Consider the following 225,994-nt stretch of genomic DNA (forward strand, 5'->3'; position numbering starts at 1 on the left):
CTGAGCCATCGTCTGGCCGGTGCATGCCGGGACTGCGCCAGAATGTGGCGTTCGTCCGAGATGCAAGTCGGCACCGCGTATCTGAACAGGCCGCCCGGGCGCAATGGGAACGGGGGCAACACAATGATTGAGAAGGAAAGGATCACCATGACCACAGTTCGATGGAAGACGCTGCAGTCCTGCACACTGGCAGGCGTTCTGGCGCTGGCTGCTGGCAGCGCCTCAATGCTGGTGCCGGTGAGTGCCGCTCATGCGCAAAGCGGTGCCGTGGTGCGGGGTCTGCCGGACTTCACCGACCTGGTCGAGCAGGTAGGGCCTTCCGTGGTCAACATCCGCACGTTGGAGAAGGCGTCGGCCAACTCTGCCGAGGCGCTGGGCATGGATGAGGACATGCTCGAGTTCTTCCGCCGCTTCGGCCTGCCCGTGCCCAATGTGCCGCGCCAACGCCCCCAGCCGCGTTCACAGCCTGACGAGGAACAGCCGCGTGGCGTGGGGTCGGGCTTCATCCTGACGGCGGACGGCTTTGTGATGACCAATGCCCATGTGGTCGAAGGTGCTGACGAGGTCATCGTCACGCTGACCGACAAGCGTGAGTTCAAGGCCAAGATCGTGGGCAGCGACAAGCGCACCGACGTGGCCGTGGTCAAGATCGATGCCACCGGACTGCCCGCCGTGAAGATCGGCGACGTGAACCGTCTCAAGGTCGGTGAGTGGGTGATGGCCATCGGATCGCCCTTCGGCCTCGACAACTCGGTCACCGCAGGCATCGTCAGCGCCAAGCAGCGCGACACGGGAGACTATCTGCCCTTCATCCAGACCGATGTGGCCATCAATCCCGGCAACTCGGGCGGCCCGTTGCTGAACATGCGCGGCGAGGTCGTGGGCATCAACAGCCAGATCTATTCGCGTTCCGGCGGTTTCATGGGGATCAGCTTCGCGATTCCGATCGACGAGGCCGTGCGCGTCAGCGACCAGCTGCGCGCCACCGGCAAGGTCACGCGAGGGCGCATCGGCGTGCAAATCGGGCAGGTCACCAAGGACATTGCCGAATCCATCGGCCTGGGCAAGGCTCAGGGTGCGCTGGTCTCTGCCGTGGAACCCGATTCCCCAGCCGCCAAGGCCGGCGTCGAGGCGGGTGACGTGATCATCAAGTTCGATGGGAAGGCCATTGAGAAGGTCGCCGACCTGCCGCGTCTGGTGGGCAATACCAAGCCCGGAACGCGCAGCACCATCACGGTATTCCGCCGCGGAGCCGCCAAGGATCTGACCATGGTGATCGCCGAAGTCGAGCCCGATGGCGCTCCCCAGGCAAAGGCTGCAGGCAAGGGCAGCACCCTGGTCTCCCAGTCGCTGGGCCTGACGCTGGCCGAACTCACGGATGCCCAGAAAAGGGAATTGGGCATCAAGGGCGGTGTCCGCGTGACGGCCGCTGTCGAGGCAGCAGCACGCGCAGGCCTGCGCGAAGGTGATGTGATCCTGCAACTGGCCAATGTCGAGATCACGGGGCTCAAGAGCTTCGAGGCCACGCTGGCCAAGGTGGACAAGAGCAAGCCGGTGAACCTTCTGGTGCGCCGCGGCGAATGGGCTCAGTACGTGCTTATCCGTCCTGCCCGCTGAGGGGCTGGGGCAGGCCGGTTTTTCGGGGTCCTGGGGAATACCCTCGGAATCCGGACCAAGGCCTGCCCATGCCCCTTGGGGCATTGGGTAAAATGCCCCACCAAAGCGTGACGGCTCAAGGCGTCAGAAACCTGTTTTCAAAGAGGATTGTTGCGGTGCAAAAGCACCGCACTATCCGGTGATCGACGGGCTAGAAATGGCTTGTTGGGTCTGTTGATAAACTGTTGATAAATAATTGTGACAGATCAAGCCCGGAGCTTTGCAGGCCTTGTCAGGGCTTGGTTTCCAGCCCTTTTTGCCTACAATAAAGTCCCAACTATCGCAGTTGCCAGAGATTGTTGGTTCGGGGCGCGTCGTTCATGGACGCGCCCTTTTTTCTTGCGCGCCGACCCTGTCGTTTTCCACTTTCACTAGCAGTCCTTCTCGTTGATGAACCACATCAGAAATTTTTCCATCATTGCGCACATCGACCATGGCAAGTCGACGCTGGCCGACCGCCTGATCCAGCGTTGCGGAGGCCTGGCTGACCGTGACATGGAAGCCCAGGTGCTGGACTCGATGGATATCGAGAAAGAGCGCGGCATCACCATCAAGGCGCAGACGGCTGCCCTGCAGTACAAGGCCAAGGATGGTCAGGTCTACAACCTCAACCTCATCGACACGCCCGGCCACGTGGACTTCTCGTACGAAGTCTCGCGTTCCCTGTCGGCCTGCGAGGGAGCGCTGCTGGTGGTGGACGCCTCTCAGGGCGTAGAGGCACAGACCGTGGCCAACTGCTATACCGCGCTGGATCTCGGCGTGGAAGTGACGGCCGTTCTCAACAAGATGGATCTGCCGCAGGCTGACCCCGACAACGCCAAGGCAGAGATCGAGGACGTCATCGGCATCGATGCCAGCGATGCCATTCCCTGCTCGGCCAAGACCGGCATGGGCATCGACGAGATCCTGGAGGCCGTGGTTGCCAAGGTGCCGCCGCCCAAGGGCAATCCCAATGGCCAACTGCGCGCCATGATCATCGACAGCTGGTTCGACACTTACGTGGGCGTCGTGATGCTGGTGCGCGTGGTCGATGGTGAACTCAAGCGTGGCGAGCGCTTCAAGATGATGGCTTCGGGCGCTGCCTACGAAGCCAACAACCTGGGCGTGTTCACTCCGGCCGACGTGCCGCGCGACGCGCTGCGCGCCGGCGAGGTGGGTTACATCATCGCCGGCATCAAGGAACTCAAGGCAGCCAAGGTGGGCGACACCATCACGCTGGAAAAGAAGCTTCCCAACAATCTGGGCCCTGCCACCGAGGCCCTGCCCGGCTTCAAGGAAATCAAGCCCCAGGTGTTCGCGGGTCTGTACCCCACCGAAGCCAGCGAATATGACCAGCTGCGCGATGCGCTGGAAAAGCTGCAGCTCAACGATTCGTCCCTGCAGTTCGAGCCTGAAGTCTCTCAGGCGCTGGGCTTCGGCTTTCGCTGCGGCTTCCTGGGCCTGCTGCACATGGAAATCGTGCAGGAGCGCCTGGAGCGCGAATTCGACCAGGACCTGATCACCACCGCGCCCAGCGTGGTCTACGAAGTGGTCAAGGGCGATGGCGAGGTCATCCAGGTCGAGAACCCGTCCAAGATGCCCGATGCCGGCCGTATCGAGGAGGTGCGCGAGCCCATCGTGACCGTGCACCTGTACATGCCGCAGGACTATGTGGGTCCGGTGATGACGCTGGCCAACCAGAAGCGTGGCGTGCAGATCAACATGCAGTACCACGGTCGCCAGGTGATGCTGACCTATGAGATGCCGCTGGGCGAGATCGTGCTGGACTTCTTCGACAAGCTCAAGTCGGTCTCGCGCGGCTATGCCTCCATGGACTACGAGTTCAAGGAGTACCGCGCCTCCGACGTGGTCAAGGTGGACATCCTGCTCAACGGCGAGAAGGTCGATGCGCTGTCCATCATCGTGCACCGCTCCCAGGCCACGTACCGCGGCCGGGCCGTGGTGGCGAAGATGCGCGAGATCATCAGCCGCCAGATGTTCGACGTGGCCATCCAGGCCGCCATCGGGGCCAACATCATTGCTCGGGAAACCGTCAAGGCCATGCGCAAGAACGTGCTGGCCAAGTGCTATGGCGGCGACATCACCCGCAAGCGCAAGCTGCTGGAGAAGCAAAAGGCCGGCAAGAAGCGCATGAAGCAGATCGGTTCGGTGGAAGTGCCTCAGGAGGCCTTCCTGGCCATCTTGCAAGTGGAGGATTGATGCAAGCCATGCAATGGATTACGGCCGTCGTGCTGGCGGCTTTCGTGGGCTATATCGGCGCCTGGTACACGGGCTTCATCGAGGGCAACTTCGCGTTGCTGCTGTTCCTGGCCACCGTGGTCACTGGCCTGTACTGGGTGGCCGAACGGCTGTATTTCCTGCCCCGCCGCCGCCGCGCCGCCGTGGCCATCGAGGAGGCTGCCGTGGCGCGCCGCGCAGAACTCGACCGCATGGGCATCGCCAAGACCGACATCGAGGTGTCGGAAGAGGCCAAGGGCCGCATCCTCATGCAGCCCTGGTGGCTGGACTGGACCGCGGGCCTGTTCCCCGTGATCGCCATCGTCTTTGTCCTGCGCTCGTTCCTGTTCGAGCCGTTCAAGATTCCCTCGGGCTCCATGATCCCCACGCTGCTCGTGGGCGACCTGATCCTGGTGAACAAGTTCACCTACGGCGTGCGCCTGCCGGTGATCAACACCAAGATTACCCAGGGCCAGCCGCTGCAGCGCGGCGATGTGGTGGTGTTCCGCTATCCTCCGCAACCCAGCCTGGACTACATCAAGCGCGTGGTGGGCCTGCCGGGTGACGAGATCTCCTATCTGAACAAGCGGCTGACGGTCAATGGCAAGGAAGTCCCGGTCAGCGAACTGCCGGACTTCTTCGACAAGGACGCGATGCGCTACTTCAAGCAGTACGAGGAGTCGCTGGGCGACAAGCCGCACCGCATGATCGTGAACCAGGACGTGCCCGCATTCATCCAGGGTGCCAGCGGCTTCGAGTTCCGCGAGAACTGCCGCTACAGCGTCGAAGGCATCACCTGCAAGGTGCCCGAGGGCCAGTACTTCATGATGGGAGACAACCGCGACAATTCGCTGGATTCCCGATACTGGGGCTTTGTGCCCGACAAGAACATCGTTGGCCGGGCCTTCTTCGTCTGGATGAACTTCGGGGATTTCAAGCGCATCGGCGGCTTCCATTGATCACATGCATGCCTGAGGGCCAGATGCCCCCAGGCATGCGCGAGGGATTCACATCGGAGGAGGAAAAAGCATGTTGACATCGAACAACCGGCGTTCGCGCCAGCGCGGTCTGTCCTTTCTGGGACTGGTGTTTGTGATTGCCCTGGGCGTGGGTGTGGTGGCCGTGGGCGCACAATCAGTGCCGGTCTTCCTGGAGTACCAGGCCATCGTCAAGGCCGCCAACAAGGCGGCCCGCGAAGGCAATTCCGTGGCCGAGGTCAAGGCCAGCTTCGAGCGTTCCGCCGCCATTGATGACTTCACATCCGTGAAGGGCGCAGACCTCGAGGTGACCAAAATCAATGACCGTGTGGTGGTGGGGTTCGAATATTCGCGCGAGATCCATCTCGTGGGCCCCGCCTACCTGACTTACCGTTTTAAGAAGCAGACCCAATAGGTGCCTCCCTTACTGAATGCGCTGCAGCTGAGGCTGCAGCATCAATTTGCCGAGCCTGCATTGCTGCAGCGTGCCGTCACGCACCGCAGCTTCTCGGCAGACAACAACGAGCGCCTGGAATTCCTCGGTGACTCGGTGCTGAATCTTGCCATTTCCAGCCTGCTCTACCAGCGGCTCAGTTCCATGCCCGAGGGCGATCTGTCCCGCGTGCGCGCCAACCTGGTCAAGGAAGGCACGCTGCACCAGATCGCGCTGAGGCTGCAGTTGCCCGATCTGCTGCGCCTGGGCGAAGGCGAATCCAAGTCGGGCGGCAAGCAACGCCCCTCCATCCTGGCCGATGCGGTCGAGGCCCTGATCGGCGCAGTGTATCTGGACGCCGGCTACGCTGCGGGCGAGAAGGTGGTACACCATCTCTTCGAGGGCGTGGACATCAACCCCCACATGCGCGCAGCCGAAAAGGATGCGAAGACGGCCCTGCAGGAATGGCTGCAGGGGCGGCGCATGAAGCTGCCGCAGTACGAAGTGGTTGCCACCACGGGCGCCGCCCATCGCCAGACCTTCGAGGTGGCCTGCGCGATTGCCGAGTTGCAACTGCAGGCCCGGGGAACGGGTGCCTCGCGCAGGGCCGCCGAGCAGACGGCTGCCACAGCCATGCTGGAACTATTGAAAGCAAGACACGCATGAACCAAGACAAACCCCCGGCGCCGGCACAGACCGCCGCCGAACTCGACGCCCTGCTGGCTGCGGCCAAGCCCGGCGCTGGCGCAGCTCGCACGGCATCCGCTGCTGATGACACCCCGACACCCGAGGTGCCGACCGGCCCGCAGCGCTGCGGCCTGATCGCCATCGTCGGCAAGCCCAATGTGGGCAAGTCCACGCTGATGAATGCGCTGGTGGGCCAGAAGATCAGCATCACCTCGCGCAAGGCGCAGACCACGCGCCACCGCATCACGGGCATTCGCACGCGCGCCGCGACGCAGTTCATCTTTGTCGATACGCCGGGTTTCCAGACCAAGCACAGCACGGCACTGAACAAGTCGCTCAACAAGACCGTGATGGGCGCCATCGGCGACGTGGACCTGATCCTGTTCGTCGTGGAAGCCGGCCAGTTCACGCTGGCCGATGCCAAGGTGCTGTCGCTGTTCAAGCCTGGCATCCCCACGCTGCTGATTGCCAACAAGCTGGACACCGTGGGCCGCCGTGCCGAGATCGCCCCCTGGCTCAAGGGCATGCAGGAGCGCCATCCGTTCGCCGAGTTCGTGCCCATGTCGGCCAAGAACAAGGGAGACATCGAGCGCCTGTTCGGCATCTGCGAGAAGTACCTGCCCGAGCAGGACTGGATGTACGCCGCCGACGAGCTGACCGACCGCAGCGAGAAGTTCCTCGCCTCGGAGACCGTGCGCGAGAAGCTGTTCCGATTCACGGGCGACGAGCTGCCCTACACCTCCACGGTGGTCATCGACAAGTTCGAGGAAGAGGCCAGCAAGCAGCACAAGCGTTTCATCCGCGTGGCGGCCACCATCGTGGTCGAGCGCGACGGCCACAAGGCCATGATCATCGGAGAGAAGGGCGAGCGCCTCAAGCGCATCAGCACCGAGGCGCGCCAGGAGCTGGAAAAGCTCATGGATGCCAAGGTCTTCCTCGAAGTCTGGGTCAAGGTCCGCTCCGGCTGGGCCGACGACGAAGCCCGCGTGCGTTCGTTCGGCTACGAGTGAGCACCCTTACCGCAAGGCCCTGCGTCCATGGCTAGCGCAAAGCGTGTCTCGGACGAGCCGGCCTTCGTCCTGCACAGCTACGACTGGAGCGAGTCCAGCTTGATCCTTGAGGTCTTCACGCGTCACCGGGGCCGCGTGGCGCTGGCGGCCAAGGGCGTCAAGCGGCCGACCTCGAACTTTCGCCCCGTGCTGCTGCCGCTGCAGCCGCTGAGCCTGAGCTACAGCCTGGGCGGCGAGGGCAATGGCGAGATCCATACCCTCAAGGGCGCAGAGTGGGTGGGCGGGCATGTCATGCCCCAGGGTGACGCCCTGCTGTCGGGCCTGTACCTCAACGAGCTGCTGATGCGCCTGCTGGCGCGCGACGATCCCTACGCGGCGCTGTTCGACATCTATGCCGGCGTGGTGCGCGTGCTGGCAGGCCAGCATGGCGATGCCATCGAGCCCGTGCTGCGCACCTTCGAGCTGCTGCTGCTGCGCGAACTGGGCCATCTGCCTGCCTTGAATGAGGAAAGCGCCACGCTGGCGCCGCTGGCCGAGGGGCGTCGCTATGCGCTGGTGGCCGAAGGCGGCCTGCGCCCGGCGCTGCAGGGCGAGCGCGCCGTGCTTGGCGCTGCGCAATGGCAGGCCATTGAGAGCGCGCTGCAGGCACGGCAGGCCTTCAACGCCACACTGCATGTGGTGGCCCAGCCCGAGGCGGCGCTGGCCCTCAAGCCCCAACTGAGGGCCTTGCTGCAATACCATTGCGGCAGTCCCATGCTGCGCACCCGCCAGCTGATGATGGATCTGCAATCGCTATGAATCTTTCCCACGCTTCGCAGCGCACGGCGCTGTCGGTCAATGTCAACAAGGTTGCGCTGCTGCGCAACACGCGCCATCTGGGCATTCCCAGCGTGACGCGCGCCGCGCGCATCTGCCTGGAGGCCGGTGCCCAGGGCATCACCATCCATCCGCGTCCCGACCAGCGCCATATCCGCAGCGAAGATGTCTATGAACTGCATGCGCTGATGAAGCATTGGCCGCAGGCGGAGTTCAACATCGAGGGCAACCCGACGCAGAACCTGATGGACTTCATCCGGGCCACGCGCCCGCACCAGGCCACCTTCGTGCCCGACAGCGAGGACCAGTTCACCAGCGACCATGGCTGGAACTTCCCGCAGGACGCCGAGCGCCTGAAGCCGCTGATCGCCGAATGCCGCCAACTCGGCGTGCGCGTCAGCCTGTTCATGGACCCGGTTCCCGCACAGATGGCCGCTGCGCGCGCCGCGGGCGCCGACCGGGTCGAGCTGTACACCGAGCCCTATGCGGCCGCCTGGGGCACGGCAGACCAGGAAGTTCAACTGCAGGCCTACGCGGCGGCGGCCCAGGCTGCGCTGGACGCCGGGCTGGGCATCAATGCCGGCCATGACCTCAGCCGCGACAACCTGGCCGCCTTCGTGGCGCGCGTGCCGGGCCTGCTCGAAGTCTCCATCGGCCATGCACTGATCGCCGACGCGCTGGAGCTGGGCTACGCCCAAACCGTGCGCGCCTACCAGCAGTGCATAGACCAGGGCATGGCGGCGCGCGCCTGAAGCTTTCGCGGAGCGAATCCATGATCTACGGCATCGGTACCGACATCTGCGACGTGCGCCGCATCCGCGCCAGCCTGGAGCGCCATGGCGACCGTTTCGCCGAGAAGGTGCTGGCCGAAGGCGAACTGTCCACCTGGCGAGCCCGCCGCGCGCGCTGGCCCGAGCGCGGCATCCGCTTCGTCGCCACGCGCTTTTCCGCCAAGGAGGCCTTTTCCAAGGCCATAGGCATGGGCATGGTCATGCCCATGACCTGGCGCAGCTGCGAGGTCGTCAAGCTGCCCAGTGGCCAGCCAGCCATCGTGCTGCACGGCGCGCTCAAGGAATGGTTCGAGGCACGGAACCTGCAGGTGCACCTGTCCGTGACCGACGAGAGCGACTACGCGGCCAGCTTCTGCGTGGTCGAGCGCCGCGCCTGACACCCGGCCGGCGCAGCGCTGGCTTTTTTGACTCCACAGGATTCATAGCATGACCGAGCACGCACCCCTGATCATCGACATCGCCGGCAAGGCGCTCACCGACGCGGACCGCCGGCGTCTTGCGCATCCGCTGGTCGGCGGCATCATCCTCTTCGCCCGCAACTGGGAAAGCCGCGAGCAACTGGTGCAGCTGTGCGCCGATATCAAGGGCGTCAAAGCCGACCTGCTGATCTGCGTGGACCACGAGGGCGGGCGCGTGCAGCGTTTTCGTGCCGACGGATTCACGCATCTGCCGCCCATGCGCGCCTTCGGCCAGATGTGGATGGACGACGGCAAGGGCAGCAAGCAGCGCGAAGGCAGTGGCGCCCTGGCCGCCATGAACGCCGCCACGGCGGCCGGCTACGTGCTGGGCACCGAGCTGCGTGCCTGCGGCGTGGATTTCAGCTTCACCCCGGTGCTGGACCTTGACTACGGTGCCAGCAGCGTCATCGGCGACCGCAGCTTCCACCGCGACCCGCGCGTGGTGGCGGCGCTGGCCCGCAGCCTCATGCACGGCCTGCTGCAGGCCGGCATGGGCAACTGCGGCAAACACTTTCCCGGCCACGGCTTCGTCAAGGCCGACTCGCATGTGGACATTCCGGTCGATGGCCGCAGCCTCACCGCCATCCTGGGCGAGGACGCCGCGCCCTATCCCTGGCTGTCCAGCGTGCTCACGGCCGTGATGCCGGCCCATGTGATCTACCCCAAGGTCGACAGGCGCCCGGCCGGTTTTTCCGCCAAGTGGCTCAAGGACATCCTGCGCAGCCGCCTGCGCTACGACGGCGCCATCTTCAGCGATGACCTGAGCATGGAGGGCGCGCGCCGCATCGACGGGCAACTCATCGGCTACACCGACGCAGCCCTGGCCGCGCTGGAGGCCGGCTGCGACATGGTGCTGCTGTGCAACCAGAGCCTGGGCCTGGGCGAGCATGTGGACGAGCTGCTGGCCGGCATGGAGGCCGCGCAGCGCAGTGGCCGCTGGCAGCCCGATGCCGACAGCGAATCGCGCCGCCTGGCCCTGCTGCCGGAGACCGTGCCCCAGCCCTGGGACGACCTCATGCGCCAGCCGGCCTACCTCCAGGCGCTGGACCTGCTGCCTTGATGGATTGACGAGCGCAGCGGCTGGCCGGCTGAGGCCTGGCGGGCTTTGCAAAGGCTGTGCGGGCCATGGAGGACGCGCACGCCAAGTGTTTTCACAGGAGAGTTTTCCCATGCGCGTTGGCGTGCTGACCGGAGGTGGCGACTGCCCCGGCCTGAATGCGGTGATCCGTGCGGTCACCAAGTCCCTGATCAACCACGGCCAGTGCGAGGTGCTGGGCATTGCCGACGGCTTCGAGGGCCTGATGCTCGACCCGCCCGGCGTCAAGCCCCTGGGCTGGGACGAGGTCTCGGGCATCCTGCATGTGGGCGGCACCATCCTGGGCACCAGCAACAGCGCCAATCCCCTGCGCGATGAGGCCACGCTGGAGCATGTGGGTCGCAACGTCCGGGCGCTGGGACTGGACGTGGTGGTGGCCATCGGCGGCGACGGCACCATGAGCCTGGCGCATGGCCTGGCCGAACAGGTGGGCCTGACCTGCGTGGGCGTGCCCAAGACCATCGACAACGACATTGCCAACTGCGAGCGCAGCTTTGGTTTCGACACCGCCGTGGCCACGGCCACCGAGGCGCTGCGCCGCATCGAGAGCACAGCCAACAGCCACCACCGCGTGATGATCGTCGAGACCATGGGGCGCCATGCCGGATGGCTGGCGCTGGAGGCCGGCATTGCCGGTGCGGCCGACGTCATCCTGCTGCCCGAGATCGACTACGACCTGCAGGCCATCGTGGATTTCTGCCGCATGCGCGAGCAGCGCCAGCGCTACACCATCATCTGCATCGGCGAGGGCGCCAAGGAAAGCGGTGCCAGCCTCACGGTGCGTGAGCGCATAGAGCAAAGCCCGGACCCCGTACGCCTGGGCGGCGTCGGCCATGTGCTGCGCGAGCGCCTGCAGCCCCATCTCAGGAGCGAGGTGCGCACCACGGTGCTGGGCCATGTGCAACGCGGGGGCGACCCCACTCCCTTTGACCGCGTGCTGGCCACGCAGTACGGCCACCATGCGGCGCAGCTGGTGCTGTCCGGCGGCTTTGGGCGCATGGTCACGCTGCAGGGCGGGCAGATCGGCAGCGTGGAAATCTCACGCGTGGCCAACACCCAGCGCACCGTGCCGCTGGACCACGGCCTGCTCACCATGGCGCGCGACATAGGCATTTGCCTGGGCGAGCCCCGCAAGCCTGCTGCGTCGCCGGCCGCCGCTGGCCGCCACTGAGCCCGCCATGCGGCAACAGGGGCGCATCACCGGCTGGAAGGACGAGCAGGGCTTCGGCTTCATCGAGCCCGATGGCGGCGGGGCGCCGGTCTTTGTCCACATCAAGTCCTTCACCGATCGCCGCCGCAGGCCCGAGGGCGGCGAGCGCGTCAGCTACGTACCCGGCCGCAACGCCCAAGGGAAATGGCGCGCCCAGGATGTCGCCTTCATTGGCGAGTCCAGTAGCGGCCATCCGCAGCCTGCGCGGCGACGCCGTGCCGGCATGTCCTCGCGGCCTCAGTCAACTGTGCGAGGCCAGGTGGCAGTGGGGCTGGCCGCTGCCTTCTTCTGCGTGCTGATGGCCGTTGCCTGGATTGGCCGCATGCCCTGGGCACTGGTCGGCCTGTATGCGGCGGCAAGCTTCGTGACCTTCATGGTCTACGGATTCGACAAGTCCGCCGCCGTGCACGACCGCTGGCGTACCAGCGAAGGCCGCCTGCACCTGCTGGCGCTGCTGGGCGGCTGGCCTGGCGCGCTGCTCGCGCAAGGGCTGCTGCGGCACAAGTCCAGCAAGGCCTCGTTCCAGTTGGTATTCTGGATCACCGTGGGGATCAACTGCGGCCTGCTGGCCTGGCTGCTGTCACCGGCGGGTGCGCCGTTGCGGGCTCTGGCACCCGGCATCTTCTGAAGACCCAAGGAGCAGGCGATGACCCAGGCTGGACCAGGGGCCGAAATGCCCAGCGCAAACGATGCATCGCTGCAGACCTGGCAGGCATCTTGGCAGCATGCCTGGTCCGCACTGGGCGCCAGCGCGCCGCAGCCTGTGCTGGCCGAGCTGCTGCAAAGCTACAGCGAGCCCCAGCGCCACTACCACACGCTGCAGCACCTGGGGGAGGCCCTGGGCCTGCTGCAGCCGGCGCTGGGCCTGGCCGAGCGTCCCGGCGAGGTGGCGCTGGCGCTGTGGTTCCATGATGCCGTCTACGAAACCCAGGCCAAGGACAACGAGGCGCGCAGCGCCGACTGGGCCGTGGCCGTGGTGCGCGGGCAGGGCCTGCCGGCGGAGGTGGCCGGGCGCGTGCACGGCCTGATCATGGCGACCTGCCACGCTGCACAGCCGTCCGGGATCGACGCCCAACTGCTGGTGGATGCCGACCTGGGCATTCTCGCGGCCGACCCCCTGCGGTTTGCCGAATACGAGTTGCAGGTGCGGGCCGAGTACGAATGGGTGCCCTTGCCGCTGTACCGCGCCAGGCGCCGCGAGGTGCTGCAGGGCTTCATGCAGCGCGAGGCCATCTACTGCACCGACTGGTTCCGGCAACGGCTGGAGGCGCGGGCGCGGTGCAACCTCGCGCAGGCGCTGGGTTTGTAGGCGGCGCCTGCGTCGGCGTCCTATGATCGGGGGCTGCTGCGGGCCGTGCAGGCCTGCCTCCCTCTCTTTCTTATCTTGCCCAGGCTCTGCCTGGCTCACCGGACGCGCAGATGACCACCCTTGGAACCCCTTACTCCCCCCATGCCACCAAAGTCATGCTGCTGGGCAGCGGCGAACTCGGCAAGGAAGTGCTGATCGCGCTGCAGCGCCTGGGCGTGGAAACCATTGCCGTGGACCGTTACGAGAACGCGCCCGGTCAGCAGGTGGCCCACCACGCACGCACCATCACCATGAGCGATCCGGCCCAGCTCAAGGCCTTGATCGAGGCCGAGAAACCCGGCCTGGTCGTGCCCGAGATCGAGGCCATTGCCACGCCCATGCTCGAAGAGCTGGAAGCGGCAGGCGTGGTCACCGTGATCCCCACGGCCCGCGCCGCGCGCCTGACCATGGACCGCGAAGGCATTCGCCGCCTGGCCGCCGAGACGCTGGGCCTGGCCACCAGCCCTTACCGCTTCTGTGATTCGCAGCAGGAACTGCAGGCTGCCATCGACGGCACGGATGGCCAGCCCGCCATCGGCTTTCCCTGCGTGGTCAAGCCCGTGATGAGCAGCTCGGGCAAGGGCCAGAGCAAGCTGGACGGCCCGGACGACGTGGCCAAGGCCTGGGACTACGCCATGGCCGGCGGCCGCGTGAGCCATGGCCGTGTGATCGTCGAAGGCTTCATCGACTTCGACTACGAAATCACCCAGCTCACGGTGCGCGCCAAGGGTGCGGACGGCCAGGTGCAGACGCATTTCTGCGATCCCATCGGCCACATCCAGCAGTCCGGCGACTATGTGGAAAGCTGGCAGCCCCATCCCATGCACCCGGCGGCGCTGCAGAAGTCGCGCGACATCGCCAAGGCGGTGACCGACGACCTGGGCGGCCTGGGCCTGTTTGGCGTGGAGCTGTTCGTCAAGGGCGAGCAGGTCTGGTTCAGCGAAGTCTCGCCACGCCCGCACGACACGGGGCTGGTCACGCTGGCCACGCAGTGGCAAAGCGAGTTCGAGCTGCATGCGCGCGCCATTCTGGGCCTGCCCGTGGATGCCTCGCTGCGCAATCCCGGCGCCAGCGCCGTGATCTATGGCGGGCAGGATGCCGAAGGCCTGGTGTTCGACGGCGTGGACGAGGCCCTGGCCGTGCCGGGCACGGACCTGCGCCTGTTCGGCAAGCCAGAGAGCTTCGTCAAGCGCCGCATGGGCGTGGCCCTGGCGCGCGCCCAGGATGTGGAGCAGGCGCGCACCAACGCCAAGCTGGCCGCCAGCAAGGTCCGGCCGCGCAAGCCCTGAGGCGCTGCCCAATGACAAAGCCGCCGTCCCTTTGCCGGGCGGCGGCTTTTTTCATGGGGTGCTGGCCTTAGTTGGTCGTGTGCATGGGAGGCTGCGAGGGCTGGGCATCATGCGGCGTGGTCAGCCGGATGGCGCGCTCCTCCTCGCCATGGCTGGCATGCTCGCCATCCGCGCCCAGGCCCCCCTTCCAGCGCCGGACCACGCGCTGGAAGATCAGCGAGTTGGGGATCTGCAGCAGATTGGGCGAGCCATCGGGCGCATGGGCATCTTGCAAGGTGGTGTAGAGCATGTTGATGTCGATCACGCGGCCCTTGGCACCGGGCTTTTCGGCCGTGTCCAGCACCTCGATGTAGTCGCCCAGGCGAAAGGGCCCGACGATGACGATGAGCAGGGCGCAGAACAGGTTGGACAGCACGCTCCAGGCCGCAAAGAAGGCCACGGCGCCCACGGTGGCAAAGCCGGTGAAGGCCGTCCACAGCACGGTGGCCGAGACGCCCAGGCGCTCCAGTACCAGCGGCACGGTGGCGGCAATCAGAATCCAGCGGAACACGCCGCGCAGCGGCACCAGCAGCTCCGGCGGCAGGCCGTAGTGCCTGCCCGCGCGTGCGATCAGCCGGCGAACCAGGCGATTGAGCAGCCAGGCCGCACCGATGATCAGCAGGATCTGGGCGCCGGGGATGATGAACTCCAGCCAATCCTGCATCCAGGCGGGCAGGTGCGCTTGAAAACGACGCATAACTTCAAACATTCAGGAAACAGCAATCCGCATTCAGGACCCGGATGCGCGGCTTGCGCGCGCCCGGCATTGAGCTGCGATCGTAAGCGCAGGCGCAAGGCCCGGCAGTCAGGTGCGGCGCTGCTCCACCGTGTCCATCTGCATCTCGAAGCTGAAGAAGCGGTCGCGCCCCTGCGCCTTGGCCGCGTACAGGGCCTGGTCGGCGCGCATGAGCATGGCTTCGGCGCTGGTGTATTCGTCGGGGACGCAGGTGGTGATGCCGCCCGACAGCGTGAGGCCCGATTCATGGGGTGAGTCGGGGTGGCGTATGCGCAGCACGCGCAGCATCTGGCCCACGGCACGCGCGAACGTCATGGCCCCCGAGCGTGGCGTGCGCGGCAGGATGAGCGCGAATTCCTCGCCGCCATAGCGCGCCGCCACGTCACGCGGGCGCACGCAGACCTCGCGCAGCAGGCGTCCTATCTGTTTCAGGCATTCATCGCCATGCACATGGCCATAGGTGTCGTTGTAGCGCTTGAAATGGTCCAGGTCGCAGAGCATCAGCGTCAGCGGCTGGCCCTCGCGGCGGGCCGAGGCGATCTCGGCATGCAGGATGCGGTCGAAGCCTCGGCGGTTGACCAGGCCCGTGAGCTGGTCGAGCTCGACCATTTCGTTGAGCTTCTGGTTGGCCTCATGCAGCTCGGCCGACAGCGATACCAGGCGCCGGCGCATGTCCAGCAGGCGGCGCATGGCGCGCAGCTTGGCCACGAGCACGATGGGCTTGACGGGCTTGACCAGGTAGTCGTCGCCTCCGGCCTCGATGCCGCGCCACACGTCCAGGTCATTGTCCAGTCCGGACAGGAAGATGACGGGCGTCCACTCGCCGGGCTCGGCCTCGCGCAGCTGGCGGGCCACCCAGTAGCCGTCCTCGCCCGGCAGACGGATGTCGAGCAGCACGAGGTCGGGGCGCTGCTCGCGGAACAGTGCCAGGGCGCTGGGGCCATCGGCAGCCTCCAGCACGCGGGTCACGCCCGCATGCAGCAGCTCGCTGACCAGACTGGTGCGTACCGAGGCCTGGTCTTCCACGACCAGCACGCAAAACGGCGATGCCTCGTCCGTCGGCTTGGCGAAGCGCGCTCCGGTGGGCTCGATGGCGGGAGAGTCGGTGCTGTCGGTGGGCGAAGGTGGTGGGGCAGCGGGCATGGCCTTCAGGGTTGTGAGACCAGAAATGGGTCAGGGGGCTGCGCAGTACGCGGCATGGGGGTGGCGCCAGTGTAAGTCGGTCGTTGTATTCGTGTGCGATTGTGGATGCCCGGCTTTCTTCAGGCCAGGGGCAGGTCCGTGCGGGCCCGGCTGGCTTCGTCGTGCCATTGCACGAAGGCGTCGGCGGCCGCACACAGGCGTGGGTTGCCCAGTTGCTGCAGCAGCCTGCAAGCTGCAAAGCCCTGGGCTTTTTCGTCATAGGCAAGCGCCCACTGGCGGCGCTCTTGCCGCGTCTGCTCGGGCTGGGGCCAGCGGCGCAGCGAGGTGGACAGTCCGGTCAGGCCCATGCGCCAGGGCTTGCCCGATACGCGGGCGCGAAAGCACTGCTGGCGCTCGCACAGCAGGGCATAGAGCGGGTCCACCTGCAAGGCGTCGAACAGCTGCGCGACGGCAGGGTCGTCGGGTGCGAAATCGGTATGCGTGACGATGACACGCAGGCCCTTGGGCGTTTCATAGACGCGCAGCCCCCAGTCGGCATGGCTTTGGTGGAAGGCCTGTACGCGCTCCATGGCGCGTGCGGACGGCGAGTCCGTGGCCGCGCGCCGGCGCGCCTGCCGCGCCTCACACCAGCGCTGCACGCGCCGCATGGCCAGGAACAGCAGCAGCACGACCAGCGCCGTGGCCACCATCCTCGAATTGTTCTTGTGCGGTGCCAGCCGGGCCAGCCAGGTGGCGGCCGAAGCCAGCAAAAGCAGGGTCACGACGGGAAAGCGCACAGCGCTGGGCGGCTCGGGCAGGTCGATATCGGCGATGGCCACGCGCTCGGTGTTCAGGCAGTGGGCGCCGTAGCTGTTGCGTGTCATTACCGTGCCGTCGCGGCGCTGCAGGACTTCTTCGCGTATGGGGGTGGTGAAGCCGTCGAGCGCGTACTCGTTCTTCCATTCCATGCGCGGCTCGCCCGGGGGCAGCGCCGCATTGCGGGCGTCTTGCAGGGCCTTGGCGGCACGCTCCTGGGCGTGGGCCTGGGCAGCCTCCTGGCTGGTGTCGGACCATCCCCAGCGCTGGACGGTGATGCCGTGGGTGGGGCGGCTTTCATGCCGCAGGCGCGCCTGCGCCCAGTAGGTGGGGATGTGCATGGCGAGCCAGTATAGGGAAAAGCCGCCTGGCTCCCAAGGGAACGCAGGCGGCTTCAGTTGGCCATGCGCGCAGGCGCTGGATACCGGGGGTTACTGTTCGCGGCGCAGGGCGGGGAACAGGATCACGTCGCGGATGCTGGCGCTGTCGGTCAGCAGCATCATCAGGCGGTCGATGCCGATGCCGCAGCCGCCCGTGGGGGGCATGCCGTACTCGAGGGCACGCACGAAGTCGTGGTCGAAGTACATGGCTTCGTCGTCGCCGCCGTCCTTGGCCTGGACCTGGGCGTTGAAGCGCGCGGCCTGGTCCTCGGCGTCGTTGAGTTCGGAGAAGCCGTTGCCGAATTCACGGCCCGTGATGTACAGCTCGAAGCGCTCGGTGACTTCGGGGCGCTCGTCATTGGCGCGTGCCAGCGGCGAGATCTCGGTGGGGTGCTCCATGATGAAGGTGGGCTGCCAGAGCTTTTCCTCGACCACTTCCTCGAAGTACAGCACCTGCAGGCTGGCCAGGGTACGGGTGGACAGGCGGTCCTTTTCTTCCGTCATGCCCAGCTTGCGCAGGGCATTGGTCAGCCATTCGCGGTCGGCCACCTTGTCACCGGCTTCGGTGAACTTGACGATGGCCTCGGGAATGGTCAGGCGCTGGAAGGGCTGGGACAGGTCCACGGGCTTGCCGCCGTAGGTCAGCTGCAGCGTGCCCACGGCCTTTTGCGCGGCGTCGCGCACCAGGGCCTCGGTGTAGTCCATCAGGTCGCGGTAGTTCCAGTAGGCCGCGTAGAACTCCATCATGGTGAACTCGGGGTTGTGGCGCACCGAGATGCCTTCGTTGCGGAAGTTGCGGTTGATTTCGAACACGCGCTCGAAGCCGCCGACCACCAGGCGCTTGAGGTACAGCTCGGGCGCGATGCGCAGGTACATCTCCTGGTCCAGCGCGTTGTGGTGGGTGACGAAGGGCTTGGCGTTGGCGCCGCCGGGAATGGGATGCAGCATGGGCGTCTCCACTTCCAGGAAGCCATGCTCCACCATGAATTCGCGGATGCCCGAGACGGCCTTGCTGCGCGCGATGAAGCGGCGGCGGGCCTGCTCGTCCATCATCAGGTCCACGTAGCGCTGGCGCACCTTCTGCTCCAGATCGGCCATGCCGTGGAACTTGTCGGGCATGGGGCGCAGGCTCTTGGTGAGCAGGCGCAGCGTCTGCACCTTGACCGACAGCTCGCCGGTCTTGGTCTTCATCAGCGTGCCTTCGGCGCCCAGGATGTCGCCCAGGTCCCAGCGCTTGAAGGCCGCATAGACCTCCTCGCCCACGGTGTCGCGCGTGATGTACAGCTGGATGCGGCCGTGCGTGGGGCCCAGCGATCCGTCCTGGATGGTGGCGAAGCTGGCCTTGCCCATGACGCGCTTGAGCATCATGCGGCCGCCCAGGCTGACCTGCACGGATTCGGCGTCGAGCTGCTCGGCGCTCTTGTCGGCATGGGCCTGCTGCAGGGCCTCGGCGCGGTCGGCCGGCTTGAAGTCGTTGGGGAAGGCCACGCCGCCCTGTTCACGCACCTGTTCGCGCAGGGCCTTGAGTTTTTCGCGGCGCTCGGCGATGAGTTGGTTTTCGTCCTGGGGAGCGGTCTGGTCCGCTGCAGATGGTGTGTTGTGTTCGGTCATGACAATGAGCGCCAGCGCAAAACGCCGAGGGGCCGGAAAAAAGCCGGAGGGGAAATCGGGGAAAGCCGAAAAAAAGCCAGGCGGGAAGGGCTGGAAAATGCAGCGGCAGCAGCAAATGCCACCGGCAGGCCCCGCAGCTGGCGGGCTGAATCCGCGATTTTAAGTTTTTTGCCGCGCTTTCGGTGCGTGGTGCCGTCAATGTGCCGGACCTTGCTGCGGTATGACGCCGCAGGACCGCCAATTCGTCAGTGCGCGGCGGGCGGGGAGCCGGGCGCCGTCCCCTGTGAATTGCCTATGCCGCTGCGTTCCAGCACATCCGCCACCAGCTCCAGCCGCACCAGCGGGCTGTCCAAGGCCATCAGTTGCTGCTTGATGGACACGGGCAGGGGCAGCAGCTCGGTCCAGCGGTTGGCCACCCAGCCGCAGTCGCCCATCTGTTCGGCGCTGGGCAGCCGGGCATGGTCGGCGTCGGTGGATCGTGCGTGCAGCTGCATCAGCACCTGGGCCAGGGCCTGGGCCGTGGCGAGCAGGTGATCGGGGACGGGGACGGCGGCGTCGGCAGGCAGCATCTGCACATCGGCCACCCACAGGCCGTGGGGCAGCTGCCGGTGATCCTGCATGCGAAAGCGCTGCGTGCCCTCGCACTGCAGGTGCAGCAGGCCGGGCTGGGGCTGCTGCAGCTGGACGATGCGTGCCAGCGTGCCCACGGCATGCAGCTGCTCGGCGGCCGCACCGGCCTTGCGCACTTCGCTGCCGGCCTGCAATGCCACCACGCCGAAGGGGGCTCCCGTGCGCTCGCACTTGCGGATCATGTCGAGGTAGCGGACCTCGAAGACGCGAAGGCTCAGCAGGCCTTGGGGAAAAAGGACGCTGCCCAGGGGGAAAAGCGGCAGGGAGTGCAGTGCGGTATGGGCGGTCATGTGATGGGCGGGATGCGGCAGCTATCATCCCATGCTGTGCCAAGGCCGGCTGGCCGTGGTCCGATCTTCCTCTCGCAGTCCTACAACGCCATGCTTTTTCAGATCGTTTCCTTTTTGCTCGACGTGGTCGTTGGCCTGCTGACCGGCGTCTGCCTGTTGCGCATGTACATGCAGGCCCAGCGCATTCCCTTCGGCAACCCGGTCGGCCAGCTGGTGTTTGCGCTGTCCGACTGGATCGTGATGCCGCTGCGCCGCATCATCAAGCCGGCCGGGCGCTGGGACATGTCCAGCCTGATCGCGGCCTTCCTGCTGCAGATGCTGCAGTTCGTGCTGCTGTGGCTGCTGATGGGCGGGCAGTCCAATGTGGTCGCCCTGCCGTGGCTGGCCCTGTGCGGCCTGGCGCGCGTGGCGCTGTCGGGCATGGTGGGCGTGCTGCTGATCTATGTCATCTTGTCGTGGGTGCAGCCGCAGTCGCCGATGTACGGCGTGCTGCAGCGCCTGTCCGAGCCCATGCTGCGGCCCATTCGCCGCATCGTGCCCCTGATCGGCGGTATCGATCTGTCGGCACTGGTGGCTCTGGTGCTGCTGCAGATCGCGCTGATGGTGTTGGGCTATATCCAGGGCTCGGGCCTGATGCTGCTGGCCTGATTTCCCCAGTTTCCCGGACGTGAAAAAGCCGCCGCAGGCACCCACCTGCGGCGGCTTTTTTGTGTCTGCGCGAGGCTTTACTGAACAGCGTCGGCCGGCAGGCGCTGCAGCATGGCAAGCGATGCTGCGATGCGGTCGCGCAGCTCGCGGCGGTCCACGATCATGTCCACGGCGCCCTTGTCCTGCAGGAACTCGGCGCGCTGGAAGCCTTCGGGCAGCTTCACGCGCACCGTGGTTTCGATCACGCGCGGACCGGCGAAGCCGACCAGGGTCTTGGGCTCGGCAATGACGATGTCTCCCACGAAGGCGAAGCTGGCGGAGACGCCGCCGAAGGTGGGATCGGTCAGCACCGAGACGTAGGGCAGGCCCTTCTTGGCCAGGCGTGTGAGCGCGGCATTGGCCTTGGCCATCTGCATCAGGCTCAGCAGGCCTTCCTGCATGCGCGCGCCGCCGGTGGCGGTGAAGCAGATGAAGGGGACCTTCTGCTCGATGGCGGTCTCGACGCCACGCACGAAGCGCTCGCCGACCACGGAGCCCATGGAGCCGCCCATGAATTCGAACTCGAAGCAGGCTGCGACCACGTTGACGCTCTTGATGGCGCCGCCCATGACGACCAGGGCATCGGTCTCGCCGGTGTTCTCCAGCGCTTCCTTGAGGCGCTCGGGGTACTTGCGGCTGTCCTTGAACTTCAGGGCGTCGACAGGAATGACTTCCTGGCCGATCTCATAGCGGCCTTCGGCATCCAGGAAATGGTTCAGGCGGGCGCGCGCGCCGATGCGGTGATGGTGGCTGCAGCTGGGGCAGACGTTCTGGTTTTTCTCCAGATCGGCCTTGTAGAGCACGGTCTCGCAGCTCGGGCACTTGATCCACAGACCTTCGGGGATCTGCTGGAGGCGATCCGTAGGGTTGGTTTGCTGGATTTTGGCAGGCAGGAGTTTTTCAAGCCAGGACATGGTGTTTCCTTTTCAGGCGCAGGGCATGCGGCAGCGGGCCGCATGCAAGGGCTGCATTATGCGACCTACGCGTCGAGTGCCTTGCGCACGCCGCGCAGGAAGTCGATGGTCAGGGGGACGATCTTTTCGTGGGGCTGGCCGTCCAGCATCTCGATGATGCGGCTACCGATCACCACCGCATCGGCCACGCGGCCGATGGCCTGTGCCGTGGCCGCGTCGCGGATGCCGAAGCCCACGCCCACGGGAATGCTCACGTGCTCGCGGATGCGCGGCAGCATGGCTTCCACGGCTGCCGTGTCGAGCGCGCCCGAGCCGGTCACGCCCTTGAGCGAGACGTAGTAGACATAGCCGCTGGCCACGCGCGCCACCTGCTGCATGCGCTCGGTGGTGGACGTGGGTGCCAGCAGGAAGATGAGGTCCATGTCGCGCGCACGCAGTTGCGCGGCGAATGCCTCGCACTCCTCGGGCGGGTAGTCCACGATGAGCAGGCCGTCGACGCCGGCTTCGGCCGCATCGTCCACGAAGCGGTCCTTGCCGTGGATCTGGTCGTAGCGCTCCACCGGGTTGGCATAGCCCATCAGCACCACGGGCGTGGTCTGGTTTTTCTGACGGAACTCGCGCACATAGGCCAGCACCTGCACCAGGCCCACGCCGTTGGCGATGGCACGGTCGCCAGCCTTCTGGATGGTGGGGCCGTCGGCCATGGGGTCGGAGAAGGGCACGCCCAGCTCGATCACATCGGCGCCAGCCTCCACCATGCCGTGCATCAGCGACGGCGTGATGGCCGCGAACGGGAAGCCCGCGGTGATGTAGGGGATCAGGGCCTTGCGGCCATCTTCCTGGAGTTTGGTGAAAGTCGTGGTGATGCGGCTCATTGAGCTGCTCCTCCCTTGACCGTGAGCCCGCGCATGGAGGGACGGTCGTAATAGTCGGCGCCCGAGAGATCGGCCACGGTGCCGATGTCCTTGTCGCCGCGACCAGACAGGTTCACGAGGATGGACTGGTCGGCGCGCATGGTCTTGGCCAGTTGCATGGCATAGGCCACGGCATGGCTGGACTCCAGGGCGGGAATGATGCCTTCGGTGCGGCACAGGTAGTGGAAGGCGTCCAAGGCCTCCTGGTCCGTGATGCCCACGTATTGGGCGCGGCCCAGTTCCTGCAGCCAGGCGTGCTCGGGGCCGACGCCGGGATAGTCAAGGCCGGCGCTGATGCTGTGCGTCTCGGTGATCTGGCCGTTCTCGTCCTGCAGGATGAAGGTGCGGTTGCCGTGCAGCACGCCGCTGCTGCCGCGCTGCAGCGAGGCCGAGTGCTTGCCGCTGTCCAGGCCCTCGCCCGCAGCCTCGACGCCGATCAGGCGCGTGTTCTCGAACGGGATATAGGGGTGGAAGATGCCCATGGCATTGCTGCCGCCGCCCACGCAGGCGACCACGGCGTCGGGCTGGCGGTCGGCGCCCAGGAACTCGGGCATCTGCGTGAGGCATTCCTCGCCGATGACCTTCTGGAAGTCGCGCACCATCGCGGGATAGGGGTGGGGTCCGGCCACGGTGCCGATGATGTAGAAGGTGTTGTCCACGTTGGCCACCCAGTCGCGCATGGCCTCGTTGAGCGCATCCTTGAGCGTGCGGCTGCCCGATTCCACCGGCACCACGGTGGCGCCCAGCAGGCGCATGCGGTAGACGTTGGGGCTTTGGCGCTTCACGTCCTCGGAGCCCATGTAGACGATGCACTCGAGGCCGTAGCGCGCGCAGATGGTGGCCGTGGCCACGCCGTGCTGGCCGGCGCCCGTCTCGGCAATGATGCGGGGCTTGCCCATGCGCCGGGCGAGCATGGCCTGGCCGATCACGTTGTTGATCTTGTGCGCGCCCGTGTGGTTGAGGTCTTCGCGCTTGAGGTAGATCTGCGCGCCGCCCATCTCGCGCGACATGCGTGCCGCGTGGTAGACGGGCGAAGGGCGGCCGACGAAATGGGCCAGCTCGGACTGGAATTCGGCAACGAATTCCGGGTCGTTCTGGTACTTGGCGTAGGCGTCGCGCAGCTCGGTCAGAGCGTGTGTCAGGGTTTCGCTGGCAAAGCTGCCGCCGAAGCGGCCAAAGTGGCCAGATGCGTCAGGGTACTGGTATTCGAACATGGCTTGTCTGCAAAAGTTGGTCATCGGCCGCGCGCACGGCGGCGATGAATCGGTGTATCTTGCCGGCGTCCTTGATGCCCCTGAGGGGCTTGCCGTCGGGACCATCGGCCTCGACGCCGGAACTGACATCAACGGCCAGCGAGAGTCCTCGCGGGCGCACTTGCAAGATGCCATCGGTCACGTTTGCAGGCGTGAGTCCACCAGACAAAACGAGGTGAGAGGCGACGTTTGGTGGAAGGAGTGACCAATTGAATGCTTTTCCGCCACCACCATAGCCGTCGACATGGGCGTCGAGCAGTATGGCCTGGGCTTTCGAGTAACGCTGGGCATATTCTACGAGGTCGAAGCGCGCGGCATCGGGACCAAGGGGAATGCGCGCGGCGCGCAGGAAGGCGCGGGTGCCGCCCGATGTGGCGGCAAGGCAGTCCTCGGGCGACTCGTCGCCGTGGAACTGCACGCAGGCGCCCGGGATGGCGGCGCAGGCGGCCATCACGTTGGCGGCGCTTTCATTGACGAACAGCAGCACCGGTGTCACGAAGGGCGGCAGGCGCCGCGCCAGCTCGGCGGCACGCTGCACCGTCACGGCGCGCGGGCTGGGGGCGTAGAGGACAAAGCCCACGGCGTCGGCGCCGGCGGCCACGGCTGCGTCCACATCCTGTTCGCGGGTGAGTCCGCAGATCTTGATTCGGGTGCGCTGCATGGGGGCTGAAGAATGGGGGAAGGCCTGCTCGTTCACGGGAGCCAATCATAGGCCGGGCTGCGCGAAGGAAGGCCCCATGAAGGATCGTATACGGGACCCAGAAAGTACAGGCCGTCCGGCGAGAAGGTGGGCGCGGCGGCATCGCGGGAGCGCGCCTCCAGCACCTGTTGCATCCACTGCGGCGCGTGTGTGCCCTGGCCTACGGCGAGCAGGCAGCCCATGATGTTGCGCACCATGTGGTGGAGGAAGGCGCTGCCCTCGAACTCGAATCGCCAGTAGCAGCATTCCATGGCTGCATCCCCGGGACGCATGGAGCTGGCCGCGGCCATCTGGGCGCCGTCGCCTGCCATGCGGCGGGTGATGGACAGGCGGTGCAGTGTCTTGACGGGGGATTTGGCCTGGCAACCCGATGCGCGGAAAGAGCTGAAATCGTGCTCTCCCAGCAGGTGCTGGGCGGCGGCCTGCATGGCGTCACCGTTGAGTGCATGGAACACCCAGCCCACACGCCCGGCCTCCACGCTGGGCCGCACGGGCGACTGCAGCAGCACATAGGCATAGCGCCTGGCTGTGGCGCAGGCCCGTGAATGGAAGGAGTCGGGCACGGGCTGGGCCCATTGCACGGCGATGTCCGGCGGCAGGAAGGTGTTGGTGCCACGGACCCAGGAGAACGGGGCCCTGTCCAGCGGCGTGTCGAAGTGGACGACCTGCATGAGGCCGTGCACTCCGGCATCGGTGCGGCCCGCACAGAGGGTGTGGACCTCCTGAGCGGCAAAGCGGCCCAGGGCCGCTTCGAGATGGTCTTGAATGGTGTTGCCAGACAGCTGGCTTTGCCAGCCGCTGTAGCGCTGGCCGTTGTAGGCGACGCCGAGGGCTACGCGCATGGCGAGGCCTCCGGCATGGGTTGGGTGTGCATCAAGTTGTCAGTTTTCCATGGCGGCATGTACCACCGTGTCACGCGAAACCGGCACGCGGCGCCTGGGCAGGCGCCGTCGGGCTTCAGTCTATCTCGGCAAGGAGGCGCTGGGCTTTGGCCTTGAGATCGCCGTGGGCCTCGGAGATCACTTCCTCGATGAGTGTACGGGCTCCGTCGCTGTCGCCGATGGCATTGAATTCCTGGGCCAGGGCGAGCTTGGTGGCCAGCGGGTCTTCGGGCGCCGAAGGCGGCGTTGCGGCCGTGGGGGCGTCATTGCCCAGGTCCAGGGACAGGCTGCCCAGGTCGAATTCCAGCGATTCGGCCGGTTCCGGCTTGGCCTTGGCCGCCGTTTCCAGCACGCCGCCGGAATGCGCTGCTGCCGGCGCTTGGGCTGGCGCCTCGGTGCCCAGGTCTTCCAGGTTGAACTCCATGGCGTCCAGCGACAGCAAATCGGTACTGGCGTGGCTGTCGTCCGTGGTGGAACCGGTCAGGGGCGAGGGTTCGGTGGCCGGGAAGCTGTCCGTGACCTGCCGTGTGACGGGCATGTCCAGCGGCAGCATCTCGGTCGGCTGCATGTCGCTCATGGCGCTGCTGTGGTTCAGGGCATCCGTCAGCGAGGCATGGGCCGTGGGCTGGAAGCCGGGCATGTCCAGCGATGCAGCAGGCGGCTCCACGCGGGGATCCATGCGAGGCGCCTCGCTTGCTGCGGGCTGCATGGGCTCCAGTGGTGCGCGCAGCGTGGGCTCCAGCGCAGCGAAGTCCTGTTCGCTGGGCATGGGGGCCGGTGCGGGCAGCGGGCTGGCGTGCTGCGCGGGCAGGCTGGCGTCGGCCAGGCCGCCGGGCAGGTCCATGTTGAGGTCCATGTCCAGGTCCATGGGCAGGGTGGCAGGGCCTTCGCGGTGCGCCTCCATGTCCAGGGGGCGGCTGGCCAGCGAGGCGGCCGCCAGTCCGGCAGCTGCCGCTGCGGCGCCGCCGGCAACGGCGGCAGCAGACAGGGGCGCGGCGCCGGCAGGCTGGTAGAGGGCGTTTTCCGGGTCCAGGATGCGGCCCTGGTCGGCCAGGCGCTGCCAGTCCACGCCCTTGCCCTGGGTCAGGCCGTGCAGGGTCTGCGCGACGGCCTCGAAGGCCTTGCGGTCATGGCGCTTGGCGTAGATGTCGGCCAGCTTCTGGTGCAGTGCGGTGCGGCTGGGATCGGTGCGCAGGGCTTCCTTGAGGATTTCCTCTGCCTGCAGGTCGCGGCCATAGGCCAGGTAGACGTCGGCCTCGGCCACGGGGTCCACATCGCCGGCATCGAGCTGACTGGGCGAGTAGTGCATGGAGGTGCCCGACAGCTGGCTCGATGTGCCGGTATCCACGCGTTGGCCGCCACTGGCTCCAAAGAAGGAATCGGCCGCGAGCTGGCTGTCGCCAAAGGCGCTTTCGCTGGAGGCTGCGGCAGCGCGGCGGCGCTGCATGACGCGGTAGCCGCCATAGCCCAGCAGCAGGGCCAGCAAGGCGGCGCCGGCCAGCGGGATGGTGGGATCTTCCATCAGCGTATCGATGAAGCTGGGCTCGGCGACCGGTGCGACGGGGGCGGGTGCCGGCTTGGGCTTCGGCGGCTCGGCAGGAGCGGGCGTGGCGGGTACGGCTTCTGCCGCGGGCGCTGCCGGGCCGGCAGCATTGGCTGCGGCGTCTGGAGCAGCGGTGGCGGCAGCGGCCGCAGCGGCTGCGTCGGCAGTCGCCGCCGGGGCCGGGGGCGTTGTCTGGGGCGCTGCAGCTTCAGGCGCTGCAGGCACGGTCGGCGCGCCCGGCACAGCCACGCCGTTTGCCGTGCCGCTGGCTGCCGAGGCAGGTGCTGCAGCAGCACCTTCGGCGGGCTTGGCGGCGGCGGCGATCTGGCTCAGCTCGGACATGTTGCGCTGCAGTTCGGCCGTGCGCGATGCCTGGTCGTCGGACTGCTTTTGCTTGGCCAGGCGCTCGTCTGCCTCCACGCCCTTGACAGCACCTTTGGACAGGGTGAGCTTGTCGGGTGCGGCGGTGGAGGGCTTGCGGTCTTCTACCTGGGCCTGGACGCTGCCCGATGCTTCACGATTGGCCGATGCCACGGGCGCGGCCGGTGCGGCGCTGGCCAGCTGGCGGCGGAACTGGTTGAAATCCCGGGACTGGGCTGCAACGATCTGGCGCGCCTCGCGCGGCGAGGTGGCCTGTGCCGTGGCCTCGTCAGGCACGGTGAGCACGGCGCCGGAGCGCATGCGGTTCACATTGCCGTTGATGAAGGCCTTGGGATTGGAGCGCAGCATGGCCACCAGCATCTGGTCCAGCGAAACGCCTGCGGGCAGGTGGGCGGCGGCAATGCGGCCAGCCGTGTCTCCGGTCTTGATGCGGACCTCGGATGCTTCGGACGGCGCCGGCGCTGCAGCAGCGCGCTCGCGGGCTGATGCGGTGCTCCGGCGCGGGGCTGCTGGAGCAGGGGCTGGACGGCTTTCCTCGGTGTTGCCTGCGGCAGCTGGCGAGGGGGCCGGCGCGGCGCGGCGCGGTGCGGCGCCCGGTTCGGGGGCGGAGGCCTGGGCCGCAGCCGTCACGGCAGGCGGCAGCTTTTGCAGGGTGGGCGGATCCAGCAGCAGGGTGTAGTTGCGCTGCAGGTTGCCCGAGGCCCAGCTGGCGTCGATCACCAGATCGACAAAGGGCTCGTTGACGGGCTGGGTGCTTGTGAGTCGCAGCACGGCCGATCCGTCCGCGCGACGCTGCACGCTGACGCGCACCTGGCTGGCCGTGGCGTTGTACTCCATGCCCTGGGTGCGGAAGACGCCGGGAGAGGCCACGCCCACGCGCAGGCCTTCGGCTTCAGCCGCCGTGATCTGGGGGATTTCGACTTCGGCACGCAGGGGCTCGCCCAGGGCCGATTGCACGTTCACCCGGCCCAGAGCCAGTGCCCAGGCCTCGGAGGCGGGCAGTGCGACCGAGACGACGGCCGCAGCGGCCAGCACAGAGAGTTTCCAACGATGCATAAAGCGTCAAACCTGTGTGGATGCAATTGGGCGGGCACTATTGTTATTGTGAGGATGCCCGCGTTTGCACATGTAATTGAAATTTACCCGGGGATAGATGGCACGCCATATACCAAGGTGCTTGGGTCGCATTGTCGGCCACGCTATAGGATCGCAAGCGTCTGGTTGCCGGTGAACGCTGCCAGTTGTTGTCGAACGGCAACGAGAAGAAACACAATGTATCTTCGGTGATTGTAGGCAACCGCCTACAGTCAGGGGACAAGAGACTTGGGCATTGTGCCCAATCGCACAGGGTTTAAAGCCGAAAAAAGCGCCATGTCCCGGGCCAGGACATGGCGCTTTTTGTGTTGGCTCAAGCCGGCGGTGCTCAGGCGGCCAGCAGGATGCGCAGCATGCGGCGCAGCGGCTCGGCGGCGCCCCACAGCAGTTGGTCGCCGATCACGAAGGCCGACAGGTATTCGGGGCCCATGTTCAGCTTGCGCACGCGGCCCACGCCGACTTCCAGGCCGCCGGTGATGGCGGCAGGGGTCAGTTCCTTGACGGTGATGGCGCGGTCGTTGGGAACCCACTTCACCCAGGGATTGCCGGACTTGATGATGGCTTCCAGCTCCTGCAGGGGCAGGTCCTTCTTGAGCTTGAGGGTCAGCGCCAGGCTGTGGCAGCGCATGGCGCCGATGCGCACGCACAGGCCGTCGACGGGAATGGTCTGCTCCGTGCCCAGGATCTTGTTGACCTCGGCCTGGCCCTTCCACTCTTCCTTGGACTGGCCGTTGTCCAGCTGTGCGTCGATCCAGGGGATCAGGCCGCCAGCCAGAGGCGCGCCGAAGAATTCGGTGGGCACATCGGTGCGGATGGTCTGAGCCACCTTGCGGTCGATATCCAGGATGGCGGAGGCGGGCGTGGCCAGCTCGTCGGCCACGGCCGCATGCACCACGCCCATGCCCTTGAGCAGTTCGCGCATGTGGTTGGCGCCGCCACCGGAGGCTGCCTGGTAGGTCATGGAGCTGACCCATTCCACGAGACCGGCCTTGAACAGGCCGCCCAGCCCCATCAGCAGGATGGAGTTGGTGCAGTTGCCGCCAATCCAGTTCTTGCCGCCCGCGGCGAGCTTGGACTGGATCAGGCCTTCATTGACGGGGTCGAGCACGATGACGGCATCGCCTTCCATGCGCAGCGACGATGCGGCATCGATCCAGTGGCCGTTCCAGCCCGAGGCGCGCAGCTGGGGGAAGACTTCCTTGGTGTAGTCACCGCCCTGGCAGGTGATGATGATGTCGCACTTGGACAGCTCGGCAATGTCGTTGGCATTGCGCAGCTCGGTGTGGGTCTTCGCCATGGCCGGGGCCTTGCCGCCGGCGTTGGAGGTGGAGAAGAAAACGGGCTCGATCAGGTCGAAATCGCCCTCTGCCTGCATGCGGTCCATCAGCACGGAGCCGACCATGCCGCGCCAGCCCACCAGGCCTACCAATTGCTTGCTCATTTTTGAAACGCCCTTTCAGTGTGAAAACAGTGCTGGATCAAGACTGTTGTCGCCCGGCTCGTCTGGGCCAGGTGAGGGCGCACGACGAACCGGGCTGGGTCAGCCTTTGATTGTCGTAATGGTTGTGGATGTGATTGCGCGCACGGCCACACCAGCCTGGGCGGCGGGTGCAATGTTCAGCAGGAGGAACGGGCGGGCGGCAAACATAAGAGCAGTCATTCTAGCGAATACGCCAGGAAAGAGAATGTCTGTTTGATGAATATCTTCGTCGAAATGGCGAAAAGCAGACGTCTGTTTTGACGCTTTGCCTGGTTTCGGGAAATCCTGGCCAGGCAGGGCAGCCGCAAGCCCGGAGGCTCGCGGCTGTCGTGGACGTCAGGCCAGCGCGGCCACCACGGCATCGCCCATCTCGCGGGTGGAGACCTTGGTCGTGCCTTCGCTGTGGATGTCGGCCGTGCGCAGGCCCTGGGCCAGGACCTTTTGCACGGCGGCTTCGATACGCTGTGCAGCAGCCTCCTGGTTCAGTGAGAAGCGCAGCATCATCGCAGCCGACAGGATGGTGGCCAGCGGATTGGCAATGCCCTTGCCCGCAATGTCGGGGGCCGAGCCATGGCTGGGCTCGTACAGACCCTGGCCCTTGGCGTTGAGCGAGGCGGAGGGCAGCATGCCGATGGAGCCGGTGAGCATGGAGGCTTCATCGGACAGGATGTCGCCAAACATGTTGCCCGTGACCACCACGTCGAAGCGCTTGGGTTCCTTGACCAGCTGCATGGCGGCGTTGTCCACGTACATGTGGTCCAGTTGCACGTCGGGGTACTGCTGGCCTACCTCGGTGACCACGTCCTTCCAGAACTGGAAGGTTTCCAGCACGTTGGCCTTGTCCACGCTGGTCACGCGCTTGCTGCGCTTTTGCGCGGCCTGGAAGGCCACGTGGGCGATGCGCTCGATCTCGGGCTTGGAGTAGCGCATGGTGTCGAAGGCTTCCTCGGCACCGGGGAAGTGGCCGTCGGTGGCCACGCGGCGGCCGCGCGGCTGGCCGAAGTAGATGTCGCCGGTCAGCTCGCGGATGATGAGGATGTCCAGGCCTGCGACCAGTTCGGGCTTGAGGCTGGAGGCATGGGTCAGCTCCGCATAGCAGATGGCCGGGCGGAAGTTGGCAAACAGGCCCATGTGCTTGCGCAGGCCCAGGATGGCCTGCTCGGGGCGCAGCGGGCGGTCCAGCGTGTCGTACTTCCAGTCGCCCACGGCGCCGAACAGCACGGCGTCGGACTCCATGGCCAGCTTCAGCGTGGATTCGGGCAACGGGTGGCCGGCAGCTTCGTAGGCAGCGCCGCCCACGGGGGCCGTCTGCATGTCGAAGTCCAGGCCCAGGGCGCCCAGCACCTTCACGGCTTCGGCAACGATTTCGGGGCCGATGCCATCACCGGGCAAGACTGCGATTTTCATGGTGTTCCTTTTGAGAGACTGTTCGGATGGTGGAAGGCCGCCGGCGGCTGGTTCAGCAACGCCTGCGGCCCATTGATGCGCGCAAGTGGAGATCGATCAGCGCTGCACCAGCGTGTGGGCCAGCCAGGGCTTGGTGGCCAGGCGCTCGGCCTCGTAGGCGCGGATCTTGTCGGCATGGCGCAGGGTCAGGCCGATGTCGTCAAAACCGTTGAGCAGGCAGTACTTGCGGAAGGCAATGACGTCGAAGGGGATTTCCTCGCCCTGCGGGCGCACGATCACCTGGCGGTCCAGGTCGATGGTCAGCTCGTAGCCGGGGAAGGCCGCGATCTCGTTGAACAGCATGTCGATCGTGGCTTCGGGCAGCACGATGGGCAGCAGGCCGTTCTTGAAGCAGTTGTTGAAGAAGATGTCGGCGAAGCTGGGTGCCAGGATGGCGCGAAAGCCGTACTGGTCCAGGGCCCAGGGCGCGTGCTCGCGGCTGGAGCCGCAGCCGAAGTTCTTGCGTGCGACCAGGATGGAGGCGCCCGCATAGCGCGGCTGATTGAGCACGAAGTCGGGGTTGGGCTTGCGCGAGGCCGGGTCCTGGCCGGGTTCGCCATGGTCCAGGTAGCGCCATTCGTCGAACAGGTTCACGCCGAAGCCGGTCTTCTTGATCGACTTGAGGAACTGCTTGGGAATGATGGCGTCGGTGTCGACGTTCTCGCGGTCCATGGGGGCGACAAGGCCCTTGTGCACGGTGAATTGTTGCATGGCAGTATCGAATTCAGGGTTCAGCGGGCGGCGCGTTCGATGGCGCTGCCCGCGCTTTGCACGTCCTGGCCAATGCCCTTGACGGTATTGCAGGCGGCCAGGGTGAAGGCCAGGCCGATCAGGAGGATCGAGAAGGAAGGCTTCATGGTGTGCTGGCGGGGCAGTTGCGGGTTCAGGAGAATCTGCGGATGTCCACGAAGTGGCCGTGGATGGCCGCGGCAGCGGCCATGGCGGGGCTCACCAGGTGGGTGCGTCCGCCCGCGCCCTGGCGGCCTTCGAAGTTGCGGTTGCTGGTGGAGGCGCAGCGCTCGCCGGGCTCCAGGCGGTCGGCGTTCATGGCCAGGCACATGGAGCAGCCGGGTTCGCGCCATTCAAAGCCTGCCGCCTTGAAGATCTGGTCCAGGCCTTCGCGCTCGGCCTGCTCCTTGACCAGGCCCGATCCGGGCACCACCATGGCCAGCTTGATGTTGCGTGCCACCTTCTGGCCCAGCTTCTTGACCACGGCGGCGGCTTCGCGCATGTCTTCGATGCGGCTGTTGGTGCACGAGCCGATGAAGACCTTGTCCACGAAGATGTCGTCGATGGCCTTGCCGGGTTCCAGCGCCATGTAGGTCAGCGCGCGCTCGATGGCGCCGCGCTTGCTGGCATCCTTTTCCTTGTCGGGATCGGGCACGCGGGCATCCACGCCCAGCACCATTTCGGGCGAGGTGCCCCAGGTGACCTGCGGCACGATGTCGCTGGCCTGCAGCTCGACCACGCGGTCGAACTTTGCGTCGGGGTCCGAGTGCAGCGTCTTCCAGTAGGCGACGGCGGCGTCCCATTCGGCGCCGGTGGGGGCCAGCGGGCGGCCCTTGACGTACTGGATGGTCTTATCGTCCACGGCCACCAGGCCGGCGCGCGCGCCGCCTTCGATGGCCATGTTGCAGACCGTCATGCGGCCTTCCATGCTCAGGTCGCGGATGGCCTCGCCTGCGAACTCGATGGTGTAGCCCGTGCCGCCGGCCGTGCCGATCTTGCCGATGATGGCCAGCACGATGTCCTTGGCCGTGATGCCGGGGGCCGCCTTGCCGCTGACGTTGATCAGCATGTTCTTGGCCTTCTTGGCCAGCAGGGTCTGGGTGGCCATCACGTGCTCGACCTCGGAGGTGCCGATGCCGTGGGCCAGTGCGCCGAAGGCGCCATGCGTGGACGTGTGGCTGTCGCCGCAGACCACGGTCATGCCGGGCAGGGTGGCGCCTTGCTCGGGACCCATGACGTGGACGATGCCCTGGCCCTTGTCCATGAAGGGAAAGAAGGCCGCAGAGCCGAACTCGCCGATGTTGGTGTTCAGCGTGGTGATCTGTTCCTTGCTGATGGGATCGGCAATGCCGTCATAGCCGCGCTCCCAGCCGTCGGTGGGTGTGTTGTGGTCGGCCGTGGCCACCACGGAGCTGATGCGCCACAGCTTGCGGCCGGCCATGCGCAGGCCTTCGAAGGCCTGGGGGCTGGTGACTTCGTGCACCAGGTGGCGGTCGATGTAGAGGACGGCGGTGCCGTCATCCTCGGTGTGGATGACATGCTCGTCGAAGATCTTGTCGTAGAGGGTGCGTCCCATGGCGTTCTCGAATGGTTGGTGTCGTGGGGAAATTCTTGGATGTGCATCCGGGGGCCAAGGGGCCTTCAGGATGCGCTGGCCGGCGGGCTCAGGTGCTCGACCAGCAGGCGGGCCGTAACGGGTAGCGCGTCGAAGTCGCGCGCCACGATGCTCAGCTCGCGCCGTGCCCAGTCGTCGCTGAGCTCCAGGGCGCGCAGATGGCCCACGCCGTGCATGAGCTCGAAGGCGCGGTCGGGGATCAGTCCCACGCCCAGGCCGTTGTCGATCATGCGGCACATGGCATCCAGGCTGGTGACCTGGATGCGCTGGTGCAGCGCATGCCCGGCCTGGGCCGCAGCCGCACGCATGGCCAGGCTGATGGAGGAGCCGGCCTGCAGGCTGACGATGTCCCATTCGAGCACATCGGCAAAGGCCACGCTGTCGCTGTGCGCCAGCGCGTGCTGCTCGGGCACCACGACGACCAGCCGGTCCTCGCGGTAGGGGCGGTGCTGCAGCGCGGGAGTGGCCTGGCCATTGCCCAGCGGCATGTATGCCATGGAGCAGATGCCGATGTCGGCCGTGCCTTCCTGCACCGCCGCCAGCACGGCGGGGCTGAGCTGCTCCTGCAGGTCGATCTTGACCTGGCCATGCTTGCGCGCGAAGACGCCCAGGTCTTCCGGCAGGAACTGCACGATGGCCGACATATTGGCGTGGATGCGTACATGGCCGCGCACGCCATCGGCGTACTCGGACAGCTCGCCCTGCATGCGCTCCAGGCCATACAGCACGTTGCGCGCGTGGTGCAGCAGGCTTTCGCCGGCAGGAGTGAGTGTCACGCCACGGCTGTGGCGATACAGCAGGGCCGTGTCCACGGTGGCCTCGAGGTCGGACAGGCGCTTGCTCACCGCCGAAGCGGCGATGAACTCGCGCTCTGCCGCTCGTCCGATGCTGCCAAGTTCGCAGACAGCCACGAACAGCTGCAAGGAGGTAAGGTCTATGCGCCGTGCAAAACTGCGCTCTGAATTCTTCATGTGGTGGGGTTCAGGCTTCTCATTAGGAGAAGTTGAATGGATTTTCTCGCACAAGTCATCGATCTGTCATCTTCAAGCGCGATGTCTTTGGTGATGTCGTGCGATTTCATGGAGATGGGGGTCATGCCTCATGGCGATGGCTGCGGGCAACCATGCCCGCCGGAACGCCGGTTGCATACTGAAAGAATTTGTCAATCTTTGCGCCAGTCGCCTGCATGGATTGCTGCAAAAATAAGAGCATATGAACGATCGATACCCGACGGGCCTGCGAGCCCTGCCTGCAGGCCTGTCATTGCTGCTGGCCGCAGCCCTGTCCTGCATGGCCGTCCCGGCGTCTGCCAAGCCGCAGCCACCGGCGAAGAACACGGCCAAGAGCGGCGCGAAGGCTCCGGCCAAGCCTGCGGCCAAGGCAGCTGCGAGGCCGACAGGCAAGACCGCCGTCAGATCCAAGGGCAAGCCGGCACCTGCCACCACCCGCAGCGCACCTGCCAAGGCGGCCGCCGCTGCCGCAGCGGGGGCTGCAGCTGCAGCCGCAGGTGGCGGCGCGTCCAAGGGTGAGTCCGGCCTGAGCGCTGCCGAGCTTGCAGCGCTGCAGCAGCATGCCGAGCAGGGCGAGGCCAGCGCCCAGTACGCGCTGGGCTCGCTGTACAAGCGCGGCCAGGGCGTTGCCCTGGATGCGGAGACTGCCGCCCGGTGGTATGAGAAATCGGCCCAGCAAGGCTATGCGCCGGCTCAGTCCGACCTGGGTTTGATGTACGCCAATGGCCGTGGCGTGGTGCGCGACGATGCGCAGGCCGTGCAGTGGTATCGCAAGGCGGCCGAGCAGGGTGACGCCGTGGCACAGAACAACCTGGGCCTGATGCTTGCCGAAGGGCGCGGAGCCGCCAAGGATCCCGTCCAGGCCGTGCAATGGTTCCAGCGCTCGGCCGAACAGGGGGAGGCGGCCGGCCAGTACAGCCTGGGCGTGATGTATGCCACGGGCCGGGGCGTGGCCGAGGATGTGGCGCAGGCGCTGCGCTGGTTCGTGGCGGCGGCAGGCCAGGGCCATGTCGATGCGCAATTCAACGCCGGCATGCTCTATGCCGAGGGTGGCGTGGTCGATCGCGACATGGCGCAGGCCGCACACTGGCTGGAGAAGGCGGCCGAGCAGGGCAGTGCCGCAGCCCAGTCCAACCTGGGCGTTCTGTATGCCAATGGCCAGGGCGTGCCTGCCAGCGACAAGCAGGCCGCGCGCTGGCTGGAGCGTGCCGCCCAGCAGGGCGACGCGCTGGCGCAGTCCAATCTGGCCAGCCTCTATTCCTCGGGCAAGGGCGTGGAGCGCAGCCCGTCGCAGGCCTATTTCTGGATGCTGCTGGCAGCGGGCAAGGACAGCTCTCTGGCGGCCAAGCGCGACAGCATGGCCCAGCCGCTGAGCGCGGCAGAGCGCGCACGTGCGGAGCGGCAGGCGGCGGCCTGGAAGGCCAAACCCGCTCCCTGAGCCCTGTTGAGGATGCACCAATGAAAAACGCCTCGGAAGAGGCGTTTTTGTTGGGGGCTCAGTGCTGCATCAACTGAAGAAGCTCTTGAGCCTGTCGGTCCAGCTCTCGCCGCTGGGCGAATGCTTGGCGCCGCCCTTCTTGAGCGATTCCTCCAGCTCGCGCAGCAGCTTGCGCTGGTACTCGGTCAGCTTGACGGGCGTCTCGACCACGATGTGGCAGTACAGGTCACCGGGGTAGCTGGAGCGCACGCCCTTGATGCCCTTGCCGCGCAGGCGGAACTGCTTGCCGGCCTGGGTGCCTTCGGGGATGTCGATGGCCGCCTTGCCCGAGAGGGTGGGTACCTCGATCTCGCCACCCAGCGCCGCCGTGATGAAGCTCACGGGCACGTTGCAGTGCAGATCGTCGCCATCGCGCTCGAAGATGTCGTGGTCCTTGATGCGGATCTCGATGTAGAGATCGCCTGCAGGCCCGCCATTGGTGCCGGGTTCGCCATTGCCCGAGGAGCGGATGCGCATGCCGTCGTCGATGCCTGCGGGAATCTTCACTTCCAGCGTCTTCTGGCGCTTGACCTTGCCCTGGCCGCCGCAACTGGTGCAGGGTTCGGGAATGATCTTGCCGGTGCCTCGACAGTGCGGGCAGGTCTGCTGCACGCTGAAGAAGCCCTGGCGCATCTGCACGCTGCCCATGCCGTTGCAGGTGGTGCAGGTCTTGGCGCTGGTGCCGGGCTTGGCGCCGCTGCCGTGGCAGGTGTCGCAGCTGTCCCAGCTGGGGATGCGTATCTGCGCATCCTTGCCGTGGGCAGCCTCTTCCAGCGTGATCTCCATGGCATAGCTGAGGTCGTTGCCACGGTAGACCTGGCGGCCGCCACCTGCGCCGCCGCGCCGCCCGCCCTGGTTGAACATGTCGCCGAAGATGTCGCCAAAGGCCTCGGCAAAGCCGCCAAAGCCTTCTGCGCCGCCGCCCATGCCGCGGTTGGGGTCCACGCCTGCGTGGCCGTACTGATCGTAGGCCGCGCGTTTGTTGCTGTCGGAGAGCATCTCGTAGGCCTCCTTGGCCTCCTTGAATTTCTCTTCCGCCTCGCGTGCGGCATCCCCCTGGTTGCGGTCAGGGTGGTACTTCATCGCCAGCTTGCGATAAGCCTTCTTGATGTCGTCGTCCGAGGCGTTCTTGGCAACGCCGAGGACCTCGTAAAAATCGCGTTTGGACATGGTGTTTGCTAGCCAGTCAGTGAGAACAGGAACGCCGCGTCAGCCCCTTGGCAGGGCCGAGCGCGGCGGCAAGCGGTCGTCAAGGGACCACGCGCTGGGTTCAGTCCTTCTTGACTTCCTTGACTTCGGCGTCGACGACGTTGTCGTCAGCGGCTGCAGCACCGGCCGAGGCGCCTGCAGCACCGGCGGCTGCTGCGGCGGCGGCTGCCTCGGGGGCGCCCGCTGCCTGTGCATCGGCGTACATCTTCTCGCCGAGCTTCTGGCTGACCGTCATCAGCGCCGTGGTCTTGGCGTCGATGGCGTCCTTGTCCTCGCCCTTGAGCGCTTCTTCCAGGTCCTTGACGGCGCTCTCGATGGCGGTCTTCTCGCCAGCGTCGAGCTTGTCGCCATGCTCGCCCAGGCTCTTCTTGACGCTGTGCACGGCAGCTTCGCCCTGGTTGCGGGCCTGGACCAGTTCCAGCTTCTTCTTGTCGTCGGCGGCGTTCAGCTCGGCGTCCTTGACCATCTTCTGGATCTCTTCCTCGGACAGGCCGGAGTTCGCCTTGATGGTGATCTTGTTTTCCTTGCCCGATGCCTTGTCCTTGGCGGACACGTTCAGGATGCCGTTGGCGTCGATGTCAAAGGCCACTTCGATCTGGGGCACGCCACGCGCGGCCGGCGGGATGCCTTCGAGGTTGAACTCGCCCAGCATCTTGTTGCCCGAAGCCATTTCGCGCTCGCCCTGGAACACCTTGATCGTCACGGCAGGCTGGTTGTCGTCGGCCGTCGAGAAGGTCTGTGCGAACTTCGTCGGGATGGTGGTGTTCTTGGTGATCATCTTGGTCATCACGCCACCCAGCGTCTCGATGCCCAGCGACAGCGGTGTCACGTCCAGCAGCAGCACGTCCTTGCGGTCACCCGACAGAACCTGGCCCTGCACGGCGGCGCCCACGGCCACGGCTTCGTCGGGGTTCACGTCCTTGCGGGGATCCTTGCCGAAGAATTCCTTGACCTTTTCCTGCACCTTGGGCATGCGGGTCATGCCGCCGACCAGGATGACGTCATCGATGTCGGACACGGACACGCCTGCGTCCTTGATGGCCGTGCGGCAGGGCGCAATGGTGCGCTCGATCAGGTCCTCGACCAGGCTTTCCAGCTTGGCGCGGGTCAGCTTGATGTTCAGGTGCTTGGGACCCGAGGCATCGGCCGTGATGTAGGGCAGGTTGATGTCAGTCTGGGCCGAGTTCGACAGCTCGATCTTGGCCTTCTCGGCGGCTTCCTTCAGGCGCTGCAGGGCCAGCACGTCCTTGGACAGATCGACGCCCTGTTCCTTCTTGAACTCGGTGATGATGTAGTCGATGATGCGCTGGTCGAAGTCTTCGCCGCCCAGGAAGGTGTCGCCGTTGGTCGACAGCACTTCGAACTGCTTTTCGCCGTCCACATCGGCGATTTCGATGATGGACACGTCAAAGGTGCCGCCGCCCAGGTCATACACGGCGATCTTGCGGTCGCCCTTGTCGGTCTTGTCCAGGCCGAAGGCCAGGGCCGCCGCCGTGGGTTCGTTGATGATGCGCTTGACTTCCAGGCCGGCGATGCGGCCGGCGTCCTTGGTGGCCTGGCGCTGGGCGTCGTTGAAGTAAGCGGGCACGGTGATCACGGCCTCGGTCACGGGCTCGCCCAGGTAGTCCTCGGCGGTCTTCTTCATCTTGCGCAGCACTTCGGCGGAAATCTGCGGCGGGGCCAGCTTCTGGCCGCGCACTTCCACCCAGGCGTCGCCGTTGTCGGCGCGCGAGATGGTGTAGGGCATCAGGTCGATGTCCTTTTGCACTTCCTTCTCGTCGAACTTGCGGCCGATCAGGCGCTTGGCGGCATAGATGGTGTTGCGGGGGTTGGTGACCGCCTGGCGCTTGGCCGAGGCGCCGACGAGGATCTCGCCGTCTTCCTGGTACGCAATGATCGACGGCGTGGTGCGCGCACCTTCGCTGTTCTCGATCACGCGCGTGGTGTTGCCGTCCATGATGGCCACGCAGCTATTGGTGGTGCCCAGGTCAATACCGATGATTTTTCCCATTTTGAGTTCTCTCCGCGTTCTGTGAAATGTTTGAATGACTGCTAACTTGTGGCCGGCTCGCGCAGCTTCAAGGGGCTTGTCCCCTTTTTTGTCAGTGCTGCCGTGAGTGCCCGCTTACTGGGGCTGGGCCACGGTCACGAGGGCCGGGCGCAGGATGCGGTCGGCGATCAGGTAGCCCTTTTGCAGCACCGACACCACGGTGTTGGCTTCCTGCTGTGCAGGCACCATGCTGATCGCCTGGTGCAGGTTGGGGTCAAATTTCTCGCCGGCAGCCGGATTGATGGTCACGACCTTGTTGCGCTCAAGGGCCGAGGTCAGCTGGCGCAGCGTGGCGTCGGCGCCTTCGCGCAGCTGTTCCGGCGTGGCCTGTTGAATGGCCAGGGCGGCATCCAGGCTGTCGCAGACAGGCAGAAGGCTTTCGGCAAAGCTCTCGATGCCGAATTTGCGCGCCTTGGAGACTTCGTCTTCCGCACGGCGGCGCACATTCTCGGCCTCGGCCTTGGCGCGCAGGAACTGGTCTGCCAGCTCGGCGCTCTTGGCCTTGAGTTCGGCCAGCTCGGCCTGCAGGCGCTGCAGCTCGTCGGCTGCATTGGCCGCCATGGCGGCTTCGATTTCTTCCGGGGCTGCGTCTTGCAAGGGGTTGGAGTTTTGTTCAGACATGGATAGAGACTTCAGCTACAAAACAAAGCGGTCGCCAGACTGGAGGCCAGGCGATTGCACGATCTTGAATCGAGATGCGAGCGGATCGGTGTATTTTCAAGGGCTTTGTGCATGTGCATCCGCGCGGCAGAGGTACACGGTGAGGGCAAAAGCCGGGCGACGGGGCAAAAGCCCCACACAGATCCGGGGTCTCGGGCAGTGCGAAGTGTACAGATGGAAGAGGGCTGCGCTAGAATCCAATGCTTTGCCTTGCCGCACCGCTACAAGACGCAGTGGGCGGCGTTTTCCCAAAAGGAGTCGATATGCGTCATTACGAAATCGTTTTGTTGATCCACCCGGATCAGAGCGAGCAGGTTCCCGCCATGCTGGAACGCTACAAGGGCATGATCACCGCTGGCGGTGGCAAGGTCCATCGCGAAGAAGACTGGGGCCGTCGCCAACTGGCTTACATGATCAACAAGCTCGCCAAGGCCCACTACCTGTGCCTGAACATCGAAGCCGACCAGGCTGTGATGGCTGAGCTGGAGCATGCCTTCAAGTTCAACGATGCCGTGCTGCGTCACCTGACGGTTCAGAAGAAGAAGGCCGATACGGCTCCTTCCTCGATGATGAAGACCGTCGAGCGTGAAGAGGCCCGCAAGGCCAGCCAGACCGAACAGGCCTGAGCCCAGCCCTGTCAGAACCTGAAGGAGTGGAGAACCACGTTGTACTGACGGCCGCCATCGCAGAGCTTCAAGCACTGCGCTACACGCCGGCAGGGCTGCCAGCCCTTGAACTGCGACTCGAGCATGCGTCGCGGCAGAAAGAGGCGGGAAGCGAGCGCAGCGTGACGGCATCTGTCAAGGCGGTGGCCTTTGGCGCGCTGGCTGAAAAGCTGGCCCGCCAGGCGCTCGGCAGCCAGTGGAAGTTCCAAGGCTTCCTGGCAACGCCCCGCAACGGCAAATTGCTGGTTCTTCACATCCAGGACATTCAACAAAACTAATTTTCAAGAGGTCCAGAAATGGCCACGTTCAAGAAATTCAACAAGGACAAGCGCCCCAAGCGCAACACGCAGTCGCTGCTGTTCAAGCGCAAGCGCTTCTGCCGCTTCACCGTCGCCGGCGTCGAAGAAATCGACTACAAGGATGTGGACACCCTGCGTGACTTCATCGGTGAAAACGGCAAGATCGTCCCCGCTCGCCTGACCGGCACGCGCGCCATCTACCAGCGTCAGTTGAACACTGCCATCAAGCGCGCCCGCTTCCTGGCTCTGGTTCCTTACTCTGACCAGCACAAGATCTAAGGAATACAACCCATGCAAGTCATTCTGCTCGACAAGGTTGTGAACCTCGGTGGCCTCGGCGATATCGTCAAGGTCAAGGACGGCTACGCCCGCAACTTCCTGATCCCCACGGGCGCTGCCCGTCGCGCCACGGCTTCCGCCAAGGCCGAGTTCGAAGCCAAGCGCGCCGAACTGGAAAAGCAAGCGGCTGAAAAGCTGGCTGCTGCCCAGCAACTGGGCGAAAAGCTCAACGGCGTGAACGTCAAGCTGACCCAGAAGGCTGGCGTTGACGGCCGCCTGTTCGGTTCGGTGACCAATGCCGACATCGCCGAAGAACTGACCAAGGCCGGTTTCGCCGTTGCCAAGTCGCAAGTTCGCCTGGTCAACGGTCCCATCAAGACCGTGGGCGACGCCACCGTGGTCGTGGCACTGCACACCGACGTCAGCGTCGAAGTGTCGGTGTCGGTCTACGGCGACCACTCCTGATCCGGGGCTTGTCCCGTATCACCAAAAAGCCGCCTTCGGGCGGCTTTTTGCTTTGCCGCGCCCGGGTGATGACGCCGGGTGGCGCGGCCTTTTGCCAGCCGCTACGATGGCGGGCTCATCTCCAGGAATTCCATGTCGTCCGTAATGCCCCCGCTCGATCTCGATGATGCGTTCGCACCGCTGCTGCCCGCTGGCGACCAGCAGGTCGCGCAGTTGCGCGTGCCGCCGCATTCGATGGAGTCCGAGTCCAGCGTGCTGGGTGGCCTGCTTCTGGACAACAGTGCCTGGGACCGCGTGGGCGATCTGCTGGTGGATGGTGATTTCTACCGCCATGAGCACAAGCTGATTTACGAGGCCATCGGCAAGCTGATCAATGCCAGCAAGCCGGCCGACGTGATCACGGTGTACGAGCATTTGCAGGGCATGGGCAAGGCCGAGGAAATTGGCGGCCTGCTGTACCTGAACCAGCTGGCGCAGTACGTGCCCAGTGCCACCAACATCCGGCGCTACGCGGAGATCGTGCGCGAGCGCTCCATCCTGCGCAAGCTGGTGACGGCCAGTGATGACATCGCCACCAATGCCTTCAATCCGCAGGGCAAGACGGTGGACCGCATCCTTGACGAGGCCGAGCAGAAGATCCTGGCCATCGGCGAGGAGGGGGCGCGCAACAAGCAGGGCTTCCAGTCGCTCGACACGCTGGTGGTGGACCTGCTGGACCGTGTCCAGGAGATGGCCGACAACCCCATGGACGTGACCGGCGTGCCCACGGGCTTCGTCGATCTGGACCGCATGACCAGTGGCCTGCAGGCTGGCGACTTGGTGGTGCTGGCCGCACGCCCCTCGATGGGCAAGACCTCGTTTGCGGTGAATATCGCCGAGCACGTGGCGCTCAACGAAGGCCTGCCGGTCGCCATTTTCTCCATGGAAATGGGCGCAGCCCAGCTGGCGGTGCGTATCGTCGGCTCCATCGGCCGCGTCAACCAGGGCAATCTGCGCACGGGCAAGCTCAACGATGACGAGTGGCCGCGCCTGACGGAGGCCATCGAGCGGCTGCGCACGGTGTCCCTGCACATCGACGAGACGCCCGGCCTGTCGCCTACGGAGCTGCGCGCCAATGCGCGGCGCCTGGCGCGTACCTGCGGCAAGCTGGGCCTGATCGTGGTCGACTATCTGCAGCTGATGAGCGGCTCGGGTTCGGCCGCCAGTTCCGACAACCGTGCGACCGAGCTGGGCGAGATTTCGCGGGGCTTGAAGATGCTGGCCAAGGAGTTGCAGTGCCCGGTGATTGCCCTGTCCCAGCTCAACCGTTCGGTGGAGCAGCGCACCGACAAGCGCCCCATGATGTCCGACCTGCGCGAATCGGGCGCCATCGAGCAGGATGCCGACATCATCATGTTCATCTACCGCGATGACTACTACAACAAGGACAGCAAGGAGCCCAACATCGCCGAAGTCATCATCGGCAAGCAGCGTAACGGCCCGACCGGCACGGTCAAGCTGTTCTTCCAGAAAAACCAGACGCGCTTCGAGAACCTGGCCGTGGGCTACGGTGGTGGCGACGAGTACTGATTGCAGCGCTTGGCTTTCAGGCTTTCCATGAAAAACGGCCCCGAGGGGCCGTTTGGTTTTTTGCAGTGGGCGGTCTATGTACGCCAGGCATGGATCAGCAGACCTGCCACGCAGGCGCCGAGGATGGCGCAGGCCCAGGCCAGTCGCTGGGCGCCCGTGCGCAGCGCACCCACGGTGGCCACGATCTGGGCATTCTGCTCGGCCAGCTTCTCGATCAGTTCCAGCGACTGGCGCTGTGACTGCTCCAGCTGCGTGATGCGGGCTTCCTGGGCCTGGATCAGCAGCAGAGCCTGTTCGCCAGCCGAGCGCGGGGCTGCCAGCGGCTCGCCGGCCGCAGCCGGCTGCGCGCCGACCGCCTGCTCCGCATCCTTTTTGCGCAGCAGGCTCTTGGCTGCCTTGACGACCTGGGGGGTGGCCTCGATGACATCGCCCCAGGGCACCAGCTTCAGCGCCGTGATCCAGCTGATCGCCATGGCTTACAGCACCTCGCTGGCGAAGTCGGCCAGGCGCGAGCGTTCGCCGCGCGCCAGCGTGATGTGGCCGCTGTGGGGCCAGCCCTTGAAGCGGTCCACGGCGTAGGTCAGTCCCGACGATCCCTCGGTCAGGTAGGGCGTGTCGATCTGCGCCAGATTGCCCATGCAGATGATCTTGGTGCCGGGGCCGGCGCGCGTGATCAGGGTCTTCATCTGCTTGGGCGTCAGGTTCTGGGCCTCGTCGATGATGACGTACTTGTTCAGGAAGGTGCGGCCGCGCATGAAGTTCATGCTCTTGATCTTGATGCGGCTGCGGATCAGCTCGTTGGTGGCGGCGCGGCCCCATTCGCCGGCATTGCCGCCATCGCCCTTGGCCAGGAATTCGAGGTTGTCGTCGAGGGCGCCCATCCAGGGGCCCATCTTCTCTTCCTCGGTGCCGGGCAGGAAGCCTATGTCCTCACCCACGCTGACCGTGGCGCGCGTCATGATGATCTCGGTGTAGCGGCGGTCGTCCAGCACCTGGGATAGGCCGGCGGCCAGGGCCAGCAGGGTCTTGCCCGTGCCGGCCGTGCCGGTCAGCGTGACCAGGTCGATGTCCGGGTTCATCAGCAGATTCATCGCGAAGTTCTGTTCGCGGTTGCGCGCCGTGACGCCCCAGACGGCGTACTTGGGATTGCCGAAGTCCTTGAGCGTCTTGAGCACGGCCGTCTTGTCGCGGATCTCGGTCACGCGCATGAACAGGCTGGGCTCGCCCGGTGCCTCGTGGTAGACGAACTGGTTGATCATCAGCTGGTCGACGATGGCGCCGCTGATGCGGTAGTAGGTGATGGCGCCTTCCTGCCAGCTTTCGACGTTCTTGCCGGCCTTGGCCCAGAAGTCCTGGGGCAGGGCCAGGGCGCCTGCGTACAGCAGGTCGCCGTCGTCCAGTACCTTGTCGTTCTGGTAGTCCTCGGCCGCAAGGCCCAGGGCGCGTGCCTTGACGCGCATGTTGATGTCCTTGGACACCAGCACGACTTCACGCTCGCTGAACTTCTTGCGCAGCGCGGCGACAACACCCAGGATCTGGTTGTCCGCCTTGCCCTGGGGCAGGCTGTCGGGCAACGAGGTCTCCAGCGGTTCCGTCTGGAAATACAGCATGCCGGTGGCGCTGCGCTGGCCCGTGGCATTCAGCGGCAGGCCCTTGTCCAGCGTCTCGGAGGGCTGGGAGGCGACCAGTGAATCCAGCGTGCGGCTGACCTGGCGGCCGTTGCGCGCCACTTCGGTCATGCCCTTCTTGTGGCCGTCGAGCTCTTCCAGCACCACCATGGGCAGGAAGATGTCGTGCTCCTCGAAGCGGAACAGGCTGGTCGGGTCGTGCAGCAGCACGTTGGTGTCGAGCACGAACAGCGTCTTCGGGCCTGTGCGCGTGCGGCGTGGGCGAACCGGCGCTGCCAGCAGTGCTGCCGGCTTGGCTTCCGTGGCCGACCTGTTGGCCGACCGGGTGCTGGACGGCGCTGCCGTTGCGTTGGAATTGTCGGTTGCACGGCGCTGCCGATGGGCCGGGGCTGCAGTCGCGGCCGCAGGAGCCGGTGCCGGTGATGCGGGCTTGGCGTTGCGGCCGCGTGCCGGTGCGGGCTTTGCGGCTGTGACGGTGGTGTTGGAGGCGGAGGCCGGGGCCGGCTTGCGCTTGCGTGGCGCGGCGGCAGCTACGGCCTCGACTGCATCGGGAAGATCGTCAGCGGGCAGGGGGTCTGCGTGCTGGGCACCGCGCACGGGAAGAAAGGCTTCGGGGGAGAGCTTGGCGGCACGGCGGCCGGGTGCGGGGGGCAGGGGCATGGTGGACGAACCGTTCCTCAACAAGGATCAAAAAGCACAAAGCCGCCTGGAAACCGAGGCGGCTTTGGAGGGGTGACAGGGAAAAGCGTCTTTGCTAAGAGGCATTGCCCCATTATGCATAGGCGGACGGCCTGAATATGTCGGCCGGCACTCTGTCACCTGTCGGATTGTTGCTATCAGGCAGCCTGCTTCAATGCCTTCAGGGTCTTGACAGCCTTGAGCACCTCGTCAACGTGGCCGGGAACCTTCAGGCCGCGCCATTCCTGCACCAGCAGGCCATCGGCTCCGACCAGGAAGGTGGAGCGCTCGATGCCCTTCACCTTCTTGCCGTACATGATCTTGTTCTTGACCACGCCGAACATGTGGCACATCTTCTCTTCCGTATCGGCGATCAGCTCGAACGGCAGTTCCAGCTTTTCCTTGAAGTCGTCGTGCGACTTCATGTTGTCGCGCGAGACGCCAAACACGGTGGCGCCAGCTTTCACGAAGTCCTTGTACTTGTCGCGGAACTGCATGGCTTCGGTGGTGCAGCCAGGCGTATTGTCCTTGGGGTAGAAATACAGGATCAGAATCTGGCCCGTGTGGGAGGTGTTGGTCACCTTGATCCCGCCGGTAGCGTTGGCTTCAAATTCGGGAAGGGGTTTGTTGACAACGATCGCCATGCGCTTATATCTCTCGGGTGTAGTCGTTGAAATGCCGAGGGCCGTGTTTGTGTTTTTGCTTTTATCGGAAATGCCCCCAACCGCAACCTGCAATTTTACCCTGAAAACGGAATTTCTCCCAATCAGGGGGGCAGGAGTCTACTCCAAGAGTAGGGCCGCGACGACGTTACGGCCTTCGCTGGCAAGGATGTTGTAGGTGCGACACGCGGCCTGCGTATCCATGCTTTCCAGGCCGATGCGTCGGGCCATGAGCGGGCGCAGCCAGGCCGCTGGCGGGAAGCGGTTGCGCTGGCCGCTGCCCAGGATGATGACCTCTGCATCCAGCTGGGACAGGGCCTCGAAATGCTCAGGCGTCAGGTCTTCGAAGCGGGCGCAGTCCCAGGCCTGGCGCAGGCCTTTGGCGCCGACAAGCAGGCTGTGTTCGAACTTTTCCCGGTCCACAGCGACCCAGCCGGGGCCATAGCCCGTGATGCTCTGTGCTTCGGATTTGTCGGCGTGGAATTTCATGGATGAGGGTGGCGCGGTCTGCGCGATGGGGGTGGCCGCCACATGGGTCGGGGCCAGGGCGATGCTGCATTGCGGAACTGTGGTCAAATTATAGGTTTCACCAGGGTGCATGGGGCACTTTGGCGTGCATGAAGGCCGCAAGCCCGCGCCGGCCACTTTCATATTCTCAGCATGAAAACCGTTCTCAAATCCGCAAAACTAGCCAACGTCTGTTATGACATCCGCGGGCCCATCATGGACGCGGCCAAGAAGATGGAAGAGGACGGCCAGAAGATCATCAAGCTCAATATCGGCAATCTGGCCGTGTTCGGCTTCGACGCTCCTGAGGAAGTGCAGCAGGACATGATCCGCAACCTGCCCAATTCGGCAGGCTATTCGGACAGCAAGGGCATCTTCGCGGCGCGCAAGGCCGTGATGCATGAGACCCAGCGCCAGGGCATCCTGGGCGTGACGCTGGACGATATCTACCTGGGCAATGGCGCATCCGAGCTGATCAGCCTGGCCACGAACGCGCTGCTGGACGACGGCGACGAGATGCTGCTGCCGGCGCCCGACTATCCGCTGTGGACCGCCGTGACCAGCCTGTCCGGCGGCACGCCCGTGCACTATATGTGCGACGAGTCCAACGGCTGGATGCCCGACCTGGACGACATCCGCGCCAAGATCACGCCGCGCACCAAGGGCATCGTCGTCATCAACCCCAACAATCCGACAGGTGCCCTGTACAGCAAGCAGCTGCTGCAAAGCATCGTGGCGCTGGCCCGCGAGCATGGCCTGGTGATCTTCGCTGACGAGGTCTATGACAAGGTGCTCTACGACGACGTCGTGCATACGCCGCTGGCCAGCCTGTCCACCGATGTGCTGACGCTGACCTTCAACTCGCTGTCCAAGGCCTATCGCAGCTGCGGCTACCGCGCCGGCTGGATGGTGGTCTCGGGCGACAAGAAGGCGGCCAAGGACTATATCGAGGGCCTGAACATGCTCTCCAACATGCGCCTGTGCGCCAATGTGCCTGGCCAATGGGCCGTGCAGACGGCGCTGGGCGGGCATCAGAGCATCGACGAGCTGGTGCAGGAAGGCGGCCGGCTGCGCGTGCAGCGCGACCTGGCCTACCAACTGATCACCGAAATCCCCGGCGTGAGCTGCGTCAAGCCGCAGGCCGCGCTGTACATGTTCCCGCGCCTGGACCCCGAGATCTACCCGATCAAGGATGACCAGGCGTTCTTCCTGGAAGTGCTGCAGGAGACCAAGGTCATGCTGGTGCAGGGAACAGGCTTCAACTGGCCGCACCCCGACCATTTCCGCATCGTCTTCCTGCCGCACGACACCGACCTGCGCGAGGCCATCCGCCGCCTGGCCGTGTTCCTCGAGAAATACCGCAAGCGCCACGGCACGGACCGCGGCTGAGCTGTGCGGGGGCCGGCGGGGGAGAGGGCCTTGCGCCGACCATCGCTTTTTACCGGCTGCCGGCGCGCACCCTCTGGGCGCCGCAGCATTTTTTGACTGGCAAGTAGTTTATGAAACCGATCCAAGTAGGCCTTCTGGGCATTGGCACCGTGGGCAGCGGCACCTTCAACGTGCTGCAGCGCAACCAGGAAGAGATCCGCCGCCGCGCGGGCCGCGGTATTGAGATTGCCATGGTGGCCGACCTGGATACGGAACGCGCACGCTCCGTCGTGGGCGACACGGCCAAGGTGGTCGGCGATGCGCGCGAGATCATCGCCAACCCCGAGATCGACGTGGTGATCGAGCTGATCGGCGGCTACGGCATTGCCAAGGCCCTGGTGCTGGAGGCCATTGCCGCTGGCAAGCATGTGGTCACGGCCAACAAGGCCCTGCTGGCCGTGCATGGCAGCGAAATCTTCAAGGCCGCCGCCGAGAAGGGCGTGATGGTGGCCTACGAAGCGGCGGTGGCCGGTGGCATCCCCATCATCAAGGCGCTGCGCGAAGGCCTGACGGCCAACCAGATCCAGTGGGTGGCCGGCATCATCAACGGCACGACCAACTTCATCCTGTCCGAGATGCGCGACAAGGGCCTGGACTTCGACGTGGTGCTCAAGGAGGCCCAGCGCCTGGGCTATGCCGAAGCCGATCCGACCTTCGACATCGAAGGCGTGGACGCCGCCCACAAGGTCACGCTGATGAGCGCCATCGCCTTCGGCATTCCCGTGCAGTTCGACAAGGCGCATGTGGAAGGCATCACCAAGCTGTCTGCGGCCGACATCAAGTACGCCGAGCAACTGGGCTACCGCATCAAGCTGCTGGGCATCACCAAGCGCACGGACAAGGGCATCGAGCTGCGCGTGCACCCCAGCCTGGTGCCGACCAAGCGCCTGATCGCCAACGTGGAAGGCGCGATGAACGCCGTCGTCGTCCATGGCGACGCCGTGGGCACGACGCTGTACTACGGCAAGGGCGCGGGCTCCGAGCCCACGGCCAGCGCCGTGATTGCCGACCTGGTGGACATTGCCCGCCTGCACACGGCCGACCCCGAGCACCGCGTGCCCCCGCTGGCCTTCCAGTCGAACACGCTGGTCGCCGCAGGTGGCGAGCTGCCCGTGCTGCCCATGAGCGAGGTGGTCACCAGCTACTACCTGCGCATCCGCGTGGCCGACGAAGCCGGCGTGCTGGCCAAGATCACCAGCATCCTCGCCGGTGCCGGCATCAGCATCGATGCCCTGCTGCAGCGCGAGGCTGGCGAGGTGAGCGGCGACAGCGAAGGCAGCCAGGGCGTGCCGCAGACCGACCTGATCATCCTGACCCACGCCACGCGCGAAGGCGACATGGATGCTGCCCTGGCGCAGATCCAGCAGTTGCCCACGGTGCTGGCCCCTATCAACCGCATCCGCAAGGAAGAGTTGAACTAAGACACCCCCTGAGCGGCTGCGCCGCTTCCCCCTCTCTCGCACGCGGGAGGGGGACGACGCCCTCGCTGCGGGGCGGCCCTTGCTCGGCATCCCTGGCATCGGCCGCGCCCCGTCTCACAGAATACTGACGAGGAAGCGACATGCTTTATCTTTCCACGCGCGGCCACGCGGACCGCAAGCGCTTTTGCGACATCCTGCTCGAGGGCCTGGCGCCCGATGGCGGGCTGTACCTGCCCGAGCGCTATCCGCAGATCGATGCCGCCCGCCTGGGCGAGCTGCGCAGCATCTACAAGGAGCAGGGCTACGCGGCCCTGGCCTTCGAGATCCTGAGCCTGTACATCGACGACATCCCGGCCGAGGATCTGCGCGCCCTGTGCGCCAAGACCTATACGCAGCAGGTGTTCGGCACGGCCGAGATCACGCCGCTGCGCCCGCTGGAAGACGGCCTGTGGCTCGAAGCCCTGTCCAACGGCCCCACGCTGGCCTTCAAGGACATGGCCATGCAGCTGCTGGGCAACCTGTTCGAGTACGAACTGGGCCGCCGTGGCGAGGAGCTGAACATCCTGGGCGCCACCAGCGGCGACACCGGCAGCGCCGCCGAGTACGCCATGCGCGGCAAAAAGGGCGTGCGCGTGTTCATGACCAGCCCGCGCGGCCGCATGAGCCCCTTCCAGCAGGCCCAGATGTTCAGCCTGCAGGATGCCAACATCCACAACATCGCCATCGAAGGCGTGTTCGACGACTGCCAGGACATCGTCAAGGCCGTCTCCAACGACCACGCCTTCAAGGCGAAGTACAAGATCGGCACGGTCAACTCGATCAACTGGGCCCGCCTGCTGGCCCAGGTCGTCTACTACTTCGCCGGCTACCTGCAGGCCACGCAGAGCAATGACCAGAAGGTCAGCTTCACGGTGCCCAGCGGCAACTTCGGCAACATCTGCGCCGGCCATGTGGCGCGCCAGATGGGCCTGCCGATCGAACGCCTGGTGGTGGCGACCAACGAGAACGACGTGCTCGACGAGTTCTTCCGCACGGGCGCCTACGTGGTGCGCGGCAGCGAGCACACCTACGAGACATCGAGCCCCTCGATGGACATCTCCAAGGCCAGCAACTTCGAGCGCTTCGTGTTCGACCTGCTGGGTCGCGATGGACAGGCCACGCGCGAATTGTTCGCCGAGGGCGTGGCACGCCAGGGCCGCTTCGACCTGGGCGGCAACCCGCTGTTCCAGGAAGCTGCTGCCCGCTACGGCTTCGTCAGCGGCAAGAGCACGCATGCCGACCGCCTGGACACCATCCGCGATACCTTCGAGCGCTTCGGCACCATGATCGACACGCACACGGCCGACGGCGTCAAGGTGGCGCGCGAGCAGCTGCAGGCCGGCGTGCCCATGATCGTGCTGGAGACGGCACTGCCCATCAAGTTCGCCGCCACCATCGAGGAGGCCCTGGGCCGCCTGCCCGATCGCCCGGCCAAGTTCGAAGGCATCGAGGACCTGCCCAAGCGCGTGACCGACTTGCCGGCCGACGCCGAGCAGGTCAAGGCCTACATCGCCCGGCATTGCGACTGATGCCACGGCCGGGCTGTCCGCAGGTCCGCAGCTGGAGTGCATGGCGATGAAGGTCATCGGCTTCGCCGGCTACTCCGGCTCGGGCAAGACCAGCCTGGTGGAGCCCCTGATCACGCTGATGCGTGCGCAGGGGCTCAGCGTTTCGGTGGTCAAGCATGCCCACCACCATTTCGATGTCGATCACGAGGGCAAGGACAGCTGGCGCCACCGCAAGGCGGGTGCCTATGAGGTGGTGCTGGCTTCCGATCGCCGTCTGGCGCTGATGCGCGAATTCCCCCGTCCCACGGAGCTGTCGGTGCACGACATGCTGGCCGAGCTGGACCCCCTCGTGGACTGGGTGCTGGTAGAGGGTTTCAAGCACGCCGACCTGCCCAAGATAGAAATCTGGCGCGAGCAGCCCGAGCGCACCAGCGCCGGCAAGACCCAGGCGCCTTTGTTCCCGCACGATCCCCATGTGCTGGCCGTGGCAACCGATGCGCCGGCCCGCCTGCCCGAGCCGCCGCGCCAGCCCGTGCTGGACCTCAATGCGCCAGCGCAGATACTGCAATGGCTGCTGGATCAGGGGGAGCGCCTGCGCTACCGTGCACCTGACAGCGGCCAAGACTAGGAGAAAAACCATGCGAGCCCCGCTCAAGCCCCTCGATGAAGCGCTGGCCGAACTGCTGGCCCAGGCACTGCCGCTGGCTGGCGATGACACCGTGGACTGCTTTGACGCCGATGGCCGCGTGCTGCGGGCCGACGCCGTCTCGCCGCTGCAGGTGCCGCCCCAGGACAACAGCGCCATGGACGGCTACGCCGTGCGCAGCGCCGAATGCACGCAGGGCAATGCCGAGCTGCCCGTCTCGCAGCGCATCCCCGCAGGCGCCGTGGGCCAGCCGCTGGCCGTGGGCACGGTGGCGCGCATCTTCACGGGGGCTCCGGTGCCCGAAGGTGCCGATGCCATCGTCATGCAGGAAGACTGCGAAGTCCTGGAAGACGGTCGCGTGCGCATCAAGGCGCGGCCCGAGGCCGGGCAATGGATACGCCGCTCGGGCGAAGACATCCGGCGCGGCGCCACCGTCATCGCGGCCGGTACGCGCCTGTCGCCGGCCGAGCTGGGCCTGGCCGCCAGCATCGGCCTGGCCTCTTTGCGCGTGGCACGCAAGCCGCGCGTGGCCCTGTTCTCCACAGGTGACGAACTGGTCATGCCGGGCACCGTGGCGCCCGAGCAGATGCCGCCCGGCAGCATCTACAACAGCAACCGATTCTTCCTTCGCGCCCTGCTGCAGCGCATGGGCTGCGAGGTCACCGACTTCGGCATCGTCCCCGACCGGCGCGAGGCCACTGTGGATGCTTTGCGCGAGGCGGCCCGCGCGCATGACCTGATCCTGACCAGCGGCGGGGTGTCTGTCGGCGAAGAGGACCATGTCAAGCCCGCCGTGCAGGCGCTGGGCCAGCTCGACCTCTGGCAGATCGCCGTCAAGCCCGGCAAGCCCTTCGCCTATGGCCGCGTGAACTGCGAGGGCGAAGGCTTTGCCCACTTCATCGGCCTGCCCGGCAACCCGGTCTCCAGCTTCGTTACCTTTCTCCTGCTGGTGCGCCCCTTCGTGCTGCGCCTGCAGGGCGTGCAGCAGGCGCTGCCACGCTCGGTCGAGGTGCGCGCCGACTTCCATTGGCCGCGCGGGGACAAGCGCCGCGAATTCCTGCGCGTGCGCTACAACGACAGCGGCGGGCTGGAGCTGTTCCGCAACCAGAGTTCGGGCGTGCTGACCTCGGCGGCCTGGGGCGATGGCGTGGTGGACAACCCGCCGGGCCAGGCCATTGCGCCGGGCGACCGGGTGCGCTTCATCGCCTTTTCGGAGCTGCTGTCATGAGCCAGGCCGTCCCCATCGCCATCACCATCACCGTGCGCTATTTCGCCTCCATCCGCGAAGCCCTGGGCACGGGCAGCGAAACCCTGTCCACCGAGGCCGCCACCGTGGGCGCGCTGCGTGAGGAACTGATTGCGCGTGGCGGTGCAGCCGCCGAAGCGCTGGCCCCTGGCAAGGCCGTGCGCATGGCGCTGAACCAGGTCCTGTGCGATGCCGGTGCCGCCATTCGCCAGGGGGACGAGGTGGCTTTCTTCCCTCCCGTGACCGGAGGTTGACCCAAATGACCACCGACAAGCCCGTGGACCAGGCCATCAGCGCACGCACGCGCAAGGCCTTGTCCGAAGCCAAGGCGCGCGGCGTGCAACTGGGCCGCGCAGGCGCAGACAACCTGCGCGCCACCGTGGAAAAGCGCAAATCCACGGCCGATGCCTTTGCCCAGCAGCATGAGGCGCTGTTCGCCGAACTGCAGGCGCGCGGCCTGACGCACCGCGCCATGGCCGCCGAACTCAATGCGCGCGGCATTGCCGCGGCCCGGGGCGGCGAGTGGACGCACGGTCAGGTGCAGCGCATCCTGAACCGCTACGCCGACCTGCGTTCGGCAACACTGTCTGCGGACGGCAGCAGCGGCAGCTGAATCCCGGCCAGCCGCTGCGCCAGCGCGGCCGATGCCGGCTGCATGGGCGCCCGCAGCGTTGCCCGCATTCGGCCCTGCTGCGCCAGCAAGGCCTTGATGGGGGCGGGGTTGGGCTCGGCAAAGCAGGCGGCGATGTGCGGCTGCAGCGGCTGCCACAGCGCACGGGCAGCGGGCAGGTCGCCGCGCTCCAGGCATTGCATCAGCTCGACGAAGTGCCCTGTATGCGCGTGCGCGCTGGCAGCAATCGCTCCCGCGCCGCCCAGGGCCAGCGTGGAAAAGATCTGCGCGTCTTCGCCGGCCAGCACCTGCAGTTGCCCATCGGCGATCAGTGCCTGGGTCTTGGCGGCATCGCCCCCGCAATCCTTGATGGCCACGATGCGCTCATGTGCGGCCAGCGCACGCAGCGTGGCCAGCTCCAGCACCACGCCGGTGCGGTAGGGAATGTCGTAGACGATGACCGGATGGGCGCTGCGCTCGGCAATCGCCGTGAACCACTGCAGCAGGCCTGCCTGCGACGGGCGTATGTAATGCGGCGCGGGCACCAGAATGCCTGCCAGCGGCAGGGCGTTCAGTGCCTGAACGCGGGCCAGCGCATGCCCCAGGTGGCAGTCCGAAACGCCCATGACCACGGGCATGCCCTGGGCCGCTGAGAGGATGGTGGACAGGGCGGCATCGTGCTCCGCTTCGCTCAGCGCGGCGGCCTCGGCGGTCGAGCCGCAGGCCACGTAGCCGGCGATGCCGCTGGCGTTGTAGTGCTGCACCAGGGCGCGCAGCGCCCCGTGGTCCACCGCCGCCTCATCTCCAGGAAGAAAGGGCGTGACCAGCGGAAGCCACAGCCCCTGGAATCGGGCTTGCGGCGAGGTGGTGGAAGGCAAAGACATGGAAGATCCCTTCGGGTGATTCAAACAATGAACGACCGGACGCAGCCACCGGCCAGACCGAGGGCGGAAAGGCAGGCGCCTGAAGGGATGCGGGAAGGGGAGATGGAGGCTGCCGGGCCGGTTCCGTCGCTCATCTGGACGGAACCTCAGCTCCGGTCAGACGAGCTGGGGTTTGCAGGCTTTGCCCAGGCACAGGCACACGGCATCGCCGTGGCATGTGGGGAAGGCAAAGATTGCAGGCATGGCGCGCAGTGTAGCGCGCCTGAGCGCCTCGGTGGTGACCTTCAGGCTGCGCCTTCGGCGCCGGGAGGGGTTGATGCATCGGGCAGCAGCGGTGCCTGCCACTCCAGCAGCTCGGCCAGGCGCTGCACGATCCAGCGCGCCTCACCAGGGCTGACGATGGAGCCATCGGCCGCAAGGCCCGCGTGCATGCCCAGCAGCACGCCTTGCTCCGAGGAGTTGCCGGAGTGGTAAAGCGTCTGCGCCTGCTCGACCAGGTGGCTGGCCAGGTCCTCGCACAGTTCATAGCGCCCGACCACGTCTGCAATCGATGCCTTGAGCCGGCCGTGCCGGTCGGCATACAGGGCGGCAAAGCTCGGCGGCGGCTGTATCTGGCTGGTCTCGTCCATGGCGCGCCTCAATCGGGTTCGAACAGGCGTTCGAAGCGTGCGATGTCTTCGGCCAGCTCGCAGCTCACCAGCTGGCCCATCTTGCCGTCGCCCAGCCGGTGGGCTGCAAACAGCGTGGCCTTGCCGCGAAAGCCGTAGTCGGGCAGGTGGATGATGGTGTAGGGATGGGGCACGAACAGCTGGTGCTCGTAGACCACGCGCTGCTCGTTGCGCGGCGAGGGGTAGAGCGTGTATTCGGGGGTGGTGATCGTGAGTGTGGCCATGCGTGGCCCGCCGCAGCAAAAAAGCGCTGGGGGCGGGGGAGGGCAATGCTACCGCGTTCATCGCCTTCTGGCGCGCCGCCGCCCTGCGACAATGCGGGCATGCAAGCAGCCCGTGTATCCATCCAGACCGAGGATTTCGACGTATCGGCCGAACTCGCCGCCCTGCGCTCCGGCGACGCCCGCGTGGGGGCGGTCTGCAGCTTCATAGGCACCGTGCGCGACCGCAACGAGGGCGCCACCGTGGCCAGCATGGAGCTGGAGCACTATCCGGGCATGACCGAGAAATCCATCGAGGCCATCATCGACGAGGCCGTGCAGCGCTTCGGCATCCATGGCGCGCGCGTCATCCACCGCATCGGCCCGCTGCAGCCCATGGACCAGATCGTGCTCGTGGCCGTCACCGCATCGCACCGGGGCATGGCTTTCCAGGCCTGCGAATACATCATGGACTACCTCAAGTCGCTGGCGCCTTTCTGGAAAAAGGAACAGACGCCCGAGGGCGCGCGCTGGGTGGATGCGCGCGTCAGCGACGAAGAGGCGCTGGCGCGCTGGCGCCAGTGAGCTGACGCTTCAGGCCCTGCGCAGTGCGGCACCCCGCAACCATTGCGGCGGCCGGAACACCAGCAGGTTGCCGAACATCACCAGCAGCAGGCCACCCACGGCCAGCGGCGTCCACACATAGCCTTCGAAAAGGGCCGAGATACTGAGCGCAACGATGGGGAACAGCACCGTCGCATACGCCGCCTTCTCGGGGCCCAGGCGTCCGACCAGGGTCAGGTAGGCCGTGAACGCGATCACCGAGCCCGGAATGGCCAGGTACAGCCAGGAGCCCACATAGGTCCAGCTGGCATCGAAGCGCCAGGGCAGGCCTGCCACCAGCGCATAGCCGGTCAGCAGCAGCGTGCCGGCCAGCATGCCCCAGGCATTGGTCTGTGCGGGCCGCCAGCCCATGGACTGCAGCGAGGCCGACAGCATGTTCCCGCAGGAAAAGCACAGCGTGCCCAGCACCGCCCAGGCCAGGCCGGGCAGGCTGGCATGCCGGCCTGCGCGCAGCTCGGGCCAGAACAGCGCCACCAGGCCTGCAAGGCCGAAGAGGCTGCCGGCCAGCACATGGGGCGCCAGCCTGCGGCCGTGGATGATGCGCGCCAGCAGCGCGTTCCAGAGATTGGCGCTGGAGAACACCACGGCGGCCAGGCCGCTGGCCAGCGTCTCGCTGGCATGCATGAAGCACACGAAGTTGAAGCTGAACAGGCACAGGCCCTGGGCCAGCACGCGCGGCAGCGCCGGGCCGCGGGGCACGCGCAGCTGGCGCGACCAGGCCAGCCAGGCGAACATCAGCACGGCGGCCAGCGCAAAGCGGTAGGCAATGGACAGCTCCACGGGCACGGTGCCCAGCTGCAGCTTCAGGGCGATCCAGGTCGAACCCCAGATCAGCACGACCAGGGCATAGAGGGTGGCAGTCATGGCCGGTGATGATGGCGCCGCAGGCTGGGCGGGCATGGCAGATTCCTGCGGTTTGATGGCCTGGCGCCATGCGTCGGTATGGCTGCGGGACCACAATCGCTGCCATGACGCCCACGCCGCTGCCCGAGCTGCCCTCCAGCCACCTGTGCCAGGTGCTGTCACGCTCCAAGGCCCGGCTGCAGCGGCGCGTGCGCCTGAGCGAGGGGGTGGAGCTGGCCGTCTGGGCCAATGTGGACGACGAGGTGCGCTACTGCCAGCCCGGTCACCACACGCTGTCGGTCTACTTGGCCGGCGGCGAGGGCTCGCAGCTCAAGGCGCGGCCCGAGGCCATGGGGGCGCCGGGGCGCATCTGCATCTTCACGCCAGAGGACGAATCGCACTGGCTGGTGCGATCGCCCGTGCAGTTCCTGCACCTGTATGTGTCCGACCTGGCCTGGGCGGGGCGCGTGGTCCGCATGCTGGATGCCGAGCCCCGCTCGCGCACCTTGCGTGCGCAGATCTACGGGGACGATCAGGCCTTCCACGCCGGTGCCCGTGCGCTGATGCAGCTGGACTGGCAGGACCCGCAGCAGCAACTGGCGGCCGATGCCATTGGCCAGCAGCTGGTGGACCGGCTGGTGCTGCAGTCCGCCACGCCGCGCCAGGTGCAGGCGCTGCAGCGGCCGCTGGGCGGGCTCTCTGCGGCCGTGCGGCGCAGGGTGCTTGCCCATATCGAGGCGCATCTGCATGACTCCAAGGCCGTGTCGCTGCCGGCACTGGCGAGACAGGCCTGCCTTTCGGAATTCCATTTCGCACGCATGTTCCGCCAGAGCATGGGCTGCACGGTGCACGAATGGGTGCTGCAGCAGCGCCTGGCCCGGGCACGGCGCGCCCTGTCTGCGCGCAACGTGCCGCCGCTGGCCGAGCTGGCGCTGGATTGCGGCTTTTCCAGCGCCAGCCACCTGGTGCGCAGCTTCCGGGCGCATTTGGGCGTTACGCCTACGCAGTTCTCGATCTTTCAGCGCAATGCTTGAGAAGGATGGCCGGCCTCGCCGGCCTTGATCTGGCGCAAGCGTCTGTCCTTGCGGGCCGGGCATGGCTTGAAATTTGCCCTGCCGGTATCAGATAAATCGCAATGACCCTGTTTCAGGAGCGAAAAGAAACACCATGCGAATCGACAAACTGACAACCAAGTTCCAGGAAGCCCTGGCCGACGCGCAAACGCTGGCCCTGGGCGGTGACCAATCCAACATCGAACCCCTGCACCTGCTCGTGGCACTGCTGCGCCAGGACGACGGTCCGCGCTCGCTCTTGCAGCGTGCCGGCGCCAACGTGGGGCAGCTGCAGGCCGCGGCCGAGAAGGCCCTGGCCGATCTGCCGCGCGTGCAGCATCAGGACCAGGTGCAGGTCGGCTCCGAGCTGGGCCGCCTGCTGCAGGTGACCGAGAAGGAAGCCCTCAAGCGGGGCGACCAGTTCATTGCCAGCGAGCTGTTCCTGCTGGCGCTGACCGATAGCAGCGGCGCCTCCACGCGTGCGGGCCAATTGCTCAAGGAAAGCGGCGTGACGCGCTCCACGCTGGAGTCCGCTATCAACGCCGTGCGCGGCGGCCAGACCATGGACAGCGCCGAAGGCGAAGGCCAGCGCGAGGCCCTCAAGAAATACACCCTGGACCTGACCGAGCGCGCGCGCATCGGCAAGCTGGATCCGGTGATCGGCCGCGACGACGAAATCCGCCGCTCCATCCAGGTGCTGCAGCGCCGCAGCAAGAACAACCCCGTGCTCATCGGCGAGCCCGGCGTGGGCAAGACCGCCATTGTCGAGGGCCTGGCCCAGCGCATCGTGGCCGGCGAGGTGCCCGAAAGCCTCAAGAACAAGCGCGTGCTGTCGCTGGACATGGCGGGCCTGCTGGCCGGCGCCAAGTACCGCGGCGACTTCGAGGAACGCCTGAAGTCCGTGCTCAAGGAAGTGGCCCAGGAAGAGGGGCGCATCATCCTCTTCATCGACGAGATCCACACCATGGTCGGTGCCGGCAAGGCCGACGGCGCCATGGACGCGGGCAACATGCTCAAGCCGGCCCTGGCGCGCGGCGAGCTGCACTGCATCGGCGCGACCACGCTCGATGAATACCGCAAGTACATCGAAAAGGATGCGGCGCTGGAGCGGCGCTTCCAGAAGGTGCTGGTCGAGGAGCCCTCGGTCGAGGACACCATCGCCATCCTGCGCGGCCTGCAGGTGCGCTACGAGGCCCACCACGGCGTGGACATCACCGACCCGGCCATTGTGGCCGCGGCCGAGCTGAGCCACCGCTACATCACCGACCGCTTCCTGCCCGACAAGGCCATCGACCTGATCGACGAGGCTGCGGCCAAGATCAAGATCGAGATCGACTCCAAGCCCGAGGTCATGGACAAGCTCGAGCGCCGCATGATCCAGCTCAAGATCGAGCGCGAGGCCATGAAGAAGGAAAAGGACGAGGCCTCGCAAAAGCGCCTGCAACTGATCGAGGAAGAACTCGGCAGCTTGGAGCGCGAGTACGCCGACCTCGAAGACGTCTGGAAGAGCGAAAAGGCCAGCGCCCAGGGCTCCGAGCAGATCCGCAAGGAGATCGACCAGATCCGCATCCAGATCGACGAGCTCAAGCGCAAGGGCGACTTCAACAAGGTGGCCGAGCTGCAGTACGGCAAGCTGCCCTCGCTGGAAAAGCAGCTCAACGAAGCCCAGGCCAGCGAGCAGGGGCAGGGCGGTGCGCCCGCCCACAGATTGCTGCGCACCCATGTGGGCGCCGAGGAGATTGCCGAGGTGGTCAGCCGTGCCACGGGCATTCCCGTGGCCAAGATGATGCAGGGCGAGAAGGACAAGCTGCTGCGCATGGAAGACCGACTGCATGACCGCGTCGTCGGCCAGGACGAGGCCATCTCGGCCGTGGCCAACGCCATACGCCGTTCGCGCTCGGGCCTGTCCGATCCCAACCGGCCCACCGGTTCCTTCCTGTTCCTGGGCCCCACGGGCGTGGGCAAGACGGAACTGTGCAAGGCGCTGGCCGGCTTCCTGTTCGACAGCGAAGACCATCTGGTGCGCATCGACATGAGCGAGTTCATGGAAAAGCATTCCGTGGCCCGCCTGATCGGCGCGCCGCCCGGCTACGTGGGCTACGAGGAAGGCGGCTACCTGACCGAGGCCGTTCGCCGCAAGCCCTACAGCGTGCTGCTGCTCGACGAGGTGGAGAAGGCCCATCCCGACGTCTTCAACGTGCTGCTGCAGGTACTGGACGACGGCCGGCTGACCGACGGCCAGGGCCGCACCGTGGACTTCAAGAATACGGTCATCGTGATGACGAGCAACATAGGCTCTTTGCTGATCCAGGCCATGGTCGGCGAGGATTACGATGATGTGAAAGACGCGGTCTGGGGGGAACTCAAGAACCATTTCCGACCCGAATTCCTCAACCGCATCGACGAGACCGTGGTGTTCCACGCGCTCGACGCGAAGAATATCGAGTCGATCGCAAGGATTCAGCTCAAGCTGCTGGAGCGGCGTTTGGAGAAAATGGACCTTGCGCTGCAGGTGTCCGACCAGGCACTGGCCGAACTGGCCAAGGTGGGCTTCGATCCCGTTTTCGGGGCCCGGCCGCTCAAGCGCGCGATACAGCAGCGGATCGAGAATCCGTTGTCGAAACTGCTGCTCGAAGGGCGCTTCCCGCCCAAGAGCACGATTGCGGTGCATGTGGACCCGGTACAGGAACCGGGCGTATTCCGGTTCGATGCGGCAGACTCCGCCTGACGCACCGGGCCAGCCAAGAAAGGCTTTGCTTTGAACGATTTCGTCGCCACCCTGACCCGCTGGGCCGTTCGCATCCTGCTGATGCTTGTGGGCCTGGTCTTCTTTGTCAGCCTGCTCACCGCAGCGGCGCTGCTGGCCCTGGTCTGGGCCGTGCGGGCGCTGTGGGCCAGGCTCACCGGCCAGCCGGTCATGCCCTGGGCCATGCGCATGAGCCCGCGGGCTGGCTGGCAGACCGTCTACCGCTCCGGCTCCGAGTGGATGGCCCAGCGCCCGCAGCGCGCCTACGGCGCGGCTGAAGGCGGTGGCCGTCGCGCAGGTGCAGGCGCAGGCGTGCTGCCGGGAGCGGGCGAGGTGACCGATGTTCAGCCCCGTGAAGTGCGCGAGCCCTGAAGCGTCTTGCTGCAGCCTTTACGCGGCCTGCGCATCTTCGCGCCCAGGCCGCACATATCGGCCCGTATAGTCTGTAACCCTCGGGAGCCCGTGCAAGGCTCCCTTTTTTTTCTCCGAGCCGTTCTGGCTGCTTGCCGTCGTATCCAGCCAACCCGCAGGCGGCCTGTGCAGCACGAGAGCGTCTGCCGCGTCTTCTTACCATTGAGCCCTATGACCCAGATGGATCTTCATCGCGTCTTCGAACTTCAGTACCAGGCCAGCCGGGCGCAGGTGGACGTGCCGCTGCTGGTGCGCCGCGAGAGGCTGCTGCGCATGCAAAAGCTGCTGGACGAGCACGGCCCCGTGCTGGCTGCCGCAGTGCAGGCCGACTTCGGCATGCGCTCGCCACGGTTGACCGAGATGGTGGAGCTGTTCGTGCTGCGGAACCTGCTCAAGCACACGCTGCGCCATCTGGCGCGCTGGTCGGGGCGCCAGCGGGTGCGCACGCCGCTGATGCTCATGCCGGGCCGTGGGTGGATAGAGCGCCAGCCGCTGGGCGTGGTGGGGGTGATCTCTCCGTGGAACTATCCGGTGCAGCTGGCGCTGGGGCCTGCCATCACGGCCCTGGCCGCGGGCAACCGCGTCATGCTCAAGCCCAGCGAACTCACGCCGCACACGTCGGCGCAACTGGCCGCGCTGGTGGGGCAGTTCTTTGCGCCCGAGGAGTTCGCCGTGATCGAAGGCGATGTGAGCGTGGCCACGCAGTTTTCGGGCCTGCACTTCGACCATTTGCTGTTCACCGGATCGACGGCCGTGGGCCGGCGCGTGGCCCAGGCGGCCGCAGCGCACCTGACGCCGACCACGCTGGAGCTGGGCGGCAAGTCGCCCTGCATCGTCTCCACCGACTGCGACCTGAAGGAGGCGGCGCTCAAGATCGCACATGGCAAGCTCGTCAACGCAGGCCAGACCTGCATTGCCCCCGACTACGTGCTGCTGCCGCGTGGACAGGAGGCCGAATTCGCCGAGGCCTTTCGCGCCGCCGCGCAGCGGCTGTTCCCGCGCTTTGCCGGCAACCCGGACTATGCCGCCATCCTCACCAAGCGCCACCTGGCCCGCCTGCGGCAGATGCTGCGCCAGGCCCAGGGCATGGGCGCCCATGTCGAATGGATGGAGGACGGCGGCGCCAGCCAGGAGGGGGCGGACATGGCCTGGGGTGATGCCGTGGAGCGCCAGATGGCACCGGCCCTGGTCTTCAATGCCACCAGCCAGATGCAGCTCATGCAGGAGGAGATCTTCGGCCCCATCCTGCCCGTGATCAGCTACGACAGGCTGGACGACGTGGTCTCGGCCATCAATGCCGGGCCCAGGCCGCTGGCGCTGTACTGGTTCGGCCGCGACGAGAAGGTGCGTGATGCGGTGCTGTCACGCACCATCAGCGGCGGGGTGACGGTCAATGACACCCTGCTGCACTTCGCGCACGAGAACCTGCCCTTCGGTGGCGTGGGCGACAGCGGTTGGGGTGCCTATCATTCGGAGCAGGGCTTTGCGCGGCTGAGCCATCAGAAGGCGGTGTTCGTGCAGTCGCGCTGGTCAGGGGCCGCCATGCTGTATCCGCCCTATGGTGCGAAGTTCGATCGCATCATGGAACTGATGCGCCGCTGGCTGTGAGCAAGGGCTCGATCGGGCGTGCTGCCGGGCATGCCTGCATCGTGAGGAATTGTCAACTGATTCCTTGGCGAGCCTTGTGTTGCATGCACTAGCTGCTCTTTTTTGAAGAGCACATAGCACATCCGATAGCCGAGGGCAAGAAAACGAGCACAGCCGTACTTGCGTGCATGGCTAAGGGGCTCGATGCACGCAAAAAGCGCGATTCCGGTGAAAATCACGCCCTTCTATTTTCACCTGTTTTCGTTTCGGTTTTTCCATGTCTAGTATCCAGGTTCGTCCAGCCACTCTCCGCGATGCAAAAGCGATTGCCCAGATCCATACTGCTTCCGCCATGGAGGCTTACCGAGGTCTGGTTCCCGATGACCAGCTCAAGAGCATGTCGTCGGTAGAAAAACGCCAGGCCTATTGGCGCGAAGCCATTGAATTTTGCGAGCCCCAGGTTCAGGTCGCCATCGATGGCGACAAGATCGTCGGCTTCGTCGGCTTCGACCGCTCGCGCGATGAGAAGTCGCGCCAGACCACCGGTGAAATCTGGGCCATCTATGCTGCACCTACCCACTGGAATCAGGGTGTGGGCGTGGCCCTGTGGGACGCCGCACGCGACGGCCTGCTTGAAGAAGGCTGCACCAATGTCACGTCGTGGGTGCCGCTGCGCAATGAACGCGCGCTGCGCTTTCACGAGCTCGCCGGCTTCAAGCGCGAAATGTCCACCGCGAAGACGGCCCAGGTGGGTGGTCTCAAGATCGAGGAAGTGCGGCTCAAGCGCGCACTGAACTGATCGGGTCTCCGACCCGCTTTCCCCCTAAATCACTCACGGAGCAGCAGGCCTTGTCCTCTTCCCAGAACTGGTCCCTGCTGCAATGGCAGGAGAACGAGGCCACGCAGGCAGCGCTGTGGCGCGCGGACAGCACCATGACCGCACCGCGCCGCATCGTCATCGCCGACGACAGCCTGTCTGCCGACAGCGCCTACCGCCTGGCCTGCGAAGGCCAGGCGATGCTGTGGCGCGGCGATTTCCAGAATGCCAGGCAATTGCTGTCGGCGCTGGGCCGCCGCCTGGACAAGCCTGCACGTGAGACGTCCGCCAAGGCTCGCCATCGGCGGGCCGGCAAGCAAGACGCCAAGCCTGTCTTTCCCCATGCCTTCCACCTGCACCGCCAGGCGCTGGCGCAGCGGGCACGCATTCTGTCCAGCGTGATGATCGAGCTCGATGCCAGCTGGCATTGCGCCCTGCGCCGCGCACCGGACTGGAGCGAGGCCTGCCGCGAGGCCTGGGGCGACATTCCCGCCGATCAGGGTGCGCGCAGCGTCATCGTTCCCTTGCGTGAACTGCTGGGCGCGCTGGGCGCGCATGAGTGGCGCAAGAAGGGCGTGGCCCTGGCTGTGCCGGGCATGCCGGAGTTCAGCATTCATCCGCACTACGGCGTGTTCTCCCCGGTGCGCGGCGAGTACCTGGATCTGGTGGCGCAGGCGCCCCTGCCGGCCGCAGCCCAGCAGGCCGATGCCGCAGTCTGGGATATCGGCACGGGCACGGGTGTGCTTTCCGCTCTCTTGCTGCACCGTGGCGTGCGGCAGGTGGTGGCCACCGACCTGAGCGACCGGGCCCTGGCCTGTGCGCAGGACAACCTGCAGCGACTGGGATTGGCGCAGCGCGTGAGCCTGCGCAAGGCAGACCTGTTCCCCGAAGGCCGGGCCGCCCTGGTGGTCTGCAATCCACCGTGGTTGCCGGGCAAGGCCAGCTCCCTGCTGGAGCAGGCCGTCTACGACGAAGGCAGCCGCATGCTGCGCGGCTTTGTGCAAGGCCTTGCAGCGCATCTGCTGCCGGGCGGCGAAGGCTGGCTGATCCTGTCGGATCTGGCCGAGCATCTGCAACTGCGCTCGCGCGAGCAATTGCTGGAGTGGATCGAGGCCGCTGGCCTGCAGGTCCTGGGCCGAGAGGACATCCGTCCACGCCATGGGAAGGCTGCGGACGCTGCCGATCCGCTGCACGCCGCACGCGCTGCCGAAGTCACCTCGCTGTGGCGCCTGGCGCCTCGCTGATCGCCGGCACCCACGCTTTCATCCCGGTCAGGCGCCTTGCGCTGCCATTGACTCGTTTGCCTCTTGGGGCAGCAGATGCTGCAGCCGCTCGCGCAGCGCATCCGCGCGCTCGTTGCCGGCATGCTCCTGCACGGTCTGCAGCAGCTGCAAGGCGGCGGCCTGCAGAGCCGCCAGGTCGCGCGCTTCGCGCAGCAGATGGCGCAGCACCTGGGCCTTGTCCTCATGGCGGTTGGCGAACATGCGCTCGCACAGGTCGAACAGATACATGCGTGTGCCGGCCAGATTCAGCGTGGCGGCAGGGCCTGGTGAAGCGGGTTGCCTGGCAGCGGCAGGCGCCATCGCGGGGGGCTGCGGCTGGGGCGATGTTTCGATGGCATTGCCGGCCAGGCGCTGCAGATGGCCGCTGTCTATTAGCTGCTGTACCAGCTCCCTGGCCTGGGCACCCAGCACCTGCTGCAGCTGCTCCTCGGTGCGGCCATCGGCCATCAGCAGCACCGAGCGCTCGCGCAGCGGCAGGCTGCGCCGGCCTGGCTGCAGCTCTTCAAGGGCCTTGGCGGTTTTTTGCAGCAGCATGGTTGGGGCGGGGGAGTCGACAAGCCCCGATTGCACGTTACATGAATGACCGTGGCGTGAAAAAGCCATGACAACTGGTCCGGTGCAACTTGCTGCGGCAAGGGCACAATCGCCTGCCGCCGCCTTGATGAGGGGCGATTCGAAGGGGCAGGCGGCCAGTACGGGCCGCAGGAATATTGTTTGATCTGTAACAGGAAGACGGGGCTGCAGGCCCCGGAACACAGCTGATGAGACTGTTGCTGGCGCCCATGGAGGGCTTGCTTGATTTCGTGCTGCGCGATGTGCTCACGCGCGTGGGCGGTGCGGACCGCTGCGTCTCTGAGTTCATCCGCGTCACGGGGACGCTGCTGCCCGACAAGGTATTCCTGCGCACCATGCCGGAATTGAACAATGGCAGCCGGACGCTGGCGGGGGTGCCCGTGCGGGCCCAGTTGCTGGGATCGGACCCGGACAGCATGGCGGCCAACGCGGCCAATCTGGCGCGCCTGGGGCCGGAGGGCATCGACCTGAACTTCGGCTGCCCGGCCAAGGTGGTCAACCGCCACGGCGGCGGCGCTGCGCTGCTGCAGGACCCGGAACAAATTGCGCGCGTGGTGGGCGCCGTGCGTGCCGCCGTGCCAGCGGCCATGCCCGTGTCGGCCAAGATGCGGCTGGGTTTCAATGACACCGCCCTGATGACCGAATGCGCCCAGGCCATGCAGGCCGGCGGTGCCTGCGAAATCGTCGTTCATGCCCGCACCAAGCTCGATGGCTACCGCCCGCCCGCCTACTGGGAGATGATCCCGCGCATCCGCGAATCCGTGACCGTGCCCGTGGTGGCCAACGGCGAGATATGGACGGTGCAGGAGGCGCTGCGCTGCCGTGAGCAATCGGGTTGCAGCGACCTGATGCTGGGGCGGGGAATCGTTGCCGACCCGGGCCTGGCGCTGGCCATTCGCGCCGCCGTTGAAGGTGAGCAGACCCCGGCCGCCGAGGTGTACTGGAGCGACCTCGTGCCCCAGGTTCAGCGCTTCTGGGACATGGTCTGCGAGGACCTGGAGCCGCGCCAGCGCGCAGGCCGTCTCAAGCAATGGCTGAACCTGCTGCGCCGCCGCTTTCCCGAGGCCGAGCAGGCCTATCAGGAGGTGCGCACCCAGACCGATCAGCGCGAGATCACCCTCTGGGTCCAGGCGCTGGCTCGGCGCCAGGAGTGGGCGGGGTTGTAGCGCTGTCGCCCGCCTACAGCAGGTGGTCCGGCGCCAGCGGGCCCAGGAGCTTGAGCATCAGGCGCAGGCCCCAGCTGGCATCGGGCTCGCTGTGCTCGTCGGCGCGGTCGCTGTCTTCCGAGGCCCGCCAGACCAGTCCTCCATCCTTGTCGATCTCCACGCGCCAGCTGCCGTCCTGCAGGCCCTCGTCAATACTTTGCGTGGCCAGCCTGCCGAACTCGCGGCTGGCGATGAGCAGGGCGATCTCGGTGTTCTGCAGTTGCGAGCGCAGGTCCAGATTCATCGAGCCGACTGCCACCAGGTGACCATCCACCACCAGCAGCTTGGAATGCAGCATGGCGCGCGAGGCACCCGTGGCGCCTGAAGGACCGCCACCGCCACTGCTGCCCGAGCCAAACGCAGAGCGGACACTGGCCGCCGTGCTGCGCATCTCATAGAGTTCAACGCCCATCTCCAGCAGCGCCTTGCGGTGGCGTGCATAGCCGGCATGGGCCAGGGGCGCGTCATTGGAGGCCAGTGAATTGGTCAGGATGCGCACGCGCACCCCGCGTTGCCGCGCGCCGCGAAACGCCTCCATCATGTCCGGACCGGGCACGAAATAGGGCGAGACCACCAGCAGATCGCGCCGCGTCTTGCGGACCAGGGCCAGCAGGCCGTCCACTACCGAATCGGCCTCCAGCACTGGGCGCGCCGCCTGGCGCAAGGCCGGAGTTGGCTGGCCCATGGGCAGCGTGCCAGCAGGCTTGGCCTGCGGGCTGTTCGGGGCGGGTGTGGCTGGCGCAGACGCGTCCGCACTGGTGCTCGGGCTGTCATCCCTGTCCAGCGGGATCTTGGCCGGCTGGTCCACCAGCACGGCGGCCGAGGCCCAGGTCCATGGCGCCTTGCGCAAATCCATGGGCTGCTGGTCCCAGATGATGCGGCTGTGTTCGGCGGCCTGCTCAGCCGTCTTTGCCTCTTTGGCGGCAACGGCAGGCGTAGGGTCCTCGTCCTGCGCCTGATCGCCATCATCGGCAAAGCGCTCGCGCAGCTGCTTGAGCGCCTTGAGACTGATGAGCGACTGAACCGGATAGGCGCGCGGGTTGTTCCAATAGCTGTCGAAGCTGCGTGACAGATCGCCGACCACCGGCCCCGCAGCCAGCACGTCGAGGTCCACGAAATTGCTGGCGCTGTCCGCGTCGAAATACGCATCGCCCAGATTGCGCCCCCCGATCACGCCCATGGCGTTGTCGGCAATGAAGAGCTTGTTGTGCATGCGCTGCTGCGCCCGCTGGAAATCCGTCAACAGCGTATAGGCCCGCCCCAGCACGGAACTGCGTGCGCCCGCCAGCGGGTTGAACATGCGCATCTCTATGCCCGGCACAAAGGCCAGCCGCATGACCTGCGCATTCGCACCCGTGCTGTGGAAGTCGTCCAGCAACACCCGCACCCGCACGCCACGCCGCGCCGCCTCCACCACGCCGCGCAGCAGGCGCTGCGTGCTCTCGTCGGCATGGATGGCGTAGTACTGCAGGTCCAGCGTCTGCTGCGCTCCCTCGACCAGGGCCAGCCGTGCGCCGTAGGCGGCCTGGGCGCCGGACAGGAGGGTGAAGGCGGAGGTTTGAGGCCTGACGCTGGCTGGCCGCAATTGCTGCACCAAAGAGCCCAATGGCGTGCTTTGCGGGGCTTCCAAGGCGGCAGTGACGGGGCGATCGACCTGAGAGGGCAAGCTGCTGGCGCAGCCGCAGACCACGGCGGACACCAGCAGGACAAGCGTGGTCCGCAGGCCTCGGAAGAGGCTGACGGATGGAAGAGGCTGTAGGTTGCGAGCGCCGGACATGATTCGAAGATTTGGCCCAAGGATCGGTCAATCGGGTGTCGGACGGCTGCGCCAGCCGCTGGTCCAGGAAGCTGCTGTCCGCGTCAGAAGCTGGCGCGCCCTTCAACACGAGCGACAACGCGCAGATCCGGCCCTATACGCTGCACATCGTGCAACTCCAGCGCAAGGGCCTCGGACAGCGCGTCCAGCGGCCCGAAACTGGCAATGCCCATGCCACCCGTGCCCAGCAGCTTGGGGGCCAGGTACAGCAGCAGTTCATCGACCAGCCCTTCGCGTATCAGCGAGCCATTGAGCTTGAAGCCTGCTTCCACATGCAGCTCGTTCGTACCGCGCGCGGCCAGGTCACGCAGCATGGCGGCCAAGTCCACCTTGCCGTGCGCGTTGGGCATGTGGATGATCGTCGCGCCAGCCGCCTGCAAATCTTCGGACCGCAAAGTATCCTGACTGCTGGTGTAGATAAGGCAGCCGCCGGGCGTTTTCAGCACCTGGGCGGTGAGCGGCGTGTCCAGCCGGCTATCCACCACCGCGATGCGCGGTTGGCGCTGGGTAGGCACTTCACGCACGTTCAGACGCGGATCGTCTTCCAGCACCGTGCCTATGCCCGTCAGCAGGGTGCAGGCCCTCGCGCGCCAGGCATGGCCGTCGGCACGTGCCTCGGGCGAGGTGATCCATTGGCTGACACCGTTGTGCAATGCGGTTGCGCCGTCAAGGGAACTGGCGGCCTTCATGCGCACCCACGGTATGCCGCGCAGCATGCGGCTGAAGAAGCCGATGTTCAGTTCGCGCGATTCGGCTGCACCTGGTCCCACCTCCACCTGTACACCTGCAGCACGCAGCCGCGCAAAACCTTGGCCAGCTACCTGGGGATTGGGATCGGTGAGTGCGCCTACCACCTTGGCAACGCCTGCAGCGATCAGGGCATCGCAGCAGGGACCTGTACGGCCCTGGTGCGAGCAAGGCTCCAGCGTCACATAGGCGGTGGCTCCGCGCACATCCCCGCCCTGTGCTGCGGCATCGCGCAGCGCCATCACTTCGGCATGTGGGCCACCAGCCTGCTGGGTGAACCCCTGGCCAACGACCCGGCCATCGGGTGCCACCAGTACGCAGCCCACGCGCGGATTGGGGGAGGAAAGAAAAAGCGCCTGGGCGGCGAGCCCAAGCGCTTGGTGCATGTGTCGAGGGGAATCTGCCATGGCCAGCATGGTAAGGCAGCTTGGCTGTGTGTCTTACTTGCCCCAGCAATCGGCGTTGAATGCCGAGTCCGACGAGACCTTTCCATCGGCGCCGCGCAGCCCGGTGTTGCTCAGCGTATAGGTTCCGCATTTGTCGCCTGTCTGCGGGCCACGGGGCACTGCCGTCAAGGTGTAGCTTGCGTTGCTATTGTTTGCTGCGAATCCGATGGTGTAGCGCTTGCTGTTGTCGCCTGCCCAGGTGAGGGCGGCCGGCAGTGCAGTGGGATAGACGCCCGTGGCGGTAGAAGCCCTTTCCAGCCACTGCTGGGCCTGCAGCAGCCCCGCACGGGCATCGGCCCTGTGTCCGCGGCGTATGTACTCGGAGTAGCTTGGTATGGCAATGGCCGTGAGGATGCCGACGACCGCCACCACGATCATCATCTCGATTAAGGTGAAGCCTTGGTTCTTGCGTTTCATATATGGCTGCTCAACTGGGATGAAAGATAACATCCGCAAGCCTACTTGATGTGGCGCCAACTGGGGCGCAGGGATTCTTCAGGCATGGGTGCGAGCTTCTCCTTCTCGTTTTTCGAATCAATATCGATATTTATCTTGCTGCTGGAGAGCACGGTATGCGATCCCTTGCTGACCTGTGCGCGCGAGACACCGCCATCATTGACATTGAAGAAGCCATCCTTGTTCTTGTCCACGATCTGCACGGTCGGCCGCTTGCCGTCCATGATGTTGATCAGCGTGCGGTACTGGCGCTCCTCATCCACGGAAGTGGACTCGCAGCTTTCTACGCTGAGATCCACGTTCGAACCTTTGGCCGGCACCTGCGAGTACACCGTCAGGATGTTGCTTCCGTCATAGAACTCCATTGGCTTGAGCAGGCGTTCCCCAATGGCGGGCATGTCCATGAACCAGCCGTTGTAGTTGGCCCAGGTTTCCTTCTTAAGTTCGTTTTCCGCATTCCTTGCATCCACCGTGCCGTATTCGCCGTTGCCGAGTTCGCTGATTTTCTGTTCGGCCAGCTTGGCATTGGCTACGCCTTCGCCCAAGGCCAACGGTGAAGGCACGCAGGTGGTTGCTGATGGCGCGCAGACCCCGTCGCCAGGGTGCACCTCCAGGCGCTTGCCTTTGGCGGTGTCGATGATGCGGTAGCGTGTGTTGTCAAGAACTGAGTAAAGGCTTTGCACCTGTACGCTGTTGGGATCGTCCTGGGTGACGTTGCGGCCCGTGCCGAACGCGATCATCATGCCGGTCACGGGGACCGTCTTGGCATTTGTTCCCGTGCCTATCGTCATGGTGCGGTCATTGGTGCGCACCGTAGGTGCGACCGTGATGGGCTGTACATTGGTGCGTGCGGACGAGTTCAGTGCGGTCGGCCCCTTTGCCGTGAATAAGGGCTGACCTCTGAAGGCCACGTTCCAGTTGGAATCGTTGATGCTGGTTACATCGAACTTCCAGAGATTGCCCAGGTTGTCTCCGGCATAGATGACGTCGGGTCGGCCATCGCCGTCGATGTCCACCAGGCGCGGGGCCGACAGGCCGTTGTCTGCCGCCTTGCCTGTGCCAGCCGTTTCCGTGGTGACGGGGATACGCACCAATTCCTGTGCGCCATCCAGATACTGGACCAGCAGCACGGGGCGTTGATTGGCACTGTTGTAGCCATTGCCCATCACCACTGCCCAGCGGTTGTTGTTCATGCGTGTGATCTGCGTGGTGCGCATGGGGTCGTTTTCGTCGAGTACGGGGCGGGCGGTGATATGGCCGATATCCCTGTCCTCTTCCACGGCTTTCAGGCATGCGGCCTTCTCGGACACGCCTATACCCGTTCTTGCGCAGTCAAGCACCGTCTCCCCAGCGCCGCGGGTACGGTCGAGTCTCACCAGTTGCGAGGCATTGGCTTCGGTGAAGCCCAGAGCGCCATCCGTGGTGGTGGCTGAGTTTGGATTGGTGACATCCAGCACGAAGTAGCCCTTGCCTCCGGCGCCAAGGGCTCCTACCAGCAGCGTACGCCATTTGGCCGCGTAGTTGATCGCATAGTTAGGATCGTCGGTCGCCTGGATGCCAGTGCCCAGGTCCACATCGCCAGTCATTGGCGAGCCATCCACGAAGTATTTGTGCGTGCTGTTGTAATCGGGAGATGTCAGCAGCTTGAGGTTGGGAATCACGCCGCGGGGGACATAGGCAATTTTCTCGCTGCCGTCGGCGGCCGAAAAACCGTGCAGCATGCCATCGTTGCCGCCCACATAGATCATGGGGGGGCGATCGGCATTGTTGCGTGTGAATTCGGCATAGCCGGTCAGGGCATAGCTGCTCGAAGGTTTGCCGAGATACCACACCACGGAATTGATAATATCGCCCTGGCGGCTCTTGCGTTCGCGGAATGGTTGGGATGTGGTGTAGCCATTGTTGTCGGAGCCTTCCAGGCTGCGGTCACCCCGGATGAAGTTGAGCCGGTTCTGTCCGTTCGTTGCCACGGTGACACTGGTGTCGCTGGGGTTGAGCCCCAGCATTGCCTTTTGCGCCGTGCTCAGATTGGCCTCATCGTTGGCCCATTTGAAGGACGTGCCTCCTTTGTATTTGGTGGTGTCCCATTTGTCGCTCCAGCTCAGGATCAGACGGCTGGCCACGCTGGTCAGCGCATCGAGCTTGTCTGCCGTATTTTTTCCGCCCCATCCGGGGGCGGAAATCGTCGTGCCATCCTTTTGCACGGTCTCTGCCGTCACGAAGCCCTTCCAGGCGTTCTGCGGCTCATAGGCACCGGTGAATTTGCCGACATCGTTGCGTGAGGCGTTGGAGCCACTGGTGGCAGTGGATGTCAGGTCGGGTTCGGTCTGCGTGTTGATCTGACCAAAGATCTCACGGAAGGCCTTTTCCAGATCCTCGCCTTTTTCCACGGCATAAAAGCGTCCGCGACCATTGAGTGCCGCATGCCACAGATCCAGGGCATTGCGCGACTCCGTGTTGGCGGTCAGGTCAGGCCAGCCGATGGTGCCGTTGGCCAAGCCTGGGAAACTTCCGTCGTAGCCAAACGGTACCATTTGTGTCGGACGCGTGATGGATGAATAGCTCCATTCGAACGCCATCTTGCTGAAGCCGATGGTGTAGGTCACCATGTGGGGCCAGGTGGCCGGGTTGTAGCGTGGATTCCAATAGCGATCCAGCGTGGCAGAGGTGCCGCTGGCATTGGTGAAGGTTTCGGTGGAGGAGGCCTTGCGGTAGTCGGCGGTAGGCTGCATGGTCCCTGTCAACCCCGAAGTCTGCAGCGGATTGGCCCAGCTGTAGAACGCCCAGTCGGCCAAGGTCGTACCTTTGGATTCGTCACGGTAGAGGGCGGATTTCTTTTGGTCCGCCGTGCTGCCGCCGTACACCATGTTGTCGCTGAACTTCAGGTTGGTCGCATTGTCTCTCCAATTCGTATTGGGGACATTGGTAGCTGTGCCATTCCAGCGGCCATCGGTCATCATGATGTGGTAATTGCGTCGGCAGGCAAGGTAAGGCGCGCCGGTATTGCCTGGATCGCTGGCCCACGGTCCGTCCTTGCTGACTGCGCGGCGCATGTAACTGTCCGCCTGACTGAACATCAGGTGCGACGGTGTGCCGTTGCTGGGGCTCAGGTTGTTGATGAAGGAGATGAAGTTCGTGCGATGCGAACCTTGCAGCGGGCGCATGGAGTTCGTATTCATCTGGACGGCGCTTCTGCCACTGCCGCTGTCCACATTGCCGGCATCGGAAGAGCGACCGTTGTTCCACATGGCCTGCCAGGCCAGCCGGATTTTCTTGTCGGGCAGCAGCGTGGTGTCTCGGAAGATACCGCCGGATCCATTGTTTCCGATGAGTGCGTACTTGAGTACGTTGACACGGCGGCTGCTCATGGGCCAAGTACCATCCGAGTTGGGTGTGGTCTGGTTGCTCGCGCCGCTGGTGCTTTCGCTGTCGAGCCGGAAATTCATACTTCCCGAATCGTCAATGGAGATGATGACGTTGGGTGAAACGTAAGGTTCCTTAGTGCCGGGCGGCGACTGCGAAAGATCCAGCGCCATGGCGCCTTGCGGCAGCAGCGCGGCTGCCGCGGCCAGCGAAAGCAAGGTCCGGCGGAAGGTGTGCAGCGAAACGGGGGGCTTGCATTTCATGGCGCTTGCTCCTCTTAGTGTCAATATGGTGAATGTGGAAGGGTTTGCATGCCTTGGCGGATGGCAAGGCGTGTTGGCCTAGTTTTTGCGTTTTTGCTGTGCGTAGGTCTGCTGCAGGACCACCATGGTGTTCGGCTTGCGCCCATAGGCCAGCGCCGTGACGCGATACACCACGAAGGGCTTGAGGTTCAGCGGCAGCAGGTTGTGCGGGCCGCCCATGATGAGGCTGGAATTCTTGTTGTCCTGGTAGGGAAGAACCTCCATCCAGTACCAGCCTCCCCGATTGGCGCTGCCTGTGTCCGTCAGGATGGGGTTGGCGGGCTGGGAACTGGAGCCTTTCGCTGCGCCCGTGTACTGGCCATAGCGCGCACCAACCGTACTGGCCGTCATCTGTGCCAACGTGGGCCCCTGAGATTCGTCCGAGTTGTTCCAGAAATCCTGCTTGCCCGTGCGCTTGGCGCAAAGGCCATTGCGGCATCGGGTGGGCTGTGCTTCCAGTTGGCCCAGCAAAGGAGTGACGTCCTGTGCCTCCAGAGGGATCTTGTCTGCGGTCGTCTTGCGGCAGACATCGCCGCTGCCACTGCATTCCGCGCCGTTGGACTGTTCGCCGCGTATATCCAACTCGGCATCCTGCAGCAGTGCCTGGGCGGCCTCATAGGCGCGCTGGTAATCGGCATCGTTGCCGACCACCATCTCATTGAACAGCGAGGTGCGGGTGGCCCACAATGCCAGGAGCATAGAGAGCATGACGAACACGAGGACGACGAACAGCGCCACGCCACGCTGCCGGCGGTCCTTTGAATAGAGTTGCATGCGCAGGTGCATGGAGGAGTTGGCAAAAAGGGTCACAGCACGGTCCCCACCAGCCCTTGGCTGCGGAGCTGGTAGACACTGCGGAACGTCAGGTGCATGCGTCGGGTCCGAGGGGCGGCCAGCGTCGTCATGTCGACGGCCGCACCGTTGCAGTTCACATAGGTGCTTCCGGCGGGCATGTCCACGGGCTCGTTGCCATAGATCTCCAGGCATACCTCTACCGCTTGCACCTTGCCCCAGTTGTCCACGTTCGTGGCAGTCACATACTGGATCTTGGGTTTGCCCAAGGTCGTGTTGTCCTGCAACGAGTAGCGAACCTGGAAGCTGGCGACGTTCTGCGCCAGGGTCTGAGGGGTTGACCCATTACCCTGACATTGGAGTTGGCTGCCACTGAGCTGGAACACACTTTCCACGCGCTGATCGGTGCTGGCATTGGCAGGGCCTCCCAGGCAATTGCGCGCCAGCGATTGCTCGTCGGCACTGCTGTAGACAGGCTCCTTGTAGCGGCGATAGCCCACCGCGAGTGTGGTCGGGCTGGCTGTGCCCAGAATGGCATTGGTGACCGGATCGAAGGTATTTCCCTTGTTCACTGACTCCGCCTTGGTCTCGAATGCCACCGGAGCGGCGGAACTGTTGGCCGCGATCGCGCTGGTCGGGTTGAGGTTGAGATACAGAGAGCCGGACTGGCGCAGCTGTAGGCCGATGACGCGTAAGGCGTAGGCGGCCTGCTGCTGCAGGCCGCTGGCATCGCTCACTGTGCCGGAGACACCGCGCGACACCATCAGTGCCGCCATGGACACAGCCACGACCAGCAGGCCTATAGCAATGCCCACCATCAATTCAATCAGGGTGACGCCGCGTTGCGCCATGGCGCGCCGAGGGCTTGCAAGCGCGGGCTTAGCACTTAGTGCGCCGGGCCGCGGGGTTTTAAAGAATTGGATTCGTGTGGCCATGGTTAGGCTCCCGGGCAGTAGAACTGGACTGGATTGCCTAGAGGTTGGTAAGGCGCGCAGCGGGCTGCGATGGGGATGTATTGCAGATGGCAGGTGAATCCATCCGGGCAGGTGGCAGCTGTGCCTGCCCCGGAACTGAGGGTGCCGTCGGCTGCCCGCACCTGGGTGGCGTCTATGTTGTCCTTGTAGGTTTTCTTGTCGGCTGCGTTGGCAATGTCCCGCTCGTTTTCACGCCAGCCGACCATAACGCCCAGTTGCCGACGATTCGTGGCGGAAGTATCTGCTGGTGCAATGAACACATTGGCCCGGCCCAGCGGAAGTGTGTCTCTGACGGACTGCTTCCATGAGCCTATGTCGTAGGTGGACAGCAGATCCTGAGTACACGCAGTGTTGCTGCAGTCACCGGGCGAAGGGCTGCTGGAGAAGTCGGAAACGTAGGCGTCAAGACTGGCCAATGCGTTGGGGTTGACCCTCATCCGCTCGCTCAGGTCTTCTATCAGACGAATGGCCTGCGCGCGGCGTAGGGTGGTTTGCGTATCAGTCAGCGTACGCATCTGTGTGCCTAGAATGCCAAGAATGCCCAGGGCAGCCACCACGATGGCCACCAGGGACTCGACCAAAGTGATGCCACTCTGTCGGCGGTGCGGGGTTGGCCGGGTGTGTTTCGGCTGGTGCATGGGATGGTCTCGGGTTGAATTCAGGGACATGCTTCGCTGCCCTTTGCCTGAACGATTCGTCCGCCCATGCCTGCACACAGGCGGATCGCGCTGTTGTCGCTGACATCTTTGCCTTTGGGGACGATGACGAACTCCATGGCCATGGCCGTGGCGTCTGCGCCACCGCTAGTCAGCATGCCCCAGCGGTCCACGGCAATGCTGCCCGTGAGGTTGGTCAGATTGACTTCTACGCGGTTGGGCGCAGAGCTTTGCTGTACCACGGTGCCGCCGCTGGTTACTACGCGCCAGCCGCAGTCCCAGGAGGTGTTGCCGACGGTGCTGGTGCAACCATTGCCGCTGGCTAGTTTGTCGATGAGGACGTTGCCGCCGCGCTTGATGGCCTCAGAACGCGCAAGGTAGATCGTTGCTTGCAGGTCCTCAACCACTCCGCGCGCGCGCCAGCGTTCAATGATCAAGGTGAAGCTGGGCACAGCAAGCGCTGTGAGTATGGCCAGGATGGCTACCACCACCATCAGTTCCAGGGTGGTGAACCCTCTGGAGCCCTGTTTGGGAGACCTGGTTCGTGGTGGCCGTCGTGGAGACAATGCATGCATACCCGGATGCTAGGCATTGTGTCCAGAGGCAGGCGAAGGAGCCGGATGAATGGATGCAACCTCGGGATGAGTGGCTGGCGGAACTGCGGGTAGTTCCCGCATCACGAGGGTGCATGGGGCCCGTTGATCGCAATGGACCCTGGGTGATTGCCTGGGAAACAGGGCTGGTATGCGCAGGGTTATCTGCCCCAGCATTCAGCGGCTGTGGTGCTGGAGGCCACATTCGCACCACTGCGCTCTCCGGTATGGGTCAGCGTGAAATCGCCACATCGGTCACCGAACTGGGAGCCGCGGCGTGTGGCGATCAGGGTGTAGGTGTCGTCGTCGTGGCCGCTGGTTGACAGGAAGTCGATGGTGTAGCGCTTGCTGGAGTCGTGGGCCCAGGTCAGGTCTGCAGGCAGCTCGGTGGGGTAGGTGCCGTTGGCGGTGGCGGCGCGCTCCAGCCATTGCTGGGCCTGGAGCAGGCCGGCGCGGGCGTCGGCGCGGTGGACTGCGCGGATGTACTCGTTGTAGCTGGGGACGGCGACCGTGCCGAGGATGACGATGACGGCCACGACGATCATGAGTTCGATGAGCGTGAATCCTGGGGATCGAGGGCGGCGCATGTGGTGCCTCATTTCATTTGGCGCCAGCTGGGGCGCAGGGATTGCTCCGGCATGCGGGCGAGTACATTGCGGCGGCCTTCGGCGTCGTAGCCGATGGCGTGATGGCCCTTGTGGAGCAGGGCCTGGGATCCCCTGGCGACGCTTGCGCGCGAGACCTCCTCATCTGCCGTGCCGTAGACCCCATCGCCGTTGCTGTCCATCAACGGAACGCCGGGTCGCTTGCCATCCATGATGTTCATGAATGTCAGGAATTGGCGCTCCTCGCTCGCATTGCAGGCGTCGGGCGGGCTTGCGCTTTCGCCGGGGCGCCTGGGGGATCCGGCAGGTATCTGGCTGTAGATCGCGAGGATGTTGCTGCCGTCGTAGAAGCCCATTGGCTTGAGCAGGCGCTCGCCCGGCAGGGGCAGGTCCATGTACCAGCCTTTGTGCCGCGTCCAGTCGAGGTCGGTCGTGGAGTCAACGCGCCAGAAGCCTTGGCCGGCCGCCGCTGCCGGCTGATGGTTCACCGAGCGCCTGGCCAGTTCTCCGATGCCTGAAACGGGTGCCGCTCGCTGTCCGTCAGGCTGCCTGCAGTCCGAATCCTTGCCATCGAGGCAAGCTTGCACTCTGCCGTCCGCGAGCAGCCTGTAGCGGGTGCTGTCGAGGATGGAATAGATGCTCTGGACCGCTGTGTTGCCAGAATCCTGCCGCGTGATGTGGCGTCCGGTACCGAATGCCACCAGCATGCCGCCTGCCGTCAAGCGCTCGCGCCCTTCTTTGGCATTTTTGCTGGCCCTGCGCCGGTCATTGGCGCGTACGGAAGGAGGGGCGGTGATGGCTTGACGCAGGTTGCGAGTGGCCGATGGAGAACTGCCACCCCAGGCTGTGTACAGCGGCCGGCCGTCGAAGGCCACGCCCCAGCGGGAGGAGGCACCGCTGGCGATGAGAAATTTCCACAGATTGCCCTGGATGTCACCTGCGTAGACCACATCGGGCCGGCCGTCTCCATTGATGTCCACAAGGCGCGGGGCGGAGAGTCCGTTGTGGGTGGTCTCGGGGGTGGTGCCGGTTGGGGTATTGCCCGTGGCAACGAGGCGCAACAGCTCCTGGTTGCCATCGAGATACTGGATCAGCAACACGGGCCGCTGGTTGGTGCTGTGGTAGCCGTTGCCCGTCACCAGTGCCCAGCGGTTGTTGTTCAACTGCGTGATCTGAGTGCTGCGTTGCGGGTTGGCATCGTCCAGCACGGGCGCCGCCAAAATATGGCCCAGGTCCTTGTTTTCCTGGCAAGTGGCGCGCTGGCGCATGTCATCCAGGCTGGTGCAGTCGCCGGGATCGCTGTTGCGTGTCTGGGTTCGGTCAAGCAGGACCAGCGAGCTGGCACCGGACTCGCTGAAAGCCTCCGGATGGGTGATGTCCAGCACGAAGTAGCCCTTGGCTCCGGCGCCCGCCATGCCAGCCAGCACAGTGCGCCACTGCGAGGACGCAACGCTGCCCGAGGGGATGTCGCCGCTCATGGCGGAGCCGTCCACAAAGTAGCGATGCCGGGCGTCGTAGTCGGGGTCGGAAAGTCTTGCCAGTCCGGAGATCACGCCTCGTGGGATGTAGGCGATCTTTTCCCTGCCGTCGGTGGCCGAAAAGCCATGCAGCATGCCGTCATTGCCGCCTGCATAGATCATGGGCTGGCGGTTCTGCTGGGCGAGGGTATAGGCGGCATAGCCCGGCAGGGGCCAGTTGTCCACGGGATGGCCGGTATGCCAGATCTGGGAGTTGACGATGTCGCCCTGGCGCGAGCTGCGCTGGCGAAAAGGACGGGTGGGGCCAACGCGCGGCGGTTGTCCCGGCGCTTCCATGCGGCGGTCGCCGCGTATGAAGTTGAGCCTGTGCTTGCCCAGGTTGTCTGCTCTTCCTTCGGCATCGATGCCCAGGGAGGCTTTCTGCAGGTGGTCGAGTTCATTCCACTTGAAGGACACGCCTCTTTGCAGTCTGTCGCTCCAGGTCAGGATCAGACGGTCATTGATTGCCTGTTCGTCGCTGAGTGCATCCAGGTGGCCGGCCGTGGTTTTGCCTTGCCAGCCGGCTGTTGCGGAGAGGCTGCCATCGGCCTGGACGGTTTCTGCGCTGATCCAGCCGCTCCAGGCCGCTTTTGCGCTGTAACGGGCGCTGAATATGTCCACGCCGGCCCGCGTAATCACGCTGCCGCTGGAGGCCATGGAGCTGCTGCGGCCCTTGGCATCTGCCTGTTGTCCGGCCGGGCAGTCTTCAATGGGCACGGCGAATTCGGTGCCATCTGCCTGAACCCTGGCAACTGGAGTGTCTGCCTCCGAGACCTGCTGGACCTGGATGGGCGCCGGCAGGCCAGGCTTTATCGTGACCTTGACTCGGGGCCCAAGCGACGACTGGGTCATATCCATTGCCTGGCTGTTTTGCGCGGCCATGACTGCAGCGACCATGGCTGCGGCTGTCGGCGCTGGCAGCAGGATGCGCCGGAGCCAGGGTTGGCAGAGGTGGGGCATGTCAGGTGTCCTGAGTCAGTCGCGGCGTTTCTGCCGGGCGTAGGTCTGCTGCATCACCACCTGGGTGTTGCTCTTGCGGCCATGGGCAATGGCCGTGATGCGATAGATCACCTGGGGCTGCATGTAAAGGGCCAGTCGGGGTGAGCCGTTGGCGATGACGCCCGAGTTCCCTGCGTTGACGTCATAGGGCAGGATCTCTATCCAGTACCAGCCTCCCTTTCCTGCCTCACGATTTGCCAGGATGGAGTCGCTCTTTTCGCCAGCGATGGCGCCCGTGAACTGGCCGTAGCGTGCGCTGACGTCAGCGGCCGTCATCTGGCCCAGCGTGATCCCTTGGCCTTCGTCCGCGTTGTTCCAGAAGTCCTGAGGTCCCGTGCGCTTGGTGCACAGGCCATCGCGGCATCCAGTGGGTGTGGCCTCAGCGAGGCTGGCCAGCAGCAGGCCGACTTCCCCGGTTTCCCGGGGGAACTGTGCGATGCCTGCACCGCTGCGGCAGACGGATGGCTGGCTGCTGCTGGCGGCGCAGGCGGCGCCGCTGGCCTGTTCGCCCCGAATATCCAGTTCGGCATCCTGCAGCAAGGCCTGTGCAGCCTCCAGGGCACGCTGGTAGTCGGCATCGTTGCCCACGAACATTTCGTTGAACAGTGCGCTGCGCGACGCCCACAGGGCGAGCAGCATGGACAGCATGACCAGGACCACCACGATGAACAGGGCGATGCCTTTTTGGCGCTGCGCTGCGCAGGTGTGGGCATGTCGCATGCCTGCAGCCTTGTGCGTCATCCGGCCAACCCCTGGCTGCGCAACTGGTACACGCTGCGAAAGACCATGTGCAGGCGCCGCGTCCTGGGCGCAGGCAGCGTGGCCATGTGGATGGATTCGGCCGTACCGTCGCTGTCGGCGCAGTCGGTATAGCTGCTGTTGGCGGGCATGTCGATGGCCTCGTTGCCGAAGAGCACCAGGCAGACCTCGGCGCCGACGACGCGAGGCCAGTCCTGGCCTACGGCGGCTGCGTTGACATACTGGATGCGGGCGGCGCCCCCCGGCGCCTGGATCAGGTAGCGCACCTGGAAGTTGGCGACGTTCCTGGCAAGGGGCTGGGCACCCGCGGAGGGCGCTCCGGCGCAGCGCAGGGTGTTTTTACTGGCGTCCAGGACAAAGCGGCTCAGGATGAGGCTGTCGCTGTTGGTCTGCCCCAGGCAATTGCGCTGCAGTGAGGTCTCGATGGCCGATGTGTACAGCGGCTGCGTGTAGTTGCTGTAGCCCACGGCGAGCTTGTATTGGGAGCGCCCGGGTGCATCAAGGCCCTGGATGGTGTCGTGCACGGGGTTGAAGTCCAGTGCGCCCGCCTCGAATGCAACGGGGTCTGCCACGTCAATGGCTTCTGTTGCCCTCTTGTGTGATGCAAGAAGCAGCCGCAGGGACCCCGCCTGCCGGATCTGCCGGCCCATGACACGGAAGAGATGGGAAGCCTGCTGTTGCAACTGACTGGCATCGCTGACGGTGGCGGACACGGCGCGTGACGCCATGAGTGCGCCCATGGCCACGCCGATGATCAGCAGTCCCAGGAAAAGTCCGACCAGCAGTTCGACGAGGCTCAGGCCGCGTTGGCGCGGTCTGGCCGCAATGGCGGTGGCGATGCGATGGGGATTCATGGGCCTGCGCAGAAGAGCTGGACTGCGTTGTTTGCAAGGTAGGGAGCGCAGCGAGCGCTGAGTGCGATGTATTGCAGGTGGCAGGTTCTGCCTGCAGGACAGGCCATGGCCTGATCGCCGTGCATGCGATCGCCATCGCCATCAAGCCCGATGGGGTCCTTGTAGTCGGCCTTGCCGGACTTTTCGTTCTCGCGCCAACTGATCATGATCCCCAGCTGGCGCCCATTGCCGGCGCTGGCGGCTGCCTCGTCTCCTGCGAGGAAGACCTTGGCGGCCCCGCCTGGCAGCAGTTGGCGAACGGATGCCTTCCATCGTGCGAGGTGGTAGCTGGCCATTGCGTCCGGGCCGCATGCGGCGGCACTGCAGTCGGCGACGGATTCGGGGGCGTGATTCCAGTCGGAAACGTAGCGGCCGATCTGTCCGAGGGAGTTGGGGTTGGCGTGCGTGCGCTCGCTGAGGTCCTCGATCAGCCGGATGGCCTGGGCGCGGCGCACGCCGCTTTGGTTGTCGGCCAGGGTGCGCATCTGCAGTCCCAGGATTCCCAGAACACCCAGGGCCGTGATGACGGTGGCGACCAGGGTTTCGATCAGGGTAAAGCCATTGGGATGCCGATTGCGGGTACGTGTCAGGCGCATGGAATACCCTCCTGGCCGACCACCCGGATGCGTCCGCCGGACGAGACGCAAATGCCTTGGGTTGCGGCGGAAGTGATTCCGGCCGGAGATGGCGCAATGGCGAAGCCCATGGCGGTGAGTCCGCCCAACTGACCCCAGCGGTCCACACTGATGATGGAGGCAGACCGGGAGCGGGTGACGAGGGTGCGGGCGGGCGTGTCGAAGCGCTGCAGCTCCTCCTTGGGATCCCAGTGCCTGTTGCCATTGCGGTCGACGAACACCACCCAGCCGCAGCCCCAGTCGGCGTGCTGCGCCGCCAGGGTGCAGCCCTTGGTGCCTTGGGGCAGTTTCTGGATGAAAACGCCGCCACCGCGCCGCACGGCTTCGGAGCGCGCGTACTGCAGCGTCGATTGCAGGGCCTCGACGGTCTGGCGAACACGCCAGCGCTCGATGATGAGGTTGAAGCTGGGAGCTGCCAGCGTGGTGAGCACGGCGAGGATGGCGATGACCACCATCAACTCGATGGCAGTGAAGCCTTCGGCGCCCGGGCGAGCCTGAGGCCTGGTCGATGACATGTCTTGAATCCCTCCCCGTCGATTGGCTTGCGCAACGCTGGTTGTTGCTGCTTGTTTCGTGCGCCGCTCAATCTATTGGGGTTGTTCGTGCATGTCTTTCAGACCAATCTGTTTCTTTGGTCAAAAAATAGGAGTTGTGCCGTGAATTGGGCTGAATTCAGGCGTGCAGAGGTGCGAAAAAATCCAATGATGGCAAGGCTTTGCCGGATTTTTGGGTATTCGAGGCCGGCCTAGGACTGTTTCTGGGAGCGTGTCAGCGCTGGCGCCTGCCCGGCGGCTGCCCGGTGTATCCGGCGCATGCTCCGGCGTTGTGCCTGCCCTGGCATTCGCGGTAAAGCCGCTTGTCGCGTTGCTCGGGCGACTCGTCTGAGCTGCTGCGCTGCGCCGGCACCCGGACCCGCTGCCCGCCCTTTTTGCGCTTGGAGCCTTGCGCAGCCGATGCGTCGGCGCGATGGGACGCAGCCTGGGCAGGCAGGGCCAGGCCCAGGGCCGCGACCAGGCAGAGCAGGGCGCATTGCCGCAGCTGCGCTTGTCGGGTCGATGGAATGAATGAAAAACGCACTGCCATGGCGTGGCCCTCCCTTGGTGTATGGAATGCCTGCGCACCACATATTCGTGCTTCGTGACGGCATGCCTTTGGCGCGGGCTTTGCGGGATTCTGGGCGGCCAGCAGGCCGAAGTGGCAAAGGGCGCAAATCAGGTGTGGATGCCGGTCCGGGCGTGCTTGTTATAATCCCAGGGTTTTGCATGGTGCAAGACGCACGTCGGGGCCTTTCCAGTCCCGGCGCAAGTAACCAAGGCTGCCTCCTTGCTTTTGTCTTTGAGGCGCCAATTTCCAAGGAAAAAAAATGATCGCATCTTCCGTGAAGGCTGAAGTCGTCAAGTCCAACGCACGCTCTGCCAACGACACTGGTAGCCCAGAAGTGCAAGTGGCCCTGCTGACCGCACGCATCAACGAGCTGACCCCTCACTTCAAGCAACACGCCAAGGACCACCACGGTCGTCGCGGCCTGCTGCGCATGGTGAGCCGCCGTCGCAAGCTGCTGGACTACCTCAAGTCCAAGGACGCTGATCGCTACACCGCACTGATCGCCAAGCTGGGCCTGCGCAAGTAAGCACGGTGGGAGATCGAAACGCCTGAGTTAGCCTGTCTAGCTCAGGCGTTTTTTACTTCGGAGAAAGCAAGACAGAGCGAAGCTGTGTCATTCCATTGCTGCGGATTTGATAGCAAGAAATCCAGCAATGGAATGGCATCGTGTTCTGAATTGCTCTCCATCATGGCCGGATGAGTGCATCTGGCCAACATTCCCTAGGAGCAACAATGTCCATCTTCAACAAAGTCACCAAGACCTTCCAGTGGGGCCAGCACACGGTCACCATGGAAACCGGCGAGATCGCCCGCCAGGCTTCCGGCGCCGTGCTGGTCAACATCGATGACACCGTGGTGCTGGCCACCGTGGTGGCGTCCAAGCAGGCCAAGTCCGGCCAGGACTTCTTCCCGCTGACCGTCGATTACATCGAGAAGACCTACGCCGCAGGCAAGATCCCCGGCAGCTTCTTCAAGCGCGAAGCCAAGCCCAGCGAACTCGAAACCCTGACCAGCCGCCTGATCGACCGTCCGATCCGCCCGCTGTTCCCCGAAGGCTTCTACAACGACGTGCATGTGGTCATCCACACCGTGTCGCTGAACCCCGAAGTCGATGCCGACATCGCCGCCCTGATCGCCACGTCGGCCGCCCTGTCCGTGTCGGGCATTCCGTTCAACGGGCCCATCGGTGCAGCCCGCGTGGGCTACATCAATGGCGAGTACGTGCTCAACCCCGGCCAGACCCAGCGCAAGGATTCGCAGATGGATCTGGTCGTGGCCGGTACTGAAGCTGCCGTGCTGATGGTGGAGTCCGAGGCGCAGCAACTGCCTGAAGACGTGATGCTGGGCGCCGTGGTCTTCGGCCACGAGCAAGGTCGCATCGCCATTGACGCCATCCATGAACTGGTGCGCGAAGCCGGCAAGCCCGTCTGGGACTGGGTCGCTCCCGCCAAGGATGAAGAGCTGATCGCCAAGGTGGCCGCACTGGGTGACGAAGCCCTGCGCGCGGCCTACCAGATCCGCAACAAGCAAAGCCGCACGCAGGCCTGCCGCGAAGCCTACGCCGCCGTGAAGGCCGGCCTGACGGCCCAGGGCGTGGAGTTCGACGGCGTCAAGGTCGAAGGCATGCTGTTCGACATCGAGGCACGCATCGTTCGCAGCCAGATCCTGGCCGGCGAGCCGCGCATCGACGGCCGCGACACGCGCACCGTGCGTCCCATCGAAATCCGCAACTCCGTGCTGCCCCGCACGCACGGCTCGGCCCTGTTCACGCGCGGCGAGACGCAGGCCCTGGTCGTGTCCACGCTGGGCACCGAGCGCGATGCACAACGCATCGACGCGCTGGCTGGCGAGTTCGAGGACCGCTTCCTGTTCCACTACAACATGCCTCCCTTTGCCACCGGCGAAGTGGGCCGCATGGGCTCGACCAAGCGCCGCGAAATCGGCCACGGCCGTCTGGCCAAGCGCGCCCTGGCGGCCTGCCTGCCCAGCAAGGAAGAATTCCCCTACACCATCCGCGTGGTGTCGGAAATCACCGAGTCCAACGGCTCCTCGTCCATGGCCTCGGTCTGCGGCGGCTGCCTGTCGATGATGGATGCAGGCGTTCCGATGAAGGCCCACGTGGCCGGTATCGCCATGGGCCTGATCAAGGAAGACAACCGCTTCGCCGTGCTGACCGACATCCTGGGTGATGAAGATCATCTGGGCGACATGGACTTCAAGGTGGCTGGCACCACCAGCGGCATCACTGCGCTGCAGATGGACATCAAGATCCAGGGCATCACCAAGGAAATCATGCAGGTCGCCCTGGCCCAGGCCAAGGAAGCGCGCATGCACATCCTGGGCAAGATGCAGGAAGCCATGGGTGAAGCCAAGGCCGAGATCTCGTCCTTCGCTCCCAAGCTGTACACGATGAAGATCAACCCCGAGAAGATCCGTGACGTGATCGGCAAGGGCGGCTCCACCATCCGTGCACTGACCGAAGAGACCGGCACGCAGATCGACATCGGCGAAGACGGCACCATCACCATCGCTTCCAGCGATGCCGCCAAGGCCGACGAAGCCAAGCGCCGCATCGAAGAGATCACGGCCGAAGTCGAAATCGGCAAGATCTACGAAGGCCCGGTCACCAAGATCCTGGACTTCGGTGCTCTCGTGAACCTGCTGCCCGGCAAGGACGGTCTGCTGCACATCAGCCAGATTGCCCACGAGCGCGTGGAGCGCGTCGCCGACTACCTGCAGGAAGGTCAGATCATCAAGGTCAAGGTCATGGAGACCGACGAAAAGGGTCGTGTCAAGCTGTCGCTGAAGGCGTTGACCGAGCGTCCTGCCGGCATGGAGCGCAGCGAGCGCCCCGCGCCTGCCGAGCGTGAGTTCCGCCAGCCGCGTGAGCCCCGCCAGCAACGCGAGTACCGCGAGCCGCGTGAACCTCGCGAGCCCCGTGAAGGCGGTCGTCCGGCTGCCGAGGGCGAGCAGCAACAGCAACAGCAGCAGTAATGCCCGGCAAGGCCGTTCCCCAAAAAGGGGGTGGCCTTGCAGGTGCATGCGGTGACTGGAAAAAGCGCTGACCTGTTCAGCGCTTGTGGCATTTTTGACAGGGATTGCGAGGTCGAAAAATGGAAAAGCAAATCATGCGTGCCGTGGAACTCACGGACTTTGGTGGTCCCGAGGTCTTGCGCCTGGGCGAGCGTCCGCTGCCCGTGGCCGGCGCGCAGGAGTTGCTGATCCAGGTCTCGGCCAGCGGTGTCAATCGTCCTGATGTGTTGCAGCGCAAGGGGCACTACGCCCCGCCGCCCGGTGCCTCGGATCTGCCCGGGCTGGAAGTGGCCGGGGTGATCGTGTCGGGTGACGACGACGCCATGCGGCTGGCAGGCCTGCGCGTGGGCGACCGTGTGTGCGCGCTGCTGGCCGGTGGTGGCTATGCGGAGTACTGTGTTGCGCCAGTGGCCCAGTGCCTGCCCATCCCGGCGGGGCTCAGCGAGGTGGAGGCTTCGGCATTGCCCGAAACCTTCTTCACCGTCTGGAGCAATGTGTTCGATCGCGGCGCCTTGCAGGCGGGCGAAACCCTGCTGGTGCAGGGCGGCAGCAGCGGCATTGGCGTGACGGCCATCCAGTTGGCCAAGGCGCGTGGCGCCACGGTCATCGTGACGGCTGGCTCCGATGCCAAATGCGCCGACTGCCTGAAGCTGGGCGCCGACCATGCCATCAACTACCGTACCCAGGACTTTGCCGCGGAGGTGCAGCGCATCACCGACGGCAAGGGCGTGGACGTGATCCTGGACATGGTGGCGGGCAGCTATGTGGCGCGCGAAGTGCAGAGCCTGGCCGAGGATGGCCGTCTGGTCATCATTGCGGTGCAGGGCGGCATCAAGGCGGAGTTCGATGCGGGCCTGGTCCTGCGCCGTCGCCTGCTGGTGACGGGCTCCACGCTGCGTCCGCGTCCTGTCGCCTTCAAGGCGGCCATCGCCCAGGCGCTGCGGCGCGAGGTCTGGCCGCTCATCGAGGCGGGCGGTATCCGCCCTGTGATTCACAGCACCTTTGCTGCCGCTGATGCCGACAAGGCGCACGCGCTGATGGAGTCGAGTCAGCACACCGGCAAAATCGTTTTGACGTGGTAACCATGAAGAAGAAACTCATCGTCGGCAACTGGAAGATGAATGGCAGCCTGGCTGCCAATGCCGTGTTGCTCAAGGCCCTCAAGCAGGGGCTGCCCGAAGGTGGAAATGCGGGTGTGGCGGTGGCTGTGCCGGCCGCCTATCTGGCCCAGGCCCAGGCCGAGCTTGCAGGGTCGTCCATTGGCGTGGCTGCGCAGGATGTGTCGCAGCATGACTCGGGCGCCTACACGGGCGAGCTTTCGGCTGCCATGCTCCAGGATTTTGACGTGCGCTACACCTTGGTGGGGCACTCGGAGCGTCGCCAATACCATGGTGAAACCGATGCCGTGGTGGCCTTGAAGGCGCAGGCTGCGCTGGCCAAGGGCGTCACGCCCATCGTCTGTGTGGGCGAAACGCTGGCAGAGCGCGAGGCGGGGCAGACCGAGGAAGTCGTCAAGCGCCAGCTGGCAGCCGTGATCCATCAGGTGGGGCAGTGCATCAGTGAGCTGGTCGTGGCCTACGAGCCTGTCTGGGCCATCGGCACCGGCAGGACCGCAACACCCGAGCAGGCGCAGCAGGTGCATGCCGTGCTGCGCGCCCAACTGGCGGCTGCCAGCCGGCAGGCTGACCGCATCCCCTTGCTCTACGGCGGCAGCATGAATGCCTCCAATGCAGCCCAGCTTCTGGCCCAGGCCGACATTGACGGTGGTCTTGTGGGCGGGGCGTCGCTCAAGGCGCCGGATTTCCTGACCATCATCGCTGCGGCCCAGTGAGCCGGAGCAGTTTCTCCATTCGCTTTTTTAGCTCTCGCGTTACTAGCAGGTACAACCAATGAATGCATTCGCAAGCGTGATCCTCGCCGTCCAGATGCTGTCGGCACTCGGCATGATCGGCCTGATCCTGATCCAGCACGGAAAGGGCGCCGACATGGGCGCCTCGTTCGGCAGCGGCAGCTCCGGCAGCCTGTTCGGTGCCTCGGGCAGCGCGAACTTTCTGTCGCGCTCCACGGCAGGCCTGGCCACGGTGTTCTTCGTGACCACGCTGGCGCTGGCCTATCTGAGCAATGCGCGTCCCGTCAGCTCGGGCAGCGTGCTGGAAGGCGCGGCCCCCATCACGGCACCGGCTCCCGCCGTCCCTGGCGCTGCTGGCGAAGTGCCTGCTCCTGCGGCAGGTCAGGCGCCTGCTGCCGGTGCTGAAGGTGCGGCCCAGATCCCCACGAAATAATTTCGAACAAAGCCCTCGGTCCTCCTGGTCCGAGGGTTTTTCAGAGTAGAATCTAGAGATTGTTCGGTAGGCGGAATCTTTGCAACGAAGATAAAGAGCCAGCCGAAATCGAGACGTAGCCGTCGTGGTGAAATTGGTAGACACGCTATCTTGAGGGGGTAGTGGCGAAAGCTGTGCGAGTTCGAGTCTCGCCGACGGCACCAAGATATAACTAAGAGCCTGCCCTGCTGATCAGGCTGATCGGTGCGGGCATGCCTTTCAAGGTAGCCGCACACGATGAACATCGACCAGTATCTTCCCGTTCTCTTGTTCATTCTCGTCGGCATGGGTGTCGGCGTAGTCCCCCTGGTACTGGGGTATGTGCTGGGTCCGAACCGGCCCGATGCCGCCAAGAACTCTCCCTACGAATGTGGCTTCGAGGCCTTCGAAGACGCGCGCATGAAATTCGATGTGCGCTACTACCTCGTCGCCATCCTGTTCATCCTATTTGATTTGGAAATCGCCTTTCTGCTGCCCTGGGCCGTTGCGCTTCGGGACGTGGGTGGGGCTGGTTTCGCCGCTGTCCTGATTTTCCTGACCGTTCTCGTCGTGGGCTTTGTCTACGAATGGAAGAAGGGTGCGTTGGACTGGGACTGATGCGGGTTCACTAAGGAAACACGATGATCGAAGGCGTGATGAAGGAAGGCTTCATCACCACGAGTTACGACTCGGTGGTGAATTGGGCCAAGACGGGCTCGCTGTGGCCCATGACATTTGGTCTGGCCTGCTGCGCGGTCGAGATGATGCACGCTGCGGCGGCGCGTTACGACATTGGCCGCTTTGGCTCGGAGGTCTTCCGTGCCAGCCCCCGCCAGTCGGACCTGATGATTGTGGCCGGCACCCTGTGCAACAAGATGGCGCCCGCCATGCGCAAGGTCTATGACCAGATGTCCGAGCCGCGCTGGGTCATCTCCATGGGCTCGTGCGCCAATGGCGGCGGCTACTACCACTACAGCTATTCCGTGGTGCGTGGCTGCGACCGCATCGTGCCGGTCGATGTCTATGTGCCTGGCTGCCCCCCCACGGCGGAAGCCCTGATCTACGGCATCATCCAGCTGCAGCAGAAGATCCGCCGCACCCATACCATCGCTCGCGTCTAAGGGCTAGATGATGACTGCTATTGCGATTCACCCCGAAGTGCTTCGGGATGTGGTGGCTGCTGCCTTGGGCGACAAGGCGCGCAGCGTGACCGTGGCCCTGGGCGAGGTGACGGTCGAAGTGTCCGCTGCCAACTATCTGGAGGCCATGCAGGTTCTGCACAGCGCCCCGGATTGCCGGTTCGAGGTTCTGGTGGACCTGTGTGGCGTGGACTATTCCACCTATGCGGAAGTCGGCCGCGAAGGGCCGCGCTTTGCCGTGGTGTCCCACCTGCTGTCGATCAGCCTGAACCAGCGCCTGCGCGTTCGCGTCTTCTGTACCGACGACGATTTTCCGGTGGTGGCTTCGGTCACTCCCATCTGGGCCGGCGCCAACTGGTTCGAGCGCGAGGCGTTCGACCTGTTCGGCATTGTCTTCGATGGCCATGACGACCTGCGCCGCATCCTGACCGACTACGGCTTCATCGGCCATCCCTTCCGCAAGGACTTCCCGCTGTCGGGCCATGTGGAGATGCGCTATGACCCCGAACAGCAGCGCGTGGTGTACCAGCCGGTCACCATCGAGCCCCGCGAGATCACGCCGCGGATCATCCGCGAAGACAACTACGGGGGCCTGCACTGAAGGCGCTGCAGGCGCCTTTTTGATGGACGACCATGGCTGAAATCAAGAACTATTCCCTGAACTTTGGTCCGCAGCACCCGGCAGCGCACGGCGTGCTGCGCCTGGTGCTGGAGCTCGACGGTGAAGTGGTGCAGCGTGCAGACCCGCACATCGGTCTGCTGCACCGCGCGACGGAAAAACTGGCAGAGAGCAAGACCTACATCCAGTCGCTGCCCTATATGGACCGGCTGGACTACGTGTCCATGATGTGCAACGAGCACGCCTACTGCCTGGCCATCGAGAAGCTGCTGGGCATCGAAGTGCCCATTCGCGCCCAGTACATCCGCGTGATGTATTCGGAGATCACCCGCATCATGAATCACCTGATGTGGCTGGGCTCCAGCGGCAACGATGCAGGCAGCTCCACGACGCTGATCTATACCTTCCGTGAGCGCGAAGACCTCATGGACATGTACGAGGCGGTCTCCGGCGCGCGCATGCACGCGGCCTATTTCCGTCCGGGCGGCGTCTACCGCGACCTGCCCGACACCATGCCGCAGTACAAGGCCAGCAAGGTGCGCAATGCGCGCTCGGTCGAGGTCATGAACCGCAACCGCCAGGGCTCGCTGCTGGACTTCATCGACGACTTCACGCAGCGCTTCCCCAAGTGCGCCGACGAGTACGAGACCCTGCTGACCGACAACCGCATCTGGAAGCAGCGCAACGTGGACATCGGCGTGGTGACGGCCGAGCGTGCCATGAACCTGGGCCTGACCGGCCCCATGCTGCGTGCCTCCGGCGTGGCCTGGGACATGCGCAAGTCGCAGCCCTACGAGGTCTATGACCGCATGGACTTCGACGTGCCCGTGGGCAAGACCGGTGACTGCTACGACCGCTACCTGGTGCGCGTGGCCGAAATGCGCCAGTCCAACCGCATCATCAAGCAGTGCGTGGACTGGCTGCGTGCCAACCCGGGCCCGGTGATCGTGGACAACCACAAGATCGCCCCGCCGCCGCGCGAAGGGATGAAGTCCAACATGGAAGAGCTGATCCACCACTTCAAGCTCTTCACCGAAGGTTTCCGCGTGCCCGAAGGCGAGGCTTACGCGGCCATCGAACACCCCAAGGGGGAGTTCGGCATCTACATCGTGAGCGACGGGGCCAACAAGCCCTACCGCCTGAAGATCCGTCCGCCGGGATTCGCCAATCTGTCCGCCATGGACGAACTGTGCCGAGGCCACATGCTGGCCGACGCCGTGATGGTGCTGAGTACCCTGGACATCGTGTTTGGAGACGTTGACCGATGATTACCGAAGCGACCAAGGAGCGCTTTGCGCGCGAGGTGGCCAAGTACCCGGCCGACCAGAAGCAGTCGGCCGTGATGGCCTGCCTGTCCATCGTGCAGCAGGAGCAGGGCTGGGTCAGTCCCGAGAGCGAGGCCGTGATCGCCGAGTTCCTGGGCATGGCCGAGATCGCGGTGCACGAAGTCACCACGTTCTACAACATGTACAACCAGCGGCCGGTGGGCAAGTTCAAGCTGAACGTCTGCACCAACCTGCCCTGCCAGCTGCGCGACGGCTACAAGGCGCTGCACCATCTGGAATCCCGCCTGGGCATCAAGATGGGCGAGACCACGCCCGATGGCATGTTCACGCTGCAGCAGTCCGAGTGCCTGGGTGCCTGCGCGGATTCGCCGGTGATGCTGGTGAACGACCGCTGCATGTGCAGCTTCATGAGCAACGAAAAGCTCGACGAACTGATCGACGGCCTGCGCGCCGCGGAGGGCAAGGCATGAACGCCGCCGCACAATCGGTCCTGGCCAGGTTTGCCGCTTCGGGTAGCGAGACCTGCTTCCACGACCGCCACATCAATCCCCAGATCTATGCCGATCTGACCGGCGCCAACTGGTCCATCAAGGACTACGAGGCACGCGGCGGCTACCAGGCGCTGCGCAAGATCCTGGGCAAGGACGGCAGCGAAGGCCTGACGCAGGATCAGGTGATCGCCACCGTCAAGGAGTCGGGGCTGCGCGGCCGCGGCGGCGCAGGTTTCCCCACGGGCCTGAAGTGGAGCTTCATGCCCCGCCAGTTCCCGGGCCAGAAGCACTTGGTGTGCAACTCGGACGAAGGCGAGCCGGGCACCTGCAAGGACCGGGACATCCTGGTGCACAACCCCCACATCGTGATCGAGGGCATGATCATCGCGGCCTACGCGATGGGCATCTCCCTGGGCTACAACTACATCCACGGCGAAATCTTCGAGGCCTATGAGCGCTTCGAGGCTGCGCTGGAGGAAGCCCGCGCTGCCGGCTACCTGGGTGACAACATCATGGGCAGCAGCTTCAGCTTCCAGCTGCACGCGCACCATGGCTTCGGCGCCTACATCTGCGGCGAAGAGACTGCGCTGCTGGAGTCGCTGGAAGGCAAGAAGGGCCAGCCGCGCTTCAAGCCGCCGTTCCCGGCCAGCTTCGGCCTGTACGGCAAGCCCACCACCATCAACAACACCGAAACCTTTGCGGCCGTTCCCTGGATCATCCGCAACGGCGGTGCTGCGTACCTGGAGTGCGGCAAGCCCAACAATGGCGGCACCAAGATCTTCTCGGTCAGCGGCGACGTCAACCTGCCCGGCAACTACGAAGTGCCGCTGGGCACGCCCTTCAGCAAGCTGCTGGAGCTGGCGGGCGGCGTGCGCACGGGCCGCAAGCTCAAGGCCGTGATCCCCGGCGGATCGTCCTCGCCCGTGCTGCCGGCCGACATCATCATGGAATGCACGATGGACTACGACTCCATCGCCAAGGCCGGCTCCATGCTGGGCTCGGGCGCCGTGATCGTGATGGACGACTCGCGCGACATGGTCGAGAGCCTGCTGCGCCTGTCCTACTTCTACCAGCACGAGTCCTGCGGCCAGTGCACTCCCTGCCGCGAAGGCACGGGCTGGCTGTGGCGCGTGGTCAACCGAATCGAGCACGGCGAAGGCCGTCCTGAAGACATCGAGCTGTTGGACTCGGTGTCCGTGAACATCATGGGGCGCACGATCTGTGCGCTGGGCGATGCGGCAGCGATGCCGGTGCGCGCCATGATCAAGCACTTCCGCCACGAGTTTGAAGCGAAGATCCAGAACGCTTCCAAGCAGACGGTCCACGCCGCCTGATCGCGAGAAAAGCATATGGTTGAAATTGAACTGGACGGAAAGAAGGTGGAGGTCGCCGAGGGCTGCATGGTCATGCATGCAGCCGAGAAGGCAGGCACCTACATCCCGCATTTCTGCTACCACAAGAAACTTTCCATCGCCGCCAACTGCCGCATGTGCCTGGTGGACGTGGAAAAGGCCCCCAAGCCCATGCCCGCCTGCGCCACGCCCGTGACGCAGGGCATGATCGTGCGCACCAAGAGCGAGAAGGCGATCAAGGCACAGCAATCGGTGATGGAGTTCCTGCTCATCAATCACCCGCTGGACTGCCCGATCTGCGACCAGGGCGGCGAATGTCAGCTGCAGGATCTGGCCGTGGGCTACGGCAGCTCCGCCTCGCGCTACGAGGAAGAAAAGCGCGTGGTCTTCCACAAGGACGTGGGCCCGCTGATCTCCATGCAGGAGATGAGCCGCTGCATCCACTGCACCCGCTGCGTGCGCTTCGGACAGGAAGTGTCCGGCGTGATGGAGCTGGGCATGATCAACCGCGGCGAGCACTCCGAGATCACCACGGTGGTGGGCGATACGGTGGACTCCGAGCTGTCGGGCAACATGATCGATATCTGCCCCGTGGGCGCGCTGACCAGCAAGCCCTTCCGCTACAGCGCCCGCACCTGGGAGCTGTCGCGCCGCAAGTCGGTCTCGCCCCATGACTCCACGGGTGCCAACCTCATCGTCCAGGTCAAGAACCACAAGGTCCTGCGCGTCGTGCCCTTCGAGAACGAAGAGGTCAACGAGTGCTGGATCGCCGACCGCGACCGCTTCTCCTACGAAGCCTTGAACAGTGACGAACGCCTGACCCACCCCATGCTCAAGCAGGGCGGTGAGTGGAAGGAAGTCGACTGGCAGACGGCCCTCGAATACGTGGCCAATGGCCTGCGCCAGATCAAGAACGACCATGGCGCCTCCGCCATCGGCGCGCTGGTCAGCCCGCACAGCACGCTGGAAGAGCTGTTCCTGGCAGGCAAGCTGGTGCGCGGCCTGGGCAGCGAGAACATCGACCATCGCCTGCGCAACGCCGAGTTCACCGCCGCCCAGGGCGTGCAGTGGCTGGGCACGCCCATCGCCTCGCTTTCCAAGCTGCAAGGCGTCCTGGTGCTCGGCTCCAACCTGCGCAAGGACCATCCGCTGTTCGCGCAGCGCATCCGCCAGGCGGCAAAGCAGGGCTGCACCGTGCTCGCCATCAATGAGCGTGTCTACGACTGGGCCATGCCGGTGACGGCGTCCATCGTGGCAGCCCCGGACTGGGCCCAGGCGCTGGCCGATGTGGCCGCCGCCGTGGCGCAGGAAAAAGGTGCTGCCGCTCCCGTGGCCGCCGCCAACGTGCATGCCGAGGCCCAGGCCATTGCCACCGCGCTGCTGCGCGGCGAGCGCAAGGCCATCTTGCTGGGCAATGCCGCTGCGCACCACGCACAGGCATCGACCCTGCTGTCGCTGGCCAACTGGATTGCCGAGCAGACCGGCGCCTCGGTCGGCTACCTGACCGAAGCCGCCAACACGGTGGGCGCGCAGTGGGTGGGTGCACAGCCTGCCGCTTCGGGCCTGAACGCAGGCCAGATGCTGGCCGGCGGCCTCAAGGCCGTGCTGCTGCTGAACAACGAACCCGTGTTCGACTCCGCTGCCGGCGCCCGCGCCGCAGAGGCACTGGGCAAGGCCGAGATGGTCGTGACCCTGAGCCCGTTCAAGGCCAACATGGAATTCAGCGACGTGCTGCTGCCCATCGCCCCGTTCACGGAAACCTCGGGCAGCTTCGTCAACGCCGAAGGCCGCCTGCAGAGCTTCCATGCCGTGGTCAAGCCGCTGGCCGAAGCCCGTCCGGGCTGGAAGGTGCTGCGCGTTCTGGCCAACCTGCTGGGCGTGCAGGGCGTGGACTACGAGACGTCGCAGGATGTGCTCGCAGCCGCCACCGCCGGCGCCACCAGCGTGCCGGCCAACCAGCTGGGCAATGGTGCGCCTGCCGTGAATTCCATCGCCAACGGCGCCGGCCATGCCGCGCCCGTGGTGGCCAGCATTTATCAGCTCGACAGCATCGTGCGCCGCGCGACGTCGCTGCAACTGACGGCAGATGCACGTCAGGCTCGTGAGGGAGGCGCCGCATGATTGACGCACTCAAGACGGCCGGTGCCGGCCTGATCGCCGCCCCCTGGTGGACCGACGTGGCCTGGCCTGTGCTCTGGATCCTGCTGGGCATCGTCGCCATCGTCGCCCCGCTGATGGGCGCCGTGGCCTACCTGACGCTGTGGGAGCGCAAGCTGCTGGGCTTCATGCAGGTTCGCATGGGTCCCAACCGCGTGGGTCCCTTCGGCCTGCTGCAGCCCCTGGCCGATGGCCTGAAGCTGCTGACCAAGGAACTGATCCAGCCCACGGCTGCCGCCAAGGGCCTGTTCTACGTGGGTCCCGTGATGGCCATCATGCCCGCCCTGGCGGCATGGGTGGCGATCCCCTTCGGCCCCGAAGTGGCGCTGGCCAACGTCAACGCCGGCCTGCTGCTGATCATGGCCATCACGTCCATCGAAGTCTATGGCGTGATCATTGCCGGCTGGGCCTCCAACTCCAAGTACGCCTTCCTGGGCGCGCTGCGCGCCTCGGCGCAGATGGTCAGCTACGAGATCGCGCTGGGCTTCTGCTTCCTGGTGGTGATCATGGTCACGGGCAGCATGAATCTGACGCAGATCGTGCTGAGCCAGGGCCAGGGCCAGTTCGCCAGCATGGGTGCCAGCGTTCTGTCGTGGAACTGGCTGCCGCTGCTGCCGATCTTCGTGGTGTACCTGATCTCGGCCGTGGCCGAGACCAACCGCCACCCCTTCGACGTGGTCGAAGGCGAAGCCGAAATCGTGGCCGGCCACATGGTCGAGTACTCGGGCATGGGCTTTGCCATCTTCTTCCTGGCCGAGTACGCCAGCATGTGGCTGGTGTCCATCCTGGCCGTGATCATGTTCCTGGGCGGCTGGCTGCCTCCGTTCGACTTCCTGTCGTTCATCCCCGGATGGATCTGGCTGGCGGCGAAGACTTTCCTGGTCGTGTCCATGTTCATCTGGATCCGTGCCACCTTCCCGCGCTTTCGCTATGACCAGATCATGCGTCTGGGCTGGAAGATCTTCATTCCCGTCACCCTGGTGTGGCTGGTCATCGTGGGTGGCTGGATGCACTCGCCTTGGAACATCTGGAACTGAGCGGAGCAAGAATGTCTGCGGTTGCTGCTACCCCATTTTCGATCAAAGATTTCTTCAAGAGCTTCATGCTCTGGGAACTGGCCAAGGGCATGGCCCTGACTGGCCGCTACACCTTCCGCCGCAAGGTCACGGTGCAGTTCCCCGAAGAAAAGACACCTCTGTCGCCGCGTTTTCGCGGACTGCACGCCCTGCGCCGTTATGACAACGGCGAAGAGCGCTGCATCGCCTGCAAGCTGTGCGAAGCGGTCTGCCCGGCCATGGCCATCACCATCGAGTCCGATGTGCGTGACGACGGCTCGCGCCGCACCACGCGCTACGACATCGACCTGACCAAGTGCATCTTCTGCGGCTTCTGCGAGGAAAGCTGCCCGGTGGATTCCATCGTCGAGACGCATATCTTCGAATACCACGGAGAAAAGCGCGGCGACCTGTACTTCACCAAGGACATGCTGCTGGCCGTTGGCGATCGCTACGAACCCGAGATTGCCGCCGCCAAGGCTGCGGACGCCAAGTACCGCTGAAGCGGCTCCTTGATCACTTGAAAAGATTCGATCCATGGACGCCAAAACTGGTTTCTTCTATCTGTTCTCGGTCGTGCTGCTGTTTGCAGCCTTCCGGGTCGTCACGGCGCGCAACCCCGTGCACGCCGTGCTCAACCTGATCCTGGCCTTCTCGCAGGCTGCCGGCATCTGGCTTTTGCTCAAGGCCGAGTTCCTGGGCGTGACCCTGGTGCTGGTCTACCTGGGCGCCGTGATGGTGCTGTTCCTGTTCGTGGTGATGATGCTGGACATCCGCATCGACGCCGTGCGGCAGGGCTTTTGGAAGCATTTCCCCTTCGCTGCCCTGATCGGCGCACTGATCGCCTTTGAAATGGGCATGGTGCTGATGGGCGGCTTCAGCGGTGTCGAGGAGCCCAAGGCCATTGCGGCCACGGTCAACGCTGCCGGCCAGACCGTGCAGTACTCCAACACCCAGGCCCTGGGCAAGCTGCTGTACACCGAATACCTGTACCCCGTCGAGATCGCTGCCGTGATCCTGCTGGTGGCCATGATCGCCGCCATCGCCCTGACCCTGCGCAAGCGCAAGGACAGCAAGGCAGTGAACCCGGCCCAGCAGATCCGCGTGCGCGCAAAGGATCGCCTCGAGCTGGTCAAGGTGCCGGTCACCCAGGCGCCGCAGGCACCGGCCGCCGAGGCAACCCCCGCCGTGGAGACAAAAGCATGACGCTGACTTTGGGCCATTACTTGACGCTGGGCGCCATGCTGTTCGCGCTCTCCGTCGTTGGCATTTTTCTGAACCGCAAGAACCTGATCGTGCTGCTGATGGCCATCGAGCTGATGCTCCTGGCCGTCAACATGAACTTCGTGGCCTTCTCCAGCTATCTGGGTGACATGCACGGACAGGTGTTCGTGTTCTTCATCCTGACAGTGGCAGCGGCCGAGTCGGCCATCGGTCTGGCGATCCTGGTGCTTCTGTTCCGCAACAAGACCAGCATCAATGCGGAAGATCTCAACTCCCTCAAGGGTTGAGTCCGCCGTAACTTGCAAGGTTCTTAAGAATGAGTCAAACACTCTCTGCATCCATGCTCCTGGCGGTGCCGCTGGCACCGCTGGCGGGTTCCGCGCTCGCGGGTATCTGGGGCACGGCCTTCGGCGGCAACAAGATCGGTCGCGGCGGCAGCCATTCCCTCACGATTTTGGGCGTGCTGATCGCCTTCATCCTGTCGGCCATCACCTTCAACAGCGTGATCTTCGACGGGGCGCGCTTCGACCAGTCCATCTACACCTGGATGGAAATCGGCGGGCTGAAGATGGAAGTCGGTTTCCTGATCGACAGCATCACGGCCATGATGATGTGCGTGGTGACCTTCGTGTCGCTGATGGTGCACATCTACACCATCGGCTACATGCAGGAAGATGACGGCTACAACCGTTTCTTCTCCTACATCTCGCTGTTCACCTTCTCCATGTTGATGCTCGTCATGAGCAACAACCTGCTGCAGCTGTTCTTCGGCTGGGAAGCCGTGGGCCTGGTGTCGTACCTGCTGATCGGCTTCTACTACAACAAGCCCTCGGCCATCTTCGCCAACATGAAGGCCTTCCTGGTCAACCGCGTGGGCGACTTCGGCTTCATCCTGGGCATCGGCCTGATCGCTGCCTACACGGGCACCATGAACTACGGCGAGATCTTCGCCAAGCTGCCCGAGATCCAGAACACCCTGCTGCCGGGCACCGGCTGGCTGCTGGTGACGGTGACGGCCATCTGCCTGTTCATCGGCGCCATGGGCAAGTCGGCCCAGTTCCCGCTGCATGCCTGGCTGCCCGATTCGATGGAAGGCCCGACCCCCATCTCGGCACTGATCCACGCCGCCACCATGGTGACGGCCGGCATCTTCATGGTCTCGCGCATGTCGCCGCTGTACGAGCTGTCGGACACCGCGCTGAGCTTCATCCTGGTGATCGGCTCCATCACGGCGCTGTTCATGGGCGTGCTGGGCATCATCCAGAACGACATCAAGCGCGTGATCGCGTACTCCACGCTGTCGCAGCTGGGCTACATGACCGTGGCCCTGGGCGCCTCGGCCTACTCGGTGGCCGTGTTCCACCTGATGACCCACGCCTTCTTCAAGGCCCTGCTGTTCCTTGGCGCCGGCTCGGTGATCATGGGCATGCACCACAACCAGGACATCCGCTGGATGGGCGGCGTGCGCAAGTACATGCCCATCACCTGGATCACGTTCCTGCTGGGCAACCTGGCGCTGATCGGCACGCCGTTCTTCTCGGGCTTCTACTCGAAGGACGCCATCATCGAGGCCGTGCACGCCACCAACCTGCCGGGTGCTGGCTTCGCCAACTTTGCGGTGCTGGCCGGCGTGTTCATCACGGCCTTCTACTCCTTCCGCCTGTACTTCATCGTCTTCCACGGCAAGGAGCGCTACGACCAGAATCCCGATGCGCACCACCATGGCCACGATGACCACCACGCCCATGACGACCACCACGGCCATGGCCACGATGCCAAGCCGCATGAGTCGCCGCTGGTCGTGACCGGCCCGCTGATGCTGCTGGCCATCCCCTCGGTGGTGATCGGTGCCCTGGCACTGATGCCCATGCTGTTCGGTGATTTCTTCAAGGGCGTGATCCACGTCGATGGCAGCAAGCACGGCGCCATGGCCGAGCTGGCTGAGAAGATCCACGGCTGGGTGCCAATGGCGCTGCACGGCTTCACGGCCGCGCCGTTCTGGCTGGCACTGGCAGGCGTCGTCGTCTCCTACCTGTTCTACATGGTCAAGCCCGAAGTGCCTGCCGCCATCAAGTCGTCCATGCAGAAGATCGGTGTCTACCAGGCACTGGAAGGCAAGTACGGCGTGGACTGGGTCTACGAGAACATCTTCGCCCGCGGCGCACGCGCCTTCGGCAGCTTCTTCTGGAAGGTCGGCGACCAGGCCATCATCGATGGCGGCATCGTCAACGGCTCGTGGAAGCTCATCGGCCGCATCGGCCAGTGGGTGCGCAAGCTGCAGTCGGGCTATCTCTATCACTACGCGTTGGTCATGCTGCTGGGCGTGTTCGCTCTCATGACGTATTTCGTGTGGCTCAACAAGTAGTAGGGGAAGAACAAAAATGCATTGGTTGAGTCTTTCAATCTGGGTGCCGATCGCCTTCGGCGCCCTCCTGCTGGCCCTGGGCCGCGAGGATCAGGTCAAGGCAGTGCGCTGGCTGGCCCTGGTCGGCGCGCTGGCAGGCCTGGCCGTCACGCTGCCGCTGATACAGCAGTTCGACAACAGCACGGCTGCCATGCAGTTCGTGGAGAAGGCGCTGTGGATCGAGCGCTTCAACATCCACTACCACCTGGGCGTGGATGGCATCTCGTTCTGGTTCGTGCCGCTGACCGCCTTCATCACCGTGATCGTCGTGATCGCGTCGTGGGAGAACATCACCGAGCGCGTGAACCAGTACATGGGCGCCTTCCTGATCCTGTCCGGCCTGATGGTCGGCGTGTTCAGCGCGCTGGACGGCCTGCTGTTCTACGTGTTCTTCGAGGCCACGCTGATCCCGATGTACCTCATCATCGGCATCTGGGGCGGTCCCAACCGCATCTATGCGGCCTTCAAGTTCTTCCTGTACACGCTGATGGGTTCGCTGCTGACCCTGGTCGCCGTGATCTACCTGTACACCCAGTCGGGTGGCAGCTTCGAGATCCTCGACTGGCACAAGCTGCCGCTGTCCATGACGGCCCAGACGCTGATCTTCTTCGCCTTCTTCGCGGCCTTTGCCGTGAAGGTGCCGATGTGGCCGGTCCATACCTGGCTGCCCGACGTGCACGTGGAAGCGCCCACCGGCGGCTCCGCCGTGCTGGCCGCCATAATGCTGAAGCTGGGCGCCTACGGTTTCCTGCGCTTTTCCATGCCCATCGCACCCGATGCCTCGCACAAGTGGGCCTGGCTGATCATCGCCCTGTCGCTGATCGCCGTGATCTACGTGGGCGTGGTCGCCCTGGTGCAAAAGGACATGAAGAAGCTGGTGGCCTACTCGTCCGTGGCCCACATGGGCTTCGTGACCCTGGGCTTCTTCATCTTCAACCCGCTGGGCGTTGCTGGCGGCATCGTGCAGATGATTGCCCACGGCTTCGTGTCGGGCGCCATGTTCCTGTGCATCGGCGTGCTCTACGACCGCGTGCACTCGCGTGAAATCGCTTCCTACGGCGGCGTGGTCAACACCATGCCCAAGTTCGCGGCCTTCGCTCTGCTGTTCGCCATGGCCAACTGCGGCCTGCCCGCGACGGCCGGCTTCGTCGGCGAGTGGATGGTGATCCTGGGCGCTGTGCAATACAACTTCTGGATCGGCCTGGGCGCTGCCACGGCGCTGATCTTCGGCGCGGCCTATACGCTGTGGATGTACAAGCGCGTCTACCTGGGTCCTGTCACCAATGACAATGTGCGCGGCCTGACCGACATCGGCAACCGCGAGTTCCTGGTGCTGGGTCTGCTGGCCATCGCCGTGCTGTACATGGGCCTGTATCCCAAGCCCTTCACTGACGTGATGGATGTGTCCGTGGCCGAGCTGCTCAAGCATGTGGCCATGAGCAAGCTGCAGTGACCAGACTGAAACGAGAGAATCGAGATGATTGACAACATCAGCTGGCTGGCCATCTATCCGGAGATCCTTCTCCTGGTCATGGCCTGCGTGATCGCCCTGGTGGACCTGGGCGTCAAAAGCCCGCGCCGCACGGGCACCTATGTTCTGACACTGCTGACCCTGGGCGTGGTGGCCGTGCTGCAAGGCATGTATGCCTCCAGTGGCAACACGTTCTATGGCTGGGGCAACATGGTCGTCTCCGACGCCATGGGCAACTGGCTCAAGTGTTTCGCCACCGTGGCCATGATGGTCACCCTGGTCTACGGCCGCCCCTACGCCGCCGACCGCGACATGCTGCGCGGCGGCGAGCTGTTCACGCTGGCCATGCTCGCGCTGCTGGGCATGTTCATCATGATCTCGGGCAACAACTTCCTGGTCATCTACCTGGGCCTGGAGCTGTTGACGCTGTCCAGCTACGCCCTGGTGGCGCTGCGCCGCGACCACACGGCTTCGGTCGAGGCCGCGATGAAGTACTTCGTGCTTGGCGCCATGGCCAGCGGCTTCCTGCTGTACGGCATGTCCATGCTCTACGGCGCGACCGGTTCGCTGGACATCGGCCAGGTGTTCAAGGCCATCAACTCGGGCGAAATCAAGCACCAGGTGCTGGTGTTCGGCCTGGTCTTCGTGGTCTCCGGCCTGGCCTTCAAGCTGGGCGTGGTTCCCTTCCACATGTGGGTCCCCGACGTGTACCAGGGCGCTCCCACGGCCATCACCACCATGATCGGTGGCGCGCCCAAGCTGGCGGCCTTCGCCATCGTCATCCGCCTGCTGGTGGACGGCCTGCTGCCGCTGGCCATCGACTGGCAGCAGATGCTGGCCGTGCTTGCCATTGCCTCTCTGCTGGTCGGCAACCTGGCCGGCCTGCAGCAGACCAACCTCAAGCGCATGCTGGCCTACTCGACCATCTCGCAGATGGGCTTCGTGCTGCTGGGCCTGATGTCGGGTGTGGTCGACGGCAAGGTCGATCCGGCCACCGTCGAGAACGCCTACAGCTCGGCCATGTTCTACGTGGTGACCTATGTGCTGACCACGCTGGCCGCCTTCGGCGTGATCCAGCTGCTGGCCCGCGAAGGCTTCGAGAGCGAAGAGGTCGCCGACTTTGCCGGCCTGAACCAGCGTAGCCCGCTGTATGCCGGCGTGATGGCGATCTGCCTGTTCTCCATGGCCGGCATTCCGCCCCTGGTCGGCTTCTACGCCAAGCTGTCGGTGCTGCAGGCGCTGGTGGCTTCGGGCCACAGCCTGTACATCGCCCTGGCCGTGTTCGCCGTGGTCATGTCGCTGATCGGCGCCTTCTACTACCTGCGCGTCGTCAAGGTCATGTACTTCGATGAGCCCATCACCGCCACCAGCGTTTCCGCTTCGCTGGACGTGCGCGTTGTGCTGACCCTCAATGGCGCCCTGGTGCTGGGTCTGGGCATCCTGCCCGGCGGCCTGATGGCCCTGTGCGCCGACGCCGTCGTGCGCGCCCTGGCTTCCTGATCCACTTTCCCTGTGCAGGGTCTTGCGCGCAAGGCCCTGCGGTGAGGACATCGGCTTGTCGCAAACCGCTTCGATCTGGCTCGTGATATTGGCTGCCCTTGTGGCAGCCAATTTGCCTTTCTTCAACCCCCGCTGGCTGCAGCTGGGGCCGCTGCGCACCCAGCGCAAGCCGCTGGCCCTGTGCCTGCTGGAGATGGTGCTGCTGTACTTCATCGTCGGCGGCGTGGCGCTGCTGCTGGAGCGCCGCGTGGGGCAGATTGCACCCCAGGGCTGGGAGTTCTATGCCATCACGGGGGCGTTGTTCCTGACACTGGCATTCCCGGGTTTCGTCTATCGTTTCCTGATTCACCGCCGCGGCTGAGGCCGCGGTGCCGGTTGCTTCATGGATGAGGGTGCGCGATGAAAGTGCTCGACCTCCATTGCCCGCAGGGCCATCTCTTCGAGGGCTGGTTCGCCTCGGAAGAGGATTTCCAGAGCCAGCTGCAGCGCCAGCTGGTGCTGTGCCCCGTCTGCGGCCACAGCGACATCACCAAGCGCCTGAGCGCCCCCCGCATCAATCTTGGCGCCAAGCCTGCAAGCTTGCCCCCGGCGGCGGCGGCAGAGCCTGCTGCAACCGCCTCGGCCGCCAGTGCGGCAGCCGCTGCTTCAACGGCCATGCCGCCCCAGGCGCGTGAGCAATTGCAGGCCATGCAGGCCGCCTGGCTGCAGTGGTCGCGCAAGGTCGCGCAGCAGACCGAGGACGTGGGCGAACGCTTTGCCGATGAAGCCCGCCGCATGCACTACGGCGAGACCGAAGAGCGCGCCATCCGCGGCAAGGCCAGTCCCGAGCAGGCCATGCAATTGCTGGACGAAGGCATTGCCGTGGTTCCATTGGCCTTGCCGCAAGGCAGCAAGGAAACGCTGCAGTAACTTGCTCCGGGTACATGCTGTCTTGGCGGCGACAATTGTGCTCATGGTGATCGATCGCCAATTCCCATGCCAGGCAATCACCTGGCGCTATTAATTGAATAGCGCTTTGAGTCGCTTTGTCGCCATTCAATTGATGGGGCGACAAACCCAAGCATATCCGCGGCTTTTCGCATAGTGACTGAGCAGGCCACAGGGAGATTGCCCACCTGGGTGTTTCCCGTAAGGCAGCAGACATTGGTCGCTGTCTGCCAAGCCGCAAAAAGGGTAGTTTGCTATCTCTTTGGAAGCGCTCTGGCCTTCCGCGTGGGCGTCGCCGGGCCGAGGTGATGGAGAACCCTAGGGCCCGCCTGCAGCCGCGGCGCCTTGCAGCCCCGTGACTGCTTGATTATTTCAAGTGTGAGTGGTTGCTTCTTGTTTTTGCGGCGACTCGTCTTGATGCGCCATGCTGCAGTGCGGGGCAGGGCCTGTGCTTAGGAGCACCTACGTAGGCGTTTTCCCGCTGCGGTGCACAACGTCGGCAAGCCTACGATGCGTCCGACCCTGCACAACGCCACCAGAGCCTCTGGCGACGCGTTGGCGGCGGCAGCATCAACGGAGCAGGCGAAGCGCACATGAGCGACGTTATTCTCGAAACCCGGAACCTGACCAAAGAGTTCAAGGGATTTACGGCGGTGAGCAAGGTGGACCTTTCGGTGCACCGCGGCTCCATCCATGCCTTGATCGGCCCCAATGGCGCAGGCAAGACCACCTGCTTCAATCTGCTGACCAAGTTTCTGGAGCCCACCTCCGGCACCATCCGTTTCAACGGCGAGGACATCACGCAGGAGGCGCCGGCGCAGATCGCGCGCCGTGGCGTGATCCGGTCCTTCCAGATCTCGGCCGTCTTCCCGCATTGCACGCTGCTGGAGAACGTGCGCATCGGCCTGCAGCGCAAGCTGGGCACCGAGTTCCATTTCTGGCGCAGCGAAAAAAGCCTGTCCATGCTCAATGACCGCGCCATGCAGCTGCTGTCCGAAGTCGGCCTGCAGGACCTGGCCGACGAGGTCACCGTCAACCTGCCCTATGGCCGCAAGCGCGCGCTGGAGATCGCCACCACGCTGGCCATGGAGCCCGAGCTGATGCTGCTGGACGAGCCCACCCAGGGCATGGGCCACGAAGACGTGGACCGCGTGACCCAGCTGATCAAGAAGGTCTCGGCAGGCCGCACGATTCTCATGGTGGAGCACAACATGAAGGTGATCTCCACCATCGCCGACCGCATCACGGTGCTGCAGCGCGGCGCCGTGCTGGCCGAGGGGCCATACGAGGAAGTTTCGCGCAACCCGCAAGTGATGGAAGCGTATATGGGCACCACCGACGGCCAGTTGCAGGGAGCGCATTGAGATGACTGCACCGGCATTGGAAATCAAGGGCCTGCAGGCCTGGTATGGCGAATCCCATGTGCTGCACGGCATGGACCTGGTGGTCCAGCCCGGCGAGGTAGTCACGCTGCTGGGGCGCAACGGCGCGGGCCGCACGTCCACGCTGCGCGCCATCATGGGGCTGACGGGCGCACGCAAGGGCTCGATCAGGATCAATGGCGTGGAGGCCATCCACCTGCCCACGCACCGCATTGCCCACCTGGGCGTGGGCTACTGCCCGGAAGAGCGCGGCATCTTCTCCAGCCTCTCGTGCGAGGAGAACCTGATGCTGCCGCCGCCGCTCAAGACCGGCCAGCAGGGCATGAGCGTGGACGAGATCTACGCCATGTTCCCCAACCTGGCCGAGCGCCGCCACAGCCAGGGCACGCGCCTGTCGGGCGGCGAGCAGCAGATGCTGGCGGTGGCGCGCATTTTGCGTACCGGCGCGCGGCTGCTGCTGCTCGACGAGATCTCCGAAGGCCTGGCCCCCGTCATCGTGCAGGCGCTGGCCCGGATGATCACCATGCTGCGCACCAAGGGCTACACCGTGGTGATGGTGGAGCAGAACTTCCACTTCGCGGCGCCGCTGGCCGACCGCTTCTACGTGGTCGAGCACGGCCATGTGGTCGAGCGTTTCGGCGCGGCCGAGCTGCAGGCCAAGATGCCCGTGCTCAACGAACTGCTCGGAGTCTGACCCGGATATCCATCGTGGCTGGCGCCTGGGGCTCGCCGGCTGCATTCCTGCCATGGCCCTGTGACAAAAAACCCAAGACATCAACGCGAAGGAGACACCAATGAAAGCAAAACTGACCGCACTGTCGTGCATGCTGGCCGCCGCCGGCCTGGCCAGCCCGCTTGCCATGGCACAGGAGAAGGTGAAGATCGGCTTCGTGACCGACATGTCCAGCCTCTATGCGGACGTGGAAGGCAAGAATGCCGTCACCGCGATGCAGATGGCCATCGATGACTTCGGCGGCAAGGTGCTGGGCCAGCCCATCGAGCTGCTGAGCGCCGACCACCAGAACAAGGCCGACATCGCCGCCTCCAAGGTGCGCGAGTGGGTGGACACGCAGGGTATCTCGCTGGTGTTCAGTGGCACCAACTCCGGCACGGCCCTGGCGGTGTCGCAGGTGGCCAATGAGAAAAAGCGCGTGCACTTCAACAGCGGCGCAGGCTCGTCGGCGCTGACCAACGAGCAGTGCAATCCCTACACCGTGCACTACGCCTATGACACCGTGGCCCTGGCCAAGGGCACGGGCACGGCCGTGGTGGAGCGCGGCGGCAAGGACTGGTTCTTCCTGACGGCAGACTACGCCTTCGGCCACGCGCTGGAGAACGACACCACGGCGGTGATCAAGGCCAAGGGCGGCAAGGTGGTGGGCGGCGTCAAGCATCCGCTCAACGCCTCGGACTTCTCGTCCTTCCTGCTGCAGGCGCAGGCCTCCAAGGCCCAGATCCTGGGCCTGGCCAATGCCGGTGGCGACACCATCAACGCCATCAAGGCGGCCAAGGAATTCGGCATCAACAAGAGCATGAAGACCGTGGGCCTGCTGGTGTTCCTGACCGACATCCACAGCCTGGGCCTGAAGAACACCGAAGGCATGCAGTTCACCACCAGCTGGTACTGGGACCAGAACGACGCGGCGCGCAAGTTCGCCGAGCGCTTCTTTGCCAAGACCAAGCGCATGCCTACCTCCATCCAGGCCGCCGACTACTCGGCCGTGACCAGCTACCTCAAGGCCGTGCAGGCCGTGAAGTCCACGGATGCCGACAAGGTCATGGCCCATCTCAAGAGCACGCCCATCGACGACTTCTACGGCAAGGGCTCGATCCGTCCCGACGGCACCTTTGCCCACGACATGTACCTGGTCGAGGTCAAGAAGCCCGCCGAGTCCAAGAAGCCCTGGGACTACCTGAAGGTCGTGGCCACGCTGCCCGCCGACCAGGTCTGGACCACCAAGGCCGAGACCAAGTGCGCGCTGTGGAAGTAACGCCGCGCCGCCACTGACCCCCAACCGCCACCCGGCCAACCACGACAGCTGCATCCCATGGAAATCTTTGGTGTTTCCCTGCCAGGCCTGATGAGCCAGCTCCTTCTGGGGCTGGTCAACGGCTCGTTCTACGCCATCCTCAGCCTGGGGCTGGCGGTGATCTTCGGCCTGCTCAACGTGATCAACTTCGCCCACGGCGCATTGTTCATGCTGGGCGCCATGGTCACCTGGATGGCCATGAGCTACTTCAACATCAACTACTGGGTGATGCTGGTGCTGTCGCCGCTGCTGGTGGGCCTGCTGGGGGTGCTGATCGAGCGCTTCCTGTTGCGCTGGATCTACAAGCTCGACCATCTCTACGGCCTGCTGCTGACGCTGGGCCTGTCGCTGCTGATCGAGGGGCTGTTCCGCTCGGTCTACGGCGTCTCGGGGCTGGGCTATGACACGCCCGAGCTGCTGGAGGGCGCGACCAACCTGGGCTTCATGATCCTGCCCAACTACCGCGCATGGGTGGTGCTCGCCTCCATCGTGGTCTGCGTGGCCACCTGGTTCATGATCGAGAAGACGCGCATTGGCGCCTACCTGCGGGCCGGCACCGAGAACCCGCGCCTGGTCGAGGCCTTCGGCGTCAACGTGCCCGTGATGATCACGCTGACCTATGCCTTCGGCGCGGCCCTGGCCGCCTTTGCCGGCGTGCTGGCGGCGCCCGTCTACCAGGTCACGCCGCTGATGGGGCAGAACCTCATCATCGTGGTCTTCGCCGTGGTGGTGATCGGAGGCATGGGCTCCATCATGGGCTCCATCCTCACCGGCCTGGGCCTGGGGGTGATCGAGGGCCTGACCAAGGTCTTCTGGCCCGAGGCATCGTCCACCGTGGTGTTCTTCATCATGGTCATCGTTTTGCTCATCCGCCCCGCCGGCCTGTTCGGCAAAGAGAAATAACAAGAACGAGGACAAGGGGCCGACCACATGAAATCCAAGACTCTCGTTCAACGCATTGCCCCCTGGGGCTATGGCCTGCTGCTGCTGGGCCTGCTGGCGGCGCCCCTGCTGGGCGCGTATCCGGTGTTCGTGATGAAGCTCATGTGCTTCGCACTGTTCGCCTCGGCCTTCAACCTGCTGCTGGGCTACACGGGCCTGCTGTCCTTCGGCCACGCGGCCTTCCTGGGCGGCGCGGCCTATGTGACGGGCTACGCCATCAAGGGCTGGGGCTTCACGCCCGAGCTGGCCATGCTGGCCGGCACGGCCGGCGGCGCGCTGCTGGGGCTGATCTTCGGCTGGCTGGCCATCCGCCGCCAGGGCATCTACTTTTCCATGATCACGCTGGCGCTGGCCCAGATGCTGTTCTTCGTGTGCCTGCAGGCGCCCTTCACGGGCGGCGAGGACGGGCTGCAGGGCGTGCCGCGCGGCAAGCTGTTCGGCCTCATCGACCTGGCCAGCGACATGACCATGTACTACGTCACGCTGGTCATCGTGGTCCTGGCCTTCCTGCTGATCGTGCGCACCATCCACTCGCCCTTCGGCCAGGTGCTCAAGGCCATCAAGGAGAACGAGCCGCGCGCGACCTCGCTGGGCTACGACGTGGCGCGCTTCAAGCTGCTGGCCTTCGTGATCTCGGCCGCGCTCACGGGCCTGGCCGGTTCGCTCAAGACCGTGGTGCTGGGCTTTGCCACGCTGTCGGATGTGCACTGGACCACCTCCGGCCACGTGATCCTGATGACGCTGATGGGCGGCCTGGGCACGCTGTCCGGCCCCATCCTGGGATCGGCCGTGGTGGTCATGCTGGAGAACAAGATCGGCGAGTTCGGCCTCTTCCTGCAGCGCCTCACGGGCGTGGAGTGGTTCTCCACGCTGGGCGAGTCGGTGACCATCGTCACGGGCCTGATCTTCGTGGTCTGCGTGCTGCTGTTCCGCAAGGGCATCATGGGCGAGCTGATCGTCCGGCTGCAGAAAAAGCGTACCCCTTGAGAGCCGGGTTGGGACGGTTTCAAGGGGGTGGGCTACGTGCCCATGCTGTTGACTGCCATAGCTACAACTGCAGCGGCCGGGCGTAGCCCGTCATCTCCAGGTATCCCTGACCGGCTCGCGCCTCCTGGCCCGGGCCGGTGGGCTTTTGCAGGCTGCACAGGCCCTCCCAGTAGATGGCGCCGGTGGAGGCGCTGCTGTCCAGCTCCTGGTCATCGACCAGGGCGTTCACGATGAAGCGGCCTGCGGGCGTGTCCACCTGCCATTGCACGGGGTAGCGCGCTCCGCTGGCAGGGCTGCTCCAGTGGCGCAGCGGCGTGAACTGCACTGCATCGTGGGCGAAGACCTGCAGCGTGCCATCCACACCGCGCAGCGAGCCGCCGGCCCACAACGCGCTGCCATCCGCCCGTCGCACGCGAAAGGCCGTGAGCGCGCCGCCGTCGAACAGGTTCATGCCTATCCAGTCCCAGCCCACGGCCTCGGGGTGCAGCAGGGCCTGGCTCCATTCATGGTCCAGCCAGGCGCGGTTGTCGCCGGGCTCGCGTGCGGCTTCTATCGCCATGCGCTGGCCTGCCAGCTCCAGCGTGCCGCTCACCTGCAGCTGCGGGCGGCTGTAGTAATAGCTGGCCTGATCGGGTTCGGGACCCTTGCGCGACAGGCCGGCGCGGCCCTGCAGCAAGGGGGGCAGGCGGGTGTCAAAGCGCAGGTCCAGGGCGAATGTGCTGCTGCGCAGGCGCGTGGTATAGCGCTCGGCAGCGCCTTCATCGGTGCGCTGCAGCGACCAGTCCTGCAGCTGCACGTCGGCATCGGCCTCGCTGGCCTGGGCAATGCCAAAGCCTGCGCGCGCAATGCGCTGGTCGTGGTGCAGGCGGGCGCCCTGCACATCGCACAGCGCCGCATGGGCAAACAGCAGCTGGCGCGCCGCAAAGGCGGAGCGCAGCTCCTGCGTGGCCTGCACGCGCGACCGGAAGAAGGTGATCTGGAAACCCCAGGCCCGGCCCGCCGCGCGTGCCTGGCCGGTGATGTACCACCACTCGGTGCGCAGACCGGGGTGGCTGCCATGGTCGCGCGGGAAGACCAGCGTGCGTGGCGGCAGTGCCTGGGCGGGCAGTCCTGCCGCCCCCAGGCCCAGGCCGGCAGCCAGGCCCAGCAGATGGCGGCGGGGCAGGGGCATCATGGATCAGCCTTGCAACTGAGCGATGCGCGCCTGGGCCGGCCCGCAGTCGCCGATGCGCTGCATCACCCAGTCCGCATCATGGTAGGTGGGCAGGTAGCGCTCGCCCGCATCGCACAGCAGCGAGAGGATGGAGCCCTGCTCGCCGCGCTGGCGCATCTCGCTGGCCAGCCTGAGCATGGCCACGTAGTTGGTGCCCGTGGACGGCCCCACGCGCCGGCCCAGCAGTGCGGACAGGCTGCGCATGGCGGCCAGGGAATCGCAGTCCGCCACCTCCTCCATGCGGTCCACCAGAGTGCGCACGAAGCTGGGCTCCACGCGCGGGCGGCCTATGCCCTCGATGCGCGAGCCCGGCGCGGTGAGGGTGGCATCGCCCGTGCGGTGGTAGGCGGCGAACACCGAGCCCTCGGGGTCGGCCACGCAGATGCCCGTGGCATGGCGCTGGAAACGCACGTAGCGGCCGATGGTGGCGCTGGTGCCGCCCGTGCCCGCGCCCACCACGATCCAGCGCGGCACGGCATGGCGCTCGCGCCGCATCTGGGTGAACATGCTCTCCGCAATATTGTTGTTGCCACGCCAGTCGGTGGCGCGCTCGGCATAGGTGAACTGGTCCATGTAGTGGCCGCCGGCCTGCGCGGCCACGGCGCGTGCCTCGTCATAGACCTGGGCGGCGCTGTCCACCAGATGGCAGCGGCCGCCGTAGAACTCGATCAGTGCAATCTTCTCCACCGAGGTGCTGCGCGGCATCACGGCCACGAAGGGCAGGCCCAGCAGGCGCGCGAAGTAGGCCTCGCTCACGGCCGTGGAGCCGCTCGATGCCTCGACGATGGTCGATCCCTCGTGCACCCAGCCATTGCACAGCGCATAGAGAAACAGCGAGCGCGCCAGCCGGTGCTTGAGGCTGCCCGTGGGATGGGTGGATTCGTCCTTGAGGTAGAGATCGATCCCCAGGCCGGCAAAGCCGGGCAGGGGCAGCGGTATCAGGTGCGTGTCGGCACTGCGCTGGTAGTCGGCCTCGATGCGGTTGATGGCTTCATGCAGCCAGGGGGAGGTGGTGTGCGGCATGGCGGCCATTGTCGCAGGCCGCCCGGCCCAGGCGGCTACAGGCCATAGAAGGGGCGATTGGCCTCGATGCGTGCCTGCTCGCTGGCAGGGTAGCGGCGTTCGGCCAGCAACTGCTGCAGCGCGGCGCGGCCCAGGTCGCGCAGCGGGGTGTAGAAGGCGCTGACGGCCAGCTCGTCCAGTGCGCGCCAGGCATAGACCTGGGCGTCGATGAACAGGATGTCCTCGGCCGGGCGCGGCAGCGCGGCGGCCTGGTGCGCATAGAGGCAGGCCAGGGCGAACTCGGACCGCTCGCGGTGGTAGCGCGCCAGCTCGCACAGGGGCTCGGCCCGCTGCGGTCGCGCGGCATAGGCGGTGAGATAGGCCTCGCGCACGGAGGCTGGCTCGGCGCCCGAGCGCTCCAGCAGCACGCCGATCTGGAACAGCGCAAACCACTGCTCCTCGGCCCAGCCGCCCATGGCGGCGCGCTGCCGGTACCAATGCAGGCTGGACTCGATCTGGCCCGCGTCGCGGTGGCTTTGCGCCAGATAGAACACGTTGCGCGTGTTGCCGGGCTGCTCGCGCACGGCCTTTTCGAGCACGGCGATGTCGCGCAGGTAGGTCTGCGGGTCCCGGGCCCGCGCGCCATCGTGCGAGACATCGATGAACGGCCCCGCCAGCATCTGCCAGGGCTGGTGCGCCGGGGCGGTCAGGTACTCGTGCAGCACGCCTTCCCAGCGCCAGTCCACGCGCGTGGCGATCAGCGCATTGCGCTGGTATTCGGTACCCGCCATGTGGCAGGACAGCATGCAGCCGTCCGCCTCCAGCGCCGGCCATGCAAAGCCTTCGGGCACGCGCAGCTGCTCGTCGGCATCGATGAACAGCAGGTAGTCGCCGTGCGGCCGCGCCAGCTCCAGCGCCTCGTTGCGGTTGTGGGCGAAGTCCACCCAGGGCCGCTCGTGCAGGCTGCCGGGTACGCCCTCCATGCAACGGCGCACCAGATCCTGCGTGCCATCGCTGGAGCCCGTGTCCACGATCACCCAATGGTCCACCCACGGCTTGACCGAGGCCAGGCAACGCGCGATCACCGGGGCCTCGTTCTTGACGATCATGTTCAGGCAGATATGGACGCGGCGCGCAGGTCGCATAGCGAGCTCACTGGCAGGAGGCCACCACGATCAAACCGGTAACCGCCGTATTGAAGGCCTGGGTGCCAACCAACTGCACAGTCATGGTGTCGCCTGGTGCGTAAGTGGCGGGGCCGGACACATCACATGTGGGGTTGGCATTGGAAAGCGTACAGATTGGCACGCCCGACACATTGGAGAAGTTCTCGTTCACGCCTCGACGCAGCTGCAGCGTCAGGCTCAACGCCCTGTTCTCTGTCAGCATGGCGCGCAATGAAGCATTGGTGCATGAGGTGTGTACCATGCGCTGCGCATCGGTCTCGAATGTGTTACCGCCGCCGTTGGCAAACAAATAAATTGTGCCGTTGCCAGCGCTGTTGCCGCGGGCAGGAGTTGTATACGTCTGGAAAAACCCACCCGAGCCTGCAGGCCCCTGGACTCCTGCAGGGCCTGTGGGGCCTTGAAGTCCAGCTCCTGTGGCACCCGTCACGCCCTGGATGCCCTGGATTCCCTGAATGCCTTGCGCGCCCTGGGGCCCTGTGGGACCTGTGTCACCCTGGGCCCCTGTCACGCCCGTAGCCCCTGTCATGCCGGTCGGGCCCGTCGGGCCGGTTGCACCCGTGGCCCCTGTAGGTCCGGTGGGTCCAGTCGCGCCAGTGGCCCCCGTCGAACCCGTGGTGCCTGGGGTGCCCGCACCGGTGGCCCCAGTCGGACCAGTGACTCCCGTTGCGCCTGTCGGTCCAGCCACCCCCGTGGCGCCGGTCACGCCTGCTGGGCCTGTTGCCCCTGTGGCGCCGGTCGCACCTGTGGCTCCCGTAGCGCCAGTTGCCCCGCCGCCCACACCCGGCGCGCAATGCACCAATTGCCCCGTGGCGCCGTCAACGCACAGCAGCTGGTTGCCAGTGGCTGCATCGGCAGGCAGGGCTGGTACCAGCACCTCCCCTGTGTTCTGTACCCGCAAGCGTTCGGCCCCCGCAGAATTCTTGATCACGAAATTGCCACCGGCCGGCATAGTGATGCTCACGTCGGCGGCATGGGCTGCCGGGCTGAAGATTCCCGCGCTGATGCACAGCGACCAGAGAAGGCGGGGAGGGATGGGGAAGTTGCGACGGTCCATGGTTCAGATGCTGCTTGGATGAATACGCGCGGAAAGCCGGCACCCGCGTGGCGGGCGCCAGGATGGAAGAAGAATGGGCCGGCCCAGGGGCCGGATGCCGGGGCGCCCGGCCTGCTCAGAGGCGTGTTGCGCGGCGCTGGCGGTGCAGGGCCATGCCGCCGAGCAGCAGGCTCATCAGCATCAGCCCGTAGGTGCTGAGCGTGGGGATGCTGGCTGGAGCCGTCACCACAGTCGCTCCGATCTGCACGTTGCCAGGCACCACGCTGCCGCTGCTGTTGACCAGGGTCGCCGACGGCCCCATGGTCACCACGGCGGTGCCAGGGCCGGAAGAGGTCAGCACCACCGGCTTGCCGGGAGAGCCCAGCGTGAGCGTGCCCAGCACGGTGAGGTTGGTACCTGCGGGAAGAACGATGGTCGGGGGTGTCGGGCCGGTGCTGATCAGTGTCAGATCCTTCACGACGATATTGCCGCTGAGTGTCAGGGTCGTTCCGGGTGCACAGGTGTCTGAAAGCACAACGCTGCTGGTGCCGAGATTCAGTGCCGCCGCGCTCGTCAGGTCGCCGCCGATGTTGAGCTGGCCGCCCGTGCCGGTCACCGTGGAGCCCGCGTCAAAGGCAAAGGACCCCGAATCGAAGGTGCCCGTGCCCAGGGCCAGTTCCCCGCCCATCGAAACGGGGACGCAAAACGAATTGAACGAACCGCCAGCCAGATCGATGCTGGAGCCTGGAGGAAAGACAATCTGCCCCCAGGCCGAGCCGCACATTGCCGCGCCCAGGGCCAGCGACGCAGCCCAACGTTTTCCGAAACCTGCCATGAGTCCGATCTCCCGCGTACAGACGGCAATGCGCCTGTCTGATTTTTGTAGAGGCAGGCACCCCCGTGGATAGGGCGCAGCACTGCCGAAGTCGGGCAAATGATCAGATAGAAAATGATTCTCTTGTAAGAAAAATTAACAATTGATTATGCGTTTTCATTTTTAGCAAGCTATTGGTTTGCGCGGAGGGATGGGGTTTACCAATCCTCCTTGACCGCCAGCACTGCCTCGCGCCCTGCCGCAGCGCGCCCGGCCAGCCAGGCCGTCAGCGTGCCTGCTGCGATCACGCTGGCAGCCAGCGCGAAAAGGCGGGACCACGGCAGGGACAGCTCCATGGTCCAGTGAAAGCTTTGCGGATTCACCACATGCACCAGGATCACAGCCACGCCCAGGCCCAGCAGGCTGCCGGCGATGGCGCCTGCCGTGGTCCAGGCCATGCCTTCGCCAGCCACCACGGCCAGGATGTCGCGCCGCGTCAGGCCCAGGTGGGCGAGCAGGCCGAATTCCTTGCGCCGCGCCAGAACCTGGGCGCTGAAGCTGGCGGCAATGCCGAACAGGCCGATGCCGATGGCCACGGCCTGCAGCCAGTAGGTCACGGCAAAGCTGCGGTCGAAGATGCGCATGGAGCGCTCGCGCAGCGCGCCGCTGCTGGCGAACTCCAGTGCCTGCGCGGCGCCCGGCCCGGTCATCAGCGACTGGATGCGCGCCTGCAGCTGCTGCTCCGTGGCCGTGTCGTCGCCGTCCGGCCAGATGGCGATTTCGGTGGGGCCTGCCGTGGTGGCGCTGCCGTCGGCAAGCCGTTGGTAGTCATCCCAGTCCATGGCGATGGCGCCGAACTGGCGCACATAGTCGCGCCAGATGCCGGCCACAAACACGCGGGAATCTTCCGACGGCAGGGCCTGGGCCAGCAGCGGCCACTCCTGGCCCGGCCGCACGCCATAGAGTTGGGCCACGGCTTCACTGACATAGACGGGCGTGCTGCCAGCGGGCACTTGCACGGGGCCTTGTATCCACGGCAATTGCTGGCCCTGGGGGCCATGCAGCGGACGCAGCAGCAGGCTGACGGCGGGGCGATCCGGGCTGAGCCACAGGCTGGTGCTGCGCATGGGCTGGGCGCGCTGCACGCCAGGCAGGGCGGCAATGCGCGGGGCCAGATCGGCGGGCAGGGGCGCGGCATCGGCACGGCCTGCGCTGCCGGCCGTGCGCAGGTACAGCGGGGCGGGCAGCACGGCATCCAGCCAGGCAATCATGCTGTCCCTGAAGCTGGCCACCATCACGGTCAGCGCCACGGCCAGGCTCAGGCTGGCCACTACGCCGCCCACGGCCACGGTGGTGCTGCGGCGCATGCGCCGTGCGCGCTCCACGGGCAGCAGGGCCAGCGGCTGGCGCAGCAGCGATTGCGGCACCAGGCGCAACAGCTGGCCCAGCAACCAGGGCAGGGCGGCCATGCCGCCCAGCAGCAGCAGGGCCACGGCGGCATAGGCGGCCAGGGGAATGCCGGCCACGGGCGGCACAAAGGCCAGGGCCACGCTGGCTGCCATCAGCAGCAGGGCCGGCAGGCCGCGCGCCGCGCGTTCGGAGCCCGCGCCCTGGCCCTTGAGCGTGGCGGCGGGCGGCAACTCCATCGCCTGGCGCGCCGGCCACCAGCCGCCAGCCACGGTGGCGGCCACACCCAGCAGGCCAAAGGTCAGCGCGGCGCCGGCGCTCCACTGCAGCGCAGGCTGCACGCCGGCAAAGTAGCCGCCGCCCAGGTCACCGCCCAGCAGGTGAAGGGCCAGCCAGGCCAGTCCCGCGCCCAGCGCAATGCCGGCCGCGCTGCCCACCATGCCCAGCAGCAGCGACTCCAGCAGCACCAAGCCCAGGCGCTGGCGCGGTGTCAGTCCCAGCACGGCCAGCAGGGCGAACTGCGGCGCGCGCTGGGCCACGCTGAGCGCCAGCACCGAGAACACCAGGAACGCCCCCGTGAACAGCGCCACCAGGGCCAGCACCGTGAGGTTGACGCGGTAGGCGCGCGACATCTCGGCAATGCGCTGCTGGTCGTCGCCGGGGCGGCCGGCCAGGGCCTGGGCGGGCCAGTCGGGCAGGCGGCGCAGTTCGGCCAGCAGGGACTCGCGCGTGGCGCCTTCGGCCAGCAGCACATCGATGCGGTCCACCTGACCCCAGCGCTGCAGGCTGTCCTGCAGCGCACCGATGTCCATCACGGCCAGCGGCGGGCCGGATGCGGCGACCGTGCCCGCGATGCGCAGGGTCTGCGCGCGCCCGCCCAGTTGCCATGGCAGGGGTGTGTGCCGCGCCTGCTCCGGCGTCAGGCCCAGGGCTTCGAGTGCCGTTGCATTGAGGAAGACCGCATCGGGCGCGAACAGGTCCAGCCGCCCGCCGCCATCGAACAGCCGGGGCATGAGCGCAGGCGCCACGGGCGCCAGCCGCAGCGCATCGCCGCCCAGCACGCGCAACTGCACCGGCGTGGCGGTGCCGGCCAGGGCCGTGGCTTCGATCCAGGGTGCGGCCAGGCTGACCTGGGGCTGCTGCGCAACACGGCCATACAGCGATTCGGGCAAGCCACCCTGCATGGCACGCAGCTCCAGGTCCGGCTGGCCGCTGACCGTGCGCACGGCGCGCGAGAACTCATCGAGCGCGGACTGGTTGATCACGTGCACGGCAAAGCCCAGGGCCACGCCCAGCATGATGGCCACCAGGGCGGTGGCCGTGCGCCAGGGATGCTGGCGCAGCTCCTGCCAGGAAAAGGTGCGAAGCAGGGCGAGCATGGGCGGATGGTCTCTGGCGCTAGGCGGGCTGCATGCCCTGTGCGGTCAGGCGCAGCACGCGGTCGGCACGGCGCGCGGCCTCGATGGAGTGCGTGACCAGCACCAGGGCGGCCTGGTGTTCGCGGGTCTGCTGCAGCAGCAGCTCCATGACCTGTGCGGCCGTGCCGGGGTCCAGGTTGCCCGTGGGCTCGTCGGCCAGCAGCAGGGCCGGGCCGTGGACCAGGGCGCGTGCAATGGCCACGCGCTGCAGCTGGCCGCCGCTGAGCTGCCAGGGCAGGCGCTGCTCCAGCCCCTGCAGCCCGACGGCCTGCAGCAGTTGCTGCACGCGCTGGCGGCCCGCTGCATCCAGCCGCTGCAGCAGCATCAGCGGCAGGGCCACGTTGTGCCAGACATCCAGGTGCGGCAGCACATGGAAGGCCTGGAACACGAAGCCCACATGGCTGCGCCGCCACAGCGCACGGCCGGTTTCATCCAGGGCCGACAGGTCCTGGCCTGCGTGCAGCACGCGGCCCTGCTGCCACTCATCGAGCCCGGCCAGGCAGTTGAGAAAGGTGGACTTGCCCACGCCCGAGTCACCCACGATGGCCACGAACTCGCCGCGCGCCACGCTGCAGTCCACGTTCTCGAAGACGGCGGTTTCCATGCCGCCGTCGTTGCGGTAGCGCCGCGCCAGGCCCTGGACCTGAAGCAGCGGCGGCTGAGTCAGCGGCGTGTTGTCCCGGGGCGCGGCAGTCATGAAGGCGGTTTCCTGTTCAGCCGTTGCGGGCCTGGGTTGCTGCGGCCACCACGGCCATCGCTGCCTGCAGCAGTTGCTGCTGGGCATCGGGCGCATCGCAGGCGATGGCATGGCGGGCGGGCATGCTGCGCAGCCAGGTGATCTGGCGCTTGGCCAGCTGGCGCGTGGCGGCAATGCCGCGTTCGCGCAGCGAGTTCATGGAGTACAGGCCGTCCAGCGATTCCCAGGCCTGGCGGTAGCCCACGCAGCGGATGGAGGGCAGGTCCAGGTGCAGGTCGCCGCGCGCGCGCAGTTGCTGCACCTCGTCGATGAAGCCGGCGCTCAGCATGGCGTCGAAGCGCTGGGCGATGCGCGCATGCAGCCAGGCGCGGTCCTGCGGCTCCAGCGAGAAGAAGCCGCCGGGGCTGATCAGGCCCTGTGCCGCACCCTTGCCCGCTCGTGTATGAAAGCTGGACAGCGGTTTGCCCGACACCTGCCAGACCTCCAGCGCGCGCTGTATGCGCTGGCTGTCGGCCGGCGCCAGGCGTGCGGCCGTGGCGGGATCGACCTGGGCCAGCAGCGCATGCATGGCGGGCCAGCCGATCTGCGCGGCCTGGGCGTCCAGCCGCTCGCGCACGGCGGGGTCGGCGGCCGGCATGTCGTCAATGCCATCCTGCAGGGCCTTGAAATACAGCATGGTGCCGCCCACCAGCAGCGGCAGGGCGCCGCGCGCGTGGATCTCGGCCACCAGGCGCTGCGTGTCCTGCACGAATTCGGCCGCGCTGTAGGCCTGTAGCGGGTCGCGGATATCGATCAGGTGATGGGGGCACGCAGCCAGTTCTTCGGGCGTGGGCTTGGCCGTGCCGATGTCCATGCCGCGATAGACCAGGGCCGAGTCCACGCTGATGATTTCTGCGGCCTGGCCGCGTTCGGCCAGCAGCCTGGCCAGGGCCAGGGCGGCAGCGGTCTTGCCGGAAGCGGTGGGGCCGGCGATGGCCAGGCAGGGGAGCGGGGAAGCGGTGGACATTCAAAAAACACAAACGCAGGAAATGAAAATCAGCGGTGGCCATCGACCCCGCCGTGGCGGCGCACCAGCCCCCAGGCGACCAGGGCCGTGCACACGCCCCAGAACCAGATGCCGAAGGCCATGGGCCGGGTGGACTGGCCGTCCAGGTGCAGGCCCAGCCAGTGTCCCATGGCAAAGGCGATGAGCATCATGGTGAAGCCGTTGAGCGCCGAGGCCGTGCCCGCCGACTGCGGGAAGGGCGCGATGGCATTGCTCTGGCCGCAGGGCATGTGCACGCCATGGGCGATCTGGAAGATATAGAAGGGCAGGGCATAGGCCCAGAGGCTGCGCGCATCGGCCAGCGCCGCAATGCCGATGGCCGTGGCCGACAGCAGGCTGGCCAGCCCGGCAATCTGCACGGCGCGCCGCACATCCATGCGCTGCAGCAGCCAGCGGCACAGGAAGGTGCCCGCGATGTAGCACAGCGCATTGCTGCCCATCAGCAGGCCGTAGCCCGTGCGGCTCACGCCCAGCACATGGATATAGGTGAAGGAAGATGCGGCCAGATTGGTGAACAGGGCCGCATAGGTGCAGCAGGTCAGCAACTGGTAGGACTGGAATCCCGGGTGGCGCAAGATGGTGATCCAGTTGCGCGCCAGGGCCAGCGGCTGCAGCGCCGTGGGATTGGTGCGGGCCAGTGTCTCCGTGAAGCGCAGGGCCACCAGCAGCAGGGCCAGCGCACCCATTACCGCCTGGGCCAGCATGGTCGAGCGCCAGCCCAGCGAATCCACCAGCAGGCTGCCGCTGACGGGGCTCAGGAAGGCGATCACGCCCAGCCCGGTCAGCGCCTTGGACATGACCTGGGCACCCAGGTGCGGCGCGAACAGGTCGCGCACCATGGCGCGCGCGCACATCACGCCCGCGCCCAGCGATGCCCCCTGCAGCGCGCGCCAGGCGATCAGCGATTCCATGGTCTCGGCGCTGGCGCTGCCCAGGGCCGCCAGCACATAGATGGACATGCCTGCCAGCAGGATGGGCCTGCGCCCTAAGCGGTCGGACAGCGGCCCCCAGGCCAGCTGCGAGCAGCCGAAGGCCAGCAGGAAGGCCGTCAGCGTGAGCTGCACCTGGGACACCTGGGTGGAGAAGGCCGCCTGTATCGAGGGCAGGGCGGGCAGGTACAGATCTGTGGCCAGCGGCTGAAGCCCCAGCAGCAGGCCGAGCAGGATGACGACCAGAACGGGGGACATGGCCGGCTGCGCTTGCGCGACGGCGGGAGACAGGGGCGCTGACATAGGCGCCCGAGGGTAGCAGAGAACCCGGGGTGCCGCTGTCCATGCCTTGGCGGCGCATATCCATCTGCGGATTGCGCAGTTGGGAACCGGCCCGCCCCTGCCTACATTGCATTGCAGAGCAACCCGACCCCAACCGAGCAATCAACGCAACTGCGAACAAAGGACCGTGATGGCAACGCCGACCGCTTTCTCCACCATCCCCGCCACCCTGCGCCAGGGTGCCTGCACCGTGCTGTACGTCGCGGCCCTGATCGGCGGCACGGTCCATGCCAATGCGCCCGTTCCCGAAGGTCCGCTGGTCAGCACCGAATGGCTGGCGGCCAACCTCAACCGCGCCGACGTGCGCATCGTCGAAGTCAGCGTCAACCCCGGCCTGTACGAGCGCTCCCATGTGCCGGGCGCGGTCAATTTCTCGTGGCACAACGATCTCAACGACAAGGTGCGCCGCGACATCGTGGGCAAGGAGCAGTTCGAGAAACTGCTGTCGCAGGCCGGCGTGAAGGACGGCACCACGGTCGTGCTGTACGGCGATACCAACAACTGGTTCGCGGCCTGGGGGGCCTGGGTCTTCGACATCTATGGCGTGCAGAACGTCAAGCTGCTGGACGGCGGCCGCAAGAAGTGGGAGGCCGAAAACCGCCCCCTCAACAACCGCGCCCCGGAATATGCGGCCACCACCTACCGCGTGGGCAAGGTCAACACCGCGCTGCGCGCGCGCCTGACCGATGCGCTGGCCTCGGCCGAAGGTCGCAGCGACGCCAGGCTCGTCGACATCCGCTCGGCCGACGAATACCAGGGCAAGGTCTTCGCCCCGGCCGGCGTGCCGGAGCTGGCCATCCGCGCCGGCCACATCCCCGGTGCCGTCAACGTGCCCTGGGGCCAGGCCGTGCGCGAGGACGGCAGCTTCAAGTCCGCCGAAGAACTCAAGAAGCTCTATGCGGGCGTGGGCATCGACGGCAGCAAGCCCGTCATCACTTACTGCCGCATCGGCGAGCGCTCCAGCCACACCTGGTTTGCGCTGTCCAAGATCCTCGGCTACCAGGTGCGCAACTACGACGGCTCGTGGACCGAATACGGCAACTCCGTGGGCGTGCCCATCAACAACCCGGCCGGTACGGTCTGGGCCGCGAAATGATTCCGCCGTCGATCAACCTGTCTTGAAGGCGGGGGCCGGGCGAGGGGTGTCAGTGCTCTTGGTTCGACGGATCAGGTGCGTGACGTGTGGCTTTGGCAAAAGCTCGGCTCCTTTGGGGCCCGCAGGCTGCGGGCCCCTTTTTTATGGGTGGATGGCAACAAAAGGGGGCAGCAATGACAAGCGTGACCGGTGAGCACACGCAGAACGTGAATGGCAGGCACAGGGCAAGGGACTGGACCAGATGGTTGCCCTTGGCCGCCGTGCTGGCCGCAGCCTGGCCTGTGGCGGCGCAGCTGCAGCTGCAAGGCGGCGGGCGCACCCTGGTCTTTGCGCTGGCGCTGGGCCTGCTGCTGGGGCTGGTGCTGCAGCGCTCGCGCTTTTGCTTTTACTGCCATGCGCGCGACTGGTTCGAGTTCGGCGACCCGCGCGGCGTGCTCTCCATCCTGCTGGCGCTGGCCGTGGGCTCGGCGGGCATGACCGTGGTGCTGGGCAGCTGGGTGGCCGTGCCCCAGCCGGGCCAGTTGCCGCCCGACATGCACATAGGCCCCGTGAGCTGGGTGCTGGTCCTTGCGGGCCTGGCCTTTGGCGCGGGCATGTCGGTCTCGGGCTCGTGCATCAGCGCCCACTGGTACCGGCTGGGCGAGGGCTCGCCCGTGGCGCCGTTTGCCCTGGTCGGCACCGGCCTGGGCTTCGTGCTCGGTTTCCGCAGCTGGAACCCGCTGTACAGCCTGGCCATTGCCGATGCGCCCGTCATCTGGCTGCCGGCCCATCTGGGCTATGGCGGCGCGCTGGCGCTGCAACTGGCCGTGCTGGGCCTGCTGGCAGCCTGGGTCTGGCGCATTCATGGGCGCTCGGGCCGCGCACGGCCCCGGCCTGCGGCAGAACCGGCGCAGCCACCGGGCCTGCGCCAGCTGTGGCTGTCACTGTGGCAAGGCCGCTGGAACGCCGCGCTGGGCGGCCTGGCCGTGGGCCTGATCGCGGCCGCCGCCATCGTGCGCATGCGGCCGCTGGGAGTGACCACCACGCTGGGCAGCACCGTGCGTGGCTGGGCCCAGGCAGGCGGCTGGGTGCCCGAGCGCCTGCACGGCCTCGATACCCTGGGCGGATGCGCCACGGCCGTGCTCAACAGCCTGCTCACGCCCCATGCCGTGCTGCTGCTGGGCCTGGTGGCCGGCGCCTGGGGCGCCGCCGTGGCCAGCCGCCAGTGGACGCCACGCCGCCCCACCTGGCGCGATGCGGCACGCGGCCTGGCCGGTGGCGCCTTGCTGGGCTGGGGCGCCATGACGGGGCTGGGCTGCACCATCGGCACGCTGCTGTCGGGCAGCATGGCGGGCGCGCTGTCGGGCTGGGTCTTTGGCGCGGCCGTGTTCGCGGCGCTGTGGCTGGGGTTTGTGTTGCGGCGCTGGCAGCACGAGCGTGCGGGAGCGCAGGGGCTTTGACCTGCAGCAGGAGGTGATTGCCGAGTGACAGGCGAGAGCGGCGCCTGAAACAGGCTTTCTGGCCATTGCTTGTCCTAGGCTTTTTTCTGCCAGTTTTCAGAGGAGACCGCTGCCAATTGCGGGCAGCTCAGTCCTGGAAATCTCTGAAAAATAGGATTTACGTGCCCAATTCATTGCTCCTATTATTTTCCTTTCAGAAGGAAGGGAGCGCCTTTCACAGGCGAAGGAGCCAATGACATTCAGGATAGACATCCATGCGCCATTGAGCCGCGCAGGGCGTTTCCACGAGTTGAATGGGGCAGTGGAGCGGCCACCGGCCATCCGCTCGGATACATGAGCTGCGGGCAACTGGTTCCCGCCTTCATTGCCCTCAATCGCCTGAAGCGGTCCAGGGACCTGTGCAAGGCTGTCGTGCTTGTTGGCTTCAACAAGGTATGCGGCACCCGGGACTTCGACAACGAACTGGACCGCAGGGCGCTGTGCGAGCTGTTTTGCTGCTGCATGACCGGCGGCCTGGGCCAGCGCTGCGTGGCCGGCGTGGTCATGCAGGCCGATGGGTTTGAAGGCTACCGGGGCTACTACAAGCAGGAAGTGCCTTACCTGAACAGAGCACCTGTCATGTCGCGCAACGAGCCCGTGCGCCCCACGCGCAGCCGGCCTGCGGGCTCGCGCATTCCGGATGTGGTCGTGGTGAAGAACCCGCGCCTGCCGCCTGTGCTGGACAACGTGCAGCGGGTCTATGAGATGAAGTTTCCGGGGGATGGCTTTTCCAATGCGGAAGGGACAGACGGCAGGACACAGCATCAGGCCTATTCACATATTTTTGAAGACAAGTTTCTCAAGGATGCCTTGGACGCCGGAAGCTGCGCTTGCGACAGCGATGGAGAAAGTGCGAACGAAGGCGTGTTGAACCAGGCAGGGCGATGGCAGGCCAACAGGGAAAAGGCCATCTCTTTGGCAGAGCGGGTGAACAAGGATACGGCGGCGGCCGTCGGGGCTGCGGCCGGTGCATCCGCACTGGGGAGGGCACTGCGAGGTGTTGGTGCGGTAGGGAGCGCACTGGCGAGATTCCTCGGGTTGTCATTCTGAAGTTGATGGATTGGATTGAGTGAAATATGGAGGATGGATATGGCAAAAGACTTCAACAAACCTTTGAGCACCAGAGAACTGCAAAAAGCCACCGTGGCGACGATGGATATTCTCAAGGCGCTGGTATTACAGAATCAATTTGGACGTATTTGTGCAAGAGCAGGCTGGACGATCGAGATGGTGTTCCATGACGGGGATTCATTGGCCGTGCGTGAGCGTGCATGGGAAGTGGTGGAACTTTTTTGTGAGGCTGTAGGGAAGGAGAAACTGGTTTATTGGTACGACGGAATGCCTGCCATGCTGACCAGCGCGATAGCACAAAGAAAGTTGGCTGCAAAGAAGCAGAAAAGCTTTGATAACCCAAAAGGTTATGCCCTGATATTTCATATGGCTTCGGGTAAGCCAAATCCTCCTGAGGTGTGGGAGAATAATGCGCAAGACTTTCGCCTTTATTGCCGTATTGAGAATGATGAAGGTATTTGGTATCGTGAGAGATATGGGTCGATAAAAAAGGGCCCGGCCATGTCTTTCATTCGCATGGCATTTCCCGCGTGGTGGATTATGGATCAACCGCCAGAGCGCAATGTGGGCCGCCTCACCACCCAGATTGTGGAGTTGATGCAGCCCTATTGGGCCATTGCAGGTTGGGGCGTCATGCCCGCAGTGGAAGAACGCAATATCGGACCCGACGGCAAAGGGCAGCAAATACTGTATCCCTACCTGCAGCGTTTCCCGGGTTTGAATGCCCTGGGCAGTCTTGCGCTGATGAGCCATGACTTCAACAACGCCATGTACAGCATCAACTGGCTGAGTTTTGTGAGTGATGCCTTGCTGGAAAAGCTGGGTGGTCGGGATGCGGTGCGCAAGCAGGTTCAGGCCAGCCAGTATCTTTCGGCTGGGGATGTAGGCAACTGCCTGGGGATACGGGCAGGAGATTTCCCAGGACTGGGGGATATGGACCAGGGGCTGACGCTGCCCGCCTTTGGCGAGGCGGCACGCCTGCTCAAGCCTTTGCGCGCCAGATCCCGGCTCAACAACTTCATCGGCCCGCCGCCTTCGGGGTCCAATGATGAACATGCGTGGCTGCTGGCATGCGATGCCTACATGAGCCGGTTTGATCTGTTCTGACCCATGCAGGCACTGCAGCTGAATCCTGCCGGGCCAGCCGGCAGGACGTGTTTTCGGGTCGGGCGGACCTAGTCCGCGTCAACCCCCAGCAGCAAATCCGTGATCTCGTCCGGATACCGCTGCCGGTTGCCGTCGATGAGCACGCAGCCGGGTACTTCGGGGTCGGGCTTGGCCAGGGGCATGCCGTGGTCGATGAGGGCCTGGGCGCAGCCCAGCCAGTCGCCGCCGCCGGGTTCCGTGGATTCGGGCCGGTTCAGCGATGCCCAGCACAGGGTTCCTGCGCAGTTGTCGCCATAGGCGTGGTGTTCGGTCCACTGTGCGCCGTGCTCCAGCAGGAAGCGCGCCATGGCGGCATCGCCACGGAAAACGGCCTGGTTCAGTGCGGATGCATCCCAGTCGCCGCCGCGCGCAGCGATGGGCCAGCCCAGCTCCACCATGCAGCGCACGGCCTCCATGCGGCCCAGGGCTGCCAGTTCGGGCAGCATGCGCAGCTGCTCGTGAGACAGTCCTTGCAGCAGACCCGGGTGGGACGCGAGAAGCCCTCCGGCCCGGGCCCGGTCGCCCATGGCGCAGGCGGCAACGAACTGTTCTTCGGGCGTGGCGGTTTCAGCGCCCGTGGACTGTTCCAGCAGGACGGCCACGTCTGCCAGGCCAAAGCGCCGTGCCAGGCGGGCGGCGCCCAGGCCTTGCGGTGTGCGGGTGGCCGGGTCGGCTCCTGCATCCAGCAAGGCCTGCACGTGGGCGGGCGAGCGCAGCCGGCGTATGGCCCACAGCAGCGGGCGGCCCCATTCGCCCTGGCCGTTGTCCTCGTTCGGATCGGCGCCGTGGTCCAGCAGCAGGCGCAGGGCCTGCACATCGTCCATGTCCAGCACGCGGAACAGGGCATTGCTGCCCTCCACGCGCGCGCCCGCCTGCAGCAGCAGCCGCGTGCATTCGCGGCTGGCGGGCGTGCCTTCCAGAGAGTGGTAGAGCGATTCGCCGTCGTTGGGGTCGGCCCCGGCCTGCAGCAGCATCTGCGTCAGTTGCGCATCATGGTTCTGGCCTGCTGCGCCATAGAGTGCTGACAGCCGCTCGGTCTCGGAGGGCGCCTGCAGCGAGGCCGGCGGCCAGCGATTGCCCACGGTTTGCAGCGGGTCGGCTCCCGCGTCCAGCAGCCAGCGCGCGCAGGCGCGCAGCGGCTCGGCGAACTCGGGCAGGCGCAGCAGGCACGAGTGCGTGACGGCCACCAGCGGCGGCAGTCCCAGCGGCCCGCCTGCGCGCTGCAGCCAGCCGGGATCTCTGTGCGTGGCTTCGCGCAGCGCGGCCAGGTTGCCGATGGCGCAGGCCATCCAGGGATCATTGCCCGGCAGCTCCGGCCGCTCGTCCAGCAGGCGCCGGGCCAGCGCGGGCTGCGCGCGGTGCGTGCCGCCCGCCACATCGCCGGCATAGACCAGGGCCAGCCAGTGCAGCCGGGATGTCTCGGGGTCCGCTGCCAGGCGCTGGCATGCCTCGACGTAGCCTGACAGCTCGCTCCATGAGGCGAAACCGTGCTCGCGCGCCACGGCGGACTGGGCGTCGTGCAGCCGCAGGTCCATGGCGGCCAGTGCTTCATCCGTGCGGCCCCGGGCAGCGGGCAGGTGGGCGCGCAATTGCTCCATGGCCTGGGCCGAGCCTGCGCGATAGGCGGCCAGCAGTTGCTTGGCCTGTTTCTTGAGATGGCCCATGTCGGGCCGGGCGGGGATGCGTTTCACAGGGATACCTCCGTGCACGAAGGCCAATGACCTGCAGCTTGGCGCACAAAGGCATGTGGCAAGAGAAAAACGCCGAGAGGCGCATACAGGTGGGTTCAACCCTTCCCGCAGGTCCGGGTGCGGCCTGCACCGCAAGCGCGGATGTTAGCGCAAGGCGACAGTCATCTGGGTGACAGCCGGAAGCCCCTGCTTGCGGGTTCCTACCCGCATGGCGGGCCAGTTGTCTGGCATAGGCTGCGTCGGCACTCCCCCTTGAAACGGATTTTTTGCGCGCGTTCCCCTTCAAACCTTCATCCCAAGGAGACAGTCTTATGCGAGCCCTGCGTTGGAATCGTTGGAAGTATCTCGGTCTGCTGGCGGCCACGGGCCTTGCGGCCTGCGGCGGAGGGGACGGTGATGCGCCCGAGGAGACGCGGGCACAGGACAGCCGCAGCTTTGCGCCGGCCAATCCTTCGGCCACCAGCTTCGACGCGCTGGCCGCCGCTTCGGGCGATGTGGTCGACAACGCCAGCACCAGCCGCTGGGCCGGTGTGCTGGAAGGCGCGGCCTACCGCATCGAGGTGCCGGCCAACTGGAATGGCCGCCTGGTGATGTATGCCCACGGCTATGCGGGCGAGGGCAGTGCGCTCAACGTCACCAACCCGTCCATACGCCGGTACCTGATCCAGAACGGCTATGCCTGGGCGGCGTCCAGCTACAGCAAGAACTACTACGACGTGCGCGCCGGCGTGGAGGACACGAATGCGCTGGCGCTGGCCTTCAACCGCCTGGCCGCATCCCACGGCCGGCCGTTGGCGCAGCCGCAGCGCCTGTACATCACCGGCCATTCCATGGGCGGCCATGTCACGGCGGCGGCCATCGAGGCCGAAGCCCAGTCAACGGCCCGCAACAAGGTGCGCTACCAGGGCGCCGTGCCCATGTGCGGCGTGATGGGCGATACCCAACTGTTCGACTACTTCGCGGCAGCCCAGGTCACTGCCCAGGCCCTGGCGGGCGAGGCCCAGCATGCCGTCACCGACTGGGCGGCCATCCAGGGCAAGGTGACATCGGCCCTGTTCACGACCTTCCCGTCTGCACCTACCGCGACGGGCCGCGCCTATCTGTCGGTGATCCAGAATCTCACGGGCGGTCCGCGCCCGCTGTTCGACCTGGGGGTGGCCGTGGGTGGCTCGTTCGCTCCGGTCTGGGGCGTGTTCGGCAGCGACGGCTCGGTCAACGGCATCCTGAACCGCAACGTGACCGATACCAACCGCTTCACCTACCGCATCGATGGGGATGCAGCGGCCTCGGCCGCGCTCAATGCCGCCGCGCAAAAGCGCACGGCCGCGCCCGATGCCAACCGGCTGCGCCGCGACGGCCTGCGCTGGATTCCCGTGAGCCCAGGCGACATCGGCATTCCCGTGGTGACGCTGCACACGCTGGGCGACCTGTATGTGCCGTTCAGCATGCAGCAGATCTACCAGCGACGCGTGGCCGACAAGGGCAAGGACCGTTGGCTGGTGCAGCGCGCCATCCGCGGCGCATCGCACTGCGACTTCACCGTGGCCGAGCAGGTGGAGGCCTTCGATGCCATGGTGCAGTGGGAGCAGGGCGGCGCCAAGCCGGGCGGTGACGATGTGCAGACGGCCGCCACGGTGGCCGCGCCGACCTATGGCTGCCGCTACACGCGCAACACCCTGGGCCCGGATGACAGCACCACCACGCGGCAGTTGCGTGCCGTGATCTCGCAGAACGCGGCAAGCTGCCCGTAGCGTGGAAGGCGGCGCAGGCTGCGCCGCTCAGCGCGGGCTTGCAGGCACTGTGGACGCCTGTGCGAGCAGGCGCAGCCCGAACAGCTCGTCCAGCGCCTGCCGGTACTGGTCCATGGCGCGCGACTGGGTGTTGTGGTGGTTGCCGCCTTCGATGAGCACGAAGCGCTTGGGCTCGCTGGCCGCGTCGAACAGCTGGCGGCCCAGCGTGGCGGGGATCAGCGGATCGGCGCTGCCGTGCACGACCAGCAGCGGCGAGCCTATGCCGGCCACCTTGTCGATGGAGGCAAAGCGCTGCGTGATCAGCGGCCCCACGGGCAGCCAGCCCCAGCGGAAGCTGCGGACCACGTCGGGAATGCTGGTGAAGGTGGCCTCGACCATGACGCCGGCCTCATCCTGAACGCTGCGCGCCAGGTCGATGGCGATGGCGCCGCCCAGCGAATGGCCGAAGATGAAGCGCGGCCGGTCCGGAGCGTGCCGGCCCAGCCAGTCCCAGCCGGCGCGGGCATCCTCGGCGGCCGATTCCTCGGACGGCAGGCCGGCGCTGCTCTTGCCAAAGCCCCGGTAGTCGATGGCCAGCACCGAAAAGCCCAGCTCGTGCAGCCGCCGGATGCGCGGCGAGGAGCCGGCAACGTTCCAGCGCGCGCCATGCAGGTACAGCAGCACGGGGGCGTTGCTGGCCGTGGCCGGCTGGGGCAGCCACAGCGCATGCAGGCGGGCGCCGTCCTGCGTTGGCATGTCGATCCAGACATCTTCCATGCCGGCCGTGTTGGCGCCGGGCCAGCTGCGGTCGCTGGGCTGGAAGATCCATTCGCGCTGCTTGGTATCCAGAACGGAGCAGCCGCTGGCCGCCAGCAGCGCGGCCACGCCCAGCGCTGCCGTGAGCCGGTGCAGGCGCCGTCGGGGCCACAGGTGGGAAAGCAGTGAGGGCATGACGCAACAATGGATGCACGGGCCGGCCAAAAGTTCAGCGCCGCTGCCGTGCCGGCCGGCGCTGTCATGGATTGGCGCTATTCTTGCCGCTGGTCCGCAGGCTGTCCTGGCTGCACGGGCCTCTCCCCACTGTTGATGAGTGAACCTGTATGCCGATACGCCTGGGCCTGGCCGCCAACCGAATCCACCACCAAACCGAGGATGCCGCACTGTTCGGCTGGCTGCGCGCCTGCGAGTCCGGCATCCGCGAGCTGCAGCTGGGCCTGCATGCCGTGGGCCGCACCTTCGATGCCATCCAGGCGGCCGGCATGCTGGCGTCCTACCGGGGCCTGCGCCGCTATCCCTATGGCCGCGAAGGCGGGCTGATGAAACTGGTGGCCGAGGTGGTGGGCGTGGAAGGCGACGAGCGCACCATCGACGGGGCCATCTATTTCACCGACCCGGTGGATCCGTCCTCCATCTTTCCCGAGGCCGTGGCGCTCAAGCGCCAGTGCGTGATCCATGGCAAGCCCTTCCTGTCCACCGTGGCCTCGGCGCGGGACTGGGTCGAGATGGAGCGCATCCAGGCAGGTCTGCCCAAGGATGCCGGTGCGCAGCGCTTTCACGACTACGCACAGCAGACGCTGGCGCTGATCGCCCACGATGCGCTCAAGCCCACCATGCTGGATTTCGCGGCGCGCAACTTCGAGCTGCTGTCGCGCTTTGGCCGGCGCGTGGGCACGGGCACCACGGGCCAGCGCCTCAACGAAATGGCCTGGAGCCGTGGCTGGCCCGAGGACCGGCCCTGGGTGGACCGCTACAACAGCGGCCCGCTGGGCGGCGATGCGCAGATCGCCGACCTGGTGCTGGACCGCCGCTGCCAGCGCGTGATCTTCTTCGAGGACCCGCATGTGGCGCGCCAGCACGAGGCCGACATCCAGCTGCTGGAGCGCGCCGTGACCACGGTGACGCACGACACGGTCTGCACCACTTCTCCGGCCGTGGCGCAGCGCTGGTGCGATGCGGCCTTGATGCGCCGCTGAATGCCCCACTAAAACCTTCGTCGCGCAGACGACAGCCTTGCGGCCTGCGGGCGGGCGAACACCCGTGACCGGCCGGGGGCTTTCTGCAAGACTGGCCGTTTCCAAAAAACCAAGGAGACAACGATGGTCAGTCCGCTCTTTCGGCGTTCCCGGAATGCCATGGCCCTGCTGGTGCTACTGCCCGGCTGGGTGGCGGCCCAGGCACAGGCCCCCGCAGCGCCCGCGCTGCCGCCGCCCGACAGCGTGCGCCTGGAGCAGCTGGGGCTGATGCAGGGCTTTCCGCCGGCCGCCGACAAGCGCGTGGACGTGTCCAACGGCTACCGCTATCCACAGCTGCGCTGGGTGGTGCAGCACCTGCGCGAAATCCAGCCCACGCAGAACATCCGGCGCGGCGCGGCGGCGCCCTCGGCACTGCCCGAAGCGCCCATGGCCCTGGGCGGCCTGCGCTTTGACGACGACAAGGGCCAGCCCATCACCGTGGACCAGTGGCTGGACCGCACCTACACCGATGCCATCGTGGTGCTGCACAAGGGGCGGGTGGTCTTCGAGCGCTACCAGAACCAGATGCAGGCCAGCTCGCCCCACCTGCTGTTCTCGGTCACCAAATCGTTCACCGGCCTGATGGCCGCGCAACTGGCCCACGATGGGCGCATCGATCCCCAGGCCCTGGTCACTAAATACGTGCCCGAGCTGGAAGGCTCTGCCTGGGGCGACATGACGGTGCGCCAGGTCATGGACATGACCGGGGCCGTGCGCTTTCGCGAGGACTACACCGACCCCAGGACCGAAATCTTCGGCTACTCCTGGGCCTCGGGCATGCTGCCGCGTCCGCCTGGCTACGCGGGGCCGACCAATGTGTACGACTTCCTCAAGACGCTGCCCAAGGAAGGCACGCATGGCGAGGGCTTTGTCTACCGCACCGTGCATTCCGAGGTGCTGGGCTGGATCGTCTCGCGCGTCACGGGCCGGCGCTGGAGCGATCTCATGAGCGAGAACATCTGGCAGAAGCTGGGCATGCAGGAAGACGCCTATGTGATGGTGGACAGCACCGGCACGCCGCTGCAGGGCGCGGGCCTGAACGCCACGGCGCGTGACCTGGCGCGCGTGGGCGAGATGCTGCGCCTGGGCGGCAGCTTCAACGGCCAGAAGATCTTCGACAAGGCGGTGCTGGACGACATTGCGCGCGGCGGCGACCGCGAGCAGTTCAAGTTCCGCGGCATCCAGGCCGCGCGGCCCGGCTACAGCTACCGCAACCAATGGTGGGTACTGCACAACGCCGATGGCGCCTACGAGGCCGCCGGCATACACGGCCAGTTCATCCACATGAACCCGGCCGCGCAGATGGTGGTGGTCAAGCTGTCATCGCACCCGGTGGCGGGCGCGGCCTTCACGCATGCGCTGACGCTCAAGGCCTGGGCGGCGCTGGCCGATGCGGTGCGCGACAGGTAAGGCGCGCGAATCCATCTCTTTCCATGAAAAAAGCCCATGCAGCAGGCTGCATGGGCTTTCGTCAGGGGTGGGGAGCGCTGACGCTCAGATCACGCCCTGGGCCAGCATGGCATCGGCTACCTTGACGAAGCCGGCGATGTTGGCGCCGTCGATGTAGCTGACCGTGCCGTCCTCGCGCTTGCCGTACTTCAGGCAGGCGGCGTGGATGCCTTGCATGATCTGCAGCAGGCGGGCATCGACTTCCTCGGCTGGCCAGGACAGGCGGGCCGCGTTCTGGCTCATCTCCAGGCCCGAGGTGGCCACGCCACCGGCATTGCTGGCCTTGCCCGGTGCGTACAGCACGCCGGCCTTCTCGAAGGCCTTGGCGGCTTCGATGGTCGAGGGCATGTTGGCGCCTTCGGCCACGCAGACCACGCCGTTGGCGATCAGCACCTTGGCATCTTCCTCGGTCAGTTCGTTCTGCGTGGCGCAGGGCAGGGCCACGTCCACCTTCAGGTGCCACGGCGTTTTGCCGCGCAGGAACTCGGCGCCCACCAGCTTGGCGTACTCGTCCACGCGGCCGTAGCGGTGGTTCTTCACGTCCATCAGGATGGCCAGCTTCTCGGTGGTGAAGCCGTCCTGGTCATACACGGTGCCCGAGGAGTCGGAGACCGACACCACCTTGGCGCCCAGCTGCATGGCCTTCTCCACGGCGTACTGGGCCACGTTGCCCGAGCCGGAGATGGAGACGGTCTTGCCTGCGAAGGACTGGCCGCGCGTGGCCAGCATTTCCTGGGCGAAGTAGACGGTGCCGTAGCCGGTGGCTTCGGGGCGGATCAGCGAGCCGCCGAAGGACAGGCCCTTGCCCGTGAACACGCTGGCGGCGCTGTTGGACAGCTTCTTGTACATGCCGGCCATGAAGCCCACTTCGCGGCCGCCCACGCCGATGTCGCCTGCCGGCACGTCGGTGTCCGGGCCCACGTGGCGGAACAGCTCGGTGACGAAGGCCTGGCAAAAGCGCATGACTTCAGCGGGGCTCTTGCCCTTGGGATCGAAGTCCGAGCCGCCCTTGCCGCCGCCCATGGGCAGCGTGGTCAGCGCGTTCTTGAAGGTCTGCTCGAACGCCAGGAACTTGAGCACCGACAGCGTGACCGAGGGGTGGAAACGCAGGCCGCCCTTGTAGGGGCCGATGGCCATGCTGTGCTGGATGCGGAAGCCGCGGTTGACCTGCACCTGGCCCTTGTCGTCGGTCCAGCTCACGCGGAACATGACCACGCGCTCGGGCTCGACCAGGCGCTCCAGCAGTCCGTGCTCGGCGTACTTGGGGTTCTTCTCGATGAAGGGCCACAGGCTTTCCATCACTTCGGTGACGGCTTGCAGGAATTCGGGCTGGCCGGGATTGCGTTGCGCGACTTCATCAAGGAACTGGCCGACGGACTCGTACTTCATGGAAAAAACCTCTGACTAAAAACGGCTGCGGAAAGGGGTGAGTGCAAACCAAGATTATGCCTAAAAGTTATGCCGTCATGCATCGTTTTGGTGAACGGCGCCCGAGCTTGGTGCCTTCGTGCTGTGTTTCGGTGCATCTTCAGAGGGGGTTGACGGTATTTGGTGCATGGCAGAAAGCTGCGTGCAGCAGTGGGCGGGCAGGCAGGCTCCTGGATCGGCCGTATCCGGTGGCGTGCATGGTCATGGCGAATGGGAATGGCTGGCGCCATGCCCGCTGACATGAAGAGTGGCTGGGAAGGCCTTGCAGCCGGACGGGGCTTGGGCCCGCCCGGCCATCCCATCGCCGGCCTTTCAGCTGCGCTGCAGCTGGGGATGGCGCGCGAACAGGTCGGCCGCCCAGTCCACGAAGGCCCGCACCTTGGCGCTGAGGTGGCGGTTGGGCGGGTAGACCACGTGTATGGGCAGCGGCGGCTGGGTCCAATCGGGCAGGACCTCGACCAGTTCGCCGCTGTCGATCAGCGGCTGGGCAAAGGCCGTGACCAGCTGCGCGATGCCAAAGCCCGCCAGCACGGCGGCCGTGTAGGCATTGCTGTCGTTGGCCGCGATGCGGTAGTTGCCCGCCACCTCGATGGATTCATCGCCCCGCTGGAATTCCAGCGGGTACATGCGCCGCGTATGGCCCGAGAAGAAGGCGACGATCTGGTGCTTCGTATCCAGTTCGGACGGATGCTGGGGCACGCCATGGCGTGCCAGGTAGGCGGGCGAGGCCACGGTGACCCAGTTCATCGAGCCGATGCGGCGCGCCACCAGGGACTGGTCGCTGAGCTCGCCCCCGCGGATCACGCAGTCCACGTTGTCGCTGATCAGGTCCACCAGGCGGTCGCCCACGCCCAGGTCGATCTGTATGTCGGGATAGCGTTCGCAGAATTCGGTCAGCGCCGGAATGATGATCAGCCGGGCCATGGAGCTGCCCACGTCCAGCCGCAGCCGCCCGCTGGGCGCGGTCTGGGTGTTGACCATGCTGGCTTCGAGATCGTCGAAGTCGTTGAGCAGGCGTGCCGCGCGTTCGTAGTAGGCGGCGCCATCGGGCGTGACGGTGACGCGCCGCGTCGTGCGGTTGAGCAGCTTGACGCGCACGCGCGCCTCCAGCGCCTGGATCTGTTTGGTGACCGTGCCCTTGGGCAGGTCCAGCGAATCGGCGGCGCGGGTGAAGTTGCCGGCTTCCACCACGCGAACGAAGACACGCATGGCCTGGATCTGGTCCATGGAAAGATGCTCCTGCAGCGCCCGGCAAGGGAATGCCGGCTCGGCGGAATTCTCACACGCGCCGTGTCGGGCGATTGTTCGTGAAACGGAAACAGAGCGATGGCTGCGTTGCTATTTCAGACATGGCCGGCGCCGCCTATATTCCAACCATCGACCATTGCCGCAGGTTCGCGCCATGTCCACTTCCTCGTCGCCTCCGAACGGCCCCGCCGCCGGGGCGCAGATTGCCGAAACAGAATTCTCCATCGAGCTGCCCGAGCACGGCACCGTGGCTGCGCGCGCCTATGGCCAGCGCAGGCCCGGCACGGTCTCGCCTCTGGTGCTGCATTTCCATGGCGGCACCTTTGTCTGCGGCACGCTGGACAACGGGCGCTACATCGGCCGGCTGTTGGCCGAGGCGGGCGCCGTCGTGGTGTCGCTGGCCTACCCGCTGGCGCCCGAGCATCCGTTTCCCCAGCCCATCGAGGTGGGCTACGCCGTGCTGCAGTGGCTGTACAAGCACCGCGTGAAGATGGCGGGCAAGGGCGCGCCGCTGTTCCTCGCGGGTGAAGAAGCCGGCGGCAACCTGGCCGCCGCCGTGGCCGTGATCTCGCGCGACCGGGGCCACCCTCCGCTGGCAGGCCAGATCCTGGTGTCGCCCATGCTCGATCCCTGCACCGGCACCGCCTCGCAGCGCGAGGCCACGCCCGAGGCCGGCGAATGCCGCTGGGCCACGGGCTGGCGCGAGTACCTGAGCTGCCCCAAGGACGCCATGCATCCCTATGCCGTGCCCGGCAGCTCGCTGCGCCTGGCCCAGCTGCCGCCGGCCCTGGTGCTGGTGGGTGGCGACGACCCGCTGCGCGACGAGGCCCAGGCCTATGCGGCCCGCCTGCGCGCGGCCGGCGTGACAGCCAGCAGCCATGTGCTGCCCAGCGCGTCGAACTGGCCGCAGGCCCTGTCCGAGGCCGAGGCCTGTACGGCCTGCAGCGCCGCCGTGTCCCAGCATGTGCATGACTTCTTCGAGGCCACCATGAACAAGCCCGCAGCACCGGGCTAGGCCCCGCGCCGCCGCAGCCGGCGAACCTTGCTGCCCCCGTTTTCCCATTTCGATTCCGCCTTCCCGGCGCGTTCAGGCGCCGGGCGGGCATCGTGTTCCCTGAATTACGCAAAAAAACACCATGTCCACCCAATCCACCTCATCCTCCTCACCCTCTTCTTCCGCCTCGGCCCAGCGCAAGGGCTGGAAGCTGCCGGCCGCCGCTGCGGCCATCCTCGCCGTCAGCGCCGGCCTGTTCGGCCTGCACGGCTTCGATGCCAAGGCCGATGACGCGCCCGCCAGCGCCCAGCCCGCCGCCACGCCTGTGTCGGTGGCCACGGTCGCCGAAAGCGAGGTCACCGCCTGGGACGAGTTCTCGGGCCGCCTTGAAGCCGTGGAGCGCGTGGACATCCGCTCCCGCGTGGCTGGCGCCGTGCAGGCCGTGCACTTTCGCGAGGGCGCGCTGGTCAAGCAGGGCGATCTGCTGATCACCATCGACCCCGCACCGTATGCGGCCGAGGTCGAGCGGGCCGAAGCCCAGGTGGCCTCGGCCCAGGCACGCCAGTCCTATGCACGCAGCGAGCAGGAGCGCGCACGCCGCCTGTGGGACGAGCGGGCGATTGCCCAGCGCGAGCTGGACGAGCGCATCAACGCAGGCAGCGAGGCCGAGGCCAATCTGCGCGCGGCCCAGGCGTCCCTGCAATCGGCGCGGCTGAACCTGGGCTACACCCAGGTGCGCGCCCCCGTGTCGGGCCGCATCGGCAAGCGCGAGATCACCGTGGGCAACCTGGTGGCCGCAGGCCCGGGCGCGCCGGTGCTGACCACGCTGGTCTCGGTCAGCCCCATCTATGCGAGCTTCGATGCCGATGAGCAGGTCATCACGCGCGCGCTCAAGGAGCTGGGCGGCGGCGCGGGCAACCGCGCCAGGATCGACAGCATTCCCGTGCAGATGGGCACGGCCACGGCCGGCAGCACGCCCTTCGAGGGCCGGCTGCAGCTGATCGACAACCAGGTCGATGCCCGAAGCGGCACGGTGCGCGTGCGCGCGGCCTTCGACAACAAGGACGGCGCCCTCATGCCCGGCCAGTTCGCCCGCATCCGCATGGGCCAGGCGCGCGACAGCAGCATGCTGCTGGTCAGCGAGCGCGCCATCGGCACGGACCAGAGCAAGAAGTACGTGATGGTGGTGGGCGGCGACAACAAGGCCGTCTACCGCGAGGTGGTGCTGGGCGCCTCGGTCAACGGCCTGCGCAACGTGACCCAGGGCCTGCAGCCTGGCGAGCGCGTGGTGGTCAACGGCCTGCAGCACATCCGCCCCGGCGCCCTGGTCGCGCCCAAGGAGGTGTCCATGGATGCGCGGGCCGATGCCCGCCAGCCGGGCACCCGGCAGGCAGCCGAACAAGTGGCTGACGCAACCAAGTCCTGATCTAGCCGCACACCTTTCCTGCCTCTGAAATGCCGCCTGACCGCAGGCGGCATGGGCCGCGCTTTGCCGTGGCGGAGCCAAACACCATGAACCTATCCAAATTCTTCATTGACCGGCCGATCTTCGCGGGCGTGCTTTCGCTGCTGATGCTGATCGCCGGCCTGATCGCCATGGGCGGGCTGCCGATCTCGGAATACCCCGAGGTCGCGCCGCCATCCGTGGTGGTGCGCGCCCAGTACCCGGGCGCCAATCCCAAGGTGATCGCCGAGACCGTGGCCACGCCGCTGGAAGAGCAGATCAACGGCGTCGAAGGCATGCTCTACATGGGCAGCCAGGCCACCAGCGACGGCGTGATGACGCTGACCGTCACCTTCCGCCTGGGCACCGACCCCGACAAGGCGCAGCAGATGGTGCAAAACCGCGTCTCGCAGGCCGAGCCGCGCCTGCCGGAAGAGGTGCGCCGCCTGGGCATCACCACGGTCAAGAGCGCACCCGACCTGACCATGGTGGTGCACCTGGTCTCGCCCAACCAGCGCTATGACATCAACTACCTGCGCAACTACGCGGTGCTGAACGTGAAGGATCCGCTGGCGCGCATCGAGGGCGTGGGCCAGATCCAGATCTTCGGCGGCGGCGACTACGCCATGCGCGTGTGGCTGGACCCGCAGAAGGTGGCGCAGCGCGGCCTGTCGGCCAGCGATGTGGTGGCCGCCATCCGTGGCCAGAACGTGCAGGCTGCGGCCGGCGTGGTCGGCGCCTCGCCGGGACTGCCGGGCGTGGACATGCAGTTGTCCATCAACGCCCAGGGCCGCCTGCAAAGCGAGGAGGACTTCGGCGACATCATCGTCAAGAGCGGCTCCGACGGCGCCGTGACTCGCCTGCGCGACATCGGCCGCCTGGAGATGGGCGCGGCCGACTATTCGCTGCGCTCGCTGCTGAACAACGACCCGGCCGTGGGCATGGGCGTGTTCCAGGCGCCGGGCTCCAATGCGCTGGAGATCTCGGCCAACGTGCGCAAGACCATGGAGGCCCTGAACAAGAACATGCCCGAGGGCCTGGAGTACCGCATTGCCTACGACCCCACGCAGTTCGTGCGCGCCTCCATCGAATCGGTGGTGCACACGCTGCTGGAGGCCATCGTGCTCGTGGTGCTGGTGGTGATCCTGTTCCTGCAGACCTGGCGCGCCTCCATCATCCCGCTGCTGGCCGTGCCGGTGTCGGTGATCGGCACCTTCGCCGTGCTGCATCTGCTGGGCTTTTCCATCAACGCGCTGAGCCTGTTCGGCCTGGTGCTGGCCATCGGCATCGTGGTGGATGACGCCATCGTCGTGGTCGAGAACGTGGAGCGCAACATCGAGGCCGGTCTCACGCCGCGCAACGCCACCTACCGCGCCATGCGCGAAGTGTCCGGGCCCATCATCGCCATCGCCCTGGTGCTGGTGGCGGTGTTCGTGCCGCTGGCCTTCATCAGCGGCCTCACGGGCCAGTTCTACAAACAGTTCGCGGTGACGATTGCCATCTCCACGGTGATCTCGGCCATCAACTCGCTGACGCTGTCGCCCGCGCTGGCGGCCCTGCTGCTGCGCGGCCACGATGCGCCCAAGGACGCGCTGACGCGCGGCATGGACCGGGCCTTCGGCTGGCTGTTCCGCGGCTTCAACCGCATGTTCCACCGGGGCTCCGAGGCCTACAGCGGCGGCGTGGGCCGCGTGATCTCGCGCAAGGCGCTGATGCTGGCCATCTACCTGGCGCTGATCGCCGTGACCTTCGGCCTGTTCAAGGCCGTGCCTTCGGGCTTCGTGCCCGCGCAGGACAAGCAGTACCTGATCGGCTTTGCCCAGTTGCCCGACGGTGCCACGCTGGACCGCACGGACGAGGTGATCCGCCGCATGGGCGAGATCATGAAGGACAACCCCAACGTGGAGGACACCATCGCCTTCCCGGGCCTGTCCATCAACGGCTTCACCAACAGCTCCAACTCGGGCATCGTCTTCGCCACGCTCAAGCCCTTTGACGAGCGCAAGCGCGCCGACCAGAGCGGCGGCGCCGTGGCCGGCCAGCTCAACCAGGCCTTCGCAGGCATCCAGGACGCCTTCATCGTCATGTTCCCGCCGCCACCCGTGGCGGGCCTGGGCACGACGGGCGGCTTCAAGCTGCAGCTGGAAGACCGCGCCTCCCTGGGCTATGACCAGATGGACGCGGCCGTGAAGGCCTTCATGGCCAAGGCCTACCAGACGCCCGAGCTGACCGGCATGTTCACCAGCTGGCAGGTCAACGTGCCCCAGCTGTATGCCGACATCGACCGCACCAAGGCGCGCCAGCTTGGCGTGCCGGTGACGGACATCTTCGACACCATGCAGATCTACCTGGGCAGCCTGTATGCGAACGACTTCAACAAGTTCGGCCGCACCTACAGCGTCCGCGTGCAGGCCGACGCGCCCTACCGCGCGCGTGCCGAGGACGTGGGCATGCTCAAGGTGCGCTCCAGCTCGGGCGAGATGATTCCGCTGTCGGCGCTGATGAAGGTGGATTCCAGCTTCGGTCCCGAGCGCGCCATGCGCTACAACGGCTACCTCACGGCCGACATCAACGGCGGTGCCGCACCGGGCTTCTCTTCGGGTCAGGCACAGGACGCCATCAAGCGCATCGCGGCCGAGACCCTGCCCAAGGGCATCGACTTCGAATGGACCGACCTGACCTACCAGGAGATCCTGGCCGGCAATTCGGCGGTGCTGGTGTTCCCGCTGGCCATCCTGCTGGTGTTCCTGGTGCTGGCCGCGCAGTACGAAAGCCTGACCCTGCCGATTGCCATCATCCTGATCGTGCCCATGGGCCTGCTGGCGGCCATGACCGGCGTCTGGCTGTCGGGCGGCGACAGCAATGTCTTCACGCAGATCGGGCTCATCGTGCTGGTGGGGCTGAGTGCGAAGAACGCCATCCTGATCGTGGAGTTCGCACGGGAGCTGGAGTTCGAGGGCCGCACGCCCATACAGGCCGCCATCGAGGCCAGCCGGCTGCGCCTGCGCCCCATCCTGATGACCTCGCTGGCCTTCGTCATGGGCGTGCTGCCCCTGGTGCTGTCCACGGGCGCCGGCTCGGAAATGCGCCGCGCCATGGGCGTGGCCGTGTTCTCGGGAATGATCGGGGTGACGGCCTTCGGCCTGTTCCTGACGCCCGTGTTCTACGTGCTGATGCGCCGCCTGGCAGGCAACCGGCCGCTCAAGCAGCATGGGCCCGAGATGGAGGAAGAGGCCCCTGCACAGGCACCCGCCCACGGCCATGCCTCGGGTGGCGGCGCGCTGCCCATACCCTCTGCCGCGCGTGGCGAGCATGAATGAGCCCACACCACAAGAACAGGAACCGATCATGAAGATCCCATTGCTTTCGAAACTGTCCAGGCGTCTGCTGCCCCTGGTGGCGGCGCTGGCCCTGGCCGGCTGCGCCAGCGTGTCCCAGAGCCTGCCCGAGCTGCCGGCCGCCCCCGCCTTCAAGGAGCAGGGCGCCGCGCCGCAGGCGGGCTGGACCCAGGCCCTGCCCGCCGAAGCCCAGGCACGCGGCCAATGGTGGCTGGCCTTTGCCGACCCGGCGCTGGACGCGCTGGTGGACAAGGCCACGCTGAACAACCAGAGCATCCAGGCCGCGGCCGCACGCCTGGCCGAGGCCCGCGCCCTGGCGCGCAGCGCCAATGCCGAGCGCATGCCGCAACTGGGCCTGGGCGCAGGGGCCACGCGCGGCGCGGGGCTGGACAAGGCCTCGGGCACACGGCCTGCCACCCTGGTCAATGCGGGGCTGAACCTGTCGTACGAGGTCGATCTGTTCGGCCGCATTTCCCAGGCGGCCGACGCATCGCGGCTGGATGCAGAGGGCCGCGAGGCCCTGCTGCAAAGCACGCGGCTGGCCGTGCAGGCCGAGGTCGCGCAGACCTATCTGCAACTGCGCGCACTGGACGCCGAGCGCGCCCTGATGCGCGAGACCGTGGAGGCCTACCGCGACACGCTGCGCCTGTCGGAGCGAAGGCTGCAGGCCGGCGACATTGCCGAGCTGGACGTGGCGCGCATCCAGGCCGAGCTGTCGGCCACCGAATCGGACGCGCTGGCGCTGGACCGCCAGCGCGCCCAGGTCGAGCATGCGCTGGCCGTGCTGGTGGGCGACTCGGCCTCGCGCTTCGGCCTGGGCGAAGGCGCCTGGACCACGGCTCTGCCTTCTATTCCAGCTGGCGTGCCGGCCACGGTGCTGATGCGCCGGCCCGACATCTCGGCCGCGCAGCGCGCCGTGTTCGCCGCGCAGTCGCGCGTGGGCGTGGCGAAGACGGCATGGTTCCCCAGCATCTCGCTGACCGGCGCGGCCGGCCATGCCTCACCCGAGGTCGGTGACCTGTTCAAGTGGTCCATGCGCTCCTGGGGCGTGGGCGCCTTGCTGTCGCTGCCGCTGTTCGACGGCGGCCGGCGCGAGGCCGGCGTGCAGGCCGCAGGCGCGCAGCTCGATGCCGCGCTGGCCGCCTACCGCCAGCAGGCGCTGGTGGCCTTCCAGGAGGTGGAGGACCAGCTGTCGTCCATCCGCATCCTGCAGGAGCAGTCCACCGTGCAGGGCCAGGCCGTGGTGGCCGCCCAGCGTGCCACCAGCCTGTCGGACACGCGCTACCGCAATGGCTACGTCAGCCAGCTGGACCTGCTGGATGCCCGCCGCAGCGAACTGCGCAACCGCCGCCAGGCGCTGCAGGTGAAGTCCGCGCAGTACCAGGCCGCCGTGGGCCTGATCCGCGCGCTGGGCGGGGGCTGGGATGTGCCGGCTGACGTGCCGGTGGCCCAGGCCACGTTGCGCTGAGGCACCCTCAGGCCAGCACGTCGATGGAGCGGAACACGCGCTGCAGCACCGGGTCCGGGCTGTGGCGGCAGGCGTGGACCTGCTCCATGAGGTGGTGCACGAAGCGCTCGGCCACCCAGGGCAGGGGGCCGTGGCCGCGCTGGACCACGCCCACCGTGTGGGGCTCGAACTGCTCGCGCAGGGACAGCGGCACCAGGGTGCCCTGGGGCACGCCCGATTCGATCAGCGGCCAGGGGCAGAACGAGAGCATGTCGCTGTGCGCGATCAGGTGCAGCAGCAGCGATGCCGAATGCACCAGGTGGATGTGGCCCACTGGCACGGGCAGGCCGTGGCGCAGGAACAGGCGCCGCACCAGGTCGTCTTCTTCAGGCGGCGTGTAGTTGAGCAGCCAGTCGCAGTCCATCAGCTCGGCCAGCGAGCGGGCGCCTGCCAGCGGATGGCCCGTGCGGGCCACGACGGTGGCGTCGTAGCGGAACAGCGGCGTGCCATGCAGGTCGCCGCCCGAGGGTCCCGAGGGCACGCGGCCGATCAGCAGGTCCAGCGTGCCTTCGCGCAGGCGCGGATGGGCCACGGCCGACAGGCCCTCGAACAGCTCCAGCCGCACCTGGGGCAGTTCGGCGCGGAAGGCGCGCAGCACATGGGGCAGCAGGCTCTGGCCCACCCAGGGCGTCACGCCCACGCACAGGCGCGCCACGGCGCAGGTGTCGCGCAGGCGGGCCATTTCATCCTCGGCCTGGGCCATCTGCCCGGTGATCAGCTGGGCATGGCGCAGCAGCGTCCGCCCGGCCGGCGTGAGGACGATGCCGCTGCTCTGGCGCTCGAACAGCGCAAGGCGGTGGCCTTCCTCCAGCTCGCGCAGGGCCTGGGTGATGGCCGACTGGGTGATGCCCAGCGCGCGTGACGCGGCGCGCACGCTGCCGCAGCCGGCCACGGCGACGAGGTAGCGCATCTGGTGCAGCTTCATTGCGGGGCCGGCATCGGGGTGGGGCTGGGAATTCATGGGCCGATCTTGCAGGTTTCGTGCCATGGCCGCCATCCCTGCCATTGCTGTGATCGGCGCATGCCGGGGGATGACAGGCAATGCCTGGCAGGGCAGGCGCTGGCGGTCTTCCGCCCGCTGCCCACGCTTCCTAGACTGCGGGCATGAACATTGACCCGCTCGTTTCCACCACGGCCGAAGCCGCCGATCCGGTGCTTGCCGGCATTCGTGCCACGCAGGCCGAGATGGTGGCCCTGCGCCATCACCTGCATGCCCATCCCGAACTGGCCTTCGAGGAGTTCGCCACCAGCGACTTGGTGGCCGAGCGCCTGGCCTCCTGGGGCTATGAAGTGCACCGAGGCCTGGGAGGCACGGGCGTGGTCGGCACGCTGCGCTGCGGTTCGGGCACGCGCCGGCTGGGCCTGCGCGCCGACATGGATGCGCTGCCCATCCACGAGCAGACCGGCCTGCCCTACGCCAGCCGCCATGCGGGCCGCATGCATGCCTGCGGGCACGACGGCCATACCGCCATCCTGCTGGCCGCCGCGCGCGAGCTGGCCCAGGCACGCGGCTTCGACGGCACGCTGCACCTGATCTTCCAGCCGGCCGAGGAGGGCCTGGGCGGGGGCCGCAAGATGGTGGAGGACGGCCTGTTCGAGCGCTTCCCCTGCGATGCCATCTTTGCGCTGCACAACATGCCGGGCTTTGCCGAGGGGCAGTTCGGCTTTCGCGAGGGCTCGTTCATGGCCTCGTCGGACACGGTGATCATCACCGTGCGCGGCAAGGGCGGCCATGGCTCGGCCCCCCATCTGTCGGCCGACCCGGTGGTGGCGGCGGCCCACCTGGTGCTGGCGCTGCAGACCGTGGTCTCGCGCAATGTCGATCCGCGCGACATGGCCGTGGTCAGCGTGGGCGCCATCCATGGCGGCGATGCGCCCAACGTGATCCCTGGCGAGGTGGAGCTGCGCCTGTCCGTGCGCGCCTACCGGCCCGAGGTGCGTTCCCTGCTGCGCGAACGCATCACCGCGCTGGCCCATGCCCAGGCCGCCACGCTGGGGGCCGAGGCCGTGGTGGACTACCGCTGGCGCTATCCGGCCCTGGTCAACGATGCGGCCAGCACGGCCTTCGCCCGCGAGGTGGCGCGCGACTGGCTGGGCGAGCAGGCGCTGATCCCCGGCCTGCAGCCGCTGACGGGCAGCGAGGACTTCTCCTTCATGCTCGAACAGTGCCCTGGCAGCTATCTGATCGTGGGCAACGGCGTGGGCGACACGCATGGCACGGGCGGCTGCATGGTCCACAACCCCGGCTACGACTTCAACGACCGCATCCTGCCGTTGGCCGCCACCTACTGGGTGAAGCTGGCCCGGCGCTTTCTGTCCGCCGCCTGAAGCGCCGCGCCCGCGCCGGATTCCTTTCACGACTTCACCTGCGATTGCCACCATGCGCACTGCATTTCCTCTCTTCTCCGAGGCCCGCCAGGCCCTGAGCCGCCGCAGCCTCCTGGGCGCAGCCGCGCTGGGGCTGGCCCTGCCGGCCGCTGCCCAGGGCGGCTTTCCTGCCAAGCCCTTGAAGCTGGTCGTCGGATACCCGGCCGGTGGTTCGGTGGACCTGGTCGCCCGCGTGGTGGGCGATGCGCTGGCCGCGCGGCTGCGCGGCACGGTGGTGGTGGACAACGTGGGTGGGGCGGCCGGCGCCATTGCGGCCCAGCGCGTGGCCTCGGCACCGGCCGATGGCTACACGCTGCTGGTGGGGGCCAGCAACGAGCTGGTGGCCACGCGCATCGTCAACCCCGCGCAGCGCTACGACGGCCGCCGCGATTTCACGCCGCTGGGCCTGGTGGCCACCGGCCCGCTGATCCTGGCCGCACGCCCGGGCCTGGGCGTGAAGACCCTGGCCGAGCTGCTGGAGCTGGCGAAGCGCCAGCCCGGCAAGCTCAGCTACGGCAGCTCGGGCGTGGGGTCAACCCTGCATTTCGCGGGAGAGCTGTTCAAGCAGCGCGCCGGTGTTTCCATCACCCATGTGCCCTACCGCGGCGTGGCGCCGTTGACCAGCGACCTGGCGGGCGGCAGCCTGGACCTGGCCATGCTCTCGCCCACGGCGGCGCAACCGTTTCTGCAGAGCGGGCGCATCGTGCCGCTGGCGGTCACCAGCGCGCAGCGCCTGTCCGCCTTGCCCCAGGTTCCAGCCATGGCCGAACTGGCGCCGCTGCGCGGTTATGAATTGGTGGGCTGGTTTGCGCTGATGGCGCCGCGCGGACTGCCCGCCGCCACCGCGCAGCGCATCACGGCGGCCCTTCAGGAGGCGCTGGCCGAGCCCGCCGTGCGCAAGCGCCTGGAAGATGCCGGCATGGTGCCGGCCTCGGGCCGCGAGGACCTGGCGCGCTTGATCGCCGAGGAAGACCGCAAATACGAGCAGCTGGCGGCCTTCGCGAACATGCGCGACTGACGGTGTAGACGGCTCTGACGGCGCTGGCGGCAGCCTCGCAGGTTCAGCGACCGCGCAGGAACAGCGCGTCCAGTTCCTTCATGCTCATCTGCCGCCAGGTGGGGCGGCCATGGTTGCATTGGTCGGAGCGCTCGGTGACTTCCATCTGGCGCAGCAGGGCGTTCATCTCGTCCAGCGTCAGGCGGCGGTTGGCGCGCACGGCGCCGTGGCAGGCCATGGTGGCCAGGATCTCATTGCGCGCGCGCTGCACCACGGTGCTGGCGTCGTGCTGGGCCAGCTCGGCCAGCACGCTGCGCGCCAGCTCCACGGCATCGCCCTGGGCCAGGGTGGCGGGCACGGCACGCACGGCCAGGGTCTTGGGAGAGAAGGGCGAGACTTCCATGCCCAGCGCCTGCAGCGTCTCGCCATGGGCCTCGGCCGTGGCCACTTCCTCGGGCGTGGCGGCGAAGGTGGCGGGAATCAGCAGCGGCTGGCTGGGGATCTGTTCTGCCGCATTGACGGCATTCTTGAGCTGCTCGTAGACGATGCGCTCGTGCGCCGCATGCATGTCCACCACGACCATGCCCTGGGCATTCTCGGCCAGGATGTAGACGCCGTGGATCTGGGCGACGGCGCGGCCCAGGGGCCAGACGGGCTCGTCGGACGCTGCCGTGGCCGCTGCGGATGATGTGCGGGGCGCAGAGAAATCCGCAGGAGCAGGCTCGGCAACGGCAACAGTCGGGGACTGGACGGCCGGCGCGTAAGCCGGGGGCGCGTAGCTGACGGGGGCCAGGGCAGCAGTGGGCACAGCGGGTACAGCGAGCACGGCTGGCTGCTCGGCGGCCAAGGCCTGGGCCGGACTTGCAACCGTTGCGGCTGCGGACTCGCGCATGGGGGCCCACAGCCCCGCCATATTGCTGACCTTGTGGCCGCCTTGCTCATCGCCAAAGCTCATGCGGGCCTGGGGCCAGGCGGGCATGGATGCCTTGGGCGCCGTGGCCGGCGCTGCCGCAGCGGCGGGCGCAAGCTCGGGCGTGCGCGCGGCCTCTTCGGCAGCCGCAGCGGCTGCTGCGGCGGCACGCGGTGCGGCCAGCGCGTTCTCTATGGCGTGGCGCACGGCCTGGTGCACCTCGCGGCTGTCGCGAAAGCGCACCTCGATCTTGGTGGGGTGCACGTTCACGTCCACGCGCGCGGGGTCGATCTCCACATACAGCGCATACACGGGCTGCTTGTGGCCGTGCAGCACATCCTCGTAGGCGCTGCGCGAGGCGTGGGTCAGCACCTTGTCGCGCACGAAGCGGCCATTGACGTAGCAGAACTGGTGGTCGGGCCGGGAGCGCGCCGCATCGGGAATGCCCGCGCGGCCCGTGACATGGACGGCGCCCGACCAGTGCTCCACGGTCACGGAGTTCTGCACGAAGGCGTCGCCCAGCACATCGCCCAGGCGGCGCGCAAGGGCTTCGTCCGACATGCTGCCGGCGGCACGCCACTGCTCGACCAGCTTGCCTTCGTGCCAGATGGCAAAGCCCACGTCGGGCCGGGCCAGGGCATGGCGGCGCACGGACTCTATGCAGTGGGCCAGCTCCGTGGCATCGCTCTTGAGGAATTTGCGGCGGGCCGGCGTGGAGAAGAACAGCTCCTTGACCTCGACCGTCGTGCCCTGGTTGCGCGCGGCGGGGCGCAGCTCGCCGCTGCGCGCATCGAGCAGATAGGCCGAGTCCTGGCCCGCAGGGCGCGAGAGGATGGACGCCTCCGACACCGAGCAGATGGCCGCCAGCGCCTCGCCGCGAAAGCCCATGGTGGCCACGGTCTCCAGGTCGTGCAGATCGGTGATCTTGCTGGTGGCATGGCGGCGCAACGCCACGGGCAGCTCATCGCGCGGGATGCCGCCGCCGTCGTCCTCCACCGAGATCAGGCGCACGCCGCCGGCCAGCAGCCGCACGTTGATCTGGCGGGCACCGGCATCCAGGGCGTTGTCCACGAGTTCGCGCACCACCGAGGCAGGACGCTCGACGACTTCGCCGGCCGCGATCTGGCTGATCAGCTCGTCGGGCAGGTCACGGATGGGGCGGCGGGGAAGGGTGTCGGGGGAGGGGGTGGATGCGTTCACAGGGCAATTCTAGGGGCTCGCATCCACCGCTTGAGGCCTGTGGGAATGGGGTCGGAGTGCCTTGGGCACGCGCAAAAAAAGGAGCCGCACAGGCGGCTCCAAGAGGCGTCCCCGGCCACAAAGGCCAGAGCTGGGGGCACTCTTTGATGAGAGCGGCCGGGGCCGCGCGGCCTCAGCGGCGGCGGCCGGCGCGGTCGCTGTTGCTGCCCATCTGGTTGCCGACCAGCGCGCCGGCGGCCGCGCCGCCCACGGTTCCCAGCGTGGTGCCGAACAGGGCACTGCCCAGCACGCCACCGGCCACGGCACCCACGCCCGTGCCCAACTGCGCGTTGTTGGGACGGTGGGCGCAGCCGCCCAGGGCCAGCGCGCCGGCCACAAGGGCGGCGACGGCCAGGCTGCGGCCCATGGTGGTGCCCGACTTGCGTTCAGTCATGCGCTCGAAGGTGCGAAGGGTCTTGTTCATGGCTTGCTTCCTTTTGTCCTGATGATGGTGGTGAGGCCGGGCCGGCGGTGCCGACGGCATGCAAGGACTTTGCCTGCAAAAAGCTGACGCACTCGTGAGTTTTTCGTAGAGTTTTATCAAGTTGTGTAACAAAACAGGCGCGATTCCAAGCATTTGTAGTTCCATGCAAGCGCCGGTGTGCGCGGCGGTGCGATTGGCTCTGGCTCGGCTGTGGGGGCATGCCGGCGAAGTACAGTACGGGCCGGTGCGGCGCCCGCCGCGGAGGACCTTCTTTTGGAAATCATTCAGTTCCTGATCGACTTCATCCTGCACATAGACAAGCACCTGGAGGCCTTCGTCGTGGCCTATGGACCCTGGGTGTATGCGCTGCTGTTTCTCATCGTCTTCGTGGAGACGGGCGTGGTGGTCATGCCCTTTCTGCCCGGCGACTCGCTGCTGTTCATCGTCGGCGCGCTGTGCGGCGTGGGGCTGATGGACTATTCGATCGCCTGCACCGTGCTGCTGGTGGCGGCCGTGCTGGGCGACCAGTGCAACTACACCATAGGCCGCTACATAGGGCCCAAGGTGTTCCAGTGGGAGGATTCGCGCTGGTTCAACCGGCGTGCCTTCGACCAGGCCCATGCGTTCTACGAGCGCTACGGCGGCATCACCATCGTGCTGGCGCGCTTCATGCCGTTCATCCGCACCTTTGCCCCCTTCGTGGCCGGTGTGGCTGCCATGGACCGAGGCAAGTTCACGGCCTTCAACGTGGGCGGAGCCATTGTCTGGGTGTTCGGCATCAGCGCCGCCGGCTATTTCTTCGGCAACCTGCCCTGGGTGCGCGAGAACCTGGAGAAGATCATCTGGGGCCTGATCCTGGTGCCGGGCCTGATCGCCATCTTCGGCGCATGGCGCGCGGGCCGCGCGCCCAAGACGGCTTCCTGAGCCTTCAGCGCACAGCAAAAAGCCCCTTGCGCCGTGATGGCGCAAGGGGCTTTTTCGTTCAGTGGCCGAACGGCGGCGGCAGGGGTCAGCGGCGGTCGTTGCGCTTGCCCACCTCGTTGCCGATGAGTGCGCCGGCGGCTGCGCCGCCCACGGTGCCCAGCGTGCTGCCGAACAGTGCGTCACCCACCACACCACCGGCCACGGCGCCGACGCCGGTACCGATCTGGGCGTTGCTGGGGTTGGTGGAACAGCCGGCAGAGAACAAGGCAATGGCGGCAGCGGCGGCAATGGAATAAAGGCGTGTCTTCATGTTCATCTCCTGTCGTGGCCTGCGTTGCTTCGGCGGATGGATGGTGGCGCAAGCATTGTGTGGAACATGTTGGCATGCTCTCATTCACGGCCTGCGGCCGTGGTAGGAGAGTTGCCCGAGCTGGGGCCGGGCGGTTTGGAAGCGTCCGGTCCTGCCTGTCCGACAGCGGCGGCGGACGGCATGCCGCCGTGCCTGTGGCAACCCTCGCGGCTCAGACGGAGCGGCTGCGGGCCAGCGGCGGGTTGTGCGCGAAGTAGTTGCGGATGCCGCGCATCAGCGCGTCGGCCAGCTGCACCTGGTAGGCGCTGCTGCGCAGCCGGGCTTCTTCCTCGGGGTTGCTGATGAAGGCGGTCTCCACCAGCACGCTGGGGATGTCGGGCGCCTTGAGCACGGCAAAGCCGGCCTGCTCCACGCGCGGCTTGTGCAGCTTGGCCATGTTGCCGATCTCGCCCAGCAGGGCGCCGCCGAGCTTGAGGCTGTCCTTGATCTGGGCCGTGGTGCTCATGTCCAGCAGCATGCGCTGCACGTGCTGGTCCTGCGAGCCCATGTTCAGCCCGCCCACGAGGTCGGACTGGTTTTCCTTGTTGGCCAGCCAGCGCGCGGCCGTGCTGGAGGCGCCCTTGTCGCTGAGCGCAAAGACGCTGGCGCCACGCGCGGCCGGCGTGGTGAAGGCATCGGCATGGATGCTGATGAAAAGGTCGGCCTGAACGCGCCGGGCTTTCTCGACGCGGGTGGCCAGCGGCACGAAGAAGTCGGCGTCGCGCGTCATGAAGGCGCGCATGGGGCTGCCGCCGATGCGGGTGTTGTTGATGCGGTCGCGCAGCAGGTGGGCGATCTTGAGCACCACATCCTTCTCGCGCGTGCCGCTGGGGCCGGTGGCGCCGGGGTCCTCGCCGCCGTGGCCCGGGTCCAGCGCCACGATGATGATGCGGTCGGTCTGGCGCGAGGTGGCGATGTTGGGCGCGGCAATGGGGGCAGGGGCCGGAACGGGTGCAGGCGCTGGGGCAGGAGGACGCGGCGCAGCCGCGGGAGCCGGCGCCTGCGCGATCACGGCAGGCGGCGGCGCAGGCGTCTTGCCGCCCGTGCCGCCGCTGTGCTGGGCGATCAGGTCGCCCAGGGGGTCGGGGGCCGGCGCCGCGGCGCCTGGGGGGCGGGGCATTGCGGGTGCAGGAGGTGGTGGAGGTGCCGCCGCCACGGCGGTGTCGTCGCCGGAGGCATCACGCAGGCGCTCGCTGATCAGCGCCTCCAGCGGGTCCACGGCCTTGGCCGGGTACAGGTCGAACACCAGCCGGTGCTTGTAGGCCGCCACCGGCTGCAGGGTGAAGACCTGGGGCTTGGCGGGCTGCTTGAGATCGATCACCAGGCGCACCACGCTGGGCGAGTTCTGGCCCACGCGGATGGATGCGATGTTGGGGTCGTCGGAGCGCACCTTGGCGACCAGCTCGCGCAGCGCGGGATTGAGGTCGATGCCTTCGATGTCCACGGCCAGCCGAGGCGGCTGGTCCACGAAGAACTGCTTGGCAGCCAGCGGCCGGTCGGACTCGATGGTCACGCGCGTGTACTCTGGCGCAGGCCAGACGCGCACGGCCACGATGGTGGCGCCGTGCGCAATGTGCTGGCGGCCCAGCAGCAGCACGATGGAGCCCGCCTGCAGCAGGTTGCGGCGCGACAGGCCGGACGGATAGGAGAAGGATTGGGCGTCGCTCATGCCTTGAGTGCTTCGATCACGGCGCGTCCGACGGGCGTGCCGGCGATCAGGCTCACCTGGCGCTGCGTCTCGTCGATTGCTTCGATATGAATAGCTATATCTGCCGCAGGCGTAAGCGCTGCGGCCTTTTCGGGCCATTCTGCCAGCTTGAGACCGGGGCTGGCGAAAATATCGCGAAATCCTGCATCCTCCCACTCGCGCGGATCGTCGAAGCGGTAGAAGTCGAAGTGCCAGATGGACAGGCCCGGCGCCTCGTGCGGCTCCACCACGGCATAGGTGGGGCTTTTGATGCGGCCCTGCACGCCCAGTGCGCGCAGCCAGTGCCGCACCAGCGTGGTCTTGCCGGCGCCCAGGTCGCCGTGCAGCGTGACGTAGGCATTGCGCAGCGCCGGATGGTCCGCGAGCTGCTGCGCAAACCGCTGCGTGTCTTCCTCGCTGCCCCATATCCAGCGATGGCCCGCAGTTTCCGCATCCTGCGGCCGGGCGCTTTCTACAATCGAGGGAGTATGTTGTGCAGCAGTCAATTGGTTCCTTTGATGCAAGGCTGGGCCCGCGAACTGGGATTTTCCCAAATTGGCGTGGCTGGCGTGGATTTGTCGTCTGCGGAGCCGGGTTTGATGCAGTGGCTGGCCCAGGGGTTCCATGGCGAGATGGACTATATGCAGGCCCACGGACTGCGCCGCGCGCGGCCTGCCGAGCTGGTGCCGGGCACCGTGAGCGTGATCACGGCCCGCATGGACTACCTGCCGCGCGACACGCCCGCCGACGCGCCCGGCGCCTGGCAGGCCATGGAGTGGGAGAGGCTGCAGCGGCCCGCCGAGGGCATCGTCTCCGTCTATGCCCGGGGCCGTGACTACCACAAGGTGCTGCGCAACCGGCTGCAGAAGCTGGCAGAGCGCATCGCCCAGGAGGTCGGCCCCTTCGGCCACCGCGCCTTCACCGATTCCGCTCCCGTGCTGGAGGCCGAGCTGGCCCGGCGCAGCGGCCAGGGCTGGCGTGGCAAGCACACGCTGGTGCTCAACCGCGAGGCAGGCTCCATGTTCTTCCTGGGCGAGATCTATGTGGACCTGGCGCTGGAGCCCACGGCGCCGGTGACCGCGCACTGCGGCAGCTGCGCGGCCTGCATCACGGCCTGCCCCACGGGCGCCATCGTGGCGCCGCACCGGGTGGATGCGCGGCGCTGCATCTCCTACCTGACCATCGAGCATGCGGGCGCCATTCCCGAGGAGTTGCGGCCGCTGATGGCCAATCGCATCTACGGCTGCGACGACTGCCAGCTGGCCTGCCCCTGGAACAAGTTTGCCCAGCCCAGCCGCCTGCCTGATTTCGATGCGCGCGAGATTCTGGCTGGCGGGCAGCTGGTGCACTTCTTCGCCTGGGACGAGGCGACCTTCCTGCGCCTGACCGAAGGCAGTCCCATCCGGCGCATAGGCCATGCGCGCTGGCTGCGCAACGTGGCCGTGGCGCTGGGAAACGCCTGGCGTGAAACCGGCGATACGGCACTGCGCCAGGCGCTGGCCAGCCGCGCCGAACATCCCGACGCCATGGTGCGCGAGCATGTGGCCTGGGCACTGTCGCAAAGATCGGATTGAGCTGATAAGCCGGGGCGCTGGTGTGTGAAACAATTGTTGCGCTCAGTCTGATGGCTCCCCGGCGGCCTGTTGCGGGCCACCGCCCCTGAGGGCGCGGGGTCTGTGTGACTCAACATGGTGTTCGATATGCGCGCAAAGCCTTTCCGTCTGCTGAACGCCGAACCTCTCACCCAGACCGCCGTGGCCGTCTGGGTAGGCCTGTGCTGCGTGCTGCTGGCCACGGTGGCGTACTGGACGGTGCTGGTGGACAGCCATCGCACGCAGCGAAACTTCACCGAAGCCCAGTCCTGGCTGCGCGTGGGGCAGATGTCGCATGCGGTTTCGGTGCAGGTGCAGACCCTGCTGTCCGGCCTGGACTACACCATGCGCGGCCTGGAGTCCGACTTTGCCGATGGCGAGGCCGACGTCTTTCAGCATGCCGTGCAGACCACCTTCGATGCCTATCCGGCCGGCACCTTCCTGCAGATCGCCGTGGCCGACGAGAGCGGGGACATCGTCTACTCCAATCTGCAGCAGGATGCGCAGACCCGGGCCGCCAAGGTCTCGATCCGCGACCGGGAGCATTTCCAGGTCCATGCCAACCGCGAGACCATGGGGATGTTCATCGGCCGGCCCGTGCAGGGGCGCGTCTCCCATAAATGGACCATACAGCTGAGCCGCGCGCTGTACCGCCAGGGGCGCTTCTCGGGCGTGCTGGTGCTGTCGCTGTCGCCCGACTACATCTCGGGGTATTTCCAGTCCATCTTCGATGGCGCCAAGGACGTGATCTTGCTGCTGCGCACCGACGGTGTCTATCTGGCGCGCTCTCAGGGACAGGACGAGGTGATGGGGCGTTCGGTCTCCGATGTGCGCGTGTCACAGTTCGCGCCGGCCATGGAGCGCGGCACCTACGAGGCCGAGTCCTCGGTCGATGGCGTGCTGCGCATGTATGCCTGGAGCAGGGTGGAGGGCTATCCGCTGATCGTCAGCGCAGGGCTGGACAAGAAGGCCATCTTCGAATCGCTGGAGGAATCGCTGGAGCGCGGCCTGCTGCGCAATGGCATAGGTACGGCGGTGCTGCTGCTGGCCGTACTGCTGACGCTGTGGCTGGCGCGCCAGCGCCAGCTCAGCGAGCGCATGCGGCTGCAGGGCGAGCGGCGCTTCGCGCGGCTGGCGCAGGAGGTGCCCGGGGGGCTGTTCCAGTTCCGCATCGGCGCGGATGGCCAGTTCCAGTTTCCCTTCACCAGCCCGGGGTTCTTCGAGCTGCATGGCGCAAGGGCCGACGCCGTCCGGTTCGCCGACCATGAACTGCTCAAGCGCGTGCACCCCGAGGATCTGCCCGCCCTGGCGACCTCGGTGCAGGACAGCGTGGGGCGCAAGGATGTCTGGGAGCACAAATACCGCGTCTACGGGCCTGGAGGCGAGCTGCGCTGGCTGCACGGCCACGCCCGGCCGCAGCAGGAGGAAGACGGCTCGCTGCTGTGGCATGGCTATGTGCACGACGTCACGCAGGACCAGGCCATACAGGAATCCATACGCCACAGCGAGGAGCGCCTGCGCCTGACGGTGGGCGCCGTGCGCGACGGCCTGTGGGAGTGGGACTGCCGCAGCGGCCATGTGGAGTGGGATGCGCGCTGCTACCAGATGCTGGGCTTCGAGGCAGGCCAGTTCCCCATGAACTACGACGCCTTCTGCGCGATGGTCCATCCCTCGGACAGGGCGCGCGTGCTGGCGCGGCTGCAGCGCCATGCCGAGGCCGGGGCCGACTTCCGAGTGGAGATGCGGCTGCGCGGCTCGGCCGACAGCTGGCTGTGGGTGGAGTCGCGCGGCGAGATCACCCAGCGCGATGCCGACGGCAAGCCCGTGCGCATGCTGGGCACGCACACCGACATACAGCAGCGCGTGGAGCAGTCCCGCCTGATCAAGGCCTTGCTGGACCGGGGCAGCGCCCTCATCGTGATGGCCGGTCCCCAGCGCGAAATCCTCTATGCCAACGAGCGCGCGGCGCAGACCTTCCAGATCGAGACGGAGCGGCTGCCCGGTGGCGTGAACCTGCGCTCGCTGCATGTCAGCGACGAGAGTTTCGAACGCTTCGGCCAGCTGTACGGGCAGCTCAACGCACGCGGCACGGTGCGCACGGAATGGATCCTGCGCATGCCGTCGGGCTCGGACCACTGGTTCGACATGCAGGGCTCGCTGCTGGACCCCGACGAGGACGATGGCCGCGTCATCTGGACCATGATCGACACCGATGCGCGCCGGCGCGCCGAGACCGCGCTGGCCGAGACCCAGCACCGGCTGGAGGCCATCATCGACCGCTTTCCCGCAGGCATCCTGGTCACTGACGCGCAGGGCCGCCAGGTGCTGGCGGCCAACCGCATGCTGGCCGCTGCCCTGCAACTGGACATGGCGCCTGCCGCCCTTGTGGGGCTGGGCATGCCGGCGCTGATCCAGCTGCTGCCGGCGTCGGTGGCAGGCGTGCTCAGCGCAGGGCCCGTGGCCGGCCGCTCCCTGCATGCGCTGCCCGATGGCCACTATGTGGAGATCGAGGGCATGCAGCTGCGCGACGGTGACCGCTCCATCGGCCATTGCTGGGTCTTCCACGATGCGACGGAGCGGCAGCAGCGCGAATCCCAGCTGGAAACGCTGGCGCTGACCGATGCGCTGACGGGCATTCCCAACCGCCGCGCCTTCATGGAGCGGCTGGCGATGGAGCTGGACCATCTGCGCAGCGGCCTGGTCGCGCATTCCACGCTGATCATGCTGGACATAGACCACTTCAAGCAGGTGAACGACGGCTACGGCCACGCGGTGGGCGACATCGTGCTCAAGGAACTGCTGGCCTCGGTGGCGCAGGAGATGCGCAGGGAAGACATGGTGGGCCGGCTGGGCGGCGAGGAATTCGCCGTGCTGCTGTCCGACACCAATGCGGAGGTGGGCCTGCGGCGCGCCGAAAGCCTGCGCGAAGCCATTGCCGGGCAGGCCATCGATGCGGGCAAGGCCGGAGACCTGCACATCACCATCAGCCTGGGCGTGTACGAGCTGCAGCGCAGCGATGCATCGGCCCAGGGCTGCCTGGAGCGGGCCGATGCGGCGCTGTACTACTCCAAGCGCAATGGCCGCAACCAGTCCACGCTGTGGAGCGAGCGGCTGCCAGCCATCGCGCGGTGATCCGGGCCGCTTCGGCGCAACGGCCTAGGAATTCATCCCGGTCAACTGCCGATTTTCAGAATGGTCCAATGGCCTGATGGCGCCGGAATCCCGAAAATCCAGGGTTCATGCTGCCGCGTGGCCCTGTCGTCGGTCCGTCTGCCCGAGTCCCCGGGGCGCGATCGACTTCCCCGCACAGCCCCTCACAAAAACAGGCCGCGCGCTGCGCGCCGGGCGAGGAATGTATGACATACAACCGGTGGTCCACGATGCATGTCGCCCCCCTGGGGCGAGCGCAATTCTGGAGCGATGCCAGCCGTGAGGCGCAGATGCCGCACACGCCCCTGGTGGCGCGGCCCGAGCGCTTCGAGGCCGTGCTCACATCGCGTGGCGTGGGCGCGGTGGTGTTCAACCGCATCCAGATGGCGGCGGGCCACGGCATGCAGCGCCTGCAGGCGGGTTGCCAGCGCGCGAGCCCGGCCAGCCTGCTGTGCCTGCTCTACCTCAAGGGCCGCGCCCGGGTGTCTGCGCTCGATGGGCCGGGCGCGGCGGTTGCGGGCGGCGAGTCGCATGCGCAGCCCGGCCAACTGTTCCTGCTGGACGAGCGGTGCGGCTACCGCATCTGGCAGGACGAAGCCGTGGACCTGCTCGTGCTGGCCGTGCCGCTGGCGCTGATCGATTCGTGCGCAGGCATGGCTTCGCAACTGCTGGCACGCAGCCTGCCTGACTGCGCGTCGTTGCAGCTGCTCGTCCAGCAGATGCAACTGATCCATGCATGGCAGGCTCCCCTGCCCGAGGGCGAGTCCGCGCAGCTGTCCGATCTGGTCATCAACACCTTGAAGACCGTGCTGCAGGCCGGGGCCGAAAGGGCTGCAGCCCGGCCTGACGCGCCCATGCACGTGCTGTTGTGCCGGGTGCGCCAATTGATCGCCCGCCAATATCCGGACCCGGCGCTGGGGCCGGAGCGCGTGGCATCGAGGCTGGGACTTTCCGTGCGCTCGCTGCAATCGCGGCTGTCGCGCGAAGGCACCAGCCTCAGCGCCGAACTCATGGACTATCGACTGGAGCGCGCCCATGCGCTGCTGCGCGCAGCGAAGCCGGGAACGCTGGGCGTCACGGAAATCTCGCAGCGCTGCGGCTTCAACTCGCTCGCGCATTTTTCCCGGCGCTTCAGGGCACGCTACGGCAGCACGCCGCTGGAGCTGCTGCGTGAGCCGGGGGCGGAGGGCATGGGGTCGTCCACCCGGCACGGGGACGGGGCGGGCACCTAGACAGGGCTTGCGGCGCCTCGGTCGGCGTGGCGTGCGCAGATCAGGCTGAGGATTTCGAACAGCATCTGCGCGCCCGCATGGGCGGTGTTGGTGGTGGCGTCGTAGGCGGGCGAGACCTCGACCACGTCACCGCCCACGATGTGGATGCCGGCCAGGCCGCGCACCATGGCCTGGGCTTCGCGCACCGTCAGGCCTCCCACCTCGGGCGTGCCCGTGCCGGGCGCAAAGGCCGGGTCCAGGCAGTCGACGTCGAAGGAGACGTAGACGGGCGCATCGCCCACCACCTCGCGTGCGCGGGCAATGACGCCGTCCACGCCCAGCGCGGGAAGGTCCTCTGCGTGGATCACCGTCATGCCCGACTCATAGGAGAACTCCCAGAGATATTCGGCCGCACCGCGTATGCCGATCTGTATGGTCCGCGTGGGGTCGAGCACGCCATCCAGCACGGCCTGGCGAAAGGGGCCGCCGTGGTGGAAGCGGCTGCCGTCGAAGGGGCCGCCAGTATCGCAGTGGGCATCGAAGTGGACCAGGGCCAGTGGCCGGTCGCGGCCCAGCACGCGCAGTATGGGCAGGGTGATGGAGTGGTCTCCGCCCGCAGACAGCGGAATCACGCCGGCCGCATGGATCTTCGTGAAGGCCGACTCTATGTCGCGGTGCGACTGCTCCAGGCTGTAGCGGCTGGACAGCGGCACGTCGCCGATGTCCGCCACGCGCAGCTCGCGCGTGGGCGCGGATCTGAGTACATGGTTGTAGGGGCCCACGCGCTCTATCGCACGCAGCGCCCTGGGCCCGAAGCGGCAGCCGCTGCGGTTGCTGATGCCCAGGTCCATGGGCACGCCGATCAGCGCGGCCTGCAGTTCGCCGAAGTCCGGGCGGCTCCAGTCCATGGGGTGCATGGGGGCATCCAGCAGCGTGGGAATGCCTGCGTAGGGTGCGCTGCGCGTGCCGCTGGCGTCGATGATGTGGGCGGCCACGGTGCGGAAATGCGGATCGTGGATGACGGACTCGTTGTCTCCGCCGAAGCGCGCACGCAGCGCGGCCAGCCTGTCTGCAGTCAAGAGGGTCATGGGTGTCCCTTGGTTCAGGATTGGATGCCCGACAGGGAGCGCTGCTGCAAGCGCTGCGCCAGGCTGATGAGGATGAAACTGGCCGTGCTCATGGCCAGGCTGGCGTAGATCGGCGTGTTGGCGGCCAATCCGTCGCGGACCATGAAGACCACTGCCGTGGCGCAGCCCAGCAGCATGCTGGCAATGGCGCCCGCCGTGGTGGCGCGGCGCCAGTAGATGGCGCCGATCAGCGGCACCAGCATGCCGCCCACGAGCAGGTTGTAGGCTGTGGTCAGGGCGTTGAGCACGTCGTCCACCACCAGGGCGATGCCCAGCACGGCAAGGCCCACCAGCAGCGTCAGCAGCCGGTGCCAGCGCACATCGGCCAGCGGCTTGCCTTGCCGCAGCAGGGGCACGAGGTCTTCGGCCAGCACGGTGGAGCCCGCCAGCATGGCCGCGCTGGCGGTGGACATCATGGCGGCCAGCGCGGCAGCGATCACCAGGCCGCGGACGCCGTCCGGCAGGCTGGCCTGCACGATGGCGGCAAAGGCGTTGTTGGGATTGTCCAGTTCCGGCAGCAGCACCCGCGCCGCCATGCCCACCAGGGCGCCGACCAGCCCGTAGACCACGCAGTACAGGCCGGCGAGGCTGCCCGCCACGGCGGCCACGCGTTCGCTGCGGGCCGTGAACACGCGCTGCCACACGTCCTGGCCGATCATGATTCCGAAGAAATAGATGACGAAGTAGGTGGCGATGGTGTCCCAGCCGATGTATGTGACATCGAAGCTGGACGCAGGCAGCCGTGCAACCAGTTGGTCCCAGCCGCCCACGCGGTACAGGCAGATGGGCAGCAGGATCAGCATCAGGCCCGCGGTCTTGATCACGAACTGCACGATGTCCGTCAGCGTCAGCGACCACATGCCGCCCACGGCCGAGTAGATGACCACGACGCCCCCGCCCACCAGGATGGAGATCCACAGAGGCAGGTCGAACAGCACCTGCATCACGGTGCCGATGGCGATCACCGACGTGGCCGCCAGCATCAGCGCATAGGCCAGCATCACCAGTGCGCTGGCCTGCTGGGTGCGGGCGCTGTAGCGCCGCTCCAGCACCTGGGTCACGGTGCAGATGCGCAGCCTGAGCAGGGGCTTGGCCAGGAACAGGTTCAGCACCAGCAGGCCCGCACCCAGAGCCGCGCACAGCCACAAGCCCGAGATGCCGTACACGTAGCCCAGGCGTACCGTGCCCACCGTGCTGGCCCCGCCGATCACCGTGGCAGCCATGGTGCCCATGTACAGGCCCGGCCCGAGGTTGCGGCCCGCCACGAGAAAGTCCTCCTGCGTCTTCGCGCGGCGCATGCCGTACCAGCCCAGCAGCAGCATGGCTGCCGCGTAGATCACTACCACCGAGATATCAAGCACCATGGTCTCTCTCCCCTTTTGTTCCGACCCCGTGTGCAGGGTCCTTCTGAAACAGCGGTATTCACGCAAGTGAATGTCACGGACCGCCCCTCTTGTTCTGCGCTGGCGGCGTGCTCCGGTGAACCGAAGCGCGCCGCAACAGCCGTGAATGCTAGACAGCAGCCGGGCTTGCATCCATTTCAAGTTCCATCTACAAACATCGATGAACATCGATCTTTGCTGAGTGAAAACCCCATGCTCCATACCGTTTCAGATCTCGACCTGCGGCTGCTGCGCGTTTTTCTGGCCATCGTCGACGCGGGCGGTGTATCGGCTGCGCAGGCCATTCTTGGCGTGGGGCAGTCCACGCTCAGCAGCCAGCTGTCCACGCTGGAGACACGCCTGGGGTTCAGCCTGTGCGAGCGCGGGCGCGGCGGCTTTCGCCTGACGGCCAAGGGCCGGCGCTTCGTCGACCTGGCCCGCGCTGCGCTGCAGGGCCTGGAAGGATTCAGCGCGCAGGCGCGCAACATGCACAGGCAACTGGTCGGCAGCCTGGCCATCGGCCTGATCGGCAATGCACCCACGGAATACAACGCGTTGATGGGGCGGGCCATACAGCGCTTTCGCCAGCGCGACGAGGCCGTGCGCCTGTCTGTGCTGGTGCGCGGGCCGCGCGAGCTGGAGGAAATGCTGCTGCGCGATGAGCTGCAGGTCGCCGTGGGCTATTTCCTGCACCGCGCCCCGGCGCTGGAATACACGCGGCTGTTCAGCGAAAGGCAGGTGGCCTATTGCAGCGCCAGCCATCCCTTTGCCGCGCGCGCGGGCCGCATCGGCGCGCAGGAGGCGGGCGAAGCCGACTGGACCTGGCGCACCTATCCGCTGCCGCAGGCACCGCTGACGGGGCGCCCGCGCCATGTCACCTCGGAGGCGGACAACATGGAGGCGGCCGCCATCCTCATCCTGTCAGGCGCCCACCTGGGCTACCTGCCAGAGCATTACGCAGCGCCCTATGTGGCTGCCGGCCTGCTGCACGCGCTGGACGAATCCCTCTTCAGCTATGACGTGGACATCACCATGGTGGCCAGGAAGCGCGCACGCCAGGACGACATCACGGCCGCCTTCACGGACGACATGCGTGCCGTGCTGTAGGGGCGCCGCGGCACAGCGGCATCAGAACTGCAGCAGGCTCAGCGCAAACGGCAGGCTGAGCACGCCCAGCAGCGTGGACAGCGTGACCAGCCCCGCCACATACGAGCCGTTGTAGCCCATGCGTGCGGCCAGCACATAGCATGACGATGCCGTGGGCAGGGCCGAGAAGGCCATGAGGATCAGGGCCTGCGCACCGCTGAGGCCAAATGCCCGCACCATGGCATAGGCGATCAGCGGCTGCACCAGATGCCGCACGGCCAGCAGGCACACGGCCAGCAGCTTGCCGGCGGCCAGCGCGCCGAACTGCATGCCGGCGCCGGCCGACATCAGGCCCAGCGCGATGGAGGCTGCGCCTATGCGGGAGACTGACGGCTCGAGCAGTGCGGGCAGCTTCAGCCCCAGCGCGCTGAACACCAGGCCCGACAGCGTGCCGACGATCAGCGGATTGCGCACCAGTTGCCCCAGGAAGTGCTGGTTGCTGCCGCGCGCCATGGGCCAGACGGCCGCGATATTGCACAGCGGCACGCTCACGCCGATCAGCACCGAGATGAACAGCAGGCCCTCAGGCCCCGCCAGCCGGCTGGCCAGCGCCAGGCCGATGAAGGAGTTGAAGCGAAACGCCACCTGCACGGCGCCGGCATGCTCGCGCACATCGATGCGGCCGCGCAGGCCCGGCCACCAGGGCAGGCTGTAGGCCAGGCCGATGCCGACCAGGGCCGCACACACGCCAGCGGCCAGCAAGTGGGAGGTGGCACCCCAGTCCACCGGGCTCTTGACGATGGAGTGGAACAGCAGCACCGGGAACAGCAGGTAGTACACCAGCGCCTCCACCGCCTGCCAGACCGTGCGATTGAGCTGTGTGAAGCGGCACAGCACGTAGCCAAGCACGATGAGCGAAAAATCGGGGAAGAGCAGCACGGCGTAGTTCACGGGGGCTGAGCATAAGCGCAACCCCGCAGTCGCCGCGTCTCCCGAGAAACCATGGCGCGAGGCTAGGGGTAAACACCGGGAAATCAGTGCTGCGACAAACTGTGACAACCGGGCCCCGGGCCTTAGCATCGCTGGGGTCCACACAGCCGATCCGAAAGCGCAGGTCCTGACGACCGTCAAGCGCGCAGCGGGCTCCAGGCCCCAACATGGCTGTTCCGTGGCAGCGTTTGCGAGCCTTCATTTCGCAGACCATCCATCCGCAGGCACGGCCTTGCGGATGTCCATGAAAACCTCTTCGTCAACACGACCCCCAAAAGGAGATCCTGTATGAATCGTCGCAGCTGGATGGGACTGACCCTGGTCCTCGCAAGCACCGGAGCCCTGGCCCAGGCCTACCCCACCAAGCCGATCAAGCTGGTGGTGCCCTTCGCCCCCGGTGGCACGACCGACATCATCGCCCGCGTGATCGCCGAACCCCTGACCAAGGAACTGGGCCAGCCCGTGGTGGTGGACAACCGCGGCGGCGGCGGTGGCGTCATCGGCGCCATGGAAACCGCGCGCTCGCAGCCCGATGGCTACAGCCTGGGCATCGCCACGGTCTCGACCACGGCGACCAACCCCGCGATCAACCCCAAGATCTCCTACAACACGCTGACGGACTTCACGCCCATCATCAACGTGGCGGCCACGCCCAACGTGATTGCGGTGAACCCCAAGTTCCCCGCCAAGGACTACAAGAGCTTCGAGGCCGAACTCAAGAAGTCCCAGGGCAAGTACTCCTATGCGTCCTCGGGCACGGGCGGCATCCAGCACATGCTGATGGAGCTGTACAAGAGCCTGACCAACACCTTCGTCACCCACATCCCCTACCGCGGCGCGGGCCCTGCGCTCAACGACGTGGTGGCGGGCCAGGTGCCCATGGTGCTGGACAACCTGCCCTCGGCCCTGCCGTTCATCAAGGACAACCGCCTGGTGCCCATCGTGGTGGCCGCGCCCCAGCGCCTGGCCGTGCTGCCCAATGTGCCCACCTTCAAGGAAGTGGGCCTGGAGCCGGTGAACCGCATGGCCTACTACGGCATCCTGGGCCCCAAGAACATGCCCAAGGATGTGGTGGACAAGATCAACGCCGCCGTGCGCAAGGTGCTGCAGGACCCGGCCGTGCGCAAGCGCATCGAGGACACGGGCTCCCTGGTCATCGGCAACTCGCCTGAAGAGTTCGCCAAGCAGATCAAGGAAGAGTACGAGACCTACAAGAAGGTGGTTGCCCAGCAAAAACTCACGCTGGAGTAAGCACCGCCCTGAGCGGTTGGCTCAGAACCCGAGGCTCCTTGCGGACCTCGGGTTTTTTCGTTGTAGGCTTGATGGGATGTCCCAAGTGCCTGCCGCTTCCATCATGTCCCCCTCGGTTGCCGAAGCCGAACCTGCCGCCGATCCTGCATCCTGGCCCGCGCCGCTGCCGGCCAGCCTGGATGCGCTGGACCTGTTCATGGATGCGCTGCTGCTGGAGGACGGGCTGTCGCGCAATACGCTGGCGGCCTACCGCCGCGATCTGATGGCCTGGGGCCGGTGGCTGGCGCACCAGCGGCCGCCGCTGGCGCTGGATGCGGCGGGCGAGCTGGAACTGCAGGGCTATTTCGCGGTGCGGGTGGAGCAGACCAAGGCCAGTTCTTCCAACCGGCGGTTGACGGTGCTGCGCCGCTACTACCACTGGGCGCTGCGCGAGCAGCGCATTGCGGCCGATCCCACGGTGCGCATGCTGGCGGCACGGCAGCCGCCGCGCGTGCCGCATACGCTGACGCAGGCTCAGGTGGAGGCGCTGCTCAAGGCGCCCGATGTCGATACGCCGCTGGGCCTGCGTGACCGCGCCATGCTGGAGCTGATGTACGCCAGCGGCCTGCGCGTGAGCGAGCTGGTGGATCTGCCGATGCATGGCATCGATCTGCGCTCGGGCGTGCTGCGCGTGACCGGCAAGGGGCAAAAGGAAAGACTGGTGCCTTTCGGCCAGGAGGCACATTGGTGGCTGGAGCGCTATCTGGCCACGGCACGCGGCGCCATCCTGGGCGGGCAGCGCAGCGATGCGGTCTTCGTGACCCAGCGAGGGGCTGCGATGAGCCGCGTGATGTTCTGGGTCATCGTCAAGCGCTGTGCGCAGATGGCCGGCATTGCGGCACCGCTGTCGCCGCACACGCTGCGCCATGCCTTCGCCACGCATTTGCTCAACCACGGCGCTGACCTGCGCGTGGTGCAGATGCTGCTGGGCCATGCCGATATTTCCACCACCACCATCTACACCCATGTGGCGCGCGAGCGGCTCAAGGCCCTGCACGCTTTGCACCATCCGCGTGGTTGATTGGATGTGGTCGGTTCGCCGGATTGCCTATTTCTGGCGTTGAAACCGTCGAAGTGGCAAAGCCCGCCTCGGGGATATGTGCTTTGCACAACAATCACCGCCGTGTTCGATGTGTTTCTGCGGAGTTCTCGATGACTGATTTCCTGCGCCGGCATGTGCTGGTGACTTCCATGCTGGCGGCGACGGTGGCTGCCGCGGCCCTGCCGATGTCTGCGTCGGCTGCCGATGCGGCATGGCCCAGCCGGCCCATCCGCGTGGTGGTTTCCTACCCGGCCGGCGGCGTCAGCGATGTGGTAGCCCGCGCCCTGGGCGAGAAGCTGGCCGCCCGCCTGGGCCAGCCCGTGGTGGTGGACAACAAGGCCGGCGCCGGCGGCGCCATCGGCCTGGACCTGGTGGCCAAGGCCGCACCCGATGGCTACACGCTGGGCTTTTCCTCCATCAGCCCGCTGACGCTGAGCCCGCACCTGGGCAAGCCCCTGTTCGATCCGCAGCGCGACCTGGTGCCCGTGACCAGCGTGATGTACTCGCCCGTGCTGCTGCTGGGCACGGCCCGCTCCACGGCGGCCGACTTCAATGCGCTGGTGGCCCAGGCCAAGGCGCAGCCCGGCGAAGTGCGCTGGGCCACGGCCGGCCTGGCCTCGCTGGGCCACATCATGCTCGAGCAGATCATGCATGCCTCGCAGGTCCGGATCACGCACATTCCCTACAAGGGCGGCGGGCAGCAGCTCAATGACGGCCTGAGCGCGCAGTTCGAAGTGCTGTCCACCAATGCCGGCCCGGCCGTTTTGCAGCACATCAAGGCGGGCAAGTTCAAGGCCCTGGCCGTGGGTGCACCCCAGCGCCTGGAGTCGCTGCCCGGCGTTCCCACGCTGGCCGAACTGGGCTACAAGAGCGCCAACATGACCTCGGTGTTCGGCATCTTCGCGCCCGCTGGAACGCCTGCGCCCGTGCTGCAAAAGCTCAATGCCGAGATCAACCAGGTGCTGGCCCAGCCGGACATGCGCGCCAAGCTGGAGGCCACCGACAACGTGGCCATGGGCGGCAAGGCCGAGGACTTTGCACGCCAGATCGAGGCCGAGTCCCAGTCCAACGCGCGCATCATTCGCGCAGCCGGCATCAAGCTCAATTGATGGAGCGCAGGGCGCCACCGGCGCCCATGCAAAAAGGGCTTGCAGCCGTCATGGCCGCAAGCCCTTTGTCTTTGGTGCCGGATGTGCGGGGCCCGCCTATGCCATGGGCTCGTCCGCCGTGAGATTGTCGGCCCAGGCCAGGGCCTGCAGATGCGCCCAGTTGACCTGGTGGTTGGACAGCTGCAGTGCATTGGCTGCGCGCGCGAAGCCTTCGTCATCGCCGCTTTCGCAGGCACGCGTCAGCTCCAGGAAGGGCGCGAACACGCCCTTGTTGTGCACCAGCGCATCGATCACGGGCTGGGGCAGGGCGATGGACTCCAGCGCCTTTTCCATGGGCTGGCCCAGCATCACGTCCAGCAGCGAGAACACGCCGACCACGAAGGCGTTGTCGCACTCCTCGGGCGAGAGCAGCTCGGCCGTCAGCAACTCCATCAGGCGCCCGCGCACCACGGCGGTCTGGCCCACGGCCGGCGGCGTGCCGCCCGCGCGCGAAGTGGTCAAAAGCAGGGCCGCCCAGCGGAACAGCTTCTTGAGGCCCAGGATCATCACCGCGTGGCGGAACGAGGTGATCTCGCACGACAGGCCGAAACCCGAGGAGTTGATGAAGCGCAGCAGGTTGAAGGACAGCGTGGGATCCTTCTTGAGCAGGGCTTCGATCTCGTCCGTGCTGGCCTGCTGGCGCACCAGATTGATCAGCTGGATGATGGTGGCCTGCGTGGGGCGGATGGTGCGCGCCTGCACGAGTTGCGGCTGGGCGAACCAAAAGCCCTGGAACAGCCGCACGCCCAGGTCGCGCATGCGCTCGAACTGCTCGGAGGTCTCGACCTTTTCGGCCACGATCTGGGCATTGGTATGGGCGCGCGCGAACTTCACCAGGGTCTCGGCATCGGCCAGTGCGAAGGTCTGCATGTCCAGCTTGATGAAGGCGGCCGCAGGCAGCCAGCTGGCATAGGCGCGGCGCAGCAGGTGCTGGTTGAAGGCCAGGCGGAAGCCGCGCTGGCGCAGGGCCTGGAAGGTGGGCAGGCGTTCCTCGATATCGGCAGCCGTGGCGTTCTCGCCCAGCGTGGGTACCTCCAGCACCACCTTGTCGGGGTGGATCAGTTCCAAGTGGCCGCCGGCCAGGCTGTCATGCGTGCAGTTGATGAAGACTGTCTTCTTGCCCACCAGCGCTTCGGCGCCCGCATACGACAGCGCGTTGAAGAGCAGGGCGGCATCGGAGGCAGCCGTGTGCGCATGCTGGGCCGTGGAGCGGTCGAAAAGCTCATAGCCGAAGACATCGCGCGCCTCGTTGACGATGGCCTGGCGCGCAATGACGGCCACCTGCCCGTCCTCCACCCCGGCTGGCAGGGGGGGCGGCGGAGCGGAGGAGTTGTCGTTGGTAGTCATTTGGAAGCTGAGAAAGATGGATGAGCGATGGCTTTCGATGGCGTTCTATAGCTTATAGCTATAGCGAGCTGTCTGCCAGTTGGTCGGTCCAGGCCAGGGCCTGCAGATGGGCCCAGTTGATCTGCTGGCTGCTCAGGCGCAGCGCGCCTGCGCTGCGGTGGAAGGCTGCATCGTCGCTGGCTTCGCAGGCCTGGGCCAGGATCAGCAGCTCGCCCAGCACGCCTTCGTGGCGCAGCACGGCGGCGGAGACGGCGTCGGGCACGGGGATCAGGCTCATGGCCACGTCCTGCGGCAGGTCCAGCATGCTGCCCAGCAGCGAGAAGATGCCGACGACGAAGGCCTGGTCGGAGTCTTCCTCGCTCAGCGATTCCTGGGCCAGCAGCTCCATCAGTCGCCCGCGGATCACGGCGGTCTGGCCGATGGCCGGCGGCGGGCCGCCGTTGCGCGATGCGGTCAGCAGCATGGCCGCCCAGCGGAACAGCTTCTTGAGGCCCATGAGCATCACGGCCTGGCGGAACGAGGTGATCTCGCGCTGCACGCCGAAGCCCACGGAATTGATCAGGCGCATCAGGTTGAAGGCCAGGCCCGCATCCTTCTTGAGCACATCCTCGATGGCATCGGTGCTGGCCTGCTGGCGCACCAGATTCAGCAGCTGGACAATGCTTTGCTGCGAGGGCGACAGCAGCTTGGTGCGCACCACCGTGGGCCGCGCGAACCAGAAGCCCTGGAACAGCTGTATGCCCAGGCGGCCCACCTGCTCATGCTGCTGGGCGCTTTCCACCTTCTCGGCGATCAGCTCGGCGCGCGTGTGGCGGCCGGCAAAATTGACCAGCACGGCCAACTGGTCAGGGGCCAGCACGGACAGGTCGAACTTGATGTAGTCGGCCAGGGGCAGCCAGGCTGCATAGGCGGACTCCAGCACCGTGTGATTGAAGGCCAGGTTGAAACCGCGTGCGCGCAGATTGCTGAGGATGGGCAGGCGGGCCTGTACCTCCTGCTGGGCGGCCAGGCCCAGCGGAGGTATCTCCAGCACCACCTTGTCGGGGTTGAGCAGCTCCAGATGCCCGCCGGCCAGGCTTTCATGCGTGCAGTTGACGAACATCAACTTGGTGCCAACCAGATCTTCTTCGCCCGCATGCGACAGGGCCGTGAACACCAGGGACACATCCGAGGCCGCCGTATGGTCCGGGTAGGCGCGCGAACGGTTGAAAAGCTCATAGCCGATGATCTGCTGCACCCCGTTGACGATGGCCTGGCGCGCAATCATTCCCCGATCCGTGGACGCGGGGCTGGCCACAGGGGCATCGTTGAAGAGATGGACAGGCAATTCGGTCATGGAGTGTTCGGTCGAAGGGACACGGGAAGCAGCAGATCTGATTGTAGGAATGTTCTGAATAAATATGCCGACAGGCAGTGTCTGCTGGGACAAGTCCGATTGCGGAGTCGGACCCATCCTAGTTTGTAAACCATTGTGTGGCTTCACGAGCGGCCTGGGCCTGTCCGCACGGCGCAGGCAGGCTTTCTTCAGACCTGCTGCAACCAGGCCAGTTCAGTATCGGTGAAGCCTGCGGCGCGGCGTGCGCGTTCGTTGAAGGGCGGGCGCAGGCGCGGCGCCTCGTAGCGCAGGGTCAGCGCCTGGTAGTGGGCCTCGGGCTCCAGGCCTTCGCGCTCGCACAGCCAGCGGTACCAATGATTGCCTATGGCCACGTGGCCCACTTCCTCGCGCAGGATGATGTCGAGGATGTCCACCGCCGCCAGCGCATCGGGCGCGCGCGTGTTGCGCAGCTTGTTCTGGATCTGGGGCGTGGCGTCCAGGCCGCGCGCCTCCAGCGTGCGCGGCACCAGGGCCATGCGGGCCACCACGTCATGGGCGGTCTTCTCGCACATGGTCCACAGGCCCTGGTGGGCCGGGAAATCGCCGTAGTCGTGGCCCAGGTGCGCACGCAGATGCTCGCGCAGCAGGCGAAAGTGCTTGGCCTCCTCGGCGGCCACCTGCAGCCAGTCCAGGTAGTACTGCTGTGGCATGCCGTCAAAGCGCCAGACGGCGTCCAGCGCCAGATTGATGGCGTTGAACTCGATGTGGGCTATGGCGTGGATCAGCACGGCCCGGCCTTCCGGCGTCGCCGGCGAACGCCTTGCAACGGCGGTGTGGTGGCGCAGCTCGGGCCGCAGCGGGCGGCCCGGCAGGTCCGGCGCGGGATCCGGCAGGGCCGGTGCCTGCGGTGCTATTGAATAAAGCGCCTGCCGCGCATACATGTCCAACGCGGCGGCGGCCTTTTCTTCGGGGTCCGTGAGGCACAAGACCTCAAGGGCGCGGTGACGTAACTCCATCCCTACAATTCTAGGTTTCCTGCCATCACCAATAATTGACGGAGACAAAGACCCATGGCGATCTATGAACTGGATGGAGTGGCCCCTGAAGTGGCGGCGTCGGCCTGGGTGGCCGACAGCGCCGAAGTGGTGGGCAATGTGCAGCTGGCCGAAGACGCCAGCATCTGGTTCGGCGCCGTGCTGCGCGGCGACTGCGAGAGCATCACCATCGGTGAGGGCAGCAACATCCAGGACGCCAGCGTGCTGCATGCCGACCTGGGCAAGCCGCTGGTCGTGGGGCGCCACGTGACCGTGGGCCACCAGGTCATGCTGCATGGCTGCACCATTGGCGACGAGTCGCTGATAGGCATCGGTGCCGTGGTGCTCAACGGCGCGAAGATCGGCCGCAACTGCCTGGTCGGCGCAGGCGCCCTCATCACCGAAGGCAAGGAATTTCCCGATGGCTCGATGATCATCGGCAGCCCGGCCAAGGCCGTGCGCCAATTGACGCCCGAGCAGATCGAGGGCTTGCGCCGCAGCGCCCAACACTATGTCGACAATGCGCGACGGTTCAAGACCGGGCTGCGCAAGCTGGGCTGAGCGAGGCCCGGCACTTTTTTACGGAATCCATCAGCGTGTCTGAACTGCATAAATTCATCTTCGAAGGCCTGCCCGTGCGCGGCTCCATCGTTCGCCTCACCGATGCCTGGCAGGAAATCCTGCAGCGCCGCGCGGGCAACGGCGAGACCGGCGCCTACCCCGCTGCCGTGAGCGAACTGCTGGGAGAAATGGCGGCTGCGGGCGTGCTCATGCAGTCCAATATCAAGTTCAACGGCGCCCTGGTCTTCCAGGTCATGGGCGATGGCCCGGTCAAGCTGGCTGTGGCCGAGGTGCAGTCCGATTTCGGCCTGCGCGCCACCGCCACCCTGATCGGCGACCCTCCCGAAGGCGCCACGCTGGAACAACTGCTCAATGTGCACGGCGGCGGCCGCTGCGCCATCACGCTGGACCCCAAGGGGCGCCAGCCGGGCCAGCAGCCCTACCAGGGCGTGGTGCCGCTGCAGGATGCGCAGGGCCGGCGCTTCACCAAGGTGTCCGACGCGCTGCAGCACTACATGCTGCAGTCGGAACAGCTGGACACCGTGCTGGTGCTGGCGGCCGACGACCAGGTGGCCGCCGGCCTGCTGATCCAGCGCATGCCGGTCAAGGGTGAGGCCAACCTGGCCGCTGCCACCGAAAGCGAGCAGTCGGGTCAGGATGCCATCGGGCTGAACGAGGACTACAACCGTATCGCCACGCTGGCCTCCAGCCTCACGCGCGACGAGCTGCTCACGCTGGATGTGGAGACCATACTGCGCCGCCTGTTCTGGGAAGAGAAGCTGATGCGCTTCGTGCCCCAGCAGGACGAGGAGCATCCGCGCTTTGCGTGCACCTGCAGCCGTGACCGTGTGGCGTCCATGCTGGTGTCGCTGGGCTCCGAAGAGGTGGAGAGCATCCTGGAGGAGCGCGGCAGCATCGAGGTGGGCTGCGACTTCTGCGGCAAGCAGTACGAGTTCGATCCCATCGACGCAGCCCAGCTGTTCACCGAGGCCGGCAAGCAGCCGCCGACCTCGAAGAACGTGCAGTAAATACGCTCGGAGTCAGTCCCGCCCGCTGCGCAGCGCGTCGAACAATCGCCGCTCGCAGTCCGGGTCGCTGCATTGCTCGCAGCCGTAGGGGCGAAGGCGGGCGCCGCGTTGCGCGGGGCTTGCGGGCAGCCAGGACCAGTCCATTTGCGGAGCCTTGAGCCTGAGCGACTCGGCCAGCTGTTGCCATTGCCGGGTCGTGCTGCCATGCAGCACGACGTAGTCGCGCGCTTCGGAGCGAAGACGGTTGCGCCAGTGCTGTTCCTGAGCGGAAAATTCTTCATGGGCATTGCGCCAGTCCGTGGCGAGCAGGTAGATTGCGAAGTCCGAGGGCAGCGATGCGGCTGGTGCGGCAACCACACAGCACCAATCCGCGTTGCCTTGGTGCTTGAGCCAAGAGTGGTTCAGTGCGTTAGCCATAGATCGTGCCAACGCTGGTGGGCCCAGCAGGAGCATGCTGGGGAATGCGGTCGCGCAATGCATGGCGCGTGATGGTAGAGGCCTCATAGTATTCATGGGGACGCTGACTATCTCTGCTCTTATAAGAAAGGCACCTCTTGAAGGTGCCTTTCTATCAGTGGGTTAGGCTCGAAAAATCAGTAATCTTTTCCATCAAGAGTCAGTTTGACGGTTTTTTCATAAATAGATTTCTCATCAATGCTGCTTCGCAGAATCGGCAAGCTTCTGTATATAAATTCACGAGAGCTTCTGTTGCCGGTTACGATGTCGAATTTGCATGCATTGACTTTTCGGTCACCGATCATCACGGTTTCATCACCAAGATAGGTCTGGGTATAAGTTTCATCTACGGGATGTTTTTCAGTGTACTGATCGCTGGTTTGTTCTCCGCGTATGCGATAGCTCAGAGATTCTCCCTGCTTCAGCATGGCCCTTCGGTTGATGACAGGCTCGGAATATACAGTACTGTACTTTGCGGGGAAGTCGCCAAGTATCTCCGTGATGGAGCCGTAGGTCCAATACACGAAAGGTGCCTCCGGAGTCAGATAGACAAGAGTTCTTCTGAGTTGAATTGATGGTTCTTCTGCAATACTGATTGTTGCAGTGTATTCTATGAGATTTTTATGGCCGCCGAAGTTGGTATTTCTTGTAGTGGTTTCCACTGTGCGCAAAAGAGGATATTTAAGGTTGCCCTCCAAATATTCTTGCTGTATCTTTTTTCCCAGCTGATATCTGGTGTCATCAAAGCAATGAGCAGCGGTTAGAGGTAAGGGCTCGTTGCTATCGTTGCCCCCGCCACCACAAGCGGTGAGAAAAAATGGTGCCAGAAGCGTGCAAAGAGCTGCGGCTGTGTTTGTTTTGAATTGCATTTGGATACTCCCTCCTTATTGAAGCAAAGGATTCTATCCGCGATGCATGCACTCTGGAAAGTACGGTCCGATTTATGAGGCCTGAAACAAACGCCTATCTCATGTAGTGAACCGGTCCCAGAACGCAGGGCGAGGAGCCGGCCAAACTGAGCGTGTAAAAAGGCCGGCATGAAGCCGGCCTTGATGCAGGAAAGCCCGACGCTCAGCGCCGCACGATCTGCACAAAGATCTCGTTGGGCTTGACCATGCCCAGTTCGCTGCGGGCCTTCTCCTCGACCATGGCCAGGCCGTCCTTGAGGTCGTTGACCTCGGAGGCCAGGCGGTCATTCTCGGCTTTTTCCAGCGCGTTGGCCACGTTCTGGTCGTGGATCTGCTGCTGCAGTTCCTTGACGTAGGCCACGCTGCCGTGGCCCAGCCACAGCTGCGCGTGCACGGCGGCGAGCAGGGCGAGCAGCACAATGGGGACGACGCGGTTGACCATGGGGGCAGATATCGCTGACAGGAAAAAGGCTTGCAGGCCCGATGGCTTGCAAGCCTAACGCTTTTCAGCGCAGGTTGTAGAAAGCCTCGCGGCCGGGGTAGTGGGCGATGTCACCCAGGTCTTCCTCGATGCGCAGCAGCTGGTTGTACTTGGCGATGCGGTCCGAACGGCTCAGCGAGCCGGTCTTGATCTGGCCGGCATTGGTGCCCACCGAGATGTCGGCAATCGTCGAATCCTCGGTTTCACCCGAGCGGTGCGAGATCACGGCCGTGTAGCCTGCGCGCTTGGCCATTTCGATGGCGGCGAAGGTTTCGGTCAGCGTGCCGATCTGGTTGATCTTGATCAGGATGGAGTTGGCGATCTTCTTGTCGATGCCTTCCTTCAGGATCTTGGTGTTGGTGACGAACAGGTCGTCGCCCACCAGCTGGACCTTGGCGGCCAGGCGGTCGGTCAGGATCTTCCAGCCATCCCAGTCGCCTTCGGCCATGCCGTCCTCGATGGAGATGATGGGGTACTTGTCGCACCAGCCGGCCAGCATGTCGGTCCACTGGGTGGCGGTCAGCGTCAGGTTGCCTTCACCGGCCAGCACGTACATGCCGTCCTTGTAGAACTCGCTGGCGGCGCAGTCCAGGCCCAGGGCGATCTGTTCGCCGGCCTTGTAGCCTGCGTTTTCGATGGCCTGCAGGATCAGCTGGATGGCGGCTTCGTGGTTTTCCACGGAAGGCGCAAAACCGCCTTCGTCGCCCACGGCCGTGCTCATGCCCTTGTCGTGGATGATCTTCTTGAGCGCGTGGAAGACTTCGGCGCCCCAGCGCACGGCTTCGCGGAACGAAGGCGCGCCCACGGGGATGATCATGAATTCCTGCAGGTCCAGGCTGTTGTTGGCGTGCGCGCCGCCGTTGATGACGTTCATCATCGGCACGGGCAGCTGCATGCCGCCCATGCCGCCCAGGTAGCGGTACAGCGGCAGGCCGGCCTCTTCGGCGGCGGCGCGGGCCACGGCCATGGAGACGGCCAGCATGGCGTTGGCGCCCAGGCGGCCCTTGTTGTCCGTGCCGTCCAGGTCGATCAGGGTCTTGTCCAGGAAGGCCTGCTCGGAGGCGTCCAGGCCCAGCACGGCTTCGGAGATCTCGGTGTTGATGTGCTCGACGGCCTTGAGCACGCCCTTGCCCAGGTAGCGGCTCTTGTCGCCGTCACGCAGCTCGATGGCTTCGCGCGAGCCGGTGGACGCGCCCGAAGGCACGGCCGCGCGGCCCATCACGCCCGATTCCAGCAGCACGTCGCACTCGACGGTGGGGTTGCCGCGGCTGTCCAGCACTTCGCGGCCTACGATGTCAACGATTGCACTCATGGCATTTCCTTTGCGGTTTTTGAAATCGGTGTGCAGGCGGGTTCCGGTGAGGTTGCGCCCTGGTGCTTGCCGGGCAAGCGGTATGGGTGGTCGGTGGCGTGGCAGGCTGCCGCGCCACCGTGCACAGCCATGCTCCGCGGCGCAGTATCTGCGATCGGGCGGCGGCCATTGTGCACAAATTGGGTGGATGGCTTTGTATGCGCTGCGCTCTTGACGGGCCGGGTATCGCTGGCCGCGGTCAGACGCCCTCGACGCAGACCATGCGCATGATGGCCGCGCCTTCGCGGGCTTCGCGGGCACGCAGGTACTCGGGCGTGTCGTAGAAAGCCTTGGCGGCTTCGAAGCTGGGGAACTTGAGGATCACGGTGCGGCCGGGATTCCAGTCGCCTTCGAGCACTTCGACCTTGCCGCCGCGCACGCAGACTTCGGCGCCATGCGCGCGCATGGCCTCGGTGCTCCACTTGCGGTACTCCTCGTACTGCTCGGGCTTGGTGACGGTGACGGACGCAATGATGTAGCCGCTGGCCATGGGTCAGACTCCAAAATCGTTTTCGAGGAAGCCGTTCTTCTTGGTCACGTCGTCGAGCGCGACCAGGGTTTCGAGCAGGGCCTTCATGTGCTTGAGTGGCACGGCGTTGGGGCCGTCGCTGAGGGCGCAGGGAGGATTGGGATGGGTTTCCATGAACAGGCCCGCCACGCCCACGGCCACGGCCGCACGCGAGAGCACGGGCACCATCTCGCGCATGCCGCCGCTGCTGGTGCCGTTGCCGCCGGGCAGCTGCACGCTGTGCGTGGCATCGAAGACAACGGGCGCACCGGTCTCGCGCATGATGGACAGGCTGCGCATGTCCGAGACCAGATTGTTGTAGCCGAAGCTGGCGCCGCGCTCGCAGGCCATGAAGCTGTCCTCGGGCAGGCCGGCCTCCTTGGCGGCGGCGCGGGCCTTGTCGATGACATTCTTCATGTCATGCGGGGCCAGGAACTGGCCCTTCTTGATGTTCACCGGCCGGCCCGACTGGGCCACGGCACGGATGAAGTCGGTCTGGCGGCACAGGAAGGCCGGCGTCTGCAGTACGTCCACGACCTGGGACACGGCCGGTATCTCGGCCTCGGTGTGGACGTCGGTCAGGATGGGGACCTGCAGGTCCTTCTTCACCTTGGCGAGGATCTCCAGGCCCTTGTCCATGCCCGGGCCGCGAAAGCTGGCGCCCGAGCTGCGGTTGGCCTTGTCGTAGCTGCTCTTGAAGATGAAGTGGATGCCCAGGGCCGCCGTGATTTCCTTGAGCTGCCCCGCCACGTCCATCTGCAGCTGCTCGGACTCGACGACGCAGGGACCTGCAATGAGAAAGAAGCGCCGGTCGAGGCCGACGTCGAAGCCGCAGAGTTTCATGGTGGGGATTCCTTGGGAAATGGTGGGCGGCGTTGCGGGGCTCAGGACTTGCGCGGTGCCTTCTGGCGCTCGATCGCAGCCTTCACGAAGGCATTGAACAGCGGGTGGCCGCTCCACGGCGTGGACTTGAACTCGGGGTGGAACTGCACGCCGATGTACCAGGGGTGAACTTCCTTGGGAAGTTCGACGATCTCGGTCAGCTGCTCACGCTGGGTCAGCGCCGAGATCACCAGGCCCGCTTCGCGCAGCTGGTCCAGATACTGGACGTTGGCTTCATAGCGATGGCGGTGGCGCTCGGTGACCACGTCACCGTAGATGCTGTGGGCCAGCGTGCCGGCCTGCACGTCGGAGGACTGCGCGCCCAGGCGCATGGTGCCGCCCAGGTCGGAGTTCTCGTCGCGGGTCTTGACCGTGCCGTCGGCATCCTTCCACTCGGTGATCAGGGCGATCACGGGGTTGGCGGACTTGGGGTCGAACTCGGTGGAGTTGGCGCCTTCGAGGCCGGCCACATGGCGGGCGTATTCGATGGTGGCCACCTGCATGCCCAGGCAGATGCCCAGGTAGGGCACCTTGTTTTCGCGGGCGTAGCGGGCCGTGGAGATCTTGCCTTCCACGCCGCGAGAGCCGAAGCCGCCGGGCACGAGGATGGCGTCGTACTGCGAGAGCTTGTCGCGCGCATTGGCGTCGCTGATGGTCTCGGAGTCCACATGGGTGATCTTCACGGCCACATGGCTTTGCATGCCGGCGTGCTTGAGCGCCTCGTTGACGGACTTGTAGGCGTCCGACAGCTCGACGTACTTGCCGACCATGGCGATCTTGACCTCGCCCTGCGGGTGCTCGGTCTCGTGGACCAGGTCATCCCAGCGCTTGAGGTTGGTGGGCGGCGTGTTCAGGCGCAGCTTGTCGCAGATCAGGCCGTCCAGGCCCTGCTCGTGCAGCATGCGGGGTACCTTGTAGATGGTGTCCACGTCCCACATGGAGATCACGCCCCATTCGGGAACGTTGGTGAACAGCGAGATCTTTTCCTTTTCCTCGTCCGGCACGCGGTGCTGGGCGCGGCACAGCAGGGCGTCGGGCTGGATTCCGATCTCGCGCAGCTTCTGCACGGTGTGCTGCGTGGGCTTGGTCTTGAGCTCTCCAGCCGTGGCGATCCAGGGCAGGTAGGTCAGGTGCACGAAGGCCGTGTTGTTGGGGCCCTGCTTGAGGGCCAGCTGGCGCACGGCTTCGAGGAAGGGCAGGGACTCGATGTCGCCCACCGTGCCGCCGACTTCGCAGATGGCCACGTCCACGGCATCCGGCGTGCCGATGCCGGCGCCGCGCTTGATGTACTCCTGGATTTCATTGGTCACGTGAGGAATCACCTGCACGGTCTTGCCCAGGTAGTCGCCGCGGCGCTCCTTCTCCAGAACGCTCTGGTAGATGCGGCCGGTGGTGAAGTTGTTGGACTGCTTCATGCGCGTTTCGATGAAACGCTCGTAGTGGCCCAGGTCCAGATCGGTCTCTGCGCCATCGTCGGTCACGAACACTTCACCGTGCTGGAAGGGCGACATGGTGCCCGGGTCCACGTTGATGTACGGGTCCAGCTTGATGAGAGTGACTTTGAGGCCGCGCGATTCGAGGATCGCAGCAAGGGAGGCTGAGGCGATTCCCTTGCCCAGGGAAGACACCACACCGCCTGTGACGAAGACAAATTTGGTCATGTCTTTTATTGGTGGTGGTAAAGCAGGATTATAGATGCGCCGCCGAATTCGCCGCGCCGCGCGGGGCTGCTCGGACGTTGCGGCTCTGCTAAATTGCGCGCCATGACTGAAGTGTTCGCTGGTAAACATCTGGTGCTCGGCCTCTCCGGAGGCGTGGCTTGTTACAAATCTGCCCAGCTGGTGCGCCTGCTGGTACAGGCCGGGGCCACCGTGCAGGTGGTGATGACCGAGGCGGCCGAGCAGTTCATCACGCCGGTGACCATGCAGGCGCTGTCGGGCCGCCCCGTCTATGGTTCGCAGTGGGACGCGCGCGAGCCCAACAACATGCCCCACATCAACCTCAGCCGCGAGGCCGATGCCATGCTGATCGCGCCCTGCAGCGCCGACTTCATCGCGCGCCTGGTGCAGGGCCGCTCCGACGAGTTGCTGAGCCTGATGTGCCTGGCGCGCCCCATGGACCGCGTGCCCCTGTTGCTGGCGCCTGCCATGAACCGCGAGATGTGGGCGCACCCGGCCACGCAGCGCAACCTGGCGCAGGTGGCGGTCGACGGTGCGCTGGTGCTGGGCGTGGGAACGGGCGACCAGGCCTGTGGCGAGGTGGGCGACGGCCGCATGCTGGAGCCCGAGGAAATCATGGAGGAGCTGGCCGCCTTCTTCACGCCCAAGCTGCTGCAGGGCCGCCAGGTGCTGGTCACGGCGGGCCCGACCTTCGAGGCCATCGACCCCGTGCGCGGCATTACCAACCATTCCAGCGGAAAGATGGGCTTTGCCATTGCGCGCGCCGCACGCGAGGCGGGCGCCCAGGTGACCCTGGTGGCCGGGCCCGTGCACCTGCGCACGCCGCGTGGCGTTCAGCGCATCGACGTGCAGTCGGCGCAGCAGATGTTCGATGCCGTGCAGCAGCAACTGCCCCAGGCTGGCGTGTTCATCGCCACGGCGGCCGTGGCCGACTGGCGCCCGGCCACGGCGTCAGACCAGAAGATCAAGAAGGACGGCTCGGGCCAGACCCCCACGCTGACCTTCGTCGAGAACCCCGACATCCTGGCGGCCGCCGCGCAGTCCGAGCCCGCACGCAGCGGCCGGCTGTACTGCGTGGGCTTCGCCGCCGAAAGCCATGACCTGCTGCAGCACGCCAGCGCCAAGCGCCTGCGCAAGCAGGTGCCGCTGCTGGTGGGCAATATCGGTCCCGCAACCTTTGGGCGGGATGACAATGCCCTGCTGCTGATCGACGAGTCCGGCACCCAGGAGTTGCCGCATGCCGCCAAGTCCCTGCTGGCGCGCCAGCTGGTGGCCGAGATCGCCCGGCGCCTGCCGCCCGCCCCTTGACACCATCGAAGGCCCGCATGTCACAGAACACCTACGAAGGTCCCCGCCACGGCGACTATGTGCGCTATGTGGATGAGCTGCTGCGCGCCAGCCCCCTGTACCGCTCTGCGGCCCATGGCTGGATGGCGCAGGGACGCAGCGATTTCACCGACGCGGTGGCCACGCCGGGCGCGCAGTCCCAGTCCGTGGTCGAGCGCGTGCGCGAGCAGGTGCAGGCTGCGGCCGAGAAGGCGCGCATTGCTGCGCAGCAGGCGTCGGTGCCTGCCCTGCCGGGGCGCCCGCCGTCTGCAGGCGACAGGAACGGCGACAGGAATGGTGGCAGGGCCGATCGCGGCCGGCAGGCGGCGCGGGCACAGCAAGCCCAGGCCTCCTCCGCCGCCAAGGCCGTCAAGAAGACGGTCTTCAAGATAGGTCCGGGCCAGTTGCTGGGTATCGTGATCGGCCTGATCCTGGCCGTGGTGATTCCGGGCATCGGCCCCTTCATCCTGCTGCTCACCATCATCAATGCCATCGTCAAAGGCTTTCGCAGCGGGCTCAAGTCGTCCGGGTGACGGCGCGGGGCACAATGCGCGCTTTGCTTTTCAAGAGAGCCTGCCGTGAGGCGCTCCCCAGATTGTTTCCATGAACGTTGATATCAAGATCCTTGACGCGCGCCTGCGCGAGAACATGCCCGCCTACGCCACGCCGGGAAGCGCGGGCCTGGACCTGCGCGCCTGCATCGATGCGCCGCTGACGCTGGAGCCCGGCCAATGGCAACTGGTGCCCACGGGCATGGCCATGTACCTCAAGGACCCCGGCTACGCCGCCATGATCCTGCCGCGCTCGGGCATGGGCCACAAGCACGGCATCGTGCTGGGCAACCTGGTCGGCCTGATCGACAGCGACTACCAGGGCCAGCTCATGGTCAGCGCCTGGAACCGCTCGGCCACGGCCTTCACGCTGCAGCCCATGGACCGCCTGGCCCAGCTGATCATCGTGCCCGTGGTGCAGCCCAGCTTCAATGTGGTCGAGGAGTTCGAGTCGGCTTCCGAGCGCGGCGCGGGCGGCTACGGCTCTACAGGCAAGCAATAAGGCGCTCAGCCAGAAAACGCCCGCAGCCGCGCTGCCCGGGCATCGCTCCAGGGAGGAATCCGCATGGCCAGGCCATCCCGGCGCACGCGCCACCGCCCATCCGCATCATGGACGCGCGTGATGCTGACGCAGGAAGACCGCATGCGCCGCCGCCTGCAGCAGCGCCACTGGCTGCGGCTGCATGCGGCACTGACGGGCGGGTTGAGCCTGGCCGGCATGTCGCTGTTGAGCCTGGGCCTGCTGCACGCGGGCATGCACAGCATGGCGCTGCGCTATGGCGTGGCCCTGGCCTGCGGCTATCTGCTGTACCTGCTGCTGCTGCGCCTGTGGGCCGAATGCATGCTGCGCCGCGACTGGGAGGTGTGCGATGTTCCCGATGTGACGCCCGGCGGCAGCGGTTCTTCACCGGCCCGCACGCCGGAAGCTGGCGGATTCGACAGCGGGCAGGGCGGCTCGTATGGCGGCGGTGGCTCCAGTGGCAGCTGGGATGACGGCGGCGCCATGTCCGAGGCCGCTTCCTCGGCCTCGCAAGGCTTTGATCTGCCGGGCATCGATGGGCTGGACGACGGAGCCGTCGTCCTGGTCCCCGTGCTGCTGGTGTTTGCGGCGCTGCTGGTCGCGGTCACGGGGGCAGGGTCGCTGCTGTGGCTGGTCTTTGGGGCCGACCTGTTCCTGGCCGTGGCGGTGGAGGTGGCCTTTGCGCTGCTGATGGCGCGCACGCTCTACGTGGTGGAGCGCGAAGGCTGGCTGCTGGCCGCGCTGCGCCTGAGCTGGAAGCCGGTGCTGGGCGCGCTGGTGGCCGCCGTGGCGCTGGGTGCTGCGGCCGACTGGCTGTTTCCCCAGGCAGACACCCTGGTGCAGGTGCTGCGCGCGCTGAGAGGGGGGTGAGCCGCTGCCCTGCGGCCTCCCGCGCTCATGCCTCTCGTCGCGCTCCGGGCAGGTGCAGCTGCATGCGCAGGCCGCCCAGCGGCGAGCGGCTGGCTGCGATGCTGCCGCCATAGGTCTGCACCAGGTCACGCACGATATCCAGGCCCAGGCCTGCGCCGGGCCTGCGTTCGTCCAGGCGCTCGCCGCGCTCGAAGATGCGGCCAAGGTCGGCGTCTTCGATGCCGGGGCCGTCATCGTCCACCGTCAGCAGCAAGGGGCCGCCGGCCTGATCGTGCTCCAGGCCCTGGACTTCCAGGCTCACGGCCTGGGCCGCCCACTTGCCGGCGTTGTCCAGCAGGTTGCCCAGGATTTCCATGAGGTCCTGGCCATCGCCCAGAAAGTCCCAAGGCTGCGCATCGCCCTTCAGCGCGAAGCGGATGCCGCGGCCGGCGTGCAGCCGCTCCATGGTGCGCACCAGCGAGGCCAGCGGCGGCTGCAGCGGCGTGCGCAGGCCTGTGGCCTGGCGGGCCGCAGCGCGGGCGCGTGCCAGATGGTGGTCCACCTGGCGGCTGGCGCTGGCGACCTGCTCGCGGACCAACTCGGCCAGCGTCCCGCCTTCCTGCGCGGCGGCATTGCCGAGGATGGACAGCGGCGTGTTCACCGCATGGGCCAGATTGCCGGCCTGCGTGCGCGCGCGCTGGACCATGTCGGCGTTCACATCCAGCACATGGTTGAACTCCTGCACCAGGGGGCGCAGTTCCTGCGGAAACCGGCCTTCAAGGCGCGGCGTGGCGCCCTTGCGCACGTCGGCCAGGCCTGTGCGCAGCAACTGCAGCGGCCGCAGCGCCAGGCGCAGCTGCAGCACCACTGCCAGCGCCAGCCCGGCCGCCAGCGTGCCCAGTGCGGCGATCAGCATGGTGGTGAAGCGCTGCATGGGCTCGGCTAGCAGGGCGCTGTCGGCCGCAACGATCAGGCGCAGCGGCGGCGCGTCGGCTTCGGGCAATTGCAGGGGGCGTGCCACGGCCACGAGCTGGTGGCCCTGGCCATCGGGCAGCATGCCGGTGTTCAGCGCCGTGTCCTCGTGGTGCTCATCCGGGCGGCCGGCATCGGCACGGAACTGGTGCCAGTCCAGCGTCTGGTCCCACAGCGAACGAGAGCGCAGCAGGCCGGCCTTCTCGGGCGGGCCCGCCCCATCGCTCACCTGGTCGATCTGCCAGTACAGGCCTGACAGCGGCTGCGCCAGGCGCGGATCGCCCACGGCCAGTCCGACTTCGATGCGCCCGCCGGGCAGGTTGTTGACGGCTGCGCTGAGCTGGTCGAGCTGCAGCACCAGCTGCGCCTGCAACTGCTGCGCGATGTGATCGCGGAACAGTCCGCGCAGTCCCCAGCCGGCCAGCAGCACGGCCGCCAGCACCCAGGCCAGCGTGCCGGCCAGCAGGCGCAGGCGCAGCGAATCACCGAGCCGGGATACCTGTCCTTCCTGTGGTGCGTTCATGCAGCGGGCGCGCCTTCCACCAGCCGGTAGCCCAGTCCGCGTACGGTCTCTATGCTGCCGGCCGGCAGCTTCTTGCGCAGGCGGCCGACGAAGACCTCGATGGTGTTGGAGTCGCGGTCGCTGTCCTGCGGGTAGATGTGTTCGGACAGCTCGGTGCGCGATATCACCTGGCCCACGCGCTGCATCAGCAGGGCCAGCACCTTGAATTCATGGCTGGTCAGCGTGAGCGGCTGGCCCGCCACGCTCACACGCGCCTGGCGCGAGTCCAGCACGATGGGGCCGCATTGCCACTGGGCGCTGGCGTGCGGGCTGAGCCGGCGCAGCAGGGCGCGCAGGCGGGCCATCAGCTCTTCCATGTGGAAGGGCTTGGCCAGATAGTCGTCGGCGCCGGCATCCATGCCGGCCACCTTCTCATGCCAGGCGCCGCGCGCCGTGAGGATCATCACCGGCATGACCCGCCCTTGTTCGCGCCAGGCGCGCAACACCGTCAGGCCATCGCGCACGGGCAGGCCCAGGTCCAGCACGGCGGCATCGAACTCCTCGACCTCGCCCAGGTACTGGGCCGTTGCGCCGTCGGCCGCCGTCTCCACCGTATGCCCGGCCTGCTGCAGCGCCTGCACGAGCTGGCTGCTCAGCGTGGGCTCGTCTTCCACCACGAGGATTCGCATCTGCGTCTAGTCCTTGCGCTTGAAGCTCAGCACCTTGCCATCGCGTGCATCGATCTTGAGCTTGGCCACGCGGCCGCCCGATTGCAGCAGCCGGATCTCGTAGATGAAGCGGCCGTCGTCATGCTCGAACTCGACCTTGATGACCTGGCCCTGGTAGTCGCGCTCGACCTGGTCGAGCACGGTGCGCAGCGGCAGCACGCGGCCTTGCTGCAGGGCCTGGCGAGCGAGTTCATGGTCGCTGTCGCCGGCATCCGAGGGCGTGGTCCAGGAGGCCAGTGCCGCCGCCATCAGCAGCAGCGAGGCCAGCAGCATCCAGGACCTGCGAGGAATGGAGAAGGATGGAGTGGGCATGGAAAACTTTATAGCCCAGCGTGGATGAACCTCGGATGAACGGCTGCTTCAGCTTGCGTTCATGGCCTGCATCGAACAATGGCTGCACGCCGTCGCAATCCACCGGAAACGAAGGCGCAGCAGCCGGCAGATGCGGCCTTTTCAGATGCATCGCCAGCCCAATCGCCGACCCAATCGCCGGCCCCGTCGCCGACCTTCACATGCCAAGGAGAACCTCATGCCTTCCATCCGACAACTGATTTCCCGCGCTGCACGCCATGGCCTGACGGGCCTGGGCATTGTTCTGATCGCCACTGCCGGGCTGGTCGCCCAGGTGCAGGCCCAGGCCGCCGCCACGGGCGGTCCTTCGGTGACCGTGCAGGCCGGCGAAGCCGTGGCCACCACGGTGGCCTCCGTGCGCGGCGCCTTCCAGGGGCCGGGGCTGAGCATCCGCGAAGTCTTCGAACGCATGGAAGTCCTGGGCTACCGCGACCTGCGCGAGATCGAGTGGGAGGACGGCCTCTACCAGGTCAAGGGCCAGACCGGCGATGGCCGCCCTGTGAAGCTCTACGTCGATGGCAACAACGGCAACGTGCTCAGCATCCGCGCACGCAATTGAGGCCGGGAGGGCAGGCTGATTTTTGTCAGCAAGTGTTCTGTCCGGTCGGCAGGCATGGGGCCTGGGACGTTGAAGCGGTATGCAGCCGCTGGCCGGTCCGGTGGCTGCCCTTGATCGATCCACGGACAGTACACAGGAGATTCTCATGCCTTCCATTCATCGCTTGAGCGCCATGGGCGCCGGCTGCATTGCCGCGCTGATGCTCAGCGCCTGCGCGGGCTACCCCCAGCAGGGCGGATACCCGGGTGGCGGCTACCCTGCCGGCGGCTATCCAGCCGGGGGCTATCCGACCAGCGGCTACCCCAGCGGTGGCTATCCCGGCGGCGGCCAGCCCGGCACGGCCTACCCGGGCGGCGGTGGCTATGTGCAGCAGGGGCGTGTGACCAATGTGCAACTGGTGCAGATCCAGCAGCCCAGCGGCATTGGCGGCTCGGGCATAGGCGCCGGGGCCGTGGTGGGCGGCGTGGTCGGCGGGGTGCTGGGCCGCCAGGTGGGCAAGGGCAGTGGGCGCGACATCGCCACCATTGCGGGCGTGGTGGGCGGTGCCATGGCGGGCAATGCCATCGAGAAGAACACCGGCCCTGGCGACCTGCGCGATGTCTACCGCGTCACCGTGCAGTTGAACGACGGCAGCACGCGCGTGTTCGACTACCAGAACAATCCGCAGCTGCGCATAGGCGAGAGCGTGCGCGTGGACAACAACCAGCTGATTCGCTGAGTACCAGGCTCGCTCCATGCAAAAGGGCTCCCCGCAGGGAGCCCTTTGCCATTTCAGCGCGGCAATTTCAGTGCAGCGTGTCGTTGCCCGGTGCCATGGGCTGGATGCGGAAGAAGCCGGTGCCGGCCGAGCCGCGGCCGATTTCCTCCTCGGTGGCTTCGCGCACGCCTTCGACCTTCAGGTGCAGGCGCAGCGCGATGCCGGCCAGCGGATGGTTACCGTCCAGCACCACATGCTCGGGATAGATTTCGGTCACCGTGTAGAGCAGGTCGGGCGGCACGGCGCTGCAGCCCTTGGGCAGGGCGCTGGCCTCGAAGCTCATGCCTTCCTCCAGCTCGGCCGGGAACAGGGCGCGCGGCTCCAGGAAGATCAGGCTTTCGTTGTAGTCGCCGAAGGCTTCCTCGGGCTCCAGGTGCAGGTCCAGGACCTTGCCCTGGCCGTGGCCCTGCAGGGCCTCCTCGATGCGCTTGAGCAGGTCGTCGCCGCCGACCAGGAACTCCACGGGCTCATCGAGCACGTCCAGTTCCTCGCCCAGGGTGTCCTTGAGGGTCCAGGTCAGAGCGACCACGCATTGTTCTGTGATTTCCATGGTGTGCAGCTTGTGCGGCCCATGCCGCAGTGGGGAAAAAGAAAGACCGCCGCGCGCGCCCGTGTTTGACGAAGGCGTGCCGGCGGCCGCGTTGGCGCGATTTTCCCACGGCGGCCCGGCTGCTGCGCAGGCCGGGCGGCGAGTCCTGCCGATCAGAACGGGTAGTGGCGGGGCGCGGTCTGCATGGTGATCCAGCGCGTCTCGGTGAAGGCGTCGATGCCTGCCTGGCCGCCGAAGTGGCCGTAGCCCGAGTTTTTCACGCCGCCAAAGGGCATCTGTGCCTCGTCATGCACGGTGGGGCCGTTGACGTGGCAGATGCCGGCCTCGATGCGCGCGGCCACGCGCCAGCCGCGTGCGGTGTCGCGGGTGTAGACGGACGAGGACAGGCCGAACTCGTTGTCGTTGGCCATGGCGATGGCCTGCTCCTCGCCGCGCACGCGCACGATGGCCTTGACGGGGGCGAAGGTTTCCTCGCGGAAGATGTCCATCTCGGGCGTGACGCCGTCGATCAGCGTGGCGGCCATGAGCGTGTTGGTGGCCTTGCCGCCGCACAGCAGTTTTGCGCCCTTGGCCAGCGCGTCGTCGATCAGGCGGTTGGCGCGCTCCACGGTGGCCATGTCCACCACCGAGCCCAGCACCACGGGACCCTTGCGCGGATCGCCCAGCGGCAGCGAAGTGGCACGGGCCACCAGCTTGTCCAGGAAATCCCCGGCCACGGCCTCGTCCACGATGATGCGTTCGGTGGACATGCAGATCTGGCCCGAGTTGGCGAAGGCACCGAAGGTGCAGCCGGCCACGGCGGCGTCGATGTCTGCATCGTCCAGCACCACGAAGGGCGCCTTGCCGCCCAGCTCCAGAATGGCGGGCTTGAGGTACTTGGCGCAGGTCTGGCCGATGATGCGGCCCACGCGCGTGGAGCCCGTGAAGTTCACGCGGCGCACGGCAGGGTGGGCCACCATGGCCTCGACCACGGCGCCGGCATCTTCGGGCGCATTGGTCACGAAGTTGACCACGCCGGGCGGCAGGCCGCCTTCCTGCAGGGCCTCGATGATCAGGCCGTGCGTGGCGGGGCAAAGCTCCGAGCCCTTGAGCACCACGGTGTTGCCGCAGGCCAGCGGCGTGGCGATGGCGCGCACGGCCAGGATGACGGGCGCATTCCAGGGCGCAATGCCCAGCACCACGCCAGCGGGCTGGCGCACGGCCATGGCCAGGCTGCCGGGCACGTCCGAGGGAATGATCTGGCCATTGATCTGGGTGGTCAGCGATGCGGCCTCCAGGAACATGTTGGCAGCCAGGTGCACGTTGAAGCCGGCCCAGATGCCCGATGCACCGGTCTCGGCGGCCATGGCGGCGGCAAACGCCTCGGTCTTGGCTTCCAGCGCCTGCGATGCCTTCATCAGCATCTGGCGGCGCTCGGTCGGACCCAGCGCGGCCCAGGCGGGGAAGGCCTTTTGTGCGGCCTCGACGGCGCGCACGGCATCTTCGGGGGTGGCGGCCGGGGCGCGCGTGGCCACCGATCCGTCCAGCGGATTGCGGCGCTCGAAGGTGGCGCCATTGCCGGCCTGTGCGGCCTGGCCTGCGATGAGCATGGTTTGTTCGATCATGACTGTCTCCTTGGTATGCGGTTGTGGCCTGGGCGTTGGCGCTGCCGGGCGTGCCGGTCATCGTAGAAGCAGGCGATGGCGCAGGCAGCCCGCTGCGCGCACAAAGCGCATGACGGATCGTGCAGAGGCTCCGGGGTTTACCCTTGTCCTGGCTGTCCGCGGGGAAAGCCAAGGGGCGCGATGGGCCTGCACTTTCCCATAATCACGTCCATGGCCGCACACAGATCCTTCACCCGTGCGGCGATCAGGAGAGACCGCACATGACCGATGCCATGGTGTTGAGCACCGACGGACTGCCGCCCGGCGAGACGGCGTCGGCTTGGCATGCCTGGATGTCGAGCCTGTTTGCGGGCCTGGATACCGATGTCTATGGCGAACGCCTGTTCGAAGGCCATGTGCGCGTGGCCAACGCCGGCGATGTGGTCCTGACCCGGCTGGAGGCGGGTCGCCACCGCGTCATGCGCAGCATGCAGGGCCTGCGCGCCCATGAGTCGCCCTATCTGAAGATCGTTGCGCCCTGGGAGGGCGTGGCCAGCGTGCGCCAGCACAACCGCGAGGCCAGCGTGCGCAAGGGCAGCTGGGTGATCTATGACACGGCGCAGGAGTACGAGGTGGCCAATCCCGAATGGTCGGAGCACCTCATCGTGATGCTGCCGCGCCAGGCCATCGTGGACCGGGGCGTCCGGCTGGAAGGACTGATGGGGCGCAACGTGGGCGGCAGCTCGGGCATCGCCCGCATCGCGCTGGAGACCATGCGCAGCACCTACCAGGAGCTGCCCGGCATGGCCCCGCATCTGGCGCGCCGCGCGGGCGAGCTGCTGGTGGACATGGTCCACCTTTCGCTGCAGGAGCTGGCCGGGCAGGGCACGGCAGGCACCCAGCAACTGGCGCTGCAGGACCGCATACGCGCCCATGTGGTGGCCCATCTGCGCGATCCGGGCCTGTCGGTGGAGTCCGTGGCTGCCGCGCTCAACTGCAGCAAGCGCCATTTGCACAACGCCTTTGCGGACAGCCAGACCAGCCTGGGCGCCTTCATACAGCACAGCCGGCTGGAGCTGTGCATGCGCGAGCTGCTGCTGCCCGAGCACGCGCAGCGCACCATCACCGAAGTCGCCATGGACTGCGGCTTTGGCAGCAGCGCGCATTTCAGCCGGGCCTTCAAGGCCTATACGGGCCTGGCGCCCTCGGATTTCAGGGCCATGCGCAAGGCTGCGGGCTGAGCGTCGTCCGGCCATTTCGGGCCGGCTTGCGCTGGCGCCAGGACAGGGCAATGGCCGCATAGGACAATGCCGCCCTGTCTTTCTGCTCATTTCGGACCATTCCATGGACACCAACACCCCGCTTGCCCTGCTGGGCGGGCTTACCGCTTCCCAATTCATGCGCCGCCACTGGCACAAGAAGCCCTTGCTGGTGCGCCAGGCGATCCCGGGCTTCAAGCCCCTGATTCCGCGCGCCAGGCTGCTGGCCATGGCAGGCGAGGACGGGGTGGAATCGCGCCTGATCCAGCAGCACGACGGCGGCAGCTGGAAGCTCAGCCACGGCCCGCTGTCGCGCCGCAGCCTGCCTTCGCTGCAAAAGCCCGGCTGGACCGTGCTTGTGCAGGGCGTGGACCTGCACGACGACGGCGTGCACCAGTTGATGCAGCAGTTCCGCTTCGTGCCCGAGGCGCGGCTGGACGACCTGATGATCAGCTTTGCCACCGACCAGGGCGGCGTCGGCCCGCATTTCGACAGCTACGACGTCTTCCTGCTGCAGGCCCATGGCCGCCGGCGCTGGCGCATCGGCCGCCAGAAGGACCTGTCGCTGCAGCCCGATGTGCCGCTGAAGGTGCTCTCGCATTTCGAGCCGGAAGAGGAATTCGTGCTCGAGCCCGGCGACATGCTCTACCTGCCCCCGAAGTGGGCCCATGACGGCATCGCCGAAGGCGAGTGCATGACCTACTCCATCGGCTTTCGCTCGCCCGCGCGCGACGAACTGGCCCGCGAGCTGCTGCTGCGCATGTCCGACGAGCCCGATGAGCCCGAAGTGCCGGTCGTCTACCGCGATCCCGACCAGCCGGCCGTCGAAGCCCCGGGCGAGATTCCCGCCAGCCTGCACGATTTCGCCCGCAAGTCGCTGGAACGCGCGCTGGCCGAGCCGCTGGCGCTGGAGCGCGCTCTGGGCGAGTACATGACCGAGCCCAAGGCCAATGTGTGGTTCGAGCATGGCGAGGAAAACGGCATGTTCGAGAGCGTGGTCCTGGACCGCCGCACCCGCATGATGTATGACACCAGGCACATCTTCATCAACGGAGAAAGCTATCTGGCCGGTGGCCGCGATGCCACGCTGATGCGCAAGCTGGCCGACACGCGCGCGCTGTCGCGCACCGATCTGGCCAAGGCCAGCGACGATGCGCTGGAGCTGCTGTCCTCATGGTTTGACGCAGGCTGGGTGCGTGGCGGCAAGCTGTCCTGAACCGGGTAGACGCTGCGCCACAGGCATGCTAAGTTCGGGCATTCACTGTTGACAGCATGCTGCTGAACAAGGGCGGACTTCGTTAGATTTGTAAAGAATTGTCTTGAGCCCGTCAGTAAATTGACAGCCACCTGCTTTTGTTACACAGTGCATGTCAAGGCAGTCAATCCACTGCCCCATCCGGACTTTGCAAGAGGATTTGTGCGGAATTGTTCTGAGGCTGTCAGTTTCGGTCAGCTTCGGGAAAACCTCCCTATAATCTGACGCGAGTCGAATGAATGTTTTGACGCGGCTTGGCCGTAGCGCTCCGGTTGCCTGCATCCGGTGTCGCAATGGCGGGGCCCTCCTGTTTACTGTCTTCTTACCTACTCTCTAGGAAACTGTGATGAAGAACTCTCTGATCCTGGCTACCGTGATCGCTGCTGCAGCTCTGGCCGCTTGCGGCAAGAAGGAAGAGGCTCCGGCCCCCGCTCCCGCTCCTGCTGTTGAAGCTCCCGCACCGGCAGCTCCTGCTCCCGCAGAAGCCGCTCCTGCTGCTCCCGCCGCCGACGCAGCTGCTCCCGCAGCGCCTGCCGCTGACGCAGCTGCACCTGCCGCTCCCGCTGCTGACGCTGCTGCTGCAGACGCCGCCAAGGCTGCTGCCGACGCTGCCGCCAAGGAAGCCACCAAGCAGTAATCCGGCCTTCGCCGATGGCACAGGCTTAGGCTTGTGCTGCGAAAAAACCGCATCCTTCTGGCTGCGGTTTTTTTTTCGTCCATCGGGGCCCGGTCATGCATATCCATGGTCTATGCACGACGGCCCGGATGCAAAAAAGCCACCGGCAAGTGAATGCGCGGTGGCTGCAGGCGAGGGCGGCGGCTGCCGCCTCAATCCCGACGTGAGGATCGCCTACTTCATGTCGTCGGTGATGACGCGCACGATGCGCTGGGCATTGGCCGAGGTCTCTGGCTGGCCCTGGGTGTTGAGCACGGTGACCGTGGACTTGTCGCCCTCGCTGCGCACCTGGATCTGGTACTTGACCGGCGCAGCCGCGTCGGGCGAGCGGCTGAACAGCTTGCTGAAGAATCCCTTGGGCTCGACCTTGGCATCGGGCGCCACATAGCGCACGAAGTAGATGCCGCGGCTGCGGTCGCGGTCTTCCACGGTGAAGCCCGTGCGGTCCAGGGCCACGCCGACACGGCGCCATGCGCGGTCAAAGCCTTCGTCGATCTGCAGCACGGGCTGTCCGTTGGCGGATTCCATGCGCACGCTGCCGGTGGCGGCTGCCGTGGTGGTGTTGGCCTTGGCCACGGCGTCGGCCTGCTCCTGGCTCACGCCGAGCTTGACCATCAGGCGGCGCAGGAATTCGGTTTCCAGTTCCGGATCGGAGGGGCGCGGCTGCCAGATGGTCTGGTCCTTCTGGGCGCTGGTGTACACCTCCTGCATGCCGCGGTGCGTGATGTAGACCTCGGTGGAGCCGTCGGCCGAGCGCTCCAGGCGGGTGCGGAACCTGTCGCGCTCGCTGGTGGAGTACAGGCCGTCGAAGACCTTGCCCAGCGTCTTGCGGATCACGTCCTGCGGGATCTTGGCGCGGTTCTCGGCCCAATCGGTTTCGATGATGCCGAGCTGGCGGTCTTCGGTGGTGAAGATGAAGCCGTTTTCCAGCCAGAAGTCGCGCACGGGCTCCCACAGCTGGTCGGCCGGACGCTTGATCACCAGCCAGCGCTGCTCGCCATTGCGCTCGATGCGCACATCGCCCAGGGCGGCGGTGGCCGTTCGGCCCTCTGCCGGCTTTTGCGCCTTGGAGTTGGCTTCCATGGCGGCGGCGGAGACCACGCCGCCGGGCACGGCGTAGCGGGAGTCCGTGGACAGCTGTGTCAGGTCTGGCGGGACTTCCAGGGTGGGCGCCTGCTGCTTGCCGGCGCTCTTGTAGTCGATCTTGCTCTCTTGGAACGTGGTCGTGCAGGCTGTCAGGCCGATGGCCAGGCTCAGCAGGCTCAGACGTGCAATGGGCTGTTTCACGCGAATATCCTTGGTGCGTTCGGTCGGTGGGGCGGGGCGCCTCACAGCAGGCCAGCGGAGCTCAGGGCGGCTTCCACGGTGGCTTCCAGATTCTTGCTCAGGGGTGTCATCGGCAGGCGCATGGCCGGGCCGCAAAGGCCCAGGCGGGCTGCGGCCCACTTGACGGGAATGGGGTTGGCCTCGACGAAGAGGTTCTTGTGCACAGGCATCAGGCGCATCTGGATGTCCATGGCGGTGCGCACGTCGCCGGCCAGGGCCGCCTTGCACAGATCGCTCATCAGGCGCGGCGCCACGTTGGCCGTGACGCTGATGTTGCCGTGGCCGCCGCACAGCATCAGTGCCACAGCGGTCGGATCATCGCCGGAGTACACGCCGAAGCCTTCGGGCACTTCACGGATCAGCCACTGGGCGCGTTCGATGTTGCCCGTGGCTTCCTTGATGCCGATGATGGCGGGGATCTGCGCCAGGCGCAGCACGGTGTCGTGCTGCATGTCGGCCACCGAGCGGCCGGGCACGTTGTAGAGCACCACAGGCAGGTCGCCCACCGCTTCGGCAATGGCCTTGAAATGCTGGTACTGGCCTTCCTGCGTGGGCTTGTTGTAGTAGGGCACGACCTGCAGCTGGCTGTCGGCACCGACCTTCTTGGCGTAGCGGGCCAGCTCGATGGCCTCGTGCGTGCTGTTGGCGCCGCAGCCGGCCATCACGGGAACGCGGCCCGCAGCCTGCTCGACGGACACGCGGATGATTTCGCAGTGTTCCTCCACGTTGACGGTGGGGGATTCGCCTGTCGTTCCCACCACGCCGATGCAGTCCGTGCCCTCGGCCACATGCCAGTCGATGAGTTTTCGCAGCGCCGGGTAGTCAACACTACCGTCCTCGTGCATGGGCGTGATGAGGGCAACGATGCTGCCAGTGAGAGCGACGGAGGAGGATGTCATGTCCGCAAGAAAAAACGGGAAAGGATCATTCTAACGAGTGTCGGAGGCAGGCCCAAGGCGGTCGCCTGTAGGGATTCAGGCGATTGCAGAGCCTGACGCCTTCTGATGCGCCAGCATGGCCACGGGTTCCCGGCCTGTTGCATCGGGGCGCAGTGCCGCGATGCGCTGGACCACGCGATCGGGCTCGCCCAGCTGGCCGTGCTCGTAGGCCACGATGTGCCAGCCCGCGCAGGCCTGCAGCAGCTCGCCGGGCGCCAGCAGGAAATCGGGCCGGGAAGGCTTGCCGAAGGCCTCGTTGCCCTGGGCAAAGGTTTCGTACAGCAGCACGCCGCCGGGGGCCACGCTGTCCAGCAGCGACGGCCACAGCGGGCGCCACAGATAGTGGGTCACGACCACGGCGCCGAACTGCCTGCCGGGCAGGGGCCAGGGGCCGTTTTCAATGTCGGCGCACAGCAGCTCGCCCACGCCCTGCAGGCCGGCCAGGGCCTGGGCGTCGCGGTCCACGCCCGTCACTGCATGGCCGCGTGCATGGAACCAGCGCATGTGGCGGCCAGGGCCGCAGGCCACGTCGAGCACGGTGGCCTCGGGTGCCAGAAGATGCGACCAGCGTTGGATCCAGGGCGAAGGCGGCGTGGCTGCGTGCATGTGAAATTTCGGAAATGAATTGAAAGCGGCCGCCATTGTGCCGCCAGGCCTTTGCCGCGCTTCAATTTCAGAAGCAGGCCCAGAGCTGGTCGGCCATGCCCAGCATGAACTCGGGCTGCAGATAGAGCATGAAGACCAGGCCCAGCACCAGCAGCACGGCGGCCCACAGCGCCAGCCTGCGCAGCAGCTGTGGGCGGGGCGTGATGGCTGTCGTCATGTCAGGCCGCCGCCTGCGCCGCACGCGGCCTTGCCACCGGGGCTTCGCGTATCGGCAGGTTCAGCAGGCCGGCGGCCACGCCCAGGCCGATGGCCAGGTACCACACCACCTGGTAGCTGCCCGTGTGGTCATACAGATAGCCGCCCAGCCAGACGCCCAGGAAGCTGCCGACCTGGTGGCTGAAGAACACCATTCCGCTCAACATGGACAGATGCTGCACGCCGAAGATCTGGGCCACGGTGGCATTGGTCAGCGGCACGGTGGACAGCCACAGCAGTCCCATGGCGGCCGAGAAGATGTAGACCGACCAGGGCGTCAGCGGCGCGAGCAGGAAGAGCACGATCACCACCGAGCGCGTGAAGTAGATGGTGGACAGCAGGTAGCGCTTGGGCAGGCGCTGGCCCAGGTTGCCGGCCACGTAGGTGCCGACGATGTTGAACAGCCCCACCAGCGCCAGCGAGATGCTGGCCACCTGCGGTGCCAGGCCGTAGTCCTTGAGGTAGCTGGGCATGTGCACGCCGATGAACATCACCTGGAAGCCGCAGACGAAGTAGCCAGCCGTCAGCAGCACGAAGCTGGGCGTGCGCAGCGCTTCGGCGACGGCCTGGCCCGCGCTCTGGTCGCGCACGGGTCGGGTATTGCCGGCCGTGAAGCCCGGCTCGCGCAGGCCGAAGGCCAGCGGAATGATCATCAGGGCGCACAGCGAAAGCAGCAGCAGGGCGTTGGACCAGCCGAAGTTCGAGATCAGGCTGCCTTCCACGGGCACCATGAAGAACTGGCCGAAGGAGCCCGCCGCCGCCGTCACGCCCATGGCCCAGCTGCGCCGCGCCACGGGAATCTGGCGGCCCAGCACGCCGTAGATCACGGCATAGGTGGTGCCGGCCTGGGCTGCGCCTATCACCACGCCGGCCGTCAGGGCGAACCAGGTTGTCGTGGGCGCCATGGCCATGCCGGCCAGGCCCAGCGCATACAGCAGCGCGCCCACCAGGAGCACGCGGAAGGCGCCGAAGCGGTCGGCCAGCATGCCGCCGAAGATGCCGAGCACGCCCCAGGACAGGTTCTGGATGGCAATGGCCAGCGCGAAGGACTCGCGCGTCCAGCCCATCTCCTGGGTGATGGGCTGCAGCCACAGGCCGAAGCCGTGCCGGATTCCCATGGACAGCGTCACGACTGCGCCCCCGCACAGCAGTATCTGCACCATGGACATGGGTTGGTTGTTTTTGTGCATGCGGCAAACTTTAGCGAAACTCCGGGTTTTGCGCTGCGACGCGTGGGTCGCCCATGCGCCAGCGCGGCACTTCGTAGCCCTTGGCGGCACTGGCCTTTTCGGGATAGTCAATGTCAATGACTGTGAATGTATCCAGCACTGAGCCGGGCCGCGCACTACAATCCGCCCCCATGGCAGTCAAACCATCTCCCACTTCCGCCAGCGAATACTCCGAAGGCTCGATACGCGTGCTCAAGGGCCTGGAGCCCGTCAAGCAGCGTCCCGGCATGTACACGCGCACCGACAACCCCCTGCATGTGCTGCAGGAGGTGATCGACAACGCGGCCGACGAGGCGCTGGCCGGCTTCGGCAAGAAAATCCGCTTCACCCTGCATTCCGACGGCTCCTACAGCGTCGAGGACGACGGCCGGGGCATCCCCTTCGGCATGCACCCCGAGGAAAAGGCGCCCGTGGTGGAGCTGGTCTTCACCCGCCTGCATGCGGGCGGCAAGTTCGACAAGGGCAAAGGCGGCGCCTACAGCTTCTCGGGCGGCCTGCATGGCGTGGGCGTCTCGGTCACGAATGCGCTGGCCACGCGCCTTGAGGCCTGCATCCACCGCGAGGGCAAGGTGGCCACCATCGCCTTCTCGGGCGGCGACGTGGTCGAGCCCCTGCAATCGCGGCCGCTGGCCGCGGGCGAACGCAAGCAGGGCACGACCGTGCGCGTGTGGCCCGATGCCCGCTACTTCGAATCCTCCCAGCTGCCCATGGGCGAGCTGATGCATCTGCTGCGCAGCAAGGCCGTGCTCATGCCCGGCGTGTCGGTGACCCTGGTCAACGAGAAGACGCGCGACACCCAGACCTGGCAGTTCAAGGGCGGCCTGCGCGACTATCTGCAGCAAAGCCTGCATGGCGAGGCCGTCATCCCCCTGTTCGAAGGCGAGGGCTTTGCCGACCGCAACCACGACAGCTTTGCCGAAGGCGAGGGCGCCGCCTGGTGCGTGGCCTTCACCGAGGATGGCGCGCCGCTGCGCGAAAGCTATGTCAACCTGATCCCCACCACGGCCGGCGGCACGCACGACAGCGGCCTGCGCGACGGCCTGTTCCAGGCGGTCAAGGCCTTCATCGAGATGCATTCGCTGCTGCCCAAGGGCGTCAAGCTCATGCCTGACGACGTCTTCGCGCGCGCCAGCTACGTGCTCAATGCCAAGGTGCTGGACCCGCAGTTCCAGGGCCAGATCAAGGAGCGCCTGAACTCGCGCGATGCCGTGCGCCTGGTCAGCGGCTACGTTCGCCCTGCGCTGGAGCTGTGGCTCAACGAGCATGTGGAATGGGGCCGCAAGCTGGCCGAGATCGCCATCAAGGCCGCCCAGACCCGCCAGAAGGCGGGCCAGAAGGTCGAAAAGCGCAAGGGCTCGGGCGTGGCCGTGCTGCCCGGCAAGCTCACCGATTGCGAAAGCCGCGACCTGAGCCTGAACGAGGTCTTCCTGGTCGAGGGCGACTCGGCCGGCGGCAGCGCCAAGATGGGACGCGACAAGGAAACCCAGGCCGTGCTGCCCCTGCGCGGCAAGGTGCTCAACACCTGGGAAGTCGACCGTGACCGCCTGTTCGCCAACAACGAGATCCACGACATCTCGGTGGCCATCGGCGTGGACCCGCATGGCCCCCATGACACGCCCGACCTGTCCGGCCTGCGCTACGGCAAGATCTGCATTCTTTCGGATGCCGACGTGGACGGCTCGCACATCCAGGTGCTGCTGCTCACGCTGTTCTTCCGCCACTTCCCCAAGCTCATCGAGGCCGGCCACATCCATGTGGCGCTTCCGCCGCTGTTCCGCGTCGATGTGCCTGCGCGCGGCAAGAAGCCAGCAGCCAAGATGTACGCGCTGGACGAGGGCGAGCTGACCGCCATCCTCGACAAGTCCGCCAAGGATGGCGTGCCGCGCGAGAAATGCCAGATCAGCCGCTTCAAAGGCCTGGGCGAGATGAATGCCGAGCAGCTGTGGGAAACCACGCTCAACCCCGACACGCGCCGCCTGCTGCCCGTGCAGTTCATGAATCTGGACTTTGCGGCGGCCGAGCAGGTCGTCACCAAGCTGATGGGCAAGGGCGAGGCTGCGGCGCGCCGCGAGCTGATGGAGTTGCACGGCGACGCCATCGAAGTGGATATCTGATCCCCATGCCCCTGCGCCCGGCTGCCCCACAGCACCTTCCGCACCGCCCGCACCCTGCGCGCGCCGCTGCCGCGCGCGCGCTTGCAGCGCTGGGCGCGGCCCTGGCGCTGTGGGGGGGGGCGCAGCCCGCGCATGCCGATCTCTGGGCCTTCGTGGACGAGCGCGGCATCACGCACTTCGCCGCGCAGGCGCTGGACGAGCGCTACAAGCTCTACTTCCGCGGCTCGCTGTATGACAGCACCGAGCAGGGACTCAAGCCCCCGCTGGTGGAAGCCGAGGCCGCTGCCGACGATGACGGCGGCAGCGATGCCGGGCGCAGGCTGCAGGCGAGCACGCGGATGCAAAGCTTCTTCGACATCTCGCCGCGCTACAAGAGCGTGCGCGGCCACCTGCGCAAGGCGGCGGACCACACGGGGGTGGACTGCGACCTGCTCAAGGCCGTGATTGCCGTCGAGTCGGGCTTTGACGCGCAGGCCATCTCGCCCAAGGGCGCAGTCGGCCTGATGCAGCTGATGCCCGCCACGGCCCAGCGCTTCGGCGTGGAGGCCAGCCGCCAGCGCAGCGTGCAGCAGCAACTGGCCGACCCGGCCGTCAACGTGCCGGCCGGCGCGCGCTACCTCAACCATCTGATGGGGCTGTTCCCCGGGCGGCTGGACCTGGTGCTGGCCGCCTACAACGCGGGCGAGGGTGCCGTGCGGCGTGCGGGGCAGGCCATTCCTCCCTATCAGGAAACCCGCAATTACGTGAAGGCCGTGCTCGGTATCTACGAGCAGCTGCAGGGCGGGCGCCAGCGTGCGGGCCAGGCAGCGCCTGCGGTGGCGGCACAGCCTGGCACAGCGCCCCGGATACGGATGACCTTGTCCACAGGGCTGCCATCGCCGCGATGAGCGGCCTTCACTGCATTTATTGAGATCACGAATTTCTTCATGAGCGATCAAAACACTCTGGATCTGGCCCAACAGGCGGCCGGCGATGCCCTGGACCTGGGCCAGTACGCACAGCGCGCCTACCTTGAATACGCACTGTCGGTCGTCAAGGGCCGGGCACTGCCCGATGTCACCGACGGCCTCAAGCCCGTGCAGCGGCGCATTCTGTATGCCATGGACCGCATGGGCCTGAGCTACAGCGGCCCCAACCACAACACGGCGGCCAAGCCCGTAAAAAGCGCGCGCGTGGTCGGCGATGTGCTGGGTCGCTTTCACCCGCACGGCGACCAGTCGGCCTACGACGCGCTGGTGCGCATGGCCCAGGACTTCAACCAGCGCTATCCGCTGGTCGATGGCCAGGGCAATTTCGGCAGCCGCGACGGTGACGGCGCAGCGGCCATGCGCTACACCGAGGCGCGCCTGTCCAAGATCACGGGCCTGCTGCTCGACGAGATCGACATGGGCACGGTGGACTTCGTGCCCAACTACGACGGCAGCACGCAGGAGCCGCAGCAGCTGCCCGCGCGCCTGCCGTTCGCCCTGCTCAACGGCGCCAGCGGCATTGCCGTGGGCCTGGCCACGGAAATCCCCAGCCACAACCTGCGCGAGGTGGCCGACGCCTGCGTGGCCCTGATCAAGCGGCCGCAGCTCAGCGACGAGGAACTGTTCCAGATCATCCCCGGCCCCGACTATCCGGGCGGCGGGCAGATCATCAGCAGCGCCTCCGACATCCAGGATGCCTACCGCACGGGGCGCGGCAGCCTCAAGCTGCGCGCGCGCTGGAAGATCGAGGAGCTGGCGCGCGGCCAGTGGCAGATGGTGGTGACCGAGCTGCCGCCCGGCGTCTCGGCGCAGAAGGTGCTCGAAGAGATCGAGGACATCACCAACCCCAAGGTCAAGACCGGCAAGAAGGCGCTGAGCCAGGAACAGACCCAGCTCAAGGCCAGCATGCTGGCGGTGCTCGATGGCGTGCGCGACGAGTCCAGCAAGGATGCGCCCGTGCGCCTGGTCTTCGAGCCCAAGACCGGCAAGGTGCCGCAGCAGGAGCTGGTCACGGCGCTGCTGGCGCACACCAGCCTGGAGTCGTCCAGCTCCATCAACCTGACCATGATCGGCCTGGATGGCCGGCCGGTGCAGAAAAGCCTGCGCCTGATGCTCGAGGAATGGATCGCCTTCCGCCAGACCACGGTCACGCGGCGCAGCCAGCACCGGCTGGCCAAGGTGCTGGACCGCATCCACATCCTCGAAGGCCGTCAGGCCGTGCTGCTGAACATCGACAAGGTCATCGCCATCATCCGGGCCAGCGACGAGCCCAGGCAGGCGCTGATCGATGCCTTTGCGCTGTCCGAGCGCCAGGCCGACGACATTCTGGAAATCCGCCTGCGCCAGCTGGCGCGGCTGGAGGCCATCAAGATCGAGCAGGAACTCAAGGAACTGCGCGTCGAGCAGGGCAAGCTCGAAGACATCCTGGGCAGCGAGAGCGTCATGCGCCGCCTGATCTGCAAGGAGATCGAGGCCGACGCCAAGCAGTTCGCCGATGCGCGCCGCACGCTGATCCAGGAAGAAAAGAAGGTGGTCGCCGAAGTCAAGGTGGTCGATGAGCCCGTGACGGTCATCATCTCGGACAAGGGCTGGGTGCGCACGCGCCAGGGCCATGGCGTCGATGCGGGCACGCTCAGCTTCAAGGCCGGCGACAGCCTGCACGGCACCTTCGAGTGCCGCACGGTGGACCAGCTGCTGGCCTTCGGCAGCAATGGCCGGGTCTATTCGGTGCCGGTGTCGCAGCTGCCCGGCGGGCGCGGCGATGGCCAGCCCGTGACCACGCTCATCGAGCTGGAGGCCGGCACCCAGATCCTGTACTACTTCGCGGGAGCCGAAGGAACGGCGCTGCTGCTGTCGGGGTCGGGCGGCTACGGCTTCGTGGCCATGGTGGGCGACATGGTCTCGCGCCAGAAGGCGGGCAAGGCCTTCGTGACGCTGGCCGACGGCGAGACGCTGTGCGCCCCGTCCACGGCCTACGGCGTGCCCATGGGCGCACGCGCCGAGCCGCAGGAAGGCGAGCAGGGCGCGGGCCTGCTGCTGCCGGCCACGCATGTGATCTGCGCCTCCACGGGCGGCCGCATCCTCACCTTCGAGATCGCCAGCCTCAAGCACATGGCCAAGGGCGGTCGCGGGCTGATGCTGCTCGATCTGGAGGACAAGGACACCCTGGCGGGCGCTGCCGCCTACACGCGCAGCATCCGCATCGATGGCCTGGGCCGCGGCGGCAAGGAGCGCAGCGAGACGCTGGAGATCCGCAGTCTCAACAATGCCCGTGGCACGCGCGGCCGCAAGGGCAAGTCGGCCGACCTGGGCTTCAAGCCGCAAAGCGTGACGCGCGTGGAGTAAAGAGCGCAGCTGCCCCTGCAATGCCTTTCGCGAAAGGGGCGGATCAGGGGTTTTCTCTGGGTTTTTCCGGCCTCCGGGCCCTGCTGCAGGCCTCAACATGGAGTCTTCCAACATGAGGGAGACTGGATATGCTGCGACTTCGCATGGCACACAAGCTGTGGCTTGCCGTGGCCGCCATCGTGGTGGCGCTGGTGGGCGTGGTCGGCTTGTCGGGTTATCGCTCGGCCCAGGTCCAGGCCCGGTCCGAGGCCGTCACCCAGGAGATGCAGGCGCGGGTCCAGGCCGCCGTGCGCTGGATGGGGCTGACCGAAACCAATGCGGCCCGCACCCAGGCCCTGGTGGTCAGCAGTGATGCTGCCGTCGAGGCCGAGTTCAAGGACGTGATCAGCGCCACCTCGGCGCGGATCACCGAGGTGCAGAAATCACTGGAAGCCATGCCCCTGTCCGACGCAGACAAGGCGCAGATGGCCAGGATTGCGGCAGCCCGCAAGACCATGATCGAACTGCGTGCCCAGGCACGCCAGCTCAAGGCCGATGGCCGGCAGGAGCAGGCGTTGGCCTTGGTCAAGCAATCCTACAACCCTGCCGTGGATGCCTATCTGCAGTCGCTGCGCGACTTCGTGCAGATGCAGGAGCAGGTGGTGCGCAGCAGCCAGGAAGAGACGGCAGCCTCGCGCAGGCTCACCGTGGGTTTTGCCGCTGCGGCCGTGGGCGTGCTGCTGCTGTGCATCGTCATCGGCGCCCATTTCCTGATTGCCAGCATCCGCCGTCCCCTGGCCCAGGCCAGGGAACTGGCCGAACGCATTGCCGCAGGCGACCTGAGCGCAGCGGCGCAGGGACAGACACAGCGCGCTGACGAATTCGGCGACCTGCTGCGCTCGCTGCAGGCCATGAGCGAATCGCTGTCGGGCATGGTGCAGCAGGTGCGCCAGAGCACGGACAGCATTGCCATCGCCAGTGCCGAGATTGCCACCGGCAACCACGACCTGTCCGTGCGCACCGAGCAGACCTCCAGCAACCTGCAGGAGACCGCAGCCGCCATGGAGCAGTTCACCAGCACGCTGCAGCAAAGCGCCCGCAGTGCGCAGCAGGCCAGCAGCCTGGCGGCGGGCGCGTCACAGGTGGCCCAGCGCGGGGGTGAGGTCGTGGCCCGGGTGGTCGAGACCATGAAGGGCATCAACGACAGCAGCAGGCAGATTGCCGACATCGTCGGCGTCATCGACTCCATTGCCTTCCAGACCAATATCCTGGCGCTGAACGCCGCCGTGGAGGCGGCCCGCGCCGGCGAGCAGGGCCGGGGCTTTGCCGTGGTGGCCAGCGAGGTGCGCACGCTGGCCCAGCGCAGCGCGGCGGCTGCCAAGGAGATACGCCAGCTCATCGGCGCTTCGGTGGAACGGGTGGAGGACGGCGCCCGCCTGGTGGGCGATGCCGGCACCACCATGGAGGGCATCGTGCAGTCCGTGCAGCGCGTGGCCGACACCATCGGCGAGATCACGGCGGCCTCTTCGGAGCAAAGCGCGGGCGTGGCCCAGGTCAATCAGGCCGTGGGACAGCTGGACCAGATGACGCAGCAGAACGCGGCCCTGGTCGAGCAAAGCGCGGCCGCGGCGCAAAGCCTGCGTGAGCAGGCCGAGCAGCTGTCGCGGACGGTGGCGGTGTTCAAGGTGGCGCACCTGGCGCCCTCGCCGACGACGCTCGCAAGGCAGGCTGCGCCGGCGGTGCGCACTGCGCACAGCGCGGCCGCAGCGCCAAGGCGGCCGGCAGCAGCCGTGGCGCCTGCGGCTGTCGGGCCGGTTGCCGCGCGGCCTGCCGCAGCAAGGGAGGCGGCGCCCAAGCTGGCCTCGGCGCCCCGGCCCGCCGCACCGGCAGCCGAGGATGGCCAATGGGAGAGTTTCTAGCCGCCTGCGAGCACGGCGGCGCCGTGCGGCAGCATGCCGATCAGGCCAGTTCGGCGATCAGCTCGATTTCCACGCAGGAGCCCAGCGGGATCTGGGCCACGCCGAAGGCGCTGCGCGCATGCGTGCCGGCATCGCCGAAGACCTGGCCCAGCAGCTCGCTGCAGCCATTGGCCACCAGGTGCTGCTCGGTGTAGTCGCCCGTGGAGTTGACCAGGCACATCAGCTTGACGATGCGGCGCACGCGGCCCAGGTCGCCGCCGGCGGCGTGCTGGAGCGTGCCCATCAGGTCGATGGCGATGGCGCGCGCGGCCTGCTGGCCGTCGGCAGTCTGCAGATCACGGCCCAGCTGGCCTGCCCAGACCTTGCCGTCCTTGCGTGCGATATGTCCGCTCAGGAACACCAGATTGCCCGTCTGCACATAGGGCACGTAGGCTGCCGCCGGGATGGCAGGCGACGGCAGTTCGATGTTCAGGGCCTTCAGTTGTTCGTAAACGCTCATCGTTGATTCCTTCGAGACAAGAAAAATCCGGCGCCAGTGCCGGGGTGGCGGACAGTGTGACACAGCCCCCGTGCACCCTGGCATGTCAGGGGCTGGGCATGCGCCAGTCTGATTCTTGTCCGAATCTGGGTCGGAGCACGGTGGCTTCGAGGCACCTGCTTCTAGCATGCCTGGATGCGCGCTGTGGTCCCTGCACCCACTCCTTCATCGTCTTCGTGGACGCCGTGGCTGCTCGGCTGCGTGGTCGGTGCCGCCTGGCAGGTCACGCAGCCCCAGCTGTGGCCGCTGTGGATGTATCTGCTGATGATGGGCCTGGCCTTGCTGGCCTTGCTGTATCTGTCAGGACAGGTCCGGCGGGCCCGGGCCGGCGGCCGCCGCGGCGCGGTCAGCGGCCTGTGGGTCGCCGCTTGCGCAGCCTCGCTGGTGGCCGGCCTGACAGGCTGGCGTGCCCAGGACTTTGCGGGCCACGCGCTGTCGCCGCAGCTGGAAGGGCGTGACCTGCGCATCGTCGGCGTCGTGGCATCGCTGTCCCAGAACATGGCCCAGGGCGTGCGCTGGCGCATGGCCGTGGAGCAGGCGCAGATCGCTGGCAGCGAAGAGGCCCTGGCGCCGTTTCCCGGGTTGATCGAGCTGTCCTGGTTCGCAGCCCGGGGCCGGGCGTCCAAGGGCGCCGCAGCGTCGCTGCCCGTCCTGCGCCCGGGCCAGCGCTGGGACCTGACCGTGCGGCTCAAGCGCCCGCATGGCGCGCGCAATCCCCACGGTTTCGACTATGAGCTGTGGCAGTGGGAGCAGGGCGTGCAGGCCACGGGCTATGTGCGCGAACAGCCAGCGGCGAGCCTGCTGGCCGACACCGGCGCCTACGCCCTGCAGCGCTGGCGCCAGCAGATGCGCGAGGCCATCGTGAACCGGGCAGCCGCACTCGCGCAAGCCATGCAGCGCGTAGGCATGGACCCCGCGCAGTCGCCGCGCATGCTGGGCGTGGTGGCCGCCCTGGCCATGGGCGATCAGCAGGCCATTGCGCGTGACGATTGGACGCTGTTCCGCCATACCGGCGTGGCCCATTTGATGAGTATTTCCGGACTGCATATCACCCTGTTCGCATGGCTGGCTGCGCTGGTCGTGGGGCGACTGTGGCGTTGCAGTGCCCGGGCCTGCCTGTGGTGCCCGGCGCCGCAGGCGGCCCTGCTGGCTGGCGTGCTGCTGGCGGGCGGCTATGCCCTGTTCAGCGGCTGGGGTCTGCCGGCGCAGCGCACGGTGTGCATGCTGGCAACGGTGGCCGCGTTGCGCGTCACAGGGCTGCGCTGGCCCTGGCCCGCAGTGTGGTGCCTGGCGCTGGCCGTGGTTGTCGTGCTCGATCCCTGGGCCCTGTGGCAGGCGGGCTTCTGGCTGAGTTTTGTCGCCGTGGGCGTGCTGCTGGCGACCGATGCACGCATGCAGGGCGCGGTGCGGCCGTCGCTGCCCGCCCGTGCCCTGGCGTTGTGGGGTGAGCAGTGGCGCATCACTCTGGCGCTGGCGCCGCTGGGGCTGATGCTGTTTGGCCAGCTGTCGCTGTCGGGGCTGCTGGCCAATCTGGCCGCGATTCCCTGGGTGACTTTCGTGGTCACGCCACTGGCCTTGCTGGGGGCCTTGTGGCCCCCGTTCTGGACGGGCGCGGCGCTGGCGCTGGCGCCGCTGCTGGAACTGCTGCAGTGGCTGGACCGGTGGGGCTGGGCCGTGTTGCAGCTGCCGCAGCCGCCGCTGTGGGCGGGGCTGGCTGCGCTGGGTGCAGGCCTGGCGCTGGTGGCTCCGGTGCCGGCCGGATGGCGTTGCTGGGGCCTGGCCATGTGCCTGCCGGCCCTGTGGTGGCCGCCGGCCGCACCGGCACATGGCGAGTTCGATTTGATGGCCGTGGACATAGGCCAGGGCAATGCCGTGCTGCTGCGCACGGCCCGGCACGCCCTGCTGTATGACACGGGTCCGCAGTACGGCATGGATAGCAATGCCGGCGAACGGGTGCTGGTGCCGCTGCTGCAGGCCCTGGGGCTGCGCCTGGATGCGCTGTGGCTCAGCCACCGCGACGGCGACCATACGGGCGGTGCCTTGGCCGTGCATGCCGCGCAGCCGCAGGCCGAGGTCTGGGGATCGGACTCCGTGATCCTGGACCCCGCTCTGGCCGGCCTGGGCGCCGTGCGCCGATGTGAGGCCGGCCAGCAGTGGGAGTGGGATGGCGTGCAGATGCAGGTGCTGCATCCACCCGCGGGCGAACCGCTGCCGGCCGCGCAGGCCCTGGCCCACGCCAATGCGGGCAGCTGCGTGCTGCTGCTGCGTTCGGCATCCGGGGTGCAGGCCTTGCTGGCCGGCGATATCGAGGCTGCACAGGAAAGGGCGCTGGCGCAGGCCGGCGCCTTCACGCCCGTGCAGTGGCTGCTGGTGCCGCACCACGGCAGCCGCACCTCATCGAGCACCGCTCTGGTGCAGGCCCTGGCACCGCGCTGGGCCATGGTGCAGGCGGGATACCGCAGCCGTTATGGACACCCGGTCCCCGAGGTGGTGCGGCGCTATGAGGCTAACGGCTCCAGCGTGGTGCAGTCGGCCCGCTGCGGCGCAGCGCATTGGCGCTCTGCCGATACCGCACAGCTGGTCTGCGAGCGGGAGCGGGCGCGCCGTTACTGGGACATGCATGTCACGCACGTCAGGCACATCACGCAGAGGCAGGGCGGATAGGACGGGTGCCGATGGCCGCGCAGCCGGCATATGCTGGATACCGCTTGTCCGGATTGAGGTTACCTATCGCTACACTGGTGCGATACGAGGGCTGGCCCGCAGCTTGCTTTACCTCGTACACATGCAGCGACAGGAGGTGACGAATGCATCCATTTGACGAGATGTACACGATGACGCCGTTCGACGGCAGCGATGTGCGCCTGCACTACAAGGACTATGCGCAATGGCTTGCGCGCCAGTCCGAACAGACGCTGCGAGCGCGCAGCGCCGAGGCCGAGATCATCTTCCGGCGCGTAGGCATCACGTTCGCCGTCTACGGCGACAAGGATGAAAGTGGCGCCGGCACCGAGCGCCTCATTCCCTTCGACCTGATTCCGCGCGTCATCCCGTCCCATGAATGGGAGCGCATGCAGGCAGGCCTGGTGCAGCGCGTGACGGCGCTCAACCGCTTTCTGCACGACGTCTACCACGACCAGGAAATCCTGCGCGCGGGCCTGCTGCCGCGCGAGCTGGTGCTGAACAACAGCCAGTACCGCCCCGAGATGCGGGGCCTTGCCGTGCAGGGCGGCATCTACGCCCACATCGCCGGCATCGACATCGTGCGTGCCGCCAATGCCCAGGGCGAGGGCGTGTACTACGTGCTGGAGGACAACCTGCGCGTGCCTTCGGGCGTGTCTTACATGCTGGAGAACCGCCGCATGATGATGCGGCTGTTCCCCGACCTGTTCTCCCGTCATCCCGTGGAGCCCGTGGCCCACTATCCCGACATGCTGCTGGAGACGCTGCGCGCCAGCGCTCCGGCCGGCACGCCCGAGCCCACGGTGGTGGTGCTCACGCCCGGCATGTACAACAGCGCCTACTTCGAGCACGCCTTCCTGGCCCAGCAGATGGGCGTGGAGCTGGTCGAGGGCCAGGACCTGGTGGTGGACAAGGACGTGGTCTACATGCGCACCACGCGCGGCCTGCAGCGCGTGGACGTGATCTACCGGCGCGTGGACGATGATTTTCTGGACCCCGAAGTCTTCCGTCCCACCTCCACGCTGGGCTGCCCCGGCCTCATGCGCGCCTACCGCGCGGGCAACGTCAGCATCTGCAATGCGGCGGGCACGGGGGTGGCCGACGACAAATCGGTCTATCCCTATGTGCCGGAGATGATCCGCTTCTACCTGGGCGAGGAACCCATTCTGCAGAACGTGCCGACCTGGCTGTGCCGCAAGCCCGACGACCTGCGCTACGTGCTCGACCACCTGGATGAGCTGGTGGTCAAGGAAGTCCATGGCGCCGGTGGCTACGGCATGCTGATCGGGCCTGCCGCCTCGCGCGGCGAGATAGAGGATTTCCGCCGCGCGCTCATCGCCAATCCCGGCGGCTACATCGCGCAGCCCACGCTGGCGCTGTCCACCTGCCCCACCCTGGTGGAGCAGGGCATTGCGCCAAGGCATATCGACCTGCGTCCCTTCGTGCTCAGCGGCAATCAGGTACGCATGGTGGCCGGCGGCCTCACGCGCGTGGCGCTCAAGGAAGGCTCGCTGGTGGTCAATTCATCACAGGGCGGCGGCACCAAGGACACCTGGGTGCTCGGGGCCGGTGAGTCAAACGAGGGAGGACATTGAATGCTCAGCCGTACTGCCGATCATCTGTACTGGATGTCCCGCTACACGGAGCGTGCGGAGAACACTGCCCGCATGCTCAACGTCTCCTATGACACTTCCATGCTGCCCCAGGCGCCTCAGGCGGCGCGCAAGGCCTGGCAGGGCGTGCTGTCCATCAGCGAGCTGATCCCCGCCTATGCCTCCCGCCACGGCGAGGTGCAGCGAGAGGCCGTGCTGCACTTCATGGTGCGCGACGAGAGCAACTCCTCGTCCATCGCCTCCTGCCTGCGCGCTGCGCGGGAGAATGCGCGTGCCGTGCGCGGGGCGCTGACCACCGAGGCCTGGGAGACCCAGAACCAGACCTGGCTGGAACTCAAGCGCCTGCTGGCCGAGGGGGACTGGGAGCGCGATCCGGGCCAGTTCTTCGAATGGGTCAAGCACCGCTCGCACCTGTCGCGCGGCGTGACACTGGGCACCATGCTGCAGGACGAGGCCTTCCACTTCCTGCGCCTGGGCACCTTCATCGAGCGCGCCGACAACACGGCGCGCCTGCTGGACGTGAAATTCCACGCCATCGAGCGCGACTACCATGGCAGCGCGCGCAACGGAGCGTCGGGCAAAGGGGCCACGCCCTTCGACTTCTACCACTGGAGCGCGCTGCTGCGCAGCGTCTCGGCCTTCGAGGTCTACCGCAAGGTCTACCGCGACGTGATCACGCCCGAGCGCGTGGCCGAGCTGCTGATGCTGCGCAGCGACATGCCGCGCTCGCTGCTGGCCAGCATGCTGGAAGTGGTGGCCAACCTGGAAAGCGTGGCCAACGACCAGTCGCGCGAGACCCAGCGCAAGGCGGGCCGCCTGCTGGCTGACCTGCGCTATGCGCGCATCGACGAAATCCTGGCCACGGGCCTGCACGCCTATCTCACGCAGTTCCTGGATCGCGTGCACGACCTGGGTCAGGGCATCAGCCGCGACTTCCTGGTGCCTGCCTGAGCCGCCGTCGCCCAATGAACAAAGCCGCCCTCGGGCGGCTTTGTTCATTGGGGCAGGGCCATTCAGTCCTGCGCGCTGTCCAGCTCCAGCACAACGCCTTCGGCATCGCCGATGGGCACCACGTCGCAGTTGTCGCCAGGGCCTCCCCGGTCCACCACGATGAAGCGCGCGGGCGCGTTCAGGGCAATCAGCGAGTGGTGCCAGACGCCGCGGCGGTAGTTCACGCCCTGGCGTCCGTTGGTGATGAAGGCGCGCAGGTCGCCGGGCGCCACCTGCTCTCCCAGGGGCGCAACCACCACGATGAAGGGCTGGGCGTCCAGCGGCATGAAGGCCTGGCTGCCCAGGGGATGGCGCTCCATGCTCGTCAGCTGCAGGGGCAGCGCATAGGGGCGGGCGTGGAACAGGTTGATCAGCGCATGGCCCTCGCTGCCGCCCGTGTCCACGCGGGCCAGGGCATGGTAGCGCTCGGTCATGCCGTCATTGATCAGCAGCGGCGTGTGGCCTGCACTGTCGATGACCTCGCCAAACTCGGCAAAGGCTTCGGCGGTCAGCGGTTGGACGCGCAGGCGAAGGCGGGCGGGGCGGGTCTCTGACAAGGTATTCACGAAGTACTGCCTCTTGTTTTCATACTGGTATTACCAGTTTGCTGTTGCCTGGGGATTTTGTCAAATCTGAGTGACGCCAGCCGATGTCATGCGCATCATTTGCGGTGGTTCGGGTAAATGCGAGTTTGCATTGGCCGGCGGGAAAGGCAACATTCGCTCCGTATTTTCAGACCGGTCATACCAGTTGATCGCAACCCTTCAACCAAGGACTTCCTGATGTCATCACTTCCCGCATCCGCCGAGGCCGCCGGCGCGGCCCCGGCGCTGTCCAGCGAAACGCCGGCCGAGGCAGCCGTCTACCGCAAGGTGGCCTGGCGCCTGCTGCCCTTTATCATGGCCTGCTACGTGGCGGCCTATCTGGACCGGGTGAACGTGGGCTTTGCCAAGCTGCACATGCTGGCCGACCTGCAGTTCAGCGAGGCCATGTACGGCCTGGGCGCGGGGCTGTTCTTCATCGGCTATTTCTTCTTCGAGGTGCCCAGCAACATGCTGATGCACCGCATAGGAGCCAAGGCCACCATCTCGCGGATCATGATCATGTGGAGCCTGATCTCGGCGGCCATGATGTTCGTGACCACGCCCACGCAGTTCTACGTGCTGCGCTTCCTGCTGGGCGCGGCCGAGGCCGGTTTCTACCCCGGCATGATCCTGTACATGACCTACTGGTTTCCCTCGTACCGGCGCGCCCGCATGGTGGCGCTGTTCATGTGCGCGATCCCGGTCTCGGGCATCCTGGGCGGACCGCTGTCGGGCGGCATCATGGACCTGATGCAGGGCGTGGCGGGGCTGCGCGGCTGGCAATGGCTGTTCCTGATCGAGGCCATTCCCTCGCTGATCCTGGGCCTGGCCGTGCTCTGGTACCTGGACAACAGCATCCGCGCAGCGCGCTGGCTGACCGAGGCGGAAAAGACCCTGCTGGAGCGCAACATCGCTCGCGAGAACGCCAGCAAGAGCGACAGCCACGTCACGCTGCGCGCACTGTTTTCCGACCCGCGCATCATCAAGATGGCCATGATCTGCTTTTGCACCGTCATGGGCCAGTACGGGCTCACGTTCTGGCTGCCCAGCCTGATCCGCCAGTCGGGCGTGGAGGGTGCCTTCCAGATCGGCCTGCTGACGGCCGTGCCGTTTTCGGTGGCCGTGGTGTCCATGAACCTTGTCAGCCGCAGCTCGGACCGCATGCGCGAGCGCCGCTGGCACCTGATCGTTCCGTTCTGCGTGGGCGCGGCGGGCCTGATGCTGTCGGCCATCTTCAGCGGCAACGTCTACCTGTCGCTGGCCGCCCTGGCGCTGGCCGCGGGCGGCAGCCTGGCAACCTCGCCACTGTTCTGGAGCCTGCCCACGGCCATCCTGTCCAGCGCAGGCGCTGCGGCCGGCATTGCGCTGATCAACTCCTTCGCCAACCTGGCCGGCTTCATCAGCCCCTACATGATCGGCCTCATCAAGGATGCGACGCAGAGCACCAATGCGGCCATGTTCGTGCTGGCCGGCGTGCTGCTGTTCGGGGCCTTCCTGACCTATACCGTGCCCGCCAAACTGGTCAACAAGTAGCGCCGGACAGGGCGCGTGAACCGGCGGGCGAGGCGCGCAGTCGCTAAGATCGGCGCACCGCCCCCGGGCCAGAGATCCGCCAACGCATGGAACCCAGCACCGCCATCAGCACACCCGCCGGCAACCCTGCCAGCACCGCCGTTGCCGGCAATGCCGCCCGCGTGATCCGCGAGTGGATCGAGGGCGGCGTGTATCCGGTGGGCTCGCTTCTGCCTTCGCAGCGCGACCTGTCGGAGCAGTTGGGCATCAGCCGCACCTCGCTGCGCGAGGCGCTGTCCACGCTGCAGGGGCTGGGCCTGGTCGTGGCCCGGCCCGGCAAGGGCATGTACGTGACCGAGGCGCCCGAGGCTGCGGCCGCCGACGCATGGCGCTTTGCCGACTCGCATGCGCTCACCGATGTCTATCAGCTGCGCTACGCGCTGGAGGGCTTTGTGGCGCGCCTGGCGGCCCTGGTGGTGCAGCCTGAGGATGTGCAGGCCCTGCAGGCCAATCTGCAGGCCATGCAGCAGAGCATAGAGCGGGCCGATTTCGTGCAGGCCACGCGACTGGATTTCGAGTTCCACCTGCAGATCGCCACCATCTCGGGCAACCATGCCATCGCCGACGTGCTGCGCGGCAGCGGCGAGGTCATGCAGGAAAGCCAGCGCCTGCCGTTCTACAAGCGGGGCGCACGGCATGCGACCACCGAGGAGCATGCGGCCATCATCGATGCCCTGTCCCGCGGCCATCCCGAACTGGCCCAGCAGGCCATGGCCACCCACATCGTGCAGGCGGCCCAGCGCGCGGGCGTGCACTTTCCCACCGGCCTGTAGGCACGCCAGCCCGTGCCTGATCGGCCGGGTTTTTGGCCTTACCATCATCGGCGCAGCGCATTTTTTCCCTATCCACAGACCGCCCGGATGCCGATCCATGACAAGCCAAGGAAATGAACTCTGCATACTGGCAGACGCCCTAGAGGCGCAGCGCGAAGGACTCTTGCAGACATGGCGCAAGGCCGTCAGGCGGGACCCTGCGCTGACCGCTGGTGAGGCGCTTCCCCGAACCCAGCTGAACGATCACATCCCGGCCGTGCTGGCCGCGTTCGAGCAGCAACTGCGGACCCTGGGTGGTGCACCGGCAGACACCGCCGAGCTGCCGGGCGATGGCGAGCAGGCCGCCGCCCACGGCCTGCACCGCTGGCAGCAGGGCTATGACCTGCATGAAGTCGTGCGCGAGCTGGGGCTGCTCAACGAAGTCATGGTGGCGCAGCTGGAGGACTATGCCCAGGGGCGCCCTGATGCGCACGTCGCCATGCCCGTTGCGCGCAAGGCCTGGGCCGCCACCTATACCCGCGACGTTCAGGACAGCAGCACCCAGTATTTCCGCCTGCAGCAGCAGGAGGCCGAGGGCCATGTCCGGGACCTGGAAGCGGCGCTGCATGACCTGAGCGCGCTGGACCTGCAGCGCTCGCAACTGTGGGAGCAGGTTGCGCATGACCTGCGCAGCAACGTCGGCGTGGTGGCCAATGTGACGCATGGCCTGGGCATGCAGCATGCGCCGGCGCAGTCCCGCGAGAAACTCCTGCGCATGCTGGACCGCAACGTCCAGTCGCTGCGACATCTGCTGGATGACGTGACGGAGCTGGCCAAGCTGCATGCCGGGCGCGAGCATCGCCAGCTGACCTCCTTTGACGCAGCCCAGGTGATCACCCATCTGTGCGAGGGACTGCAGGCCCTGGCCAACGATCGCGGCCTGTACCTGCACCTGCAGGGGCCGGGGACGATGCCGGTGGAGGGGGATGCCTTGAAACTGCGCCGCATCGCGCAGAACCTGGTGCTCAACGCGCTCAAGTACACCCAGGAGGGCGGCGTCACGGTGAAGTGGGCCCTTGGTGATGGGGAGGACCAGCGCCGCTGGATGCTCTCCATCGGGGATACGGGCCCCGGCATGGAGCCGGCGGCGCCCCTGGTTGCCGCCCTCAAGCACGCCACGGACCTGGACCCTTCGGGCCATCTGACGTCGGCGGCCTCCGCAGAGGTCCGCGCCGGAGGCGAGCCACGGCCCGGCGTCGCGGCGGCCCGCTACCGCAGCGGCGCAGGCGAGGGGATAGGCCTGTCCATCGTCAAGCGGCTGGCGGAATTGCTGGACGCCACGATCGAGGTGCAGTCGGCCGCGCAGACCGGCACGACCTTTCTGCTTCTGTTTCCGCTGCGATACGCCGACGAGTGACCGATAGCTGGGCCATGAGATGAAAAAACGGGCACACAGGCCCGTCGTTTCGCGTGCGGGGCGCGGCCTGTGCCGCCGCCCCTGAGTCCGGTGCTCAGGACTCTTCGTCCATCTGCGACTGCAGATAGTTCTGGATGCCCACCTTGTCGATCAGGTCCAGCTGGGTTTCGAGGTAGTCGATGTGCTCCTCGGTATCGTCCAGGATCTTTTGCAGCAGGTCGCGCGAGACGTAGTCGCGCACGCTTTCGCAGTGGGCGATGCCGTCCTTGATGGTCTGCTGCGCGGTTTTCTCGCTGCTCAGGTCGCAAGCCAGGGCTTCGGGCACGTCCTCGCCGACTTGCAGCTTGCCCAGGTCCTGCAGGTTGGGCAGGCCGTCGAGCACGAAGATGCGGTCCATGAGCCAGTCGGCGTGCTTCATCTCGCCGATGGACTCCTTGTATTCCTTCTTGGCCAGCTTGTCGAAGCCCCAGTGCTTGTACATGCGGTAGTGCAGGAAGTACTGGTTGATGGCCGTCAGCTCGTTCTTGAGCTGGGCTTGCAGCCAGGTGATGACTTGTGCGTCGCCTTGCATGGGGAACTCCTTTGTTGTACGTGGGGGACCGCGCCGATCGCCGGCCGCTATAGGGGTGGATTGTCTAGGGTTTCTGCGTCAGATCAAGCAAACCCCTGTTATCACGCATTGGCTGCTTATGAGGCGCGTTCTCGTTTGCGGGCCGGCATGCTGACGCGGCTGCGGGGTTGCTGCATTGCCTTGTCATATTTCGGCCCAAAATAGCCTCTTCAGGCCGGTGGCGGGCTGGTCAAGCCCGCAGGCCTGGAGACAAGGATGTTTACATAGTTTTTGGCAATCGGATGAATTCAATCAATTTATTGGATCAATCGATGGCCTGGGCCTAGACTTCGTCCTGTGTTCACTCACCAACCACAAAGGAAACAGCAATGTCCGTGATCAACACCCAAATCAAGCCCTTCAAGACGCAGGCCTTCAAGAATGGCAAGTTCATCGAAGTGACCGAAAAGGACGTCCTGGGCAAGTGGGCCGTGTTCTTCTTCTACCCCGCTGACTTCACCTTCGTGTGCCCCACCGAACTGGGCGACGTGGCCGACCACTACGACGAACTGCAAAAGCTGGGCGTGGAAGTGTTCTCCGTGTCCACCGACACCCACTTCGTGCACAAGGCATGGCACGACACGTCTGACACCATCCGCAAGATCAAGTACACGATGCTGGGCGACCCCACCTGGGAAATCAGCAACAACTTCGAAGTCCTGCGTCCCGGCCAGGGCCTGGCTGACCGCGGCACCTTCATCGTCGATCCCGATGGCGTGATCCAGGCCGTGGAAATCACCGCCGAAGGCATTGGCCGCAACGCCGTCGATCTGCTGCGCAAGGTCAAGGCTGCCCAGTACGTCCGCAACCACCCCGGTGAAGTCTGCCCCGCCAAGTGGGAAGAAGGCGACAAGACCCTGGCTCCTTCGCTCGACCTGGTCGGCAAGATCTAAGCGGTACACCGCTTCCTGTTCACAGTTGAACTGTTGAAGACGCCCGGGTGCCTGGCGCCCGGGCTTTTTTTTCCGAAAATTCGTATTTCCCTAGGAGTCCGACATGCTTGACAACAACCTGAAAGCCCAATTGCAGGCCTACCTGGAGCGCCTGCAGCGTCCGGTGGAGCTGGTGGCTTCGCTGGATGACAGCCAGGGTGCGCGCGAGCTGAAGGAACTGCTGCTGGAAATCCGCGAGCTGAGCGACAAGATCACCGTCGTCGAGCACAACGACGCCGAGGTGCGCAAGCCCTCGTTCCTGATCACCAATCCCGGCGTGGACAGCGGCGTGCGTTTCGCAGGCGTCCCCCTGGGCCATGAATTCACCTCGCTGGTGCTGGCCCTGCTGCAGGTCGGCGGCCATCCGTCCAAGGAATCGGCCGAGTTGCTGGAGCAGGTGCGCAACATCGACGTGCCGCTGCACTTCGAGACCTACTACTCGCTGTCCTGCCACAACTGCCCGGACGTGGTGCAGGCGCTGAACCTGATGTCCGTGCTCAATCCCAAGATCAGCCACACCGCCATCGACGGCGGGCTGTTCCAGAAGGAAGTCGAGCAGCGCGAAGTCATGGGCGTGCCCACGGTCTTCGTCAATGGCGAGCGCTTCGGCCAGGGCCGCATGGAGCTGGCCGAGATCGTCGCCAAGGTCGACACCGGCGCCGCTTCGCGTGAAGCGGCCAGGATTTCCGCCAAGGACGCCTTCGACGTGCTGATCGTCGGTGGCGGCCCCGCCGGCGCGGCCGCTGCCATCTATGCGGCACGCAAGGGCATCCGCACCGGCATTGCCGCCGAGCGCTTCGGCGGCCAGGTGCTGGACACCGTGGACATCGAGAACTTCATCTCGGTCTCCAAGACCGAAGGCCCTCAGCTGGCCGCCGCCATGGAGCGCCATGTGCGCGACTACGAGGTGGACATCATGAACCTGCAGACGGCCTCCAAACTGATTCCGGCTGCCACGGAAGGCGGGCTGATCGAGGTGCAGACCGCCTCGGGCGCCAGCCTCAAGGCCAAGACCGTCATCCTCTCGACCGGCGCGCGCTGGCGCAACATGAACGTGCCGGGCGAGGACAAGTACCGCACCAAGGGCGTGACCTACTGCCCGCACTGCGACGGACCGCTGTTCAAGGGCAAGAATGTGGCCGTCATCGGCGGCGGCAACTCGGGCGTGGAAGCGGCCATCGACCTGGCCGGCATCGTGCGCAGCGTGACGCTGCTGGAGTTCGCCAGCGAGCTCAAGGCCGATGCCGTGCTGCAAAAGAAGCTCAAGAGCCTGCCCAATGTGACCGTCATCCTCAACGCCCAGACCACCGAGGTCAACGGCGACGGCAAGAAGGTCACCGGCCTGACCTACAAGGACCGCACGACGGAAGAGGTCAAGACCGTGGCGCTGGAAGGCATCTTCGTGCAGATCGGCCTGCTGCCCAACACCGACTGGCTCAAGGGCACGGTGGAGCTGACCCGCTTCGGCGAGATCGTGATCGATGCCAAGGGCCACACCAGCGTGCCCGGCGTGTTCGCCGCAGGCGACTGCACCAACGTGCCGTACAAGCAGATCATCATCGCTGCCGGTGCCGGCTCCACGGCTGCGCTGTCGGCCTTCGACCACCTGATCCGCCACTGAGCTGAACAGGCGTGAGAAAGGGCCCGGATGCCTCGGCATCCGGGCCTTTTTTTCATTCCGGCGCTGTCAGGCGCGTGCCTTGCCGGCGCAGGTGGCACACAGATGGCTGTCCAGCAGCCCGGTGTGCCAGCAGGGATTGCTCCAGGGCCTATGCGCCAGATCAAATCAATGAATGAGAACTATTCGCATATAATTTTTCTCCATCCAGCCAGCACATGACGCGCCAACGGCTGGCGGGCCAACCGCCAGCCGCTGCAACCAGAAGCCAGCTCTCGCACATCCATGTTGATCAGAGAGAGAGGGCTTCGCAATGGCTTACGACTTCGCAATGCAATCATGCGCCCGGCGGGCGCGCCATCCCCTGGCCGCCGCCTGCGCGGTGCTGTGCGCCTCCGCTGCCCTGGCCCAGGGGCCGGGGCAGGTCGCCGCAGACGCGGCAAATGCCGCAAACGCCGGAGATGCCGACACGCAATTGCTGGCGCAGGCCGCGTCCGGGGCACGGACCCGTGCCCCGGCCCTCAAGGAGATGGTGATCAGCGCCTCGCGCGAGGTGCAGGACCCTGACACCCTGCCCATGAGCATCGACGTGATCGACGCCGGCCGCATGGAGCGCGAGCAGGCCAGCGACATCCGCGAGATGGTCAACCTGCTGCCCAATGTCGAGGTGCCGCGCGCCCCGGCGCGCTTCTCGCTGGCGACCTCGTCGGCCGGGCGTGACCAGAACAGCGGCTTCAACATCCGTGGCCTGGACGGCAACCGCGTGCTCATGCTGGTCGATGGCGTGCGCCTGCCGCGCAGCTACAGCTTCAGCGCCAACAGCTTCGGCCGCGACTACCTGGACCTGGGCCTGGTGCAGCGCGTGGAAATCCTGCGCGGCTCCACGCCCGCGCTGTATGGATCGGACGGCATGGGCGGCCTGGTCAACTTCGTGACCGTGCAGCCGGATGATCTGCTGGGCAAGGACAAGCGCATCGCCGGCCGCGTGGCTGCCGGCTATGACGGCTCGGACAACGGCCGCAAGCTGGGCGCCACCGTGGCGGGCCGAGCCAGCCCCGAATGGGCATGGCTGCTGTCGGCGGGCCTGGGCCGCTCCCGTGCGCTGGAGAACATGGGCACGAACAACGTGACGGGGGCGGCGCGCACCACGCCCAATCCCGAGAAAGACCGCAGCGAGTCGCTGATGGGCCGCCTGGTCTTCACGCCCAGCGCCGTGCAAAAGCATGTCTTCACCTTCGAGAACGTGGACAAGCGCGCCGACTACGCCCTGCTGTCCGCGCGCTCGGCCACCGTGGCCAATTCCGACTCGCGCACCGACATGAAGCGCTGGCGGGCCAGCTGGCAGGGCCAGTGGCAGCAGCTGGGCACGGCGCTGGCCGACGAACTGCAGCTGATGGCCAGCTACCAGAAGTCCGACGCGCGCGAATTCGTCACCGAGACGCGCATCGGCCTGCCGTACCGCGAGCGCGACGTGACCTATGACGAGGACGCGATCCAGCTGCACGCCCAGGCCAGTCGCATGCTGCGCTGGAGTTCCTCGGCCAGCGGCAAGTTCACCTACGGGCTGGACTACCTCCGCAACAAGGTGGTCAACGTGCAAAGCGGCATCACGCCGCCCGCGGGCGAGAGCTTCCCGCTCAAGCGCTTCCCCGACACCACCGAAAGCGCCACCGCCCTGTTCGCCCAGGCCGAACTGCACAACGGCCCCTGGAGCGTGACCCCGGGCCTGCGCGCCGAGCACTACAGCATCAAGCCCCGGCAGAACGGCTTTGTGCCCACCGTGGTCAGCAACTCGGACTCCGCGCTCTCGCCCAAGCTGGGCGTGATGCTGCAGGCCAGCCCGGTCTGGTCCGTCTATGGCAACTATGCGGCAGGTTTCCGGGCGCCCAATGCCGGCCAGATCAACGCCTTCTTCGAGAACCCGGTGGCGTTCTACCGCAACATCCCGAATCCCGACCTGCGGCCCGAAAAGAGCCAGACCTTCGAGTTGGGCCTGCGCGGGCGCATGGACAGGCTGCGCCTGGACGCCGCCGTGTTCACGGGGCGCTACAAGGACTTCATCGTCGACCAGCAACTGGTTGCGGGCCAGCCCGGCAACGCGGCCAACCCCGCCATCTACCAGTCCATCAACGTGGGCCGTGCCCGCATCAGCGGCTTCGAACTCAAGGCCGACTACGACTGGGGCCGCTGGGCCGGCGGCGACTGGCAGACGCGCCTGGCCTACGGCTATACCGACGGCAAGGACACGCAGTCCGACAAGCCGCTGGACACCATCTCGCCCCAGCAACTGGTGCTGGGCGTGCGCTATGAGCGCTCTGCCGTGGGCGTGCAGTTCAACGTCTCGCACTGGAGTGGCAAGAAGGCCGGCGACGTGTCCAACGGCAGCACGGCCTGGCTCAGCCCCTCGGCCACGGTGCTGGACCTGAGCGCGCAATGGCGCATCCGTCCCGACCTGCGCCTGAACGCCGGCATCTACAACCTGACCGACAGGAAGTACTGGCGCTGGTCCGATGTGCGCGGCCTGCTGGCCACCACGGCGATTGCCGACGCCTACAGCCAGCCGGGGCGCCATGCGCGCGTCTCGCTGATCAAGGATTTCTGAAGCCCGGCGCCTGAAGGCCAGGCGCCGCGACCCGTGTCCCAACGATGTTTTGCAACGCAAGGAGAGCCCCATGCACCGTACCGAGAGTGAAAGCCTTGCCCGTGACGAGGAATACCTGCTGGCCGAAGGCGAGGCCCAGCTGGCCGCCACGCTGGCGCTGATGACCGGCTTCGGCCACGGTTGCTGCGAGGCCCACCGGCCCGCCATTGCCGGCAAGGTGGCCGATCAACTGCAGGGCCTGTCCGGCGACAGCAGCTTTTCGCCGGACATGCGGGCCTTGCTGCAACGCCTGCAGCGGCGCTGGCAGGCGGTCTCCGAGGCCAGCGCCGCGCAGCGCGCACCCCGGGCCGAGGCGGCGGCCGAGACCCGCCATCCCTCCGTTGCCCACGCGCTCTGGCATGCCCCTTTGGAGACCCTGCAATGATCACCACCGCCGCCGCAGCCTGCGATGACCTGCTGATTCCCGTCAATGCGCCCGACGTGCGCCAGCGCTTTGCCCAGGCACGCCAGAGCGGCCTGCGTGCCAAGGAGGCCGCCGAATCCATGGGCCTGCCCGAAGGCGCCGCCATCGGCGCCCACGCGGGCCTGCATGACGGCGGCCTGCAGGTCGTGCCGCTGCGCGCGCAGTGGCTGCAGGTGCTGCGCGCGCTGCAGGACTGCGGCACCGTGATGGCGCTCACGCGCAATGAGTCCACGGTGCATGAGAAGACGGGCGTGTACCAGAAGCTCTCGGCCAGCGGCGGCGTGGGATTGGCGCTGGGCCGCGAGATCGACCTGCGCCTGTTCTTTGCCCAATGGCATGCCGGCTATGCCGTGACCGAGCAGCCCGCCCAGGCTGGAAGGCCGGCCACGCACAGCCTGCAGTTCTTCAATGCCCACGGCCGCGCCGTGCACAAGGTCCATGCGCGCGAGTCCACCGACATGGCAGCGTGGGATGCGCTGGTACGGCGCTTTGCCGAGCCCAGCGCGGGCTACCTGTTTCGCCATGCCCGGCCCAGAGCGCTGCCGCAGTCCGACAAGGTCATCGACGTGCACGGCCTGAGCGCCGCCTGGGATGCCCTTCAGGACACGCATGAATTCTTCGACCTGCTGCGCCGGTTCGGCGTGGAGCGCCAGCAAGCCTTCCGCCTGGTCCCCGGCCATTGCGCGCGGCTGGCACCCGAGTCCGTGGCCCAGTTGCTGGGCGATGCGGCGGTGGACGGGCTGCCCATCATGGTCTTCGTGGACAGCGGCGGCTGCATCCAGATCCATACCGGCCCCGTGCACAACACCCAGCCCATGGGCACGCACGGCGGCGCGCAATGGATCAATGTGCTGGACCCGGGCTTCAACCTGCATCTGCGCTGCGACATGATCGCCAGCGTCTGGGCCGTGCAAAAGCCCACGGCCGATGGCGTGGTCACCTCGGTCGAGGCCTTCGACGCGCAGGGCGATCTGATGGCCATGTTCTTTGGCGAGCGCAAACCGGGCCTGGCCGAACTGCCGGGATGGCGCGAGCTGGTGGCGGGCTTGCCGCGCTTGGCAGTGCAGACACTGGCCTGAGCGGCCCAGGCCCTGGAAAGAGCCGGCCGGGCCGCCTCAGAGATGCACGGTGGCGGCCACCAGCCTGCCCACCAGCGGACGCACCACCATCACGCAGACAAAGGCCACGGGCATGGCCAGCACATAGGTCTGCATCACGCGCCGCAGGTAGTCGGCGCCCAGGCCGCTGTTGGCGCCGACGATGGCGCAGCACATCAGAAACGCCATGATGGCCGACATGTAGAAGGCAAAGACGATGGGCGCGAAGCGGCGGTGCAGCTTGCGGCTGCGCGGCGCCGCAGGGGTTGCGGGAGCGATGGAGGCAGAGGTATCGGGCATGAAGGCGTATCCGGTCAGGCCGCTTGTCGATTAGGCGCGGCAAGTGCGCAACTGTAGGCAAGGCCCGGGCCGCCGTGTAGAGGGCTGCAGCTTGGTGCACTCGTAAGCTATATTGATGAATTGATTTTTCATCCATAGGTTTTTGTGCCTAATCTGCGCTCCATCGAGACCTTCGTCAAAGCCCTGGAAGGCGGCTCCATCGCCTCGGCCGCGCGCCAGCTGGGTATTTCTCCTGCAGCGGCCAGCCAGAACATCGCCCGGCTGGAGCGCGAACTGGGCACGCGCCTGATCACGCGCACCACGCGCTCCATGGCGTTGACCGAAGCCGGCGAGCGCTATCTGGCACGTGTGGGCCCTGTGCTGCAGGAGCTGGAAAAAGCGCAGTCCGACCTGTCGCAGCTGCATGGCGAACTGCAGGGCCGGCTGCGCATCGCCTGCATGGCCGCCTTTGGCCGCCATGTGCTGGCGCCGCTGCTGCCGGCCTTTGCCGCGCGGCATCCCCGGCTGGAGCTGGAGTTGCTGGTGGTGGACCGGCAGGTGGATGTGCTCAAGGAAGACGTGGACATCAGCGTGCGCTACCGCGATGTGCTGGAACCCGGCATGGCCGTGCGCCAGCTGGCGGCCGTGCCGCGCGTGCTGTGCGCCTCGCCGGCCTACCTGCAGGCCCACGGCAGGCCGCAGACCGCGCAGGACCTGCTCGACCATGCCTGCCTGCTGTACCGGCGCGAGGCCGATGGCCGCTTCATGCGCTGGCCGTTTTCACGCGACGGCAAGCGCGTGGACCCGCAGCTGCGCGTGACCGCCATCGCCAGCGATGTCGATGCACTCACCGAAATGGCCGTGGCCGGTGGCGGCATCGTCTGGATCGGCAGCTTCATCGCCCACCGGTACATGCGCGAAGGGCTGCTGCAACCGCTGGCCCTGGGCCCGGCGCGCAAGGGGCAGCTGCACTTCGATGACACCACGCTGGATTTCTTCGCCTGCTTTCGCGACCGCCAGTACGTGCCGACCAAGGTGCGTGCCCTGGTGGACTATCTGGTCGAGACGCTGCCGCAGCAGCCCATGCTGCGCTGGAACGCCTCGGCCTGAGACAGGGTTCAGTGCCCCAGGTGCTGGGGCAGGACTTCCTGCAGGATCGTGGTGGCGATTTCCTCGATGGACTTGGTGGTGCTGGACAGCCACTGGATGCCGCTGCGGCGCATCATGGACTCGGCCTCGGCCACCTCGTAGCGGCAGTTGGCAAGGCTGGCGTACTTGGAGTCGGGCCGGCGCTCGTTGCGGATGCTGGACAGGCGCTGGGGGTCGATGGTCAGGCCGAACAGCTTCTTGCGGTAGGGCACCAGGGCGGGCGGCAGCTGCTTGCGCTCGAAATCCTCGGGAATCAGCGGGTAGTTGGCCACCTTGAGACCGAACTGCATGGCCAGGTACAGGCTGGTGGGCGTCTTGCCGCTGCGCGAGACGCCCACCAGGATCACGTCGGCGCCCGTCAGGTCCTGGTGGGTCTGGCCGTCGTCATGGGCCAGCGTGTAGTTGATGGCCTCCATGCGCTCCAGGTATTCCTTGCTTTCGCTGATGTCGGCGAAGCGGCCCACGCGGTGCAGCGACTTCTGGCCCAGCTCCAGCTCCAGCGGCCGCACGAAGGTGCCGAACATGTCGAATACCTTGCCCTTGCATTGGCTCTCGATCAGGTCGAGCATGTCCTGGTTGACCAGGGTGGTGAAGACGATGGGCTTGTGGCTTTCCGACTCGGCCACATGGTTGATCTGCCGCACGGCCTGGTGGACCTTGTCCATGGTGTCCACGAAGGGGATGCGGACCAGGCGCGACTTGGTGTCGAACTGGGCCATGATGGCCGTGCCAAAGGTCTCGGCTGTAATGCCAGTGCCATCGGAGATGACGAAGATGGTGTGGGTGTGCATGGTGGTCGGGCTCTGGACAGGGGGCTGCCGTCGGTTCACGGCAAACGCCTACAATGGCGCCCATTATTCCCAATTTCCCATCCATGCTCGCTGCCGGCCTCCAACCAGAACAGCAAAGCCTCGCGCACGCCTGCGTGGGTGGATCGACCGTGCCCGGCTTTGGCAGCCGGGGCGGCGCACTACGGTTTTCAACTTCTGGAGCTTTCCCATGTCTCAACTGTTCGAGGCCACCGCCCTCGTCGTTCCGTTTGAACAACTGAGGATGACCGATGTCGAGTCCGTAGGCGGCAAGAACGCCTCGCTCGGCGAAATGATCTCGCAGCTGCCGCAGGGCGTGCGCGTGCCCACGGGCTTTGCCACCACGGCCCATGCCTTCCGCCAGTTCCTGGCCCACGACGGCCTGGCCGACAAGATCAGTGCCAAGCTGGCCGCCCTGGACGTGGAGGATGTCCGCGCCCTGGCCCAGGTCGGTGCCGAGATCCGTGCCCTGGTCGAGAACCAGCCCTTCCCGGCCGATCTGGAGCAGGCCATCCGCGAGGAATTCGTGCGCCTGCAGGGCGGCAACGAGGCAGCCTCGTTCGCCGTGCGTTCCTCGGCCACGGCCGAAGACCTGCCCGACGCCTCGTTCGCCGGCCAGCAGGAAACCTTCCTGAACGTGGTGGGCATCGAGTCGGTGCTGCACAAGATGAAGGAGGTGTTCGCCTCCCTGTACAACGACCGAGCCATCTCCTACCGCGTGCACAAGGGCTTTGCCCATGACGTGGTGGCCCTGTCGGCCGGCGTGCAGCGCATGGTGCGCTCCGACCTGGGCGCGGCCGGCGTGATGTTCACCATCGACACCGAATCGGGCTTCGAGGACGTGGTCTTCATCACCTCCAGCTACGGCCTGGGCGAGACCGTGGTGCAGGGCGCCGTCAATCCTGACGAGTTCTATGTGCACAAGCCCATGCTCAAGGCCGGCAAGAAGGCCCTGATCCGCCGCAACCTGGGCTCCAAGCTGATCCAGATGGTCTTTGCCTCGCCCGAGGAAAAGGCCGCCAGCGGCAAGCTTGTCAAGACCACCGACGTGGCCCATGAGCTGCGCAACCGCTACTCGCTGTCCGACGAGGACGTGCAGCAGCTGGCCCACTATGCCCTGGTCATCGAGCAGCACTATGGCCGCCCCATGGACATCGAGTGGGGCAAGGACGGCACGGACGGCCAGCTCTACATCCTGCAGGCCCGCCCCGAGACCGTGAAGAGCCAGGCCAAGGGCCAGGCCGAGCAGCGCTACGCCCTCAAGGGCACGGGCAATGTGCTGGCCGAAGGCCGCGCCATCGGCCAGAAGATCGGCACGGGCCCCGTGCGCCTGGTCAATGACATCGCCAACATGGACCAGGTCCAGCCCGGCGACGTGCTGGTGACCGACATGACCGATCCCAACTGGGAGCCGGTGATGAAGCGCGCCTCGGCCATCGTCACCAACCGTGGCGGCCGTACCTGCCACGCGGCCATCATTGCGCGCGAACTGGGCATTCCGGCCGTGGTCGGCTGCGGCAACGCCACCGATCTGCTCAAGGACGGCACCCTGGTCACCGTCAGCTGCGCCGAAGGCGATACCGGCAAGATCTATGACGGCCTGATCGAGACCGAGGTTACCGAGGTGCAGCGCGGCGAGATGCCCGCCATCAAGACCAAGATCATGATGAACGTGGGCAACCCCCAGCTGGCCTTCGACTTCGCCCAGCTGCCCAACGAGGGCGTGGGCCTGGCCCGCCTGGAGTTCATCATCAACAACAACATCGGCGTGCACCCCAAGGCCATCTTGGACTATCCCGCCGTGGATGCCGACCTCAAGAAGGCCGTGGAGTCCGTGGCCCGTGGCCATGCCTCGCCGCGCGCCTTCTACGTGGACAAGGTTGCCGAAGGCGTGGCGACGATTGCCGCCGCCTTCTGGCCCAAGCCCGTGATCGTGCGCATGTCGGACTTCAAGTCCAACGAGTACCGCAAGCTCATCGGCGGCAGCCGCTACGAGCCCGAGGAAGAGAACCCCATGCTGGGCTTCCGTGGCGCGGCGCGCTACATCTCCGAGGACTTCGGCGAGGCCTTCCGCATGGAGTGCGAGGCACTGCGCCGCGTGCGCGAGGACATGGGCCTGACCAACGTGCAGATCATGATTCCCTTCGTGCGCACGCTCAAGCAGGCCGAGCGCGTCACCCAGCTGCTGGCGGCCAACGGCCTCAAGCGCGGCGACAACGAACTCAAGCTCATCATGATGTGCGAGGTGCCCTCCAACGCCATCCTGGCGGACGAGTTCCTCGAGTTCTTCGACGGCTTCTCCATCGGCTCCAACGACCTGACCCAGCTCACGCTGGGCCTGGACCGCGACTCCGGCCTGGAGCTGCTGGCCGCCGACTTCGACGAGCGCGACCCCGCCGTGCGCAAGATGCTGTCGCGCGCCATCAAGGCCTGCCTGGACCAGGGCAAGTACGTGGGCATCTGCGGCCAAGGCCCATCCGACCACCCGGACTTCGCCCAATGGCTGGCTGACGAAGGCATTGCCTCCATCTCGCTGAATCCCGACAGCGTGGTCGCCACCTGGCAGCGCCTGGCGCAGTAAGGGCTGGCAGCGTCGCCATGCATACGCCGGACGCGCACTTGCATGACGACGCAGTCGGGGGACCGTCCGAAGGCGAGACCTTCGCCCCCGACCTGCACGACATCCACCATCTGTGGCTCAAGGCCGTACTGCTCGCGGTCTGGGTCGCCGTCTCCTTCGGTGCCTGCTACTACGCACGCGACCTGCAGGCGCTGGTCCCCGACTGGCCGCTGGCCTACTGGTTCGCGGCCCAGGGGGCAGTCCTGATGTTCCTGGCCATCGTCATCGTCTATTGTCTGTCCATGGACCATTTCGAGCGCCGCGAGGCCCGGGCCGCTGCCCCGTCTGAACCCGCCGCCCCGCCGTCGCCTCCCGGCCATGGCTGAGCGCTCGCTGCTGACGGCCGCCTCCCGCTGGCGGCTGCACCGCATCGTGGCCCTGTACACGCTGGGCGTGCTCGGCTTTCTGGCCCTCATGTTCTGGGCCGAGCAGCAAGGCCTGTCGCGCCACTGGATAGGCCCCATCTTCCTGTTCTTCACCGTCATGGTCTACGCGGCCATCGGCGTGTACCTGCGCACCAGCGATCCCGAGGAGTACTACGTCGCGGGCCGGCGCATCCCGCCCTTCTACAACGGCATGGCGGCAGCGGCGGACTGGGTCAGCGCGGCGTCCTTCATCAGCCTGTCGGGGGCGCTGTACCTGCAGGGCTTTGCCGGCGTGCCGGGGCAGGCCGGCGGACTGGCCTACCTGCTGGGCTGGACGGGCGGCTTTTGCCTGGTCGCCATGCTGATCGCGCCGCACCTGCGGGCGATGAAGCTCTACACCATTCCCGACTTCTTCCAGCAGCGCTACGGCGGGCGCTGGCCGCGCGTGATCGCGGCGCTGGCTGCCGTGACCTGCTCGTTCACCTATGTGGTGGCCCAGATCTACGGCGTGGGGCTGATTGCCTCGCGGCTGACGGGCGTGCAGTTCGAGATCGGCATCATGCTGGGCCTGGGCGGCGTGCTGCTGTGCTCCTTCCTGGGCGGCATGCGTGCCATCACCTGGACCCAGGTCGCGCAGTACGTGGTCATCCTGCTGGCCTTTCTGATCCCCGTGTCCTGGCTGGCCTACCGGCAGATGGGCAATCCCGTGGCGCCGCTGGCCTATACGGCCCAGCTCGGCCAGATCGCGGAGATGGAGCAGCGCCTGCTGGACTCGCCGGCCGAACAGGAAGTGGTCGCCGCCTACCGCCTGCGCGCCGAGGTGCTGGAGGACAAGCTCAAGGACGTGCCGCGCGTGCTGGCCGCCGAGCGCCAGCAGCTTTCCGAGCGCATACGCGATCTGCGCACGCGCAGCGGCGACATTGGCGCCATCATGGCGGCCAGCCGCGAACTGGCCGCCATGCCGCGCGACGAAGCGACTGCGCGCGCCCTGTGGACACGCCAGCTGCAGGAGATGCGCGAGCGCGAGAAGCCGCTGGGCGGCATTCCGCTGCACAGCCTGCCCTTTGCCGGCAACCCCGATGGATCGGCCGAGGAACGTCAGGTCTACGAGGACAGCCGGCGCAACTTCCTGGCGCTGATGTTCTGTCTCATGGCCGGCACGGCAGGCCTGCCGCATTTGCTCACGCGCTACTACACGGCGCCCTCGGTGTCGGGGGCGCGGGCCTCGGTGGGCTGGACGCTGTTCTTCATCGGCGTGCTGTACATGAGCGCGCCGGCCCTGGCCGTGCTGGTCAAGTTCGAGGTCATGAACAACCTGGTGGGCATACGCTTCGACGAATTGCCCACCTGGATGGCGCAGTGGGCCCGGGTCGATGCCTCGTTGCTGGCCGTGGAAGACGTCAATGGCGACGGTGTCCTGCAGTTCGGCGAGATCCGCATGGGCGCCGACCTCATCATGCTGGCCACGCCCGAGCTGGGTGGCATGCCCTACGTGGTCTCGGGCCTGGTCGCGGCGGGCGGCCTGGCCGCCGCGCTTTCCACGGCCGATGGCCTGCTGCTGACCATCAGCAATGCGCTGGTGCGCGACTTGTACTTTCGCGCGCGGCGGCGCCGCGCCTCGCCCGAGCAGCGCGTGATCCTGTCCAAGTTCGCGCTGCTGGTGGTGGCGCTGTCGGCCGCCTTCGTGGCCTCGCGCCGTTCCTCGGACATCCTGCCCATGGTCACGGCCTCGTTCTCGCTGGCGGCATCGGCCTTTGTTCCGGCCATGGTGCTGGGCATCTTCTGGCGCGGCACCACGCGTCGCGGGGCGGTGGCCGGCATGCTGGCCGGCCTGGGCATCACCGTCTACTACATGGTCTCGCACGTGCCCGCGCTGCAGCCTGTGTTGCCCGAGGCGCTGCATGCCCGCCTGTGGTGGGGCATACAGCCGATTTCCTCGGGTGTCTTCGGCGTGCCGGCGGGCCTGCTGGTGACCTGGCTGGTCAGCTGCCTGGACCCGCGCCGGCGCGCTGCGGCGCGCTCCGTGCCAGGGCGCGTGGCCTGACGCGGCATGGGCTCCATGGGCCGACGACATTGCCAACGAAATTGCCAACGAAATTGCCAATTTTTGTCTTGATGGCAGATCTGGATCAGTCCCGGCCCAACTGAAGCCCGCGCGTGCTGGAAAACCCGCTTTTGGGAGCCGGAGGCTCATGACACGCTGCGAGCCGTGTCCGATCCGATCCCCTGCAGAAAATTGCGTCCGCCATGCATCTTGTGAAAACGTCCGCCGGCCAACAGGCATTCAAGGAACGCCATGCCGATCTCTCTCCCCGGCTGCGCTCGGCCTTTTTGCTGTTTGACGGCCAACGCAGCGTGGCGCAGGTGCTGCAGGCCGTTGCCGGCATGGGCGTGACCCAGGACGAAATCCTGGCGCTGGTGGAGCGCGAATGGCTGGCGCCCCGCGATGCAGCCGAACCCCGGCTGGGCGTGGTGGCCGTTGCGGCGCCTGCCGTCACTGCTGCCACCGCATCGCCGGCCCAGCCTGCCGGCGATGCGTCTGCGCCATCCGAGCCTTCGCTGGCCGTGCGCTACCGCAACGCCTATCCGCTGGCGGTGGCCATCACGGCCAATATGGGGCTCAAGGGATTCCGGCTCAACCTGGCCGTGGAGGCGGCCATGGGCTACGACCAGCTCGTGGCGCTGGCCCCGCGCCTGCGCGAGGCTGCCAGCCCCGCCAGCTATGTGCCGCTGCACGAGGCGCTGTTCGGCAAAGCCCCCTGAGCGAGAAGCCGCCCCCACGCTATCCTTGCCGCGCAAGGTCCGATGCTCCTGGGGGCTCTTGGGACGGTCCGCAAATGAAAAA

At 66.3% G+C, this 225,994-nt stretch carries 205 protein-coding genes and 1 tRNA gene; 115 read left to right on the forward strand and 91 right to left on the reverse strand.

Annotation, left to right across the window (positions count from 1 at the left end; all coding sequences use genetic code 11):
• The first annotated feature begins 147 nt into the window (after positions 1-147).
• The 14 genes from AAN986_RS06890 to purT all read left to right on the forward strand — a co-directional run bounded on the left by AAN986_RS06890 (position 148) and on the right by purT (position 13,988).
• Complete coding sequence (locus AAN986_RS06890; RefSeq protein WP_026062374.1) at positions 148-1,617, forward strand: DegQ family serine endoprotease; 1,470 nt, start codon at positions 148-150, stop codon at positions 1,615-1,617.
• 429 nt (positions 1,618-2,046) lie between these two features.
• Entirely contained in the window at positions 2,047-3,855 is a 1,809-nt protein-coding gene (gene lepA / locus AAN986_RS06895; RefSeq protein ID WP_016447789.1) for a translation elongation factor 4, read from the forward strand.
• The gene (gene lepB, locus AAN986_RS06900; RefSeq protein ID WP_016451178.1) at positions 3,855-4,832 is read left to right on the forward strand and encodes a signal peptidase I; all 978 of its coding nucleotides are present in this window, start codon (positions 3,855-3,857) and stop codon (positions 4,830-4,832) included. Before lepA ends, lepB begins: the two co-directional genes overlap by 1 nt.
• Before the next feature lie 70 nt (positions 4,833-4,902).
• On the forward strand, positions 4,903-5,265 hold the full coding sequence (locus AAN986_RS06905; RefSeq protein WP_016451179.1) for a DUF4845 domain-containing protein: 363 nt from the start codon (positions 4,903-4,905) through the stop codon (positions 5,263-5,265).
• Positions 5,266-5,949 (forward strand): ribonuclease III, encoded by a 684-nt coding sequence (rnc, locus tag AAN986_RS06910; RefSeq protein WP_012207060.1) that lies wholly within the window; start codon positions 5,266-5,268, stop codon positions 5,947-5,949.
• Positions 5,946-6,980: a GTPase Era gene (gene era, locus AAN986_RS06915; protein WP_034363812.1), complete on the forward strand. Its 1,035-nt coding sequence runs from the start codon at positions 5,946-5,948 to the stop codon at positions 6,978-6,980. Before rnc ends, era begins: the two co-directional genes overlap by 4 nt.
• A gap of 27 nt (positions 6,981-7,007) precedes the next feature.
• Entirely contained in the window at positions 7,008-7,778 is a 771-nt protein-coding gene (gene recO / locus AAN986_RS06920) for a DNA repair protein RecO (RefSeq protein ID WP_016451180.1), read from the forward strand.
• On the forward strand, positions 7,775-8,548 hold the full coding sequence (locus AAN986_RS06925; RefSeq protein ID WP_016447784.1) for a pyridoxine 5'-phosphate synthase: 774 nt from the start codon (positions 7,775-7,777) through the stop codon (positions 8,546-8,548). Before recO ends, AAN986_RS06925 begins: the two co-directional genes overlap by 4 nt.
• 20 nt (positions 8,549-8,568) lie before the next feature.
• Complete coding sequence (gene acpS / locus AAN986_RS06930) at positions 8,569-8,964, forward strand: holo-ACP synthase (protein WP_016447783.1); 396 nt, start codon at positions 8,569-8,571, stop codon at positions 8,962-8,964.
• A 49-nt stretch (positions 8,965-9,013) separates the two neighbouring features.
• Positions 9,014-10,105: a beta-N-acetylhexosaminidase gene (gene nagZ, locus AAN986_RS06935; RefSeq protein ID WP_016447782.1), complete on the forward strand. Its 1,092-nt coding sequence runs from the start codon at positions 9,014-9,016 to the stop codon at positions 10,103-10,105.
• Between the two features lie 109 nt (positions 10,106-10,214).
• Positions 10,215-11,312, forward strand: coding sequence for an ATP-dependent 6-phosphofructokinase (locus AAN986_RS06940; RefSeq protein ID WP_016447781.1), 1,098 nt, complete (start codon positions 10,215-10,217; stop codon positions 11,310-11,312).
• A gap of 7 nt (positions 11,313-11,319) precedes the next feature.
• The gene (locus tag AAN986_RS06945; protein WP_047217385.1) at positions 11,320-11,979 is read left to right on the forward strand and encodes a cold shock and DUF1294 domain-containing protein; all 660 of its coding nucleotides are present in this window, start codon (positions 11,320-11,322) and stop codon (positions 11,977-11,979) included.
• Between the two features lie 18 nt (positions 11,980-11,997).
• Entirely contained in the window at positions 11,998-12,660 is a 663-nt protein-coding gene (locus tag AAN986_RS06950) for an N-methyl-D-aspartate receptor NMDAR2C subunit (protein ID WP_047217384.1), read from the forward strand.
• A gap of 110 nt (positions 12,661-12,770) precedes the next feature.
• Positions 12,771-13,988 (forward strand): formate-dependent phosphoribosylglycinamide formyltransferase, encoded by a 1,218-nt coding sequence (purT, locus tag AAN986_RS06955; RefSeq protein ID WP_046239857.1) that lies wholly within the window; start codon positions 12,771-12,773, stop codon positions 13,986-13,988.
• A 67-nt stretch (positions 13,989-14,055) separates the two neighbouring features.
• Here the strand turns inward: purT and AAN986_RS06960 are convergent, their stop codons facing one another.
• The 5 genes from AAN986_RS06960 to AAN986_RS06980 all read right to left on the reverse strand — a co-directional run bounded on the left by AAN986_RS06960 (position 14,056) and on the right by AAN986_RS06980 (position 19,612).
• Positions 14,056-14,724, reverse strand: a complete 669-nt coding sequence (locus AAN986_RS06960; protein WP_174538860.1) for a mechanosensitive ion channel family protein — start codon at positions 14,722-14,724, stop codon at positions 14,056-14,058.
• 108 nt (positions 14,725-14,832) lie between these two features.
• Complete coding sequence (locus AAN986_RS06965) at positions 14,833-15,906, reverse strand: diguanylate cyclase (RefSeq protein WP_016447776.1); 1,074 nt, start codon at positions 15,904-15,906, stop codon at positions 14,833-14,835.
• Positions 15,907-16,025: 119 nt separating this feature from the next.
• Positions 16,026-17,042 carry a hypothetical protein gene (locus AAN986_RS06970; protein ID WP_047217383.1) on the reverse strand — a complete coding sequence of 339 codons (1,017 nt, stop codon included), beginning with the start codon at positions 17,040-17,042 and terminating at the stop codon, positions 16,026-16,028.
• A gap of 90 nt (positions 17,043-17,132) precedes the next feature.
• Positions 17,133-18,692 (reverse strand): lysine--tRNA ligase, encoded by a 1,560-nt coding sequence (gene lysS, locus AAN986_RS06975; protein WP_016447774.1) that lies wholly within the window; start codon positions 18,690-18,692, stop codon positions 17,133-17,135.
• Positions 18,693-18,937: 245 nt separating this feature from the next.
• Positions 18,938-19,612, reverse strand: coding sequence for an LON peptidase substrate-binding domain-containing protein (locus tag AAN986_RS06980; RefSeq protein ID WP_016451187.1), 675 nt, complete (start codon positions 19,610-19,612; stop codon positions 18,938-18,940).
• 90 nt (positions 19,613-19,702) lie between these two features.
• On the opposite strand from AAN986_RS06980, the gene AAN986_RS06985 reads away from it, so the two are divergent.
• Complete coding sequence (locus tag AAN986_RS06985; RefSeq protein ID WP_047217382.1) at positions 19,703-20,260, forward strand: YggT family protein; 558 nt, start codon at positions 19,703-19,705, stop codon at positions 20,258-20,260.
• A gap of 77 nt (positions 20,261-20,337) precedes the next feature.
• Here the strand turns inward: AAN986_RS06985 and accD are convergent, their stop codons facing one another.
• The 12 genes from accD to AAN986_RS07045 form a co-directional block, all read right to left on the reverse strand.
• The gene (accD, locus tag AAN986_RS06990) at positions 20,338-21,213 is read right to left on the reverse strand and encodes an acetyl-CoA carboxylase, carboxyltransferase subunit beta (RefSeq protein WP_016447771.1); all 876 of its coding nucleotides are present in this window, start codon (positions 21,211-21,213) and stop codon (positions 20,338-20,340) included.
• A 65-nt stretch (positions 21,214-21,278) separates the two neighbouring features.
• Positions 21,279-22,088 carry a tryptophan synthase subunit alpha gene (gene trpA, locus AAN986_RS06995; RefSeq protein WP_016447770.1) on the reverse strand — a complete coding sequence of 270 codons (810 nt, stop codon included), beginning with the start codon at positions 22,086-22,088 and terminating at the stop codon, positions 21,279-21,281.
• Positions 22,085-23,341, reverse strand: a complete 1,257-nt coding sequence (trpB, locus tag AAN986_RS07000; RefSeq protein ID WP_016447769.1) for a tryptophan synthase subunit beta — start codon at positions 23,339-23,341, stop codon at positions 22,085-22,087. The genes trpA and trpB overlap by 4 nt, the downstream gene beginning before the upstream one ends.
• On the reverse strand, positions 23,319-24,041 hold the full coding sequence (locus tag AAN986_RS07005; protein WP_016447768.1) for a phosphoribosylanthranilate isomerase: 723 nt from the start codon (positions 24,039-24,041) through the stop codon (positions 23,319-23,321). The genes trpB and AAN986_RS07005 overlap by 23 nt, the downstream gene beginning before the upstream one ends.
• 32 nt (positions 24,042-24,073) lie before the next feature.
• Positions 24,074-24,922: a tRNA pseudouridine(38-40) synthase TruA gene (gene truA, locus AAN986_RS07010; protein ID WP_016447767.1), complete on the reverse strand. Its 849-nt coding sequence runs from the start codon at positions 24,920-24,922 to the stop codon at positions 24,074-24,076.
• A gap of 115 nt (positions 24,923-25,037) precedes the next feature.
• Positions 25,038-27,941, reverse strand: a complete 2,904-nt coding sequence (locus AAN986_RS07015; protein ID WP_241150319.1) for a FimV/HubP family polar landmark protein — start codon at positions 27,939-27,941, stop codon at positions 25,038-25,040.
• Between the two features lie 367 nt (positions 27,942-28,308).
• Positions 28,309-29,421, reverse strand: coding sequence for an aspartate-semialdehyde dehydrogenase (gene asd, locus AAN986_RS07020; protein WP_012207038.1), 1,113 nt, complete (start codon positions 29,419-29,421; stop codon positions 28,309-28,311).
• Between the two features lie 375 nt (positions 29,422-29,796).
• The gene (gene leuB / locus AAN986_RS07025; RefSeq protein WP_016447764.1) at positions 29,797-30,867 is read right to left on the reverse strand and encodes a 3-isopropylmalate dehydrogenase; all 1,071 of its coding nucleotides are present in this window, start codon (positions 30,865-30,867) and stop codon (positions 29,797-29,799) included.
• 96 nt (positions 30,868-30,963) lie between these two features.
• Positions 30,964-31,617: a 3-isopropylmalate dehydratase small subunit gene (gene leuD, locus AAN986_RS07030; protein WP_016447763.1), complete on the reverse strand. Its 654-nt coding sequence runs from the start codon at positions 31,615-31,617 to the stop codon at positions 30,964-30,966.
• A 20-nt stretch (positions 31,618-31,637) separates the two neighbouring features.
• On the reverse strand, positions 31,638-31,763 hold the full coding sequence (locus AAN986_RS07035) for an entericidin A/B family lipoprotein (protein WP_012207035.1): 126 nt from the start codon (positions 31,761-31,763) through the stop codon (positions 31,638-31,640).
• Between the two features lie 26 nt (positions 31,764-31,789).
• A complete protein-coding gene (leuC, locus tag AAN986_RS07040) occupies positions 31,790-33,211 on the reverse strand; it encodes a 3-isopropylmalate dehydratase large subunit (protein ID WP_047217380.1) in 1,422 nt (473 codons plus the stop codon).
• A 65-nt stretch (positions 33,212-33,276) separates the two neighbouring features.
• Positions 33,277-34,221 carry a LysR substrate-binding domain-containing protein gene (locus AAN986_RS07045; protein WP_016447761.1) on the reverse strand — a complete coding sequence of 315 codons (945 nt, stop codon included), beginning with the start codon at positions 34,219-34,221 and terminating at the stop codon, positions 33,277-33,279.
• A 241-nt stretch (positions 34,222-34,462) separates the two neighbouring features.
• Between AAN986_RS07045 and AAN986_RS07050 the strand changes: the two genes are divergently transcribed.
• Complete coding sequence (locus AAN986_RS07050) at positions 34,463-35,698, forward strand: SEL1-like repeat protein (RefSeq protein ID WP_241150318.1); 1,236 nt, start codon at positions 34,463-34,465, stop codon at positions 35,696-35,698.
• A gap of 69 nt (positions 35,699-35,767) precedes the next feature.
• On the opposite strand, the gene dnaJ is transcribed toward AAN986_RS07050, so the two are convergent.
• The 3 genes from dnaJ to grpE all read right to left on the reverse strand — a co-directional run bounded on the left by dnaJ (position 35,768) and on the right by grpE (position 39,617).
• Positions 35,768-36,907, reverse strand: a complete 1,140-nt coding sequence (dnaJ, locus tag AAN986_RS07055) for a molecular chaperone DnaJ (protein WP_017405356.1) — start codon at positions 36,905-36,907, stop codon at positions 35,768-35,770.
• A gap of 100 nt (positions 36,908-37,007) precedes the next feature.
• Entirely contained in the window at positions 37,008-38,957 is a 1,950-nt protein-coding gene (dnaK, locus tag AAN986_RS07060) for a molecular chaperone DnaK (RefSeq protein ID WP_016447758.1), read from the reverse strand.
• Between the two features lie 114 nt (positions 38,958-39,071).
• A complete protein-coding gene (gene grpE, locus AAN986_RS07065) occupies positions 39,072-39,617 on the reverse strand; it encodes a nucleotide exchange factor GrpE (protein WP_016447757.1) in 546 nt (181 codons plus the stop codon).
• Positions 39,618-39,919: 302 nt separating this feature from the next.
• Between grpE and rpsF the strand changes: the two genes are divergently transcribed.
• The 5 genes from rpsF (at position 39,920) to dnaB (ending at position 42,933) form a co-directional block, all read left to right on the forward strand.
• Positions 39,920-40,282, forward strand: coding sequence for a 30S ribosomal protein S6 (rpsF, locus tag AAN986_RS07070; RefSeq protein ID WP_012207028.1), 363 nt, complete (start codon positions 39,920-39,922; stop codon positions 40,280-40,282).
• 26 nt (positions 40,283-40,308) lie between these two features.
• Positions 40,309-40,599 carry a primosomal replication protein N gene (gene priB, locus AAN986_RS07075; protein ID WP_016451191.1) on the forward strand — a complete coding sequence of 97 codons (291 nt, stop codon included), beginning with the start codon at positions 40,309-40,311 and terminating at the stop codon, positions 40,597-40,599.
• A gap of 18 nt (positions 40,600-40,617) precedes the next feature.
• Positions 40,618-40,899, forward strand: coding sequence for a 30S ribosomal protein S18 (gene rpsR / locus AAN986_RS07080; protein WP_012207026.1), 282 nt, complete (start codon positions 40,618-40,620; stop codon positions 40,897-40,899).
• Between the two features lie 12 nt (positions 40,900-40,911).
• Positions 40,912-41,364, forward strand: coding sequence for a 50S ribosomal protein L9 (rplI, locus tag AAN986_RS07085; protein ID WP_016447755.1), 453 nt, complete (start codon positions 40,912-40,914; stop codon positions 41,362-41,364).
• A gap of 132 nt (positions 41,365-41,496) precedes the next feature.
• Positions 41,497-42,933, forward strand: a complete 1,437-nt coding sequence (gene dnaB, locus AAN986_RS07090; protein ID WP_016447754.1) for a replicative DNA helicase — start codon at positions 41,497-41,499, stop codon at positions 42,931-42,933.
• A 74-nt stretch (positions 42,934-43,007) separates the two neighbouring features.
• On the opposite strand, the gene AAN986_RS07095 is transcribed toward dnaB, so the two are convergent.
• The 4 genes from AAN986_RS07095 to AAN986_RS07110 all read right to left on the reverse strand — a co-directional run bounded on the left by AAN986_RS07095 (position 43,008) and on the right by AAN986_RS07110 (position 46,390).
• Complete coding sequence (locus AAN986_RS07095; RefSeq protein WP_016447753.1) at positions 43,008-43,406, reverse strand: hypothetical protein; 399 nt, start codon at positions 43,404-43,406, stop codon at positions 43,008-43,010.
• A 3-nt stretch (positions 43,407-43,409) separates the two neighbouring features.
• Positions 43,410-45,221, reverse strand: coding sequence for a PhoH family protein (locus tag AAN986_RS07100; protein WP_047217378.1), 1,812 nt, complete (start codon positions 45,219-45,221; stop codon positions 43,410-43,412).
• 176 nt (positions 45,222-45,397) lie between these two features.
• Positions 45,398-45,883 (reverse strand): peroxiredoxin, encoded by a 486-nt coding sequence (locus tag AAN986_RS07105; RefSeq protein ID WP_012207021.1) that lies wholly within the window; start codon positions 45,881-45,883, stop codon positions 45,398-45,400.
• Between the two features lie 138 nt (positions 45,884-46,021).
• Positions 46,022-46,390: an Mth938-like domain-containing protein gene (locus AAN986_RS07110; protein ID WP_017407848.1), complete on the reverse strand. Its 369-nt coding sequence runs from the start codon at positions 46,388-46,390 to the stop codon at positions 46,022-46,024.
• Positions 46,391-46,561: 171 nt separating this feature from the next.
• Between AAN986_RS07110 and AAN986_RS07115 the strand changes: the two genes are divergently transcribed.
• The 7 genes from AAN986_RS07115 (at position 46,562) to AAN986_RS07145 (ending at position 53,309) form a co-directional block, all read left to right on the forward strand.
• Positions 46,562-47,797 carry a pyridoxal phosphate-dependent aminotransferase gene (locus tag AAN986_RS07115; RefSeq protein ID WP_016447750.1) on the forward strand — a complete coding sequence of 412 codons (1,236 nt, stop codon included), beginning with the start codon at positions 46,562-46,564 and terminating at the stop codon, positions 47,795-47,797.
• Positions 47,798-47,907: 110 nt separating this feature from the next.
• Positions 47,908-49,257: a homoserine dehydrogenase gene (locus AAN986_RS07120; RefSeq protein WP_016447749.1), complete on the forward strand. Its 1,350-nt coding sequence runs from the start codon at positions 47,908-47,910 to the stop codon at positions 49,255-49,257.
• Between the two features lie 140 nt (positions 49,258-49,397).
• Positions 49,398-50,825: a threonine synthase gene (gene thrC / locus AAN986_RS07125; protein WP_047217377.1), complete on the forward strand. Its 1,428-nt coding sequence runs from the start codon at positions 49,398-49,400 to the stop codon at positions 50,823-50,825.
• Positions 50,826-50,871: 46 nt separating this feature from the next.
• The gene (gene mobB, locus AAN986_RS07130) at positions 50,872-51,432 is read left to right on the forward strand and encodes a molybdopterin-guanine dinucleotide biosynthesis protein B (protein WP_016447747.1); all 561 of its coding nucleotides are present in this window, start codon (positions 50,872-50,874) and stop codon (positions 51,430-51,432) included.
• Between the two features lie 10 nt (positions 51,433-51,442).
• A complete protein-coding gene (gene glp, locus AAN986_RS07135) occupies positions 51,443-52,678 on the forward strand; it encodes a gephyrin-like molybdotransferase Glp (RefSeq protein ID WP_047217376.1) in 1,236 nt (411 codons plus the stop codon).
• The gene (gene moaD / locus AAN986_RS07140) at positions 52,675-52,950 is read left to right on the forward strand and encodes a molybdopterin converting factor subunit 1 (protein WP_013801032.1); all 276 of its coding nucleotides are present in this window, start codon (positions 52,675-52,677) and stop codon (positions 52,948-52,950) included. The genes glp and moaD overlap by 4 nt, the downstream gene beginning before the upstream one ends.
• Before the next feature lie 5 nt (positions 52,951-52,955).
• On the forward strand, positions 52,956-53,309 hold the full coding sequence (locus tag AAN986_RS07145; RefSeq protein WP_017404077.1) for a recombinase family protein: 354 nt from the start codon (positions 52,956-52,958) through the stop codon (positions 53,307-53,309).
• On the opposite strand, the gene dapA (AAN986_RS07150) is transcribed toward AAN986_RS07145, so the two are convergent.
• The 3 genes from dapA (AAN986_RS07150) to AAN986_RS07160 form a co-directional block, all read right to left on the reverse strand.
• Positions 53,255-54,190, reverse strand: coding sequence for a 4-hydroxy-tetrahydrodipicolinate synthase (dapA, locus tag AAN986_RS07150; RefSeq protein WP_016451198.1), 936 nt, complete (start codon positions 54,188-54,190; stop codon positions 53,255-53,257). The two genes, AAN986_RS07145 and dapA (AAN986_RS07150), sit on opposite strands and share 55 nt — an antisense overlap.
• A 284-nt stretch (positions 54,191-54,474) precedes the next feature.
• A complete protein-coding gene (locus AAN986_RS07155) occupies positions 54,475-54,819 on the reverse strand; it encodes a hypothetical protein (RefSeq protein ID WP_047217375.1) in 345 nt (114 codons plus the stop codon).
• 8 nt (positions 54,820-54,827) lie between these two features.
• Entirely contained in the window at positions 54,828-55,082 is a 255-nt protein-coding gene (locus AAN986_RS07160; protein WP_016447741.1) for a hypothetical protein, read from the reverse strand.
• Between the two features lie 99 nt (positions 55,083-55,181).
• Here AAN986_RS07160 and moaE point away from each other — a divergent pair, with 99 nt between their 5' ends.
• Positions 55,182-55,643 carry a molybdopterin synthase catalytic subunit MoaE gene (moaE, locus tag AAN986_RS07165; protein WP_017404080.1) on the forward strand — a complete coding sequence of 154 codons (462 nt, stop codon included), beginning with the start codon at positions 55,182-55,184 and terminating at the stop codon, positions 55,641-55,643.
• 9 nt (positions 55,644-55,652) lie between these two features.
• On the opposite strand, the gene AAN986_RS07170 is transcribed toward moaE, so the two are convergent.
• The gene (locus tag AAN986_RS07170) at positions 55,653-56,546 is read right to left on the reverse strand and encodes an EamA family transporter (protein WP_241150317.1); all 894 of its coding nucleotides are present in this window, start codon (positions 56,544-56,546) and stop codon (positions 55,653-55,655) included.
• A gap of 104 nt (positions 56,547-56,650) precedes the next feature.
• Between AAN986_RS07170 and AAN986_RS07175 the strand changes: the two genes are divergently transcribed.
• The 6 genes from AAN986_RS07175 (at position 56,651) to AAN986_RS07200 (ending at position 64,382) form a co-directional block, all read left to right on the forward strand.
• Positions 56,651-57,559: an AraC family transcriptional regulator gene (locus AAN986_RS07175; protein WP_017404082.1), complete on the forward strand. Its 909-nt coding sequence runs from the start codon at positions 56,651-56,653 to the stop codon at positions 57,557-57,559.
• Between the two features lie 133 nt (positions 57,560-57,692).
• Complete coding sequence (clpB, locus tag AAN986_RS07180) at positions 57,693-60,305, forward strand: ATP-dependent chaperone ClpB (RefSeq protein WP_016447737.1); 2,613 nt, start codon at positions 57,693-57,695, stop codon at positions 60,303-60,305.
• Positions 60,306-60,335: 30 nt separating this feature from the next.
• Positions 60,336-60,695: a hypothetical protein gene (locus AAN986_RS07185; RefSeq protein WP_016447736.1), complete on the forward strand. Its 360-nt coding sequence runs from the start codon at positions 60,336-60,338 to the stop codon at positions 60,693-60,695.
• 210 nt (positions 60,696-60,905) lie between these two features.
• Positions 60,906-62,342 (forward strand): aldehyde dehydrogenase family protein, encoded by a 1,437-nt coding sequence (locus AAN986_RS07190; protein WP_016447735.1) that lies wholly within the window; start codon positions 60,906-60,908, stop codon positions 62,340-62,342.
• Between the two features lie 256 nt (positions 62,343-62,598).
• Entirely contained in the window at positions 62,599-63,120 is a 522-nt protein-coding gene (locus AAN986_RS07195; RefSeq protein ID WP_026062042.1) for a GNAT family N-acetyltransferase, read from the forward strand.
• Between the two features lie 50 nt (positions 63,121-63,170).
• The gene (locus tag AAN986_RS07200; protein ID WP_016447733.1) at positions 63,171-64,382 is read left to right on the forward strand and encodes a class I SAM-dependent methyltransferase; all 1,212 of its coding nucleotides are present in this window, start codon (positions 63,171-63,173) and stop codon (positions 64,380-64,382) included.
• Positions 64,383-64,409: 27 nt separating this feature from the next.
• Here the strand turns inward: AAN986_RS07200 and AAN986_RS07205 are convergent, their stop codons facing one another.
• Positions 64,410-64,955 carry a hypothetical protein gene (locus AAN986_RS07205; protein ID WP_017404085.1) on the reverse strand — a complete coding sequence of 182 codons (546 nt, stop codon included), beginning with the start codon at positions 64,953-64,955 and terminating at the stop codon, positions 64,410-64,412.
• Between the two features lie 227 nt (positions 64,956-65,182).
• Here AAN986_RS07205 and AAN986_RS07210 point away from each other — a divergent pair, with 227 nt between their 5' ends.
• Positions 65,183-66,160, forward strand: coding sequence for a tRNA-dihydrouridine synthase (locus tag AAN986_RS07210; protein WP_047217374.1), 978 nt, complete (start codon positions 65,183-65,185; stop codon positions 66,158-66,160).
• Between the two features lie 13 nt (positions 66,161-66,173).
• Here AAN986_RS07210 and AAN986_RS07215 read toward each other — a convergent pair whose 3' ends face one another.
• From AAN986_RS07215 to AAN986_RS07285, 15 genes are all read right to left on the reverse strand, one after another.
• Entirely contained in the window at positions 66,174-67,976 is a 1,803-nt protein-coding gene (locus AAN986_RS07215) for a phospholipase D family protein (RefSeq protein ID WP_047217373.1), read from the reverse strand.
• Between the two features lie 83 nt (positions 67,977-68,059).
• A complete protein-coding gene (ribD, locus tag AAN986_RS07220; RefSeq protein WP_016447729.1) occupies positions 68,060-69,178 on the reverse strand; it encodes a bifunctional diaminohydroxyphosphoribosylaminopyrimidine deaminase/5-amino-6-(5-phosphoribosylamino)uracil reductase RibD in 1,119 nt (372 codons plus the stop codon).
• Positions 69,179-69,202: 24 nt separating this feature from the next.
• Positions 69,203-69,625, reverse strand: a complete 423-nt coding sequence (locus AAN986_RS07225) for a type IV pilin protein (protein ID WP_016447728.1) — start codon at positions 69,623-69,625, stop codon at positions 69,203-69,205.
• Between the two features lie 41 nt (positions 69,626-69,666).
• Positions 69,667-73,290, reverse strand: a complete 3,624-nt coding sequence (locus tag AAN986_RS07230) for a PilC/PilY family type IV pilus protein (protein ID WP_016451204.1) — start codon at positions 73,288-73,290, stop codon at positions 69,667-69,669.
• A 78-nt stretch (positions 73,291-73,368) separates the two neighbouring features.
• Positions 73,369-74,115: a pilus assembly protein gene (locus tag AAN986_RS07235; RefSeq protein WP_034363848.1), complete on the reverse strand. Its 747-nt coding sequence runs from the start codon at positions 74,113-74,115 to the stop codon at positions 73,369-73,371.
• Positions 74,116-74,135: 20 nt separating this feature from the next.
• Positions 74,136-75,056, reverse strand: a complete 921-nt coding sequence (locus tag AAN986_RS07240; RefSeq protein WP_016451205.1) for a PilW family protein — start codon at positions 75,054-75,056, stop codon at positions 74,136-74,138.
• Between the two features lie 2 nt (positions 75,057-75,058).
• Positions 75,059-75,733, reverse strand: a complete 675-nt coding sequence (gene pilV, locus AAN986_RS07245; protein WP_047217372.1) for a type IV pilus modification protein PilV — start codon at positions 75,731-75,733, stop codon at positions 75,059-75,061.
• A gap of 20 nt (positions 75,734-75,753) precedes the next feature.
• On the reverse strand, positions 75,754-76,326 hold the full coding sequence (locus AAN986_RS07250) for a GspH/FimT family pseudopilin (protein ID WP_080649845.1): 573 nt from the start codon (positions 76,324-76,326) through the stop codon (positions 75,754-75,756).
• Between the two features lie 179 nt (positions 76,327-76,505).
• Positions 76,506-76,931 carry a type IV pilin protein gene (locus tag AAN986_RS07255; RefSeq protein WP_016447722.1) on the reverse strand — a complete coding sequence of 142 codons (426 nt, stop codon included), beginning with the start codon at positions 76,929-76,931 and terminating at the stop codon, positions 76,506-76,508.
• Positions 76,932-76,939: 8 nt separating this feature from the next.
• Positions 76,940-79,363: a PilC/PilY family type IV pilus protein gene (locus AAN986_RS07260; protein WP_241150316.1), complete on the reverse strand. Its 2,424-nt coding sequence runs from the start codon at positions 79,361-79,363 to the stop codon at positions 76,940-76,942.
• Positions 79,364-79,441: 78 nt separating this feature from the next.
• Positions 79,442-80,206, reverse strand: a complete 765-nt coding sequence (locus tag AAN986_RS07265; protein ID WP_047217370.1) for a pilus assembly protein — start codon at positions 80,204-80,206, stop codon at positions 79,442-79,444.
• Positions 80,203-81,078: a type IV pilus assembly protein gene (locus AAN986_RS07270; RefSeq protein ID WP_047217369.1), complete on the reverse strand. Its 876-nt coding sequence runs from the start codon at positions 81,076-81,078 to the stop codon at positions 80,203-80,205. Before AAN986_RS07270 ends, AAN986_RS07265 begins: the two co-directional genes overlap by 4 nt.
• On the reverse strand, positions 81,075-81,713 hold the full coding sequence (gene pilV, locus AAN986_RS07275) for a type IV pilus modification protein PilV (protein ID WP_047217368.1): 639 nt from the start codon (positions 81,711-81,713) through the stop codon (positions 81,075-81,077). The genes AAN986_RS07270 and pilV (AAN986_RS07275) overlap by 4 nt, the downstream gene beginning before the upstream one ends.
• On the reverse strand, positions 81,704-82,267 hold the full coding sequence (locus tag AAN986_RS07280; RefSeq protein WP_082138045.1) for a GspH/FimT family pseudopilin: 564 nt from the start codon (positions 82,265-82,267) through the stop codon (positions 81,704-81,706). The genes pilV (AAN986_RS07275) and AAN986_RS07280 overlap by 10 nt, the downstream gene beginning before the upstream one ends.
• Positions 82,268-82,520: 253 nt before the next feature.
• The gene (locus AAN986_RS07285) at positions 82,521-82,835 is read right to left on the reverse strand and encodes a hypothetical protein (protein ID WP_047217366.1); all 315 of its coding nucleotides are present in this window, start codon (positions 82,833-82,835) and stop codon (positions 82,521-82,523) included.
• A gap of 280 nt (positions 82,836-83,115) precedes the next feature.
• On the opposite strand from AAN986_RS07285, the gene rpsO reads away from it, so the two are divergent.
• The 27 genes from rpsO to AAN986_RS07420 all read left to right on the forward strand — a co-directional run bounded on the left by rpsO (position 83,116) and on the right by AAN986_RS07420 (position 109,155).
• Positions 83,116-83,382 (forward strand): 30S ribosomal protein S15, encoded by a 267-nt coding sequence (rpsO, locus tag AAN986_RS07290; protein WP_012206984.1) that lies wholly within the window; start codon positions 83,116-83,118, stop codon positions 83,380-83,382.
• 206 nt (positions 83,383-83,588) lie between these two features.
• A complete protein-coding gene (pnp, locus tag AAN986_RS07295; protein WP_017404092.1) occupies positions 83,589-85,850 on the forward strand; it encodes a polyribonucleotide nucleotidyltransferase in 2,262 nt (753 codons plus the stop codon).
• A 119-nt stretch (positions 85,851-85,969) separates the two neighbouring features.
• Complete coding sequence (locus AAN986_RS07300; protein WP_016447714.1) at positions 85,970-86,971, forward strand: NAD(P)H-quinone oxidoreductase; 1,002 nt, start codon at positions 85,970-85,972, stop codon at positions 86,969-86,971.
• Between the two features lie 2 nt (positions 86,972-86,973).
• Positions 86,974-87,720, forward strand: a complete 747-nt coding sequence (gene tpiA / locus AAN986_RS07305) for a triose-phosphate isomerase (protein WP_017404094.1) — start codon at positions 86,974-86,976, stop codon at positions 87,718-87,720.
• Between the two features lie 58 nt (positions 87,721-87,778).
• A complete protein-coding gene (gene secG, locus AAN986_RS07310) occupies positions 87,779-88,171 on the forward strand; it encodes a preprotein translocase subunit SecG (protein ID WP_016447712.1) in 393 nt (130 codons plus the stop codon).
• A 118-nt stretch (positions 88,172-88,289) separates the two neighbouring features.
• Positions 88,290-88,374 (forward strand) — tRNA-Leu (locus tag AAN986_RS07315).
• Positions 88,375-88,447: 73 nt separating this feature from the next.
• Positions 88,448-88,807, forward strand: a complete 360-nt coding sequence (locus AAN986_RS07320) for an NADH-quinone oxidoreductase subunit A (RefSeq protein WP_012206979.1) — start codon at positions 88,448-88,450, stop codon at positions 88,805-88,807.
• A gap of 23 nt (positions 88,808-88,830) precedes the next feature.
• On the forward strand, positions 88,831-89,310 hold the full coding sequence (locus tag AAN986_RS07325) for an NADH-quinone oxidoreductase subunit B (RefSeq protein ID WP_012206978.1): 480 nt from the start codon (positions 88,831-88,833) through the stop codon (positions 89,308-89,310).
• Positions 89,311-89,320: 10 nt separating this feature from the next.
• A complete protein-coding gene (locus AAN986_RS07330) occupies positions 89,321-89,929 on the forward strand; it encodes an NADH-quinone oxidoreductase subunit C (RefSeq protein WP_026062051.1) in 609 nt (202 codons plus the stop codon).
• A 32-nt stretch (positions 89,930-89,961) separates the two neighbouring features.
• Entirely contained in the window at positions 89,962-91,215 is a 1,254-nt protein-coding gene (locus AAN986_RS07335; RefSeq protein ID WP_016447710.1) for an NADH-quinone oxidoreductase subunit D, read from the forward strand.
• Complete coding sequence (gene nuoE, locus AAN986_RS07340) at positions 91,212-91,703, forward strand: NADH-quinone oxidoreductase subunit NuoE (RefSeq protein ID WP_016447709.1); 492 nt, start codon at positions 91,212-91,214, stop codon at positions 91,701-91,703. Before AAN986_RS07335 ends, nuoE begins: the two co-directional genes overlap by 4 nt.
• Entirely contained in the window at positions 91,700-93,058 is a 1,359-nt protein-coding gene (gene nuoF, locus AAN986_RS07345; RefSeq protein ID WP_016447708.1) for an NADH-quinone oxidoreductase subunit NuoF, read from the forward strand. Before nuoE ends, nuoF begins: the two co-directional genes overlap by 4 nt.
• A 15-nt stretch (positions 93,059-93,073) precedes the next feature.
• On the forward strand, positions 93,074-95,197 hold the full coding sequence (gene nuoG / locus AAN986_RS07350; protein WP_349335602.1) for an NADH-quinone oxidoreductase subunit NuoG: 2,124 nt from the start codon (positions 93,074-93,076) through the stop codon (positions 95,195-95,197).
• A complete protein-coding gene (gene nuoH / locus AAN986_RS07355) occupies positions 95,194-96,270 on the forward strand; it encodes an NADH-quinone oxidoreductase subunit NuoH (protein ID WP_016447706.1) in 1,077 nt (358 codons plus the stop codon). Before nuoG ends, nuoH begins: the two co-directional genes overlap by 4 nt.
• 11 nt (positions 96,271-96,281) lie before the next feature.
• Positions 96,282-96,791, forward strand: coding sequence for an NADH-quinone oxidoreductase subunit NuoI (gene nuoI, locus AAN986_RS07360; RefSeq protein ID WP_016447705.1), 510 nt, complete (start codon positions 96,282-96,284; stop codon positions 96,789-96,791).
• Positions 96,792-96,825: 34 nt separating this feature from the next.
• Positions 96,826-97,494, forward strand: a complete 669-nt coding sequence (locus tag AAN986_RS07365; RefSeq protein WP_012206970.1) for an NADH-quinone oxidoreductase subunit J — start codon at positions 96,826-96,828, stop codon at positions 97,492-97,494.
• Entirely contained in the window at positions 97,491-97,799 is a 309-nt protein-coding gene (gene nuoK, locus AAN986_RS07370; RefSeq protein WP_016447704.1) for an NADH-quinone oxidoreductase subunit NuoK, read from the forward strand. The genes AAN986_RS07365 and nuoK overlap by 4 nt, the downstream gene beginning before the upstream one ends.
• A 29-nt stretch (positions 97,800-97,828) precedes the next feature.
• A complete protein-coding gene (nuoL, locus tag AAN986_RS07375) occupies positions 97,829-99,877 on the forward strand; it encodes an NADH-quinone oxidoreductase subunit L (protein WP_026062052.1) in 2,049 nt (682 codons plus the stop codon).
• A gap of 16 nt (positions 99,878-99,893) precedes the next feature.
• Entirely contained in the window at positions 99,894-101,369 is a 1,476-nt protein-coding gene (locus AAN986_RS07380; protein ID WP_047217364.1) for an NADH-quinone oxidoreductase subunit M, read from the forward strand.
• Positions 101,370-101,393: 24 nt separating this feature from the next.
• Positions 101,394-102,887 carry an NADH-quinone oxidoreductase subunit NuoN gene (nuoN, locus tag AAN986_RS07385; protein WP_016447701.1) on the forward strand — a complete coding sequence of 498 codons (1,494 nt, stop codon included), beginning with the start codon at positions 101,394-101,396 and terminating at the stop codon, positions 102,885-102,887.
• 55 nt (positions 102,888-102,942) lie between these two features.
• Positions 102,943-103,248, forward strand: a complete 306-nt coding sequence (locus AAN986_RS07390; RefSeq protein ID WP_016447700.1) for a DUF2818 family protein — start codon at positions 102,943-102,945, stop codon at positions 103,246-103,248.
• Between the two features lie 38 nt (positions 103,249-103,286).
• Positions 103,287-103,796 carry a DUF1178 family protein gene (locus tag AAN986_RS07395; RefSeq protein ID WP_016447699.1) on the forward strand — a complete coding sequence of 170 codons (510 nt, stop codon included), beginning with the start codon at positions 103,287-103,289 and terminating at the stop codon, positions 103,794-103,796.
• 611 nt (positions 103,797-104,407) lie between these two features.
• Positions 104,408-105,178: an ABC transporter ATP-binding protein gene (locus AAN986_RS07400; RefSeq protein ID WP_047217363.1), complete on the forward strand. Its 771-nt coding sequence runs from the start codon at positions 104,408-104,410 to the stop codon at positions 105,176-105,178.
• Between the two features lies 1 nt (position 105,179).
• Complete coding sequence (locus AAN986_RS07405) at positions 105,180-105,890, forward strand: ABC transporter ATP-binding protein (RefSeq protein WP_016447697.1); 711 nt, start codon at positions 105,180-105,182, stop codon at positions 105,888-105,890.
• Between the two features lie 100 nt (positions 105,891-105,990).
• Positions 105,991-107,187 carry an ABC transporter substrate-binding protein gene (locus AAN986_RS07410; protein ID WP_016447696.1) on the forward strand — a complete coding sequence of 399 codons (1,197 nt, stop codon included), beginning with the start codon at positions 105,991-105,993 and terminating at the stop codon, positions 107,185-107,187.
• A 57-nt stretch (positions 107,188-107,244) separates the two neighbouring features.
• Complete coding sequence (locus AAN986_RS07415) at positions 107,245-108,129, forward strand: branched-chain amino acid ABC transporter permease (protein WP_012206960.1); 885 nt, start codon at positions 107,245-107,247, stop codon at positions 108,127-108,129.
• 27 nt (positions 108,130-108,156) lie between these two features.
• Positions 108,157-109,155: a branched-chain amino acid ABC transporter permease gene (locus AAN986_RS07420; RefSeq protein ID WP_016447695.1), complete on the forward strand. Its 999-nt coding sequence runs from the start codon at positions 108,157-108,159 to the stop codon at positions 109,153-109,155.
• A 61-nt stretch (positions 109,156-109,216) separates the two neighbouring features.
• Here the strand turns inward: AAN986_RS07420 and AAN986_RS07425 are convergent, their stop codons facing one another.
• The 9 genes from AAN986_RS07425 to AAN986_RS07465 form a co-directional block, all read right to left on the reverse strand.
• Positions 109,217-110,329 (reverse strand): carotenoid 1,2-hydratase, encoded by a 1,113-nt coding sequence (locus tag AAN986_RS07425; RefSeq protein ID WP_047217362.1) that lies wholly within the window; start codon positions 110,327-110,329, stop codon positions 109,217-109,219.
• A gap of 3 nt (positions 110,330-110,332) precedes the next feature.
• Entirely contained in the window at positions 110,333-111,400 is a 1,068-nt protein-coding gene (locus AAN986_RS07430) for a PLP-dependent cysteine synthase family protein (RefSeq protein WP_016447693.1), read from the reverse strand.
• Between the two features lie 26 nt (positions 111,401-111,426).
• A complete protein-coding gene (locus AAN986_RS07435) occupies positions 111,427-112,515 on the reverse strand; it encodes a glycosyltransferase (RefSeq protein ID WP_047217361.1) in 1,089 nt (362 codons plus the stop codon).
• 7 nt (positions 112,516-112,522) lie between these two features.
• Complete coding sequence (locus AAN986_RS07440; protein ID WP_082254695.1) at positions 112,523-112,846, reverse strand: hypothetical protein; 324 nt, start codon at positions 112,844-112,846, stop codon at positions 112,523-112,525.
• Positions 112,847-113,726: 880 nt separating this feature from the next.
• The gene (locus tag AAN986_RS07445) at positions 113,727-114,425 is read right to left on the reverse strand and encodes an IPTL-CTERM sorting domain-containing protein (protein WP_047217360.1); all 699 of its coding nucleotides are present in this window, start codon (positions 114,423-114,425) and stop codon (positions 113,727-113,729) included.
• A 197-nt stretch (positions 114,426-114,622) separates the two neighbouring features.
• Positions 114,623-117,190, reverse strand: a complete 2,568-nt coding sequence (locus AAN986_RS07450) for an ABC transporter permease (RefSeq protein ID WP_047217359.1) — start codon at positions 117,188-117,190, stop codon at positions 114,623-114,625.
• Between the two features lie 19 nt (positions 117,191-117,209).
• Positions 117,210-117,926 (reverse strand): ABC transporter ATP-binding protein, encoded by a 717-nt coding sequence (locus AAN986_RS07455; RefSeq protein ID WP_047217358.1) that lies wholly within the window; start codon positions 117,924-117,926, stop codon positions 117,210-117,212.
• A gap of 16 nt (positions 117,927-117,942) precedes the next feature.
• Positions 117,943-118,932 (reverse strand): tRNA (adenosine(37)-N6)-dimethylallyltransferase MiaA, encoded by a 990-nt coding sequence (miaA, locus tag AAN986_RS07460; RefSeq protein ID WP_047217357.1) that lies wholly within the window; start codon positions 118,930-118,932, stop codon positions 117,943-117,945.
• A gap of 29 nt (positions 118,933-118,961) precedes the next feature.
• On the reverse strand, positions 118,962-120,158 hold the full coding sequence (locus AAN986_RS07465; RefSeq protein WP_047217356.1) for a multidrug effflux MFS transporter: 1,197 nt from the start codon (positions 120,156-120,158) through the stop codon (positions 118,962-118,964).
• A 214-nt stretch (positions 120,159-120,372) separates the two neighbouring features.
• On the opposite strand from AAN986_RS07465, the gene AAN986_RS07470 reads away from it, so the two are divergent.
• From AAN986_RS07470 to AAN986_RS07485, 4 genes are all read left to right on the forward strand, one after another.
• Positions 120,373-121,338 (forward strand): sulfurtransferase, encoded by a 966-nt coding sequence (locus tag AAN986_RS07470; RefSeq protein WP_047217355.1) that lies wholly within the window; start codon positions 120,373-120,375, stop codon positions 121,336-121,338.
• Positions 121,339-121,511: 173 nt separating this feature from the next.
• Complete coding sequence (locus AAN986_RS07475; RefSeq protein ID WP_047217354.1) at positions 121,512-122,777, forward strand: YeeE/YedE family protein; 1,266 nt, start codon at positions 121,512-121,514, stop codon at positions 122,775-122,777.
• A 333-nt stretch (positions 122,778-123,110) separates the two neighbouring features.
• The gene (locus AAN986_RS07480; protein WP_349335603.1) at positions 123,111-123,866 is read left to right on the forward strand and encodes a hypothetical protein; all 756 of its coding nucleotides are present in this window, start codon (positions 123,111-123,113) and stop codon (positions 123,864-123,866) included.
• Between the two features lie 39 nt (positions 123,867-123,905).
• Complete coding sequence (locus AAN986_RS07485) at positions 123,906-124,994, forward strand: type VI immunity family protein (protein ID WP_034363844.1); 1,089 nt, start codon at positions 123,906-123,908, stop codon at positions 124,992-124,994.
• A 68-nt stretch (positions 124,995-125,062) separates the two neighbouring features.
• Here AAN986_RS07485 and AAN986_RS07490 read toward each other — a convergent pair whose 3' ends face one another.
• Positions 125,063-126,724: an ankyrin repeat domain-containing protein gene (locus AAN986_RS07490; RefSeq protein WP_047217352.1), complete on the reverse strand. Its 1,662-nt coding sequence runs from the start codon at positions 126,722-126,724 to the stop codon at positions 125,063-125,065.
• Positions 126,725-127,035: 311 nt separating this feature from the next.
• Here AAN986_RS07490 and AAN986_RS07495 point away from each other — a divergent pair, with 311 nt between their 5' ends.
• Entirely contained in the window at positions 127,036-128,475 is a 1,440-nt protein-coding gene (locus AAN986_RS07495) for an alpha/beta hydrolase (protein WP_047217351.1), read from the forward strand.
• Between the two features lie 27 nt (positions 128,476-128,502).
• On the opposite strand, the gene AAN986_RS07500 is transcribed toward AAN986_RS07495, so the two are convergent.
• Positions 128,503-129,405 carry an alpha/beta fold hydrolase gene (locus AAN986_RS07500; RefSeq protein ID WP_047217350.1) on the reverse strand — a complete coding sequence of 301 codons (903 nt, stop codon included), beginning with the start codon at positions 129,403-129,405 and terminating at the stop codon, positions 128,503-128,505.
• A 149-nt stretch (positions 129,406-129,554) separates the two neighbouring features.
• Between AAN986_RS07500 and AAN986_RS07505 the strand changes: the two genes are divergently transcribed.
• Together AAN986_RS07505 and AAN986_RS07510 are read left to right on the forward strand one after the other, a co-directional pair.
• Positions 129,555-130,427 carry a hypothetical protein gene (locus AAN986_RS07505; protein WP_016447679.1) on the forward strand — a complete coding sequence of 291 codons (873 nt, stop codon included), beginning with the start codon at positions 129,555-129,557 and terminating at the stop codon, positions 130,425-130,427.
• Positions 130,428-130,550: 123 nt separating this feature from the next.
• The gene (locus tag AAN986_RS07510; RefSeq protein WP_047217349.1) at positions 130,551-131,876 is read left to right on the forward strand and encodes a serine hydrolase; all 1,326 of its coding nucleotides are present in this window, start codon (positions 130,551-130,553) and stop codon (positions 131,874-131,876) included.
• An 84-nt stretch (positions 131,877-131,960) separates the two neighbouring features.
• Here the strand turns inward: AAN986_RS07510 and gdhA are convergent, their stop codons facing one another.
• Together gdhA and AAN986_RS07520 are read right to left on the reverse strand one after the other, a co-directional pair.
• Positions 131,961-133,304: an NADP-specific glutamate dehydrogenase gene (gene gdhA / locus AAN986_RS07515; RefSeq protein ID WP_016447677.1), complete on the reverse strand. Its 1,344-nt coding sequence runs from the start codon at positions 133,302-133,304 to the stop codon at positions 131,961-131,963.
• A gap of 351 nt (positions 133,305-133,655) precedes the next feature.
• The gene (locus AAN986_RS07520) at positions 133,656-134,570 is read right to left on the reverse strand and encodes a LysR family transcriptional regulator (protein WP_016447676.1); all 915 of its coding nucleotides are present in this window, start codon (positions 134,568-134,570) and stop codon (positions 133,656-133,658) included.
• Positions 134,571-134,745: 175 nt separating this feature from the next.
• Here AAN986_RS07520 and AAN986_RS07525 point away from each other — a divergent pair, with 175 nt between their 5' ends.
• The 4 genes from AAN986_RS07525 (at position 134,746) to AAN986_RS07540 (ending at position 141,835) form a co-directional block, all read left to right on the forward strand.
• Positions 134,746-135,606, forward strand: coding sequence for an alpha/beta hydrolase (locus AAN986_RS07525; RefSeq protein ID WP_047217348.1), 861 nt, complete (start codon positions 134,746-134,748; stop codon positions 135,604-135,606).
• 121 nt (positions 135,607-135,727) lie between these two features.
• Positions 135,728-137,011 carry an efflux RND transporter periplasmic adaptor subunit gene (locus tag AAN986_RS07530; protein WP_016447674.1) on the forward strand — a complete coding sequence of 428 codons (1,284 nt, stop codon included), beginning with the start codon at positions 135,728-135,730 and terminating at the stop codon, positions 137,009-137,011.
• Between the two features lie 86 nt (positions 137,012-137,097).
• On the forward strand, positions 137,098-140,349 hold the full coding sequence (locus AAN986_RS07535; protein WP_047217347.1) for an efflux RND transporter permease subunit: 3,252 nt from the start codon (positions 137,098-137,100) through the stop codon (positions 140,347-140,349).
• A gap of 28 nt (positions 140,350-140,377) precedes the next feature.
• Positions 140,378-141,835 carry an efflux transporter outer membrane subunit gene (locus tag AAN986_RS07540; RefSeq protein ID WP_047217346.1) on the forward strand — a complete coding sequence of 486 codons (1,458 nt, stop codon included), beginning with the start codon at positions 140,378-140,380 and terminating at the stop codon, positions 141,833-141,835.
• A gap of 7 nt (positions 141,836-141,842) precedes the next feature.
• Here the strand turns inward: AAN986_RS07540 and AAN986_RS07545 are convergent, their stop codons facing one another.
• Entirely contained in the window at positions 141,843-142,862 is a 1,020-nt protein-coding gene (locus AAN986_RS07545; protein ID WP_047217422.1) for a LysR substrate-binding domain-containing protein, read from the reverse strand.
• Between the two features lie 116 nt (positions 142,863-142,978).
• On the opposite strand from AAN986_RS07545, the gene AAN986_RS07550 reads away from it, so the two are divergent.
• Entirely contained in the window at positions 142,979-144,202 is a 1,224-nt protein-coding gene (locus tag AAN986_RS07550; RefSeq protein WP_047217345.1) for a M20 aminoacylase family protein, read from the forward strand.
• Between the two features lie 52 nt (positions 144,203-144,254).
• Complete coding sequence (locus AAN986_RS07555) at positions 144,255-145,259, forward strand: tripartite tricarboxylate transporter substrate-binding protein (RefSeq protein ID WP_047217344.1); 1,005 nt, start codon at positions 144,255-144,257, stop codon at positions 145,257-145,259.
• Positions 145,260-145,302: 43 nt separating this feature from the next.
• Here the strand turns inward: AAN986_RS07555 and mutL are convergent, their stop codons facing one another.
• Positions 145,303-147,348 carry a DNA mismatch repair endonuclease MutL gene (gene mutL, locus AAN986_RS07560; RefSeq protein WP_349335604.1) on the reverse strand — a complete coding sequence of 682 codons (2,046 nt, stop codon included), beginning with the start codon at positions 147,346-147,348 and terminating at the stop codon, positions 145,303-145,305.
• Positions 147,349-147,520: 172 nt separating this feature from the next.
• A complete protein-coding gene (locus AAN986_RS07565) occupies positions 147,521-147,811 on the reverse strand; it encodes a glycine zipper 2TM domain-containing protein (RefSeq protein ID WP_016451238.1) in 291 nt (96 codons plus the stop codon).
• A gap of 273 nt (positions 147,812-148,084) precedes the next feature.
• Here AAN986_RS07565 and AAN986_RS07570 point away from each other — a divergent pair, with 273 nt between their 5' ends.
• The gene (locus AAN986_RS07570) at positions 148,085-148,735 is read left to right on the forward strand and encodes a DedA family protein (protein ID WP_016447666.1); all 651 of its coding nucleotides are present in this window, start codon (positions 148,085-148,087) and stop codon (positions 148,733-148,735) included.
• A gap of 85 nt (positions 148,736-148,820) precedes the next feature.
• Here AAN986_RS07570 and AAN986_RS07575 read toward each other — a convergent pair whose 3' ends face one another.
• The 3 genes from AAN986_RS07575 to tsaE form a co-directional block, all read right to left on the reverse strand.
• Positions 148,821-149,045 carry a glycine zipper 2TM domain-containing protein gene (locus AAN986_RS07575; RefSeq protein ID WP_016447665.1) on the reverse strand — a complete coding sequence of 75 codons (225 nt, stop codon included), beginning with the start codon at positions 149,043-149,045 and terminating at the stop codon, positions 148,821-148,823.
• A gap of 211 nt (positions 149,046-149,256) precedes the next feature.
• Positions 149,257-150,753 (reverse strand): N-acetylmuramoyl-L-alanine amidase, encoded by a 1,497-nt coding sequence (locus AAN986_RS07580; RefSeq protein ID WP_017404361.1) that lies wholly within the window; start codon positions 150,751-150,753, stop codon positions 149,257-149,259.
• A complete protein-coding gene (gene tsaE / locus AAN986_RS07585) occupies positions 150,750-151,277 on the reverse strand; it encodes a tRNA (adenosine(37)-N6)-threonylcarbamoyltransferase complex ATPase subunit type 1 TsaE (RefSeq protein WP_016447663.1) in 528 nt (175 codons plus the stop codon). Before tsaE ends, AAN986_RS07580 begins: the two co-directional genes overlap by 4 nt.
• Before the next feature lie 12 nt (positions 151,278-151,289).
• Between tsaE and queG the strand changes: the two genes are divergently transcribed.
• The 3 genes from queG to AAN986_RS07600 all read left to right on the forward strand — a co-directional run bounded on the left by queG (position 151,290) and on the right by AAN986_RS07600 (position 156,745).
• Positions 151,290-152,345, forward strand: coding sequence for a tRNA epoxyqueuosine(34) reductase QueG (gene queG / locus AAN986_RS07590; protein WP_034399415.1), 1,056 nt, complete (start codon positions 151,290-151,292; stop codon positions 152,343-152,345).
• Positions 152,346-152,459: 114 nt separating this feature from the next.
• On the forward strand, positions 152,460-155,495 hold the full coding sequence (locus AAN986_RS07595) for a diguanylate cyclase (RefSeq protein ID WP_047219409.1): 3,036 nt from the start codon (positions 152,460-152,462) through the stop codon (positions 155,493-155,495).
• Between the two features lie 248 nt (positions 155,496-155,743).
• Entirely contained in the window at positions 155,744-156,745 is a 1,002-nt protein-coding gene (locus AAN986_RS07600) for a helix-turn-helix transcriptional regulator (RefSeq protein WP_156180028.1), read from the forward strand.
• On the opposite strand, the gene speB is transcribed toward AAN986_RS07600, so the two are convergent.
• Positions 156,742-157,812 (reverse strand): agmatinase, encoded by a 1,071-nt coding sequence (gene speB, locus AAN986_RS07605; protein ID WP_047219408.1) that lies wholly within the window; start codon positions 157,810-157,812, stop codon positions 156,742-156,744. The two genes, AAN986_RS07600 and speB, sit on opposite strands and share 4 nt — an antisense overlap.
• A 14-nt stretch (positions 157,813-157,826) precedes the next feature.
• Positions 157,827-159,215: a sodium:solute symporter gene (locus AAN986_RS07610; protein ID WP_047219407.1), complete on the reverse strand. Its 1,389-nt coding sequence runs from the start codon at positions 159,213-159,215 to the stop codon at positions 157,827-157,829.
• A gap of 231 nt (positions 159,216-159,446) precedes the next feature.
• Here AAN986_RS07610 and AAN986_RS07615 point away from each other — a divergent pair, with 231 nt between their 5' ends.
• Entirely contained in the window at positions 159,447-160,340 is an 894-nt protein-coding gene (locus AAN986_RS07615) for a LysR family transcriptional regulator (protein WP_016447656.1), read from the forward strand.
• A 21-nt stretch (positions 160,341-160,361) separates the two neighbouring features.
• Here AAN986_RS07615 and AAN986_RS07620 read toward each other — a convergent pair whose 3' ends face one another.
• Entirely contained in the window at positions 160,362-161,270 is a 909-nt protein-coding gene (locus tag AAN986_RS07620) for an AEC family transporter (protein WP_047219406.1), read from the reverse strand.
• A gap of 327 nt (positions 161,271-161,597) precedes the next feature.
• Between AAN986_RS07620 and AAN986_RS07625 the strand changes: the two genes are divergently transcribed.
• The 3 genes from AAN986_RS07625 (at position 161,598) to AAN986_RS07635 (ending at position 164,750) form a co-directional block, all read left to right on the forward strand.
• Positions 161,598-162,560, forward strand: a complete 963-nt coding sequence (locus AAN986_RS07625; protein ID WP_016447654.1) for a tripartite tricarboxylate transporter substrate binding protein BugE — start codon at positions 161,598-161,600, stop codon at positions 162,558-162,560.
• 103 nt (positions 162,561-162,663) lie between these two features.
• Positions 162,664-163,620, forward strand: a complete 957-nt coding sequence (gene xerD / locus AAN986_RS07630) for a site-specific tyrosine recombinase XerD (RefSeq protein ID WP_047219412.1) — start codon at positions 162,664-162,666, stop codon at positions 163,618-163,620.
• Between the two features lie 131 nt (positions 163,621-163,751).
• Positions 163,752-164,750, forward strand: coding sequence for a tripartite tricarboxylate transporter substrate binding protein (locus AAN986_RS07635; protein ID WP_016447652.1), 999 nt, complete (start codon positions 163,752-163,754; stop codon positions 164,748-164,750).
• 96 nt (positions 164,751-164,846) lie between these two features.
• On the opposite strand, the gene AAN986_RS07640 is transcribed toward AAN986_RS07635, so the two are convergent.
• From AAN986_RS07640 to AAN986_RS07650, 3 genes are all read right to left on the reverse strand, one after another.
• Complete coding sequence (locus tag AAN986_RS07640) at positions 164,847-166,136, reverse strand: HDOD domain-containing protein (protein ID WP_016447651.1); 1,290 nt, start codon at positions 166,134-166,136, stop codon at positions 164,847-164,849.
• Between the two features lie 58 nt (positions 166,137-166,194).
• Complete coding sequence (locus tag AAN986_RS07645; protein WP_016451246.1) at positions 166,195-167,472, reverse strand: HDOD domain-containing protein; 1,278 nt, start codon at positions 167,470-167,472, stop codon at positions 166,195-166,197.
• A 188-nt stretch (positions 167,473-167,660) separates the two neighbouring features.
• Positions 167,661-168,467 carry a ferritin-like domain-containing protein gene (locus tag AAN986_RS07650; protein ID WP_046240924.1) on the reverse strand — a complete coding sequence of 269 codons (807 nt, stop codon included), beginning with the start codon at positions 168,465-168,467 and terminating at the stop codon, positions 167,661-167,663.
• A 54-nt stretch (positions 168,468-168,521) separates the two neighbouring features.
• On the opposite strand from AAN986_RS07650, the gene AAN986_RS07655 reads away from it, so the two are divergent.
• Both AAN986_RS07655 and AAN986_RS07660 read left to right on the forward strand, forming a co-directional pair.
• The gene (locus AAN986_RS07655; RefSeq protein ID WP_047219405.1) at positions 168,522-169,046 is read left to right on the forward strand and encodes a gamma carbonic anhydrase family protein; all 525 of its coding nucleotides are present in this window, start codon (positions 168,522-168,524) and stop codon (positions 169,044-169,046) included.
• Positions 169,047-169,081: 35 nt separating this feature from the next.
• Positions 169,082-170,074 carry an Hsp33 family molecular chaperone HslO gene (locus AAN986_RS07660; RefSeq protein WP_034399424.1) on the forward strand — a complete coding sequence of 331 codons (993 nt, stop codon included), beginning with the start codon at positions 169,082-169,084 and terminating at the stop codon, positions 170,072-170,074.
• 12 nt (positions 170,075-170,086) lie between these two features.
• Here AAN986_RS07660 and AAN986_RS07665 read toward each other — a convergent pair whose 3' ends face one another.
• From AAN986_RS07665 to AAN986_RS07695, 7 genes are all read right to left on the reverse strand, one after another.
• Entirely contained in the window at positions 170,087-170,431 is a 345-nt protein-coding gene (locus AAN986_RS07665) for a hypothetical protein (RefSeq protein WP_223275207.1), read from the reverse strand.
• A gap of 236 nt (positions 170,432-170,667) precedes the next feature.
• On the reverse strand, positions 170,668-171,399 hold the full coding sequence (locus AAN986_RS07670; protein ID WP_082138147.1) for a hypothetical protein: 732 nt from the start codon (positions 171,397-171,399) through the stop codon (positions 170,668-170,670).
• Positions 171,400-171,601: 202 nt separating this feature from the next.
• Complete coding sequence (ftsB, locus tag AAN986_RS07675; protein WP_017404372.1) at positions 171,602-171,880, reverse strand: cell division protein FtsB; 279 nt, start codon at positions 171,878-171,880, stop codon at positions 171,602-171,604.
• 64 nt (positions 171,881-171,944) lie between these two features.
• Positions 171,945-173,231 (reverse strand): phosphopyruvate hydratase, encoded by a 1,287-nt coding sequence (eno, locus tag AAN986_RS07680; protein WP_012206907.1) that lies wholly within the window; start codon positions 173,229-173,231, stop codon positions 171,945-171,947.
• Positions 173,232-173,469: 238 nt separating this feature from the next.
• Positions 173,470-173,760: a DUF1330 domain-containing protein gene (locus tag AAN986_RS07685; RefSeq protein ID WP_016447644.1), complete on the reverse strand. Its 291-nt coding sequence runs from the start codon at positions 173,758-173,760 to the stop codon at positions 173,470-173,472.
• 3 nt (positions 173,761-173,763) lie between these two features.
• Complete coding sequence (gene kdsA, locus AAN986_RS07690) at positions 173,764-174,621, reverse strand: 3-deoxy-8-phosphooctulonate synthase (protein WP_017404374.1); 858 nt, start codon at positions 174,619-174,621, stop codon at positions 173,764-173,766.
• Between the two features lie 41 nt (positions 174,622-174,662).
• On the reverse strand, positions 174,663-176,321 hold the full coding sequence (locus AAN986_RS07695) for a CTP synthase (RefSeq protein WP_016447642.1): 1,659 nt from the start codon (positions 176,319-176,321) through the stop codon (positions 174,663-174,665).
• A 102-nt stretch (positions 176,322-176,423) separates the two neighbouring features.
• Here AAN986_RS07695 and coaBC point away from each other — a divergent pair, with 102 nt between their 5' ends.
• From coaBC to AAN986_RS07715, 4 genes are all read left to right on the forward strand, one after another.
• The gene (gene coaBC / locus AAN986_RS07700; RefSeq protein WP_047219404.1) at positions 176,424-177,647 is read left to right on the forward strand and encodes a bifunctional phosphopantothenoylcysteine decarboxylase/phosphopantothenate--cysteine ligase CoaBC; all 1,224 of its coding nucleotides are present in this window, start codon (positions 176,424-176,426) and stop codon (positions 177,645-177,647) included.
• A 17-nt stretch (positions 177,648-177,664) separates the two neighbouring features.
• Positions 177,665-178,198, forward strand: coding sequence for a hypothetical protein (locus AAN986_RS07705; protein ID WP_047219403.1), 534 nt, complete (start codon positions 177,665-177,667; stop codon positions 178,196-178,198).
• 70 nt (positions 178,199-178,268) lie between these two features.
• A complete protein-coding gene (gene dut / locus AAN986_RS07710; RefSeq protein WP_017404378.1) occupies positions 178,269-178,718 on the forward strand; it encodes a dUTP diphosphatase in 450 nt (149 codons plus the stop codon).
• Between the two features lie 63 nt (positions 178,719-178,781).
• Positions 178,782-179,606: a hypothetical protein gene (locus AAN986_RS07715; protein WP_047219402.1), complete on the forward strand. Its 825-nt coding sequence runs from the start codon at positions 178,782-178,784 to the stop codon at positions 179,604-179,606.
• Positions 179,607-179,631: 25 nt separating this feature from the next.
• On the opposite strand, the gene AAN986_RS07720 is transcribed toward AAN986_RS07715, so the two are convergent.
• From AAN986_RS07720 to AAN986_RS07730, 3 genes are read right to left on the reverse strand one after another with little or no spacing between them, the layout of a single operon-like run.
• Positions 179,632-181,080, reverse strand: coding sequence for a sensor histidine kinase (locus AAN986_RS07720; RefSeq protein ID WP_047219401.1), 1,449 nt, complete (start codon positions 181,078-181,080; stop codon positions 179,632-179,634).
• Positions 181,077-181,748 (reverse strand): response regulator transcription factor, encoded by a 672-nt coding sequence (locus AAN986_RS07725; protein WP_017404381.1) that lies wholly within the window; start codon positions 181,746-181,748, stop codon positions 181,077-181,079. Before AAN986_RS07725 ends, AAN986_RS07720 begins: the two co-directional genes overlap by 4 nt.
• 6 nt (positions 181,749-181,754) lie before the next feature.
• Complete coding sequence (locus AAN986_RS07730; protein ID WP_016447635.1) at positions 181,755-182,060, reverse strand: PepSY domain-containing protein; 306 nt, start codon at positions 182,058-182,060, stop codon at positions 181,755-181,757.
• 256 nt (positions 182,061-182,316) lie between these two features.
• Between AAN986_RS07730 and AAN986_RS07735 the strand changes: the two genes are divergently transcribed.
• Positions 182,317-182,697: a PepSY domain-containing protein gene (locus AAN986_RS07735; RefSeq protein ID WP_017404382.1), complete on the forward strand. Its 381-nt coding sequence runs from the start codon at positions 182,317-182,319 to the stop codon at positions 182,695-182,697.
• Positions 182,698-182,842: 145 nt separating this feature from the next.
• Positions 182,843-183,415 carry a glycine zipper 2TM domain-containing protein gene (locus AAN986_RS07740; RefSeq protein WP_012206895.1) on the forward strand — a complete coding sequence of 191 codons (573 nt, stop codon included), beginning with the start codon at positions 182,843-182,845 and terminating at the stop codon, positions 183,413-183,415.
• A 67-nt stretch (positions 183,416-183,482) separates the two neighbouring features.
• Here AAN986_RS07740 and AAN986_RS07745 read toward each other — a convergent pair whose 3' ends face one another.
• Positions 183,483-184,004: a peptidylprolyl isomerase gene (locus tag AAN986_RS07745; protein WP_043789867.1), complete on the reverse strand. Its 522-nt coding sequence runs from the start codon at positions 184,002-184,004 to the stop codon at positions 183,483-183,485.
• A 152-nt stretch (positions 184,005-184,156) separates the two neighbouring features.
• Positions 184,157-185,608 carry an aldehyde dehydrogenase gene (locus tag AAN986_RS07750; protein WP_043789869.1) on the reverse strand — a complete coding sequence of 484 codons (1,452 nt, stop codon included), beginning with the start codon at positions 185,606-185,608 and terminating at the stop codon, positions 184,157-184,159.
• A 260-nt stretch (positions 185,609-185,868) separates the two neighbouring features.
• Between AAN986_RS07750 and AAN986_RS07755 the strand changes: the two genes are divergently transcribed.
• From AAN986_RS07755 to AAN986_RS07765, 3 genes are all read left to right on the forward strand, one after another.
• The gene (locus AAN986_RS07755; RefSeq protein ID WP_047219400.1) at positions 185,869-186,828 is read left to right on the forward strand and encodes a helix-turn-helix domain-containing protein; all 960 of its coding nucleotides are present in this window, start codon (positions 185,869-185,871) and stop codon (positions 186,826-186,828) included.
• Between the two features lie 103 nt (positions 186,829-186,931).
• Complete coding sequence (locus AAN986_RS07760) at positions 186,932-188,062, forward strand: cupin domain-containing protein (protein ID WP_047219399.1); 1,131 nt, start codon at positions 186,932-186,934, stop codon at positions 188,060-188,062.
• Positions 188,063-188,447: 385 nt separating this feature from the next.
• Positions 188,448-188,738: a hypothetical protein gene (locus AAN986_RS07765; protein WP_074920994.1), complete on the forward strand. Its 291-nt coding sequence runs from the start codon at positions 188,448-188,450 to the stop codon at positions 188,736-188,738.
• A gap of 213 nt (positions 188,739-188,951) precedes the next feature.
• Here the strand turns inward: AAN986_RS07765 and bamC are convergent, their stop codons facing one another.
• The 5 genes from bamC to AAN986_RS07790 form a co-directional block, all read right to left on the reverse strand.
• Positions 188,952-190,064, reverse strand: a complete 1,113-nt coding sequence (gene bamC / locus AAN986_RS07770; protein ID WP_016447628.1) for an outer membrane protein assembly factor BamC — start codon at positions 190,062-190,064, stop codon at positions 188,952-188,954.
• A gap of 41 nt (positions 190,065-190,105) precedes the next feature.
• Positions 190,106-191,002, reverse strand: a complete 897-nt coding sequence (gene dapA / locus AAN986_RS07775) for a 4-hydroxy-tetrahydrodipicolinate synthase (RefSeq protein ID WP_016447627.1) — start codon at positions 191,000-191,002, stop codon at positions 190,106-190,108.
• Between the two features lie 75 nt (positions 191,003-191,077).
• Positions 191,078-191,647 carry a class I SAM-dependent methyltransferase gene (locus AAN986_RS07780; protein ID WP_047219397.1) on the reverse strand — a complete coding sequence of 190 codons (570 nt, stop codon included), beginning with the start codon at positions 191,645-191,647 and terminating at the stop codon, positions 191,078-191,080.
• Positions 191,648-191,714: 67 nt separating this feature from the next.
• A complete protein-coding gene (locus tag AAN986_RS07785) occupies positions 191,715-191,864 on the reverse strand; it encodes a hypothetical protein (protein ID WP_164474689.1) in 150 nt (49 codons plus the stop codon).
• Position 191,865: 1 nt separating this feature from the next.
• Entirely contained in the window at positions 191,866-193,071 is a 1,206-nt protein-coding gene (locus AAN986_RS07790; protein ID WP_174538866.1) for an MFS transporter, read from the reverse strand.
• Positions 193,072-193,262: 191 nt separating this feature from the next.
• On the opposite strand from AAN986_RS07790, the gene AAN986_RS07795 reads away from it, so the two are divergent.
• The 4 genes from AAN986_RS07795 to AAN986_RS07810 all read left to right on the forward strand — a co-directional run bounded on the left by AAN986_RS07795 (position 193,263) and on the right by AAN986_RS07810 (position 200,457).
• The gene (locus AAN986_RS07795; RefSeq protein WP_016447623.1) at positions 193,263-195,245 is read left to right on the forward strand and encodes a DNA topoisomerase IV subunit B; all 1,983 of its coding nucleotides are present in this window, start codon (positions 193,263-193,265) and stop codon (positions 195,243-195,245) included.
• Positions 195,246-195,250: 5 nt separating this feature from the next.
• On the forward strand, positions 195,251-196,132 hold the full coding sequence (locus tag AAN986_RS07800) for a lytic transglycosylase domain-containing protein (RefSeq protein WP_047219396.1): 882 nt from the start codon (positions 195,251-195,253) through the stop codon (positions 196,130-196,132).
• Positions 196,133-196,171: 39 nt separating this feature from the next.
• The gene (gene parC / locus AAN986_RS07805) at positions 196,172-198,559 is read left to right on the forward strand and encodes a DNA topoisomerase IV subunit A (RefSeq protein ID WP_016447621.1); all 2,388 of its coding nucleotides are present in this window, start codon (positions 196,172-196,174) and stop codon (positions 198,557-198,559) included.
• A gap of 128 nt (positions 198,560-198,687) precedes the next feature.
• The gene (locus AAN986_RS07810) at positions 198,688-200,457 is read left to right on the forward strand and encodes a methyl-accepting chemotaxis protein (RefSeq protein ID WP_277848829.1); all 1,770 of its coding nucleotides are present in this window, start codon (positions 198,688-198,690) and stop codon (positions 200,455-200,457) included.
• A gap of 40 nt (positions 200,458-200,497) precedes the next feature.
• Here the strand turns inward: AAN986_RS07810 and AAN986_RS07815 are convergent, their stop codons facing one another.
• Positions 200,498-200,956, reverse strand: a complete 459-nt coding sequence (locus AAN986_RS07815) for a RidA family protein (RefSeq protein WP_012206880.1) — start codon at positions 200,954-200,956, stop codon at positions 200,498-200,500.
• A 174-nt stretch (positions 200,957-201,130) separates the two neighbouring features.
• Here AAN986_RS07815 and AAN986_RS07820 point away from each other — a divergent pair, with 174 nt between their 5' ends.
• The 3 genes from AAN986_RS07820 to AAN986_RS07830 all read left to right on the forward strand — a co-directional run bounded on the left by AAN986_RS07820 (position 201,131) and on the right by AAN986_RS07830 (position 206,241).
• Entirely contained in the window at positions 201,131-203,659 is a 2,529-nt protein-coding gene (locus tag AAN986_RS07820; RefSeq protein ID WP_349335605.1) for a DNA internalization-related competence protein ComEC/Rec2, read from the forward strand.
• A 143-nt stretch (positions 203,660-203,802) separates the two neighbouring features.
• A complete protein-coding gene (locus AAN986_RS07825) occupies positions 203,803-205,272 on the forward strand; it encodes a circularly permuted type 2 ATP-grasp protein (protein WP_016447617.1) in 1,470 nt (489 codons plus the stop codon).
• On the forward strand, positions 205,273-206,241 hold the full coding sequence (locus AAN986_RS07830; RefSeq protein ID WP_016447616.1) for an alpha-E domain-containing protein: 969 nt from the start codon (positions 205,273-205,275) through the stop codon (positions 206,239-206,241). It abuts the gene before it with no gap.
• A 62-nt stretch (positions 206,242-206,303) separates the two neighbouring features.
• Here the strand turns inward: AAN986_RS07830 and AAN986_RS07835 are convergent, their stop codons facing one another.
• Positions 206,304-206,846, reverse strand: coding sequence for an ureidoglycolate lyase (locus AAN986_RS07835; protein WP_046238231.1), 543 nt, complete (start codon positions 206,844-206,846; stop codon positions 206,304-206,306).
• Positions 206,847-207,062: 216 nt separating this feature from the next.
• On the opposite strand from AAN986_RS07835, the gene AAN986_RS07840 reads away from it, so the two are divergent.
• The 3 genes from AAN986_RS07840 (at position 207,063) to AAN986_RS07850 (ending at position 210,605) form a co-directional block, all read left to right on the forward strand.
• A complete protein-coding gene (locus tag AAN986_RS07840; protein ID WP_016447614.1) occupies positions 207,063-208,397 on the forward strand; it encodes an MFS transporter in 1,335 nt (444 codons plus the stop codon).
• Positions 208,398-208,483: 86 nt separating this feature from the next.
• A complete protein-coding gene (locus tag AAN986_RS07845) occupies positions 208,484-209,209 on the forward strand; it encodes a FadR/GntR family transcriptional regulator (protein ID WP_016447613.1) in 726 nt (241 codons plus the stop codon).
• Positions 209,210-209,306: 97 nt separating this feature from the next.
• Positions 209,307-210,605 (forward strand): sensor histidine kinase, encoded by a 1,299-nt coding sequence (locus tag AAN986_RS07850; RefSeq protein ID WP_047218184.1) that lies wholly within the window; start codon positions 209,307-209,309, stop codon positions 210,603-210,605.
• Between the two features lie 94 nt (positions 210,606-210,699).
• Here the strand turns inward: AAN986_RS07850 and bfr are convergent, their stop codons facing one another.
• Complete coding sequence (bfr, locus tag AAN986_RS07855) at positions 210,700-211,176, reverse strand: bacterioferritin (RefSeq protein WP_016447611.1); 477 nt, start codon at positions 211,174-211,176, stop codon at positions 210,700-210,702.
• 368 nt (positions 211,177-211,544) lie between these two features.
• Here bfr and ahpC point away from each other — a divergent pair, with 368 nt between their 5' ends.
• The 5 genes from ahpC to AAN986_RS07880 all read left to right on the forward strand — a co-directional run bounded on the left by ahpC (position 211,545) and on the right by AAN986_RS07880 (position 217,909).
• Positions 211,545-212,108, forward strand: a complete 564-nt coding sequence (ahpC, locus tag AAN986_RS07860) for an alkyl hydroperoxide reductase subunit C (RefSeq protein WP_012206871.1) — start codon at positions 211,545-211,547, stop codon at positions 212,106-212,108.
• A 103-nt stretch (positions 212,109-212,211) separates the two neighbouring features.
• Positions 212,212-213,768 carry an alkyl hydroperoxide reductase subunit F gene (ahpF, locus tag AAN986_RS07865; RefSeq protein WP_016451263.1) on the forward strand — a complete coding sequence of 519 codons (1,557 nt, stop codon included), beginning with the start codon at positions 212,212-212,214 and terminating at the stop codon, positions 213,766-213,768.
• 310 nt (positions 213,769-214,078) lie between these two features.
• The gene (locus AAN986_RS07870; RefSeq protein WP_082138079.1) at positions 214,079-216,367 is read left to right on the forward strand and encodes a TonB-dependent hemoglobin/transferrin/lactoferrin family receptor; all 2,289 of its coding nucleotides are present in this window, start codon (positions 214,079-214,081) and stop codon (positions 216,365-216,367) included.
• A gap of 70 nt (positions 216,368-216,437) precedes the next feature.
• Positions 216,438-216,791 (forward strand): hypothetical protein, encoded by a 354-nt coding sequence (locus AAN986_RS07875; protein ID WP_016447606.1) that lies wholly within the window; start codon positions 216,438-216,440, stop codon positions 216,789-216,791.
• Positions 216,788-217,909, forward strand: coding sequence for a hemin-degrading factor (locus tag AAN986_RS07880; protein ID WP_047218185.1), 1,122 nt, complete (start codon positions 216,788-216,790; stop codon positions 217,907-217,909). Before AAN986_RS07875 ends, AAN986_RS07880 begins: the two co-directional genes overlap by 4 nt.
• 36 nt (positions 217,910-217,945) lie before the next feature.
• On the opposite strand, the gene AAN986_RS07885 is transcribed toward AAN986_RS07880, so the two are convergent.
• Positions 217,946-218,227, reverse strand: a complete 282-nt coding sequence (locus AAN986_RS07885) for a DUF2798 domain-containing protein (RefSeq protein WP_016447604.1) — start codon at positions 218,225-218,227, stop codon at positions 217,946-217,948.
• Positions 218,228-218,371: 144 nt separating this feature from the next.
• On the opposite strand from AAN986_RS07885, the gene AAN986_RS07890 reads away from it, so the two are divergent.
• Positions 218,372-219,316, forward strand: a complete 945-nt coding sequence (locus AAN986_RS07890) for a LysR family transcriptional regulator (protein WP_043791855.1) — start codon at positions 218,372-218,374, stop codon at positions 219,314-219,316.
• An 8-nt stretch (positions 219,317-219,324) separates the two neighbouring features.
• On the opposite strand, the gene AAN986_RS07895 is transcribed toward AAN986_RS07890, so the two are convergent.
• Positions 219,325-220,146 carry a pyruvate, water dikinase regulatory protein gene (locus AAN986_RS07895; RefSeq protein WP_016447602.1) on the reverse strand — a complete coding sequence of 274 codons (822 nt, stop codon included), beginning with the start codon at positions 220,144-220,146 and terminating at the stop codon, positions 219,325-219,327.
• 208 nt (positions 220,147-220,354) lie between these two features.
• On the opposite strand from AAN986_RS07895, the gene ppsA reads away from it, so the two are divergent.
• The 4 genes from ppsA to AAN986_RS07915 all read left to right on the forward strand — a co-directional run bounded on the left by ppsA (position 220,355) and on the right by AAN986_RS07915 (position 225,912).
• Entirely contained in the window at positions 220,355-222,745 is a 2,391-nt protein-coding gene (gene ppsA, locus AAN986_RS07900) for a phosphoenolpyruvate synthase (protein WP_016447601.1), read from the forward strand.
• A 17-nt stretch (positions 222,746-222,762) separates the two neighbouring features.
• Entirely contained in the window at positions 222,763-223,110 is a 348-nt protein-coding gene (locus AAN986_RS07905; protein ID WP_034364173.1) for a DUF4212 domain-containing protein, read from the forward strand.
• Positions 223,103-225,193, forward strand: a complete 2,091-nt coding sequence (locus AAN986_RS07910; protein ID WP_016447599.1) for a VC_2705 family sodium/solute symporter — start codon at positions 223,103-223,105, stop codon at positions 225,191-225,193. Before AAN986_RS07905 ends, AAN986_RS07910 begins: the two co-directional genes overlap by 8 nt.
• A 203-nt stretch (positions 225,194-225,396) precedes the next feature.
• A complete protein-coding gene (locus AAN986_RS07915) occupies positions 225,397-225,912 on the forward strand; it encodes a hypothetical protein (protein ID WP_047218186.1) in 516 nt (171 codons plus the stop codon).
• Positions 225,913-225,994 lie beyond the last annotated feature (82 nt).

Source organism: Delftia sp. DS1230 (genome assembly GCF_040112715.1).
In the GTDB taxonomy this organism is placed as follows: domain Bacteria; phylum Pseudomonadota; class Gammaproteobacteria; order Burkholderiales; family Burkholderiaceae_C; genus Comamonas; species Comamonas tsuruhatensis.

Bases quoted from the DNA above. Each gene is read 5' to 3' on its own strand.
- AAN986_RS07190 (WP_016447735.1), top strand. From the start codon at position 60,906: ATGACCCAGATGGATCTTCATCGCGTCTTCGAACTTCAGTACCAGGCC.
- AAN986_RS07565 (WP_016451238.1), bottom strand. From the start codon at position 147,811: ATGAACAAGACCCTTCGCACCTTCGAGCGCATGACTGAACGCAAGTCG.
- AAN986_RS07145 (WP_017404077.1), top strand. From the start codon at position 52,956: ATGACCACCGACAAGCCCGTGGACCAGGCCATCAGCGCACGCACGCGC.
- purT (WP_046239857.1), top strand. From the start codon at position 12,771: ATGACCACCCTTGGAACCCCTTACTCCCCCCATGCCACCAAAGTCATG.
- AAN986_RS07915 (WP_047218186.1), top strand. From the start codon at position 225,397: ATGCATCTTGTGAAAACGTCCGCCGGCCAACAGGCATTCAAGGAACGC.
- AAN986_RS07610 (WP_047219407.1), bottom strand. From the start codon at position 159,215: ATGGTGCTTGATATCTCGGTGGTAGTGATCTACGCGGCAGCCATGCTG.
- AAN986_RS07625 (WP_016447654.1), top strand. From the start codon at position 161,598: ATGAATCGTCGCAGCTGGATGGGACTGACCCTGGTCCTCGCAAGCACC.
- AAN986_RS07425 (WP_047217362.1), bottom strand. From the start codon at position 110,329: ATGATGCCCCTGCCCCGCCGCCATCTGCTGGGCCTGGCTGCCGGCCTG.
- AAN986_RS07800 (WP_047219396.1), top strand. From the start codon at position 195,251: ATGCCCCTGCGCCCGGCTGCCCCACAGCACCTTCCGCACCGCCCGCAC.
- nuoH (WP_016447706.1), top strand. From the start codon at position 95,194: ATGATTGACGCACTCAAGACGGCCGGTGCCGGCCTGATCGCCGCCCCC.
- trpA (WP_016447770.1), bottom strand. From the start codon at position 22,088: ATGAGCCGCATCACCACGACTTTCACCAAACTCCAGGAAGATGGCCGC.
- clpB (WP_016447737.1), top strand. From the start codon at position 57,693: ATGCGAATCGACAAACTGACAACCAAGTTCCAGGAAGCCCTGGCCGAC.
- recO (WP_016451180.1), top strand. From the start codon at position 7,008: ATGGCTAGCGCAAAGCGTGTCTCGGACGAGCCGGCCTTCGTCCTGCAC.
- AAN986_RS07365 (WP_012206970.1), top strand. From the start codon at position 96,826: ATGGACGCCAAAACTGGTTTCTTCTATCTGTTCTCGGTCGTGCTGCTG.
- asd (WP_012207038.1), bottom strand. From the start codon at position 29,421: ATGAGCAAGCAATTGGTAGGCCTGGTGGGCTGGCGCGGCATGGTCGGC.
- AAN986_RS07250 (WP_080649845.1), bottom strand. From the start codon at position 76,326: ATGCATGCATTGTCTCCACGACGGCCACCACGAACCAGGTCTCCCAAA.
- AAN986_RS07215 (WP_047217373.1), bottom strand. From the start codon at position 67,976: ATGTCCGGCGCTCGCAACCTACAGCCTCTTCCATCCGTCAGCCTCTTC.
- gdhA (WP_016447677.1), bottom strand. From the start codon at position 133,304: ATGAAGTACGAGTCCGTCGGCCAGTTCCTTGATGAAGTCGCGCAACGC.
- AAN986_RS07705 (WP_047219403.1), top strand. From the start codon at position 177,665: ATGTCACAGAACACCTACGAAGGTCCCCGCCACGGCGACTATGTGCGC.
- AAN986_RS07650 (WP_046240924.1), bottom strand. From the start codon at position 168,467: ATGGAGTTACGTCACCGCGCCCTTGAGGTCTTGTGCCTCACGGACCCC.
- AAN986_RS07830 (WP_016447616.1), top strand. From the start codon at position 205,273: ATGCTCAGCCGTACTGCCGATCATCTGTACTGGATGTCCCGCTACACG.
- AAN986_RS07270 (WP_047217369.1), bottom strand. From the start codon at position 81,078: ATGAATCCCCATCGCATCGCCACCGCCATTGCGGCCAGACCGCGCCAA.
- AAN986_RS07210 (WP_047217374.1), top strand. From the start codon at position 65,183: ATGAGACTGTTGCTGGCGCCCATGGAGGGCTTGCTTGATTTCGTGCTG.
- AAN986_RS07810 (WP_277848829.1), top strand. From the start codon at position 198,688: ATGCTGCGACTTCGCATGGCACACAAGCTGTGGCTTGCCGTGGCCGCC.
- AAN986_RS07725 (WP_017404381.1), bottom strand. From the start codon at position 181,748: ATGCGAATCCTCGTGGTGGAAGACGAGCCCACGCTGAGCAGCCAGCTC.
- mobB (WP_016447747.1), top strand. From the start codon at position 50,872: ATGAAGGTCATCGGCTTCGCCGGCTACTCCGGCTCGGGCAAGACCAGC.
- AAN986_RS07825 (WP_016447617.1), top strand. From the start codon at position 203,803: ATGCATCCATTTGACGAGATGTACACGATGACGCCGTTCGACGGCAGC.
- AAN986_RS07205 (WP_017404085.1), bottom strand. From the start codon at position 64,955: ATGCTGCTGCAAAAAACCGCCAAGGCCCTTGAAGAGCTGCAGCCAGGC.
- AAN986_RS07110 (WP_017407848.1), bottom strand. From the start codon at position 46,390: ATGAAATTCCACGCCGACAAATCCGAAGCACAGAGCATCACGGGCTAT.
- AAN986_RS07580 (WP_017404361.1), bottom strand. From the start codon at position 150,753: ATGAGCGACGCCCAATCCTTCTCCTATCCGTCCGGCCTGTCGCGCCGC.
- AAN986_RS07845 (WP_016447613.1), top strand. From the start codon at position 208,484: ATGGAACCCAGCACCGCCATCAGCACACCCGCCGGCAACCCTGCCAGC.
- AAN986_RS07485 (WP_034363844.1), top strand. From the start codon at position 123,906: ATGGCAAAAGACTTCAACAAACCTTTGAGCACCAGAGAACTGCAAAAA.
- AAN986_RS07595 (WP_047219409.1), top strand. From the start codon at position 152,460: ATGGTGTTCGATATGCGCGCAAAGCCTTTCCGTCTGCTGAACGCCGAA.
- AAN986_RS07465 (WP_047217356.1), bottom strand. From the start codon at position 120,158: ATGTCCCCCGTTCTGGTCGTCATCCTGCTCGGCCTGCTGCTGGGGCTT.
- AAN986_RS07015 (WP_241150319.1), bottom strand. From the start codon at position 27,941: ATGCATCGTTGGAAACTCTCTGTGCTGGCCGCTGCGGCCGTCGTCTCG.
- AAN986_RS07175 (WP_017404082.1), top strand. From the start codon at position 56,651: ATGACGCCCACGCCGCTGCCCGAGCTGCCCTCCAGCCACCTGTGCCAG.
- tpiA (WP_017404094.1), top strand. From the start codon at position 86,974: ATGAAGAAGAAACTCATCGTCGGCAACTGGAAGATGAATGGCAGCCTG.
- AAN986_RS07905 (WP_034364173.1), top strand. From the start codon at position 222,763: ATGCATACGCCGGACGCGCACTTGCATGACGACGCAGTCGGGGGACCG.
- AAN986_RS07430 (WP_016447693.1), bottom strand. From the start codon at position 111,400: ATGGCCGCCATGCCGCACACCACCTCCCCCTGGCTGCATGAAGCCATC.
- bfr (WP_016447611.1), bottom strand. From the start codon at position 211,176: ATGCAAGGCGACGCACAAGTCATCACCTGGCTGCAAGCCCAGCTCAAG.
- dapA (WP_016447627.1), bottom strand. From the start codon at position 191,002: ATGACATCCTCCTCCGTCGCTCTCACTGGCAGCATCGTTGCCCTCATC.
- thrC (WP_047217377.1), top strand. From the start codon at position 49,398: ATGCTTTATCTTTCCACGCGCGGCCACGCGGACCGCAAGCGCTTTTGC.
- trpB (WP_016447769.1), bottom strand. From the start codon at position 23,341: ATGTTCGAATACCAGTACCCTGACGCATCTGGCCACTTTGGCCGCTTC.
- AAN986_RS07235 (WP_034363848.1), bottom strand. From the start codon at position 74,115: ATGCACCTGCGCATGCAACTCTATTCAAAGGACCGCCGGCAGCGTGGC.
- AAN986_RS07155 (WP_047217375.1), bottom strand. From the start codon at position 54,819: ATGGACGAGACCAGCCAGATACAGCCGCCGCCGAGCTTTGCCGCCCTG.
- AAN986_RS07765 (WP_074920994.1), top strand. From the start codon at position 188,448: ATGAAGAACTCTCTGATCCTGGCTACCGTGATCGCTGCTGCAGCTCTG.
- AAN986_RS07415 (WP_012206960.1), top strand. From the start codon at position 107,245: ATGGAAATCTTTGGTGTTTCCCTGCCAGGCCTGATGAGCCAGCTCCTT.
- AAN986_RS06980 (WP_016451187.1), bottom strand. From the start codon at position 19,612: ATGACCGCCCATACCGCACTGCACTCCCTGCCGCTTTTCCCCCTGGGC.
- AAN986_RS07330 (WP_026062051.1), top strand. From the start codon at position 89,321: ATGACTGCTATTGCGATTCACCCCGAAGTGCTTCGGGATGTGGTGGCT.
- lysS (WP_016447774.1), bottom strand. From the start codon at position 18,692: ATGACCGAACACAACACACCATCTGCAGCGGACCAGACCGCTCCCCAG.
- AAN986_RS07655 (WP_047219405.1), top strand. From the start codon at position 168,522: ATGGCGATCTATGAACTGGATGGAGTGGCCCCTGAAGTGGCGGCGTCG.
- AAN986_RS07050 (WP_241150318.1), top strand. From the start codon at position 34,463: ATGAACGATCGATACCCGACGGGCCTGCGAGCCCTGCCTGCAGGCCTG.
- AAN986_RS07420 (WP_016447695.1), top strand. From the start codon at position 108,157: ATGAAATCCAAGACTCTCGTTCAACGCATTGCCCCCTGGGGCTATGGC.
- nuoG (WP_349335602.1), top strand. From the start codon at position 93,074: ATGGTTGAAATTGAACTGGACGGAAAGAAGGTGGAGGTCGCCGAGGGC.
- ribD (WP_016447729.1), bottom strand. From the start codon at position 69,178: ATGCTGGCCATGGCAGATTCCCCTCGACACATGCACCAAGCGCTTGGG.
- rpsO (WP_012206984.1), top strand. From the start codon at position 83,116: ATGATCGCATCTTCCGTGAAGGCTGAAGTCGTCAAGTCCAACGCACGC.
- nuoF (WP_016447708.1), top strand. From the start codon at position 91,700: ATGAACGCCGCCGCACAATCGGTCCTGGCCAGGTTTGCCGCTTCGGGT.
- AAN986_RS06925 (WP_016447784.1), top strand. From the start codon at position 7,775: ATGAATCTTTCCCACGCTTCGCAGCGCACGGCGCTGTCGGTCAATGTC.
- AAN986_RS07520 (WP_016447676.1), bottom strand. From the start codon at position 134,570: ATGGACCAGATCCAGGCCATGCGTGTCTTCGTTCGCGTGGTGGAAGCC.
- pnp (WP_017404092.1), top strand. From the start codon at position 83,589: ATGTCCATCTTCAACAAAGTCACCAAGACCTTCCAGTGGGGCCAGCAC.
- AAN986_RS07745 (WP_043789867.1), bottom strand. From the start codon at position 184,004: ATGGAAATCACAGAACAATGCGTGGTCGCTCTGACCTGGACCCTCAAG.
- rplI (WP_016447755.1), top strand. From the start codon at position 40,912: ATGCAAGTCATTCTGCTCGACAAGGTTGTGAACCTCGGTGGCCTCGGC.
- parC (WP_016447621.1), top strand. From the start codon at position 196,172: ATGAGCGATCAAAACACTCTGGATCTGGCCCAACAGGCGGCCGGCGAT.
- rpsF (WP_012207028.1), top strand. From the start codon at position 39,920: ATGCGTCATTACGAAATCGTTTTGTTGATCCACCCGGATCAGAGCGAG.
- ahpF (WP_016451263.1), top strand. From the start codon at position 212,212: ATGCTTGACAACAACCTGAAAGCCCAATTGCAGGCCTACCTGGAGCGC.
- AAN986_RS07750 (WP_043789869.1), bottom strand. From the start codon at position 185,608: ATGATCGAACAAACCATGCTCATCGCAGGCCAGGCCGCACAGGCCGGC.
- AAN986_RS07545 (WP_047217422.1), bottom strand. From the start codon at position 142,862: ATGGCACGAAACCTGCAAGATCGGCCCATGAATTCCCAGCCCCACCCC.
- AAN986_RS07260 (WP_241150316.1), bottom strand. From the start codon at position 79,363: ATGGTCGCTGCAGTCATGGCCGCGCAAAACAGCCAGGCAATGGATATG.
- AAN986_RS07815 (WP_012206880.1), bottom strand. From the start codon at position 200,956: ATGAGCGTTTACGAACAACTGAAGGCCCTGAACATCGAACTGCCGTCG.
- AAN986_RS07540 (WP_047217346.1), top strand. From the start codon at position 140,378: ATGAAGATCCCATTGCTTTCGAAACTGTCCAGGCGTCTGCTGCCCCTG.
- AAN986_RS07265 (WP_047217370.1), bottom strand. From the start codon at position 80,206: ATGACGCACAAGGCTGCAGGCATGCGACATGCCCACACCTGCGCAGCG.
- AAN986_RS07555 (WP_047217344.1), top strand. From the start codon at position 144,255: ATGCGCACTGCATTTCCTCTCTTCTCCGAGGCCCGCCAGGCCCTGAGC.
- ppsA (WP_016447601.1), top strand. From the start codon at position 220,355: ATGTCTCAACTGTTCGAGGCCACCGCCCTCGTCGTTCCGTTTGAACAA.
- AAN986_RS07395 (WP_016447699.1), top strand. From the start codon at position 103,287: ATGAAAGTGCTCGACCTCCATTGCCCGCAGGGCCATCTCTTCGAGGGC.
- ahpC (WP_012206871.1), top strand. From the start codon at position 211,545: ATGTCCGTGATCAACACCCAAATCAAGCCCTTCAAGACGCAGGCCTTC.
- AAN986_RS07600 (WP_156180028.1), top strand. From the start codon at position 155,744: ATGCATGTCGCCCCCCTGGGGCGAGCGCAATTCTGGAGCGATGCCAGC.
- nuoE (WP_016447709.1), top strand. From the start codon at position 91,212: ATGATTACCGAAGCGACCAAGGAGCGCTTTGCGCGCGAGGTGGCCAAG.
- AAN986_RS07450 (WP_047217359.1), bottom strand. From the start codon at position 117,190: ATGCTCGCCCTGCTTCGCACCTTTTCCTGGCAGGAGCTGCGCCAGCAT.
- accD (WP_016447771.1), bottom strand. From the start codon at position 21,213: ATGTCCTGGCTTGAAAAACTCCTGCCTGCCAAAATCCAGCAAACCAAC.
- AAN986_RS07280 (WP_082138045.1), bottom strand. From the start codon at position 82,267: ATGTCATCGACCAGGCCTCAGGCTCGCCCGGGCGCCGAAGGCTTCACT.
- AAN986_RS07230 (WP_016451204.1), bottom strand. From the start codon at position 73,290: ATGAAATGCAAGCCCCCCGTTTCGCTGCACACCTTCCGCCGGACCTTG.
- miaA (WP_047217357.1), bottom strand. From the start codon at position 118,932: ATGTCCACCGCTTCCCCGCTCCCCTGCCTGGCCATCGCCGGCCCCACC.
- AAN986_RS07695 (WP_016447642.1), bottom strand. From the start codon at position 176,321: ATGACCAAATTTGTCTTCGTCACAGGCGGTGTGGTGTCTTCCCTGGGC.
- moaD (WP_013801032.1), top strand. From the start codon at position 52,675: ATGAGCCAGGCCGTCCCCATCGCCATCACCATCACCGTGCGCTATTTC.
- AAN986_RS07045 (WP_016447761.1), bottom strand. From the start codon at position 34,221: ATGAAGAATTCAGAGCGCAGTTTTGCACGGCGCATAGACCTTACCTCC.
- AAN986_RS07105 (WP_012207021.1), bottom strand. From the start codon at position 45,883: ATGGCGATCGTTGTCAACAAACCCCTTCCCGAATTTGAAGCCAACGCT.
- AAN986_RS07115 (WP_016447750.1), top strand. From the start codon at position 46,562: ATGAAAACCGTTCTCAAATCCGCAAAACTAGCCAACGTCTGTTATGAC.
- AAN986_RS06970 (WP_047217383.1), bottom strand. From the start codon at position 17,042: ATGCACATCCCCACCTACTGGGCGCAGGCGCGCCTGCGGCATGAAAGC.
- ftsB (WP_017404372.1), bottom strand. From the start codon at position 171,880: ATGGTCAACCGCGTCGTCCCCATTGTGCTGCTCGCCCTGCTCGCCGCC.
- AAN986_RS07160 (WP_016447741.1), bottom strand. From the start codon at position 55,082: ATGGCCACACTCACGATCACCACCCCCGAATACACGCTCTACCCCTCG.
- AAN986_RS07225 (WP_016447728.1), bottom strand. From the start codon at position 69,625: ATGAAACGCAAGAACCAAGGCTTCACCTTAATCGAGATGATGATCGTG.
- dnaK (WP_016447758.1), bottom strand. From the start codon at position 38,957: ATGGGAAAAATCATCGGTATTGACCTGGGCACCACCAATAGCTGCGTG.
- AAN986_RS07785 (WP_164474689.1), bottom strand. From the start codon at position 191,864: ATGACGACAGCCATCACGCCCCGCCCACAGCTGCTGCGCAGGCTGGCG.
- AAN986_RS07195 (WP_026062042.1), top strand. From the start codon at position 62,599: ATGTCTAGTATCCAGGTTCGTCCAGCCACTCTCCGCGATGCAAAAGCG.
- AAN986_RS07405 (WP_016447697.1), top strand. From the start codon at position 105,180: ATGACTGCACCGGCATTGGAAATCAAGGGCCTGCAGGCCTGGTATGGC.
- AAN986_RS07910 (WP_016447599.1), top strand. From the start codon at position 223,103: ATGGCTGAGCGCTCGCTGCTGACGGCCGCCTCCCGCTGGCGGCTGCAC.
- AAN986_RS07720 (WP_047219401.1), bottom strand. From the start codon at position 181,080: ATGAACGCACCACAGGAAGGACAGGTATCCCGGCTCGGTGATTCGCTG.
- grpE (WP_016447757.1), bottom strand. From the start codon at position 39,617: ATGTCTGAACAAAACTCCAACCCCTTGCAAGACGCAGCCCCGGAAGAA.
- AAN986_RS06965 (WP_016447776.1), bottom strand. From the start codon at position 15,906: ATGCCCGCTGCCCCACCACCTTCGCCCACCGACAGCACCGACTCTCCC.
- AAN986_RS06945 (WP_047217385.1), top strand. From the start codon at position 11,320: ATGCGGCAACAGGGGCGCATCACCGGCTGGAAGGACGAGCAGGGCTTC.
- coaBC (WP_047219404.1), top strand. From the start codon at position 176,424: ATGACTGAAGTGTTCGCTGGTAAACATCTGGTGCTCGGCCTCTCCGGA.
- AAN986_RS07550 (WP_047217345.1), top strand. From the start codon at position 142,979: ATGAACATTGACCCGCTCGTTTCCACCACGGCCGAAGCCGCCGATCCG.
- nuoI (WP_016447705.1), top strand. From the start codon at position 96,282: ATGTCTGCGGTTGCTGCTACCCCATTTTCGATCAAAGATTTCTTCAAG.
- AAN986_RS07870 (WP_082138079.1), top strand. From the start codon at position 214,079: ATGGCTTACGACTTCGCAATGCAATCATGCGCCCGGCGGGCGCGCCAT.
- AAN986_RS07410 (WP_016447696.1), top strand. From the start codon at position 105,991: ATGAAAGCAAAACTGACCGCACTGTCGTGCATGCTGGCCGCCGCCGGC.
- AAN986_RS07300 (WP_016447714.1), top strand. From the start codon at position 85,970: ATGGAAAAGCAAATCATGCGTGCCGTGGAACTCACGGACTTTGGTGGT.
- AAN986_RS07480 (WP_349335603.1), top strand. From the start codon at position 123,111: ATGAGCTGCGGGCAACTGGTTCCCGCCTTCATTGCCCTCAATCGCCTG.
- AAN986_RS07685 (WP_016447644.1), bottom strand. From the start codon at position 173,760: ATGGCCAGCGGCTACATCATTGCGTCCGTCACCGTCACCAAGCCCGAG.
- nuoN (WP_016447701.1), top strand. From the start codon at position 101,394: ATGATTGACAACATCAGCTGGCTGGCCATCTATCCGGAGATCCTTCTC.
- AAN986_RS07895 (WP_016447602.1), bottom strand. From the start codon at position 220,146: ATGCACACCCACACCATCTTCGTCATCTCCGATGGCACTGGCATTACA.
- leuB (WP_016447764.1), bottom strand. From the start codon at position 30,867: ATGAAAATCGCAGTCTTGCCCGGTGATGGCATCGGCCCCGAAATCGTT.
- secG (WP_016447712.1), top strand. From the start codon at position 87,779: ATGAATGCATTCGCAAGCGTGATCCTCGCCGTCCAGATGCTGTCGGCA.
- AAN986_RS07740 (WP_012206895.1), top strand. From the start codon at position 182,843: ATGCCTTCCATTCATCGCTTGAGCGCCATGGGCGCCGGCTGCATTGCC.
- leuD (WP_016447763.1), bottom strand. From the start codon at position 31,617: ATGCAACAATTCACCGTGCACAAGGGCCTTGTCGCCCCCATGGACCGC.
- moaE (WP_017404080.1), top strand. From the start codon at position 55,182: ATGCAAGCAGCCCGTGTATCCATCCAGACCGAGGATTTCGACGTATCG.
- AAN986_RS07820 (WP_349335605.1), top strand. From the start codon at position 201,131: ATGCGCGCTGTGGTCCCTGCACCCACTCCTTCATCGTCTTCGTGGACG.
- leuC (WP_047217380.1), bottom strand. From the start codon at position 33,211: ATGGGACGCACCCTCTACGACAAGATCTTCGACGAGCATGTCATCCAC.
- AAN986_RS07170 (WP_241150317.1), bottom strand. From the start codon at position 56,546: ATGACTGCCACCCTCTATGCCCTGGTCGTGCTGATCTGGGGTTCGACC.
- kdsA (WP_017404374.1), bottom strand. From the start codon at position 174,621: ATGAAACTCTGCGGCTTCGACGTCGGCCTCGACCGGCGCTTCTTTCTC.
- AAN986_RS06905 (WP_016451179.1), top strand. From the start codon at position 4,903: ATGTTGACATCGAACAACCGGCGTTCGCGCCAGCGCGGTCTGTCCTTT.
- glp (WP_047217376.1), top strand. From the start codon at position 51,443: ATGCGAGCCCCGCTCAAGCCCCTCGATGAAGCGCTGGCCGAACTGCTG.
- AAN986_RS07755 (WP_047219400.1), top strand. From the start codon at position 185,869: ATGACCGATGCCATGGTGTTGAGCACCGACGGACTGCCGCCCGGCGAG.
- rpsR (WP_012207026.1), top strand. From the start codon at position 40,618: ATGGCCACGTTCAAGAAATTCAACAAGGACAAGCGCCCCAAGCGCAAC.
- AAN986_RS07880 (WP_047218185.1), top strand. From the start codon at position 216,788: ATGATCACCACCGCCGCCGCAGCCTGCGATGACCTGCTGATTCCCGTC.
- nagZ (WP_016447782.1), top strand. From the start codon at position 9,014: ATGACCGAGCACGCACCCCTGATCATCGACATCGCCGGCAAGGCGCTC.
- AAN986_RS07400 (WP_047217363.1), top strand. From the start codon at position 104,408: ATGAGCGACGTTATTCTCGAAACCCGGAACCTGACCAAAGAGTTCAAG.
- AAN986_RS07840 (WP_016447614.1), top strand. From the start codon at position 207,063: ATGTCATCACTTCCCGCATCCGCCGAGGCCGCCGGCGCGGCCCCGGCG.
- dapA (WP_016451198.1), bottom strand. From the start codon at position 54,190: ATGTCTTTGCCTTCCACCACCTCGCCGCAAGCCCGATTCCAGGGGCTG.
- AAN986_RS07640 (WP_016447651.1), bottom strand. From the start codon at position 166,136: ATGACTACCAACGACAACTCCTCCGCTCCGCCGCCCCCCCTGCCAGCC.
- AAN986_RS07875 (WP_016447606.1), top strand. From the start codon at position 216,438: ATGCACCGTACCGAGAGTGAAAGCCTTGCCCGTGACGAGGAATACCTG.
- AAN986_RS07325 (WP_012206978.1), top strand. From the start codon at position 88,831: ATGATCGAAGGCGTGATGAAGGAAGGCTTCATCACCACGAGTTACGAC.
- AAN986_RS07285 (WP_047217366.1), bottom strand. From the start codon at position 82,835: ATGGCAGTGCGTTTTTCATTCATTCCATCGACCCGACAAGCGCAGCTG.
- AAN986_RS07850 (WP_047218184.1), top strand. From the start codon at position 209,307: ATGACAAGCCAAGGAAATGAACTCTGCATACTGGCAGACGCCCTAGAG.
- dut (WP_017404378.1), top strand. From the start codon at position 178,269: ATGAACGTTGATATCAAGATCCTTGACGCGCGCCTGCGCGAGAACATG.
- AAN986_RS07670 (WP_082138147.1), bottom strand. From the start codon at position 171,399: ATGCAATTCAAAACAAACACAGCCGCAGCTCTTTGCACGCTTCTGGCA.
- AAN986_RS07320 (WP_012206979.1), top strand. From the start codon at position 88,448: ATGAACATCGACCAGTATCTTCCCGTTCTCTTGTTCATTCTCGTCGGC.
- dnaB (WP_016447754.1), top strand. From the start codon at position 41,497: ATGTCGTCCGTAATGCCCCCGCTCGATCTCGATGATGCGTTCGCACCG.
- AAN986_RS06985 (WP_047217382.1), top strand. From the start codon at position 19,703: ATGCTTTTTCAGATCGTTTCCTTTTTGCTCGACGTGGTCGTTGGCCTG.
- lepB (WP_016451178.1), top strand. From the start codon at position 3,855: ATGCAAGCCATGCAATGGATTACGGCCGTCGTGCTGGCGGCTTTCGTG.
- AAN986_RS07535 (WP_047217347.1), top strand. From the start codon at position 137,098: ATGAACCTATCCAAATTCTTCATTGACCGGCCGATCTTCGCGGGCGTG.
- AAN986_RS07715 (WP_047219402.1), top strand. From the start codon at position 178,782: ATGGCCAGGCCATCCCGGCGCACGCGCCACCGCCCATCCGCATCATGG.
- AAN986_RS07615 (WP_016447656.1), top strand. From the start codon at position 159,447: ATGCTCCATACCGTTTCAGATCTCGACCTGCGGCTGCTGCGCGTTTTT.
- nuoK (WP_016447704.1), top strand. From the start codon at position 97,491: ATGACGCTGACTTTGGGCCATTACTTGACGCTGGGCGCCATGCTGTTC.
- AAN986_RS07525 (WP_047217348.1), top strand. From the start codon at position 134,746: ATGTCCACTTCCTCGTCGCCTCCGAACGGCCCCGCCGCCGGGGCGCAG.
- AAN986_RS07735 (WP_017404382.1), top strand. From the start codon at position 182,317: ATGCCTTCCATCCGACAACTGATTTCCCGCGCTGCACGCCATGGCCTG.
- AAN986_RS07335 (WP_016447710.1), top strand. From the start codon at position 89,962: ATGGCTGAAATCAAGAACTATTCCCTGAACTTTGGTCCGCAGCACCCG.
- lepA (WP_016447789.1), top strand. From the start codon at position 2,047: ATGAACCACATCAGAAATTTTTCCATCATTGCGCACATCGACCATGGC.
- AAN986_RS07120 (WP_016447749.1), top strand. From the start codon at position 47,908: ATGAAACCGATCCAAGTAGGCCTTCTGGGCATTGGCACCGTGGGCAGC.
- AAN986_RS07255 (WP_016447722.1), bottom strand. From the start codon at position 76,931: ATGCGCCGCCCTCGATCCCCAGGATTCACGCTCATCGAACTCATGATC.
- speB (WP_047219408.1), bottom strand. From the start codon at position 157,812: ATGACCCTCTTGACTGCAGACAGGCTGGCCGCGCTGCGTGCGCGCTTC.
- AAN986_RS07795 (WP_016447623.1), top strand. From the start codon at position 193,263: ATGGCAGTCAAACCATCTCCCACTTCCGCCAGCGAATACTCCGAAGGC.
- AAN986_RS07495 (WP_047217351.1), top strand. From the start codon at position 127,036: ATGCGAGCCCTGCGTTGGAATCGTTGGAAGTATCTCGGTCTGCTGGCG.
- AAN986_RS07035 (WP_012207035.1), bottom strand. From the start codon at position 31,763: ATGAAGCCTTCCTTCTCGATCCTCCTGATCGGCCTGGCCTTCACCCTG.
- truA (WP_016447767.1), bottom strand. From the start codon at position 24,922: ATGCGCGTAGCCCTCGGCGTCGCCTACAACGGCCAGCGCTACAGCGGC.
- AAN986_RS07500 (WP_047217350.1), bottom strand. From the start codon at position 129,405: ATGCCCTCACTGCTTTCCCACCTGTGGCCCCGACGGCGCCTGCACCGG.
- era (WP_034363812.1), top strand. From the start codon at position 5,946: ATGAACCAAGACAAACCCCCGGCGCCGGCACAGACCGCCGCCGAACTC.
- AAN986_RS06890 (WP_026062374.1), top strand. From the start codon at position 148: ATGACCACAGTTCGATGGAAGACGCTGCAGTCCTGCACACTGGCAGGC.
- AAN986_RS07510 (WP_047217349.1), top strand. From the start codon at position 130,551: ATGGTCAGTCCGCTCTTTCGGCGTTCCCGGAATGCCATGGCCCTGCTG.
- AAN986_RS06960 (WP_174538860.1), bottom strand. From the start codon at position 14,724: ATGCGTCGTTTTCAAGCGCACCTGCCCGCCTGGATGCAGGATTGGCTG.
- AAN986_RS07455 (WP_047217358.1), bottom strand. From the start codon at position 117,926: ATGACTGCCGCGCCCCGGGACAACACGCCGCTGACTCAGCCGCCGCTG.
- xerD (WP_047219412.1), top strand. From the start codon at position 162,664: ATGTCCCCCTCGGTTGCCGAAGCCGAACCTGCCGCCGATCCTGCATCC.
- AAN986_RS07380 (WP_047217364.1), top strand. From the start codon at position 99,894: ATGCATTGGTTGAGTCTTTCAATCTGGGTGCCGATCGCCTTCGGCGCC.
- AAN986_RS07530 (WP_016447674.1), top strand. From the start codon at position 135,728: ATGTCCACCCAATCCACCTCATCCTCCTCACCCTCTTCTTCCGCCTCG.
- AAN986_RS07005 (WP_016447768.1), bottom strand. From the start codon at position 24,041: ATGCAGCGCACCCGAATCAAGATCTGCGGACTCACCCGCGAACAGGAT.
- nuoL (WP_026062052.1), top strand. From the start codon at position 97,829: ATGAGTCAAACACTCTCTGCATCCATGCTCCTGGCGGTGCCGCTGGCA.
- dnaJ (WP_017405356.1), bottom strand. From the start codon at position 36,907: ATGTCCAAACGCGATTTTTACGAGGTCCTCGGCGTTGCCAAGAACGCC.
- queG (WP_034399415.1), top strand. From the start codon at position 151,290: ATGCAAGGCTGGGCCCGCGAACTGGGATTTTCCCAAATTGGCGTGGCT.
- AAN986_RS07885 (WP_016447604.1), bottom strand. From the start codon at position 218,227: ATGCCCGATACCTCTGCCTCCATCGCTCCCGCAACCCCTGCGGCGCCG.
- AAN986_RS07790 (WP_174538866.1), bottom strand. From the start codon at position 193,071: ATGTCCATGGTGCAGATACTGCTGTGCGGGGGCGCAGTCGTGACGCTG.
- AAN986_RS07635 (WP_016447652.1), top strand. From the start codon at position 163,752: ATGACTGATTTCCTGCGCCGGCATGTGCTGGTGACTTCCATGCTGGCG.
- AAN986_RS06940 (WP_016447781.1), top strand. From the start codon at position 10,215: ATGCGCGTTGGCGTGCTGACCGGAGGTGGCGACTGCCCCGGCCTGAAT.
- AAN986_RS07435 (WP_047217361.1), bottom strand. From the start codon at position 112,515: ATGCGACCTGCGCGCCGCGTCCATATCTGCCTGAACATGATCGTCAAG.
- AAN986_RS07240 (WP_016451205.1), bottom strand. From the start codon at position 75,056: ATGGCCACACGAATCCAATTCTTTAAAACCCCGCGGCCCGGCGCACTA.
- AAN986_RS07445 (WP_047217360.1), bottom strand. From the start codon at position 114,425: ATGGCAGGTTTCGGAAAACGTTGGGCTGCGTCGCTGGCCCTGGGCGCG.
- AAN986_RS07575 (WP_016447665.1), bottom strand. From the start codon at position 149,045: ATGAAGACACGCCTTTATTCCATTGCCGCCGCTGCCGCCATTGCCTTG.
- pilV (WP_047217372.1), bottom strand. From the start codon at position 75,733: ATGCACCAGCCGAAACACACCCGGCCAACCCCGCACCGCCGACAGAGT.
- pilV (WP_047217368.1), bottom strand. From the start codon at position 81,713: ATGCGCCTGACACGTACCCGCAATCGGCATCCCAATGGCTTTACCCTG.
- AAN986_RS06950 (WP_047217384.1), top strand. From the start codon at position 11,998: ATGACCCAGGCTGGACCAGGGGCCGAAATGCCCAGCGCAAACGATGCA.
- acpS (WP_016447783.1), top strand. From the start codon at position 8,569: ATGATCTACGGCATCGGTACCGACATCTGCGACGTGCGCCGCATCCGC.
- AAN986_RS07095 (WP_016447753.1), bottom strand. From the start codon at position 43,406: ATGGCGATCAGCTGGATCACGGCGCTGAAGCTGGTGCCCTGGGGCGAT.
- AAN986_RS07470 (WP_047217355.1), top strand. From the start codon at position 120,373: ATGGCAACGCCGACCGCTTTCTCCACCATCCCCGCCACCCTGCGCCAG.
- AAN986_RS07760 (WP_047219399.1), top strand. From the start codon at position 186,932: ATGGACACCAACACCCCGCTTGCCCTGCTGGGCGGGCTTACCGCTTCC.
- AAN986_RS07645 (WP_016451246.1), bottom strand. From the start codon at position 167,472: ATGACCGAATTGCCTGTCCATCTCTTCAACGATGCCCCTGTGGCCAGC.
- AAN986_RS07730 (WP_016447635.1), bottom strand. From the start codon at position 182,060: ATGCTGCTGGCCTCGCTGCTGCTGATGGCGGCGGCACTGGCCTCCTGG.
- AAN986_RS07505 (WP_016447679.1), top strand. From the start codon at position 129,555: ATGCCGATACGCCTGGGCCTGGCCGCCAACCGAATCCACCACCAAACC.
- AAN986_RS07780 (WP_047219397.1), bottom strand. From the start codon at position 191,647: ATGCACGCAGCCACGCCGCCTTCGCCCTGGATCCAACGCTGGTCGCAT.
- eno (WP_012206907.1), bottom strand. From the start codon at position 173,231: ATGAGTGCAATCGTTGACATCGTAGGCCGCGAAGTGCTGGACAGCCGC.
- AAN986_RS07100 (WP_047217378.1), bottom strand. From the start codon at position 45,221: ATGCCCCTGCCCCCCGCACCCGGCCGCCGTGCCGCCAAGCTCTCCCCC.
- AAN986_RS07475 (WP_047217354.1), top strand. From the start codon at position 121,512: ATGACAAGCGTGACCGGTGAGCACACGCAGAACGTGAATGGCAGGCAC.